The organism is Olivibacter sp. SA151 (assembly GCF_054130995.1).
The window spans coordinates 461,374-692,059 of record NZ_CP096391.1 but is presented as its reverse complement, the minus strand read 5'-3'; the positions used below and the strand labels follow the sequence as shown (position 1 = coordinate 692,059).

Here is a 230,686-nt window from a genome sequence, read left to right as displayed (position 1 = left end):
AGTATGGGAAGCAAAAGCCAAACAACGATATAAAAGTATCTTCCCATATTAATAAGCTCCTTTTTTCTGCGTCTTTATTGGATAAATCGTTCCGTCCTTGGCTAAGATGTGATACCACTCCCTCTCTTTTACCAAGACGGGCCAAGTGTGCTCATCACCCTCATAGTTAACAAATAATTCATCATATTTTGGGGCAAGCACTATTTTCCCGTCTTTAGTTGCCAAACCAATTTTACCGTTTTTCACAATTCGCACATAGCGTTGCGAACTATTGATTTCTATATCATCGTATTCTAGGTTTAATAAGAATTTCCCTTCTCGACTCCACAGCCCGTATTGATTATCTTGGCGTACCAGCAATAAATTGGGGTGGTCGTATACGGTATTGATTTGTTCCAGTTTTGCCGGAATTAGCTCTTTCCCATCTTTATTGATTACCCCGTAGCGATCCTTTCCATCCTCCGCTTTTTTCACGACGAAGGCTAGCCCTTTATAAAAATTTCCCACCGCCGTGTATCCTGCAAAGCGCCTTTCTCTAGCCTGCAAATCGATGAAAAGGTTGTGCTGATCACCGCTTATTTTTAGCAGGCCGCTTTCAAACGGAACTGCATCTTGATTTTCATTGATAGGTAAGCTGAAGCCCTGCTTTCGCAAACTGCCCTTCCAACTTGGATTTTCATAGACGACCTTTCCATCGCCATTTATCAGTTGTAAACTTTGGTCTTCCCGCTCCAGCAGGAAGAAATTTTCACTAACAGAATGATAATCGTAAACATTGGCATCAAAACCCCTGACACATTGCCCCTCGCTGTTGTAAAGCGCTGCCTCATAGGCGTAGTCCCTATCCTGTAGTTTACGGGTCACAACCAAATAATGTCGGTTAATCCAGCTGATTTTTTGATCAGCCACAGGAACTATAAAGGACTTTTGCACTAAATTAAATAGGCCCAGCTTTTCACCATCATATATAGGGATGAACGATGAATCGGACAAATCGATTCCGCCTAGGTTATAGTCCGTCGTCATTGCATATTGATCCTGCGGTAAGTGATACTTCGTCGGTAAAATCTCTTCCCCCTCTGCATCATATACACCATATAAATCTTTTGTGAAAACGCGATAGTAAGATTTTCCTCCTTGGATAAAGGGATCAGTCGTCAACAATTGATTGGGCGGAAATATAGGTTTACCGGACCAGTCGAGCCGATTACTTTGATCGCCCCGTTGTACATAAATGGTATAGGGTAATGCAGCTATTGCTTTCCTTTTTGCTTGCTCCTTTAAAGCTACCTCCGACAACTCAGCCCCATAAGATATGGGCGCCATTACCGCCGCTGCAGCAGGAAATACCGGTTGTCCTTCCGCATCCTGAAATTCAATCTCATCATAGCCAAAAGAGACGAGCAATTTTCCGCTGCTATCCACAACCGCTTGTTTTCCATCTTTTGTAACGATCGCCAAACGCTTAACAAAGTCGTCGATTTGGTCGTATTCAGCAGGAATAATCCAATTGCCTTGCGTGTTAATAGCCCCAAATTTACCTCCTTGTTTCACCTTTATTAAATCAATGTCACCTAAAGAGGATACCGCCTCAAATTGAGTAGACGTAAGCGCCTTTCCCCCTTGATCCAAAACACCATATAATCCGTTTTCAGAACAAGCAATGTAGGATGCCGAATGTGTATAAAGATTCGAAAGAAAAACGTATTTAGGTGGAATAATAACGGTTCCATCCGCCTTTGCCATTCCTTGCTTATCTCCTAGATAAATCGCCACACACTTATCATTCAAGTAGCATTTACGCACTTCGTCATAAATAGGCTGTTGGATGACATGACCATCCTCTGCAGCAGTCCACCCCCATTTGCCGTGTTGTTTAACTCCTATTAAATCCTTATTAATAATCTCTATCCCGTCATATTGAGGTGGGCTAATCTCACGACCCTTGACATTTATAACGCCATATTTGCCCTCTTTTTCGGTTATAATAAACTCATAATCGTAACTTATTCCTTCATACCATTGTCCTTTATACTCGTCTTTCAACTCAATACCGTCGTATTCGATAGCCGCAAGGATTTTCCCATTTTTATCCACAGCGCCGTACATGCCATCCTTTATCACACTTAACATATTTCCGGTGCTGTTTTCTACTTTATCAATTAGCAAGTTCGCCTCCGGTAAATACAGATATCTCTTGCCATCCAACTGTACTTCCGGAAAGGTTTCATACGACGAAAAATCAATAGCATCCACTACTGCAGGTGTCTGCCCAAAAACTGACAGATGAACCATGAAATATAGAAGCAACAAATAGCGTTTATTCATGAATCAAAAGTAAGCAGCATAAACTATTGCGTAAATCCCTGATTTCGGGGAATTCCGGAATAGTAACCGTCATGTTTAATGCCGCAAATGCAATCTTAAAAACGAAGACATACGCTTAATATTAATGAGATGATTAACCGCCTTACAGCATATTCGCCGGTCTACTTCTTATCTATGTTCGAGGAGCTCATTACTGCACGTCGTTGTTTCAACTGCAACCATTTCCTAACGGGGGTATCAAACAATCTCATAATAACATAGGCTAAACCTAAAGAAAAGGCAGTTCCAAGAATTATAATGAAAGTCAGCCGAAGCGTGTCTACCTGATGACTATTGTAATAATTGCCGAATATCCATATCATGGGAATATGAGTCATATATAAAGGATAAGATATTTTGCCGAAAAATACACAAAGTGACCTCATGCCTTCCGAAAGCTTTGTTCCCACGCCCAAGGTTAGTAGCAAAGGGAAATAAAACATAACAATACCGACTTCTACCAACCAGTTCCATTTAAAATATGGAACTATAAAAGCAAGCAATAGCAAAATGGAAAGCCCAACAAAGCCCATTTTATTTTTAACCAACCAGTTCGAACGATATACAAGCAGACCAGCTAAAAAAGAATAGGCAATACGCGCAGCACCATCCCAAGCGCTTTTTCCATCCCAACCACCAATCAAAGTACCTGCTTCATAACTCACCCAACCAAGCCAAATCATTGCCGCTAACCAGAGCAGGAATAAGGTTTGGCGACTTATTTTATAGAGCCAAAGAGCGTAAACAATATTCGCTACATACTCAAAAAATAACGACCACGAAGGTGTATTCAGTCCAAACAGACCATAACCGCGATCGGGCATAACGGGATAAGGAACCAACAACACCGAAAAAATAAAAATGAGCGAGAGCTGCCCTGCATCATAACCTATGTCGGAAAAAGGGTCAATCCAAACGCCAAGTAATCCCAATACAGACCCCAATAAAACGAGCGGATGCAAACGAATAAGCCTTGCCTTAAAAAATTGCCAGGGACCAATTTTAGTTATCCGTTCATCATAAGCATAACCAATGACAAAACCCGATAAGCAGAAGAAAAAATCAACTGCTAAAAAGCCGTGTCCTAAAAAATTTTGACTATAGTCAGGGTATACAAATTCCAGAAAATGAAAAACGACAATTGTAATAGCCGCCGTTCCCCGTAGACCATCCAGTAGATCATAATGAGGCTTGCTTTGCAAATACGTAATTTTAGGCTCCTGAGGCATAGTGGCTTCATCTTGGTTAAGATGCATAGGTAAGCTATTTCAAGGAAAAGCTATTCAGATATTTTGGCATATCATTCAGCGAAATTGCTTTTTACTGATAACCACGAATATAGCCGTGGTAAGGAACGCATATAACAGGAGATTCAATTTGAAAAAAACCCTCCATTGCGGAGGGTTTTTTCGGAATATTACAAACATTATTTGATTTCCAGATCCACCATCACCGGAAAGTGGTCTGACGGAAACTTACCGTGGTAAGTATCCGTCAGCACACCCCATTTAAGGGCCTTAAAATCTTTGGTAACAAAAATATGATCAATGATTGCCGTTGCCTGTAGAGACTTTTCGTTGCCAAAACCATTGAACGAAGCATTGAGCTTATACGGTTTCGCTACCAGCTTTTGCGTATCCTTCAGCAAAGCCGACTGTGCTAAAGCTTGATACCATTCCGTTTCTTCAGAGCCGTTCATATCTCCCGTAAAGATTGTCGGAGCGCCTTGGGCAATTTCCTTGATCTTATTTAAGATCAACTTACTGCTTTCCTTACGGGCCTGTACACCTTGATGATCGTAATGCGCATTAAACACAAAAAACTCCCGCTTGCTTTTCTTATCGCGCAGCTGCACCCACGAGCATATGCGCTTATGCGATTTTGCATCCCAACCAAAGCTCGGCTTATCCGGTGTTTCTGACAACCAGAAATCGCCTTTCTTTAATAAAAAGAATCGATCTTTTTTAAAATAGATAGCCGAATGCTCGCCCCCTTCCTGTCCGTCATCTCTGCCTAGACCATACCGTTGGTATTCAGGCAAAGCGGCACTGATATCGTCCAATTGCCTCTTCAGTGCTTCCTGGGTACCAAAGATGTCAAAATCATGAAAGTCGATCAAAGCAGCCACTACAGGCGCTCTGTCCTCCCATAAGTTACCGGTATCACCCGGATTAGCGTAGCGTACATTAAAGGTAGCCACTCTTAATTGTTGCGCCTGTAATGTTGATATACCTATAATAAGGAGACACAATACGCCTATTATCTTTCTTTTCATCTTAACTCTTTTAAGGATCATTTTATTTATTTAAAATTAAAAAAACTTTACCATCCCGGGTTTTGGCTTAAGTTGTTATTTTTAACAATGGCCGTCGATGGAATAGGATACAGGTACTGCCGGCCATCCTCATACCATTTTCTAGGCTGTGCTTTAAACCATTCCAAATGCCTATTTGCCGTTAATGTCTGGTAATTTGTACTTTTCCCGCCAATTGCTACCTTCGCACAACCACTCGGTACCGCGATTGTTGGGCCTTCGGTATTGCCATCATAGAATACCACATCATAGCTACCATTATGGTCAAGATCCATCAGTACATTCAGTGCCGGCACATAAATTCCCGACCATTCCAAATTAGCCATGAGCTCGCCATGCTTCCAACGTTTCAAATCGTTAAAACGAAAACCTTCCAGCGCCAATTCCACTTGTCGCTCGCGACGAACTTCCAAGATAATCGGGTTGCTTATGTCCGGAAAAAAGGTTTGCTGTAAATAAGTGTCCACCGTTGTTGGCAAGGTGGTCAAACCACCGGTAATACCCGCGCGTGCGCGCAATGCTCCGATCGATTTTGCCCAGTCTGCATCCGTTAACGTACCTAGCTCAGCCTTCGCCTCCGCAAAATTCAGCAGTATTTCCGCATAGCGCATTAAAGGGATCGCGTTCGTATTGTACGCTCCATTATCATAGTGAGGGTCGTCCAAGGTATATTTGATGGGCTGATAACCTGTATAGGTATGGCTGCTAAAATTAGGCGGTGCTGCCACTCCCTTACGAGCATATCCAGGGGTGCGGATCAGCTGCGCTAAACGGTAGTCACGATTCTGGCACTCGTCATAAAATTCCTCCGTTTGAAAATCTGTCCGGCTGGTATAAGGCGTTCCATCAAGATTCAAAATGGTATTAATAAAAGGACGTACTAAGCTATAACGCGGACCATAGGTTGCTGATGTCCACCACCAGTTGGCGCTGCTCATTACCGCCAGATCCTCGCTCATTGTTACCGCCCACATTACTTCCTGCGTAAGCGGTGAGTCACTGATAAATAATGCCCGCTGCGAACCTTCCACACCGGCACCTGTGTACAAAGAATAAGGGCCATTTTCCATTAATTCCGTAGCGGCATCTACTACATATTGATAAAAAGTATTGGCACTTTCCTGCAAATTCAACTCCGGGTGGTATTTCCGATAGGAAGCTTCAAATAGCGCTGCCCTTGTTTTCAGGCCTAACGCGGTCCATTTTGTTATCAGTGATCCGTCCGAGCTGGTAGATGAAATATTTTGCGAAGCAAAATCCAAATCTTCCATCACATGCTCCATTACCACGGCGCGCGAATCCCTTGTCCCATATAAAATGTCCGTTTCGTCAATACCCAAAGCATGATCTACCCAAGGCACATCTCCAAATCGCATAACCTTATCAAGATAAAAATAGGCACGGAAGAAACGGGCAATTCCTATGTAATTATTGCGTACAGCTTCACTCACATTGGGATCAGTGCAATGTTCGATGAAATAATTGATATTCCTAAGATCGCCCCAGCTCCAACCATCACTTGTCTCCGCAGAGTAACCGCCTTCGCGGATAAAGCTGTTGAGGTTATTTACTGCGCCATAATCCGCCATTGCATCCCTATTATAAGCATTGCTTGCATCAGGCAGCATGCCATAGAAAGAGCGGCTATAAGCCGCTAAGCCATTTTCGCTCCCAAAAACATCTTCTTCCGTTGCGGTAGCCTTAGGCGTTTCATTCAATTCGCAAGATGAAAACGCCAATGCTGCCATGGCCAATAGAATCCATTTTCTTTTCATCACTTTAAATGTACAATTGCGTTTCGATTTCTTGTTTTGCGACCTGCTATCGCTATATATTTCTTTCAACATGATTGTTTATCTTAAAAGTTGATTAACAGATTAAAACTTACACTGCGCATCGTTGGATAATTAAAGCCATCTCCGGAATTGGAGTCGCTGACATCTTCGTCAGACTTACCAATATTCGCTACATCGATATCCTTGGTGTGCTTGTATAAAGGCGACCAAGTAAAAAGATTCTCACCGGATAAACCTACCCGTACCGCTTGCAGACCGGCTTTTTGTACAAAGGCTTTAGGCAAATTGTATCCTACCTGCAGGTTACGCAAGCGTAGATAAGCAACGCTTTGCAGGTAACGAGTTTGCGCCGTATTTTGTATGGAAGTATTATAACCTGCGTAACGGGGTAAGTAAGCGTCCCGATTATCCTCCGTCCAGTAATTGTTCAGGTGCCACGTTGGCAAGTTATTATAAGGCCGGTTGAACTGCCCCCAGAAAATCGACTCGTTACTTGGATACCAATCCTGTTTACCTACACCCTGAAAGAACGCCGATACATAAAAGTTACTATAATTTAAATTCAGGTTGAAGTTATAGATATAACGCGGTTCAGTATTACCAATAATAGTCTTGTCACCATGATCGCTCAGTGTATTCGAACCATAATCAATAACGCCATTACCATCTAAATCCGCAAAGCGTACATCTCCCGGATATACCACACCCGAGTTGGAAGATTTAATCAAAGTTTGTTTAGGTGCTGCGTCAATTTCTTCCTGCGATTGGAAGAGACCTTGGGTTACATAACCCCAAACATCACCTACACGTTGCCCGGCATAATAGTCGGTAATAGCTCCCGTGGTATTATTATACCTGTCGATCGTCGAACGGTAATCCGCCAAACCGGCTTTTACACTGAAGCGGAACGGTTTGTTGGCTATATTAAATTGGTCATTATAACCGATCGATATCTCATATCCATTCGTGGTTAAGTCGGCGTAGTTACCCTTTGGTGATTCTGCTCCGAAAATATCCGGTAAAGTAGGACCAACCGTATACATATTCAAGGTTTTGCGCGTATAAATATCACCGGTAAAAGTCAGCTTGCTATTTAGTGCTACCAAATCCAAACCAAAGTTAGCTGTACGAGCCGTCTCCCAGGTCAAGTTATCAGGCCGTATGGTTGGCCTTGAGGTTACGGGATTTTTAGCCCCATTCAAAATAATACCCTGTGTTGTAATATTATATGTATTTAAGAAGGTATAAGGATCGATGTTTCCATTTCCAAGAGAACCGTAAGATGCCCGTAACTTCACATCCGAAATGGCCTTCGGATTAACATTCCAGAAAGACTCCTGCGAAAGGCGCCAGCCAACCGAAGCCGAAGGGAAGAAGGCCCATTGCTCATCGGTCGGAAACTTCGAAGACCCATCGTAACGACCGTTCACTTCAAAGAGGTATTTATCCTTAAAAATATAATTCGCACGGAAAAAGACACCCGCAATCCGATACTTATTATACCCCGCTGTAGCTGTTACGGATTCGCCTAAAGCCAAGTTAATATTTTCGGTATTTTCTGTTAACAAACCATTCTTGGTAATATAATTGGCATCGTAGACCCGCTGCTCATAGTTATAACCTACCAAACCTTTAAAATAATGATCGCCCCAAGTTTTTTCATAATCCGCGTATAGATTCGTAAACAAGTAGCGCCACTTCTCGGTAAGCTGATAAATGTTATCGTTGAAAGAAGTACGTAACAGCAGAGTTTCTCCCTCCTTCACGCTATAAGGTACGGGCACCCTAATCCGCGTAGACGTAAAATCGCGATTACGGAAAGTAAGATCCCCACGGATATGGAAACTGTTATTAAAAAACTTCGTTTCAAAAGAAGTCGTATTCCGTAAATTATCGTTTTTGCTATCCACACCGTTCTTGCCATAGATAAAGTCGCCCACCGTGTAAGCCGCAGAATAGGATAAAGTACCGTCAGGATTGAAGATGGGCGACGTGGGGTGCCCTTCATCGTCAATATTGCGCCATATATTCCCTCCTTCACCGGCCGTTTGCGGATCATGATATTTAGATAAATTAAAATCCATATTATTGCTGATCCGTAGCCAATCAGTTACCTGTAAGCCGCCCTTTGCGCGTAGGTTATAGCTATTGTAATCATCTGTATTATAGCGATAAATACTGTTATAGTCATACAGACGCCCCGATAGATAAAAATCTGATTTTTCCGTTGTACCCGATACAGATAGATTATGGTCCTGCGCCCACGTTCTATCTTTCAACAAGGTGCCAAAGTAATCCGCATTACCATAATATACATATTCACCATTATCATTTACGGTTATCTCTTCGGTAATGCCCTGCTCTTTCCTCCTTTTAAACTCTTCCAACCAATCGAGCGTAAAGATTTGTGTCTTATTTAACTTACTCGGCACCGACGAATAGTTGTTCCATGCATTATAAGCTTCAAAAAAGTGCGAAGCGTAGGTGTAGCCATCGGTCACAAAATCCGGTTGCGTCGCTAGTTGTTGCATGGACGTGTTCCCGCTGTAAGTAAAAGAGGTTTTTCCTAAAGCTGCTTTTTTGGTTGTAATCAACACGACACCGAAGGTACCGCGCGAACCGTATACCGCTGCTGAGGAAGCGTCTTTCAGTACCGATACCGACTCAATATCATTCGGGTTCAAGGTCGAAGGATCACCTTCAACACCATCAATCAATATCAAAGCGCTTCCACCCTGACCAATAGAGGTGGTACCTCGCACATTATAGCTCGGCGAACGAGTCGGTTTCCCGTCCTGTAAATTGATGTTTAAGTTCGGTACAGCACCGGCCAGCATTTGCGTTGCATTAGCGGCCACACGCCCTTCAAATACTTCACTCCCCACCTGATCTACCGCACCGGTCAAGTTTACTTTCTTTTGCGTGCCATATCCTACAACCACTACCTCATTTAACTCGCCGCCTTTCGCTTTCAACTGAAAGTCGGCCGTCGTAGGTTTACCTTCCTCCACCACTACCCCATTTCGCACCTGTGTTTCAAAAGACACATAGGATACCTCCAAGGTATAAGTGCCTGCCGGAACAGAAATCAGGTAGTTCCCTTCTTCGTTAGCCGCCGTGCTCCTGTTCAGTTCACGGATACGTAAACTTGCACCGGGCAAGGCCATTCCTTGGTCGTCCACAATCTTTCCGGAAAGCGGCATCATCTGCCTAGGAGGATTATAGGTTACTACCAGGTTGTTTCCCTGTTGCTCATAACGCGTATGCGTTTGCGCCGAAATCTTATTTAGTGCTTCGGCCATTGTGCCTTCCATTTCGAGCGAAAGCGACTTGTTTTTCGGAATCGCCCCATCGCTGTACACAAATCGGAAATCACTTTCCCGTTCCAACTGTTGCAAGACTTCTTTGAGCGATTTGTTACGTAAATGGAGCTTCACCAGTGTCTTCGATAGCTCTTGAGCCTTCACCGTGTTGGCGCAAACAAGGCTATAACTCCACAGCACCACCGACAAAGCAAAGCAACCAGTGCTGAACGCTTTCAGCATAAAGTTTAGATAGTTAGGTATTCGATTGTTCATCCCTGATTTTGATTTTGCAAATTTTAACTTATTTAATATAGACCTGATTCTTTTCAATTCGATAAGAGAAAGAGCTGCTCTTACTTAGCATATCCAGCACTTTGTTAATGGGTAAATCTTTAAATTCACCGGTGAAACGCCGATTTAACAAAGACCGGTTATTAACATGGATTTTTACACCATACCATTTTTCCATTAAGGACGCTACTTCGGCAAAACGTTGCCCGTTAAAAGCCAAGACCTCCTTACGCCAAAGCCCCCAATAATCCTTATCATTGATGGGCAACACGCTACTTTCCTTGGTTAATTTATTATAGTTGATTTTTTCGCCTGGTTTTAATACAGAGGACGATGAGTCATGGTCAACACGTACCGATCCCGTTATCAGCGCCACAAAAAGATGATCGTCGTCACCAAAAGCCCGCACGTTGAACGACGTTCCTAAAACGTGAGTCCGCAGCTCTTGACTACGTACAACAAATGGCCGCGCTTTATCCGGTGCTACCTCAAAAAAGGCTTCGCCGATTAATTCAATTTCCCGATTCTGTTTATTATAAGTATTGGCATAGCGCAATACACTTCCCGCATTCAGGTAAATTAAGCTTCCGTCTGGTAAGGTGATTTTCTTTTTCTCGCCATAGTTGGTTTTTATTTCCGTCACATGAGGTGCTTCCGGACCTGGTGTTTTTACCTGTTGGGCGTAATAAAGTATTGCCAACCCAAACCCCAAGGCAATACTGGCTGCCGCTGCCCAGAAGGCTGGGAATCTCCTCTTTACTCTTCTTTCAGGGCTTTCGATGCGTGCCATTACCGAGGCTATCCGCTTCTTCCCCGCCGATGTTAGCGGGGCATTTGCAAAGTGCTCCGTGTCCTTCCATAGTTCGCGTATTAATTCCTCTACTCGTTCTTTATATTCGGGATTCCCCAGCAAGCTGAAAAAAAGTTCCCTTTCCTCTTCACTTAGGGTTTGACTTCTATACTTTTTAAATAGGGTTTGTAATAACGTCTCATTCATCTAATAAGATGACAGAACGACCTATTGAAAAGAGCTACGCTCAGAGATTAAGCTTCGTTTAAAGATTTGTTAAGGAAAAGTAAACTAAGTATCTGTAAACTCAGTTTTTTCTCACTTTACCTTTGATGCAAAGTGAGGCAAACATCAAGGCTGCACATCCTTTCGCTAAAGATTTAGGCCACAAGCGCAATCCTGTGGAGCCGCTCCGCCACGCTTGTCAACCCTTCGCTTCTTCACATGATTTTTTCCCAGGGTTATCCTAAATCTTCTTAACGCTCATGCTGTGAGGCCGTTTTCCCTTCACACAGGGCTATAGTACGAGGCTAAAGAATAATACGTTCGGTTAAAAGTAAAAGCCTTCCGTTCCGCTAAATGTCGCCTCCAAAATTTACATTTCGTATTGGGAGGCACTACCGTTCCTGTAAATTTTGCCTGCCTGCGGTAGGCAGGAAGCGACGAGTTTTTGCGTCACTTTTTGCGGAAAAAAGTGACTAAAGAAAAGGTTCCTTTTATACAATCACTGAACGTAACATTAAGATAATATAGCATTATTACTTTTGCCGCTGTAATCTGAAAGAGGTATCTTATGAATCAACCGGTCATGTCTCGACAGCAAGAAAAAGCATTGCTGTTGGAGATCAAGCAAGGTAATGCCTATGCATTGGAAAGCTTGATGATGCGTTACGAAGAACGGGTGTTCCAATTTATTCTTCGTTTGGTAAATTCCAGGGAACTTGCAGAAGAAATTACGCAAGACGTGTTTGTGAAGATCTGGGAAGGTCGAGAGCATTTAGGCAAAATTGACTCGATAGGGGCCTGGATGTACACCTTGGGAAAAAATAAAGCGGTCAATTTATTAAAAGAATTAACGGCCAGAGCTGCCCGTGAAGAATATTATGCAAAGGATCGTGATTGGTCGATTGGTGGAGAAATTGAATCAGAAGAAAAGGGGGATATTTTTAGCTTGGTAGATGAAGCCGTAGCACAAATGCCCGAAAAATGTCAACAGATTTTTATCTTAAAACGCGATGAGGGTCTGAGTAATGAAGAGATTGCAGATCGTTATAATCTTTCCATTCATACGGTTAAAAATCAATTGAAAAAATCTTACGCTATATTACGCAAATCTATCGTGGAACAAACCTTACTTCTCATCCTTTATTCTTTTTTGTCTAACCGATAAGTTTATATCGCACGTATTATGGGTACCCTTCAAATCAGCTTTACAAACGGGATAGGATAAATCCTTCGCGGATATCGAGGCACAAACAGTAAAGCATAACACCAAAATAACAACTGCTTAACAAGAAGTTAAATTTAGCAAACTAGCTTTGAGGCCGAACGTGTCTAACCTTATGTCTGGTTCTATCTTAGACGAACTCTTCGAACACAGCAAAGCCGGTGATTCTGTCGCTTTCACATCATTGTATAGGGATACTTGGCAAAAGCTTTATCAATTGGCATTCCGTAAAACGCAAGATGAGGAAGAAGCAAAGGACATTGTGCAAGATATTTACATCCAATTATGGCAAAAGAAGGAAAACATTCATATTCAAGGTTCGGTAGAAGCTTATCTATATAGCATGACCAAATATGAGTTGGTCAGACGTATGCAGCGCTCGCTAAAGGACGAAGCGCATCGATTCGATTATCGTCAACTTATCGATACCTTAACCCATGCCGATGACCAGCAATTATTTGCAGAAGAATTGGAGGCACAACTGAAAAAAGAAGTGGATGCACTCCCTACCAAGCAACAGCATATCTACCGCTTACATCAAGAAGACAATCTGAGCACTGAAGAGATTGCACAAGAACTCGGATTGGCCGAGCAAACTGTCAAAAATCAATTAGGACACGCGAAGCGTAAAATACGACTGGCTATTAAAGATCACATGCTCTCCGTTATATTCTTTTTTTAGCCCACAACATAAACCACATAATTTATTAACAATTTGATAACCTAATCCCATTGGTACCCATGTCGGCATTTTTACTCCTATAGAATAAACGCACCAACATGGATCAAGATAAGATACGTAATTTATTAGAGAAGTATCTCAGGGGCACTTGTAGCCAAGAAGAAAGAGAACTGATCGATCGCTGGTTCGAAGCTGATCAGCGATTCGAACAGCCCTTAGCTACCGGAAAGGTTCAGGAATTAGAAGAAGCGATACTATCACGTATTCAAGAACATTTACCCCTAAAGCATCGAAACCGGAATGATACTCACAGGCTATGGTTCACAAGTAGTATCGCAGCTTCTATCGCATTGCTGATCGGTGTATTTATTCTTTTTAGTAAAAGGAGCCAAAGCGGCAGCGAAGGTAAACAGCCTGTACCTAAACTTTTTACCTTTCACACTGAACCAGGGCAGCGGGCTAAATTGCGACTACCGGACAGTAGCACAATCTGGTTAAACGGCAATACCGCGATACGGTATGATCAACACTTTGCCGGTCCCAATCGCGCTATTTATCTTGACCAAGGAGAAGCTTTTTTTGAAGTATATCCCAATCAGCATAAACCCTTTATCGTATACACAACTAAGCTGCAAACGCGCGTACTTGGTACTTCCTTTAATTTACAAGTACAGAATCATCGCAATCAATACAACTTAAGTATCAATACCGGCAAGGTGAGCGTTAGCCATAACCAAGGTAAAATACAGCATACCGTGCTTACCGCCGGGCAGCAGTTCACCTACGATTATATCAATGGCAGGCACCAAATCAAGGCCATCCAACCCGGAAGCGAGCACGCTTGGATTTATAATGAGCTGGTATTTCAAAGCGCCTCTTGGAAAGAAGTTGTTGCTCAGCTACAAACATGGTATGGCGTAAGCATTCATTTAAACCTACGCAGGGGGCAACATGAAACCTTCACTGCCCGATTTGAAGATCCAACGCTGGAGGCCGTGCTAAAAGCCTTACAAAAAATCAATCCATTTCAATATACCATCAAGAAAAAGGAGGTTCATATACACAACTAAAACCCGTTAAACAATAAACCGAAACTGTTGACAGCAGTTCCGGTTCCATCTGTTTTCAATCGTTCTTCCACAAACAAATCAAAAACAAATAAAGATATGCCAAAAAAACGAATACTGGTCACTTATTTCATTGCATTTATGAAGTTATCATGCATCACCCTCCTCACCTTGCTATCCATGGCCGGCACCCTGTTAGCACATAAAAGCGAGGCACAGCAAACCAGCAGCACAGTCATTCAATTTAAGTCGAAGAACATCGCTTTAGAAGAGGTGCTGCAAACCATTCAGGCGCAATCAGACTTCAACCTGATCTATAGCCCAAGCCAGATTAATGGGCAGATCGTAGTAGAACTACCTCAAAAGCGTACTACATTAGACGTGCTTCTGCAGTATTTGGCCGAAACTGCCGCCTTAGTTCCCGAAGTAAACAAAGGAAATATTTACATCAACCGCAAACAACAACCCGGAAGGCTCGCCGGCTTTATCAAAGACACGGAAGGCAATCCACTTATCGGTGCGAGCGTCAGTTTATTAGGAACCAATAACGGCACTATGACCAAAGAAGATGGCAGCTTTGCCCTTCAGGCCTACCCCGGTACCTATACACTCCGTGTGAGCTATATTGGTTATGAAACATACGAGCAAAAAGGTGTCAACGTTCTGGAGAATAAAGAAACATCGCTACAGGTGAGCTTACGCGGAACGGGGCAACTGCAAGAAGTGGTTGTGAGCTACGGTACCCAACGTAGACGCGAAATCACGGGTGCACTGGAAGAAATCAGTACCGAAAATTTACAGGATATGCCTGTCAACCAATTTGCACAACAACTACAGGGTAAACTGGCCGGTGTCCAAATTTATCAAACATCAGGACAACCTGGCAGGGGGATGTCCTGGCGTATTCGTAACGCAGCGTCCCTCTCCTCCGGCAATTCCCCCCTTTTTGTTATCGACGGTATGCCAATCACTGGCAGCATCAATAACATCAATCCCGCAGAAATCGAATCTTTCACCGTATTGAAAGACGCATCAGCTACCGCTTTGTATGGGTCAAGGGCCTCAAACGGTGTGATCCTTATCACCACCAAACATGCGAAACCCGGCGATCAAACCAAAGTGGAACTAAACAGTAACTATGGTATCCAAACCATTCCAAGTCGCGGTGTACCCGTCATGATGAATGCCCGCCAGTATGCGACGTTCATGAACGAACGCTATCAGGACATGATTCGCTATGAAGGCTATAAAGGCACCATCCCGGAGGTTTATCAAAATCCCGAGCAATATGGTGAAGGTACCGATTGGTTTGATTTGTTAACCCGTACCTCCCCCATTCAGCAATACGATATAAGTTTCACCAGCGCAGGTAAACACTCCGCATCGTCGGTTGTGGCAGGCTACCAGAATCAACAAGGAGTTGTTATCAATAGCGGTACCCAACTTTACTCCCTTCGTATCAATCAAGATTATAATCTCTTTGACGACAAGCTAAAGGTTGGTTTTAACCTCGCTCCGAGCTATCGTTTAGATCACAACAACCGCTTAGACGACGGTATTCAAGGCATTGTCCAAAAAACTTCCGAGGCGAGCCCTTTAATCAATCCCTATGATGAAAACGGTAACCTCGTTAAATACGCCAGCTCTCCCGGTATGGTTAACTACATCAATCCACTGGCTCGCTATCTAATGGTGAAAGACGACTATAAAACCACCCGTATTTTAGGTAATGCTCATCTTAACTATCAAATATGGGACGGCCTCAGCCTGAAAGGTTTGTTCGGTATCGATAAAGGTGATGAATCACGGCAATTCTTTTCGCCTGCCCTTATTAACGGTGATGACATCTCTACAGGCACCAGTAGTTCCGTAACAAACTATAGCTATACGGCAGAAGCCAATCTAAATTATACTAAACATTGGAAGGCACATTCCATCGACGTCTTGGCAGGTTATTCCTATCAATCTTTCGATCAGGAAAGCAATACCGTTACCGGACGCAACTACGCCAGCGATGAAGTCCCTTATCTTAACGTAGCTGCCAACATCACCGGCGGCTCCAGTAATGCCACGGCTTATGGTTTGATTTCCTATCTGGGTCGAATCAATTATAGCTTCAAAAATCGTTATCTCATCAGCGCCTCCATGCGCCGTGATGGTTCCAGTCGCTTCGGCCGTGATCAAAAATACGGTTCCTTTCCTTCCTTTTCGTTGGGTTGGATCTTGAGCGATGAATCCTTTATGCAGCGCTGGAGTCAAACATTAAGCCTGCTCAAAATCCGCAGCAGCTACGGTATCACCGGAAATAACAATATAGGTAACTATACCCATATTGCGCAGTTAGGCACTGCCAACTATGTAGCTAACGGAAGTTTAGCGCCCGGCACTACTATTACCACCTTAGGCAATACCAACTTGGCATGGGAACGCAGTAAGCAATTCGATATCGGTTTAGATGCCTCCTTTTTTGGCGATAAACTTTTCTTTACCTATGATTACTACCACAAGCTGTCGGACGGCTTGATACAAGCGCGCCCTATTCCACAAGCGTCCGGTTTTAGCAGCATCACTTCCAATATAGGCGAAATCAAATTCTGGGGACACGAATTCAGCTTGGGAGGTCAGTTCGACTTTGGCGAACTCAGCTGGAATACGGCGTTCAATCTATCCTTAAACAGAAACCGCATTGAATCACTGGTGAGCCCTGGCTATTTCCGCAGGAACAACACCACCAGTGCTGATTACTACCGCAATCAGGAAGGGTATCCACTGGGCATGTTCTTCGGATACATCTTCGAAGGCCTTTATAAAGATGCAGAAGATTTAGCCAACTCAGCCAAAGAAACGAATTCGGACGTCGGTACCATTAAAATGCGCGATATGAACGGTGATGGTATTATCAACGAGAACGACCGTACTTTTATTGGTGATCCGAACCCTGACTTCCTCTTCGGGTTTACCAACAACTTCACCTACAGACGATTCGATTTAGGTATTTCCATGGCGGGAGCTATTGGCGGTGACATTATTCTACCGGCCAAATGGGCCTATTTAACCAATATGGACGGCGCGCGTAACCTCTTAGCCGAGGCGGCCGACCGCTGGCGTTCACCTGAAGAGCCCGGCTCCGGCCAATTTCCGCGTACTAAAACCGGTTCAACCGGTATCGGACGGCAAGTCAATTCGCAATGGGTAGAAGATGGCTCTTATCTGGCAATGAAGAACATCACACTGGGCTACCGACATCCCGTTAAAGGTCTCGGCCCCATTAAGCAAATCCGTTTCTACACCTCTATCCAAAATGTCTTTATACTGACGAGTTATTCCGGCATGAATCCCGAAATCAGCTTAGACGGGCTAGACGGCGCCAGCATCGGGATCGACGAAAATGCCTATCCGGTACCACGCACCATCTCATTTGGTTTAAATGTCCTTTTCCAATAACGCGCATATAAAAAATAGACAAAACATGAAAAAATATATTTCCATCTTATCGGTTCTGCTTGTTTTCCTCGTACAGGGATGCAAAAATGTCTTGGAGCTGTCGCCCGAAGATCAGGTTTCCGAAACCAATTTCTTTAAAACCGAGGCCGACTTTACACAGGCTATCAATGCTGCCTACAATCCCTTACGTACGGTAGGCCCGGATTATTATACGGCCGAGATGCGTTCTGATAACACCCATTACGAACATAACCCTGCTATCCAAGGTACCGCTGTTGAAATGAAAGCCGATATTGCCGATTTCACCAACGATGCCAGTAATAACTATTCCAATCAGATCTATTACGACAGTTACAAAGGCATCTCTCGCGCCAACGTCGTGTTAGCCAGAATTGATCAGGCCAGTTTCAACGACGAAGCAAAAAATAACTTTAAAGGGCAAGCCCTATTTCTTCGTGCCTTCTATTATTTCAAGCTTGTCCGCTATTTCGGTGGTGTCCCACTGTACTTAAAAGAAGTAAATAACGAAGCGGACGCCTTCCTTCCCCGTGCCTCGATAGAAGAAGTTTATACCCAGATTATCAATGATGCCTCGGAGGCTATTGCACTGTTACCGGTGCCAAGTAAGTTTCCACAATCGGGGTATGCTAGCAAAGGCTCGGCTACGATGCTACTGGCGGATATTTATGCCACCCGAAAAGAATACGCACAAGCAGAAAACTTGCTCTTGAGCCTAGAAGCGATGGGGTATAGTCTACTGCCAAACTACGCGGATGTCTTCTCCACAGCCAATAAAAACAGTCGCGAATCCATCTTCGAAGTACAGTTCATGCAAGGGCTGGAAACCGGCATGCAAAGCAACTTCATTTATATCTTCTTACCTAAATGTTATAATACCGCTATTATTACCTACGGCGTAGCCACCCAAAATACCGCCACAGATGGCGGCGGCGGTTGGAACACCCCGACCCAAGATATCATTCGGGCGTATGAAACGGGCGACACACGCTTAGAAGCTTCCATTGGCGTTGCTGAAGGTACGTACGATGGCAGTTATTACTTTACCCTAACCGCTCAAAAAAGTATTGTAAACTATCAGGCTCCAGCAGGAAAGGTAGGGGTTCCTTTCATCAAAAAGTACCTCAATCCACATACCGATAAGAACAATACCAATGATAACTGGCCGGTATATCGTTTTGCCGATGCTTTATTGCTATTAGCAGAAGTACAGAACGAGCAAGGCAAAACCCAAGAAGCCATGGTACATGTCAATCGTGTACGGAGCCGGGCAATCCCGCAAGCAGCACCTTTAACAGCCACTTCGCAGGAAGATGCCCGTAAGCTCATTCTACATGAGCGACGCGTGGAACTCGCCTTTGAAAACCATCGTTGGTTTGATCTACTCCGTTCGGGCAAGGCGATCGAAACCATGAATGCCTATGGGGCCGAACTTAAGAAAACACATAGCTATTTAGTACCATCCTCCTATCAGGTAGATGAGAACAAGCTTTTGTATCCGCTTCCCTTTGCAGAAGTAGGTGTCAATCCCGAATTAATCCAGAACCCCGGCTATTAACGAAAAAGTATGTATAATAAATTTTTAAGACTCAGTTTCTTGATCGCCCTGTTACTGCCTTTCAGTACACAGGCACAAAAAGGCAATACCTCGCCGAAAGCCAAAAATACGTTCTCTATTGCCGTGATACCGGATACGCAGTATAACACCGAGGAGAGCCAAGGTGGCACCAACAAGCTCTTCGAAACACAGATCGAATGGATACTGGCCAATCGGGAAGCAGAAAATATCGTTTACGTAGCGCATTTAGGCGATATTACCGACAAGGGCGACAGTAAGCCCGAGCAATGGGCTAATGCTGCAAAGGCGATGTACCCATTGGAAAAACCCCTACCGGAACTTCCGAATGGGTTACCCTATGGGTTAGCTGTAGGGAATCACGATCAATACCCCAGTCAATTTGCTGTAAGCGGTACCACGAAATATTATAACCAATATTTTGGTATTGACCACTTTAAAGGTCGCAACTATTATGGCGGTTATTTTGGCAAAGACAACGATAGTCATTACGACCTTATTTCAGCAGGTGGGATAGATCTCATCATTATTTACCTCGAATTTGATGCTTTCGACGAGCAGCAAGAGGCCATGAACGATTGGGCGGTAAATTTATTGAAGCAGTATAAAGACCGAAAAGCCATTATCGTCAGCCACTACATTCTTGGCTATAATCCCGTAGCGGGTAGCAATGTGGCGGGGCAGGCGTCCTTTGGCAAGCAAGGGCAACGTCTGTACGATTGCGTAAAAAACCAGTCCAATGTATTCCTGATGCTTTGCGGTCACGTAGGCGACAATGGCGAGGGCTATCGCCAAGATACTTATGCCGGCCATACCATCAAAACCATGTTATCCGACTATCAAAGTCGACCCATGGGCGGCAATGGACTCATGCGTTTATTGACCTTTGATCTTGAAAAAGATCAATTACGAGTCCGTACGCTATCCCCCTATCATCAGCTAGAAGAAAAAGACGAAGACAGTTTCTTTACCTTACCGCTTTTCCGCGAAGCTTCGGCCAGCAGGATCTATGACTTTGACTTAGACGGCAAGGCCGATCTATATCGTTTCAAAGACGGAAATTGGTACGATGCTAAAAGTATCAAAAGCTCATTAGGTCGCAAAGGTGATATTCCTGTTCCGGCACCTTATACGGGTTATGGCAAGACCAACCCAGCGGTCTATAATGCTGCCGGCGCATCATTTTATGTGGCCGATTGGCGAGCTGTTCCACTAGGAAAACCGGGAGACATTCCCGTTCCTGCAGATTATGATGGCGATGGCATTACTGATCTAGCCGTTTGGAATCCAGAAACAGCCGAATGGTTAGCGGCAGGAAAAGACCCCGTTAAGCATGGATGGAAAGCCTCTGTGCCCGTACCGGCCGATTATGATGGAGATGGCGCGGCGGAAATGGCCATTTGGCGTCCCAGCAACAAAACCTGGTATATTGCCACGGTTGGGAATGTACCTTTTGGCGAAACGGGCGACATACCCCTACCGGCAGATTACAATGGCGACGGGAAAGCAGATATAGCAGTATGGCGGCCGAGCACCGGCGAATGGTTCGTATACGGCGCTGAGAAAGCCATTAAGCTGGGTAAGACGGGTGATCTACCCATTCCCGGTGATTACGACGGAAGTGGTAAAGTGCAACCGGCCGTATTTGATCCGGCAGCAAAAGTCGTTCGTTTTGCTAACGGGCAAAGTATTCCGTTTGATGCAGGTATCGAGGAAGTTGTCAATATACCTTATGCTATTAAGCGATATTATTTGGATCTGATGAAAAAATAGATTCATATGCTGAGGAAACGGAATATCGTTTCCTCAGCATTAGTCTTTATCTAACAGCTTCTCAAAAGCCATCCGTGCGCCGCCGCGAAAATAAACCTTTCCACAATATTGGTAGTTCAACTTTTCCAGTATACGTAGCATCGCTTTGTTATCAAAATTGGTATCCACTTTCACACTATAAACATCCCGCTTCATAGCCAATTTTTCCAGTTCCTTCATTAGATGCGTCGCCGCTCCTTTGGTTTTTATATCCTGTGCTACTGCTACCCGATGAACCACTACATATTTTTCATTGCTTAGCCATTCTCCCTCAAGCGCTTCGTAAGCCGGTTCACCATCAAAAATAACGGCCATATAGGCCAGAATATCGTTTTTCGATATAAGCACATAGCCGTATCCCTTATCGATATCCTGTTTTACCGCCTCCGGATTCGGATAGCCATCTTGCCATTGCTCACTTCCCTGCTGTTTCCTTAATTCAATGGCTTGTTGTAAGATCTCCCAAATTCTGTCTTTATCTTCTATTGTTGCCGCTCGTAAAGTAAATTCGTTTGTCATCATATATTCTGAAAAATCCAAATTTACGTTTTTCGCAAAAATTCCTTCATGGTTTTATTGGCACGATACACTTAAGTGTGACCTTCTTCCTCATGCAAATTGAGCGATGACTGCCACAACAAACACATTAGCAGGTTGTTTTATTTGGAGTTATTCTAAATAAATCTAATTTTGCACAATTATGTCTATCTCCAGCACGATATCGCTACTTTCCAGGGAACACACAGAGGCATGTGAAGTGCCCTTAAAGCTATTCGTTTGCTCCTTACCTATAAGCCTTGCTATATGATCAAAAAAGGAATAAGCTGGGTACATCGTTGGCTAGGCATTATCACCGGTTTAGTTGTTATTATTATCAGCTTAACGGGATGTATTTATGTCTTTGTAGATGAGTTGAAGGCCGTTTTCTATCGCGATCGTCTTTTCGTACAAACGACTCATCAAACAACTCAGCCACTCTCCGTCCTGATGGCCAATGCCCGCCAAGCCCTTGGTAAAGAAATCGACATTAGTCGTTGCGATATTTATCCTTCGGCCGACCGCAGTTGGATTTTCCGTGCAATCAAAACAAATCCCGACGCCATCGGTCACTGGAATTATTATGAATATTATTACCGTGTATATATGAATCCTTATACCGGCTCGGTTATTCAGGTTGAAGACACGCGCAATGAGTTTTTTCAGCTTGTGCTTAGTCTGCATACCGACATGTTACTTGGGCATCGCATCGGTCAGCCCCTTGTAGGAATCTGCGTGCTCATTTTTATTGTTCTGCTACTGAGCGGGCTGGTCCTTTGGTGGCCCAAAAAAGGCAAAAAGAAGGCTTTGAAACAAGCCTTTACCATTAAATGGAAGGCAAAATTCAAGCGTATCAATTACGATCTGCATAATACACTTGGCTTCTATGTTTTGGTTCCCGCGCTCATCATTGCCCTTACCGGTACCGTGTATTCCTTTAAATGGATGGATGCCTCCATTTACGCCATCTTCAGCGGAGGGAAGCAAAAAACAGAGCGTCGACCAAGTCCAATACAGACATCAGGGACGACTATTGCTCTCGATCGTGCCCTGTCCGATGTGCTGAACAAATATCCTAAGGCTGATATGATATCCACACGATTTAGTCGTCAGCCAGGAGCACCCTATGATTTTCAGGTTCGGCTTCAACCGGGTCGGACTTACCATTTTAACTGGCTATTTTACAACGCAACTACCGGACATCTCCTTTCAAGCTACGGCACAGCAGATCTTCAGCTCGCAGAAAAAGTCCGTGCACTAAACTTCGACCTCCATGTCGGTTCTTTTGCAGGTTTGCCCGGTAAAATATTCGGCTTTTGCAGCTGTTTAATCTGTGCTTCTCTTCCTATCACGGGTTTTATAATCTGGCTCAGGCCTAAAAAGAAAAAAAAACAAATTACCGAAGCTTCTATCTAGTTGATTTTTGCTGTATATCCCACATGCTTTGATAAATCCCCTGCTTTGCCAATAATGCGTTATGCGTTCCTAGCTCAGCTATCTCACAAGCAAGCCGAATTAACACGACTTCATTTAAACTTTACACCTTTTTAACCTCAGTTTCCTCACGCAACGCTTTAGTGTAAGCAAACAAGCATTCCGTGTAATCTTTTTTGTAAAAGCCTAAATAGTTACTTTCTTTAATACAATAACACTGAATCTATTAATTGCTCATTACTAAAACACATTATATGGAAGCTCTCGCAACGATTACACCCGAATCATTAGCCCTTATCCATTCCAAAATCCTGGACCCTTCCCTTAGCCAAAACAATCTCGGGCCCCGATCGCGGGAGGAGTTATTTCAACTTATTGACGTGCATACACCTTATTACGCGCTTCAAGATGTTCATGTGTTAAAAGACAATATCGTAGCCGCAAAAGTAATTGCCGAATCACCCCTTGGATTTGAGCAATCACCCATTACAATGGCCGAAGCCTGTCGACATCTTGCCATTCTCGGTTCAGTTGCTTGCGCTACCATTAACCCTAATCAGTCAAAGCACTACTACTTAGCCCATAAAGGAACCTACAAACGAGTTTCAAACGAAAAATTTGCGATCGGCAAACCCCTCACCGTTTTGGCTGAGTGTGTATCATTCGATAAGCGACTTGCTAAGGCCAAAGCTTGTCTCATTGACACAGAGAACAAGCTGATCTGCGGTATCGATGTCAGCTTTCATGTAATCCCCCAAGCGATGTTCAATAGGCTATTCGCCCATGCTTATCGAGATTATTTACCCGCCTTAACAAGTCCCTATTCGCGTAAAAACACACTATATGATTTAAAATTGTACGATACCGGTGCCACAGCCTCTTTGGGTGAAATAAAAGAACAAGATTGCAGTGGCCATTTCCCCAATCATCCGGCCTTACCGGTAGCGGTGCTTATGGGCGCCCTTCACGATCTATGTATCGCCTTTGTTCAACATGCAACCCGCAGTATGCAAAATGGACTTATTGTAGATGAATGCACGTTACTAGCTGACAACTTAGCATTAGCGGGTGAGATCGTATCTTTAGAAGTTCGACTGGAGGCCCGAAGCAGTGCCTATTTCAAACTACGTGCGCTTGCAAAAACCGACGCAGGAAAAACGGTAGGCGATATAACGACGATTATCAATACCAGCTACCGTTAATTTGAAAGTCAAGTTGGGAACCAAAAACAAGTAAGCTATTGGGTAGCTCCACCATTAACCAACAAGTGCTGCCCGCTAACAAATGACGACAAACCGCTGGCAAAAAACTCGGCAATATTCGCTACATCTTCCACCTCGGCCAGTCGTTTCATCGGACAGCTATCGATGAGTGATTTTCGGAGTTCGGGATAACTGCCTTCTTCGGCAAAAATTCCGGAATGATCAACAGCAAAGGGTATGATGGAATTGACCGTTACGCCTCGGTGTCCAATTTCTTTCGATAGCACATCCACCAGATAGCGTGGCGTAATTTTGCTTCCACCATACACCGCCATTCCGGCTACGGGAAAGGCCGTTGTACTTGAGGCAATGTAAATAATACGCCCGTTATCTTCTACCGTTTTGGCGGCTTGTTGCATTGTAAAATAAGCCCCTTTGGTATTGATGGCAAATAGCCTGTCAAACTGCTCTTCCGTGAAAGCTGTAACCGGTGTTTCTACCATTTCGATACCGGCATTGGCCACTACAATATCAATCTTCCCAAACGCGGCCTTTGCCTCCTTGAATAGGCGTTCAATATCCGCTACTTTACTAACATCTGCCCGTATAGCTATTACGTTCGCTCCCATTGCCTTAATGTTTGAAACCACCTCGTCAGCCGAGGATATATCCCTCGAATAATTAATAACGATATTAGCACCCAAAGCGGCATAGCGCTCAGCAATTGCTTTACCAAGGCCTCTTGCAGAACCCGTTATGAGGGCTGTTTTATGATGTAAACTGTTCATTTCTTTTATCTTAATTTTATACCACCTGAAAATTAATTAAGCCATTCCTCCATTGGCGCCGATATTCTGTGCATTGATCCATTTTGCTTCATCACTGGCCAGAAACACCACCACCTCGGCAATATCATCCGTATTTGCAATCCGATTGAAGGGATTTAAAGCGGCTAAACGATCAATCGTTTCCTGCGATTTGCCTTCGAGGAACAAAGCGGTAGCAGTAGGACCCGGTGATAGGGAGTTGACGTTAATACCTCTACTGCCTATTTCCCTGGCAAATACACGCGTCAATTGTTCAACGGCAGATTTGGTAGCAACATAAGTACCATAAGTAGGCAACATCAAACGGTTTACACTGGTAGAAAAATTGATAATACTTCCATTATCCGCCAAGCGAGTCGCGGCTTCACGTAACGTATTAAAAACGCCCTTCACATTAATATCGAAGATCCGGTCAAAATCCTCGTCGGTTGTGTCTTTAATAAGTTTGTTGATCATAATACCCGCATTATTGACCAATATGTCAATCCGACCAAAATGAGCAATAGATTGATCGAACAACGACTTTACATCGGCGACTTTACTCACATCAGCCTGTACGGCGATCGCCTCACCTCCTTGCTCTTTTATGAAAGATACAACCGCGTCGGCATCGCTTTTACTGCCGGCATAGTTTACCACAACTTTTGCATGAGCTGCTGCCAATTTTTTGGCTACTTCAGCGCCGATACCTTTAGAAGCACCGGTCACTAGGATTACTTTTTCTGCTAGATTATTCATTTGTCTATCTTTTAAATTTTGATAGAACAAAGTTAGTATGCGCGATAACCGGCGGCTTTACGTGTATTACAGCAAGTGTTGCAAATTTTAAAGAAGATGCGCCTTCCGATACTGCACCGGCGAGGTACCGGTATGTTTTTTAAAGAAGTTACTGAAATGAGCGGTTTCAGAGAAACCTAACTTATACGTAATCTCTTTAATGGATATGGTAGAACGCTGCAAGAGTGTTTTCGCTTCAACCAAGGTCTTTTCAGCAATCCAGGTTACGATGGGTTTGCCGGTTTTGGATTTTATCACATTGCTTAAATAGTTGGGATGTAAATGTTGCGCGTCGGCGTAGTCCTGTACCTTAAATACGACCTCTACATTGCCGTTATTTAGATCGCGGTAATGTTTTTCCAATAACCTTTTGAAAGAAATAACGATCTGCGAACTCCGGTTACCTTCGTAAATCGGATTATAATCTTGCCAAATATGTTCCTTTATCCTATACAAAAGGATAGCAAGCAAATGCCCGATGATAGGGTATTTCGCCTCTGCCTTACCCAAGTATTCCTGTTGAATTTGCTTATAAATACCTTCCACCGACTGAAAAAAAGCGTCTGATACCACTTGAGGCTTAACGGTTTCCGTTAATAGAAAAGGGAAGTTATCATAAATTTCTTTACTGATATAGTTTTTAAGAAATGCCTCATCAAAGGTGATTAGACAGATATCCTCAATATGAGTCCAACTAAACGTGCGGTAGTTACTCGGATTGGTAAAATAGACCGAATGCGGCTTTACTTCAAAAGTAAGCTCATCGATCGTATATTTCCCGGAACCTTCTTTTACAAATAAGAAAGAGAAAAAGTTGGGACGATAGGAGGCTGACTGATAGGGTAGCGTAAAGCCAACATCCTTTAGATTAAAAATGGTAAAGCCTTCTGTAACATCAAGCAAGTCAACCGGCAGATGAAGGTATTGATATAGCTCTAACAGCGATTTAGACTCGAAGTTTTTTCTCATAATGCGATATCGAAGTTAGTCATTTGTCCGTTAAAAGGAGAAATGATTAAACAGCAATATTTTAAAACCGTTCCTTTTAGCTCCCAAGAAATTCGCTGCATCTAAAACAATTTTTTTGAGATCAAAGCGAGCAGTTGTTCTCTATACCCCGTACTAATCGGCAACTTTGTTTGTCGGATCAAGACTTGATTATCCACAATCTTCTCCAAGTGATCCAAGTTAATGATATAGGAATTATGTATACGTATGAAGTTTGGCGGTAACTGCTCGTCCAGTTGTTTCATGCGCCTATAAATAAGGACGCTTTCGTTGATGCATACGATATTGACGTACTCCTTGTTTGCTTTGCAATAAAGTATATCCCTGGATCTCATTTTCATTATCTGCTTTCCGGATTTTATGAAGATCGTATCATCTGACAACGTGAGCTCCTTAAGTCCGGCCGGGCGCCGGAGAGCGAAATATCCTTCCGTTTTACGAATCGCTTGCATAAATCGCTTAAAAGTTATAGGCTTTAATAGGTAATCAATGGCATTGTACTCATAACCTTCCATGGCGTGTGACGAATAGGCTGTCGTAAAAATAATACACTGGTCTTTCGGCAGCATAGAAGCCAGCTCCAACCCGGATATATTAGGCATATTGATGTCCAAAAAAATTAAGTCGACTTTATTATTTCTGAGAAAAGTCACTACTTCAAAAGCATCGTAGCATTTCTGCTTTAAGTTCAGAAAATCCACTTTCAGGATATAGTCTTCCAATAAACTCACAGCATTGGGTTCGTCGTCCACAATTAAGCAATTGATCATGTGTATAGCGGTATATTTAATGTGGCAAAGTAATAATTATCCTTTTCAACAATATCCAATCGAAATTGGTCTTTGTAAAGCAACTGCAATCGCGAACGAAGATTTTGCAGACCTACCCCCATTGTTTTGTTTACCGATGGCCTAAAGATCCGGTTACGCACGTCTATAGACAAGCTTTCAACCTCTACATTAATATGCAGAAAGAGTTCATTGGTCTTACTACGCTTATCGATACCATGCTTAAATACATTTTCAACGAGTGGAATAATCAGCATTGGAGGTACTTGTATACCATTGACTATCCCTTTTTCCCTGATAGTTGTCTGTAGCGGGTAGCGCATACGCATTTTCTCCAGATCAATATAATCATAAATAAAGTTCAACTCCTCGTTTAGCTGAATAAATTGTTGTTGCCCTGTATCTACAAAGTAACGCATGATATTAGAGAGCTTACTTAATAGTGCTGCTGTTTCCGGCGACTGCTGTTGGGCTACGTAATAAATGTTATTCAACGTATTAAATAGAAAATGAGGTTGCACTTGCGCTTTAAGCAGCTTTAACTCCATTTCAGCTGAGTGCTGTTTCAATCGTTCCTGCTCACGATGCAAAACAAAATAGTCCAATGCCACCCGAAGTATGCAGCTTATTATATAAACCAATATAGAAGGGATTAATAAAGCGACGAAAACTTCCATGCTCGTGCTTGTGTCTTGCTCTTGTGGATAAAACCTAGCATAAAAATAAGACCTGAACGCAACACGGGCCCAACAAACAGTCAAAAGCAGTAGTAAAACCGATGTAAGATAAAGCAGCTTATGATTACGCTTATAGAAACGTGGAATGAGGTAGTATACATTTACATTGACGATAATGAAATAAGAAAATATATTCATAAAGCCAAAAACGAGAGACCTTATCGGTTCGGCATACATGAAATAGGAAAAACTTGTAATAGCGGTTATAAAAAGCCAAATCACTAGCTGTAGTTGATTAACAGGCACGTCTTTGCTAAACACCTTTGTCATGGCCCCAAAAGTATCAAGTTGATGCCTGATTTCCAATCATTTTCAATGCTTACTGCAGTTTATTCAATAGATGAAGCATTGAAAAATAACGGTAAACGGTAGCAAAAAAAGTCCGGTCTTGTTGATTTTCTTCTGTCGGTTGTCAAAAAACACCAAATTTTGTCATGAGGTTGAGCAGCTTAAACCCACGCTCTAACACAAAACTTCGATCACATGACAAACCAAAACCGACTCCGTGTAGGTAAGAAATTAACAAGCAACTATGAAAATCGCTCGTAAACTTGCATTAGGTTTCATATTCATCTACGCCATCGTACTGTACAACTGTTCTTCTGAAAGTACGAATGCGAGAATGCAACATAATCAGCGAGGTCTTCAGGTAATTGCAGACAATAAGTCCCCAAAAGCAGAGGCTGATCGATTAATGATCACGGCAGATAACCCCTTACGTATGTGGGGCAGCTCACAAATAGGAAAGTAATTGGTGAATGGAACTCGCGCTCAAAAGAGAAGCCCATTGCCAAAACTATTCTTCACTAAACCAAGCCTTAACAAGATTCTGATGTTCATGCCAATCATACCGGCAATCACCACCATCGATAAGGAAAGCATAATAGTTACCGTTTTTTGAAGGGATAATTAAGCAGCTTATACTTAACAATTTCCTCCGGTGAACCACAGCATTCGGGAAATACAGACATATCTACGGGAAATACAGGTATCACTCAGGGCTTTGCTCCAATCTACCTTTGTTTTGTTAACATTAAAGACATGGATTATGGAACACAAAAAATTAGTATGGTTATCACTGGCAGCCTTGCCGATCCTGTTTGCGGCTTGCAACAAAGATGACGACAAGGGGTCACAAATGGGAGTACCCTCTACCATCACGGTAGAAAACGTATTAGATTCTCGCCCCTTGGTTGAATCTGGAACATTTCAAAATGAAGGCTCTGCGCCGGTGATTATGCCCGGAGAATCCCTATCCTTCCAATTCTCAGCAGCAAAAGGGCAAGCGCTCACCTTTGCCACCATGTACGGCTGGTCCAATGATTTATTCTTTGCACCCGCAAATCCGGGCATTACTCTTTACAAAGAAGACGGCACCCCTATTGAAGGCGATGTATCTGACCAGATCAAACTATGGGATAACGGTACCCGTATCAATCAAGTACCCGGTGCTTCCGTAAGTCATCCAGGTACCGCAGAAACAGCTACTCAAAATATCACCGAAGTTGCAGGCACCGATGCACAGGGTAACACTTATGCCGCCGCCTCGGCTCTGATGAATGTCAGTCTGCAGTATGAAGGTAATTGAACCTTTACGCTCACCATCAACAATACCTCCGGAAACACCAACAACCCAACCCCCTTCAGTCCAGGTGTATGGGCAATTTCCTACATTGCTGGAGGCGATCTTTTAAGTCCGACACCCTTGTATGAATCCGGTAAACCAAGCGCGAATGGTTTAACAAACATTGCAGAGATGGGCGACAACAGCGTGCTTGGCGAATATATCCAAAGTCAAACCGGCATTTTCACCCCCTTATCGCCAATATTGGTTGTCGTATACAAGGATATAGACAATCCCATTTACAAAGTCGGCGAAAACGATCGCGGACAAGGTTTAAAAGAGCTTGCCCAACAAGGAGACGCCAGCATATTGGCCGATCATCTCAAAACAGTTGAGGGTGTAAAAGCCGTTTACGTTTTACCGGCTGCCAATTCAACGGTGTTGTTACCAAAAGTAGGAGAACAGGCAGGAAGCAGTGTCTCGCAACAATTGAGTATAGCCGAAGGAGATCGGCTGGCAATTGCCACGATGTACGGACTATCGAACGATTGGTTCTTCGCCAGTAAAGATAATGGTGTAGATGCTACTCAAAAAGGAGATATCTCTACCACAATAGGCTTATTCGATAACGGGACGGCCGTCAATCAATTCCCCGGAGCCGGTATCACCCAGTTCAATTTGGCAGGTACTCCGCTGGAAGAAAGCGAACCTATTCAAGAAGTGCCCAATCCCAATGCATTTACCACATTACCCGCAATCAATCATATTATCAAAGTAACGCTCCAATAAATCAATGCTTAGTGCGATGGGTGAGCTTGTAACAATGCATCTCGCCCATCATTAAAAATAATAAAAATGAAAAATGCATTCCATGTTTTAACAAAAGAAGAAGTCTCCGAAAGAAATAAAAAGCTCTTCGAGAAGATGGAAAAATCCTATGGTAAAATCCCCAATCTCTACAATGTAATGGCTTATTCTGAACATGCATTAGAAGCTTATCTCTCCTTAGAAGATAGTTCCACCTCTCTTAGCCCTCGAGAAGTAGAGGCTGTCAATCTGGTAGTAAGTCAGGTGAATAATTGCATTTACTGCCTCAGCGCCCACACCCTCATTGCACGGTCAACAGGCATTGGAGAAAATGCGGCCCTGGCCATTAGGGGTGGAACTATTCCTTCCGATCCGAAATTAGATGCCCTGGTAAAACTCGCCAAAGAGATCACTGAAAAAAAGGGGCAGATTGATCCTAAGCTGTTGACCGCCTTTTTTGAAGCAGGTTATACCAAAGAAAACCTCGTTGATTTAATTATGTTAATTGGTGATAGAACAATCAGCAATTTACTCCATGCCGTAACCGAGGTACCTGTCGACTTTCCCTTGGCCAAAGAACTCGTATAAATAAAGTAGAACGCTATTTAACTTACAAATGAAAAAGAAGAATACAACAGGAAAGTCTTTCCGTTTGATCTATAAAGTGGGTCTTTTGTCGATGATGAGTGCAATCATAGCAACGCATACCTTCGGTCAAAATTCGATGCAGGGCGATGAGAAAATGATGAAAAAGGAGGGGACGGATTTGATGTATAAGGCTCCTGAGTCACCCGAAGATATCAGTCCGTTACTGACAGGCGAAACAATCCCGATGATCACACTGAAAGATGTTTCCGGTAAAGACTTCGAACTCCATCAGGCGGTAGCGACTAAACCCACCATACTTGTTTTCTATCGAGGTGGCTGGTGCCCGTACTGCAGCAAACAACTCGCCGCGTTGCAAGAATTAATGCCCGAGTTGGAAAAAATGGGCTATCAGTTAATTGCAATTAGTACGGACAGTCCGGAAGGGTTACAGGCATCTGCAACAGAAAAGCATCTGGGTTATACCCTACTTTCCGATGCCGATTTAAATGCATCCAAGCAATTCGGATTAGCTTTTAAGGCTCCGAAAGCGTATTGGGAAATGTTGCCCAAAACCAGCGGTGGTATGGATCAAGAGCTCCTATTACCCGTACCTTCCGTCTTTATCCTCGATAAAAGTGGCAAAATACACTATGAGTACATTAATCCCGATTTCAAGCAAAGGCTCAGTACAGAACTATTAAAAGCTGTAACACAAACCCTCTATAAAGAACTATAATATGAAGAACATAAAAATCTGTTTAAGCAGTATCCTGATCATCCCTTTTTGCTTGCTATTGCCGGCCAAGCTCGCTGCTCAAATGAAAGAAAAAGTGATGACAACGGAAAGCGAAATCCGGTTTACAGAAGGTAAATGGAAAGATGTAATGGCAAGAGCCAAAAAGAGTGGTCAATATATCTTCGTTGACGCTTATACCTCGTGGTGCGCACCTTGTAAACTGTTGAAATCAAAAACCTTCAAAGAGGCCCTTGCGGCAAGTTATTACAATACCAATTACATTAACTACCGTATTGACATGGAAAAAGGAGAAGGACCGAAATTAGCCGAAAAGTGGCAGGTAAGCGCCTATCCTACTTTGCTCTTCTTCAGCCCCGAAGGTAAGTTGCTTATGCAGCAAGTGGGCTTTGTTACCGGTGATAAACTCGTTGACTTTGGAAAACAAGCAAAAACAAAAAGCTAGGAAAGAAATTTTGGCATGATAATCCATAGATTTGATAAAAATTGAGCGGTAGACAATGATCAGTGAATACATCGAAAGCAGAACATTGGGTCGGTTTGTCATGCATAGCAACAACCGACTGCTCGCAGGGAAGGGTATACGGGAAGGAAACCCCGTTCCTATCAATACATTCGTTTATAATCGCGGAGAGTCCCAGCGCGTGATCATCGATGAAATTGAATACATTATGCCCCAAACCTGTATCCTACCCTTGGTAGCCAATCAACACTTTCGGTTTGAACATCCGGAAAATCTAGTTGCTTGGCAATTCAATCGCGAGTTTTATTGCATCGTAGATCATGACGCAGAAGTAGGTTGTGTCGGCTTTCTCTTCTACGGCATTCAGCATCCCATGTTTATTCGATTGGAGCCGGAAGAGGTAAGCGAAATGGAGCATCTAGCGGATGTCTTTTCCCGTGAATTAAAGGTCCGGGATAATTTTCAGGGAGAAATGCTACGGACGCTGCTCAAACGCGTCATCATTAAGGTGACCCGTATTGCCAAGCAACAGCATGAAAGCTATCAGCTGAATCCGGACGAAAAGATGGATATCGTGCGGAAATTTTCCCTTCTCTTGGAAGCAAATTTCAAAACCGAACACGAGGTAAAGTTTTATGCTGCCCTGCTGAATAAATCACCCAAAACCCTAAGCAATGTATTTGCCTTGCTAAAACAGTCGGCCCCTTCTGTTCTTATTCGTAACAGAATCATCCTGGAAGCCAAACGCTACCTCCATTATACCGATCGGTCGGCCAAAGAAATTGCCTATGAACTCGGTTTCGAAAGCCCCGCCCATTTTAGCAAATATTTCAAACAACATACCGGGCATAATATTTCCGAATTCAGAACAACCGAAGAGCGTGATTAAAAGAGCCAAGCTATGATAACTATTGAGATGCCCCTCATACAGGCGATCAGTGAGGAAAATAGAAATTATATTCGATATTTTGATGAAAAACTCGGGCACGTGCCAAACCTCTATCTATCCATGATGCATTCGAATCATGCCTTTGGAAACTTCTATCGCTTTCATGGTCGGAAAACCAGTCTTTCTTTGAAAGAACGTGAAGCCATTAACCTCGTGATGGCCCAACTGAACAATTCGCTTTATTGCCTCAGCGCCCATACCATGATCGCCAAACTGAATGGATTTAGTGAGGAGGAAATTATGCAATTACGTAACGGAAAAGCAAATTTCGATACCAAACTTGCTACGCTCGCCCGTTTGGTAAAAAGTATGGCAGTACGCAAAGGTAAAAATATCACCAATGAATTAAATGCCTTCTTCGATGCGGGCTATACGAAAGAGCATCTATTAGATGTCCTAGAAACCATAGGAGAAAGTTATATGAGCAACTTCATGGCAAAAACGATGCAAGTGCCGCTTGATTTTCCAGAGGCACCTGTACTTAAAAAAAATGACGAAGATGAAAATGACGATATTGAATGAATTCTCTCTGCCTTGATTTCGAACCGGACCAGCCTTAAACGAAATCGGCCCAAGCCGCATCCTCTTCATAATCAATCACCGGTACGGCATCATTATTAGCGGTCAGTTGTCCAATCAACATATTCAAATCCATCCCCATATGCTTTTGCGTAATATCAACCAATTCACGGTTAAATCCGGCATCCTGCAACACCACCACCATCTGGAAACAGATTACCCGCGCAATGATCCGGCCAAGCGTTACCAAATCTCGCTTTTTAGGTTGCTCGGGAAAGCTAAAATCTAAACATCCGGCAAAATAAGGGGCAGCCTGTGCCGTCAGTTCATAGCCCTTCAAATAGCGCAGCAGATTCGACTCTTTATTTTTCCGCATCAGTTTGGCAACCGATTCAGCCACTTGTGTATAGAGCATTTCATTCGAACCTTCAAAAATCTGGAAAGGTCGGCTATCCACTACTGCTCTACCCGCTATATGATCCAAGCGGTAACCATTGGCCCCGGCCAGTTGCAGTGCTATCTGTGCCGACTCCTGCATTAAGTCGGTCACCAATGCCTTCACACTGTTCGCATCCACACCGTTGCCCGAAACATCCTGTTCAATCGAGCTAACTTTAGAACTGTACGAGCACATGGCCGAACAGATCGTGTAGGCGGCCTGAATGCGCGATAGCTGAAATTGCACCGCATCCAATTCGTACAAACGCTGGCCTGCAACTACCCTCGTTTTGCAATGCAGCAATGATTCATCCAGCAATCGTTTAATAAAGCCCATACCCATGCCCGGAAACTGCAACCTGCTACGGTGCAAGGTATCCAACATCAACTTAAGCCCTGTACTTTCCGGAAGCAGACGCTGCGTAGCCGGCACTTCCACATCAATAAGGTTCAAGCCATAAGGAATAGCATATAGGCCTAAGCTGTTATAACGCTCTTTGACGTCGATCTGCTGTTCAGCAAGCGCATTATCGGTGAAGAAAAAGTCGATATCCCGAACCAACTCGCCCTGTTCATTTTTTTTCCGTGCCGCTACCAACCAAAAGTCAGCTGCGCCCGTTAAACCCTGCCAATGTTTTTCGCCCTTAATTCGATAACCGTTTGCTTCTTCCTGATAAAAAGTTTGCATATTAAGTGCATCACTACCATAATCCGGTTCCGTAATCATCAAACCTCCCATCGCCTTGTTTTCCAAAAATCGCCTAAAAACCCGTTCCTGTGCAGCCACATGGCCATATTTTGCAAAAGGCTCCAAAAATAGGGCAATATTAATCCCAAAAATAAGCGAGAGCGATAAGGACTCATAAGACGCTGCAGACAATACGCACAAACACTCCTTCACCTTCATGCCACGGCCACCATAGTTTTCGGGAATAGCCACGGCAAGCGGCTGCATATCCATGATTTCACTTAAAAAACCAGGTGGCAGTCCCCTTTTCAAACTGAGGGCATTATAGTCATGTTCAGTGTTAAACAAGCTGGCTAAACGCTTCCTGAACGAATTTATAAAGATGTTAAAATTTTGCACTTCACGGGTAATCTCTGCGGTATTGATCATAGGTATATGTTTTATTACAATGAACTCACACAAAGCTACCGATCAGAAACCCAAAAGCCTGTTTGATTCCGTGCAAGGATTAGGACAAATCGTGCATATTATTTTTTTATGGACTGGCGGTATTCGGTAGGTGACATACCTACCAATTTTTTGAACACCCGCGAGAAGTAAGACGGATCCTGAAAATCCAGTTCATAACAGATATCCGACACGCTTTTGCTCGATTCCAATAACAAAAGCTGTGCGTGCATTACCAACACTTCCAGAATAAGCTGTTTCGATGACTTATTGTACACCATGGAGACACATCGATTTAAATAGTTGGCCGATATAGCAAGCTTGTCGGTATAAAAACCAATCTGTTTCTGTTTCCGGCAATGCTTATGCACCAGTTGCTTAAACAGCGTAGCAATCTCTTGGATTCGGCTGAGGCTATGGTTTGATGCGGAAAGTTTAATAGTTTTCAGCAGCAGGGATTTCAACAAGCTTTCGGCCAGCTCTTTATAAGGTTCACGCGTATGTAGCTCTTCGTAAAGCAGTTGGAAAAGTTGGTGGAGCCTCGTACTTTCCTCATCCGTTAAATTCACAAGCGGTGAAATGGTAAAGATGTTCAGAATCTCCTGTTCCCGAAAGATGGAGGTCATCGCACTATCGTTTATCAAGACGCAATGGCCCTTTGCCGATGGATCGACTGATTTGATAGCGGCGATGTTGCCATAAGTACTGATAAGGATCGCCGGGGCTTTCACTGTATATACCTTAGATCCAACCTGATGTGCAAAAGAACCCGCGGTGATATGCACCAGCAAATTATAACCAAAAAGGATGGGTGGTACCGGGATCTTGATATACGGCGCAATTTCGCTGAGGCGGAACACCTTTACCGGCGAATGCTGGTAACGCAGGTGATCCATGTTACCCACCATAAATCGTTCTACAAACTCATCTGCATTTACCGGTTTCTCCATAGCTGATACAAACTTATATAAAGCAGGCCTTTTGTGCAATCCCCTAATCATTCAAATTAGACAAACGGTTGCGTTCCCAAAATAGTTGTTTACATTAAATACTTTTTTTAGCATTGTAAGTATTAATACCAAAAGCCAATTACAAACGCTACTGTAACAAGGTAGTATATCAGGTACTCGCAATCTTCATGTTTTGCAGAAAAGAAGCCAAAATCAGATGGAAGAAAAAAAAGTTCAAACACGGATTCTATCGCTCGATGTCATGCGCGGGCTCATTATGATCTTATTGGCCGCGGAAAGTTGCGAGCTCTATACGGCCTTATCCTCAACCTATTCAAGCGGATGGCCACAGGGTATCATACATCATTTTTTTCATCACGAGTGGCATGGGCTCTATTTTTGGGATCTGGTGCAGCCCGCCTTTATGTTCATTGCCGGTACCTCACTGTATCTGTCCTTTCAACGTAAACAAGCCGCTGGTGTCAGCTGGTCAGCGCACTTTAAAAGCGTTGCTTGGCGTTCGGCAAAGCTTTTCCTTTGTGGCGTTGCCTTGCATTGCGTGTACAGTGGCAAACTCGTTTGGGAACTCTGGAACGTACTAACCCAATTGGCTTTTACAACGATCATCGCTTATCTGATCATCCGTTGGTCTTTTCTTCAGCAATTGCTATTCAGTCTTTTTTTGCTGCTGCTTACCGATATCCTTTATCGTTTTACCACCATACCGGGATATGATCAGCCTTTCGTATTGGGGAAAAACTTCGGCACTTACATCGATATGCTCGTAATGGGCAAAGATAACGATGGTGGTTGGGTAACCATCAACTTCATCCCAACCGCCGCCCATACCATTTGGGGTGTCCTTGCAGGAAAAGTCCTATCAAGCGTCTCCAACGATGTGGCAAAAAGCAAGCAATTAATCCTTGCTTCCCTAAGCTGTCTGCTCATAGGTTATATGCTAGATTGGACGTTGCTCAGCCCTATCATCAAACGCATCAGCACGCCCGGTTTTGTATTCGTCTCCGGTGGCTATATATTGGCTATACTTGCCTTCTTCCGGTGGTTGATTGATGTTAAAGGATACCAATCAGGTGCCTGGATTTTTGTGGTGGTTGGTTTGAACCCCATTTTCATCTATCTATTTTTTGAAACCGTTGGCAAGCAATGGTTCAATGGCATCGTGCATCTATTTGTCGGCGGGGGGCTTCACCTCCTCGGTTTATCGGCTGATCCAACGGCTATCCTTGTTGCTATTGCTACGCTGTTTTGCGAATGGTATCTATGCTATTGGCTTTATCAGAAACGTATCTTTTTTAAATTATAGTTTTCTTTTATTAACCTGCGATGTGTTACCTCTTGCTGCTTTACAAAAACACGTACGACTTTTTGTTTTCAACAACACTTTTACGTACGACTTTTGTTGTTCAGCACATGTTTATGTAGGAGTTAAATGGGTTAATCAGGAAAAATCAAGAATTGCATACAAGGGAATGTTATCCATCCAGCTTTCTTTACGATACGCGCTCATGGAAGTTCTAACAACCCGCTTGGGTCGAAATTTATCATAAAAAACACGCAAGCTTTTAGCCTGTAAATTTTCTTCAGCTTTCACTTCTATCGGAATGATTTCACCTGACAGTTGCACTAAGAAGTCAACTTCAGCCCGCGCATTCTGTGCAGACCAATAATATATATTTAGGTCGCTCCGTGTAATCAATTGTTGTGCTACATATTGCTCTGTGAGCGCTCCTTTAAACTCTTGAAAAATTGCATTACCTTCCAACAAGGTGCGTGCGTCGAGATCCGTCATTGCCCCTAATAAGCCCACATCAACCATAAATAATTTAAAAGCGTTGAAATCTTCGTAGGCTTTAAGCGGCACTGCCGGTTTAGAGACATTAAAGATCTGCTTTACCAGGCCACAGTCAATAAGCCAAGCGAGTGCCAGTTCATAGTCCTTGGCTCTCGCACCCTGACGAATAATTCCATAAACAAATTTTTTATTTTCCTTTGCGAGTTGCGCAGGAATTGAATTCCAAAGCATTCGAAGACGAGGGACGATATCATGAGGAGCATGTTTAGAAAAATCTTGCTCGTAAGCCAACAAGATCCGCTTTTGGATTGATCTAACTTCAGTAATATCTCGTTGTTTGGAATAAACAGAAACGGCCTCAGGCATACCTCCGACATAATAATAGGTGCGTAACAATTCGATATATTTCGGAGCAAAGCTTTGTATAAGTTCCCAGTTCTTATCTAACAACAGCTCTTTTAATGGCGTTTGCTGTACAGCATCCAGAAACTCATGAAAGTTGAGTGGATAAAGATCAAGAAAATCTACTTTCCCGACCGGAAAAGACGTATGCCGATTTAGTGCGACGCCTAATAGCGAACCGGCACAGATAATATGATATTGTGAAGCATTTTCCTGAAAATACTTTAGGGCAGTGATCGCTGCTGAAGACTCCTGGATCTCATCGATGATCAGTAGTGTATTCCCCGCATCGATCATCACACCCGTATCGATCTGAATTCCAGTTATAATACGTTGAACATCAAAATCAGCATCGAAAAGGTTTCTCGCAATGGCATTACTTTCTAAGTTAATATAAGCGACCTGTTCATAAGCTAATTTTCCAAATTCTTTCATCAGCCAAGTTTTTCCTACCTGCCTAGCACCACGAATGATGAGAGGTTTACGGTTATGGCTATTTTTCCATGCTTCCAGATATACAAGTGCTTGTCGTTTCATATACAAATATACAAAACACGTACGACTTTTTGTTTTTAACAACATTTTTACGTACGACTTTTTGTTGTACAACACATTTTTATGTAGGAGTTTAACCTTCATGATGCACAGAAGCTGTTTTTATGATCAACGCAAGTTGTAACAATAACGAACACTTTCCTGTTCGCTATCGTTACAATTACCGCATCTCAAAATCGCTATAATACACTAATAATAAGCAATATAACTGTTTGGAACAAAGATTGAAGTGTGGAAATCACTTGTTTAAATTGTATTAATATGTTTAAGAATTATTTTAAGATAGCCGGTCGCAACCTCCTTCGCAATAAGGGCTACGCAGCCATCAATATTATTGGCTTGGCTGTGGGTATTGCCGTTTGCATGCTGATTTTTATCATTATACAATTTCAGACGAGCTTCGATAATTTTCATACCAAAAAAGATCGTATCTATCGTGTATTAACTGAATATCCCCAAACAGATGCAGCCAGTGTATCGTATGGAAAAGGCGTTCCCTTTCCGCTGCCCAAAGGATTACGGACAACCTTCCCCGAATTAGAACAGGTGGCACCGATCTATGCAAGCCATCATGATCAGTTACAGGTATTAGACGTAAACGGAAATCCGGTGAAGAGTTTTAAAGAGCAGAGTGGTGTGTTTTATACAACCCCCTCGTTCTTCAACATCTTTGATTTTCCGCTACTTGCCGGTTCGTATGCGTCCCTGAAAGATCCGAACCATGTATTACTTACCAAAGAGATTGCAGAAAAATACTTCGGCGATTGGAAGACACCCATCGGCAAAAGTCTCAAAATAATCGTATCGTATCGCGTCGGCGCAGGCTTGTTTCAATCCCCACCGGTCGCACTGAAAGTTTCCGGCATCCTCGCCAATATACCAGCTAATACAGATTTCCAGCTAAAGCTCGTCATTGCCTTCGGAACGGATTTTACCGGCGATGAACAATACGGATTGCAGATTCCTGATTGGAAGGCCACAGCACCTGAATTTGGTTGCTACGTTCTATTGCCTCCTCATATAGCCGTCGACAATTTTAATCAGCAATTAAGTGATTACGCGCAAAAGGTGCAAGCGCCCGATCATAAGGACAGCTACCTTATACAACCATTGGATGCCGTGCATTATGATACACAAACAGGCAATTACAGCAACAAAACCATCAGTCGCGAACTGATCAATGTATTGTGGTTAATCGCTGCATTTATTCTGTTAATTGCCTGCGTCAATTTTATCAATCTTTCTACTGCCCAAGCGGTAAACCGTGCCAAAGAAGTCGGCGTAAGAAAGGTTTTAGGTAGCAATAAATCGCAGTTGCAAATCCAATTCATCGTTGAAACCTTTTTGATCGTTAGCTTCGCTGTCGTACTTGCAAGCCTTATCAGCGTACTGGCCCTGTCATCTATCAACCAATTGCTTGAACTTTCCCTGCCATTTAATATACTCGGCAGCCCTTCTGTTATCTTATTTCTCCTAACGGTAACCCTAGTGGTAACTGCGCTGGCAGGATTTTATCCTTCGCTGGTATTGTCCCGCTTTAATCCGGTTAATGCCTTAAAGAGCAAACTTACGGCAAGTACCACAAAGGGCATTTCACTGAGACGAGCGCTCGTTGTGTTTCAATTTATCATTGCACAGGCACTGATCATCGGCACATTGGTCATTGTGAAGCAGATGAATTTTTTCATGAATCAGCCTTTGGGTTTCGATAAAGAAGCTATTGTAAACATTCCGTTCCGCCCCGATAGCACCGGCACCAAATTAACGGATTATTTAAGGCAGCAATTATTGTCTGTAAATGGTGTGCAGGCGGTAAGTTTCAGCTCCCATACACCGGCTGAAAATGATAATGATTTATGGACCGAACTAAAATTTGACCATGCAATCAAAGAGGCAGGCTTCCAGGCCATAACCAAGTTCGTCGATAATGAATATGTGCCCGCTTATCAATTACAGCTGATAGCGGGAAGAAACTTGCAAGCCTCCGGCATGACAAGGGAATTCCTGGTGAACGAAGCGCTGGTAAAAAGTTTGGGCTTAAAAAGCCCCGAAGAAATATTGGGTAAAGAAATAAGCATGTTTGGCGACGTCATAAAATGCCCTGTTGTTGGTGTAGTGAAAGATTTTAACGATCGGTCTTTTCACCACCATCTTGCGCCTTTACTTATGGCAACAAACAGCACCATGTACCGTCAGGCAGGAATAAAGCTAACAACTTCCAATATTTCATCCACCATGCAAGCGATCAAAAAAATATGGGAGCAGGCATTTCCGGATTACGTTTATGAATATAAGTTTCTCGACGAAAAAATTGGAGACTTTTACAAACAGGAAAATCAATTAGCTGTCCTATATAAAATTTTTGCCGCTATTGCCATCTTCCTGAGCTGTTTAGGCCTATATGGTTTAGCCTCCTTTATGGCCGTGCAGCGAATCAAGGAAGTAGGTATCCGTAAAGTACTGGGAGCCAGTACAGGTAACATTGTTTATTTGTTTTCAAAGGAATTTATCTTACTGATTGCTATCGCCTTTGCTATAGCCACTCCTATCGCCTGGTACTATATGCACCAATGGCTGCAGGATTATGCCTATCGAATCCATGTTAGTTGGTGGCTGTTTGCCATTGGCGGATTGACGGCCGTAGTTATAGCCCTTCTAACCATCAGCTTTCAGGCAATCAAAGCGGCCGTTGCCAATCCGGTAAAAAGCTTGAGGAGTGAATAGTATCTGAGATAGGTTATAAGTTATAAGCTTTAAGTTGTACGCTTTTACTTTGTTTATCGAGGCAAGTTATCGTATCTTGCAGGTATAAACCCGATGTATCAACGGACGCAAAAAACTACCATTATGCTAACGGATATAAACCCCAAGTTGCCGATGCGGAACAAAGCCGCGACAAAAGATTATTACCTTAAGGAACTCGGTTTCGAGGAATTCGGCAGTGCCGACTATCCTGATTATTTAATGATTGAGAAGGATCATATACAAATTCATTTCTTTTTGTTTGAAGAACTGGATCCTAAAACGAATTACGGACAGGTTTATATCCGAACAGACAATATTGAAGAATTATACGAATCTCTTCTGGCCAATAAAGTAAGTATACATCCCCTAGCACCCTTGCAAACCAAGCCCTGGGGACAGAAAGAATTTTCATTGCTGGATCCCGATAATAATCTGCTAACATTTGGACAAAGCTCATCCTAGCAAGCCCTTTATATAATCATTAGACACCACCATTAGCTTAAATAAAAATTAATCCTATATTAGTATCATACATAAAAAATATTTTCATGAAATCTAGTATCCATTCAGGTGTTCAGCGAATATTCGCTATCCTTTTCATTCTGACTAATGTCAGCTTAATTGCCTGCGCTCAAAGTCCTAAAAAAAGCGCGGAAGGTAAAATCGGCGGTGCAACCGTATCCATACAGTACAGCAGCCCAAGTGTTAAGGGGAGAACCATATGGGGAGAACTGGTGCCCTATGACAAAATCTGGCGCGCAGGGGCTAATGCCGCTACGGTTTTTACAACCGATAAGGACCTAAAAGTAGAAGGCAAAAAACTACCCGCCGGAAGCTACAGCTTATTTGCCATCCCGGGCAAATCATCATGGACGATCATTTTCAACTCACAGACTGGGCAACCCGGCACCAAAAAGGGTGGCGAGGCCAACTTAGATCGTGCCAATGATGTATTAACCATTAATGTTAAACCGGTAAGCAATACCATGACGGAGGCCCTGACGTATGAAGTCAACAGTGACGGAATCGCCCTGATATGGGAGAAAGTAAAGGTTCCGGTAAAAATAAAATAGTATAGCAAAGAAGCTGTTTAAACCAGCTTCTTTCTATTTTTTAAACATAGGCGTACCTGCCACGTTATATTGCAAATTCTACCGGCGTGGAGCACTAGCAATCAAAACGGAACAGTGGATCAGCACTTTCATTACAAATTTGTGGATCCGGAAGAGTCCCTTGCCGATTTCGTAGAAAGTATTGGCTTCTTTCATAATCCGGCCCGGCAGCCAAAAGAAGTGGTTGTATTACCCGACGGACGGGTCGATTTATTTTTCACACAAACGGCATCCGCCCCTTTTCGGGTGATGTTGATGGGTTTGGAAACCTTTCCTGAACAAAGAAGCGTTCCTCCCCAAATGCGCACGTTCGTTATCAGCTTTAAACCCTTAGCCGTTGAATATATCTTACAGAAGCCCATCGCCGATTTTTTGAACAGTGCCCAAGATCTACCCCCTGATTTTTGGCATTTTAATGCAGGTGACTTCAAAGATTTTGACACCTTTTATAAAAAAGCATCTCAAACCCTTCGAGCATTTCTTCCCGAGAAAATTGACGCAAGAAAACAAAAGCTCTTCGAGCTAATCTACGCCACCAAGGGAGAAATGAGCGTTAAAGAACTTTCAGAGAACGTAGGCTGGAGCAGTCGGCAAATCAATCGGTATTTCCAACATCAATTCGGCCTTCCGCTAAAAGCCTATTGCAACATCCTTCGTTTCAGGACCTCCCTAGCACATATTGCACAGGGCAAGCTATTTCCCGAGCTCAACTTTACAGACCAAAACCATTTTATCAAAGAGATTAAAAAATTCGCCGGCGTAGTTCCCAAAGAACTGTCCAAAAACCAAAACGACCGATTTGTACTATTATCCGTTTTAAAACAGCAATAATTTTGTTCCATTAAATACAATGGTATGGAACTGAATAACAAGCAAATTGCTATTGTTGGCGGTGGCCCCGGCGGGCTCACTTTAGCTCGGCTACTACAGCTAAAAGGCGCCAATGTAAACGTATATGAAAGAGATTTCGACAAAAATGCCCGCGTACAGGGCGCACCGCTCGACTTGCATGAAGACGCCGGATTGGCGGCTTTGCGTAAAGCAGAGTTATTGGATGCGTTTAAAAAGAATTTCCTTCGCGGGGCAGATAAAAAGGTCATCACCAATGCCCATGCCGAAATCCTCTTTAGCGATCACGACGCCAAACCCGAAGAGAATTTCGGTGCGGATTATTTCCGTCCGGAGATAGACCGCGGCCCGCTAAGAAATCTATTGCTCACATCGTTAAAACCCGAAACGGTTGTGTGGAATAGCCATTTTATTTCCATGGAGACGGAAGGCGAAGGCTGGCGGCTACATTTCAAAAATGGGATCTCCGTTTATGCCGATATTGTGATTGCTGCCGACGGCGCCAATTCAAAAATTCGCCCTTACATCACCGAGATCAAACCTTTCTATTCAGGCATTGTCATGCTAGAAGGCAATATACACAAGGCAAAAGAAACAACGCCTGCTATGGCAGCCTTATTCAATGGCGGCAAAGTAATGGCTTTCGGCAACGGTAAGTGTATATTGGGCGGTCAAAAAGGCAATGGCGACCTGGGTTTTTACGCCAGCTTCAAAGCCGATGAGCTATGGCCGCAAAATTGTGGTTTGGATTATAACGATACGAGCCGGATGCTGGATTGGTTTAAAAAGGAATATCCCGGATGGAGTGCTATTTGGAATGAACTCTTCGAAAATGCTGTGCCCCCTTTCATTCCGCGGCCTATCTATTGCATGCCTTTAAACCAGCACTGGGAAACCAAAACCAACCTTACCATGCTGGGCGATGCCGCACACGTGATGCCGCCATTTGCCGGTGAAGGGGTTAACATGGCCATGCGTGATGCCCTGGAGCTGAGCGAATGCTTAACATCCGGCAAATTCAGCACCCTGCAAGCAGCCCTCTCGTTTTACGAAGCGAGTATGCGCAAACGAGCCTCAAAAGCCGCTCGGGAGTCGCTCGAAAATGGTGAGACGATGCATTCCGAGCATGCATTGGAAAAAATGTTAGCTTTCTTTAGCGGGCACAGGTAACTAGAAAAAGCATCAAAGTGCTTCAACCGGTTGGTTTTGTAATAATTCAGTGCCCCATTGGTCTATCACCTTTATTACCGGAATCAATGATTCTCCAAAATCCGTTAGAAAATATTCCACCTTCGGCGGCAATTCAGGATATACTACCCGTCTGATAACACCACGCTCTTCCAGCTCTTTTAATTGCTGGTTGAGCACTTTTCTGGTGGCCAGCGGATTGAGTCGTTGCAATTGGCTGGGCCGCCTGTTTCCGTTCATGATGTTAAAAATAAGGCAGGGCTTCCACTTCCCACCTATAATATCCATGGTTGCTGCCACGCCACAATCTATATTTTTTGGAATCTTACGTTCGTACATAGCCTGTTGGTATTTATATACAAAGGTAAAACAATTTGTTATTTTATAGCCATAGGTACTTTTTTGTACCTATGCTACAATCAAGTACGTACTTGTTTATCAGATCCTACGACCCTAGATTTGCATTCTAATTCTTGCGCGCAGAATTCAACTTTTTAATTTAAACAGCATTAACAATGAAGATTACACGTTCAAAACTCCTATTCGGCACCTTATTCAGCCTCTTTGTAGGCATTCATGCCGAGCTGCCCGCACAACAAAGATCCCCTTACTTAAAGCAGCCCAGTAGCTACGAAATGGTATTGGGCGACGTTAAAATCACTGCACTCTCAGATGGCAGTGTCAATCAAGTTCTTAAAGACCTGTTGATAAATACTACCGATGAAGAAATTGACCACCTTACTGCTGAGAACTTTCAAACCGACGAAAACGAAGCGTCTGTAAACGCCTATTTATTTAAATTAGATAACAAACTGATGATGGTAGATGCCGGAACGGCCGATTATTACGGACCGTCTTTAGGCTTTCTACCGCGCAACCTTTTGAAAGCAGGTTATGATCCGAAGCAAATTGATGTGATTCTGGTGACGCATATCCATACCGATCATACCGGTGGACTGATGGATGGCGACAAAATGGTTTTTCCCAATGCGACGGTATATGTCAGCAAACCCGAACTGGACTTTTGGTTAGGCGAGGAAAGTTATAAAAACGCTCCGGCCGATAAGAAAGTATATTTCGAGCAAGCACGGGAAAGAATCCTGCCCTATTTGAACGCGGGAAAGGTCAAAACCTTTGAGTTTGGGAAAGAACTGTTTCCAGGTCTGACGCCTGTAGCTGCTCAAGGACATACGCCGGGGCATACCTTTTATCAGCTAATCAGCAAAAATGAAAAAATCATGTTCTGGGGTGATCTATTGCATTCTGCCGCCGTACAATTCCCCAATCCTGACGTAAGAATTGTTTACGACATCAATCCAGAGCAGGCTGCAATGACACGTAAAAAGGCTTTTGCCGATGCCGCTCAACATAAATACTGGATTGCGGCAGACCACCTCTCCTATCCGGGTATTGGCCATATCAAAAAGGAAGGAAATGGTTATCGCTGGTATCCCATCAACTATACAATTGACCCAACAGGCAAGGGACAGTAAAACAAAAAAATGAGACACATGAAGTATTGGATTTGCGTTGCCGCTGTTTTTCTTCTTTTCAAGAACCTTTCAGCCCAAACGACGCACGAAGACAAAAAAGCAACGATTGCACATTTTTTCAATGAGTCGCTAACAAATGCGCCTATACCGGCCCATCTGCACGATTTAACCAAACAGATCGGCCACCGGATTTCCGGCTCGCCACAGGCAGAAGCAGCCGTGCACTGGATCAAGATGCAGCTGGAAGCATTAAGGCCCGACAGCGTCTATTTACAAGCCGTTAACATTCCGGTATGGAAAAGAGGCCCAAAAGAGAAGGCTTTCATCCAAACGGCCGGTCATAACTTGCAACAAATGCAGGTACTCGCCCTTGGTGGATCGGTGGCCACCAAGGGCACCTTGCGTGCCGAAGTTGTGGAGGTAAAATCATGGGCGGAATTGTCGGCCTTACCGGCCGATAAAGTAAAAGGCAAATTTGTTTTCTACAACCGCGCTATGGATCCCACTAAAATCGATCCATTTGAAGCCTACCTAGAAGCTGTTGATCAGCGCTCCATAGGCGCCATTGAAGCTGCCAAAAAAGGGGCTGTAGGCGCCTTAGTGCGTTCACTAACACTTGCCAAGGATGATTATCCACATACCGGCGCCATGCAGTATGCGAATGGAATCAGCAAAATCCCGGCTGCCGCACTCGGCACACGCAGCGCCGACCTGCTGAGCCAAAAGCTTAAAGAGAATCCCACGCTCCGATTCTCTTTAGAGATGCACTGCAGCACCTTGCCCGAGATTGTTTCGAACAATGTCATTGCCGAAATAACCGGGGCCGAATTCCCGGATGAATTCATCACCATCGGTGCACATATTGATTCGTGGGACGTAGGCGAAGGTGCCAGCGACGATGCCACGGGTATTGTACAGACCATCGAGGCGCTGCGCTTATTTAAAACCTTAGCGTCCAAACCCAAACGAAGCATTCGCTTTATCTTCTATATGAACGAGGAATCCGGTGCCCATGGCGGCAGTAAATATGCGTCTGCGGCAAGAGAAAATGAGGAGAAACACCTTGCATCCATCGAGTCTGACGCCGGCGGCTTTCAACCGGTTGGATTTCGTATTGATGGCGACCCACAAGCCGTGGATCAGATCACGGCTTATAGTTCGCTTTTATCCCAATATGGCATGGGACGTATCCTTCCGAAGCATAGAGGCGTAGACATTGTCGCCATGAAAGATTTATCCAAGGTATTACTGAGTTTAGATTGTGAATCGCATCGGCTGTTTGACATTCACCATAGCGAATTAGACACCCTTGATAAGCTCAATTACAGGGAAGTGACCTTAGGAGCGGTGGCCATGACCGTGATGGCCTTCCTGATAAGCGAGTACGGTTTGTAAAAAACAATAAAATGATTTATCTCCATGAAAACTAACGTCTTAACAACCTGTTTAGCGCTATGTTACAGCGTCATATGCTTGCAACTAAGTGCACAAACAAAAACAGACAAAGTGCTAAAGCCCTATAGCGATTACGTGGTGCAGCAAGGAGTCGTCTATACATCCGGCCTATTAGGCTTAGACGCGGCAGGCCGCATCCCGTCAACATTCGAACAAGAAGTGCTCCAGCTATTTGGCAATTTAGATCAGGTGCTAAGCACGGCCAACAGCAGTAAAGAAAAGATTTTCAGCGTAACGGTTTATTTGAGCAGCATGACTCACTTCAACACCTTCAATCGGCTATATACTGCTCATTTCAAAACACCCTACCCGGTGCGGACTTGTGTAGCCGTACAAGAACTTGCCAGAAACGCACACATTGAAATAAGTGCCATGGCAAGGTTGTAGTCTTCATAAACCTTTTTTTACTCCATCTACCTACGCTTCCGGAAAGTATTCAATACTTTCCGTTTGATATCCTATGTCAATTCGCGCCGGCTCACTTGTAGCGCTTTCCATCTTCTTCCCGTTTTCTTTATAAACCCCTAAATCAAGGTCATGAAAAAAATACACCTAGCCTGCGCCCTGTTTCTCGGTATCTTATTCGTTATCGGTTGCGAGAAAGAAGAAACTGAAAACCCCATCATTGTAGAGCCCCAACAATGGAGAGAAATCGCTAAAGACAGCATTAGCAGCGGCCTCGTAGAAGGCTTTACCATTGGCGCCAATGCTACCGAGGCCTATCAGGTCGTACAGCAACGCTTGCAAAGCCATACCCCCAACGTGCAAGTAGTATCCAACATCTATCATAAAATGGAAGACATAGCCGGAAAAATCGGCTTATACAATGCCTTACTCTTTGATGAAGAAAAGGGCACCGGCACCGGCGTACAGCTTTATTTTGAAGACGACCGCATCAAGTCCATTTATACCAATGATGGCAAGCAGCTTAACAGCTGGCCCAACAACAATTTTTCGCCCATGCGTGTTAACGTGGGTATGGAAGTTAGCCGCGTCTATCCGCAATTATTAGCACTTAGCAGTATCAACCAGTACGCGCGTAAATTCCAGCGCATTTCCCTGTTCTCCAAAAATACCAACAAAGATTTTGACCCGGCTATGGCTCGATCACCCCAATGGTATTTTGCCCATAGCGAAGCCGATGGCAAACAAAAGCGTGTTCATCTCTATTTTGAAGAAGGTAAACTGTTATCTGTGGTTACCGGTATCTACGCGCCTTATTAATGGCAGTTCCGGAAGAAATAACGCCAGCTAATTTAAGGATAAGAGCTTTGTTACAGCTTTTTAATCCGTTGCTCATTAGCATGCAAGCTGTCTAGCATCTGTGCCCACGGCAAAACCTGGTGGCTATCAGCCCATTGTTGCCACGCATCTGTTAAGGATTTTACCAGTTCTGGCATTTCAGGAGCCAGATCATGCTGCTCCGTGCGATCTTTTCGAATATTGTAAAGCTCCCAACGCTGTTCTTTTCCATTTGCATCCTGCCATTTCATAACGGCTTTAAACTCGCCCAGACGAACGGCCTTATTTCCCTCATGTTCCCAAAAAATAGGCTGATCGTGTATCGGCTTATTAACACCTCGCAATAGCGGCAGCAGACTCTTTCCCGCCATAGCAGGCACGGTCTTCCCATTCTTTTCAGGTGCATAGTTAGCACCCGATATATCTACGAAGGTGGCCATGATGTCCGGTAAAAATCCATAATGCTGAATAAGCGAACCATTTAGCTTTCGAGGGATCTTTGAGGGCCAATGTGCAATCAGCGGCGAAGATATCCCACCCTCATGCACCCAATGTTTATATTCACGATATGGCGTATTGGACGCATTGGCCCATCCTTTCCCGTAAGTCAGGAAATAGCCGATTTTAGTCTCGAGGTTTTCTTTTTTTCCACCACCTACATCCCCTCCTTCGGCGCAGGCGCCATTGTCATTAATAAAAATAATAAGGGTATTATCGTAGAGGTTATTCCTTTTTAAATACGCAATCAACTTGCCTATATTTTTATCCATGCGGTCAACTTGAGCCGCATAAATAGCACGTCTTAAGGCCATTTCGTCTTGCTTTTCCTTCGGCAGCGTCTCCCAATCCGGAACATCTTGTTTGCCCAACGACCAGCCGGCATCGAGCAAGCCCATCTTAATCATGTGATGATAACGTTCTTGTCGTAACTTGCCCCAGCCTTCATGATACCGATTACGATATTTATCAATCACCTCCTTTGGCGCCTGCAAAGGCCAATGGGGTGCTGTGTAAGCAAGGTATAAGAAAAAAGGACGTTCACCATCTTGTTGTTTGCTCTGATCAATAAACTGAATCGCATGGTCGGTAAAGGCATCAGTTGTATAGAAGTTCGGATCATCAACCTTCAGTGTATCATTATCAAGCGTAATGCCTCGAGGCTGCACCGGCTGGAAGTAATTACTAGCACCATCTAAAATACCATAATAGTGATCAAAACCGCGCTGCAAAGGCCATTGCTCCTTTCGCTCCATACCAAGGTGCCACTTACCGGTCATCAGCGTGGTATAGCCGGCAGTTTTCAACACCTCAGCTAAGGTATGCGTTTGTGGGCTCAGCTCACCCCGATAGCCGGGCACATGATAGTCATGCTGTGTAAAATGTTCGCTCGGATTCGTCATATGGCCAATGGCAGCCTGATGAGGGTACAAGCCCGTCATGAGCGATGCCCGTGAGGGGCAGCAGCGTGCAGCATTATAAAATTGGGTAAAACGTAAACCCGAAGCCGCCAAACTATCTAAATGCGGAGTTTGTATTTCGCCACCATAACACCCCAGATCAGAATAACCCATATCGTCCGACATGATCAGGATAATATTCGGTTTATTTGATTTGTTGGAAGGGGTTTCGATATAGCCGGAAGACAGGATACAGCTTGCTGCAAAGAGAATACTTATTACTAGCCCGTGCCTTTTTTGTTTTCGTAATAACATGATGTGACTCACTTAATTTAATTAATACTTTCATGCTACAAGATTGGAATTTCCATCCTTTCGTAGGCGCATCACTTCAAAGCAGCTCGTCAGCATCTGCCCTCTTTGCAGCATGCCATAGATAGTCAATGCGATACGAGTGGCATCATCAAATCTTCAATCTTTTTCGCCATCTCATTATAGGGATATTTATGCGAAAGGAAATAATGCTCGGCCTTTCCGTTGGGGTTCCAAACATTATTACCTTTTTCGTCAACCACAAACTGCCCCGGACCATTTACATAGAAGTAGTCTTCCGGATTCCGTATCGCACACAACACCGCTGTTTGATCCCAGGAGGGTCTGCTTTTTTCGCCTTCCTTGGCGTAGGTCCGGAGATTATAAGCATAGGCCCAGGCCACCGGATTCTCCTCGGTGCTTTCCTGCGCTACACGACCGCCGGTAAAGAGCTCTTTACCGATTTCAAAGCCGCTGAACAATATCGGACTTGGCCAGTGCCTAAAAACCTCATAAGAAGCTGATGCATCTTTCATTACATTAAACTCAGCACCTTGCGGGAAGCCACCGGCCATGGCAACCAGCTTTTTTACCTTTTGTTTCACCAGCTCCACGCCGTTAAGTGGCGAAAACTGATCAGGTTTCGATTGCAACAGCGCATTCAGGTTCGACAGAAAGCCGACGGTAACAATCGTTACACTATGATCCTGCTGACCGGCCAATACTTTTCTGTATACTTCAATAGCCGAAGGATAACGCTTTCCTTGCAAAGACGGATCAAAGCGCTTGATCAGCGAATCGTTCCAGTGATTACCCGCTTCAATTGCCGGTGCATCTGCAGTGGCCATCCCAACCGGGATATCCGGCCTTTTAAAATACCGATTAAACAATTCAATAGTCGGTGCTATCGATACATGGCTATCACTGGCAACGGTCGCCAATATTTCGCACTCGCCCTTCGCTGCCAAATGATGTAAGATTGCAATAGCGCCCACATCATCGTAATCCGGCCCCATATCCGTATCAAAGATCAGTTTTGGAATTTTGCTCGTTCGCTCTTGTGCTTGCATCTGCATACTACTTAGCATCACCCATGCGGCGAACATATAAATGGCCTTTTTCATAATTTTGTTTGTTTTAAAAATATAAAAAATCCTTTTAATCTTTATACCGAAACAAAAAATCCGCCACTATCCGCCCTCCTATAGGCTTCTATCCATATTGGGCTCAAAATAATCGTTATTTTCATCAAATACTTTCAACTAACCTAACAACATTAGCGATTCGTCCGGATACGAACAGCACCTGTTCAAAATCGAACACTTACTCAAGCATACCTTCAATTAACAACAACATAATCAATAAGTTATACTTTTGGCGTAGTTGCTGATGTATTTTGAGCAGCATACTGGCAAAAAACCAATACGCTGTTTCAAAATATAAACGCGATGATCAAAAATTATCTCAAAACCGCTTGGCGCAACTTAGCAAAAAGCAAAGGATACAGCGCCATTAACATTGGTGGCCTCGCAGTGGGTATGGCCGTCGTGATGTTGATTGGGTTATGGGTATATGATGAACTGACATTCAATACCTATCATAAGAATTATGATCGCATCGCGCAGGTGATGCAGCACGCCAACTTTAACGGCAAAATAGGTACCCAAACTGCCAATCCTGCTTTGATGGGCCCGGAATTACGGGCTAAATACGGAAGCGATTTTAAATATGTAGTACAGGCGTCCTGGAATTTCAATCCGCTGCTCTCCATCGGTGATAAACGTATCAACCAAGAAGGTATCTACTTTGAAAAAGATGCCCCCGACATGCTGAGCCTCCACATGCTGAAAGGAAGCCGGGCGGGCCTGCACGATCCGCATTCCATTCTGCTCTCAGCCTCGACTGCAGAAGCCCTATTTGGCGATGAAGATCCCATGGGCAAAACCATAACCCTAGATCGCAGCCAACAAGTAAAAGTAACCGGCGTATACGACGATCTCCCCAGCAACAGCTCCTTTGCCAATGTGAAAGTTATCCTACCCTGGTCTTTATGGCTGATCCAAAACCCCTGGGCCAGCCAAATGGAACAGCCCTGGAGCAGCAACTTCAGTCAAACTTTCGTGCAGATTACCGAGAAAGGAGATATGGAAAGCATCTCTTCAAAAATCAAAAACGTGAAAATGGATAATGTAAGAGACGAGGATCAAAAAGCCGAGTGGGTAGTTTTCCTACAGCCTATGTCCAAATGGAATTTATATAATGAGTTCCGTAACGGAGTAAATACCGGTGGAGGTATCCGTTATGTACGACTGTTTGGCCTTATTGGCGGCTTTGTATTGATATTAGCTTGCATTAATTTTATGAACCTCGCTACTGCGCGGAGCGAAAAACAGGCGAAGGAAGTAGGCATCCGCAAAACTGTTGGTTCCCATCGTTGGCAGCTCATTGGAAGGTTCTTCGCCGAGTCGTATATCACCGTGCTGATTGCTTTTGTTTTATCGCTGCTGTTGGTCGTGTTATTTTTACCGGCCTTCAATGAAGTCGCGGGCAAAAAAATCGGCCTCCCCTGGCTCAATCCCATATTCTGGACGGCAAGCTTGGTTTTTGTTTTTATTACCGGCCTACTGGCCGGCAGCTATCCGGCTTTCTACCTATCCTCCTTCCAGCCGCTGAAAGTGTTGAAGGGAACCTTCAAAGTCGGCCGTTTTGCATCGGTTCCCCGCAGGGTGTTGGTCGTTATCCAATTCACGGTATCCGTCATGCTCATTATTGGCACCATAATCGTCTACCAACAAATTCAGCATGCCAAAGCCCGGCCCGTTGGTTACACCAAAAACGGCTTAGTAAACTTGTCCTTCCAAAACGAGCTGCGGAAACATTTCGAGGCATTCCGGACCGAATTAAAGAATTCCGGTGCCATTGAAGAGATGGCCGGAGCCGTTCCTGTTACGGGGGTATGGAACAGCAATGGCGGCTTTGAGTGGGAAGGCAAAGACCCCGATCTAGCTACCGACTTCCCGAATAACTCCGTATCATACGACTTTGGCAAAACCATACAATGGAAGATAAAAGCGGGGAGGGATTTTTCACGAGATATGGCTACCGATTCATCGGCCTTTATCATCAACGAATCGGCCGCCCGATTTATGGGCCTTGAAGATCCCGTAGGAAAAACGATTCGGCAAGGCGACGACCGCTTTACCGTTATAGGCGTAGTTGACGACATCTTGCAAGAATCGCCTTTCTTCCCTGTGCGGCCAACCTTTTATCACCTCGACACGTACGACGCAATGGTAAACATTGTTTTAAGGTTAAATCCAAAACAGAACCCCAGTCAATCCATCAGCACCATTGAAAATATTTGGAAGAAATACGTGGATGATGTTCCCTTTGAGTATTCATTTGTCGATGAAGCTTTTGGCGACAAGTTCAAAACAGAAGAACGCATCGGCAAGTTATCTTCTTATTTCGCTGTACTTGCCATCTTCATTTCTTGCCTCGGACTGTTCGGCATGGCCAGCTTTGTGGCAGAGCAACGGACCAAAGAGATCGGCATCCGAAAAGTATTAGGTGCCAGCGTCGCAAATTTACTGCGCCTGCTTTCAAAAGAGTTTGTACTGTTGGTTACCATTTCCTGCATCATCGCGGTGCCCGTGGCTTGGTACTATCTTGGCCAATGGCTTAGTAATTATGACTATCGGGTAGAGATCAGCTGGCTCGTGTTTATCGCCGCTGCCGTACTGGCGCTCATTATCACGCTTTTCACAGTGGGTTTCCAAGCAATTAAAGCAGCAACCGCCAATCCGGTGACGAGTTTGCGAAATGAGTAAGGGATTTCATTATATTTACTGAGCGCCCCTTAGTATATTCAAGCTACGGGGCGTCAAATAAGCCAGATGCGCGTAAAAACCTTTTGTTTGCTATTTTTTTTCCAGCTGCTGATTGCTCTTGGTACCCGGGCGCAAGAAGGAAGAACCATGCTAGACTCCTTAGCTCAACGCTTAAAATGCCTCTCCGCAGGGCAACAGCAAACTGCTATCTACCTACGCACCAGTAAAGACATCTATGAATCCGCAGAAGACCTATGGTTTAAAGCCTATGCGGTAGATCGACAGCAGCAGCTACTCACGGCTATCGATCAAACACTTTACATACAACTGGTGCGAAGCAGCAATGACAGCCTGGTTTGGGAAGAATTATATCCCATCAAAAAAGGAACTGCATCGGGGCAAATTTATCTCGACAATTCCCTACCGAATGGAAGCTACTGGCTGTGTGCCTATTCCGCTCACTCATTCGATAAAAGCAACCCCGAATTTTTCGATGTACGGAAAATTGAAATTGTCGGCAATGTAGACACCCTAATAAAACGACGCGGCCGTAGAACCCAAAAAGTGGATACGCAGCAGATCATTCAGTTCCACCTATTTCCCGAGGGTGGACAGCTCTTAGCCGATGTGATCAACAGCGTCGCTTTCAAAGCCCTTACCGCCAATGGGCTACCCTGCAACGTATCCGGAACGTTATTTGAAAACGATAAGCCAATTGCCGCAATCAGCAGTATACATGACGGTATGGGCAGTTTTCTATTTCGTCCTCAACGTGGCAAGCAATATGCGGTACATCTTGCCGCACCTTTTGCTGATAGCGTATACCAGCTGCCACCGATCCAAGAAAAAGGCCTTACCTTCCGATTGCTGGAAAATCGCGACGACAGCCTGTTTTTCATCATCTACAATAAAGAACCGGTTATACAGCCCTTTTACTTCCGTGTACAAACCAGGGGGCTACCATCCATAGCCGCTGCCGGCGAAGTAAAAGACAGTTTAGTATTGAAACTGCCCCTGGCAGATGCACCTGCAGGAATTTCCGAGGCAACCCTTTTTGATCGTCATTTACGGCCGCTGGCCGAGCGCTTAATTTATCTTAAACTGAACCGGCAACTTGTCATTCAAACAAGGCTCTCTAAAGAACGCGTCGGTAGGAAAGAAAAAGTGACCCTCCATATTCATACCACAGATCCGAACCACAAACCTGTAATGGCACACCTTGGCGCCGTCATTTACGATCAGCTTTACCACAACCCCACTGATGCAAAAGATATACAGACGCATTATCTTTTAGCCAACAGCTTACGGGGAAAGGTGCATAACCCTAAATACTATTTCGATACCTTGAACACCAACCGATATAAAGCCTTAGACCTTTTACTGCTTACACAAGGATGGCGCTCGTATCAATGGAACGAACAAGCATTGGCTGCAAGGCAAAAAAGTAAATTCCCTTTATTATCAGATAGTATTAAGGGCCAACTTCTCCGTACGAATAAGGGAATAAATAAGCAACAGGCACTCATGATTTTTGATGCTGCACAACGCGACAGCCGATTAATAACAGTAGACGAGCGGGGAAATTTCATCCTATCTCCGGAAGAAATGCACGTAAGCAATCCGATTTATATCAAGCATTTTGGCAAAAAGGAAGATTATACCGTCAAGGTTATAGATCCCTTTATAAGCTTACGAGCGCTGAAACCTTGGCGAAAAGCCGTATATCCGTTCATGGAGAAGCCGATGATCGACAAAAGCAAGGATGATCCTCAGATCACCAGTCTGAGCCGGGGAGGTATAAAACTAGAAGAAGTGGTAATTACCGAAAAAAAAGAGTCCGTTTTTCGTGATAAGTACATCGGCCATCTCGATAGCTTGGCAAAATATCAAAACAATACCGATCGGGCACACGGCGGATGGCTAAACTGCCCGGCCGGTGATGGCGAAGAATTACCCGTTGAAGGCAAAACCTATATCGTCTGGACCGGTCCGAACGCCCCCACCTCCCATCCTTTCGCATTTAATGCATCCAATACCACCCGGATCGTTTACCATTATCCAAAACACACGGAGGAAGAGCTCTTAAAGATGTTCGGTATTACAAAATCTAAAGGGTTTTATCCTCATAAAACTTTCTATGAACCGATTTATGACTATCCTGAAGATACACTCGGCGATTATCGGAATACACTGCTATGGAAACCCGATATAATTACCGATAAAAACGGTGATGCCAAGCTTGAGTTCTTTTCGTCAGATATTAATAGTCTTTTTTTTGGCATGGTTGAAGGGATCGACGAAAGTGGTGCTCTCGGTAAGTCAGCGTTCTATCTTTCTGTATCGCAATAAACCTTCACCCGTTCATCTAGTTTATCGGATCAACAGGCGGTTGTTCAGAAACCAGCATCAATTATGCAAATTCAAAATTTATTCCGTGTAATTTCAAAGTTTAGTTCATGTAAATTCAAAATTAATCTTATGTATTTTCAAAGTTTGTGCCTGTCTTGACATAAATGAAACGATAAAAAACAATCATAAAACACGCTATGATCAACATCAAAAGCGATAACGTCTGCCAGCTCTTCCATTTACACTACCCCAGTGCCAAAGATTATTACTCTTTTCACAGTTGGCTTCCAAGCCATTAAAACGGCAACCGCCAATTCGGTGAGGAGTTTGTGAAATGAGTAAATTCCCTTCTATTCACTATATTTATCATAGAATTCGAAAACGGACGCAGGCTACCACTATAATGAAAATCACAACGTACATACCTACGGCGCAATTAAAGCCATTTATAAAAGATTATAAAATCATTGAAAGCCAGTACGATACAACCAACCAAGTGGTACCTAATGCCTCATTTGCTTTAGCTTTTCGTCTTAGCGGCCAAATATCATATATTAACAACGACCGCTCCGTCGAATTACCAAACATCGCCTTGTCAGGATTGCGAAAGTCCGTTCGGTTTATCCATTATAAGAAAAACTCAGGCACCCTTATTGTCTCATTCAGTGAACAGGGCTTGTCCGCCTTTTTCAGACAACCGCTTTACGACTTATTTGAGCAGACCGTTCCCTTAGACCATTATATACCACCCGCCACGCTAGCACTTGTGGAAGAGCGCCTAGCCGAAATGAGCAACAACCAATTGAGAATCGCCTGCATGGAGGAATTTTTAATCTCCATACTGATTAACCGTACTCCCGATCTATTGGTAACAGAGGCGATCCATAAAATCCATTCAACAAGGGGAAATATCCGAATAAAGGAGCTTGCTGCGGCTTTATGCATCAGCCAAGACGCCTTCGAAAAGCGGTTTAGAAAAGTAACAGGAGCTTCCCCTAAACAATTTTCGCAGATTATAAAAATGAACGCTATTGTTCATCAACCTAATCCGGCATCGCTTCTTGACCTGGTCTTTGAAAACGGTTATTACGATCAACCCCATTTCAACCGGGATTTCAAGCTATTTACCGGGCAAACACCCACTGATTTTTTCAAATCACCTTCTTTTTGGTAATCAATGATTTTTTACAAGGATTGCTTTTTACAACGCGCCATCTTTGCATAAAAAAAGTATATGAAACTATGTCTATTAGCCGTCTTTGCAGGCCTGACATTGATAAGTTACAGAACTTTCAATCAGTCAGCCCAAGCATTGACGTTAACCGCAAAACACCAGGAAATGAAACAATTCAGTTTATTAGTACGTGTACCCGAAACCTATAGTGAAGCGCAGGTTAAATCGGCAGGTGTGCAATGGAACAATTTGATAGAGCAATGGAAAGCAGCAGGCATATATGTGCTCAGCTTTGCTTTTCCCGGAGAAAGCTACACTGTATCAGGTACCGGAGGGGAAACCGTAAAAAAAGAAAGCGTGCTTTCCGGCAATCTTCGTGTTGTAAGCCAGGTTGTACTACGTGCTGCAAGTATAGAGCAAGCCCTGGAGCTCGCCAAATCCGTCCCGGTTTTGTTATATGGCGGAACGGTAGAAGTACGGGAAATCCCTAAACCCATTCAACCGGCAGGATAAAATCCATAAGCGTGCTATTTTGCACTCTCACAGTGCATTTTTTACTGAAATTTGCACTATTACAGTGCAAAATAGCTATCTTTGTGAAAATTAACTGCTATGGAGAAATTATTGGAATATTTTCATAAGCTTTTACAGGCTATTGATACAAGCTTTCTTCGCTATACCTATGCAGAAATAAATTGGGAAAGCCGAATGATCGGCCTTACCGGACCGCGAGGCGTCGGTAAGACTACGCTCATCCTACAATACATCAAGAAAAATTTGAATCCGGCAGAAGCACTTTATGTTACCGCTGAGGACTTTTATTTTGCCGATCACAAGTTAATAGACTTAGCCGACGCCTTCGTCAAACAGGGGGGAAAACACCTTTTTATAGACGAAATTCATAAATATAAAAACTGGTCAAAAGAGCTCAAGTTAATTTATGACTATTATGCCGAATTGCAAGTTATCTTCACCGGATCTTCCGTATTGGACATTAACAAGGGTGCTTCCGATTTAAGTCGTAGAGCTGTTATGCACCATATGCAGGGGCTATCATTTAGGGAATATTTACAACTCTTTCATCAAATATCCTCGGATGTATACTCTTTGGATGATATTCTGGCGCATCAGGTAAAAATACCGAACTTGAAACATCCGCTCAAATTCTTTGCTCAGTACTTAAGAAGAGGATATTACCCATTTGCATTAGAAGGCGATTTTGACATACGGTTGCAACAGATAATCAATCAAACGTTAGAATCTGATATTCCTTTGTTTGCTGATATGAACGTGGCAACCGGACGGAAAATGAAACAGCTTTTAGCCATCATCGCCAAGAGCGTTCCTTTCAAACCCAATTTTTCCAACATTGCAACTATGCTCTCTGCAAGCAGAAACAATATCGCTGATTATTGCCTATATATAGAAGAAGCAGGAATGATTGCCCAATTGCGGGACGACACCGGGGGGATAAGAGGCTTAGGTAAGGTTGATAAAATATACCTGGATAATACCAATCTCATTTATAGTTTAGCTGAAAGCTCCCCGAACATTGGGAATATTCGGGAAACGTTTTTTTTTAATCAACTACGGGTCAAACATGAAGTCATAGCTTCAACCGTGGGTGACTTTCAGATCGGTGATATGGTCTTCGAAATCGGAGGAAAAACAAAAAGTCAAAAACAGCTACAAGGTGTTAAAAACGGTTATGTTGTAAAAGACGATATCGAATCCGGATTTTTAAACACCATTCCGCTTTGGCAACTTGGAATGACGTATTAACGATACAAAGGTGCAGCGATACAAGTGCACAGATATATCAGATCGCTGTTTTCCGTTGACAAATAGATTTATCGCTATCCGTTATAGATTGCCGCTTTTTAGTCTATTTCTATGGCAACCTTTCCAATATAACCGCCTTGTTCAGCGTACTGATAAGCTTCTTTATAACGGGCAAATGGAAACACTTTACTGACCTCAATCTTAAGCCCGTTCCGTAATGCATTTAGCAGCACACCCGTGTATTTTGTGGACGGCCTTGAGAGTATTACCAGATGCTTTTTGGTCGTAAACAGGTTTTTGAAAATCGAGGCCGGAATTTCAATTGCCTTTGGTGTAGGGTTAAGAAAAAGGGCTTTAGCTTTCATTATTTCTTTGGCCTTTTTGTATCCCATTTTGCCTGATAAATCAATAACGATGTCAAAAGCTGCTTTATGAGAAAAGATATCTTCCTTCGTGTAATCTATCACCGAATTCGCTCCCCAGCTTTTTGCGAACGCTACACCTTGTGTGCCGGTAACGGCTGTTACGTTGGCACTGTGTTGTTTTAATAATTGAAGTAAAAACATGCCGAAGCCACCGGTAGCGCCGTTTACCAAAATCGTTGTCTGAGCATGGATGTTACCCATTTTTTCAATTGCGGTAGCAGCCGCAGTCCCAACCACGGGAATAGAAGCCGCTTGCTGAAAGTCAATATCAGCAGGCTTTTTCCAGACTAACGAAGAGGTAACGGCAACGTATTCAACTGACACACCTTCTTTCATCATGTTTTTAACCACCCCAAAAACTTCATCCCCTTTTTTTATGCCGACAACAGAAGATCCAATCTCTTCAACAATACCGGCAAAATCAGCACCTGCGTACTTTGGAAATTTCGAGCCGGACATCAAAGTCATTTCTCCTTTTCTAATTTTCCAATCCATAGGATTGATAGAAAAAGCTTTCACTTTCACCAATACCTGATCCGCATTAATAGTAGGTCTGGGTTGTTCGACAGTTTGCAGAACGTCTGTAGTTCCGAATTTTTTATACACTATTGCTTTCATGATATTATTTTTATTGTTTAAAAATGATATCACAAAGTTGCGAACAAGCGCATCGCCAAACTTGTATCAGATCACTGTTTTGACCAAGGCGACAATATTTTTATCAGTAAGGAGGAGAGCAGGGCGGGAAACAAGAGCGATGCAGTAAAATCAGTAAATTGCAATCAAATCGCTATTATGCTTTAGCGCTTTAGGTGGCATTCCGAACATTTCGTACATATACTTATTAAATTGTGGGAGGTCATAAAAGCCGGTGTCATATGCAATATCCGTAAGACTTCTTGCTTTATCAGAAAGAATAAGATAAATCGCTTCGCGTAACCGTGTCCATAACAAATACTTGGATAAGCTGCTACCGGTTTGTGCTTTGAATAACGAAGCCAAACGCGACGGGGAAAGGAAGACCATATCGGAAAATGTCTGTGGCGTTATGTTCTGCTCAAAATAATTAACCTTGATGTATTCTATGATTTTTATGACCCTTTCATCATATTTGGCATTAGGTAAGGTCGCGAGCAAGGCATCTACCACTTTATTAACGTCCAAACTTTCTTTAGGTGTTTGAAAGAACAGATTTGTTTCCGCTAGTGAGTCGAAAACAATATAATCCCGACCTTCCTTCAACCTACGTGCCAGTTCTAAACCAATGTTTGAGTAGGCCTCAATATTTAATACACTCAATGTTCCTTTTTCTGCAACGCAGAAATGCGAAACATGAGGTTTTATCAAAAAACCGTGAATTTGTTCATAATGTATTCCGCCGATCGTTGAATTAAACGGCGTATCATCCGATAAAACGATTTGATACGCGGCATGATGATGAATTTCAACCGATAGGTTGCGGGCTTTCAGGGCAAGAAGGAACGGATTATGGTTCTGTCTTTTCATATCACTTCCTTTGTGTTGATGTCAACTGCACGGAAGTTACAAATTTTTCCACTACGGTTCCAAGGTTATAGCCGGTTCATTTTCAATCAATCCACCCTAAAACATTTACCCCTAATTTCGGTTTCTTTTTATATCTTTTTAAAAAGTTAAGTTACGAAAAAAGAATCCTAAGAAGAATACGGGAAGTAAATTCTTCAGAACAGTATGAGGTTAAGTATCTTGCAGAAAAGCCGGCTGTAAGTGTTTAGGCTGACGGAGACATAGGCATTTAAATTAGCACTATATGAAATCAGGCATCGAGATTATCGAAAAAGACAAGGGACAAATTTTAGGAGTAGCAGGTGGCAATTACCGCATCATTGTACCCGGAGATAAAACGGATAATAAATATGCAGTCATTGAGATGATTGTCCCACCCGGAGGCGGACCTCCGCCCCATTCGCATCCCGATACACACGAAACCTTTTATGTATTGGAAGGAGAAGTTGAATTTCAGACGGAACAGGGGAAATCCATAGTGGGTGCCGGAGGCTTTATAACCATCCCACTTGGAGGAGCTATTCATTGTTTTACGAATACCTCCAGCACTGTGGCCAAGCTACTTTGTACCGTCATGCCCGCCGGTTTGGAAAAAGTTTTCGAACTAGTCGGTGTTCCGGTGGGTAGCGGTGAATTTGCCCCCATTCCGGAACTTACAGACGAACGTCGGGAACTGATGGCACAAATCGACAAGCAATTTGGTCAAAAGACCTATCCCAAAGGGTATCTCGATTAAAGTAGTTACAAAATTAATCTTTAGAATTAGTCTATTAGAATTGGTCCATACAGGTACTCATCCTGATTTATTTTAAACAACAACGTACGGAACATTTTCACATCTTCTCAACTTATTTATTAACGTCTCATCCTATAAAGCCATCTTGCCCCACCCGTCGGAGCCCCGTTTGCACCAACGTTGATCATCCGAAATGGCCTAGGCTTGCGGACGAAGCAATCGGCAGCCTAGCTTGTCCCTAAACATATTTTCACGCGAAGCTAACGTCATAAAGCAAAAGACAAACGAAGCCATAGCCATTGCCGGGCGTGTCTCCTTTTGCGAATGGACAAGCGGCAACGAATTGCAAGGGAGTGAGCCAGCCAGAGCTTTCTTTGCTATCTTTCTTTCGCGGGGAAAGAAAGTAGATGAAATTAAGGCTTCATCTCATGAGGTCGTGTTTGTTTTAATCTTTAGAATTCAGCCCGTTGCATTTGCAAAAAAAGAGCTATTCTCGTATTTCTGTATATATGGAAGCGCTGGAAATAAAAGTCCCTGACAACAAAACAGCTTTAGTAAAAGCATATTAAAAAGAACTTGGGGAAATCGTCAAGTTGATACAACATCAAACAACATACTTGAATTTTGGATCCCTTTTTATAGCCTTTTCAAGTTCCAGTTGATTTTGCTGTCCCCACCTTTCTATAGTATAAATGAGCGGTAATAAATTTTCTCCAAGTGACGTAAGCTTATATTCCACCTTACTGATCTTGTTATCATATATCTTCTTTGTAAGAAAACCATGCAACACCAATTCTTGCAATTGCTTATTCATTACCCGTCTGTCTGCTTTTGGAATCACGCGTTGGAGCTCACTTGGGCGTTTAAATCCTTGAGAAATATAATGGACAAGCATCATCTTCCACTTTCCGCTCAGGATTTCTTTAAAAAAATGCAATCCACATTCCAGATTTAACGGACTTTTCTTCTGATACATATAAATCTATTTGTATAGCAAATTTACTTATTAAATCCTTCCTTGAAAGATACGCATAAAATAGTGCGTCATTGCCGCTCTCTTAGGACCTACTTACTTTTGTATAAACTTAATTATTTAATATGTTAAAATTCACTTTTTTAGTCCGCAGAGCGGCAGGAATGAGCAGAGAAGATTTTATAGATTACCATCGGAATAAGCATGCTCCTTTGTTTAGCTCCATCCCAGAGGCCAAACAATACGTAAAAAAATACGTCATTTCCCATCCGGTAGCCATCGAGGCCAGTCACCCAAAATTAACAGAACCTTCAAACGTTCTGTCCTATGACGCCGTTACCGACATTTACTTCGATAGCCTAGCAGATTTCGATAATTTTTTTACCAGTGAAAATTATAAACAAAAAGTGCAGCCAGACGAGCTCAACTTTCTTGATCTGACTGACGCAAAAATGGTTGTCCTCGATGAAAAGACCATTATCAGCTAAGGTGATAATTATACTGACTTGGCCACTTATTCGTTAAAAACGAGCAAGTGGCTCAGCTCTCAGACCTATAATACAGTTATATGGCCTAGGCTTGCGGACGCAGCAATCGGCAGCCTGACTTGTCCCTAAACATATTTTCACGCGAAGCTAACGTCATAAAGCAAAAGACAAACGAAACCATAGCCATTGCCGGGCGTGTCTCCTTTTGCGAACGGACAAGTGGCAACGAATTGCAAGGTAGTAAGCCAGCCAGAGCTTTCTTTGCTATCTTTCTTTCGCGGGGAAAGAAAGTAGACGGAATTAAAGCTTCATCTCATGAGGTCGTGTTTGTTTTAATCTTTAGAATTCAGCTCGTTGCATTTGCAAAAAAAGAGCTATTCTCGTATTTTTGTATGTATGGAAACGCTTGAAATAAAAGTCCCTGACAACAAAACAGCTTTAGTAAAAGCATATTTAAAAGAACTTGGGGTGATCGTCAAAGTAAAAAAGGTAAGCAAGGAACCCAATGCTGAAACTGTTGCTGCGATGAACGAATTAAAAGCAGGCAAAGGAAAAAAATTCAATAATGTAGATGAATTATTTGATAGCATATGATTTAACCTAATGTTTAAAATCGTTACCTCAACCAAATTTCTAAAAGACCTAAAACTACTCAAAAAGCGATCAACCAAAGATTTAGAGCTATTACAGGAACTAATCAGCGTATTAGCTGAAAACGGGCATAAAGGCCTTTCCAAAAAGCATAGGCCACACAAGCTTAGTGGTAATTACAAGGGTTATTGGGAGTGCCATGTAAAATCGGATTTACTTCTAATCTGGGCCGAAGACGAAAAAATTAGTCTTTTAGAATTGGTCCGTACAGGTACTCATTCTGATTTATTTTAAACAACAACGTACGGAACATTTTCACATCTTCTCAACTTATTTATTAACGTCTCATCCTATAAAGCCATCTTGCCCCACCCGTCAGAGCCCCGTTTGCACCGACGTTGATAAATACTAAATGGCCTAGGCTTGCGGACGAAGCAATCGGCAGCCCAGCTTGTCCCTAAACATATTTTCACGCGAAGCTAACGTCATCAAGCAAAAGACGAACGAAGGGATAGCCATTACCGGGCGTGTCTCCTTTTGCGAACGGACAAGTGGCCACGAATTGCAAGGGAGTAAGCCAGCCAGAGCTTTCTTTGCTATCTTTCTTTCGCGGGGAAAGAAAGTAGACGAAATTAAAGCTTCATCTCATGAGGTCGTGTTTGTTTTAATCTTTAGAATTCAGCTCGTTGCATTTGCAAAAAAAGAGCTATTCTCGTATTTCTGTATATTCTGTTAAGGATGAGCTTCAATACCGGTATTTTTTCATCCACGGTTCAAACATAAAAGCACACTGAGCAATGCAACGATTTTTGAACCATCTTGCCCCTCATTGATTTCCATTGACCCTATTTGACCTAGATCTATTGTTCTTTTATGCCGGTTAAAGTGATAAGTTACCATCTCTTATCCTTAAGCAGCCTCCTACGCTACCTTCTGGGTAAACAAAAGGTACACCCGAGGTAAAGGAAGGGTATAGTTTAGGTAACTATAAGGTAAACAAAAGGTAAGCGAAGGGTAATCAAAAACTAAGGCAATACTAAAGTCATCAAAGAAAAAAAGGACGAAAAACGACACTAGCATGGCCAAATGGAAGAAGTGGGTTATTACCTTTGCAGGTACGATGGAAAATAAAGACAATAACGGTGCGCTTATTTGGCTTATATGCCAACAGATTTCGGTCAGTACCTGTAAGTAAAGGTCACACATCTAAAAAACTTGATCTTTACCGGGAATGGCCCCGTTGCTTATGTGGCAACTCCTTAAGCAACGCTAAATTATATGGATGGCAGTTTCTGCCAATTATAGGAACAGCCACGTTTAAAAGAAAGGGCAAGATTAAATCTTGCCTTTTCTTTTACTCTCCCAGAGTGCTTGTTGTAAATCCTCTTTATAGAACACATCCCCACCACCCAAACGCATAGGTTTTAACAAGCCTTCCCTCACGCGCCTTTTATAGGTACTATCACTGATATTAAGATAAGCAAGTACCTCCTGTTTCGTCATGAGCGTGGAGTCAGCATTATGCTTAGAGCCATAACTCATGCTCTGCTCCTTCAAGTGTTGCATAATTCGCAACTGTTCATCAGCGATTTCAACTAAGGTTTGTAAAGCTTGTCGCTCGGCAAGCACATTAATAGATTGGCGAATTAACTCTAGCAATTGAATGATACGATCGAATTGTGTCATGTTTTAGCTGTTTAGGCCGGTATATTGGTTTGGACCCAGTATCCAAGCAGCAAAATCATTAAACTCAATTGAATACTCCCGTATTACCGGTAGGTTAATAATGGCGACCAATTTAATAATTATAAAATTAAAACGCAGTCAAATCAAAAAAGTGAACAAAATGAGCTAGGATGACATCGGCGTTTTGCGCAAGGCATACAACTTCGCTTCGAAGGATTTCCGAAAATTTCGGTTCAGCCTATACTTATCCATCGTCAAAAACTCACTTCTCCCTTCCTTTTCCAGCGTCTTATCCACATCAGATTCGAGATATTGCAATACCTTTAACGCTGTCGGTTTATACCGTATCTCGCTAAAGTTCTCGTTTTCATAAACTGTAAGCGCCACTTGCCGCAGGTTAATGATGCACCAGCGATTACTTTTGGCAAAAAAACGGAGATCCAACATCGCTAACATTTCATTCAAGGTGTTATCTATCTGAATAACCTTTCCCGTTTTCAGCAAAATGACCCCTACCTTATCCCAGCGTATAATACAGATAATGTCTTTGGTAACAACCACCGTTTTCCTTCTGCCATTGTTTACGGTGATCTCGTTGTGATAGCCCTGCCTTTTGGCCCGGTTCGCATCGAGTAATCGGTTCCGCCTAGCCGATCTTCGCCTTTCTATCCTATACAAGTACCAAAACATGTAACCCATGTTAAGCCCGGTAATAACCGACGTCGCCATGGGAAATTCAATCTGAAAATACTTCCGTTTGAAAATGTTTTTACCGTAGGCAGCATAATAAATACTGTAATAAGTTGCTAAAAATAAACAGGGTATCAATACACCGTAGCAGAATTGCTTCTTGATACGTGCCGACTGATAACCTCTCCGATGGAATTTTAGATCCAGCACATAACTCAGGCCTTGTATATAAAAAGCGATTATCAGTGCCGGCAAAAAACTCCAGGCAGCGGCTATCAAAAAGCGTTCATTCTGTAAAGCTTCCCAAGGCGAACGGGACTGTTGCATGTAGGTGAAAAACAGCGCAGCTAATAAGGCTATGGGCGGTAAACATAACCAAGGCAAATAGGTAACAGCTTTCTTTCCTTTCCATAAAAACACCGCCAGTTGCTTGTTCGTGTTCATGTAAGGCTAAATTTCGGTTTTTAAAAAGTGAAATTATAAACATAAGAATAAATAATAAAACAGCCAAGAAAGCACTATAAAGGCCGAAATCCTGTAACTCGCGAGTTACAGTAAAAAAATAATCATTTTACACCTAATTTTACCGGCAAAGGTTGGCCAACCCATTTATTAACACAAAATCTTTTTACAATGACAAGAAAAACTTTCAACAATGAAGGAGTACAACTCCTCTTAGCCGACATTTACCAACTACCCATTGCTGACTATCAAGAGGAGTTGTATAGCATACAATCCGACTTCCGCACTTGGTTATTTTTACATTTTGATTTTACCGATCGGCAAGCCTCCTATCTTCACCAACTCAATACAGACTACCTCTACCTGTTAGGTCAAGAAGTGAGCAAAGCTATAGAGAACCAAAGCCCCATCATGTTGCAGAAGCAGGAACCGGCAGATGATGACGGAGGAGAGGGCAAAGTAATTGAAACCAATTACGTGCGGCAAAGCTCCTTCAATCTTGATGATGGTTTACGCAGCATTTCCAGCCTAATCATTAATATCCGTTATGATCGGGATTAAGATGCATGCATAACTAAGGCTCCCGCCGTCTACCGCTGTTTTGGACCCCAGCGTAGCGGCGGATTGCCGATTAACCTTAGAAAACGATATGGAGAGATTTTTTACTTTTTGGTCGCATTATATGGACATTCCTCCCGACGCACGAGAATATATATTTGATCACGCGCGGATTAATCGTTACAGGCCAAAAGTTTTCAGCTATCCGGATGATCCAAAACCCTATTGGTGTTTTGTTCTTGATGGTTTGGCCGCCAATGTTTACGATACGGTCAATCGACATGGAATTATTCGTTATCTGATCACTCCTAACGCCCATTTTACCGGCACAGAACATCCCTTTACTAAAAAAGGAGGCGATATTTACATCGAGCTGCTAAAACCCACCACCCTATTTATGTTGCGAAACAACTTTGCCTTGGAAGCACAACAACGCTTTCCGGCTGTGTCAGAATTATTTCACATACTGAAACAACATCAAATCAATAATCTACGCAAGCATCTACAGGTTTTTCAGCAAAGGCGAATCGTTGACAAATACCGTTATATGGCAGAACAATTACCAGACGTAATAAAACACACAAACAATAGACAGCAAGCCCGATTTTTGCAAATCAGCGAGAGTTCACTTTACGAAGCAAAAAAAAGCTATCTTTTTGAGTCGCTCCGACACAAATAATATCATTTTCTCCAATAGCTCCGGAGACTTTTTCTTCATACCGTACATTACTTTTGAAGTATTAAACCAATAAGGTATGAAAAATAAAACTAACATTTTTGCTATCGCTGCAGTAGCTGGGGCAATAGCAAGCTTGGCATTCACGCCAGGCAAAAATGAACGGGCCGATAACGCCGAGACAACTGTTCAGATGACGCAATACTGGTATCCGGTAGATGCTGCTACCAATGAGATTGCGGGACCTGCAGCTTATCACGACACGAAGAGCAATGTAATTGCGTCACAGGACTGCAAAGACCAGGCAGACCAACCGATCTGCCTCTTTGGTTCAGACGATCCGAGTCTTTCACCCGGAACGGATGTTGGCACGCCAAGTGAATCCAATCGTATCTTACGTTCCAATTAATTTATGATGGATAGCTAAGCAGGGGCCAGCAACTACTCGCCCCTGCTTTTAAAAATCAATATTTCTCTTTCAATACCAACACGCGCACAGGCAACTTTTTGTTCATCAACCTTAATCCGTATCTTTCTAGATTTTCTTTCAATTTTTCCAACGTTAAATTATCCAGATCGGCACCCTTCATAGCGAAGTCGATGTTTCCAGTTATATCTGTTTCATCTGCAAAAGGTAATCCAAATATATTTTCAACACGTGATTTAATAACGGATGATAATCTTGCATATGGCAAATTCCTAATCTCTCTTATCGGCCCGTTATCCCGCATACGTAGCGAATTTCCTAAAAAGGTAAATTTAGGATCACTACCCTTTGTACGAAGAAGCTTCTTGGCATTTCCCGAGTTTATCAATACCAAATGATCAACCGATTGTGTTACTATCTTTCCTTCTACATTAAAATAGCGTTGCAAATCCTCCAACATCAATTGATAAAGGTTTTTTGCATAGTTATCAGGCACCCGCAATACATATCTATAATAGTTTTCCCGCATCCATGCAAAACGGGCGAAACCGTTGATGCCATTAGGTTTAGTAAATCGATCCTTGTCTCTAACCAATAGTTGTACCCGCCCAGGTCGGTGCAATTCTAACTTTTTATCGTACAGGTTCTCAAATGCGAAACGATAGAGCTGCTCTATCGAACCGGATTCAATCAGGTTTTTGCCATGGAGCGAACCACTCTCTATATTCAAACCGCTTTCAAGCGGTGCACGTACAATATAGGATGCAAAATCAACCATTCCATCCCAACGTGAATCAAATAAGGTATTTACCTCAACACGATCGTATTCGGGTACTACCCAATCGGTATTACCTTTTAAAAGCTCTTCAAAAGTCTTTTCGGCAAATTCAAAATAATCTGCTTTGATCAGAACCTTTCCGCTCTTATCAAGTATAACGTAATAAGGATTACCCTGGTGCGGAAAGTATCTGTGAAGGAGCGTATCATTCGTAATAAATGGGATCGAAGGCCGGTGTACTTTAGGGTGATATTTAAAGAAGCTTTGCGTGGAATCAACCCCGAAGCCTTTATTAACTGCGATAAACTGCACGTGATCCTGTAGCTTTTTTTGAAGTGAGTCGATTTTAGCAAAACCCTCCAAGCATGGCACACAAAACACTCCCCAAAAATCAAGTACTATCAGCTTTCCTTTAAATTCGTTCAATCGCAAGGAGGAGCTATTCCAATTCCAGATATCGTTAAAAACAACATCCGGTATTTGATCGCCTACCTGCAACTCTTGCGCCAAAAGAGAGGAAAAGAGGAACGATCCACAAAAAAAGAGTATCAATTTACGTTTAAAAGAGGCCAACATATTCAATAGTTTTAATAACCTGCATTCTGTATAAGGTTACTGTTAGTAAGTATTTGATTAAAAGGGATAGGAAAAAGTGCCGCTTCGGGACGCCATGAGGGTTTCCTCTGTTCCAGTATAGCGTTAATGCTTTTCGTACGCTTCAAATCGAGCCAGCGATGTCCCCACTCGGCGAAGAATTCCTTTCTCCGCTCAATTGCTATTGCCATTAAACAGGCTTCTTTAGAAAGCTCCCCGTCATAAGGCCTGATTCCTGCTCGCTCTCGAATTAGATTCAGCATGGTCATTGCTTCAGATAGCTTCTCCAAGTGGCTATTAGCTTCCGCAGCTATCAGGTATTGCTCCGCCAGGCGTAAAACGACATTATATTCGGTTACGGGAGTACTGAAATTTCTGTTTCGATACTTAAACGGATAGTAATAGATTTTGCCATTTACCACATTTACATTTACCCAATCCTGAAAACGCTTATCCGTATCTTCGAAATCGACTATTAAGCTTGCAGCAAGCGTAAAAGCCGGAACTACTGTTTCCGAGTGGGGCACGAAATTGATTCCCTCCGCTGTGTTACTGCTTTCATTTCTGCTCGCTATTTCCCAAATAGTTCCCGTGCTATTAATCGCAAACGCATGCGATAAATTTCGGTTAAGCTCAAATTGCCCTGATTTGATCAGTTCTTCGGCCAAGGAAGCAGCTTGTTGCCATTTTTCCGTGTACAGGTAAATTCTGGCCAGTAATGCTTTAGCTACAGCTTTATTTGGCCGAAGTTTACCACCACTTGGATAAGTATCGCTTAACAACGGTATGGCAGCTTCCAAATCAGCAATCATCCGTTCATAAATCTCCTGCAGCGGTGCCCGAGGCAACTGGGCATTAGCGTTGTAATCAGTACTAAGGATTAAAGGGACATCTCCGAATGCATTCACCAAATAGAAATAACAAAGCGAGCGTACTACAAGCATCTCTCCCGTAAATTGCCGTTTTGCCGATTCAGTAACCGACGTGCTTTCAGAAAGCCCTTCCATTATTGCATTCGTCCTATAAATCAAATGGTAAGGCTCTGTCCAGAAAGTTGTGTTCAGTGTGGTTGTTTCGCTCAGTAGCGCATTATCCTGATAAGGAGCGTATACAGAACTTGCTCCCGGATTTTCCAGCTCATCAGCCGATAAGCCCAGATATACACTCATAGCGCCATTTGCAAAGGCGAGGTTAGCATAGCGCATTTGCGCGTATACACCATTTACAGCCGAGAGCGCTGTTTCATCGGTTTTAAAGATTTCCTTAGTTTGTATAAGCTGAGAAGGTGGGTCAATGTCGACAAAGCCTTTACAGCTCCAAAAAAAGATCATACTAAAGAGTAAATATTTCATAGCATAGATTTAAATTGTCAATTGAAGACCTAAGGTGATGGTACGTAAAGGTGGCAGTATCAGAAAATTCTGATTCTCCGGATCCCCTCCCCTGTAATTGGTTAGGGTAAACAGATTTTGTGCCTGTGCATACACACGTAACGTAGTAAGCTTTATACGACTTGCTATAGGTGCAGGAACCAAGTAAGAAACTGCAACACTTTTACATCGCAAGAAAGAAGCATCGGAAAATATGGCGTCCGAAAGTCGCATTTGCGAAGCAGCAAGCAGTACATCCCTATTGTTAGCAGTAAAACGCTGGATATCGGCAACATCACCCGGTTTTTGCCATCTTTCCAGTACAATAGCCGGTTGGTTGTAGTAGCGGTAACCAGGAACAACCGTTCCAAGATTGCTTAAATAGTTTCTTCCCAATTGCTTCCGGAATTCAAAAAACACATCTAGTTGAAAGCTTCTATACCGAAAGGAATTTTGCAATCCGCCATAAAACTTCGGCTCCGTATTAACTAAATTCGTACGATCGGCCATATCATATACACCATCTCCATTTACATCCCTGACTTCGTAAAGGCCCGTTTGCGAATTAACACCCAGGTAGTGATACATCTTGCTTACTGAAAGTGGTTGACCGATTTCATACACGTTCCGGTAGCTTGATTGCTCCAAGCCCGGAAACTCCAAGAGGCGATTAGCCGGTAGCGTTATATTAAAAAGCGTATTCCACGAAAAATGGTTTCTTTGTATATTCTTCGTTTCGAGCTGCCCTTCCCATCCCCGGTTCAGAATCTTGGCGTTTAAATTGGCCAATACCGATGAAAATCCTGTTTGCGTAGGTAGGGTATAGTTGACTAACTGATTGCTTGAAATATTTCGATAGAAAGTAGACGACAGCAATATCCTGTCATCCAGTAATCCCAACTCAAGCGCTACTTCGAGCTTCTTGTTTTTCTCCCATGCATAAGAGGGGTTAAATAAAGCCGTTGGATTGAGGGTAGCAATACCCTGATAGTTACCTCCCGTTGCAGGTGTCCAGGTGTCCAAATATCGGTAATCACCAATCTGATCATTACCGGTAATACCATAGCTAGCTCTAATCTTTGCAAATGAAAGGAAAGTTAATTGATTTTTGAGAAAGCGCTCTTCAGACAACAGCCACGCCAACCCGAGTGCAGCAAAATTTGCAAACCTATTTTGAGGTGCGAAACGGCTAGAGCCGTCTCGTCGGCCGCTGGCATTCAGCACATAACGTCCCAGTAAATTATAATTGATGCGCGCATACACCCCTTGATATCGGTACTGGCTATGCGAATTATTTGCTATGACATTTCCTGCCGCTGCGATACTTTCCAAAAGCAGGTCGTTGCTATAGTTTGTAGCATTGGTAGTACTGCCTTTAGATACAAGGTTTTGCCAAGTTGCACCGAGCAGTACATTGACCTTTGATACTGCCCATTGATTTTCATAAGTTAACTGAGGCTCCGCAATCCAGCTATTCAGGTTGCGGTTGCCAAAGTTACTTGACGGTTTTAAATTATTATATGGGTTCAATGAGGAAGAAGGAAAAGTACTAACCTCATCACTCAACATCATGTTATAGCCTAAGCTAACTTTTAGGTTCAGATGGAATGGCAAGCGATAATCAACCATCATATTGCTATTCAAATTCTTAAAGTTACCCTCATAGGTCTCGTACTGAAATTTCAGTGAGTTCATATTAGGAAATCCCATGGCTGTGTACGAAATACCACCTTCTGCCCAATTAAGCTGTCCATTTTCATCATAAAGTTTTAACATGGGGTTTGTATTAACGTAACCCGCCAGATCGGAAGCTGTTAAATTGTTCCTATTAACCGAAAAGGACGAAGTAAAATTCAGTTTCAGCCTATTATCGGCTGATTGATGGCCTAACTGCGCATGCAATGCCGCTCTTGTGTCACCCAAATCTGTCGGATACACACTTGTTTCATTATGATAGGATCCACGGAGCAAAAATTGCGACTGCTCGGTTCCGGCCGAGTACGATAGCTGTATATCATTCGTTGCTGCCGTATTACCGATAAGCAGGTCATGGAAATTGGTGTAACGTGTGGTATCCCATAAGAGCAGATCAGGCGCATTTGCCGTAGTAGGTGCTAATCCATCATTTGCAAAAGCCTCCTTACGCATCATAAGATATTCTTGCGTATTCAGCATGCGCATATTGCGTGTAGGTGTACTTAAGCCACTATAAAAGTTAAATCCTAAGGTACCCTTACCCTGCTGTCCTTTCTTCGTAGTAATTAATACAACTCCATTGGCTCCCCTGCTACCGTAGATAGCAGTAGCATCTGCATCCTTGAGGATCTCGATACTTTCAATATCATTCGGATTAATGAGGTTGAAAGGGCTCATACCCGCTCCTTCCGAAGCAGCACCTGCGGCCGAATTGAGCTGATTGATTGCATTATTTCCGTTAGCAAAGGGAACGCCGTCAATAATGAACAAGGGTTGTGAACCCTGCAATAAGGAGTTCTGCCCTCTCAGTTGTACACGAACCCCCGCTCCCGCTACCCCGCTACTTTGCGTAATTACCAAACCGGGTACTCGTCCACTTAAGGTCGATAGCGGATTGGCTACCGGTTGTTTAGCGATTTCTTCTGCACTCAGTTTAGCAATATTCCCGGTATTAAATCTACGGGTTGTGGTACCATAGGCCATCACCACTGTCTCATCCAAGGTATTGGCCTGTGGTACTAAATAGATGGTCAATTCCTTTTCCTTTGATAAATCGAAAGAAACGTCTTGCAAACGATACCCAACGAAAGAGACGTGCAATGCCCCTTTTGCGGCCTTAGTATGTATTACAAAACTACCGTTTGGTTGGCTCAGTACCGCAGCACCCTCTAGTGGCTTAATGGTAGCACCAGCAAGCGGTTCACCATCTACAGCCGACACCACTTTGCCTTTCAATAAAAAGTTCTGCAAAGCCACGCCGTGGGCAGCCTCCGGGGAGGAGGACTGCCGGGCGTGTGCCAAACAAACACAGAACAAGACGTTTAAGGCTGTAAGGTATATGGTGTAGGGTTTAAGGGTGCGCAAGGCCCACTTACACAACAAGCCAAAAAACCTATCTCTCGAAGGTATAGCACCTCGCGTTAAAGCAGATGCATTTCGCCTAAATTTCTTTGCATTTCGCCATATTTTTTTTGCATTTCGCTCACCATTAGATGCATTTCGCCTCTCCGTATGTGCATTTGGCCTTTCAGCGTTTGCATCTCGCCCCTTATTGACTGCTTTTGGCATATCATTCTTTGCATCTCGCCATTGAGTAAGTGCATTTCGCCAAAATTTCTTTGCATTTCGCTCACCATTAAATGCATTTCGACCCTGCCAAATTGTATTTCGCCCCCCCGTACCTGCATTTCGCCCCCTATTGACTGCATTTGGCACACCTTTCGTTGCATCTCGCCTGTCGTCGAATAAAGGTCGCACCCATTTCCCTACCAGTTGAGGTAACTTTCTTGCATTCTGCAACGGTTTTTCTGCAAGTCGTCCCAACCTTAAATTGACGCCTTTCTTGTAGATGTTACAGAAAGGTCTCGAAGGAACATCTGCTCGACAGCTAATAACTGGCCTCCAAAAGTTTTTATCGTTGTGTTTATTTTCAATGGAGATAAAGCTATTCCGATAAACCGGAATGGTCGGATAGCAGAAGCTAAGTAACGGCACCAACTTTGAAAGAAGGTTTGCAGCCAGGAGGTTATGAAAATGTGTCTGCTTTAATAGGCCTTCATGAGCTCGGAGCATAGCTCCTCGGTTTGGGGTACCTTTTTGCGCGACCTCGAGCCAATTGGCGAGAAGCTTGAGTGCCTTGAAAAATGAACTCTTTACGAAAAACAAGGTACAAAAAGAAAATTCGTCCCTATTAACGGCAGTTCGTCCCGGAACAGCACTGTAAATAGGTAGTTTGTCCCTAATTTCTGTATTTCGTCCCCGCCAAATTGTATTTTGCCCCTCCGTACCTGCATTTAGCACCCTATTGACTGCTTTTGGCATAGCATTCGCTGCATCTCGCTTTTCACCAAATGCAGGTCGCACCCATTTTCCTACCAGTTGCGCTAGCTTTCTTGTAATCTGAGGTGCTTTTTCTGCAAGTCGTACAGACAAGCGCCAACAGACTTTGGCTAATAAGTTCTTTCTTTTTTTCTTATTTCTCTTTTTAAACAGTGCTTTAGCTAATGGCTTAAAGTCAAAAGCTGATTCTGTCTGTAAAAAAATGAGCAAAATCATTTTGCTTATAGGATTATAAACTTTAAATTTGAGACAAAACGGCCCCATAAGGTCACTAAACCTCATTTTCTTTTAGATTTAGGTAATGAAAAAATTAAATTAAAAGACAGTTCTTATCCCTTACCGATTTGATTAAAGCGGTTAAAAGATAAGATTGAAAAGGTTTTTACCAATTATGTGGGGGCGGTAATAATAAGTATAATAGGGTTTTGAAGCGGTTTTGCATGTGCATGAGCCACTTCGCAAACCGAACTTGCGAGAGTTTTAGTTGGTTGGTTTTGGTGTGTGCGTGAATAGCTCGTCTTCATAATTTTCAGGTTGCAACGAGTCATGGATGGAAACCAAGAATGGCCTTGCCGATCCACTACGTCTCTTCGTTGACACCCCGATAGCAGTTTCACGACAAGGCCATTCCTGCAAATATAGAAATTTGCAGGCGATAACAGCTTGTCGTCTCCTTTTCGGGGTGTCAAATCGAAAAGATTGGAGACTCGTTTGAAGGCAAAGCCTTCAATTGTATTTACGTTTAACGCTCAAAAAGAGCATCGTTACTTCTAATCTTTAAGCAAAGATAGGTAAAGATTCTTTTTGATGCAAATTATAAATCAAATAATGTAAGATTTTAATCAAAAGTGGTGTCAGAAGATAAAAAAGTAACAAGGAATGAGATCATAAGATCACCTATATATCGGCAAATTTTAGGTAATAAACTGAAAACAAAGCGATTGGACTTAGGGTATTCTCTCAGTGATATGGAAGAAATGAGCGGTATCCCAGTGAATACTTGTTTGAGCATTGAAAAGGGCAAGACAACTAATATTGATTATTACATCGAATACGCGAAGACATTAGAGTATGAATTACCATCTCTTTTTGAAATCGAGATAGAACTTGGCGCAAAGAACAGTTTGTCGAAAGAAAAACAGGATCGCGTGTTTTTGACGAGAAAACTGCGCGTTTTATTAGTTAAAGAAAAATTCTTTATAGACGAAAAAGGAGTGAAAGAAGTAAAGGACAGATTACTTGAAAAAGGGGAAGTCCAAGATTCCAAAACTCTCAGCGCTGAAATTTCCGGTGTTCTTTTGAACTGGTGTAAAAAGGAAGAAGGCATTCTAATTAAAAGGAAAGCTGATCGGAAAAATAATGTATATAAATCCGTAACTAAAGAGATATGACACTTTGTTTCCTAAACATCGGCGCTTCAGAAATGGTAATGCTCTTGTTTGTAGCTCCAGTGATGGCGATCGGCATTTATGCCTTATACCAGTGCATAACTAATCCGCACATTACAACCACACAGCGTATTGTCTGGCTTATCATTATTCTTTCGGTGCCACTGTTTGGGTGCATTGGATATCTTTTAGCGCATAAGAATAATAGTGCAATAAGAAAATAAAATACAATGCCAAAAAGAAAGAGATTTGCTATATGCATTCTAGTTTTTATAGTCTTGTTAGTTGGAACGATATTATTTCAAAAATCTTCAAAAAGTACTTCAATAGAACGATTGCAATTACCGGAAGAACTCACTAATCTTTTAAGCGAAGAATATATAAAAAGTGTTATTAGATCATCCCATACACTATTTGAGTCATCACTGATAGATACTTCCGATTTTATTCATTATGTAATACCACCAACCGTGAATGCATCGGATGATGTATCTTGGCGCGAATCGGTTCGGAATCGCTATAAGAAATCAAGTATATCTCAAAAACTATTAAATTTTTCGAATTTCATCGATTCTTGTGAACAAATTAACAACGAGCTTAAGAGATGGTTTAAATATGGAAGAGTTGAGTTTTATGAAGATGCTGCATCTTACGAGGATCTGTCAACATTGAAGAAAGGTTCCTGTATCGGTATGACTAACTTAGCTGTTTATACATTCCGTGCACTGGGAGTTCCCATCAGTATAGATATGGTACCGAATTGGGGGAACATAAACTCTAGCGGCCATCAATGGAACGTTTTAATCACTAGGAATAAAAAAATACCATTTATGGGTGCGGAATCTGATATGTTGGGCTATCAACCTCTCGTTATTTCGAAAGACGTCAGTACCCAAACCACTACTTTCAAAATTCCACCCAAAGTATATCGTGAGTGTTCGACATGCCCCGCGAGATTTTTATGGGGAGATAAAAGCGTTATCGATGTAACTGACGAATATTTTGAAACAAATACCATACATCTTCCATTGAGTAGTACATTCGATAACATTCAGCTAAGCGTCTTCAGCAAAGGTGAATATGTAGAGGTTGCCGACGGCATTAGGAAAGAGAATCAATTCATTTTCACTAAAATGAGTACAGGAATATTATATTTCCCAGTTATATCTTCACCAACGGGTCGTGATCAAAAAGTCGGTTATCCTGTATACCTCACGAAAACACAAGAGAAATTACTTAAGCCAAGAATTAACGAGAAAATCAATATGAAAGTTGCTCATTTGAACTCTCTCCCAGAGACGCAAATGGCATATTTAACCAAATATGGGTACGACGAATTTGAGAAACAGCATGGACAAAACACGTTAGATTTTTGCCCAAAACCAGCGGGGAGCGTGATTTACAATCTTTATATGTGGGATCAAGGATGGCAGAAAATTCAAGAAGCGAAAAAACGGGAAGGTACTGGTCTAACTTTTCATAATGTTCCTACCAATGCAGCATATATTGTAGTGAGAAAAGGAGAACAAATTATAAACACTAGGCCATTTGTGTATGAAAATAATGTTCAAATCTGGCTCTAAAGCCACTATACATTCTTTTATAGGCATATATTGCCTATTGGGATGTATTCTCTCCGTAGCTTTTGATAGCAGATCTTTTTTAATGGGTTACTTAATTAGTTTCTGTTTTCTATATATCGCAATAAATAATATTACGAAGCTTAAAAAAGTAGGCTGCCTCTCCGTACTGGGTTTAGTACTCTGTCTATTAACCGTCTTCTCCAAAAAAGATTCAAGCCTAGGAAGAGCTTTAATTTATAAAATAAGCAGTAAAGCACTTGAAGAGAATATGATAACGGGAATAGGGGTAGATCAATTTGCACATAAATATCTGCTGTTCCAAGCAGAATACTTTGAAAACCAAAAATTTCATGAAAAGGAACTACTGCTAGCAGACAACACGTATTTCGCATTTAATGACTACTATCAATTAGTCGTAGAGATAGGTATCGGCGCAGTTTTGGGCCTAGTAGTACTAGTTCTCCTAATGTTGAAGATAATCAAACAATCACTCAAAAGCGATCAGCACAGCAGTATCTTTCTCTATGCCTCTATTATTAATATTGTTTCTATTTCGGCAGCAGCAGCGTTTACACATATATTTGACAGGCCTTTACTATGCTTTATTTGGCTATTATCCCTTATTTTCATCGTTGATGAGACAACGAATAGAAAACATCAACGTTTATTATTAAACACTATATTACTTTCATATATATTCGTTGTTTATACTGATGTAAAACATCAAAACATACATTCCCAATTGAACGAAGCAAATATTCTTTGGGAAGCAGGGTATAAAAGCGATTCACTGAAAAACTTAAGACACTTATACCCAGATCTATCAGACAACATAGACTTTCTGTATTCTTTTGGAAGAAAGTTATACTTGGCTGGGGAGCTTGATCGAGCGATTTTAATATTGGAAAAATTAAAGGCGATATATACTTTTAATCAATTATATCTTGATTTAGCTAAATGTCACGAAAGAGCTGGGAATACAGACAGAGCCATAGAATATTATACTAAATCAGTTCACATGGTGCCAAATCGGTTCAATACAAGGTACGAGTTGTTCAACTACTATCTACGTACCAATCAGATCAAAAAGGCTATAAAAATTGGGCGTGAAACACTTTTGATTCCAGTCAAGATCCCATCAAAATTTACTGACTTTTATAGATCAGCGATTCGATCAGAATTAATTAAATTAAAAGTTGCAAATATTGGATAATAAATTTATTTTTATCCTATCAAACTTTTTAAACTTAATTGAATGAAAAACCTACTTATTACTATTTTTTCTTTACTTTTTATATTACATGGATGTCAGAAAGAAACTAAACTAAATCAAAACAACTTAAACACCTTTACGAAAGAAGATGCGAAGGCCTTTTTAAGAGAGAATGTTGGATTGAAAACAAGCAATCTGGTGGTACCTACGAAATTGAGTCTAGCACGTTCGAATACATCTCCCGTTGTCAGTTCTGAAGAGGTTGGAACCCTACTTTGGAATAAAGCTAATGAATATAGTTATGGCAGTACAAATGTAGTAGAAGTACCCTATGCAAAAAAAAGAAAAACTGTCTTTTTGTACAACTTTGTTGGGAATGTAGACATTGATTCACCTCAAGAACTGAGGGCAGAGCACAGTTATACCAATCTGATGGTTTATAAAAAAGGTGATGGGAGTGTAGAGAAACTTTTTGTAACATATATCCCGGACAAAAATTCAATTGGCTTAGATAATAGTAGTAAAGTAAACGGATTGAATGAACATTTTAATGGATTTGTAGAATATAGGGATTGGGATCAGAATCTATTATACTTAATAAACGTTAAAAATGGTCTACTCTATAGAAAGTTCTCCCTAAATACTGACGGGGCAGAAAGTCAGTTAAGAGGTTCGGTCGATGTAATGGCAACCGCTGCGAACTGTACGAATGTATGCATTCCGGTTTATCAGGTTATCTGCGCTGGCCCAATAGAAAGTACTCGCGCCGCTAGCCAAGAGACTTGCACGGTTACGCAGGTTGGCCAGAATTGTGTGCAGGTTTGCTCCGATAACCCAAGTCCGAACGATCCACCGTTTCCGCCGACTCCCGGTACAGGAGGAGAGCCTAATAACAATAGTAACATTCAACAAACGTTTAACGAAATATTTGATATTCCTAATTCCTGCCCGAACGCAAGCGCACAAGCTGGCGCTTTAGCTACAGCTTTCGCGGAAATGACCAATCCAGCTTGGTTTAATCGTTATAGTAGATGCATGACGATGAAAATAATCAATGCGTTGCGAACCAGTAATTCTGCCGAGCGCATTAAGATATGCATGGATGCAACCATTTCACAAGCTAGTTATAGGGCTAACGAAAAAACTATACGGTTTAATAACTCTGCGAATATTAACGCCGATAATTTATTACATGAATTGTTTCATGCGTTACAGGATAAAAAGCATTTAAATGGAATACACCAATATCAGGATAACATAGCAAATCCCGAGTTAAGAGGTTATTCAGATATAGAATTTGAGCGAAATTTTTTCCAAGATCTAATGAATGCTGCCACAAATTTCAATGTGCCTAGTGCTTCTTCAACGCCTCAATATAAAAGTTTTATACAAGGTCTCACCCAAGGGGGAAATCTTAATAATGCCAAGAATTACATTGGTGGAGGGAATTTCCTAGCCTATTTCAACTATCTTGTTGAATTTAAAGCACAACGCGCTGGCACTGTTTATGACAAGCCCCATGCTCTACTGATCCCTAAAGCACTCGAGTTTTTATTTCAGGATTCCAACTGTATCAATCTTCCGGGAAATTAAATATTCAAGAAATATGGAATTGGTCTTACTATGGCATCTAATAGTTAAATGGGTCATCATCGCATATGAATATTTTTTTTAGTTTGCTTTTACTACTATGTATTCTTTTATCTGATAAAGCTCAGGCAATAGTACTTGAATCAAAAGACTCTTGCCATATAAAAGAGTATAGACTGCATGGCACCTTAGTTATTGGTAAAGCGGGATTGAAGCTTGCTGATCGTAAAATTCCGTATCCTATGGACGGACATTATCCCGCAGAGATAAAATATTTTCGTATTGAAGTGAAAAAGTTATTCATTTTAATAGCTAATACTTTTTCGGAAGAGAGAATTAAAGAATTGAGTGCAAAGGATTGTACTTTTTATCCCTATATGTATTTCGATACAACTGGAGTGAATGTCGAAAACTATTTTTTTCTCAACAAAGGGCGGTCTTTTAAACCAGAGGAGGTATGTGCCTTGGACTTAGCTTTTAAGCAGGAAATATCCGCTTGGTATGCAAAACATGGCTATGAGGAATGGGCGTTAAAAAGAAGCCCGTATTTGCTTCTTTATTATAGTTTTAAGTTTAGTGATATGCTGAGATTTTTGAAAGATGGTAAAACATTACCTTCTTCCGTTACAAATATCCCAGCATTTTTACAGGAGAGGCCTATGCAAGATAATCCCAATTGAAATCGCGTCTAATGGTTAAACCGGAATGCTATGCACATTAAAAGAATAGTTTATAGTATACTATTTCTAACCTCTTTAGTATTTGATAAAGCACACACACAAGTGCACAGCGTCAATACAAACATGGACAGCAGCCAAATTACCGAGTATCACCTTGGTGGTTTACAAACCGTTTTTGGCAGAACGGGTTTGACGCTTGCTCAGGCAAGAGATACGGTTTCTAAGGGTCTGCATCATAACGGAGATATGACTTTTTTCCGTATTGAAGTAAAGAAGCTTTTTGCACTAGCAGCAAATGCATTTTCAGAAGAGAGAATACGAGATCTAAGTGAAAGGAACTGCGCGCTTAGCACCTATCTGTATTTTGATACATCAGGTGTAAATCTCGAAAATTACTTCTTTATAAATAAAGGACAATCATTTAAGGCTGGAGAAATATGTATATTGGATGGAGCAATCAAAGAAAATCTTACTGGTTGGTTTGCAAAACCTGGTTATACCGAATGGTTATTAAAAAGGAGAAAGTATTTATTAACTGGCTACACCTTTAGCTTTAGGGAGTTGTGTATTTTTAGAAGAGACGGTAAAACCTTTCCAAGATGGATTACGGAGATTCCTGAATCTTTGCAGACAAAGCCGCAAAAAGGCGAGAACAATTGATTATAATGTATTTAGTCGTTCAATAGTTTAATGATTGAATACATAAAAAATGGAATACGTTGAACAACGAAGCTAGCTAGCATTCCAAGCCTCTCCTGTTATAAGGAGGGAAGTGGCTAGTATGTAATCGACTGCCACCGCAACTGGAGCGACTTAGAACGTGAAACCACTCTAGATAATATGTCTTGCCTATTGTGGAAAATAGACAACGGAAAGATCGTAGAGGTGTATAACTCCCCCGGAAGACTTGCATAAGGTAGATGCGCTTTTCGGGGAGGTTTATGCGTAATTTTAAGGGACCAATGTTGTCTTATTAGCATGAAAACCTATTTAGAAACAGACAGGCTGACACTAAGAGAAATCGTCCCAGAAGATGCTGATGGAATGTTCGAACTGGATTCCGATCATGAAGTACATAAATACTTAGGAAACAATCCTGTAAAGAACAAAGAGGAAGCAAGGAAAAACATTGATTTCATACGGCAGCAATATATCGAAAATAAGATTGGCCGTTGGGCAGTAGTGGAGCGAAGCTCAAATCAATTTATAGGATGGGCAGGTTTAAAGCTGATTAAAGAGACGATCAATAATCATATTGATTACTATGATCTAGGTTATAGGCTAATAAAAAAATTCTGGGGACGGGGTTATGCAACAGAAGCTGCAAAAGCAACACTCTCATACGGTTTTGACAAACTCAATTTACCAGAGATATTTGCGATCGCAGATTGCAACAATACAGGATCAAATAAAATATTAACCAAAATAGGTATGACTCACGAAGAGGTGTTCTTTCTAAATGGAATTAAGTGCAATTGGTATCGAATTGGCAGGGAGGAATTTAATGATTATACATAAAAATGGCATCACAGATTGTGATACCTGGAAATATGGAAGTTTTACAGTCACAATTTTCGACCTCCGATTAATGGAACGTTATAGCTAAACAACAAAACCTAATCTATGACCAAAACCAAATCACCAAACGAAAGCCTAATCATCCCTGAAGAAGTAGTGATGAATCAGATCTACTATATCCGCGATCAAAAAGTGATGCTAGACAGGGATTTGGCGGAATTGTATGGAGTGGAGACAAAGGTATTAAATCAGGCGGTTCGTCGTAATATCGACAGGTTTCCTGAGGATTTCATGTTTGAACTATCACTAAAAGAATATGAATCTTTAAGGTCACAAATTGTGACCTTAAAGACAAGAGGCGCCCACAGTAAATATCTTCCCCATGTTTTTACTGAGCAGGGCGTTGCTATGCTCTCAAGCGTATTAAATAGCAAACTGGCTATACAAGTAAATATCCAAATCATAAGGATATTTACCAAGCTTAGACAAGCATTAGCTGACAATACGGACCTACGGCTAGAGATCGAGTATATCAAAAATGCGTTGGAAAAACAAAGCCGCACACAGGAGAGTCAGAATAAAAATATTGACCTTATATTTTCTTACATAGATCGCCTTCAAGAAAAAATTGAGACAAAACCATCTACGGATAAGAAAAGAATTGGATATGAGATAACTGGAAATAAATGATTATGATACTAGAATCAGCTATATTATATGTAAAACCTGAATTACAGGAACAGTTTGAAAAAGATTTTCAAACAGCAGGGCAATATATTAGCTCGATTAAGGGATACATCAGGCACTCGCTGTCCAAATGCATCGAGCAACCAGACAAATATCTTCTATTAGTAGAATGGGAAACTTTAGAAGACCATACTATTGGTTTCCGCGAATCACCGAAGTATCTGGAGTGGAAGAATTTGCTACACCATTACTATGATCTATTTCCAATAGTGGAACATTATACAAGCGTAATTTCAAACAACATCTAACATATAAATCTAAATATATGGAACAAAATCATCCGAACGTAGCACTCATACACGAGTTCTTCCGCATCTATGCCAGCAATGAAACCGATCAACTCGGCAATGTACTAGCAGAAGACATCAAATGGCACATTCCAGGTAAGCATCCTCTAGCGGGAACCAAAGTCGGTATACCAGCTGTAGTAGAATACCTTGGACAACTAAGCAAAGCGGCCTTCCAAGCCTCTCCTATTGTAACGGGTGTAACTGATCAATATGTGATCGACTGCCACCGCAACTGGAGCAATTTAGAAGGCAGCACCAATTTAGATAATATGTCATGCCTCCTATGGAAAATAGACAATAGTAAAATCGTAGAGGTTTACAACTTCCCAGAGGACCAACATAAGGTAGATACGTTTTTTGAGGAAGTTTATGGGTAGCTAACTTAGGAAAGGTAAAAAGAATATAGAGAATATGGGACTATTAAATTTCATCGACTTGAGTTCTCGGCAAATATTTTTTGTTTTGCCTTTACTTATTGCATGTGTCTACACTTTATACAACTGCATTACGAATCCAAATCTTACCAGTAGGGAGCGCCTGATCTGGCTACTAGCTATCTTACTTTTTCCTGTAGTAGGTTGTGTGTTTTATTTATTCTTTAACAAAGATCGCCGTGCACCACGGAAAGTGATGAGGAAATGATAATCGTTCATTAAACCTAAACCAATGACCAAAACTAAATCAAACGAAAGCTTAATCATCCCTGAAGAACTGGTGATGAATCAGATATATTACATTCGGGAACAGAAGGTAATGTTGGATAGAGATCTTGCCGAACTGTACGGAGTGGAGACAAAGGTATTAAACCAGGCAGTTCGTCGTAATATCGACAGATTTCCTGAGGATTTCATGTTTGAACTATCACCAAATGAATATGAATCTTTAAGGTCACAATTTGTGACCTTAAAGACAAGAGGCGCCCACAGTAAATATCTTCCCCATGTTTTTACTGAGCAGGGCGTTGCTATGCTCTCAAGCGTATTAAACAGTAAACTGGCTATACAAGTAAATATCCAAATCATAAGGGTATTTACCAAGCTTAGACAAGCATTAGCTGACAATACGGACCTACGGCTAGAGATCGAGTATATCAAAAATGCGTTGGAAAAACAAAACCGCACACAGGAGAGTCAGAATAAAAATATTGACCTTATATTTTCTTACATAGATCGCCTTCAAGAAAAAATTGAAACAACACCATCTGTGCAAAAGAAAACGATCGGATATGAAATAAAAGGAACACAGAACAATTAATAAAACCAGCTAACACATAAACCTGATAATATGGACACAAATCATTCGAACGTAGCACTCATACACGAATTCTTCCGGATCTATGCAAGCAATGAAACTGACCAGTTAAGTAATGTACTAGCAGAAGACATCAAATGGCACATCCCGGGCAAGCATCCGCTAGCAGGAACCAAAGTCGGCATACCAGCTGTAGTAGAATATCTAGGCCAACTGAGCAAAGCCGCATTCCAAGCCTCTCCTATTGTAATGGGCGTAACCGATTAATTTGTGATCGACTGCCACCGTAACTGGAGTAACCTAGAAGGTGAAACCAATTTGGATAATATGTCATGCCTCCTCTGGAAAATTGAGAATGGAAAGATCGTAGAGGTGTATAACTTCCCAGAAGACCAGCATAAGGTAGATGCATTTTTTGGAGAGGTTTATGGGGAAAATATGTAAGAGGAAGCAGACTACACAGAGGCTAGGTAACACTAGATTCAATATAGGGTACCCGGGAAACTAAAAAGATATGTTCAATAGTACTGAACATACCTTTTTAATGACCGTCAAACAAGCGACTTATAATGTTAATGCTATTCTCCGCTCTATTTCAGCTTGGAGGCTTTGAAACCATTCTTGATACACCCTTGGCTCATAGATCATCTTTTCTTTATTATCTTTATTAACGTGTCCCCAATAACCGTTAGTACTAGTTTCTGCACCTTCATACATGGTAATCTTTACCTCGGTTAAGCCTTCGTTAATTTCTTCTATATAAAACATTGCTTTAGAAGTACTAGCATCTTTCGCCGTTCCGAGCAAAAATCGCTGGGTGGCAGCATTTTTATTTTCAATACGTTTGCTTGCATTGATAAGTCCTGTTCCTTTATCCGCGCGATCTACTATATAGCTTTCAGACTGGAGCAAGCTCATGACCGATTTAAAGATGAGCTCTCGATCTACTTCAAATTGTTTGGTAGTCATCATTTTAACCTCGGTCGGTGATTTGGTGATCATCCTGGTGGCACAAGATGTTAATAATACCACAGTGCATAATAGTAAAAGTACTTTTTTCATAAACAATTTATTAATTAAAATGGTTAATACGCGGTTGATACAACGGAGTAGCCAGATACAACGTCGTCTTCATTAAAAGTAATGATGAGGTCAAAAGATTTACTGGTACTGCTTTGACTGGCACGCTGTCCAGAAAAAAAATCAGTGGACCCTGCTTTCTGTTCTACAGACATTCGGTTATAACTCCAAACTTCTTTATTCGATTTATTTTTAGAGACCAAGTTAGGGGCACCAAAAAGCTTTAGGATTTCTTCCTGCGAGGTCTGCCCCTTTTTTATTTGGCTCTTAACCACGCCCATTGTAAGGTTACTTTTTTGAGCATTAGCCTCTGTACCATATTTATAACTACGGCAAGCGGTGAAAGATAGAACCAAAAGACTTAATAATAATAGTTTATTCATCTGTTTTATGTTTTTGCAAAGCTATTTAATAGATAGCTACTGATATTACGGGAATCCGTAATGCGACAAACTTATTCTTGGCTATTTTGCCTATCGTTTATGTTTCTCAGCTATCTTTCCATAATGACACAAAGTAATAAACGAACTATGCATCCTATGTACACACTTCGCCCTGAACCTTTGCACGTCCACTGCATTGGAAAACGTATCTTCGTATGAAATACTAGATGAATCAATATGGCCACTAATAAACACGCAATTATCCGTTATGAAGCATTGGATCGGTGCTTTTCCAATAAGGGTCGAAAATTTTTCATCGATGATCTAATCGTTTACGTATCGACAGCCATCGAAGAATATAGTGGCGTAAAAGGTTCTATATCACGCAGACAGATCTTCAAAGACATGGATTTCATGCGCAGTGAAGCCGGATTTCGCGCACCGATCGAATCCTATAAGGAAGGGAAAAAGACCTACTACCGTTATTCAGACAGAAGCTATTCGCTTGCTATGCAACAGATCAATCCAGTCGAAGCCGATCTTCTGAAAACGACATTGGATATGCTGGGAAGATTTAAAGGATTGCCACAATTTGACTTTGTCCAAGAGCTGGCCTTGAAATTAAAAAAGAGTTTTCAATTGGAAGAGCTGGATGAATGTATATTTTTTGATCAAAACGAATATCTGAAAAATCTACACTTCCTAGGCGATCTGTTAAAAGTTATCCAGGATAAACGGGTACTAAGGATACGATATCAGTCATTCAACCAGGATCGGGAAGAAAGTTTTCTGCTTCATCCTTATTTCCTAAAGCAATACAACAAACGCTGGTTCTTATTCGGTCAACGGGAAGATTTTGAAAACTGGAGTAGCCTGGCCTTAGACCGAATCATTGATTTTTCAGTTGAGCATGACGAAGTTTATAAACCAGCAAATATTCATCCAGATGAATATTTTGAAGATCTGATTGGCGTAAGTAAACCTGTCGAATTAACCGCTCAACTTGTTCGGATCAAAATCAATAAGAGCCTTTGGCCTTATATCGACTCTAAGCCGCTACACCCCTCTCAAAAGATCTTAGAAAAAAAGGAAGACTACACGATTATACAGCTGGACGTGATTCCAAACTACGAATTTTATGCGCAGATACTAAGTTTTGGGCAAGCTGTAGAGGTGATTGATCCCGAAAGTGTTCGATTCACGATGAAGGAAAAGTTGATTGCTATGTTGGGGAATTATTCCACTGAAAACTAGACGATGTATTTTATAATCTCATTATGATCTCAACCGAACGTAAAAAGCGGGCTAAGAAAACTATTTCATTATGTCCCATTTGTAACCTAGAAATCAATAAGGACCTTCTTTCTTTTTTTAGTCACCTAAACGATGTCCATTACCCTGGATTTCAATACTTAAATGGGCACTTCATCCATTATCAAGATGGAAAGTTGTTAGACTTAAAAACTCGTAATATTATTGAATCATTTAGCACAGGCCTTTTAATTCACGAGGCGGACAAATACCTGAAACGCAAAAAAGGTGAGGCGACTTATCAAATTGACAAATGTTCTAGGTGTAAAATCTCTAAATCGTTGTTAGCTAAATATCTTATCGATAAGAAATATGAATTTCTTATTTGTAAGAGGTGTAAGCGTAGCCTTCTTAAAACTCAAAATCATGTCAGAATCATCTATAATGCAACGGAGCTAGGCAAACGTTGATTTAGTATTCTAACATTATGGTTATATACCTGATCAATCACTTTTTTTGTGTGCACATACACTGCACAATATTGATTCATCTTTGTCTTAAATAGTTAGCAAAATAATAAGAGAAAATATTTTTACTTTACTCATTAAATTATGAATAAAAATTACAATCAATTAGCTGCCAGCATCCAGCAAAGGTCAAATCCAGAAAATTTAGTTTTGGAGAAATCTTTTTCCGATGAACTTTCTTCCGTTCAATACAATGACCTATTGAGGTATATAACCTTGGCTATGAATGGAGTGGATCCTGCATATACTGAAAAAAGCAAACAAGCAGGCGAAAGAGTCAAAAATCATCTTAAAGAAACACTTTCCGATGTTGTTTACAAGTATCAGGGGTCCGTAATGACTAATACTCATATTAAAGGAACTAGCGATATTGATTTATTGGTCATTACGGATAAGTTCTATACGTTTGATCGTGCCGGTGTTGAAAAAGCATTATCCGATTACAACCAAATGATCTATCTCAAAGAGTCCCAAGTTAATCGTCTAAAAAGTCAGTTGCAAGGTGGGAGTTACGGAACTGATATTGCTCTTCAAGATCTACGGGCAAATCGCCTAAATTCGGAGCATAAACTTAAAGACAAGTATGAGATCTGCGATATTACTCGTCCTAAGTCAATTAAGATTACTAATCAACATCTTAAGCGTGACGTAGATATTGTCATAGCGAACTGGTATGACGACGTAAAATCTGTCATCAATGACAAAAATGATGATTATCGTGGAATTCAGGTCTATAACAAACAATTACATTCAAAAGGAGATGTCGATTATCCATTTTTAAGTATAAAGCGTATTAATGACCGAAGTGCCGATACACAGGGAAGATTAAAAAAAATGATTCGTCTTCTGAAAAACATTAAGGCTGATAGTGATAAGGAAATTGAACTAAGCAGCTTTGATTTTAACGCTATTTGCTACGACATTGATATCAATACCTATAAAAATTTAAATAAATACATGCTTGTGGGTGTAGTTCTGAACAAACTTATTAAGCTTGCGACTGACGGACATTCAGCGGATAACTTAACTTCCGTAGATGGGAGAGAGTATATCTTTAGAAATAATCCCGGAAAATTACAGTCCCTAAGGAACTTGATGGATGAAGTAAGCCTCGTTTTAAATGATTTAAAAACCCAATTATAAGATGAGAAAGAAAAAAATATTTATCGGGTCTTCAAGCGAAGAGCTCGACTTAGCAAATGCAGCAAAAACTATTTTGGAATTTGAACAAGACTTTGAAGTGACAATATGGAATGAAGATGTATGGGAAAAATCTATTTTTAAACTTAACAACAATTATTTAAACGACCTGATTAGAGCTACTTTGCAATTCGACTTTGGGATTCTTATCGGCACCAAGGACGACAAAGTCGAAGTTAGAGGAGACGAATATCTGCAGCCAAGGGATAACATATTATTCGAATTGGGACTATTTATCGGAAGGTTAGGATTAAATAACTGCGCTTTTTTAATTGATAAAGACATCAAGCTTTTATCAGATATTAAAGGTATTTCATTGGCACGTTTTGAAAGAAACAAAATGGATACATTCACCAATGCGATAAGTCAAATTAAGGATTTATTCAGAAATCAAATCGATTCCGGAATTAACTTTTTCCCCTCTTCGACCCTAGCAGCCGTTTATTATGAAAACTTTGTAAAGCCAACTTGTCTACACATAATCAAAAACAACGGAATCGTAAATGACGATGGGAAAAAATATGAGGATTGTATAATAAAAATCATCATTCCAGAAAAATTGACATCTGACGTAAATAGCCAGTTTCAGACGTTGAAAAAGAAGTTTCAAACGAAGAAGCTGACTTTTGATTATTTGGGCAGACCTAGACATATCGATGTAGAGATCTTGGTTAAAGATGGAAAATTATTTGTTATAGACTTTCCTACGGTTTTGTCTGGAATTAATTATGCAATTTCCAATTTACTGCCGCACGACTTTAACGCTATGTCCGAGGACTATGAATCTATTTTGAACAGGGAATTTGACAGGTTCATTTATACGCTGAATAAGCTTGCTCTCCGGGATGGTTACAATAATTTAACAACGGTTATCAATGAAAGGGACCTGAAGTAAATGTCTCAAAACCAATTGTTTGTCAGTTTTTTAAAAAACACACAATGAATAGGTATATGTATATGACATAATTGCACGAACAATTTTCCAAGGCATATGAACGGTTGTCTTTGCTTTTAAATCGCATAAAAAGAGCTTTTTCACTATATTTGGTTGCAATGAACGTATGAAACCATAATAACGCATGGCCGAAACCAGTTTCCAATTTTTAGAAGAAGAATTCCCGTTACTATTTAATCTGGCAAAAGCAGCGGAATATAACCTATATCAAGATCCAACGACGTCATTATTCAAATTGCGTCAGTATGGAGAATACATGGCCAAGCAGATATTTGATACCTACGGCATGGACTTGCCCGAAGATAGTAAATTCCAAAACCTGGTGTACCAGCTCCGAAACCAAGGTATATTACCCAGTAATGTCTACGATTATTTTACCATTCTTCGGAAACAAGGAAATGATGCCGTTCATGAATATAAAGGCACCACTGACGAGGCGACTTCGTCGCTTTTTTCAGCATTCAAACTAGGTAAATGGTTTTACGAATCCTATTCCGTTAAGAACAGGAATATTGCCGATATCAAATTCCATAAACCGGAAAATCTCGATGCGCGCTATGCTTTACATTTGTTGGAAGAAGAAAACAAAGCGCTAAAAGAACAATACGACCAATTGCTTCTACAACAGAAAACAGTTAGCCAGGAACAAAGACAGGCCTTTACCGAGCGCGCAAAACGCTCCGCCTCTAAATTAGATATGGACGAGGCGCAAACGCGTGAGCTCATCGATGTCAACTTGCGGAAGATGGGTTGGGAAGCCGATACAAAATTGCTGAATGCCAAGATCCATAAAGCACAACCGGAAAAAGGCCGGAATATGGCTATAGCTGAATGGCCGGTAAAAGGTGGATATGCGGATTATGCCTTGTTTATTGGTACCAGCTTGTATGGCGTGGTCGAGGCAAAAAAATACGGACAAGACATTTCTACCAATCTGGATCAAAGCAAGCGCTACGCGCTGAACATTATTCCACAGGAAGGAATTGAAATATTGGGAGAATGGCAAGGTTATAAAGTGCCCTTCCTTTACTCCACCAATGGAAGGGAATACCTCCAACAGATTGCGACAAAAAGTGGTATATGGTACCTCGATGTGCGGGAGCCATACAACAACTCCAAATCCATTAAAGGATTCCATAGTCCGGATGACTTACGAAAGAAATTCGAACAGGATATAGCCCTGGCTAATAAAAAATTGCAAGCAAATTCATTAGATTTTTTGCAATCGAAAACGGGGCTTAGTCTGCGTGACTACCAGATCAAGGCCATTGAGGCTGTAGAAAGTGTCGTTGTTAATCATCCCGAAGTGGACCGGGCATTATTGGCCATGGCGACCGGAACAGGCAAGACGCGTACCATTATTGGACTCGCTTACCGGCTCATACAAACCAACCGTTTCAAACGTATCTTGTTTTTAGTAGATCGTACTTTATTGGCTAAGCAAGCTTTAGACGGTTTTAAAGATTATAAAGTGGATGATCTCAAGAGCTTCAACGATATCTACCATATTGAAGGGTTGAAAACCACTTGGCCGGATATCGATAGCCGCATCCATTTTGCAACGGTGCAAAGCATGGTCAAAAGGCTATATTATGGTGACAGTGAAGATAAAGCATTAAGTATAGATGCGTATGATTGCATTATCGTTGATGAAGCGCACCGTGGGTATTTGTTGGATAAGGAAATGGATGATGAAGAAATCTATTTCAAGGATCAGGACGATTACGTCAGTAAGTACCGTCAGGTGCTTGATTACTTCGATGCCTTTGCCGTAGGGTTGACAGCCACGCCGGCATTGCATACCACGGAAATTTTCAATAAACCGGTATTCAACTATGGTTTGCGGGAGGCGGTGCTGGACGGTTATCTGGTGGATCAGGATCCGCCGATCAGGATTACAACCCAACTGTCCGAGGAAGGGATTGTCTGGGAGAAAGGCGAAAAACCTACGGTATACGACAAAGAAGGTAATCAAATCGTAGAGCTTGATGAATTGGACGATGAGCTCAAGTTTGATATTTCGGGGTTCAATAAGCGCGTTATTACCGAGAACTTTAACCGCACGGTGCTCCGGGAACTGGTGAATCATATTGACCCAGACGGGGAAGCGAAAACCCTAATCTTTGCCGCGACAGACGAACACGCGGATATGATCGTCAAAATCCTGAAAGAAGAATTTAACGAAGCGGGTATCCCGATACCAGATGATGCGGTAGCCAAGATTACCGGCAAATCCGACCAGCCAGAGGATAAGGTCAAACGTTACAAGAACGAGAAATACCCAAATATTGCCGTCACCGTAGATTTGCTGACCACCGGTATCGATGTACCAGCCATCTGCAATCTGGTATTTATGCGTCGGGTACGCTCGCGCATCCTCTATGATCAGATGATCGGCCGTGCCACGCGGCTGTGTCCCGAGATCAATAAGGAGAGTTTTCGGGTTTTTGATGCGGTCAACATCTATGAAAGCATCAAGGACTATACAGAAATGAAACCGCTGGTGGTCAACCCCTCAGCCGATTTCAGTACATTAAGCCGTGAATTCCAATACATACAAACTGAAGAAAGAGCCGCCCAGCAAGTGGACCAGATCATCGCTAAATTACAACGGAAGCAACGTGCCGCAGGATTGGACGCTGAAAAAATCAAATACTTCACCGGAGAAGATTCATTGGATGATTTTATTCTAAGCGTTCGAGACAAGCCTATTGCTGAACAGATCAAATTGCTATCCGAAACGAATGAGCTCTGGCAATACCTCGACGAGTTTAGACCAACACCTGCTCATCAATTTTACTCCAACCATGCAGATGTGTTAAGGGATGTGACCGTTGGTTATGGAAAAACTGAAAAGCCCGAAGATTATATCGAAGGGTTCAAGCAATTCCTGGAGGGAAACCAAAATGAGATAGCCGCGTTGAAATTGATCGCAACGTCGCCTACCCAATTAAAGCGTAGCGATTTAAAAGAACTGATCCTATTGTTGGATACAAAAGGGTATACGGTTCGTACCTTGCGCGAAGCGTGGAAAAATGCGAAAAAGCAAGACGTGGCAGCCGATATTATAGCCTATATACGAACGCTGTTGTTAGGCTCAGCGTTGGTAAGCCTGGAAGATCGGGTCAAGCAGGCTTTTGAGAAATTGTATAAAGAACAGAACTGGACTGTACCACAGAAAAATCTGCTCCAACGCATTGAGAAGCAAATGATCGCGGAGACCATCGTCACCATAGAAGATCTGGATAAAGAACCCTTTTCAGAAATCGGAGGTTTTGAAAGGATCAATAAAAGATTTGAGAACCACCTGCCGGATATTTTGCAGAAAATCAATGCCTACATGTATAACGGTAATCAAACGGCCTAGCTGAACAATACTTTTTAAGTATGTTCCGACTTAGAAGGGATCTAAAACTATATTGAGAAACAATTTAATGGATACAAATAATACGACAACATAAAAAATGAGCGCAGAAGAAATTGCACAAAAACTTTGGAACCTCTGTAACGTCCTACGTGACGATGGAGTCACCTATCACCAATACCTAAATGAATTGACATATATCCTCTTCCTCAAATTATCTGAGGTTCGGAAGTTTGATCAGGAAATCCCGAAAGAATACCGTTGGGACAAATTCAAAGCTATAAAAGATAATAAGGAGCTATACGACACCTATCGTGAATTGCTGGCGACGATTTCATCGAAGACCGACAATGCGACCATCAAAGAGATTTATACCAACGCCTCCAGTATGCTTCGTAAGCCTGTTAACCTGCGTACGTTGGTTACGGCCATTGATGGCATCGATTGGTTTGAGGACACCGAAAAAGATCAGATAGCTACGATCTACGAAGAGCTGCTGGAGAAAAATGCCAATGAAAAGAAATCTGGTGCAGGCCAATATTTTACACCACGCCCTTTAATCAATGTGATGGTCGACTTGGTCGTACCCAAAATCGGCGAACGGTGGAACGACCCCGCAGCAGGCACCTTCGGCTTTATGATCGCTGCGGACCATTACCTCAAACAGAAAACGGATAATTATTTTACGTTGGGCGAGAAGGAAAGACACTTTCAAAAGTACGAAGCTTTTACCGGCTGCGAGTTGGTGCAAGATGCTCACCGTTTAGCCTTGATGAATGCCAAATTGCACGGCATAGAATCGTCGATTGCTTTAGCCGACACGCTTAGTCAGGAAGGCGAAGCTTTTAAAAATTACGATGGGGTATTGGCCAATCCACCTTTCGGTACGAAAAAGGGAGGTGAACGTCCGACACGTACGGATCTAACTTTCCTCAGCTCTAATAAGCAGTTGAATTTCCTGCAACACATCTATCGCTCACTCAAAAAAAACAGCAAAGCACGCGCTGCAGTAGTTTTACCAGACAATGTGCTGTTTGAAGACGGCGATGGTTTGAAAATCCGTCGAGACCTGATGGACAAATGCAATTTACATACGATACTTCGTCTACCTACGGGTATCTTTTATGCAGCAGGTGTCAAGACGAACGTATTGTTCTTCACCCGTGGCAAGACCGAAACCGGAAACACCAAAAATGTATGGGTGTACGACATGCGCACCAATGCACCCAGCTTTGGTAAGCGAACGCCGTTTACACGTGCAGCATTTGCCGATTTTGTGAAGGCTTACACCGGAGGTATTTCTATCGATGATGTGAAAGAAAAGTGGGAGGGCGATATCGATGAAGCTAAACGCGCTGAGATAGCCAAAGATGATAATCGCTGGCAGGTATTCTCTCGAGATGTTATTGCCGCCAAAGGGGATTCCCTGGATATTGGATTGATCGCCGACAGTTCATTGAGCAATGGCGAAGACCTAGGTGATCCGATTGATATCGCGAAAGAAGCCATGCTTGAACTGCAGGCAATAAATAAAGAACTAGTAGATTTGATAAAGGAGCTGAGTTAAATGGAAAAGTCATTGCCAAAGGGATGGGTAGAAACGGAATTTGGTGTTGTAAATCAACGCTCTGTAACAAAAAATATTGAACCTTCGAGTTTTCCCGAAGAGAGATTTGAGCTATACAGTGTTCCAATTTTCGAAACCGGTCAGCCAGAGATTCAATTGGGAGAAGATATAAAAAGTTCAAAGCAATTAGTGGAGCGCGGAGATGTCCTCGTCTGTAAAATCAATCCAAGAATTAATCGCGTTTGGGTAGTGGGCGATTACTCGAAATTTAGAAAGATAGCATCGTCAGAATGGATAGTCATTGGAAATGAATTAATCAATTCCCTATTTTTAAAATATCAATTTCAATCTAAGCAATTTAGAACTTTGCTACAGAGCGAAGTCTCTGGTGTCGGAGGATCTTTGACCAGAGCAAGACCGAAATTAGTTAACGCTTACCCTCTATTCCTACCTCCACTCCCCGAACAAGAACGCATAGTCGCTAAGCTCGATAAACTTTTTGCGCAGCACGAGAAAATAAAACAAGCGCTCGACCGTATTCAACAATTGCTAAAAGCCTTTCGGCAGCAGGTGTTGACGCAGGCGGTTACTGGGAAGCTTACTGAGCAATGGCGAGAAGGTAAAAATATTGAAAAGTGGAAAATTCTGACAATTTATGAATTAGTGAATGATTTTAGAAAAGATGTTAGGACAGGCCCATTCGGTAGTGCATTAAAGAAGACTGATCATAAGCTTGCTGGCTTACCAGTATGGGGAATAGAAAGTATAGGATCAGATGGAAAATTCACAGGTAAAAATAAGATCTTTATATCTGAAGAAAAAGCAATAGACCTAAGTTCATTTAAAGTTAATGGCGGCGATATTATTATCTCAAGATCGGGGACAGTTGGGGAATTATGTATTCTACCTAAACAATGCGATAATGGGTTTATTTCAACAAACCTATTAAAGATTTCATTGGACAAACAGGTTATCAATAGCCGATTTTTTTGTTGGATGTTTAAAGCTGATCCAGATATTATGGAAGATTTGAAAGAACAATGTAAGGGGTCAACCCGGCTATTTTTAACGCAGACGATATTAAAAAATTTACTATATAAAACTCCACCTCTCCAAGAACAACAAGAAATCGTCCGGCGAGTAGAAAGCCTATTTACCAAGACCGATGTTATCGAAGCTCGCTATCACGAGCTTAAACGCAAAGTCGACAAGTTACCACAGGCCATATTAAACAAAGCCTTGAAAGGCGAGCTGGTTCCACAGCTTCCAAGTGATGGCGATGCCAAAGATTTATTGGAAGAGATTTTGGTGTTGAAGAAAGAGGTAAAGGGACAAAAGAAAAATAGAAATATATAGTCCTCAAATCATGGAAGCAATCATCCATTGGATAAAAGGAGTATGGAAAGACCCTGTATGGAGTAAGGTGATTTCAGCGGGAATTATCGGTGGAATAATTTGGGTAGGAAAGCTTTTCCCTATATTAAGCGATATACTTACATACCAGATAGACCTGTGGCTCACGCTTATCTTTGTTATCATTACGTTTTTTGTTTCGAAATACTATTCAAACAAAAGGCAAAAAAAGGTTGAGCAATACAACAAACAGAAAATAAATATTGCTAAAAATCTTGCAATTGAAAAAGAACATAATGATAGAGTATGGCGGGCATTTAATGGCTTAGAGGAACAACACTTAAGGTTGCTAAAGGCTATTTATGAAATGTCATTGTCTGATCCGGATGATAAGACATCTCGTATGCTTAGTGGATCGGATTTGCGTATTTATGCGACAAGCATAGAAATGACAAATATACCAACAGGCGACAGGACATATAGACCTTGTATTATGATTGATTACATTGGAGATAAGGCACATTTAACATTTGATCTGTACTTCTACGAATTACTCCGAAATTATTGTATCACTAACGAGAAAAAGAAAATGTAAAGATGATCAAATAGATCACTTAAAATAAAACCATGAACGACCCAAGATATCAACTATTAAAAGATTTTTTAGCCGAGTGGCCCAATGTACCGAGGACACGATATGTTTAATAACATAATTCAACTATGCACTTCTTGTGCACAGATAAACCGGATTTTTGCACGATAATCATTAAATAATCGGAACTATGGCGAATAAAATATATTCAAATCCAGCAGATGCTATCTCGTTCAAGATTTTTGGCGTTTTTGATGCGTTTAGAAGTAATCAGAAATTACATAACAGAGAAGACTTATTACAAATCGTTCTTCTGTTTGTATCCTTATATAAGGACGGTTTAATCAGTGAAAAATCGTTCATTACTGGTTTTGGCATACCTGATCTTAGAACACATATTTTAAATTCAGAGCTAAATGAACAGGCTAAGCAGTATTATTTATTGATTATTGATGCGCTAAGTGGTTCTTTGTCAGTAGTTTTTAGCGAACCCATGGATTATTTTTCTTTCCTTATTTTTCAAATGGAGGAAGAAATTCTTAGGCACAATTTTGCTGGTATAATTGACAATGTTATCTATAGGGTTTCGCAATCCCAAGGAAGATATGCTGGTGAGTTTATTCAGCCACTTGAACTAACTCGTTTTATGTGTGGCTTGGCTGATTTAAAAAAAGATGCCAAAGTGTTCAATCCTTTTGCCGGCTTAGCTTCCTTTGCTGTTTATATTAACCAAGGTCATGATTACTTGGGACAAGAGCTTAATCAAAAAGCATGGGCTTTAGGCGCTTTGAGAATGATGGCGTACGAGAGACTAAATAACTCAAGATACGTCTGTGACGATTCGATATTACATTGGCCAGCTCGGTCAGAAAAATTTGACTTAATTCTTTCCACCCCTCCTTTCGGAATGAGACTTGGACATCAATACAAAGATATTGAACCCGATCTTAGAACAATCGAGCAGTTTTTATTTGAAAAGGGTGTAAAATCTTTGAAGCAAAACGGTAAGTTAATTGCACTTTTACCGCAAGGCTTCCTTTTCAGAGGTATGCAAGAGCAACGTTTAAGGGAACATCTGGTTGAAAAGGATTTAATTGACTCGATTATTTCGTTGCCCGGTGGCTTATTATTAAACACAGGAATTCCATTAATCATTTTGGTACTGGCAAAAGCCAAGGAGTTGCCCGGTAGAGTAAAATTCGTTGATGCCAAGAAGTTTGTAATTGAAAAGGGTCCTAGAGAAAAGGTACTGAATGATCATGGCCTAAACAGCTTAATCCATAGTGACAAAGGCGATGAAAACGTTGTTCGGATTGTTTACAATGAGCAAATCCGTGACAACGATTACAACCTCAGTGTGGCACGCTATTTCAAAAAGCAAATTGACGGTGCAAAACTTGGTGATATTCTAAAGTTAGTTAGAGGTCAAAGAGGCGACCTTCCCGAAACAGGCAAACTAATTCGCATACGTGATTTAAAAGACGATAAAATTGATTTTACGCTTGATGTTTCTAATATGGAAGAAACCGAATTGCGACGACATGGCATTCATCTTGTTTCAGAATCTTGTCTTCTCCTAGCAGTCCGTTGGAAAACCCTAAAGCCAACACTTTTTGAATTCAAAGGCGAACCTATTTTCAGAAGTCAGGATATTTTATCCTTCACGGTTAATGAAACAATAATCGACAAAGCCTATTTGGTCAACGAGCTTCATGCCGATTATGTGCAGGAGCAACTTAAATCATACCGTTTGGGTTCTTCGATGCCTTTTATTCGTAGCGATGATTTGATGGAGGTCGTAATTAAACTTCCTTCAATAGAAGAACAACGAGCTAAAATTCAAGGGATTTACGAGTTGTCGGACAAAATTAAAAGTCTCCAACAAGAGCGTAATGCATTGGCCCATGGCAAGGCTATAAAGCAATTCAATGAATTTGCTTCGTTGAAACATACCCTGGGCAGACCTAGACAAAATATTCTTGATTGGTCTGACAACTTACTGGATTTCTTAAATAAGGAAAAAGAAGGTTTTGTAGCATTGAACAAAGCCTTTTTCGAATTCTATGATATTGATATTATCTCTGCTCTAAAAGAAATCAAGCGTGATGTAAACTTCATCACTGATGTGCTTGAAAAGGGTGAGAACGGATTTGTTTTATCTGAGTATGCAAAGCAAGTAGTTTCACTATCCGATATCAATAGTATCATCAACGAATTGTCAAATAACGGATTTAACTTCAAAATAAAGAAGCTCCTACTGAAAGGTGATAAGCTGAAAGAAAGAGGTATCTATGCCAATAAGACGCTTTTCAAGACATTACTGGATAACATTCTGACAAATGCGAACAAGTATGCTTTTGAAAAGAAAACTCCAGGCAACGAAGTAGTTATTGAATTAACCGAGGTTGATGACTCTCTTACTATGGAGATCAAAAACAACGGTAAACCATTTCCAAAGAACTTCGACAGAGAGAAGTTTATAACTAAATACTCGACAGCCGATTCAAATAACGGGAGTGGCTTAGGCGGATACGATATACACAGAATTGCAACTGATTTTAATAATCCGGACTGGATTCTATCATTGAACGAAGATCCTTTCTTTTTGGTTAAGTTCAAATTTCAATTCCCAATTAAACTGATTAGCTGATTATGGAAGAAATATTCTATAATATTTTGTGGATAGACGATGAGCATGAAACGCTTACTGGCACTAAAGGCCGTGCAAAGAGAAATGGCATTAATTTGATGCCATTCAAGTCGTTAAATAGTGGTATGAATGAGTTGGAAAGGAATTACCCTTTATATGATGGCGTATTGCTTGATGCCAAATTCTTTGAAAACGAAGACGATGTTAAAGGCTCTGAAGACACATACAATGTGCATCGAGCCAAAGAGAGATTGCTCCAATTAAAAAAGAAATTTGAAATATTCATCCTAACCGGACAAGCGGAAGCATATGAGGATAAAACCTTCAATAAGGTTTTTGCCAAAGTTTACAAAAAGGGCAGTGATGAAGAGATTGATCGATTGTTTTCTGACATAAAGTTTGCTGCAGCCATCCAGGAAGACACTCAGATTCGGCACAATTACAAACGTGTTTTTGATGTTTGCACAGAAAAATACATAGGCGAACTTGCAGGACAGGATATTTTAAGCCTGTTGAAAGTCAACGATGAAACCAACATTGACAATCACTTTAATTCCATTAGGAAAGTGGTTGAAGACCTTTTTATCGCCTTCAACAAATACAATTTACTTCCTATTGAATTTGTTACACCTAGTGTAGCTTTGAACGAAAGCAGTAAGTTTTTGGCAGGCAAAAGTTCTGATGGTTCACTTTTTTCCGAAAAGGGGTATCAGCATTTAGGAGAAACACACCTCCCCAAACAAATTGCCTTCTACTTGCGGGGCATTTTGTCAGTAACGCAAGCAGGTTCACACAGATCCGACGTTGACTTATATGTAAAGACAATCAAAACGCCTTTTCTTTTTAAGAGTGTGTTCTTTCAGCTTTTAGATGTACTGGCATGGTTTAAAATTTATGTGGATGGTAATCCAAAAGCCGGGAATTGGGTGAAAGTGGTGGAAATATCAACCCAAGCAACTAAACCAAAGGCAGAACTGATTCATGGCAAAGTCATCAATATAAATACCCAAAAGGGATTTGCATTTTTCAAACCTGATACAATCGGAGATAACATTTTTATTCCGCCACATTTGGTTACTAATCATTCTTTAAGTGAAGGTATGCCAGTGGAGGTTGAAATTGAGGAATATATAGACAACCGCACTAGGGAATTAAAAAATAGGGTTAAACGAGTTGAAATAGGCATTTAAACTCTTACATATTTTTCAAGCACATTGCTATGATAAACGTTATATCGGCAGAAATTCCATTTTGGTGGGCCACAACGCCATCAAACTATAAATAATGCACTTTTGCCTCATTGGTGGCTTTATTAGCTAAATTTTCGGTTTTATGAACGCTAGATACCTTCTCCCAGCATCCGAAATCTTGTAACGTTGATTTGGGTGAGTGATATTATTAGGATGCTCTAGCTGGATTTATCCAATCCGATTTTCTTTTGAGCTCTATAAATCAGTACATATAAATGATGAAAGTTTTAGAGGTAAATATATTTTGTCTGGCCTATGCTTAATGTAATCTTTCTTATTATCATCCCACAAAAAGCCTGGTCTAATTAAACTAAAATCATTCGTTTTTGTTACAGACTGAACGTAGGTATAGCCCCAAGGTGATTTGTAAATAATTTGACCTTGACCTGCGGATGTATCAAAGTTCTTATCTTCAAGCTGTTCAATTACTTTTATAAACGATGGACAAAGTTTTGCGTAAAATATCTCTAAGTTCTTTTCAAATCCTTTAATCCTGTCTTTCAACCGAGAAATTCTACTATTAATCTTGGTTTTTAACTCTGCGAAGTTGTTATTGAAATCATCGACATTCCTGCAACCTAAATAATGGAGTGCATTTAAAGTCATCGTAAAAAAGTAATGCAATTCATCAGCTTTCCATCGATTGTTTATTAAGCAAACAATTGTACTTACAAGTGCTTCCTTTTTTAATTCCTCAATCTTCGTTTTCGTATAGTCAAATTCATACTCTTTAAATCCGCATCTTGCCAGCATCAAAAAGCCACCAATTAAGTTTAAACAGCAACCTTTTACATTGTTATTATCATAGTTATCCACAAACGGCAAATAACTAAAAAAATGCTGTGTGCCCTGTTCGTCATATTTTTCAGACTTTCCTCCGTATTCAGCCATCAACTCAATAGCAATCAAATACTTGGTTAAATCTGTAAGTGTAGGCCTGTATACTTCTGGACGATTACTTCCATAAAGAATTTCTTGCTGGTTATCGTAAAGATTATTAAAGTAGCTTATTAACTTTCTTTTTTCAGATTTAAGCACAGCAAAAGAGAGGTTACGAACCGTTGCCACTTCTCCTTCCTCATTTCCATCTATCTTACCTAAATCGTCTTCTTGTTCATCAATACTTATATCAGCTTGCTTATTTGTTGAAATTCCATTTAAGTTGACGAACATTAAAACATCTAAAACACGTAGAGAAAGAGAAGAAAGTAGAAGGTTTTTTTCAAATCCTGAATTGTCTATTGGTTTATAAGAAGAGAGGTCGTAAAGTTTTTCAGGTTCTTTGTCTTCTTTCAGTTTTGTAACCGTATTTCTTCTACTGTCTAAAAAGCTAGCTCCTGTCTCATTTTCTGTTTCATCAAAGATTGCATAATGTAGCAAGTCTAGAACTTTGCTTAGCTCTCCATTTTGAATTTCGCTATAAATTTTTTCAATTTTCTCTGTCTTTGGATCAGGATGCGTTTTCGCCAAAAGGAAATAATCTGAAATCAAAAGTTTATTAGAGATACTCTCGTCATTAATATTTCTCAATTGCACATATCGGAAAGTGCCTAATTTTAAATTGAGTTTTGTTTTTAGTTCTTTATCATAATTTGAAAATGCTTTGGAATACAAAAATCGGTTTTGCTTATCGAAGAAGATAACCCTGAATTCATCGTTATAAGTACCATTCGAATGAAGTATAAATTCATCATAAATCATCTCTGCACAAAGCAACTGTACTTCAAATTGATTGTTCTCGGATATAGTTTCATAAATTGATTTATTTGTAGCCGTTGCAAATTCATCGAGGCTTTTACTATTGCTTGTTTTCAGTTTTATGCCTAATTGATTTAGTAATCCCCCTTTTTCTGACTGAACAAGAAGTGAAACTTCTGCATTTGAATTTTTGCCTAATAATCCCAAGCCCTCAGGTGTAATATTGGCACTGCCAAACAAGCAAAATTCTTTGCCATTTTTTGTCTTGAAATGAATAATTTTCCCGTGAAGTTTTGATTTTGAGTTTCCAGATTTTGCATATTGCACTTTGCTTACGCCTGCATCACACCAATCGTAAAATGTAAATGCTTTGCTCACTTGCATTGTAGAAGGGATTAAACCACTTTCATCCAATATAACTTTTACTATTGCTGAAGGAAAAAGATGATTGAGTTCTTGTAATACTTTGCCATTTTTGTCATAATATGGAGAAATGGCAGTTATTTCAACTACTTTCGCATTGCTAAGATGTTTTGAAAGTTCGTTCCAAATAGAAGTTGTTTCAGTATTAAACAGGAAAGCAACCTTCTCTTTTTGCGACGTTTCGAAAAATTGAAATGGTTTTGTTTTTGGTAATTCATTCAGCCATTTAGAATGTTCAAGTATCCATTTTGTAGTTTTTTCATTCATCTGTCCCTTAACTGACGATGAAAACGTTGATAGATAATCCCAAGCTGATGAAAAGATTGATGCATTTTCAGTTGAACGAATATCAAAATGAAATGCGCCCCAAATCTCATCATTGTTGCCATTTCCTGAATTTGTAAGGTTTCCAGAACCAACAATTAGCAACCCTTCTTTTTCACCAAACAACATCCAAATTTTTGGATGGAATACCGACTTTTGAAAAACGGGGTAAAGTGAATAGCCCGGAGAGAGTTGCATTTCTTCTCCTGTGGCTTGTTCCATTAACTTTGAATAATAATGTCCGTCAATAAAAACGTTGATGTTTCTCACGCCACAAGAACGCAACCATTTCATTGCTTTTATTTCAAAAAAATAAAAATCAAAGCTAAAAGTTGTAAGAATTGCAGAATGGTATCTTCTACTTCCAATCAATGTTAATATGTTTTCTCTTTCTAGTGTCATCAGTCAACCAAAAGTTTTTTATGTAATGGCGATAAAATCTTTTGGTCGTTGATTACCTGCAAATCAAACAGGATGTTTTGTAAAGCATTCATTCTTGGCGAAGTGTTTCTCGGAGGAAATGTGTCTATGACACGGATGTATTGTTCCTCAATAAAAAATTTGTGGGTAGCCTGTGAGCCGTTGCCCATTTTTCTGAGTGCAACCATTGAGTGCCTGTAAATAATTTTGCGTAAAATAAATTGTTCTACAAAATCTTGAAGTGTTTCGCTTTCTGCTGTGTGAACTGTCAAGATGCCATCAACCATATTCCCATCCCTTTCTATCTTTTTTCTGTTCATAAATTCTTTTAATGGATGAAGTTGCTCTCTATTATTTTTGAATATTTGAAGCAAAAGCATAAAGCCACTTTTGGCTACTATAACAGGGTCGTTTGTTGCATCAATTTCCTTTTTGATGTTTTCCTCGTCTTCTGTGTCAGGGATTAACTCCAAAATTTCTGTGAGTAAATTTGTTGGTTCTCTGGCATGATTTAGTCCTTTGCATATTTCATTTGTAATGCTGCGTGAAAAATCCTTTACAAACAATGGCAGATATTGGTCTTGTTGAAAGTCGCAAAGGTGTTGTAATACAGCCCCAAATATTGCTCCACAACTGTATTGCCAGTACTCATTTAAGTGGTAGCAGTACCAACCAATATTAGTTTCCGTTTCAGGATTACTACTTGTGCCCAATTTATTTCTGTAACTTTCTAATAGAAATCTACGCCAGTCATAATTATTTCCATTTTTAACAGCTGTATTTAAGAGCGACAAAATTGTTTCCCTTCTGTGAAAAGTAAACCGTTCTTCCATTTCTTGACTTGGTTCGTCTTTGTCCAAAAGCATTTCCACATATAGTTGCCATTCGGCATTTTCTGTTTCTATTGTGTCAATCGCAAAATATTTTATCAGTTCTGAGATATCAGATTGGTAAAGTTTTCCTTTTTTTATATTACTGTAAAACAGCTCTTTTATTTGTGGTGACAATGAAACATCAAAAGCCTCAGCTAATTGTTTCCCAGAAACTTTTTGTCTTGGGTGTGGTTTACTGATGTTATAAATAACATCTCCATCATCATTTACTGCTGTAATAATTAAGGAAAGTGCCTGCATTGCTCCGTAATAATATTGTCCGAATGCACCGGACGGATATTTCCAATAAACGTTTTTGTCAGTGTTGTCCTTGTCTGCTCCTTCGGCTAAGTCAAAATAAGTTTCTTTAGTTGTATTAATTAGGTTTGATGCAAAGTTGCTTCCTGTTATTTGTTGAACTCCTTTACGCTCGCTTTGCATAATTATAGCAATCATCAATTCAGCTCTGCGGATAAAACGGTATTGTTGTTTCGAGTTCCCTTGCTTTTCATTTTTGAAATAAAAATCTAACAGCCAGCAATAAAAACCATAATAGCGAAGTCGGTTTGTCAAGTTAGAAATACCTGGCAACATAGTGGCATAGGTAGCCTCTGATGTTGTTTGAAGTCCTAAAGGATCAAGTCCAGTGATTAGATTTATTGATGCTCCCCAAAATGGATAATTTGATTTGCCTTTTTGTAATACTCCCATTAAAAATTCCTATTGATTTATTAGTAACCTATATTTCTCAAATTTACAAAATAAACTATCTAGATTAGTTTTTTAGCTTTTTACGCGGAGATGAATTGAACCGGAAGCTATTTGCCTGCAGCGGCCTGCAAAAGAAGTTGGATTCGGAACTCGTGGTGGGTGTGGGCCTTCTTGACAGTGCCTATGGCAGTCTATATCTTTCCCTTGACTCGGTGACGATCTTCAGAAACGATTCGTTGTTAACCGTATGGCATCTCCGCTAAGTAAATTCCTTCTTCCTGAAACCGGATAACACCTTCCAACTTCCCTGCTATTGGTTTAATTTTCGGTATACTTACAACAGCAGCAATAAAGCCAAACGCAAGTGTACCAAAACTTGTATAGCCGAGCCACTTGTATATCGGTTCTCCCTCTGGGATTAAGAACAAATATTTTACTATTACATATGCCAGTATTAGCACAGTTATAATGGCGTAAATAATACGGGTGCGGGTCCGGTAAAATTTTGCGGGTATGCAGATATCAAAGGTTTTCATAATCTATCTATGCCATAACTTGGAGCTAGCTTAACAGATCAACATCTGAAACTTTTTCTTCTACATAGTTATCTTTAATTTCTTTTATTTCTTCCCGTCTTTCTTTAAAGTGAACAAGTGCTAGAATGATAAAGATGGCACATAGATTTATATGTAACGCGAAAGCATTATCAGAATTGACACTCATCTGAAAGGTGGACATAATTAATGAAATATTGAATTTCAATTCGGTTGCTTCTACACCGAAAGAAAGGTTAGCCCCGGAAGTATATTCCAACCCCCAACCGAGCATGCTGCCATGCACAATCTGTAATATTTGGTTGATGATCGTTAAGGTGAAATGATTTTCCTTTTCGCTACTCTTCAGCAAATCGCGTCCTGCGAAAATAGAAAATATGAAGAGGGAAATACCTAAAATAAAAATTAAAAGTATCGGCCCGGTTATTTGTCCGGTTTGCAGCAACAGTTTCGCCATGAGAAAGAGTCCGGTTATACCTCCGATCATCTGGAGCCATGCGATTAACTGGATGATTGCTTTTTGCTTTCGGTTGATAAATTTCATTGGTGCAGGTTTTAAAATAATGCGCTGGATGTCTCAACGATGCTCTTTATTACAGCAGCACGTGTTATGGTTTAGATTAGTTTAATGAACTCTATGAATATTTAGCTTGACAACGCTAATTTATAAATAAAGAATAGATGTGCAATAAAAAATCGGCTTGTTTGATTTAAATTAAAGAATGCCTTCGTTAAAATCACTTCTTGTAAAGAACATATCCTAGAATTAAACCTGCCACCAACCCTCCTATATGAGCAGCATTGTCTACATCACTTACCAATCCCATCAATAGTCCGATAGTTGCATATACTAACAACAAAACCAGTGCAGTTTTTCTAAGTTCTTTAGGGAAAGCTTTAGTAAACAATGACAGGCTGATACCCGTTCCGACAAGACCGAATATCGCTCCCGAAGCACCTACAATTGTGCTATAGGGATGCCAATAAAGACTCAACAGGCCTCCGGCAATGCCGCATAAGAGGTATAAAGTTAGAAATTTAGCTTTTCCAAAAACCGGTTCCAAAAAAACACCCCCTACCCATAATGAACCTAAATTCATTACGATGTGCGCAATTCCGCCATGGACGAATAGGCTGCTGATAAGCCGCCACCATTGGCCTGCTAACACGGCATCTCTTCTATTACCACCCCAAGAAAAAAGCTCTGCTGTTAAAGGAGATATAATATCCGCTCCCTGGCCTACCATTAGGATAAAAACAGCTAAGTTAGCGACTAATAGCATATGAGTAACAAAATGTGGATGATGGGGTGAAAAATAGCTTAAGAATAACTTATAATCGTTTTTGTTACTACCCTTCTTATTTCTTAGCCTTTTATGTTCTTCGGGATTGTACTTAGGCCAGATAAGAGCGAAAAGAAATATCGAGAAACCTATCCCAAATGCATTCAAAGCCCATAAAGGCTTGTTCTTGTTCCGATCGGCATACGCTTCTTTGATTGGCTTCAGAATTACATAGTTACCCCGATCGGACTGGCGCTCGTTCTGAATTATCGCCCGGAGGTACATTTTTTTATCCTGGGAAGTGGGTAAACGTTCGAAATGGTCTAGATCATAAAACTCGTAGCGATTTAGTTTGGCGTGGCTCACCTCTAGAAATGTTTCATACCGTCTTTGCTTTTCTTCATCGCTGACATAGTTGTCAATCCGATGGTCAAATGATAAGGCATACCAATACGTTGGTAGAGCGGTATCGAATCCCTTAGGCTGTAATGGTATTGCAAAATAAATCTTAAAATTTAAGTATTGCCTTTGCTTTCCACTGGTGTATACTTTTACTTCCGCTCTTGCCGCACGTTTATCTACTTCGAAGTTTTTGATAATATAGTATCGAGTCGGCTCGAGTTTCGTTATATCTTCGACTTTATCAACGGTTGACAACTTGCCGTTTACGGTTGTAAAATATGACTGCAAAAATATAGCACAAATCGCAATGGGAAACCACGCTAGCAATTGGAAAAAGAAGCTACCTCGCTCGCGATCATTAAACGTTAAGATCCTCAATTTCGGTCTCAGCCAAATGACTGAAGGCAATATCGTGCAACAGATTGGCAACCAATATTCCCAATATTCTTCCTGAATATCTATGATTGGGTAATACATAGTAAAAAACCAACGAATTAAGAGTAACCCCTGAATGGCGAATAGAGCAATGGCAAAAAATGCAGGAAGAATAACGTTCAGTTTAACAAGGTACGTTTTCAAAGAATAAAAGCAGTTTAAGTTTCTTATTCGAATTTAATGATTTTTAATTTAGGAATATATTTTTGTAAACATTTTAGTTCGCGACATTCTCTATTTGAATGATGCCTGTTTACTCTTATCTTCGATAAAGAAATATCCTAAACTACATATGCTTGCTTCCTTTGTAATCTTTAAACCGGACAATAAGAAAAGATTTCCTGTTTGGCTTATGTATTTTGGGATTCAGGGTTTATGGATGTTCTTGATATGGATTTGCAGAGAGCATGCACTCCTTACCGAAAGGCTGATTTCAGTTGTACTTACTATTGGACTTATTGCGAATATCGGCTATATAGTTTATTGCTATGTATCCTATCAAACACTTCACGGCCAAATGGATGGCTACTTGGTGTTTGGCAAGGATTGTTTCACTATTGAAGGCAAGGCAATCAAACTAGCAGACGTACACAAAATTGACCTGCATTGCGAGGATTCGCGGGCTTCCGATGAACTTCTTATAATTTTGCATCTCGATGATTTTTTATCACCGGAATAGCGCCCCGTCCCTTCACTTTTTTATAATACAATGCTTCAAATTCTTTTTTGCTAAACGGTATAAAGCCAACGAATCCGTTCGTATTCCATAAAGCGCCGAAATCTATTGGTTGATTTGGTACTTTTGCAAAGCCAAAGACCCATTTATTCCTAACAAACAGAGCAATGACATGCCCGTCGCCCATAGCATGCAGTGAAATACGCTCAGGCATAAGCAAATTCCAGTAGTAGCCATCTAGCTTTTGGAAATCATCTCTCCATGTATACGAGGGCGCAAAAATAACTTCATCATAATCTATATCAAAAAGTGGCCGAGGCAGATGCATGGGAACGGTGTCAACTTCCTGATATGATTGGTTAATCTGTTTGTCTACATTCAGTTCCTTGGTTCGCAGAGCGAACATTAAAACCAGTACTGTGATAATCAGGAAACCTATCGTACAGATTACTGTTCTTTTATTGAGTTGCATAAACCAATTCGACATCTTTGATATATTTATAACTAGAAAAGCGTTGATCAATATATTTCAAAATATTGTTGACATTTGGAACTCCACCGTAATAGATTTAGTAAAAAATACGATCAAAAAGAGTATTTTATCCCATTGATTTTGGAAATTCTTCTGATATTTACATGAATAGCCTTTCTACTTACACATAACTATTCTAATCTTACACATAATTTTTAGCGATGGAGCACACTATTTTCTATCCGCGTGCTCAGTCGATTTTAAACGTCAAGCTTTTTTCAAGAATACCATTATATAAATCTCTTACTGTAAAAGGCTTTCTCAAAGACCCGCTCATAAAAAGTAATTTGGATAGAAGGTCTTGTTCGGGCTAAAAAAAGTCTTTTATATTAAAGTCAGATACATCTACATTAAGTGTCTCGCTATATTTCACTATAAAGTCAACCGCATCATCTCCATATACTCCTAGGTCATCTTCTAGTCGTGTATCCATACTTATTTCTTCGTCATCTACGCACAATTCGTATTTGACAAAGAGAAATAATCGTTCAGCTAAGTCAGTGCCATTCTTCATATCGGTACACGCCTATATTATGTTTCACCTTCGAGCTTTAATTTGATTGCTTAAATGTAGAAAGAAATTGTGATGAATTACGTGATTAATAGCAGCCAATTCGCATGAAATAATACGGGTGCGGGTCCAGTAGAATCTAGCGGGTATATAGATATTAAAGGTTTTCATTAGTTCTTGTGTGAATTTCTTTGTTGTAAGATAGAATTTTTGCGTGATTCTCGATTATAAGTTTGAGAAATTCGAACAATATGGTTAATTTCCATATTATCTTCGTTAATTTTAAAATATGAATATCCTGCATAGCGGTGAGTTTTTTGGACAAACGAACCAAACACTAAGGTTTGGCGGATTAACGTTTACGGATACCGAATATACTCATGAGTATGTAGACTGGCACTATCACGAAAATGCCTACTTTACATTTATCTTACAGGGTGCTGTGGTAGAAGGCAACAAAAAAGAAGTATATCATTGTACACCTGGAACCCTCCTCTTTCATTATTGGCAGGAAGCACACTACAATATCAAGCCTAAAGGTTTTACCCGTGGATTTCATATAGAATTGACACCTGAATGGTTTAACTCCTATGGTTTAAATAAAAACATGTTGCAAGGCAGTATCCACTTACAACATCCGGAGCTTATCCGGCTGATGTACAGCATTGTAAAGGAAACCAAGTTAGACGGCATTAATTCGCGGTTACATGTTGACACTTTATTGGTCAACCTGTTTACTACCGCAGCGGGGGATATTAACAATGAGCAGCGAAAAAATAAAAAACCGGTATGGGTAAAACAGATAAGAGAGTTGTTGCATGATACTCCTATAGATTGTCAATTGACGCTATCTTCTCTTTCTCAATACCTTGACATTCATCCCGTTCATTTATCAAGAGACTTTTCTAAGCATTTTAACTGTAGTTTGGGCGAGTATACTCGTGCACTAAAGGTGCAGAAAGCTCTTAGCCTATTACCCGATCCGCATCTTTCACTTACAACCATAGCTGTACAATGTGGCTTTGCTGATCAAAGTCATTTTATTCGTTCTTTTAAAGCTTTGTATCATATCACGCCCTTGGTTTATCGCAGATTATTAATTTAACCAGCTACATGTTAATTTCGTTCTATTTTGTTCTGTAAACGATGGCTACCTTTGAGTAAACCGTTAAAGAATGAAATCGTACTATTTATCACCTTTCCTTCACATACTGCTTTTCCTGACGTTTTCTTATTGTCATTTATATGGGCACCCTATTGTCGAGCTCAACCAACCATCAGTACATCAAGAACACATAGGTAAGATCAGGTTTACAGAAACAGCTGTACAAGAGGGTCAAGTTGAATTGGCCAATTTTTTAAGCCAATATGTATTCACTAACAAAAGTAACCTGTTTATCACGGTGTCTCTCATAAAACCACTTACTGACTTTCTGCGTCCGCTGGCTCCGAATTTATCGGCCGACTCTTTAGTGAAGATAGGGAATTACCAGTTTTCCTTCTATGTTGACAATCAACTGGTCTACCAAACCAACTTAATCCCGGGAGCGCCAACGCCTGCGCAACAGAAAGAGGAAACGTATTGGAGCCGTCCTTTGATCGACAACCAACATGAAGGCGCGCTCTGGAGTCAATCGGCCTGGAACCGTTTTATGTATAATGGTGGCGACAGCGCCCTGACCGAGGGGAAGCAGGAGTTGAGGATAGAACTCCGACCATATGTGAAAACATCTCAATTGAAGGTTGGCGATATCATGGCTTCGGGTCAGCTACTGATGCAGGTGAACCGCAAGCCTATTATCAACATAGACACTGTTGAACTGTCTCCGTTAAAGCCCTACAAAGAATTTGGGATATCAACCGAGAATATTGACCGGGAGAGAATCAGAGAACTTAAGGCCAATATTGAAGCTGACGTGTATAAACACATAACAAGCGTTGTTGTTCTAAAAAGGGGAAAAATATTAATAGAGGAATACTTTAACGGTGCTTCTCGCGACAGTTTGCATGATGTGCGATCGGTAGGTAAATCCTTTGCTTCAACGCTTACCGGTATGGCTATAGAGGACGGGTACTTAAAATCTGAACATCAAACACTAAAAGAATTTTACGACCTAAAGGCTTATAGTCATTTCTCTAAGGCAAAAGGCGAAGTGTCTCTCAAAAATCTACTTACCATGAGTTCAGATTTCGATGGCGATGATGATGATCCTACTTCTCCGGGAAATGAAGAGAATATGTATCCTACTGATGATTGGGTAAAGTTTACCTTGGGTTTGCCACTGGATACTGTTAAATATTCGGGGCAATGGCACTACTTTACAGCTGGTGTTATGCTACTGGGTAATACCTTACATAACTTAGTGCCCGGGGGCCTTGATAATTATGCGGGTACAAAATTATTTGACCCGATGCATATCACCAAATACCAATGGCAATATACCCCGCAACATGTAGTAAGCACCGCTGGTGGTATTCGAATGAACGCACTGGATCTGGCTAAGTTTGGACAGTTATACCAAAATAAAGGTTCTTGGGAAGGCAAACAACTCGTACCAAAATCGTGGATAGACAAAACTTTCACCAAACATAAAGTCATTCCAGGCCGCGACGGGGAATACTATGGCTATCTGTTCTGGAACAAAATGTACCGCAGCAATGGTAAAAACTACGAAACTTTCTACTGCTCAGGTAATGGAGGGAACAAAATATTTGTATTCAGAGACGAGCCCTTGGTGGTCGTCATCACGGCTACTGCTTACGGCCAGGCTTATGCCCACAGCCAGGCAGATAAAATAATGGAGCAGTTTATTATTCCTGCTGTAGTGAGGTAAGATAATGTCGTTCGGACTGAGTAGAAAATATATAGAATATTCGGCAAGGACGAGAGACGTTTTACTAAACGTCTTTATGAAGCAATAAACTGTAAGTTTCCATTTTATTTAGGATTTAACCTATATATGGAATTTCTTTTAACGGTTTGTTTTCGTAATTTGCTTTCTCGAAACTTCAAGTCATATTTATGAGAAACTATTGGCTCATCCTATTGCTTCAGGTTAGCTTTACGCTCGCTAGCGCTCAACAGCATAAAAATAACTAAGATGATTTTAAGAAACAGGCTGAGACCCTATACAAGCAAAAGGAATATAGATCGTCAGCTCTTAAATATAGCGAAGCTTTCGCATCCATTGGAGACAAGGGAACCATAAATGACCGGTATAATGCGGCCTGTTCATGGGCTATGGCAAATGAACCTGATTCTGCCTTTTATCACCTGAAACGGGTTGCTGCCTCCGGTTATTTTACTAATCTTGATCACCTACGTAAGGATTTGGATTTGCAATCCTTACATCAGGACAAGCGATGGCAAGAAATCATTGCCTTGGTAACCAAATATAAAGATGAAAAGGAAAAGGATTACGATAAGCCACTGGTTGCCAAGTTAGATAGTATTTTTGAAAGAGATCAGCGCATCCGCTGGCAGGCAGATTCGTTATATAAAAAGTTTGGTCCGGATGCTCCTGAACTTAAAGCGCTAGAAGGCAAATTCAAGACGGTTGATTCGCTTAATTTAGTTGCTGTACGGGAAATATTGGACATAAAGGGATGGCTAGGGCCAAATATTGTGGGGGAAAGGGGAACTCAAACCTTGTTTTTGGTGATTCAGCATGCCGACTTGAAGACACAGCAAAAGTATCTACCGCTTTTGCAGGAGGCAGTTTCCAAAAAGGAATTGAATCCGTCAAGCTTTGCCTTACTAAAGGACCGCATTGATTTGCGTGAAGGCAAAAAACAAACCTATGGCAGCCAGATTTTCAGAGATCCAACGACAAATGAGCAATTTGTTGCCCCGTTAATAGACCCGGATCATGTAGACGAACGGAGAAAGGAGGTTGGTTTGCAACCAATAGCAGAATATGTAAAGTTTTTTAATTTTAAGTGGGATTTAGAAGCTTACAAAAAAAATCTACCTCGTTACGAACAGGTTCACCAAAATATGGTAAAAACAATGAAGAATTAAAAACATTCTGTTTTCATGCAACACATATCGGTGTTGGTAGTAGGTTTCTCAAGAAGATATTTATTGGAAAAAGCATCCCCCGGAAAAGATGGGCGTAAACAAGCCATTAAGGTTAAGGAATTACTACCAAAGGCTTTTGGAAAAAAATCGGTATTCTGGACAAATACCGATCGTCGCCCCTACCGTGAATATCCCGTGTTGATTATTTTAAATAGGGTATTAAAAACTATGGCTAAGTTTCCATATTTTTCGGTAATTGTTATCTACATGTTTAGCCCTATTCACAAGGCTATCCATTTGAAGAATGCGATAGCCTTATGTTTAGTTAAATGGACAGATCAAGTAGTATGGCATTCTTTACAGCAGGTGTAACAGCCATTAATCCGATATCTATTTGGATATCTATTTTTAGCCTCTTGGACAGCTCCATTACAGGAGTAGAATTCACCGAGATAGGTATAATCCTGAGTTGGAAAGTAAAGACAACCTTGTCTGTGCACCTCATAATCACCATTTGCCTGTTGATTGTTATTAATATAGTAACTAGCCACGTTTATTTCTCCTTTCTTTTTAATTTTTAGAAATGTTATTGTGTAGTCTTTATCTGTTGATTGTTTTTATACACTAAAACTAAGGAGAGAAATACTGACGGTTTTACGGTTTCCCGTAAGCTTGGAAAAAATTGAGCTTACGACATAATCAAAAACAGTATAAAAGTAAATTTTATAAAAATGAATATGATTCTTATTTTAGGGAATGGGAAATCTCTTATTAGAACGTATAGCAGCATACTTTGAACAAAAAAAGCTTGTTGAATACCAACGAAAAGAACTTGAAACGAGCAAGGTAAAACTAATTGACGCAAAAAAGAAGGTTAAAGACGAATATCGAAAAGCAAACATCGTCAGTATAGGTAAAACAGATAAATACATTACCGAACTCGAAAAGATAGAAGCACTTAACGAAAGGATACCGACTGCAGTACAAGAATTGGATAAACGACTTGCTAAAGTTGCCGAAATATACAAAGCCTTGGAAATAGAGCACATCAGTGCTTACTATAAAAATAAAAAACACAAAATAACATACGACCGCAAAACAAACACCCTGATTGAAGAGGTGCTCTAGCCAATGGTTGCGAGGAGATTTGATACTACTGAAAATCTCCCTTGCATTCTACTCATAGTACCAATGGGCTATAATTTAACCTTTTTTTCTTTATTTGACTACTAATCCAGAGAGTAAATCATTACGGGCACCACATAAGGGGCATGTAACAGGTTGATCGTTCATGACATATAATTCGTCGATATCATCATATAAAATAATATTAGTTCACTTTTATAAATATTCATCAGTTTTTAAGCAAGCTTTCGCAATTACTTAGAAAATCGCTTATGCTCCATTCTATTGTTGGCGGTTCTTGGGTTTCTTCTAAAGCTACAAACTCATGCCAACTGTGGTCATACAGATCATTCCAATGGGGGAAATGTAAGTCGGGCACACCTAACTTATGTGCGTAAAAGTACATCTCATCGATTAAACACAATTGTAGCCTTTCCAAGGCCTCTACTAAACTTACGTTATCGGGATTGCTGATGATAATTTCACCGTGGTTTTTGTAGTTAGCTCCATCACGGTACATGTAACTAAATTTAAATTGCATTGGATAATAGGTTTTGGATTGATTTGCAAAGATAAGAATTCTGCAATTTTTAAGATAGCGGATTATTTGTATCGAAAAAAACCTGAGAAAAAACACTAGAAGCCTTATCATGAAAAAACTCTCCAGATTCATGCTTGCATCCTAAACACTCAATCTACTCTTTTTTCAATTCTTAACGGACCTCTTTCGCACGTCTCGGTTGTCCAAGTCTGTCTGAGAAGAAACTGATGATAATCAGCAAAGCGCTTATACAGCCGATAGATATAGGTAGTATTTGCCTAAACTTAAGCCAGTAGTTTCTTTTTCTAAAAGGAATCAAAGCTATTAAAACCGTAGGTAGACTTTAGCAGTGTGCTTCTCTTATATCCTAATCAGTCTGATATTTTGAGCGAACCGGATATCTTTCATATTTCGATTGCTCATCAATCCGAAGTTATTAAAGTCACAGCAGCAGAAATTCCGTTTCGGTTTCTTTCGGCCATCAAAATATATAGATCAGCGAACTTTATACCTCATTGTTGGCTTTATTAGCTAACCTATCGACTTCACAAACTCCAAATACCTATTTCCAGCTTCAGTAATCTTATACCGCTGATTAGGGTGGGTTTGATTTTCAGGATATTCCAGTTGAAGCCAACCTATTTTAAGCAGTGGAGTTAGGTAACGGTTTTTATTCTTGGATTGTACACTAAGACCTATTTGAGTAAGCAAATCTCTGCTAGAAATCCACTGCATAGCAGTTCCTAAAATAGGGACAACTTTATCATGTACCGTTCTATTGATTATCTCTTGAACTTGGTTACTAGCTTGGTTACTAGCTTGGTTACTCGGTAATTTGAAAAAAGCTACAACATCACCTAATTCTTTAAATACCAAATCTTTAACTCCGACACCAGCTTGGTTAATAGCTTGGTCATTTTTTTCTTGACGAGCTGGCAGAATAGTCAGGAAATGGGTGCTCTGGCCATCGGTTTCAAAAATAGGATCAGGAGAACCATTTTTATTCATAGTGCGGTATATGGTCGGAAAACCTGTACCTCGTCCTTCAGTAAGATCCAATTCTTTTAAAAAATCACCGATACGGCGATTTCGGTAATCCCGGGCAACTATCCGCCTTTGGTGATTCAGTATTTGAACATCCACGGGTGGAATTGGCCCCGGAAAACTTAATATTTCGATTTTATCTGGCCATACCTGTACCTCGATCGGATTCCCGATTTCATAGCTCTTGTGATATACGGCATTAGATAGTGCTTCTTCAACAGCTTCATAAGGAAAGTTATAAAAGCGGATGGCCTCGGCCTGATAAGATACTTTGATTACATTTTCATGGATGACGGTCGCTTTCAGGAAAGAAAGGCAATCACGCAATTGTATATGTAACGGCCCTTTAAAATAATGCTCGCTAAATGATCGCCCACTATCATCCCGATGGACCACCAGTTCAATCCAAGCGCGGGAAAAGAACTTTTCTGGTGTACGATTGAAAAATAATAACCCAACATTAACAGGATGAAGATCTTCATCAGCTCCCTTAGCAATGTACATGCTCCTGGACAATTCGGCTAAGGACATTTTTTGGCTTTCCTCATAAAGACTGCTTTTTATTTCCTGCAAAAAAGCCTGGATCAATCCCAAGTCAAAATCATCTATTGTGGCCTGTCGGTTAATACGATCATCAAAAGGAATACGTGCGGTCAGCTCAATTAAACGTTGTAGGTTTTCTCCTTTGGCGATGATACTCCGTGAGCCATAACGGATATAGGAATAGCGTTGAGCACCCTTGCCCTGTGTACTTGAAGCTGTGTAAGGACGATGATCACCAGCTGGACACCATAGCACGAGTATGTGCCGCCCGTTTAATACATATGGCTGCATCCGTGGAAAATAGTTTGGTTGAAGCTGGTTAGCAAGCGATAAAACTTCACCTTGGATGCTATCTATTTGTTGCGGAGCAATTCCTTCTGCAGGAAAAACAGCTTGTCCGTTTTGCTCAGCAATACCAATAACGATATATCCACCGCCCCAATTGTTGAGATCATTGGCAAAAGCACAGATCGTATGGATCACCTCTTCCGGATTCCACCCACGTTTAAATTCCAAACGTTCCCATTCCACCACATGTCCATGTAAAAGATCTTCAATATTAACGGGTAAAGCCATCTGTTCTATAATACAGTGTTAGGAAAATTAATTTGATTAAACGAAGATAAGAAAGAAAATACAAAACCCAGTTCCTCTGGTCGGTTCATGCCTTTCGTTCGGTGCCTCACTCCAGCATTCACCCACCACACAGGAAATAAGGTATTCGTCGTCCTCCTTCCGCAAAGAATGTCGCCAATTCAATAGGCCCAATTCATTACGTATTTGTTTTAAAGGCATTGAAATAGCGTCTATTTGCCCTTCGGGTGTGTGGGGAATACGCAAAGGTAGAAATAACGAGAAAGCATATATCGTTAAAGACAATTTGGGGCTAAAACTGGATCTCAAAAATAACGAGTGTATTATTATCAGAATTCAAGACAAAGAAAAAATAAAGAGTTGTCTTGATAGCTATTGTCGCAAGGAGTTTTCTCAATGACAGAGACCTAATTTAGGCATCAATTTAGAAACCAGCGGGTGTCGTATAATAAAGGGACAACTTTCATTAAAAGCTAACAGGTCTTGGAGGCACTCCCCCTCAATTAAATCTCAGTGGAGGGTTTTGTTTTGGGAATATGGTAAAGTACATCGAAATAGTTATTTAGCTGAATCTCGAATGTAGGTGTATATCGTAATGATTTTTTATGACCCGGGAACATCATTTTAATGGTTTTATTGGATGCTCCGGTGTTTTTTCCTTTTCCGTATACCGCAGCTTTGTATTGCCCATATAATAACCGTTCTAAAGAGCCTTTGGGCGGCCTTGGGAAGGCTTGTTCCGTGAACTGATTAAAACGGGTAGGATAAGCGTCTTCCGTAACGCGAAAAGTTCCTTCGGACGTCGTGGTGGAAATAGTAAGGTATTCTTCGGGAAATTTATCTGCTATATATCCTCCCATGCCGCCGCCATTACGGCCTTTCCCGTAAACATAATGATGAGAAACATGTGCATTATGCGCCCAAATAATAATTTTTGCCTCGGGATCTTTTTTACGGATAAAGTGCAGCATATTGGCCATACCTAAGTCTCTATCAAGTCTTGTCTGTTCAGGATGCTGATATGCTTCATAATAAAACTCATTTCTTACCTTAAGGTTGTATAGAGCCTCGTGGTAAAGCAAGGAATCCTTTACTTTTATATCGGAATCTTTCTCTAAATCGCTGAGCAACTGATAAGCCTGTAAAGTGGTTTTTCTAAAGAGCGCCGTATCGCTAAGCTGATTGTTACGAAGGGAGTCCTGCTGTTTGATACAATGGCGCAGCTTCGTGAGAAGATGTTGATAATCTTCTTTATTGATGATATGCTGTTCGACTATATCGACGGCGGCCGTTAATTCAAAAAAATCGAGTCCGCTTACCTTCACCCCTTTATCGGGATGCTCGCGATTATATCCCGTCAGCCATTGGAAGAAATCATCTATTTCTTTTGTTTGATAAATACCGATGAAATGTTGTTTTAATAATGCGCCCGTATATGCCTGATGCTGCATACGATTATTAAAGAAGAAGGTTTCGCCATAATTGTTTTCAAAACATATATATTGAAACCCTTTCTCTTCTATTAATCGTCGGCTTACTGCGGCTCTTACCTGATTGAACTCTGCCGTTCCGTGGGTACCTTCGCCAAGACCAATAATGGTTTTCTCACCCACTTCGTTTATAACGGCCGAAATAAGTTTGTCGGTGACAATCTGATCGGCAGAATAGGCTTTGAGCTCATATTGATTTAATATGTTCGGTTCTTGCGCGTAAAGGTGGCCGCAGAAGCTATAAACAAGTATGAAAATTGCTAATATAAGACGGTAAATGTCAAACATTATCCAGTATTTGATTTTGCAAGTTAATTATTTTTCCATAGATCCTTTAGCTGTATTTGCGTTAACTATATTCGTTGAGCTTCCCAATTGAACAGCTAGCGAGTCTTCTTTTTTAAGAGCACCTATATCAATGCTTAAACAACTTCCTGATCTTCACATTGACCTTATAATAGATTATCTATTGCCTTTGTAATCAATTCAAAATTTTCCGGATGAGGCGCATCAGGTAAACGTATTTGTCCATTTCGATCTACCAGCATATAACGAGGTATCCCTATAATTTCATAGGTATTGGCTAACTCTCTATATTGTTCATCCGTTAGATTAACATGCTCGCCCAATATCTTTTCATTTGCAATGGTCGCCTTCCAGGATTTATCGGTGCATCTGTTTGCCAAAAAGAGAAAGGTTACGTTTTTATTTTTATAGTGTGTTTGCAGGCGCTTAGTATGTGGTAACTGCGCTAAGCAAGGGCTACACCACGGTGCCCAAAAATCGACGTAAACGACTTTCCCCTTATATTTGGAAACAAGCGCGCTCATAACATCGGAGGTTATGCTTTTGTCTAAACTATCTAAAGAAGCTTCCCCTGTTTGCTGATTTGCCATGTATCTTTTTTGAATTTCGTATTCGTTCTTTATATAGTCTTGGAAATATTCGCTTTTTATATCGCCCGGATTATAAATGATGTCTACTAGTTCTAGTTGCTGCCCACGGATGCCATCCAAAAAAAAACGACTTAATGCCAATTCCCTTGTAAAGCCATTGGTATTGGAAACAATGAGCTGTTTCAGCAGGAAAGCTCCTTCTTCTACTTTTCCACTCTTAAATGATTGATTGATTGTATTGGTCTCTGCCTCTGGATAGGATACGGCAAACTTCATATAAGATTGTAGGAATTTCGCATGCGCAAGCGACAACACTTCTGGCGCCACCGAATCGTTTAGTCTGTATATTTCCGCTTGTTTGAGCGCGTCCGCATCATTTTGCGTATTTAGTTTTTCTAATAGTTGGTTGAGGGTACTGTACTTGATATGATCCGACATCCAAAGCTGAAATAGTGTATCGGCAATATCTCCCGGAATGATTTCTTTCTTGCCGGTTATGGGAGATGGCTTATTTTTTTGATCTTCAAGAAAGGCGGATATGTGTTCATTGGTTTTAGCGGTTGAGCCTGACATAAAATTCAGGCGACTTTTTTCACCCTCTCCCATACCTTCTAATTGAATATGCAGGCTATCCCCTGGCAAACAAAAAATGGAATAGGCCCGATCGTAAATAAGCTGCACCTCTTGTGCACAGGGTATAGAGATTTGCTGGGAAAAATCGCCGCCGGAATCAACCTCTACTTCATAGGTGTCTTGAAAAGGTTGACTCAAAGGATCACGCACAATAATCTTCATGCTGGTTTGCTTGTCTTCGAAGTTTTTTATTTTGCCTGTTATTTTGACATCTTCTTTTCGCCATATAGGCTGCGCGAAGGTTATATTTGAAGAAAGAAAAAACACAAGATATAATAGAAGGACTGGGCACAGCGTATTTATCTTCAAAGGGATTGACGACCTCCCTTTATTAACAGCGAGTGCTAACATAACCAAAATACTGATCAAAAGCTTCAACCTTTTCATATTTGATTTAGGTTTTCTTTTATAAATATATAAATCCCGCCATTTTACCCAAAATAAAACAAAGCCTTTAACACTTCATTAACAACACGTTGATTCTTATTTTGAGTTGATTTTTTAAAAGCGGCAAATGATCTTTATCTTTTATAATAAACCATGAATACATGAAAATAGTGAAGCCGTTACTTCTCTTTATGATTATTGCGCTGTCGTGCAATGTAACTTTCGGACAAGAGGCAGTGGAGAAAGCAACCATTAGGTCGTTTTTACAAGAAGTGCTCGTGAACAAGTCATATAAAGCAAATGAAATTGCGGATAAGTACATGTCTTTCCGATTATTTCGCGATAGTGTAAATACTGAAAAATCACAGAAAGAGAGAAAGCGGTTATTTAAAAAGCATCTCAAATTGATTAATAAAAAATACAGTAAATTGTATGACGCTGACAGCACGCAAATTATTCCTTATAATGAGCTTGACTTACTGCACCGGGTGCCGTTCGACAAAAGCGTTAGGCATCATATATACGCTGTAGCGTTTAGAACAGATAGCTTAATGTATATGTGGGTGGAAGGACAAAAGATAAAGGCGTTTGATTTGTACATAATTAAAGGAGAAAGCCAAGAGGGAGACGCTTATTTTATAGGATATTAGGAGGTTCCGGCTATTTGGGGTTGTTTCGTATCGGATAGATGGAAGAAAAGCATTCTTTTCGATCGGAAAAAATCAAACAGTATCAAACAAAACAATTGGAAGCTAAAATGGAGATCGCTAAAAACTTGATTAAATATATACTATTGAGCGCCTTCTTAAGCGGTAACGTGTATGCGCAAGAATTCTCTGGAACGCGGAGATGAATTGAACCGGAAACTTGGTACCACCCTATCAGATTAAAATCACTTCTTCGTTAATTTTCCAGCCACTTTAATGCGGCAATAACTTTTTGATCTGCATGTAAATTTTCAAAATTATCACCATCCATAATAAGCTCGTCGGGCTGAATTGGTTTTGTATATTCTTTTCCATTCCGATCGGCCTCGGTTGAAACAGATAGGTAGTAATAAACATCTGCCGCTAAGGCCATCATTTGATTGGCGGTAATCAAGCCGGAAGTTGGCTCTCCGAACGACTTTACATTCTTCTTTCCGATGAATGAAATAGCGGTTGCTTCACCGGCGCTGCTTGTAACGGGTCCTATCAGAACAGCGATCTTCAATTTCCTATTTGGCTTGCAATTGTTATTTATCGTAGTGAAAGCTCTCCGTCCTAAGTAAACGTTACTCCGCTTAATACTCCAGGTACTTAAAATTTTCCCATCACGTACAAAGGATCCTGCATTTCCATCCCCTAATAGGGGGCCCAAGCCGCCTATCATCGGGTACATATTTCCGCCGGTATTAAGACGTAAATCAACAATGATACCCTTTAAACGCGAGAGATCCAAGGAACAAAGCGAATCGCGCAGCTTTTGCCCTAAGATGTGTGCTTTGTCGGGCCCATCCTTCGGACCGACAGGCATACCGGGGACACTAATATATGCGATACCGTTGGCTAGTTTTGCTGTATGCACCGGGCTGCCCAGCTGCTTTTTCAATGCGTTTTTGGTTTGCTGGTTAAGCTGATCCATTGTGTTGCGTCGTCCCGTCCGTCCAATATACTTTCCTTTATAAAGTATAAAGGAATGATTATCATCAAGTTTATCGAGCATTAAACCTACTGCAGCGCGTAACGCAACTAATGTATCTGTTCCGGCCGTATTATAGGCAGCATATATCTGAGGTTTCAGGGTATCCCATAATAGTCGTTTGCGATATACCGAGCCTTCTTGGGTTTCCCGTATAATACGATCTAGCAACATATGCTGCTGTGCCTGTGAATATAAACCACTCAGCAAACTAACGATAAGGAGTAGATATTTTGCTAACGGAAATACTTGCATAGGAATGTTCTGGGATCATATCGTGAATACAAAAACGATATAAAGTAGTTAATTTTTTTGATAATTGTATTGGCGATTAATTAGTTTCTTTTCTAACAGTGGCTTATGATCCGGAAAACAAGGTCAAAGCGAGCCGCCGATTTTCCAATTGTTTTTTTTGCATCGAAACGACAGCAAAACAGCACGCTGATTGAAGAGGTACTCTAGCGGCTAATCGCCGTGAAGATCTGTTGCTCCTAGAGGTTTAATTGACTAAAAAACTTCTCTTCAGGGAAAAGAGGCAAAAAGGGCTCCTTTTTTTAATATAATCATAAATATCTGTTAAACGGTATCGATCTCGTTTGACCGCTGTTGCGAAATATATATCTTTCTGTCTACTCAGCTCCTTTAAAAGCTGGTATTCTTTAGGTAATGACTTCATAATTTGTTTTTTAGGTTTAACCACTAAAATAAATGCGGAAAGCTTCTTTTTGCAGAGCGATCCGCCATATCGCTATTCTGCCGTATACACTTTTTAATCCGTTTGAACTCTTGTTCTTCTATAGTACAAACACAGCGCGCAATATTGACGTACTTCCTGATAAAAGCCTCGAGCTCTACGGCTTTAATATTATTACGGAAGAGCAGAAAGGTATGTTTTACGAAAAAGAAGTCATTACCTTCATGCGTTCCTATGCATCGTGCTTTCTCGAACATAAAATAGTGCAACCCGTTTTCAGGTTCTTTTCGGCAACCGTGCATCATCTTATGTTCTGGAACATGGATTTTTGATGTAGTAAGTACTCTTAAAAGAAGAGATTTCTCTTCCGACACATCTATAACTATTAAATATTTGTCTCTTGGCTCTCCCCCGTTTTCGAATTCGTAATCTTTAATATGTAGTATATTCCCTGGTTTAAGTATACCCATTAGCTACATTAGGTTTTGTTGCATTAAGTGAGACTGATAGGCTACTTCAAAAGCAGCTTTTTTATAATCAGTATCTAGTAGATCGGTAAATTCTATTATGTAATCGGAACGGTTACTCTTCAGCTCAAACTGTTGTTTGAGATTATTAGCTTGCACAACACGGTGCCAAAGCGTACCTTCCTGATGAAGCATATCTACCAGTTGCTCACTGGTTAATTTACCATATCTATCGATGACTTTCTGTAAAATTTCAATCTCGTAATCGGAGAACTCATCATCATTAAATGGTCGGATCGGATTTAAGACAAGTCCTTCCGGTAAATCTGCGGGCGCATCGGAGACTTTTAAGCTATATAATACACCATCACCTGCATCTAACTTTTGGAGGTTATCAACCTGCTTAACTTTGTTGTAAACATCTTCTGGAACAGGCCCGAACCGCCATGCCTTATAGTCTAACCAAGTGATCGGGACGCCTGTATCACGTATAGCTTGCTCATCGGCCATATAGAGAAGCTTAATCGCTTTGGTAAGATATAGTGGCTTTATACGCTCAGCGAAATAAACCAATGCATTCAAAGCTTTTTCTTGTGCTAATGTAAGTTCCATACGTTTTTGTTTTTGAGACAACCTAGTGTGTAACAAAGATAACGGCAAGTTTGTGATATTCCAACTAGGTATGTCATGAGGGATATTACGCTTATCCATATGTTTTTTATTTACGATACAAAGATTAGCATCTATTGTGCAATGTATCTGCACAGTAAGAAAATTTACTATCTTTACGATATCGATTTCTCAACATGGCCGATAATAAACATGCATTGATCCGTTATAACATATTGGATAAATGTCTATCCAATTCTTTTAAACAATATTCATTTGACGATTTACTGAATGCATGTAACATGGCATTGGAAGATATTTTTCCAGGAAGTAAAGGCATTAGCGTTAGAACTCTGCGAGATGATCTCAAACATATGCGGAGTGCTGAGGGATGGAATGCTCCCATTGAAGTCTATAAAAAGAATGGGAAATCTTTCTATCGCTACGGAGAAAAGGGATTCACAATTTATAAACAGCCGTTAAACAAAAATGAGCGGGATCAGCTACAAGCTGCCATAGGAACTTTCTCCCGTATCCAGGGATTGCCTGAATTCAGTTGGGTTTCTGAATTAAGTGCCAAATTGGAACAAACGCTCAAAAAAGACAAACCGGACATTATAGGCTTTGACAATAATGAATACCTACGCGGAGCAGAATATATTGGTCAGCTATTTCAATTTATTTTAAATCGCCAACCACTTTGCATCACTTACCATCCCTTTAACAGTCCTGAACCTCTGCAATATATAATGCATCCTTATTATCTTAAGCAGTATAATAACCGATGGTTCTTATTTGGTTTGAACGATTATCTAAAAAAAATAACAATTGTTGCTCTAGATAGGATTTTGGACTTGACACCGCATCATGTTTCCTATATTGAAAATCATAATTTCGATTTCAAAGATTACTTTGACGACATCATCGGCGTCTCGTTAATAGAAGGCGAAACCTTACAGAAAATTATGCTAAGATTTAATGCAAAGGCAGCTCCTTATGTTGAATCAAAGCCACTACATGGATCGCAAAAGATTATCTCCCGATCACAAGGCGATTTAGTTATCTCAATTGAGGTTATACCTAATTATGAGCTCGAAAGCGTTATCCTGTCTTATGGAGAACGTGTATCAGTTTTGGAACCTGAATCCTTTAAAAAGAAAATTGCAGATAGATTGAAAGAAGCGTTAAAGGGATATAATAGTACTGAATAAGGATTTTTCTTTTCGGAAAATTCAGATTTATTTTTAAATTTAGTTGTGGAGTGCTCTTGTGCCCACATAAGCCGCAAGTTCGATTCCCGCCCTAGGTACGATCACGGTTATTTAAACCGTGGGTCAGGGGTTCGAATCCCTTCCGGGGTACAGACAAAAAACGGCAATAAGTGTACTATTGCGATTGCATTTTTTTCAGACTTAGTATCTTTTGCTCTTACCGCTAGCTTATTTGTAATACTGAATACGATTTACGTTCCATATTGCTTAATAACAAAAAATGTATAGAATAATTGATTTGAATCGCCATGTTAATACATAACGAAGAATATCAGAAAATCATCTACCGTTATTATGCGGTAGAGATACCCCGCAGCGATCTGAATTATGACAAAACGGAACAATCTAAAAATTATTGGGAAAAAGTCGAGCAGTGTAGCAATGATATGGCCAGATTTGATCGCCTTAAAGAAAAGGTAGCATCGGTATTGGAGGTCAATGTCCTGGAGCTAAAGGTAGGTTTAAGTTATGTAGCAGAGTTTTACCTTCCGCAGCGAATCGGTCCCGGGAAACTTGAAGCCTGTGTATTTATCATTAGTGGTATAACGAATCTTTTTTCCGTCTACCTGCGATCCGAAATTACCCGTTTAAACACACTTAGTGGCATACAGTCCCAAGAAGAGCGGGACATCATTAATCAGGTCAGTGAACTCATAAAAGAGATTTATCCGGAATATGAACCTTTTCCAATGGACTTGTATCATACACGCGTACCGGGCGTTGCAGCAAATTTACGCTATAATGATTACGCCACTTACTACGAATGCCTGTTGATAGATCATATTTATTGATATGACTGTCCGACAATTAGAGATTTAGGCGTTGATACAAAGGGCTTTGTTGGTGCTATGCTTGGCTGCCTTAATAAATTCTTTTTACTTTTGCATTAACAGTACACGCCACGCTACCCTTAAGAACAGCGTCACAGGGCGTGTCTTTTGCTTTTATACCGTTACACACTTAAACCAACCATAATTGAATATACCTTAAACAAGCCTTTTCTATTGAGCAACAAGAGATCGTGGCCTAATAATGATCATATGTTTAGGGTTCAGCACTATTCACAAGGCTATCCATTTGAAGAATGCGATAACCTTGTACTTATTAAGTGGGCAGATCAAGTAGTATGGCATTCTTTACAGCAGGTGTAGCAGCCATTAATCCGATGTTTATATGGATATCTATTTTTAGCCTCTTGGACAGCCCCACTACAGGAATAGAATTCACCGAGATAAGTATAATCCTCCGTTGGAAAGTAAAGACAACCTTGTCTGTGCACCTCATAATCACCATTTGGTTGTTGATTATTATTAATGTAATAACTAGCCATTTTTATTTCTCCTTTCTTTTTAATTTTTAGAAATGTTATTGTTTAGTTTATACACCAAAACTAAGGAGAGAAATACTGACGGTTTTACGGTTTCCCGTAAGCCTGGGAAAAATCGAACTTGTAGGGATCATAATATTCATTATCCTGTTAACACGGATTTTGTGAATGATCATTGATTTTGTGGGAAGGGATCGATACCAGCTAGGTTATAGGCTCACAGAATCTTAGTTTATATAGCTAAAACATCATGCACGAATTGTTAAAACACAAAAGAATTTATTGATAAAATACGTATGCTTTGTATGTCGCAAGTACACCGCTGAATTGACAGATTTACACTTATAAGAACTTCTGGGTACTACTTATTTTTGCAATCAGTAAGCACGATATTTTAAATTCATAACTATGCGAAAAATCGTTTTACAGGAGTGGATTTCTCTTGAAGGCTATGTTGCTGATAAGGACGGCCAGCTCACTTTCTTCACGGATATCAATAACGAAGCAAACAAATACTCCGACCTTGACCAGGTGGAATTTATGGACAATATTGACACGATACTGCTTGGTAGGATAACTTATGAAATGTTTGTTGATTTCTGGCCTACCGCTGATTCGGAAAAAGAGCCAATTGCGCAAAGTTTAAATAGGACGCCGAAATTCGTATTTTCTAACACACTTAATGAAGCTAACTGGGGTAAATGGGAAAATGCAAAAGTTGTTAATGGTGATGCTGTTGAGGAAATCGCAAAACTAAAGGCTTTACCCGGAAAAAATATGGTCATTTGGGGCAGTGTAACCCTTGCACAGTCTTTAATGAAGTGTGGGCTTATCGATGAGTATCATCTACAACTTTGTCCAGTTGCTTTAGGTGGTGGTAGGCCTTTATTCCCTACCGGTGATGGATACATCAACCTGGAGTTGATCGACCTTAAGAAATATGACACGGGTATTGTTCTACTAAAATATAAACCTAGGTCACTTAGCTAGCGTTTCTATTATCGAGAAAGTAGTGCGCATTTATTATCAGCATCCTTAAGTTTGCAAAAGAACTTTGAAAGCATATCAACTGGTTCTTGAAAATATTGTTGATGCATATGGAAAAGTTCATTCTTTTTCATCCTTCTATAAAATGTTATTAATGTTAGTTCGTATTCTATCCATTTTGATGTTTACCCTAGTTGCCTGCGGCGGTCTGCAAAAGAAGCTGGATTCGGAACTCGTGGTGGATGTGGGCCTTCTTGACAGTGCCTACGACAGTCCATATCTTTCTCTTGACTCGGTGGCGATCTTCAGAAACGATTCGTTGTTAACCGTATGGCTCCCGCAGAACAATCAGCGTGACACCTTACCGGGGTATCCAAACGCGGCTCAATATAATTTTAAGTTTAAAAATGTACTGGGCAAGTCAGTAGAGAAATCGGTATCGGTGGAAAATTCCCAAAGGAAAAACACAACGCTTTTTCTTGACTCAACCGACTATCGTAAACATCTTGATGAAAGCTGGATCGCTAAACTAAAGGATACTGAAACTATAAAACTTGTCTTCAACCTACAAGGATGTTTTAATGGGGGTAAAGATTCGGTTCTGCTACGCCGGAATGAGGGGGTATACTTCTTACAATATGGCAAGGAAGAACGCAAGCTCAACAAGGAAGATATCGAGTACTTAACCAAGTTTGAATGTGAACTTCCGCTGCTTCCTGACCAAGGTTTCTGCACTTCTACGGAAACGTATACCATGACATATGGCTCCTTAAAAAAGGAATACGTAGATAGCGACTGCCGCTGGAACGGGACTCAACGTTTCTTCGCATATTTTGGTTTTAAGCGACAAAACTGATAAGCGTATGCGAAAACTGTATGTCCACCTATAAAGAAGGTAACAACAGACGAAAAGGGAAATACGGTAACGGAAAAGTTAAGTGTAAAAACGACGCGTTTATGTGTAATTTTTTTATATTATAATTTATTTATCCTCAACTTTATATAGGATAAGGTGACACGATTATAACTCTTCATGCCCATGAAAATAATCAAAAGCAGATCAACCATTGTCGAATATCAGGTAGACACAAATTTTTTTAATGCCGAGCGAGGTATTATTACTCATTCTTTCCTTACAGCTTATACTCTAACACAACCGGACACCGAAATTGCTTCATTTCTAATCACAACTGAATGTAATTTCGTTGAGCAGGATAACCAAGACCGATTTATTCATTTTAGGTCACTGACCAAAACGGATGTTTTGCTAGGAAATCATTCAGACGTGGATGATATGCTTACTCACATGATTGACCTGAGAAAAGCAGGCCTGGAATTTATCCTCTCAAACTGTCTAGACAGGCAAGAGCGTCTCACTATGGCTCCAACGACTGGATTTGGACCAACCTTCAGAGAGATTCTGGATCGAAAAATACGTCAAATCAAAAATACAATCGAATAATAGTTCATTTATGCATCCCTAGTTTTCCAAATTTATGAAACAAAAACTGAACCTAATCCTGATAACCGTCATTATGATTGTTATCTCCCCTGTAAGGAAACCACAGTGTTATATTGTTCGTTGTATCGGAGAAGTTGAAATTTTATAACGACAATAGTAGGTAAATATGGATGATTTAAGTACGTCAATCCTGGCGGTGCCTTATTGCGGCAGGGGCAGCATTCTTATTTGAAAATGCTATAACCTGATTGTTTTATGCTAAAATATAAACATCAATTGTTAAAATGTGTGAAGTTTTGCCTCTATACGTTTTATACATTTGTTCACAGTAGCGGATATCACTATCTCGTTACGAAACAAACCAATTATTGACCGTATTAATCCAAGGGCGTAAAAAAAACAATGCTGACAAAAGTGAGCGTAATTTTTTATTAATCAACCGTCATAACATTATGAAAAAGCGTCCCCATTTCCCTGACGATTAGCGTTAAATGCTAGCACTAATTTTTTATTAAGTCATTTTATTATTTTTTAAATACTTCATTTATGAGGAAAGGATTACTATTGTCTTTTTTGTCGCTCTATCTCTGTGGATGGACGCTAGCGCAGGAAATTAAGGGGGTAATAAAAGATGAGGCTAATTTGCCGCTCCCAGCAGTCACTATAACAGTTGAAGGCAAAAATCGACTTACGAAAAGTAATACCGACGGAAGTTTTTCCATCGCTGCGGCAGAAGGTGACAAACTCAACTTTTCACTAATCGGCTTTGAGAGAAAAACAGTTTCTATCACCAATCAAGGCGCACTCACGATTATCCTGAAAGAATCATTGAGCCAGTTAGAGGATGTTGTGGTCATCGGTTATCAAACGGTTTCAAGGAAAAAGAATACCGCCGCGATCTCCAGTATTTCCGGTAAAGAGCTTGAAAATCTCCCTGCTGCCAGTTTTGATATATTACTTCAAGGACGACTTGCCGGTGTGAATGTGCAGAACTTTACCGGCCAGCCAGGAGTTGCATCTTCTGTTTCGGTTCGCGGTACAACCGGCATCAGTACAAGTTATGATCAGACAGCGATTTTGAACAATCCATTATACGTAGTGGATGGAATACCACAGCCGGCCGAGCAATACGCCAGCATGAATACAGGTACCGGCACTAATTACCTCGCTGGGCTGAACCCAAATGACATCGAATCGGTTGATGTGCTCAGAGACGCTTCCGCAGCTGCTATTTATGGCTCCAGGGCTGCGAACGGCGTCATTTTGATCACCACCAAAAAAGGTAGAAGTGCCGAACCGCAAGTGGTGTTCAATGCTTATGCGGGTGTAACTATGCGGCCTGACTTAAGGGACATTACGCTGGGATCAATTGAACGCCGTCAAAAAATGAAGGTCATTGAAAATCAGGTTGCCTACGCAGACCAACGGAACTTGCCCTTTTTGTTGACCGACAGTTTAAATCCCGCTTTCAATGGTCGTACAAACTGGCAGGATCTGTTTTTTAGAAGGGGCTTGGTCCGTAACGGCGATATTAGCTTGAGTGGTGGAGGGAATGGCCAAATGAGTTATAGATTTAGCGGTGGTTATTATCAAGAAGATGGTATAATACGGGCAACTGGTTTGACAAGGTATTCCACGCGCCTTAATCTGTTGAGTAACGCGATGAAAGAAAAGTTGACCATTAATCCCATAATCGCTTATACACGCTTATCTCGAGCCCGAGGCAGCGGAGATGATGTGTCTCCTCTTAAAATCGGCGCGGGTAACATGCCTACATCGCTTCTCAATCTGTCGGACAGTAAAAGAGCGTTCTTGTTAGGTTCCTACGATGACAACCTGGATCAAAATATAGATAATCAATTGAGCGTCAATCTAAATTTGACCTATCGATTTAGCCCAAAGTTGCAATTAACGTCTCAAACATCCTACCTTAACAACAACAGAAGAAGAGATCAAACAGCTACGAACGAGCTGAATAGTGGCCAGGGAAACTCCTCCTTAACATTTAGCTCCAACCAGGACAACTTCCTCACATCAAATTATTTTTCTTACAATAATACCTTTAGCAGGCATACCCTCAGTGCCATTTTGGGACAGGATATCCAATACGATAAATATCAAACAACTTCGGCATCCGGTTGGTACGGAGTGTCAGACCAGATACAGGTTATAAATGGTTTTTTACAAAATAACATTACTGCCGGCTCCAATTATCAGTCATGGGGCCTGCTGTCATATTACGCGCGACTGAGTTATGATTTTGATGGCAAATACCTGTTCTCCGGGAGTTTACGCACAGACGGATCCTCCCGTTTTGGAAAGAATAACAAGTGGGGATATTTTCCGGCAGCGTCTGTTGGCTGGCTACTATCGGAAGAAAATTTTCTGAAAGACAATCCAACAATTTCCATGCTAAAGCTAAGAGGTAGCTATGGCACTTCCGGTAGCCTGCCCCGGCAAAACTACCTACAATATAATTTATATAATGTGAATGCTGCTGGTTTTGCAGGCAATTCCGGTGCTGCTTCTTACAACGGAGTGGCATCCATTATTCCAAATTTTGTAGACGGGGTGGCACAAAAAAACCTAAGTTGGGAAAAATCGAAACAGTGGAATATCGGAACCGATCTGGAACTCTTACAGGGCAAATATTCGGTCACGTTTGATGTGTATAACAAGGAGAGTTCACTGCAACTATTTGCGGTAGAACTGCCGGTTACAACAGGTTATGACCGGGCGTTTACCAATTCAGTGGGTGTGCGTAATGCAGGCTTCGACCTGATCCTTAATGCAAACCCGCTGCCACAAACAAGTAAGATCAAATGGATGTCGAATTTCAATATCTCATACAACAAAAATTCGATTTTAAACCTGCCCAATGGCGGACGGGACCTTGTACTGGCAGGCGACCGCTTTAACAAGTCGCATATCTTATCAGTGGGAAGCCCTATTAACATGTTCTACCTCTATCAAACCCTGGGAGTATATTCTACGATTGATGATATCCCAGTCAATCCCTATACCGGCGAACGATTCAGGAACAGCAATGGCTTCTATAATCCGGGCGATTTCCAGTTTGCAGATCTGGATGGTGATTATTTTATTGATGTCTTTAACAGTGGTATCAATCCGGACAAACTTCCTATTGGTGACCCAAACCCCAAGTGGACGGGCGGGTGGAACAATACTTTCTCCTATAAGAATTTTTCGTTAACGGTATTCTGTACGTTTACCTTCGACCGGGACGTGCTTAACCTGTTCGAATCTGATGCTTTTTCAAACGCTACCTCTGGCGGTGCCATCCAAGCTTTCGCCAATGTATCCATTCCGGACCTGGATGCCATCGACATTTGGCGAAATCCGGGAGACAGGGCCACCTATGCAAAGATGGATATTGGAAGTTACCGCTATTATTACACCTCTGACCAGACATTTTTTCTGGAAAAAGGTGATTATTTTAGGGTAAAGAACATTATTGGGTCTTATGATTTCGGCAAGAAATTTCTGAACAAAACCGGACTTGGCCGTTTCCGTGTATACGGCATTATGGACAATGTGCTTATGTTACAGCGTTCAAAAAAATTGCCGGATGCCGAGGCGGTTAATCAATATGGAGAATATAACGGAGGCGGATATCCAATACCACGTAAGTTCACATTAGGTCTGGAAGTAACATTTTAATCGATAACCATCATGAAATCAATATATAAAATTGGACAAATTCTCTCATGCGGTGTTATAGTGATGGCACTGTTGAGCTGTTCCAAACTCTTGGAACAAGAACCTAAGAACTCCACTTATGTCGACGAGTTCTGGCAAAGCTCGCGCGATTTGCGTAGCGGTATTGCCGGGAACTATGCTTTGTTACGCGATGCGGTAACTAGTGGCAATAGCAACATTGGCCGGTATTATATGTATGGCGATGCGATTGCTAAGCAATACTTTACCATTCAATATTCAGGAGACGGGCTTGAAGGCATACAGGGAGGTGATTTTACCTTCCAGTACAATATCCAGTCGCTTGGCAACTGGACGAAGTACTTTAAATCAATTGCCATGGCGAATGTTATTCTAAAACAGGTTCCGATGTTATCGGATGATAAGTTGCTGGATGTGGATGACCCGGTAGCCTTCAAAAATAACATCATTGGCCAAGCTTATTTCTTGCGAGCGCTAACGTACTTTATGATGGTCCGGGTTTGGGGCGATGTACCGATTGTACTGGAGGCCTACGATGATCCGATCAGCGCACCTCAATTGCCAAGAAGCCCGAAAGAAGAAGTCATGAAACAGATCGAAAAAGATTGCCATGAAGCGGCAAAATTGCTCACTTGGGGCTATGAATCTGCAGCAGAAGCCCAAGTAACGGCTAACAAAGGGTCGGTTTATGCCTTGTTGGCTCATTTATACCTTTGGAGAGCAACTACCACCAATCTTTCCTCATCGGATCCGATTATGACAGATGTGGAAAGCGCTGATACTACGTTAAATCAACTGATCGCGAAGGGCAATTACCGGCAAACCGATACGGCGAACTATTATAACACTTTTATAGGTAGATCGCAAGAGGGCATTTTCGAGCTCAATATGAGTGAAGATTCAAGAGAAGGGTCTTCACAACATATCGGAACATTTTTTCTACGATCGCAACAGATTGGTTACTATGGAACCGATTCGCGCTTTTACGTACCTCCGAATTATCTAACCAATCATTTTACCAAACTTACCAGGGAATGGGGATGGGTATGGAATACCACACTTAATCAATGGGAATGGGTGGAACAGGAGCTAAAGGTATTGGATACAGCTGACATACGCTACCGTAAAAATTTTACGGCAGTGAATACGGACCGGCCAACCTGCATTAAATATAGTAACGTCGTCTTTCGTAATCCGGGTCAAAAACTAGATGCTTACCTGAGCAATAATCTGATCGTTTTTCGCTATAGCGACATGCTGCTGCTGAAAGCCGAAATTGCCTTATATAAAAACAATGTACCGGAGGCCATCCGGATTATTAACGGTTTCAGGACTAGAAACGGAGCCTCGCCCGAAGCGCTTCTGAGCAATACCTTAACAAAGGACGAAGCCATGTACGAATATATGATAGAACGTGGTAAAGAATTGTTTTTGGAAGGACACTTATATTACGACCTGATCCGTACGAGGCAGTATCCGCAATTTATTGATTGGCTATCCGAGTCGCGTTTTTCTCAAGGTGGTTTTTACTGGCCCGTTGACCCCGACTTGTTCAGAAATAATAATCAATTAACACAAACAAGCTATTGGAAAGGTAAGGTTTAACCGAAGTTAAAAGAGAGAACAATGACTAAAATCTATATCAAATATATTATCCTTCTATGTAGCATAGGGGTAGTATTTTTCGCCTGTGAAAAAGATGATTATATACGAGATGGAGGGCCCAGCGACGCTTTTGTTAATATGACTACCTATGATTACTTAAAAACGAATTCCAAATTCGACTCGCTGGTAAAAATGATTGACCACGCCGGCCTAAAAGATGAGATAAACGGGAATGTCACGTTTTTTGCAACGACAAACTATGGTGTGGCAGACTATGTAGCCGTTAAAAAACAGGAAAAAGTAATAGAAACCGGCGATGAAAATATTTCTTTTGGCATCACGGATATACCGGCGGCCGAGCTGCGGGATTCGCTGAAAATATATCTTTTCGATGGCAAAATTAATCGGGAAGATATGTCAACAAAAGGTAGCTTGTATGATAGCAAGCTAGGCCCTATAAATAATATAAAGTTCATGATCAAATTGCGCAGAACCCGAGACTATAGTGCCTATTTGGATTATGTGGACTATGTCAATTTTACGAAGGTGATCGGATCGGTAGATACAGATGAGCAGGATCCGGAGAATATCCCCGAGCGTGAAAAAGATATTTCTGTGGATTGCCAAACATCCGGAATTATCACTACTACGGGAATTCTCCACGTGTTAAGTGGGAGCCATCGATTGTTCTTTAACGCGCAATCTTTTAGCAACTGATGGACATGACATAGTAATACATATTGCCAATGAAGGGTGTTGATGAACAGTTTAAAAATTACACAAATGAAAAAAATTATTTTAATATCAAGCGTACTGCTGCTCACCGTGCTTGTTTCCTGCAAGAAGATAGAACCGGGTTTTCTGAGTGAGGGAATTCGTTACAAAGACAATACGATCCTTTGCAAAAGAGGTATGACCTTGACGCTTTCGGACAGAATCAATGCCGACGGTTCCACGCCTCCTTATACATTTAAGATGCTTAACCTTCGAAATAAGGAGACCGGACAGCCCGCTCCTGAAGAATTCTATAAAAATTACGAACTTCTTGTATTTAAATCCGGAATGGTGTTTAATGCGGAAACGGATACCACGGTCGATTTATTGAACGCGAAAAGAGAAGTTGTAAACAAGCCTCCCATGGAATTTAATACGAATAGCGGACAGTTAGCTTTTAACCGAGCGTCATCAAATCTACCGTTGGGAGATTATGTGTTTGATGTGGAGATGACAAACTCGAAGGGCACCAGATTGTATGAAAATTTTGCGCAGATTAGTGTAGTGGATCCAACAATTGAGGACATGTTTACCGTAACGTATCAAGCTGCTACAGGTTCGAACAGTTCAGAGGTGTTCACCACAACTACCGCTCCGAAGTTGAGCTGCTCCAAGGTCTCAAATGAGGGAGCAAGGGTGATTTTGAAAATTGTCGACAAAAACGGGAATGCCTTTAATCCGGCTGCAGGGGAGGTAATTAAAAGAGGAGATAGGCCAACCTTTGAAAATCACGCAAGGTTTAACCCGGTGATTACCACCGATACGGCAATGATCTGTGATTTTGAGGTGGCGCCATTTCCACTGACCGCTTATATAACGCCGTCCACTGATTGGGGATATTTGATGTATTACCGCATTCCGATGGCCTATGCGAGTATAGATGGTATTCCCAACAATAACGTGAACCCGGTATTTGGATTCCGAATGCTGATGGAAGGCACCTACGTGGTAGAAGTGAAATTGCCAAGTGTTACTCGCATTACACCCACGGGCATATAGTAGAATGCTGAACACAACCTACCGGAATGTATAATTGGAGGCGGCGGTGGCATTGCTTACCGGGGCGACAGTGAGATTCTATTGCTGTACCATCGCTGCCTTCACAATCGAATTGCTATCGCCCCTTTCCTTCTCCAACACATCAATTAACTTCATCAGAAGTGCATCTTGTTCCTTATGTGCGTTAATTGATGGATTTATCCAACCGTTAATGATCCGGCAGCAACAAAACGAAATATTAAGGCATGAGACCGACCCATCAAAGCTACCTCAATCTATTCTCCAAACCTAAAATCACACAAAATCAAAACGTTAATGCGGTTACCCTATGCATTATGTGGTTTACCGCTCTAATTTAAAATTTCCTAAATTTTTATTACTTTTGTGGTAACATGCACCTACGATGAATAAGCTTATAGTTAAGCACGGAAGATAAATGGCACGGGGAACATCGTGAAAGCGAAATTTATGAGGATTAATAATAAGGCCTTTCTATTCCTTCAATATCTTCCAATAGCCGCCTTTCATCCCTTCCCTTTGAATATACCCCTTATCTTTAAGAGCATCTAAAAGCTTCTGTACAGCCGATTCATTGATATGAAGTTGTTCTGCAATCTCTTTCCTTCCAATAGTATTGCGATTTTTAAGCATCGAAAAGACCTCTTCTTGCCTACTTGTTAATGGTTCTGTTTGACCACCTTTCTGACCACCTTTCTGACCACCTTTCTGACCACCTTGAATCTCTTTTGCAGACAACCAAAATTCCACTTTTGTAAAATTGGTACCTTGTTCAAAAATTGGAGCGGTATCGGTATAATGTTTCCAGCCTTCTTCCATTTTATCAAATCCGTATCCGGCATTTTCAGCTAGATTGACTATTCGAAACAGTCAAATGACGGGATGATTTTTGGCATTCTGGAAGCGAACGATGGAAGTATTTGGTTTGGCACATTAAACGGGGTGTATCGTTATGATGGTTAAAACTGTAGATGAGCAGATCGAACTTTTGCAAGATAGGACATCGAATAGTTCTGATTTAATTCACTTGTCGTTTAAAGCTGCAGAACAAAAAATTCTGCTTGGTATTGAATGGCGTAGTATGGTCTTCCGTAATGCACTTTAATTTATCAAAACCATTTTCGAGTTCTGCTGTCAAAGTTTGCTCGTCGTACTGCTGTATATCCAGTCCACTACACTTTGTTGGTCCGTTTGTTGAAAACGTACCAATGGTCATATAGCCGCTTACGCTCTGCCTTGCAATATCGAGGTACTTCGCTACCTGTTCTTTGGTTGTCAGAAAATGAAATGTTGCCCTGTCGTGCCAAATATCAAAAGCCATTTCGGGCTCAAACTCGGTAATGTCGCTGATTACCCAATTTACTTTTTCGGCTTTGTTGCCTAAGCGGGCTTTGGCTCTGTCCAATGCTTTGGCTGAAATATCTAAAACGGTTATATTTTCATAACCGTTGTCTAGCAGGTGATCCACCAATTTGCTGTCGCCACCACCAATATCAATAATGCGAGCCGTTTTATCTACGCCGAACGAACGAATAAAATCCAGTGAAGTTTTCGGTACTTCCTGTGTCCAGCTTACCTGTTCGGGGCTTTTGGTTTCATAAACCGTTTCCCAATGCTGTTTTTTACGTAATTCTTCCATATTGCTCATTATAGGTTACCGGAATATCCTGTTTGCCCAGCTTTAGTATTTTGCCAAATGCCAGTGCGGCTTTGTGTACCTGTACTGTCCAGTCTTCTGCCGCATTGCCGTCCGCTCCGTCTGAAATGTATTTGAGGCTGAGGAAAGGGATATTTTCTTTCATTGCCACAAGAGCCAAGGCGTAGGCTTCCATATCCACCACATTGTAAATAGTGGTGGAATGTGCCATTTCAAAATTATCTCCCGTTCCGCAAACGGCTTCGGGTAGTCCGTCCATCTGCAAACCGTATTCAAGGATTGGAGGCAATCCCGACAAGGGCGTTTCGTACTGCTCATAGCCCAATCCTCTAACGTCCATATCCCGTTGTATGAATTTGGTGCAGCAGACGATGTCGCCTTTTTTGTAATGGTTGCTTCCGGCAGAACCTAAATTGACAATCAATTTCGGTTTTTCCTGCTGTATGGCTTTCATCAGGTTATAGGCTGCATTTACTTTGCCAATTCCGCATATCAGGTGCTTGTAATCTGTAAATACATCGGCTGCCTCAGATGCCAGTGCGAACGTAAACAGTACATCCTCAACAGGAAAAGCATATTTGGGGTTTATGGTAATCATCAATTCTTTTTAATGGATTAATATCCTACAAAGTTAAACTTTTAGTGCTAACTGTTCGGTCAACAATGTTACCAAAGCACCTGCGGGGAAAACACCTGACTGTCCACCTACTTTCCCGTCCTGAAATACGAATCCTCTTAACGTGAATATTCTGTAGTTGATTATTTTAAATGGGTAAGGAATCGGAGATTTTTTGAAATTATCGCTTTTCAACTACAACAAATACCAATTGGGCTACATTTCGTGCGATGACAATTAAGAATTTTACAGCTGAATTAAATCAGAACGAATATGCAAAATATTAAAGACAAAGTAGTTGCCGTTACAGGTGCAAGCGTAGGAATTGGTAAAGCCATAGCAATAAAATTGGCAGAGCATGGTGTAAAGGTTGTCTTAGGTGCAAGGAATACCGAGCCTTTGGAAAAGGTTGTTGAAAAAATTAAAAGGAACGGAGGTGAAGCTGTATGTACAAAAACAGATGTACGTAATAAAGCAGATTTGGTTCAGTTGGTAAATGTAGCCGTTACACGATATGGCAAATTGGATGTTATAGTGAACAATGCGGGTGTGGCTTGTCTCAGTCGCGTAGACGAATTAGACACTGACGGTTGGGATAATATGATTGATAGTAACATAAAAGGTGTTTTATACGGAATGGCAGCGGCAATTCCCGTTTTTAAGAAACAGCAATCGGGGCATATCGTCAATATCATTTCGACTTCGGGTATAAATATAGTGCCCATGCAAGGCGTATATGCAGGAACAAAAAACGCGGTCCGCACTATCGCAGAAGCGTTTCGGCAAGAGTCGGACGGAAGCATCCGCATTACAGGAATATCGCCTGGATATGTAAAAACAGATTTCGCGGCAAAAAGCGTAAAAACAGCAGAAATGAAAACAGCGATTTCTAAAACTGTTGAAGAACTGGCGATAAGTCCCGTAGCTATTGCTGATGCCGTAATCTACGCCATTAGTCAGCCTAAAGATGTTGAAGTTGGCGACATTGTCATTCGTCCGGCACGTCAAAATTGATTATATTAGAGCTACAAAATGCAAGGGCAATCTAACATAAATCATATGAAGAGCATCTCGCAATTAACGCGGGCATTGGGGCTTCCTGTACCATTGCATCCGTTGATCACCTTGGTTGACTACGATAAAGTTTCGGTTGAAATGCTTCCTAAAGGGCAAAAATTAGTTCTTGATTTTTATAAAATCTCTTTTAAGCACGCATTCAAGGGACAAACAAAATACGGACAAGGGTATTACGATTTTGAAGAAGGCGGATTGGCATTTTTGAAACCCAAACAAATAGTTTATTCGCCGGAAGATAAAGAAAGTTACCACGGTTTTGCTTTGTATTTTCATCCTGACCTTTTACGGCATTATCCATTGGGAAGCACCATAAATCAATACGGTTTTTTTTCTTACGATGTTTCAGAAGCCCTGTGTTTGTCGGCAAAAGAGAAAGAAATTATAGCCAATTTATTTGCTGCAATAGCCAATGAATTAGACAACAATATTGATCATTTTAGCCAAGATGTGCTGGTATCGCAAATAGATCTGTTATTGAATTATAGCCATCGGTTTTACGCTAGGCAATTTATCACAAGAAAAGCAATCAATCATGATATCATAACTTCTTTGGATAAACTGTTAAACAGCTATTTTGAAAAAGAAAACAGTTTGAAAAATGGATTACCATCTGTTAAATATATCAGTACACAATTAAAATTATCACAACGTTATTTAAGCGATATGTTGCGTTCACTTTCAGGGTTGAACACGCAACAATATATTCAGAACTTTATCATAGAAAAAGCGAAAGAAAAGTTATGTACAACCAATTTATCGGTTTCAGAAATTGCTTATGAATTAGGGTTTGAACATTCGCAATCGTTCAGCAAATTGTTTAAAATAAAAACAAAGCTTTCACCATTAGCCTTCAGGCAATCGTTTAATTGAAAACTGTCGTATCAATTCCGTTCTTTAATATTCCAATTTGTGCTCTATCTTTTCTCAACTACTTACGATAGGTCGACTGATCTATTTCAGTATTCCAGTAAGTAAATCTTGGAATTGGCGTAATCCCATACTGTTTTAAATTGCGATAAGAAGCGATACCCTAAATTCATCAGGTTCGGTTCGGTTATCGCCAGCTCTCTTCTGATAACCTGCGTGCTTTTCAGAGAAGAGAGTTCTACACCTTTTAATGTGAATTTATATTTTCCGTCGATGATCACATTCTTTATGGTCAATAATGTATCACCGACACTGTCAGTACCGGAACTTTGAACCGAACCGCGGCCTTTCAATATCTTACCGGATGGTTCATCCAATTGCAACAAGCCGTTCTGGCCTGTGTCAAATGCCCCTAAAACATTGATCCCGTCTATCGATAGTCTGACCATCGGGTGATTCGGCAACTTTCTGTTCTCAAAATTGATAACAGCCAATACTTGCTCGTCCTTCAGAAAATCCTTGCATTGGTTACGTTCAGCAGAGTTTTTATAGAAGGTGACCTTTCTGTGGATATAGTCTAGCTTAAACAGATAGCCGGTAAAGAAATCATGGCCTATGTAGCCCAGGCAATCAGGTGTGATATAGTTCTGTAGGAAATCATAGTTTCCGCTGCTGATATTCTCAAGATTTCGATAGATAACACCGTTCGTGAATCTGATTTCCCTAACGGTGTCGTTCGTATTGATCTTGAAACCATGCCCGCTGCCGGTGATGCCGGTGCTCTTCGTTTTTTTGTTGGGAAGATCGATAAGGTTATCATTTAACGATATGGACGTTCTGTAGCCTGTATCGAACATAAACTTGCCACTTACACCGTTTACCGCTCCTGAGATGAACGGGTAGCCGTTTATAAGCGTGATGGGAAAAACGACCGAGTCGCCATGCAACACAGGTGTTTTTTCAAAGACCTGCGCGCTCGCCCGTGTCCCGAAATATGTTATCGATAGTATGATCGACAAATAGCTTAGTTGAATGCGTGTCATTACTGTATGTTAATAATTGATCAATGGGCAAGTCCTTTAAAAATCCGGAAGGAACGTTCATAGCCAAGGATGATACAACAGTATCCGCTTAAGGGGTTGGGTCTGTTTTAGATGCCAGCCGTCTTCTGATGATACTGATAAACTCAGGCGAGACACCTATGTAGGATGCAATGTGATATTGCGGAACTCGCGACGGAACAGTCGGATGCAGGGTAACGAATTCAACATATCGTTCCATCGCTGACTTACCGATTGCGCTTACCAGCCTGTTCTGGATCGTACATAGATTTCGCTGAACAAGCATCCGGAAAACATGCTCGAATTTCGGTATCTCATGAAGGAGCCTTTCTTTGCTCCGGCGACTAAGCATCAGAAGCTCTGTCTTTTCAAGCGCTTCGATGAAAAACGTTGACGGCTTTCGCTCATGAAACGAAGCGATGTCACTTATCCACCAATCTTCGACCGCAAAAGAGAGAATGATTTCACAGCCATTAAAATCTACGTGGTAGATCCTTGCACATCCTTTAACGATGTAACCCTCGAATTGACATATATCGCCGGCTCGCAACAGAACGGTCTTGCGCGGAACCATTTTTCGCTCTAATAAGCTGGTGAAAGTTTCTTTTTCATCATCCGTCAATGTGATGTACCTGCTGACATTAAGAAGTATATTTTCGAACATCGCGATCGGATTGAATATGTTAAGTCTTACAATTTTTACCCATTGTTCAGAAATTGGGAATGGCCTTACAAATCTTGTAAACTATTATTTTAATCTGCTTACCATATGGTAAAAAATGAAATTGACCGGCATTTTTTTCGGGAAACACTGCCGTTGCAGGATAGAGGCACTTAATATGGCCGGTCGCTCTTCCAGGACAGGTAGCTGATCAAGGTCCTTCACGTTTACCCGCGCAAAAACAAATTCGGTGTTAAATTTAAGTTCCTTCGGAATTCTAACGGTGATGTGCTGGTTTTCCTCTTGAATAACTTATTGAGCGACTGCGGGTGTTTGAACCCTAGCTGGTAAGCGATCTCCGAGACCGTCAGATCCGTGACGGACAGATACTCTTTGGCTCTGTCAATCAGCTTCTCCTGTATATGATACTGTGCTCCCTGACCGGTTATCGACCGGAGCAGATCGCTGAAATAATGCGGCGAAAGGTTAAGGCGGGCAGCTACATATTCGACTGTGGGTATACCGGATTCTAAGGCGAGCTTTTTGTCGAAATAATTATTCATGATTAGGTCTAACTTAGTGATCACGGCATGATTGACCGTTTTACGTGTGACGAACTGTCGCTCATAAAACCGGTTGCTGTAACTCAGCAGCAATTCTATTTGTGCGATGATGACCTCCCGTGAGTGTTCATCCAGATGCTGATACTCCTCTTCGATCTTTAAAAAAATCTCTGCGATGTACTTCTCTTCCTTTTCCGAAAGGTGAAGCGCTTCACTGGATACGTAGGAGAAGAATCCGTAGTTTTTGATCTTGGTAGCCAATGGGAAGCTGTATAGGAAATCCTGGTGAAAAAATAGCGCGTAACCGGCATCTTCACCAACCTCGTAAACCGGCGGACCGTCCAGCGAAAGGATTTTTTTGGGCGCCAGGAAGGTCAGTATCCCTTTATCGTGATCGTATTGCTGCTGACCATACCGCATTTTACTTTTAACATTCCTTTTCAAAGCGATGCAGTAAAAATTCAAGGAAAAACGTTCCAAGACTGAATCGGCCGCCGCACAGACATCCGCTATCCGAACGACGCTGATCAAAGGGTGAAGCGGATCAGGTAAGGACAGCAGGCGATGTTTGTCGGATATGGTACTGATGATTTTCATTTAGGCCCCCCTATCATTTGTCGTCTGATCAGACGTGCACATCAAAAGCAGACCAGGCCCGCGGACCTGGTCTGAAAGGTTTTTGTCGCAGGTTCTACCAGCGAAGTGTTTCCACAAAAAAAGAGCCGTTCTCCATTAAATTATCGAAAAACACCTGCTTGGTCTCTAGGCGGTTCCAGTCTCTTTGCAGTTCACAGCCAAACTGGGTAACGGAAGATAATTGAACGCCCGCCTGCTCCATCCGGCGCAGGGCAACCTCGTGCGCAATAGTCGACGTTCCGCCTATCGCATCGACAATGGTGTACACCTCATAACCTTCTTTAAGAAGATCCAGCGCCGGAAAGCACAGACAAACCTCCGTCCATAATGCGCAAATGACGAGCTTCTTTCTGCCGAGGGATTTTACAGCTTCCTGAAATTCCTTGTCCTCCCAGGAATTGACCGTCGTGCGGTCGATCTCCTGCACGTCGGGTAAGATCTCTTTAAGGTGCTTCACCGTCGGTTTGTTAATGCCGCTTTCCACATTAACTGTGGTCAGGATAATCGGCAGATTGAATCCTTTTGCAAGTTTCGTCACGGTGACGATGTTTTTGACCAATTGTTCATGGTCCATCGACCTTACGGAATTGACCTGAAGGGGCTGGTAGTCGATCAGGATCAATGCTGAATTTTCAGGTGTAATCAGATGATCGTTCTTCGGATCGCGGATGGGTGTAATACTGCTCATGGTATGAATAATTAAATGGTTAATAAATATTTGTTGAGTTCTGTGATCGCTGCGGTTTTTCCGCTGTTTGCATTGTTAAAGAAAGCCGGCCCGGCCAGATCGTTCTTCATATTTTTCATATTTCTTAAAACTTGAATTGTGCCTGATAACTCATAAAAAAACCGTCCCGGTATGCATCGATGATATCATTGATGAAGGGCGACCATTCCGGTATGACCGGCAAGGCTGCGGGCGCGATGCTCCGGTAGCTTTGAGCGCCATAGACGATCGATCCTCCATATCTTCCGATCGACGCCGGGTCTGACACAAAATTGGCGATCTGAAAATTCCTGTCCATTTAACTACTTCAAGAAATCACCTGGATGAAAGGACTTTTGATGTAGGCGGTATGGCCTTCGATAAGGTCAAACCTGGTTATCCCAGATTCTGATCTGATCTTCCTTAAAATACAACTGTTGCTCCTCGCCGTAGCGGACGAAATACCGGTTCTCCGTTCTATTGATTAATGTTAGTGTGTGCGATGGCTGTCCAATGCTATTTTATTTCGGACCGCTGTCCAGCAACACGTAAAGTGCCGCGATCTTGCTATCATGGAATTGAACAGTGCCACGATCTTGCCATCATGGAATTGAACAATGTCCATCCCCGTGGCGACGGGCTGCTGCCCCGCCGGGCCCACGCCCCAAACCAGCCTGCCGATCCCGCTATTGATGATAACGGGGCTCTGTTTAGTGAACACGAAATTGGAAGGCAGTACCTTTTGTGTTGTGGAAACGCTTTCATTGATGGCGTCAAAGCCGGTCACCTGGTCCTCTACGTGATGTAGTATCGCTGACTCGCTGTATATCTTTTCAATGGCTTTCAACCTGGCTGCCGGGTCCTTTTGGTTCCAGACCTGATCGAGGTTTTCTTCCATGATCCGGGATAGTTCATAGCGCATGATCAGTAAGTGTTGAAGGTTAAACGAGTTAGAAGCAAGCGGCATGCCGTTCGGTCCGGCATGCCGCTGCACGGCGGCTATTTCTCTGCCGGCACCGGTGTAGCCAGTAACTGCAACTCCCACGCTAATGCCACTCCGCTGGCACCGCCATTCTCGAACAGCACACTGGCCAGTTGTCCTGCGGTCTCTGTACGTGCCCAGTCACGTTGCCATTCTGAAGCGACCGCCATCCAGTTAATTGGCGTGATGCCATGCTGCACCATACGGCGTATCGCCATATCATGCGCTTCCTTTGAAACAGCGCCGCAGGCATCGGTAACGACGAAAACATCATAGCCTTCGGCCACCGCCTGGATCGCCGGCATCGCCACGCAAACCTCCGTCCAAAGACCTGCGATGATCAGCTGTTTACGGCCGCTTGCGGCAACGATATCGGTAACAGCGGGATCCTGCCAGGTATTGATGAAGGTCCGGTTGATCGGTTTCTGATCAGGAAAAAGCTCCTGCAGCTGTTTGATGATCAGTCCGCCGCGCTCCTCGATCACGGTGGTCAGGATGGTAGGTACCTTGAACACTTTAGCCGCTTTGGAAAGGCCGGTCACATTGTTGATGATGACCGCAGGGTCGTGGCTGTTCAGGTTGGTGAACTGGAAAGGCTGGTGATCGATCAGTACAAGGATACTGTCTTCCGGCCGTAACAGGGCGTCAAGGCCCTTTTTTTGAATGTTTGACATGATCTGATAGTATATATGGTTATTTATCAATAGCTATTCTCATAGATTGCATATACCTGGGTGTTTCCGGCCTGTAATGGCCAGTCAGTGAACTACGGGCGATGGTCCGCTGCCGGACAGTAAATTTGTTCGTTTTCACGTATGTCGCTTTTCCCGGTCGTTGCCACAAATCTACTTGTTTCGGCTAGCGTGAAAAGATGACATAGGCCTTTAAAAGTCGTAGATTTATGTCGACGTTTCACCGATTCTGTCAGCCGGGCTGCGCTCATCAAACCGCTATGCTCCGTTTTTGGTTCTGGTCAATGCTGCGGGTCTTTTAGAATGATGAGCGACTGCGTGATCGCATATCAACACCCGCGGTTTCCCTTCGCCGAGGTCTGTCACGTGGAGACGCACATTTGGCGCCACTTTGATAAATTCTTTTCTGTTTCCCGGTTTTTCCTTAGCAGGCGTGTTTTTCATGATCTTATTTAATTTTGATGTTTAATAATAATGTCTGGTATGTTCTGCCCCGTACCACGCAAATTTAAATGCGTCGTATTTGGAACGGAATAACCAGATCGCTGTTTTGTGTATCCCTATTGGGTGTCTGAATGGTTCTGCCAGTGAAGGCCCCGGTTCCTGCAGAATGAACGACGGATTATCCGGCTGGCCGGGCAAGGTAATACTCGCCTGAGCCCCTTAGCGTCGTCATTTTTTTACCATATGGTAAATACTTCCTGTGAAATTATTATGATCTTTAGTACATGAAAGAACTCCTTGATTATTTACAGCAATTCGATACCCTGAATGAACAGCAGGCGGAAATGGTCACCAGCAAAGCCAAACTCGTCGAATTTCCCAAAGAGACCTACTTTTCCGAAGCCGGTAAAGTGCCGAAGCAGATTGGCTACATTTTGGAAGGCGTCCTGCGGTTCTGCTACTACGATAACAAAGGTCAGGAGGTCACCCACTATTTTGTCGGCGAGGGCCAGTTCATTACCGATTTTCCGAGGTTCGAGGCGCAGATCATTTCGGCTGAATATATACAGACCGTCACCGATTGCAAACTGCTCGTGTTCACGAAGGAGGACTGGGATTATCTGCTGGCGACGATCATAACCTGGAGCAACATAGAGACCAAAATGGTCAAAAAATGCTTGAACGAATCGTTGTCGAGACGCAGTCCGATGGTCTCCAACGACGCTACGGAGCGTTATCTGTCATTCCTGGAAAGCTTTCCCGCTCTGGTCACCCGCATACCGCTGGCCTACGTTGCTTCCTATGTCGGCGTCACGCAGCAATCGCTTAGCAGGATCAGAAAAAATCTGCGTTAGCTCATTTTTTACCATATGATAAACAGTTTTGAACGCCAGATCCCAATATTTGTATCGATATCTAAGCGTTAATAAAAATGAGTAAAAAAGTCGTACTGATCACAGGGACCAACAGCGGGTTCGGCTGGCTGACCGCTCAAAGTGTCGCAGCTCTGGGGCATAAGGTCTATGCCACCATGAGAGATACAGCAAGCAAAAATGCAGCACAGGCACAGGCCCTGTCCCAGGTGGAGAACATTACCGTGGTAGACCTGGAGGTAACCGATGAAGCGAGTGTCAAAAAAGCTTTCGACAGCATCATTGCCATAGAAGGAAAGGTTGATGTTCTGGTGAACAATGCAGGTGCAAGCATGTTCGGCGTGGGTGAAACCTCCACAGCTGCCGATCTACAGCGTATGCTGGACATTAACGTTATCGGTCCATGGCGACTGATGAAGCTCGCTCTGCCCGGAATGCGTGAGCGGTCAGAGGGTCTGATCATCAACGTGACTAGCGGTTTTGGCCGGGTCAGCTTCCCGTTCTTCACCATGTACTGCGCCTCGAAGTTCGGTCTGGAAGGGCTGTGCGAGGGTCTTTATTATGAGCTCAGGCCGTTAGGCGTTGATGCGGTCATTCTTGAACCGGGTGGCTTTCCCACTGAAATGGGTTCAAAAGTGCAGACAGGTGCCGATACCGCTGTCGCCGAAGGGTATAGAGCGCTTGAAGAATATCCAGGAAAGATCTTCGCAGCTATCGGCCAGCTTTTTGAGACACATAAGCCGGATCCGCAGTACATCGCCGACGCCGTAGTTAAACTGATCGGCCTGCCGAAAGGTGAACGACCGGTAAGGACAGTGGTCGACCCAACCACAGGACAGTTCATCAGTGCCATCAATGAAGGCACGCAGATCGAATTTAATAAGACCATGGAAGCCTATGGTCTTAGGGAGCTTTTAGCTTAAACGTCTTACCCTCCTCAGGCTTTGTGCCGCCCTGATCCACCGGTGTCCCTCTGATATAAGAAGGACATCGGTTGATTTCATAATTCTCCAAACCAACTGAATTACTTCTGATCCTTAACCGGATCACTCAACAATAATGCTTTGTGCTTTGAACCGAATCACCAAATAATTGGGTTGTTTCGCAAAATGCATCTCTTTTTTGTAATGCAATTTTACCTTGTCAATAATGGCTAGGTCTGCTTGGATGCTGCAATTTTAACTACGAGGCCAGCCAAGCGAGTAGATCTGAGGCTTTTACCTTGCTTACAATTATCCGTTCAGGAGTTTCGACACTCAACTTGACGATGAGCCTTCGATTAAAGAAGTGCTCGGCCATCTGGACGGCGGCACGGTTGATGATAAATTGCCGATTGGCACGAAAAAACAGAGACGGGTCCAGTATAGACTCCAGCTCGTCCAACACTTCCTGGATCAGGTACGTTTCGCCTCTTTGGGTATAGGCATGTACAATGCCTCCAACCGAGTAGACAAATGCGATGTCTTTGGTGGATATGGGAATGATTTTCTCGTTTTTGAAGACCAGTAGACTAGACTTGTAGGCAGGATGCACCAGGTTGTTTAAGGAGGGTTTCCAATCCGGGCGGGATAGTGTGCACTCGGCCCCCCATCAACTGCCGCATCTGCTCATATTTGCGTAGGCCCCTGGCTAGTTTATCTTCATCGATGGGCTTTAGCAAATAGTCGATACCATTGGCCTCGAAGGCCTGTATGGCGTATTGATCGTAGGCGGTACAGAAAATAACCGGACAGGGAGGCTGGACGGTGCGGAAGATCTCGAAGCTCAATCCATCGGAAAGTTGGATATCCGAAAGGATGAGTTCCGGTGTGGACTGATTACCCAGCCATTGGATAGCAGCTTTTACGGATGGGACGATGCCTGTGACATGCAAATCGTCACCGAGTCGCTCTATCATTGCTTTCAAGGCCTTGGCCGTTTTAGTTTCGTCTTCGATGATCAGGATGTTCATAGCGGGTCATTTAACAGAGGAACGGATACGGTGAATGCGTGAGCGGTTTTCAACACCTCGATTTCTTGGCCGGCTAGCAGGCGGTAGCGCTCGCGGATGTTGTCCAATCCGGTGCCCAGGCTGTCTCCCTGTGTAGGTTTCGGTTGCAGGGAGTTGCTGACGGTAAGCCGGTTGGTATCTGTGGCGTTGATTTGCAGGTGCAGGGGTACTTCGACATCGGCGACATTGTGCTTGACAGCGTTTTCGATGAGCACTTGCAAGGTCATGGGCGGTAGTTTCATGCCGAGGAATTGCTCAGTGATGTCGATATCTACGAACAAAGCGTGCTCAAACCGTTCCTGAAGGATATATAGGTAGGACTGGGCGAAATCAAGCTCTGCACGGAGGTATACAAGATCGGCCATGCGGTTATTCAGCAGGTAGCGGTATACGTCAGCGAGGCGTTGGATAAATTGGCGCGGTGCGCGTTCATTGATCATACTTTGAAGTGTGCCCAACGAGTTGAACAGGAAATGTGGACTCACCTGTTCCTGCAAGAGACTGAGCCGCGCTTGCAGGTTTTCTTTTTTCAGCCGTTCGTTTTCTAACCTAGACCGTTGGGTCACTTCCGCCATTCGTAACAAGTAGACGATATAATACAGGAACCCGCCTAATACCATCCCCCGCATCAGGAGTAAAAAATATACGACGCGCATGCCTCGTGGTAGTGCTGCTACCCGTCCGCGGATTTCACCGATATCCTGAATGCTATAAAAAACAACTAACGAAATACACATGCATGCTGCAATGGCAATAGCGGCTTTCCACCCGTGCCACCGTGGCTTATCTAGCTGTATGACACTTTGTATCACTAGCCAACTCAGGAATACGTTAACAAAAGAACCGGCAAAAGTGAGCAATGAGGAAGCTGTTTCTTCCCGGTAGCTGCGCAGCACGTAGCCTAGGAGTGCAATAAACAGAGAAATAATAGACCCGGTGAGGGGGTATAGTCGCTTCATGGTACAAAGGTACTGTTTTGGCAGACAGGAAGGTCTACCAGTGATAATCAAACGGACAAAAAGGCCGATGAACGGAAAGCTGTGAGGCTAATCCTATGTTCGGTAATGACCTGTTCATCTCGATATGTGGCCGTTTCATACCAAAGTGGTCTACTTCCTCGGGTCCGCAATGTCGAAACAACCATAACAGAAATATGAATATCATGAAGAAACTAATTATCCCCTTGACACTGGTACTGGGTACCATCGTCTCCGAAGTAAATGCACAGGTTGTTGTAGTAAGACGGCCGGTGCGCCGGGTGGTTGTAGCTCCGCTTCCGCCGGCAAGAATGACCGTGGTAAGGCCGTTGCCCCGTGTGATCGTAACCCCAAGGCCGGTAGTGGTAGTGCCGGCTCCGGTGATTATAACGCCAAAGCCGGTAATAGTAGCTCCCTTCCCTGTTCAGCCGCTGTCGTCAACAACGGTCGTCCGAAGGAAGACTGTCATTTACAAACCTTAATCATAGCATGCAAGAGTCATCTTACAGGATAGAAGCGGCCGGTGATTTGCTACGGACACAGTTCCCTCTCATCGGGCAATCTGTCCGTTTCATCATCATTTTATATTAAACATGTTTCGATTCCTTTGAGCTTTGCATCAATAAATAGTAATATGATATGAAAAAGAACGTCTTAAAATGGGTGTTAATATTGGTCGTCAGTGGCCTTACCACCGGTGCATTCGCACAATCGAAGCTCACCAATGAGCAGAAGGAAGAACTGTTGGCTAAGATGGAGCAATACCGGGCCGAATTGAATCTATCGGACCAACAGCAGGAGCAGGTGAAATCAATCAATGCCACATACTTCGAAGGACTGGCCGGGCTCAAGGCATCGAACGGTTCCAAATTGTCGAAGTTCAAAATGTATCGAACGCTTAGCGAAACGCGCGATGAGCAAATGAAGCAGGTGCTCGACGGGAATCAGTACAAACGCTACAAGGCGATGCAGAAAGAGATGAGGAGTGAATTAAAAAGTCGCAAAAAATCATGAACGCGAAGAGATATATCCGTTTAGCGCTACTGATAGTGCTGCCATTTTTTTTGTTTGGTGGATGTGCTGACGAAGCACTCGATCCAGCTCCCCGTTATCCATGGGGAGATTGGATGGATTGGGAGCGCCTTGTCGACTGGGATACCCTGACAGTGGGCGGCCGTGCACGCACGTTCAATGTGCACCTGCCGCCCCAATATGAAGAAGGCGATACCCTGTTTCCACTGGTCATCGGGCTGCATGGCACAGGAGGCAGTGCAGTACAGTTTGACCGTCACTACCATTTCTCTGAGAAAGCCGACGAAGCGGGATTCGTAGCCGTTTATCCCAACGGCGTCAGGAGCGATGGCCGTCTCGGCATACGTACGTGGAATGCCGGATCGTGCTGCGATTTTGCGATGCGCGAGAATGTGGACGACGTGGAGTTCATCAGCGAGCTCATCGACAGATTGACCGAGACATACCGCATCGATGCCAAACGCATCTATGTGACCGGCATGTCCAACGGCGGAATGCTCGCCTACCGGCTGGCTGCTGAGATTCCTGAAAAGATTGCCGCCATAGCGCCCGTGAGCTGCACGATGGTGTTCGACCCTCCGGCCGAACAATCGCGTCCGCTGCCTATTATCCACCTGAACTCCGTGCTGGATGAGATTATTCCCTATGAAGGCGGCACAAACTCGCTGGGGTACCATTTCGCACCGGTTGATTCGGTACTGAACGTATGGGCGAAACGGAACGGTTGCCTGCCGAACGCCCAGGTGGTTGTTGATAACGACCGATACACACAGATGCAGTGGGTGGATGAAACCGGCTCGCCGCTTATCATGCACTATGTCACCGCGGACGGCGGCCACTCATGGCCGGGAGGCGAGCAGGTACGGCCCGGTGCTGCACCGCCATCCGCTGCGATAGATGCAAACGATTTGCTATGGAATTTTTTTGAGCGTTTACGCATCCCATAATGTGCGATTTTGGTCTGAATCGTACGGGATACCAGAAGCGGAACAAAACTGCTTAATTTCAAAAGTTTTGATAGTACCTATAACTTCAGAAGCACTACTGGTTTCATAGTAATCGGGTAAAACCAATAGGGTTTTACATACTAGCAAGCAATGTCCCGTTCAACATTTTTATCTATCTTTGATTTGGTGTTGAATGGGCATTGCTTTGTTTAATCTCATAGGCTATCGAAGTTATATTAGTTAAGTTACCTGATATTTAAAGGATTATCTAAGATGGTTACTGATTACAAAAAATTCGACTTATTCGGGAAGACATTTATCCAAAAAGTGGACTTAAAGCCACCTTTTGAGTTTGCCTTCCCCGTGGCCGAGCAGGCTTGCTTCTTATATATGCTGAAAGGTGAGATGGAATACCAATCAGCAGGCGATCAGTTGAAGATACCTACCCATCACTCCTTGTTGCTTAACTGCATCAACTCGGGCAAACAGATACATGATACCGGTTCGGATAGCGAAGGTGAGATCGTTATTGTCACTTTCCATCCGGATATACTGAAAAAAGTTTACGATAAAGAAATCCCACTAATCTTTAAGCCAGCTAATCGGGTAACTAATCAGTCCAGAAAGGCAATCAACAACGACTTTTTGATTCATAAATATATTGAAGGATTGCTCTTTTATTTTGAAAATCCATCGTTGGTCAATGATGAAATTTTGGTTTTGAAGCTAAAGGAAATCATACTTTTATTATCGCAAACGCAAGATGCGGAAACGATACAAGTCATCCTATCGCAACTTTTCTCGCCTGCAACCTATACCTTCAAGCAGATTATAGAAGCCAATCTATTTGAACAAGTCGGTGTAGAGGATCTGGCGCAAAAAGCCAATTTGAGCGTTTCTTCGTTTAAAAGGGAATTTAAAAAATTATACGACGATTCGCCTGCCAATTATATCCGAACGAAACGATTGGAAAGGGCTGCCGAATTGCTTTCGGTTTCTAATGAACGGATTACAGACATTGCGTTCGCTTGTGGATTCAATGACTTGGCAAACTTCACGAAAAGTTTTCACGACAGGTATAACGTTTCCCCCTCAAATTTCCGCCTAAAAATAAAAGAAGGCTGAGTAAGATACGGCTGTAACACCCCGTTCCAGCCTAAAAGCTTACCGGGATTTGAACCAAATTCTCAAATAATTGGCCTAATCTACAAATTCATCCGGTTTCGGACGGTTTAATTTTGCACTATTAATAATTGTTAAATTTTAAAATTAAACTCATGGGACTATCACATTTAGGTATTTTTCATACGGTTATAGGTGTTGCAGCTATTATTGCCGCCATTGTATCTTTAATAAGAAGAGGTAAGATAGATCTCAGCCAATTGAGTGGCAAGATCTATTTTTATTTCACCTTAGTTACATCGTTAACAGCTTTAGGACTATCCAGTGTTAAAGGCGTCAATCCGGGGCATATTCTTGCACTGTTAATTGTTATATTGATTTCGGTGGCGTACTATCTTTACGCAAAAAGATCGGGAAACAATCGATCGCGTTTTATTGAGAATTTTTTTCTTACGTTCAGCTTTTTCCTGTCCCTGATTCCAACGGTTAATGAAACTTTTAACCGTATCCCGATAGGTCATCCGTTGGCCAATGGACCGCAAGACCCATTAATCGGAAAAACCCTGCTCATCCTTTTTGTGCTGTTTGTGATCGGTTCTGTTTTGCAATTCAGGAAGCAAAAGAGCATAAATAAAGTGGTGTAAGCTTGAATTTTTTATTGACAAAAGTTTAAAACAAGTGCTTTATTTAGTAACACGATTAGATGAATTTATAGTCTATTCTTGTCGACTGGAAATTGAGAAACATCAAGCGAAGGGGAATTTCATTCGGTCTTCGCTTGATCGACTCATACAAGTTTGAGTTAACTTTGCAAAGTAAGTATATTTGTCTTCGCCCATTCTCGGATACCAATTGTGGGTATCCTCCATTGATAATTAAATGTCTTTTCCATCGGCCAGGTTACTCCAGGATGCGTGAATACCATACGATATTTATTAAAAATATCATCTGGTCTTTGTTCTAAAGCTGAGGACAGGTGCGCCTTGCTCCAAAGAATGCGCTCAAAAGTGGTATTGAAGACGGCTTCTACCTCTTCGGCAATTTGTGTAAAGGTTGCCGTTTCACCCGAAACAAATACAACTTCATTTACAATTTCCGGTTGATGAAATAGTACCTCAATGGTTAGTTTTCCAATATCCTCGCAACAGGTTAGGGTCAATGAATGGTTCCAATCTCCCAGTGCGTGGACGACCTTGTTCTCAAGGCTGATGACCCCGAAATCTTCGCGAAACAAGAAACTAGTGATCATGCCGGTAGATACAATTACCCATTGTGTTCGGTCTTGGGCTCGCAGCAGGTCCCTGACGTCAAGCTGCTCGTCAAAAACCGGCTGTGCGCTTCCTCTCCCGATCTGATCATAATCCGCTCCAAATTGCCAGGGCACGTAACGCCTGACACCGGCTTGTAGCACAGCTTCGGTAATTTTTATCTGCATACCTTTTCCGATTGAAAAACCACTGCAGCAGATTATGGTATCATAACGACCAAAAACCTCTGCCAATTCCGTCACCGCACTCGTAAGGAGGTCTACCGCCTCCAATTTTACATTTCGGAATTGTGTATGTTGTTTGAAATCTTGAATGACCGCTCCAGAGGGCCGTACCAATGCGGCAACGGTCAGATCTAGTTGGTATACATCTTGATAATCATGTAAGGCCTGCAACATGGATAGGCCAACTTCGCCCGTTCCGATTACTAAGAATGAATTTTTCATCTTTGATCTATTTACGTATTGAGAATTATTTCTGACGCAAAGTTATCCCGATAAAAAAGGTATCAAGGTGCAAGAAAACTGTTAATAGCTGCAAAAATTCTAGGTCGTTCGATAAACAAGTGGAGTCGTTTTGGTAAGTTTCTTATAAAAGTTCACAAAATGGGGTGTTTCCTGAAAATTTAAACACCAAGCAATCTCTTTTACAGAGTAGTTTGTATGCTTTAAAAGTATATTGGCTTCTTCAATAATACGTTCATGAAGGATGTCCCGAGTTGTTTTCCCCGTTATCTTTTTAAGCGTTTGATTCAGGTGATCGACAGTTGTGTTGAGCAAACCAGCAAAATAGGCTGGTGTCTTACCCACTAATGGCTTTTGCAGGCTGATGTCTAAAAAGGTGTTTTCGACCAGTTTGAGGAAGCGTTCGTCAAGCGTATCCTCCATATAAAGAGAAGGAAAATTATTGCTTTTAATTAATTTCTGTATGTAATGGATGATATCGAACACACGGTTGCGGATCAGTTGTTCTTTAAAGAAATAGTCTGAATCTTTCTCCTGTTCTATCTCCAACATTATTTGGGACAAAAACAGGTATTGCTCTTTGCTTAATGGTTGGGTGTAAATCTCTCGATCTTTAAAGACAGGCCAATTAGAGAGGTTCAGCTTGGCTGTTCCCCTGAGAAAGCTTCCGCTGCACACACAATAGTCGCCAACGAAGTTTTCATCATCGGTCGAAAAGCTAGATCGTGTCATAGGCTCCGTAAAAACGATTGTATAACCAGAGATAGGAACTTCTACATTATTAGAATGGTATTTGGCCGTACCATTGAGCAGGGCAATCTTATAAAACGGCTTGCGCTGCAATCGTTCGCAGGCAGATAAATCTTTTTTAAGATCTTCCCAATGAAGAACATCGAAATGCCCTAAAAAGAATTGCTCATCGGGATAAGATCTATGAACATATTGATCATAAAAAATTTCAATCTCTCTATGCATCGTTTAAATATAAGAAATAACCGGTAGGCGCACAATAACTCAATTGCTTCGTACTTCTCCGGTGATAACTGTAACGAAATAGCTATGAGAGCCAATGTTCCTAATAATATAGACAAATGGCTTAAAGAAAAATTGGAATAAGGCCTTATTGATAGCTCTATGAAACGCCTTTCTTAACGGCCTGAATATTTTCCAAAACCTTTACTACCAAGGTCTATATAATTAGTGCCCTTTTCCCGGTCTCCTTTGCCATTCACTTGAATAGTACTGCTAATATCCTCATTCCTACCACCTGACCATATGTGATACTTACAACGGCGTATTTTTCGATAACTTAATCAGCTGTCTCATTTTCATACGTGAATGTAATCTGGTCGTCTGAATTTTTCAAGACCTTACCTTCAATAGTTTTTCCATTTATATAATCTAATTGTATCAACTTAAACCAAAACGCCTAACGGTAAACCAAATAGAAAAAATAGTAAATGTGTTTTTTTTCAAGCTAAACTAAATTATTCCTTCTGCAATTCAAAATCTTAAAATGATCAACATGTAATAAGATAACAGAAAACCTACATCCAAGACCAAACCATCAAATGAAAGCTTAATCATCCCTAAAGAGGTAGTGATGAATCAGATATATTGAAACATGTCAACTAAGCAGAAGCTTACAATACGGCAAGCAGCAGTCTGGTTTTAGAGGCAAACTTATGCTAGTTATCACCGTGAATTTGTTCATCTGTATCCAGCCGAACGACCTTTACCAATCTTATACTGATTATTGCATCATTAAAACAAAAAAATGATATGAATGTAAAAAGAGTAAAGTATCGATCGCTAAAGGCCTGCACACTTGTAGCCGTGGGGTTAGTTATGCTAAGCAGCTACACTGTGAATCCGCAAAAAGGAAGTGTATTCCATGAAATAAGGCCACTTCAAACCGATAGCGTATCCTTAGATGACTTATCCGGTTATTTCCGCTTTCCAAACCGAGTTGCGTATATCCGGTTTTTTGATCAGGACGGCCAATTTATAGCGCAGCAGGCATGGGATGGACGGACTTATCCCTTACAGCGTACGGGATCACTCACCTTCCAGTCGCGTGATGAAGCGTACCAGGTTGCATTTATCGGGGGCACTGACGGAAAAATTGATAAGGCCAAGATTCTTAACCGGGTAATGCTGGAAAAAGTTTTCTTCGACCCTACGCAATATGTTTCGCTTACCGCGGACCAACTTATGCCCCTCTTGGGGCGATATCGACTTCAGACTGACAACAATATGGAAATCAATGTAACAAGGCAGGGCAATAAACTTGCTGTAGAGCAACTATGGGATAACAAAACCATCGTGTTTGAAGCTTTCTCCCCTACCGATTTCCTTAATGAGGAGCTGTCCTTTCCACTGACATTCATCCTCGCAAATGGTACTGTTAAAGAACTTATCTGTTTTGAATCAGATCGTTGGGAAAGGATAGACCATGAATAAGCGGATGTTTAAATCGATGCTCTTGATTTGGCTGCTCATGCCAGTTACCTACCTGTTTGCCCAAAGTGTTGCTGACCCGAATTTTCGGTTTGAAACGGAGCACGCTCGATATAAAAATGGGAAAGGCCCCCTTGTTCGCTATGATGAGGGGCACAACAACCCTTTCACGCTGAAGGGACAGTATGCTGCATTTGCCAAGGTACTGGAAGCGGATGGTTACCGATTGGAGACCAACCGGCAAGCCATTACCGCAGAAACCTTGACGGATGCCCGTGTGTTTGTGACTGTCAATGCATTGCACGACCTGGACAATTGGGGTGCCCAGACAGGTAGCGCTTATACCGACGAAGAAGTGGAAACTTTATACGATTGGGTGCAGCGCGGCGGCTCGCTTTTCCTTATCACCGACCAGATGCCTGCTGCCGGGTCCGCCAGTAAGCTGGCTGCCCGCTTTGGCTTTGCCCTCATCAATGGTTTTGCACAACGTAAGGATGGCCAGCCTGAGATCTTCTCTCGTAACAGAGGCAATCTCACGGGCAATCCGGTTACCGATGCAGCCGGTTTTGCAATAGACAGCATCCGCTTTTGGGTAGGAACGGGATTTGTTCCGCCACCGGACGCCATTATTGTTTCGTCGTTGGGCGAAGACTACGAAGTATCGCTTGCGTCTGATGGGTCCAAAATATCAGGTAAAGGTTTAGTAAACAGTGCTATTCTACAATGTGGGCGTGGGCGGGTATGTCTAATTGCCGATGCCGGTCCGTTTTACGCAATCTTAAGAGGGATTAAAAGTGAAAAACGAGGTATGAATCACCCTGATGCAATGCAGAACGCTCGGTTTCTTTTAAACATCCTTCATTGGCTGGATGCACCATAAGATACGTCGCTTTTCATCAAGCTAGTTTGACTTTTTCAACTGCTTTTTATCAACGCGGTTCTTTGCTATTGCATGGGCCTCTTGGATAAATCTAAGTGTCTCTTCTAATTTGTCTCCCACTGGATTGAGCACACAAATAAAATGTTGAGATGCGTAACTAGGATGGGGCATAAAAACGTTTGTTTCTGTAAAATCCCACTCCTTTTTGAGGTCTGGAAAAAGGTTATTGAATGTAACCTTAGACACGCCGATATTGACACGAAATATACCTTCTCGACTCAGATTTGACACGTTGTCATATTCATTATCCGCATGAGCGATCGTTACGAATGGGAGAACATGGTCTGAACCATAAAAGAAAAAAGTATAACCAAAATGCGCTGATTGTTGAACATTGAGAAGATTGGAGGTAATGTAGTTTTCGATTTTTTCTGCCGACATATCAATAATTTATGAATAGCGAATTTCGCTTACTTACGTTACATTTGCAAGCAGCTACTATTTATGCGCAACCCAGGAATTCCAAGTGAACCTGATCAGCTCCTCTTCAGCGATATCCCTGAAATCTGCTATATGATCTTTGTGCTGATGAAACTATTTTTGTACTTCAAGCGCCATCATTCTTCAAAATCCGGGAGAATAGCAATGGAGATTATTGAAAATAACTATGGGAACTGAAATGTCCTTTTATAAATTTATCATCTTGCTTTCGCTAATGTTTATCAATCTTTCTAGTGCTTATACCCAATCTCTCCGATTAGACACCACCCTTTCAGACGTATATCAGTTCCATATCAGGAAAGAAGATGAAGAGGGCTTTTTAACCACTTATTACGATGCCATAGACACCAAAGACAAGTCTAATCCCTTCGAAATCATCATTACCCAAACGAGTAGTAAATTAATGAACATGAACGGCGTAGCTGACGGCATTGAGAAAAACCTTAAGAATTATAATCCGGATAGCCGATTGATGCTCATCAAACAGGAAGAAAAGGGAGGTAAAAATCGTCGGCTTTATCAGTTCGCTAGCAAGAATACCACGATACTGATGCTGATGCAGGAAAGCAATGACTGGTTCGCTATGATAGAAGCTGAATTTCCGGATGATGAGCTTAAAAAGATGTCTATCCAAAAATGGCAGGACATCTTTTGGAAAGCTGAATAGTGAATTTTTGAAGTGTTAATCCTTAAATTTATTTAAATAAAAGGAATAGGCCTCGAACATCATAAAACAAGAAATTTAGTACTCCAATTATGAAATTTGACTAAAAATTGCATCTTTAAGGAAATACTCCAAAATGACTTATAACCCTAATACTTATGTTCAAAAAAGACGAATATCGGATCTCATTATCTTATCAATCCGTATTTTACTAGCGCTTATTTTTATTTCATACGGAACGGGAAAATTGTCTGGCGGACAGTTCGGTAATTTGACCGAAAAAGAACTGGCTACACCTATCAAGGATCTGAGCCTGTTTAAAATTGCCTGGTACTTGTTTGATCATCAGCCTTTCAAAATATTTATAGGCGTCTCTCAAATTATAGCCTCTCTGATGTTATTGTATAACAGAACGATGATCATAGGGGCACTGATGCTCGCCCCTATTGTTCTGAACATTTTGATTATTGATCTGACGATTATGCCTTACGGTCTCAAACTTGCATTTGCCTTCCGATTAACTGGCTATTTGTGTTATATCGGCCTTTTATTGTTTTATTATAAAAATCAACTAACGCCGGTCTGGAAAACTGTATCGAACATAAAACCCATGCGTTCTGAGAATCAAAAAGCTATTTCTTATTTACTTGTTATTCTATTTATTCCAGCCTTGGAACTTGCGCCCGGAGTATTGAAAATAATATACTTTGCTGTAACTCATCCTCAATCTTTTTGGAATGGTATTAAAGCACTCTTTTGAAATATACGTTGCGCTTTAAATTGGGTAGGCCTCATATTGGTCAATTGCCGAAAATTATTGCTGAATGCGGCTAATGAATTAGGCTCTGAACAGTCGCAATCATGCAGTAAACTTTTCAAGACAAAAACACAGCTTTCGCCTTTGAATTCAGACAATCATTTAACTAACAAACAAACCATTAGTAGAGATACTCCGACTTGCTTGCTCACGCGGGAATACCTGTGGATATCAACCTTCTTCTTCTGTATTCTTGATTTTCATAAGTAATGTATATGCGTTTTTGAGCACTACCTTAGATGCCGACGTAATCTCATTACTCTCTATTTGCCGATGTTTATCATTCAGCATTCCTGGCTTTACCTCCACCATCCGGAATTCTCCGGTGTTTTGGGCCACAAATACATAATGTTTGTTCTCCCACCTGACAACCGCATCCTCCGGTACGGTAAGTGCCGGCATATCCTTGATTGAAACTTCGGCATTCATGAACATGCCGGGCACAAGCGAGGTGTCATATTTTTTAAAGTGGCAATGTACCTCTGCCATGCGATTGGCATCAAGTGTTTTATTGATCAGGATGACTTCGGCATCAAATCTTCGATCCGGTTCACTATTGGAATAGGCGGCCACCTGCTCGCCAACAGCCACGCTCGCTAAATCTTTCTCAAATACGTTTAATACCAAATGGATATCACGCGGATCTACCAGCTCAAATAGTACATCGGTTGGAGCAGTATATTTGCCGACCGTTACGTTTACTTTGGACACAAAACCATTGATGGGCGATAATACCGCTACACTTTTAGATATATTGGATGCGTTCAGGTTATTGATATTGATACCGATCAGCTTTAGTTTTTCACCCAACGCATTCATTAAAATTCTTTGGCGTTCCATTTGGGCATTCGCCTGCTGGAAGACCTTATCGCTGCTTGCTTTACTGCTATTAAGTTCACGTTGACGAATAAACTCCTTTTCTGCCAACTCAAAGTCGGTCTTCGCCGTTAGGTAATCTTGCTGTAATTGAATAAACTGCATATCTTCCATGATGGCCAACACCTGTCCCTTGCTCACATGTGTTCCGGGTAACATCGCTGTGGATTTCAGATACCCTCCCATAGGAAAGCTCAGGCTAATAATATTCTGGGGCGGCACCTCTACTGCTCCTTGCAGTGTAAGCTTGCCACTTACGCTGCCCGACTCAGGGTTGCCAACTTCGATGCCGACGCTTTTTAGCTGCTGCGAAGTGAGTCGTACAGTTTCAGTAATAGGACTGATCGTACTGTCTTTTTGGCTAGTCGATTCCGTCTCTTGCTTATTTTGATTGCTGCATGCCGCCAGCAACCAAAGGCAGATGCAACTGTATATAAATGCTTTCATTTTAAATTATTGATCGTTTAATTTTTGTAATTGGATAACGGCCTGGTTATAACTGCCGAGCATATTGATGTATTCGTTTCTGATGGTGATGGCTTGATCTACCAAGATAACCCACTGTAGGTAATCGATTTCTCCACCCTGAAACTGTTGGTCTGCCGTAGCAATGATCAAATCTGCATTGCTAAGTCCTTGATTTTCGTAATATGCGAGACTCTCCTCAAATTTCTGCACCTGAGCGCGGGCGTTCATAATTTCAGCATGTAATTGCAATTGAACTTGATCGGCTTTTTTTATTTGACTCTGCCATTGCAGCTTCGCTGCTGTTGCTTTGGACGATTGGGCCTTGAAGAACAACGGAATACTTATTCCCGCGCTGAAATAATTGAAGCGATCCCTACCGCTGAAAAGAACATCCTGCCCGTTCACATTCTGAACTCCTTGCAGACTTTGGTTGTTGTAACCTATTGTGAGATCGGGAAGAAGGCGGGCACGCTCTACCCGCCACCGGCTGCGGGCAGCTTCTTCCGCATGTCTGGCCAGCGCGGCCGCCGGAAGCTCACCGGTCACAACGGAATCATCTATTAATGATTGAGCAACAGCAACTTTCGACTGCGCGAGATCGGGAACGTACATCATACTATCTTGTAAATACAGATTAAACTGTTTGTTCACAATAGCAAGGTCTTTTTCAAGCATATTCAGCTGATTGGTAATTTGCTGCCTGTGGGATTGCGCTGCCGTTTTTTCCAGGATATTGGCCTCGCCGCTCTCAAAACGCTTCAGTGATTTGGCCTCGAATAATCGGTAGATACTATCTGCATAGAGCAGCAGCTGTTTCCGCTTATTCATTACAGCGTAATCGAAAAATGCCAACCTGACACTGGCTTTAAGCTCCTGCTCGCTCAACCTAGTCTGTGCACGTGAGGCTTCGAAGTTTGCCTGCAGCATCTTTTTCTGATTAGTATATACGGTGGGAAAGTTGAAAGATTGGCTCACGCCGATCCTATTGTCATTGTGTATGCTGTTAAATTTCCCGTAATCGCCAGACAATTGCGTCTTAGGCAGATCGAACCCGCTGTGCTGCAGTTCTTCAACAGCTTGTTGTTCCATGCGTGTACTCTGCAATTGCCTATTATTCCGTATTGCCATCTTCAACGCGCTGTCAAGGCTTACTTTTACCGGCTGCTCCTGTGCGGTAGCCGGATAAGCAAGGAACATAAATGCAATGATCGCACTTAAACTTTTATTCATGTTGAGCTTAGCGGTTCTGTTAAAGAGCAGGTACAGTGAAGGCAGGACAAATAATGTTAACAGGGTGGCTGTTATAAGCCCTCCGATCACCACCGTGGCCAAAGGCCGCTGTACTTCCGCCCCGGCGCCATTGCTGAGTGCCATGGGTAGAAAACCGAGCGAAGCTACCGCCGCTGTCATCAGTACCGGACGTAACCTGTTACGGGTTCCGGTCATCACGAGCTGCTTCGGATCGCTTATTACGCCTTCTTTTTTTATTCGGTTAAATTCGGAAATCAGCACGATCCCATTCAGCACCGCTACGCCGAAGAGGGCAATAAATCCGACACCGGCAGAAATGCTGAAGGGCATGCCTCTTAAGGTTAGGGCAAATACTCCGCCGATGGCTGACAATGGTATGGCAGTATAGATCAGTGCGCCCTCTTTAAAGGACGAAAACGCAAAATATAGCATTACAAAAATGAGTAAAAGCGCAACCGGGACAGCGATGCTCAACCTGCTCTTAGCCTGTTGCAAATTTTCAAAAGCCCCCCCGTAGGTTATACTATAACCTGCATCTAACTTCATTTTAGCGCCAATCTTCTGCTGGAGTTCTTCAACAATGGTTTGTACGTCACGTCCCCGTACATTGAAGCCCACAATAATCCGCCTGCGCGCATTTTCGCGTTGTATCTGATTTGGCCCTTCGATCTCCTGTATATCGGCCACCTGATAGAGCGGTACCTGAACCCCCATAGGGGTAGATACGGGCAGGTTACGGACATCTTCTATGCTTTTTCTCCCCTCGCTGCTAACTCTTACCACCAGATCAAAGCTTTTTTCGCCTTCGTAAACCTTTCCAGCCTCGGCGCCGGCAAAGGCTGCGTTGATGGTACGGTTTAGGCTTTCGATATCCATGCCGTATTTAGCGATCTCACTACGGTTGAAATCAATGACGATCTGAGGCATACCGGTCACTTTTTCAACATAAAGATCGGCTGTTCCATCCACCGTTCTTGCAATGGCGCCCAGCTGATCGGCATAGGTCGCTAGTTTCTCGAGGTCCTCACCGAAGATTTTACAAACAACGTCTTGTTTTGCGCCGGTCATGAGCTCATTGAACCGCATCTGAACGGGATACTGGAAGCCGGTGGTTACACCAGGCATAACTTCCTGTGCAGTCGCAGCCATTTTACCGGCAAGCTCCGGAAAAGTTTCCGCGCTGGTCCATTCTGATTTCGGCTTCAGCACAACAATCATGTCTCCCCCCTCAATAGGCATAGGATCGGTCGGGATTTCGGCGCTGCCGATTCTCGACACCACTTTTTCAACTTCGGGGTATTGCGCTTGCAACGTTTCGGCGATACGGTCAATGGCATTAATGGTGGTACTGAGGTTGGTGCCCACCAATAACCTGGTTTCGACGGCAAAATCGCCCTCTTCCAGTTGGGGTATAAACTCGCCGCCCATGCGCATGAACATAAGCACAGACACACCGAACAATATAAACGCGAACATGACCAGCGACCGACGGATCGATAAAGCCTTCTCCAACATTTGCCGGTACCCATTTTCTATCCGTGTCATGATACGGTCGGACAGATTCGGCTTATGCGTTATCTTTTTACTGATAAACAGCGAACTTACCATCGGCACGTAGGTGAGCGAAAGGATAAAGGCTCCCAGAATGGCAAATGCCACGGTCTGAGCCATTGGCTTGAACATTTTTCCTTCAATCCCCGTAAGGGAAAGAATTGGTAAATATACAATCAGGATAATGATCTGACCGAAGACGGCCGCATTCATCATGCGTGATGCGGACTTGGTTACTTCGCGGTTCATCTCCTCCTGCGAAATACGAGTGACATCGTTATATTTTTTAGAAAAATGAAGATGGTGCAGAATTGCCTCAACGATAATGACGGCACCGTCTACAATGAGTCCAAAATCCAAGGCCCCCAAGCTCATCAAATTGCCACTTACACCGAAGGTATTCATCATGGTTATGGCAAAGAGCATGGATAAGGGAATAACAGAAGCTACAATTAATCCCGCCCGTAGATTCCCTAAAAAGAGTACCAGCACGAGCACGACGATCAATGCACCCTCAAGCAAGTTGTGCTCTACGGTGCCGATAGCGTTGTTAACCATCTTGGTGCGGTCAAGGAAAGGTTCGATCGCTAATCCCTCAGGAAGGGTCTTCTGTATCTCAGCGATCCGTTGCTTAACGTTGTTGATAATTTCGGAAGAGTTTCCGCCTTTGAGCATCATCACAATGCCGCCGGTTACTTCCCCTAAACCAGCCATGGTTAATGCTCCATAACGTATAGCTGAACCCAAACGGACTTCGGCTACATGGCTGATGAGTATGGGCTGCCCGCCATTACTCTTTACTACGATTTTATTGATGTCTTCAATTGATTTGGTAAGGCCAATGCTTCGAATATATAGAACGGAGGGGCCCTTTTCAATATAGGCACCCCCGGTATTTTGGTTATTTCTGCTCAGAGCGGTAAAAATATCGCTTATAGTTAGGTTGAGTGCCTTGAGCCTTGCCGGGTTTACCGAAACTTCATATTGCTTAAGTTCACCTCCGAAGGTAGAGACATCAGCTACGCCGGGTGTACCCAATAGCTGCCTTCTTACGAGCCAATCCTGTGTAGAGCGGAGGTCAGCCAAGGTGAATTTATCTTCATACCCTTTTTTGGGTTTTAACACATACTGATATATTTCGCCCAAACCGGTAGTTACCGGCGCAAGGGACGGAACATTGGCATTTTCGTTGATTTCTACCTGCGAAAGCCTTTCAGTAACCTGCTGGCGCGCCCAGTAAACATCGGTACCTTCGTCAAACACAATCGTGATAAGGGAAAGTCCGAATCGGGACATACTCCTGCTCTCCTGTATGCCCGGAACGTTACTGATTGCTAGTTCTATCGGAAATGTAATTAATCGTTCTACGTCCTCTGCACCAAGGGACGGGGCTGTGGTAATAATCTGGACCTGGTTGTTGGTTATATCCGGAACGGCATCGATGGGTAGTTGGGTGATCTGGTAACCGCCATAAACTACCCACAGCAACATAAATATACCAATTGCCAGTTTATTTTTAACTGAAAACTGAATGATTTTATTTAACATGGAATTTAAAGTAAATACATGAAAACACATACCGGCCCCCTTACGGCGGACAGCGCTTTTACAGGGAACATTCCCTGCATGTCATGATTAAATGTATTTACACTCTAGGCGGGCGAAAGAGCGAGTTCTGTTCGGGACTGAAGTATACAACAAGCCGATCCCGTGCAAAGTCGAGATTAACCGGCCAGTATTCGGGCTTGATAGCAAATGATTTATCGAATGCTACGAAAAGGAAAACGGGAGTATGGATATCGAACTTTTTAAACGGCAGTTGCATATCCTTTTCGTCATCATCGTCGTTGAGGTCTTGCCCCCAATAGTGCATTGAAAGGTACTCGGTAAAACTAACCGTTGGCGAAAGCGTTTTATGTTCTATAAAATGCCTGTATAAACTTGGCAGCTTTGCCAGTTGATAGAGTGAGGTTGCCTCGCTTATCAATAGTATAAGCATTATATAGAGAAAAAACCTTTTCACGCAGCAAAAGTAAAGCTAAGTAATAAACTAAGCAACCCTATCTGAAATTAAAAAGGTAATTTTTTTATTATTGTCATCTATTTAATGGTTATTAATTGATTGCAAACTTTTCAACGGCTTTCGGATCGAAATTGTTAGTGTAACGAATTTTATGGATATTAGCCATACTTAGCCTACAAATCATTCAATGAAATGGATTACAAGAGAACGGCCCAAGATCGATAGAATAGCCTGCCCCTGGCTGATAAAGCGGTTTATCGACCCCGGTGCGGAGATTGTTTTTGTCTCGGCCGAAGATGTGATCCGGGTGGCGGAACAGACAGGTGCCACACCCTTTGATATACCTGGTGTTGAATATAGCCATTATGAGGATAAATGCACTTTCGATTATTTCATCAAAAAATATGAGCTGAAAAATCCTGCGCTCGACAGGATCGCCAAAATAGTCCGTGGTGCAGATACTGACCGGCATGATTTTGCGCCACAGGCTGCAGGCCTGGAAGCGATTTTTGCCGGATTGGTTTATAATATAAAGGACGACCGTGAACTGTTAGAGCTGGGAATGATTATCTACGACGGTCTTTACAGCTGGGCACAGCATCTTTTCAGGCAACGGCATGGAGGTGATAGTCCGGTGGAACAACTACTTCTGCAAATCTACCAACGGTACCTGAAACAACGACGCAAAGAGCAGATGCCGGAATGGGTGGTTACTCTCAGGGAGCTGATCCAGGATCAGGTGGACACCAACATGAACCTGACCCTTCATCAGCTTTCCGATGAACTTGAACTCAGTCCTACTTACCTCTCCAGAGAGTTTTCAAAATATTTTGATAACGTTAATTTCGGTGAATATATCCGTAAAAAGCGTATCGAGAAAGCAATCGAATTGATGGCCGATCCGTCACTTAATCTTACGGAGATTGCTTACTTGACCGGCTTTTCGGACCAGAGCCATTTTACCCGGATTTTTAATAAACACATGGGCTCCAATCCCTCGGTGTATCGAAAAAAAATAATCAAAGGTAAAGGATATACAAAAGGGTAGATAATGTTCTATTTTTCGATGGCCCTGTTCATTATTCTTGCATAAATGTTAGCAAGATCGATGAAGTACCTAAAAGAAAAATCTTATACCCTCTTCTATAAGACCACAGTATCGGTTACACTGCTTCTGGCATATTCAGTCGGCGCAGCATCACAGGAGATTGATGCACCGGTAAAGGTGACTGCCTATGTCGGCGTTGTGCATCCGATTGTCACTTATGCATCGGGCGATTTCACACCAAATTTTAAAGATCGATATGTAGTAGGCATGCCAACCGGCATAAACATCCGCAGGGATGGGCATCTAGGCTTTTCCTTGGAGATGGTGCCTTATATCAGCGTACAGCACGGAAAGAGCAGGATGAGTAATTTCCTGTTTCATCCCGGCGCGCTTTTTCCGCTGGGCAAGGGCTTTACCTTTATCGGAAGGGCCGCCTTTGAAACTTCGGGCAGGTTCGGCTTCACACCGGTTCTGAGCAAGGTCATCACCAAGGGGCATTCGGGAAATCTATTTCTGGCAGTTCCGGTCCCGATCCGTTTCGGCAATGAACATACCGCCTCCGTGACTGCCGCTTTTCAGTTCGGGTTCATCTTTTAAACAGCAACTGCTATATGCCTTCTAGAATTTTTAGAAATAGTAATTTTGATCTTTTTAACTTTATTAAGCTAACTTCTCTTTGTCTATCGGCTAATACATTAATTTGACTACCAGTTTGACCACCTTGAGTTTCTCACCACCGCAACTTTACATCCAACACGAATGAAATGAAATTTCAGTTGCCTTATAGCGTATATTTATTCCATACATTTTATTGCCCTTTACCACACAAGCGGTTATCTGAATTGTTTATTCAGAAAACATCGATTATGAAAACATTCACTTTAACAATACCGGGTTTAGGCGACTTTAATGTTAAGCCGTCCGGCGAAGAGAATACGTTCATCTTAACGGAAGACATTGGCGATAGGTCATATGTAATAAACAAAGATACTGACGGTAATTGGTTCATGAAAACTTCAGAAGGCGCGACGACTACAGAAACTATGCTAAATCAAGACACCATTGGAAAGCTAATTGAAGATCGTATAGGCTAAACGGTCAGGTTCAATCACATTACGAGTAAAGCCGGAGTGGAAAATAAAGCAGCGATATCTGTTGCAATTTTTTATTCACCGTTTTCGGGTTCTGTATTCTTTTTTGTCATCTTATACTGGTGCAGCCGTTGCGCAGATTCGATTGAATGGGACTTATGGATATCTTTTTCATTTTCGGCTCTATCGGAAATGATCTGGTAATACTTATGCAATGTATCAAGTTCTTCCTCGCTCAGATCCTCAATATCTACAAGCCGGTTACTTGCTTTGCGACTAGCCGCTACCAGCTCGTTCAGTTTTAATTGAGTAGCTTTTGAATCTTTATTCTGGGTTTTCTGTATAAGAAAAACCATTAAAAAAGTAATGATGGTGGTGCTGGTGTTTATGACTAACTGCCAGGTATCTGAAAATCCAAAAACAGGACCCGACGCAGCCCACCCAACAATAAATCCTAAAGCGATCCCGAATGCCCAGGAAGATCCCGTCCACTGGGTAATTTTATTTGCCGCCGCTTCAAACTTTTCACTAAACTTACTCATATTCTTCTATGTTGTTCCTATCCCTTGCATTCTTGATGTTCTTGACATCTACTATATCTAGTTGTTTTCTACTGGAACAATCAAATGCATCGTTTAGTTGAAGCTTTTTTTATTTCATAAACCTAATGCCACGCAGTTTATTGATTTTCTCGAAGTTATCTTTGTGTTGGCAACGACAAATTGTTAGCCATTAGCTGTACAATAATTATTGCCCACGGTTTTCCATTTCAATCCCCAATGATGTAAATCCAAAATGATGGCTAAGAGTTCTCTCCCCTTTTCAGTCGTTGTGTAGCGAATCTGTGGCGGTGTGGTATCCGGAATATCGCTAGCAGTGATGAGTGATTCTTCTTTTAATTCTTTAAGCCTTTTGCCTAAGATCTGATCGGAAAGCGTGGGGAAGTTTTTTTTCAACGCGGTGAACTGAGCGATACCTTCATTGATACAATATAATAATTGCATTTTCCATCGCAGTGAAATACTGGCCAGTACGTCATTTACGTCGCAGGCTTCTGCTAATGTCTGCCGATTTTCGCTGTTGGTCGATAGTTCTTTCCGGGGGGTTGCCATAGTGTAATCTTGATAATTTTTACTCACTTTGGGATGAGTTATTGTGTTGCCTAACACCTCACCATACTTTTGTAGTCTTCGTTTAATCATACAAATTTATTAAAAATGAAACCTCCGCGGTAGTACCGCTAACACAAAAGGTAAAAAAAAAGGAGGTTTCATAAGGCAGTTAAGAAACAAAATATTTTAGAATGAAACAGTTTAAAAGCGTAGTATTATTACTATTATTGACAAGCGTCCATATCTTTGCGACGGCAAAAGCTCCCAAAAATAACCCGGTATTTGTACTCGTTCATGGCGCTTGGCATGGCGGATGGTGTTGGTCGGACGTAAAGCAAAACCTTATCGACAAGGGCTACGAAGTTTTTACACCAACACTTACCGGACTTGGTGAACGTAAACATTTGGTTAGCGAAAAGGTAAACCTGGATACGCATATTGACGATATTGTCCATCTGATAGAAATGGAAGATTTGCACGATGTTTACCTGGTTGGACATAGTTATGCCGGTGCTGTTATTGCGGGCGTTGCCGACCGTATTCCGGAACGATTATCGAAATTGATTTTTCTTGATGCGATGATTGTTGAAAATGGACAAAGCGCTATTTCTCTACAGCCCGACGGTGTGCAGCAACTACAATTAAAAAACATCAAGAGGAAGGAGAACTTCGAACCTTTTGATGTGGCCTTATTTGGTGTTACCGATGCTGTTGTGGCTACTTCGGTTAAGAAAAGATTGACGCCTCAACCTTTTAATACGTTTGCTCAACCACTGAAACTACAGCATAAATATGGGAATGGCCTACCGCTAGTCTATATCGCATGTACCCGCCCACAACTGCCTATAATGAAAGAAATGAGCGATAAGGTTCAGGCAGACAAAAACCTGAGTTGGCAACATATTGAACTTCGCACCGGCCATGACGCGATGATTACCGCTCCAAACGAATTGGCCGACGTTTTTGAGGGATTGATCAATTAGCTAACGTTGACGACAAGGGTGTAGGGGTACCAATCCAAAGGACGGCCAGTTGACTGAAAGGCAACAGTGAAAGCTTGACGTTGTATAAGGTTTGATGAAAGATTTTTAGCCGGAAAAGGGAGCTTGTAAATAGGTAAAGTCATCAAGATATCAATATATTTGATCGCAGAAAGAAGCTTACATTTTAATTCGGGAGAATAGTGATGAAACAAGGTAGAATGATCATAATTACCGGTTCGCCGGGGACAGGTAAAAGTACAACGGCATCCATAGTGGCTAAGGAATCTACTTTATCAAAGTCGGTACACCTGCACACCGATGACTTCTATCACTATATCTGCAAGGGGGCAATACCGCCATTTCTACCGGAATCACAGGAACAGAACTTAATTGTTATTGAAGCCTTTTTGGAAGCTGCAAAACGTTTTGCACGTGGTGGATTTGATGTAGTTATTGATGGGATTGTTGGCCCGTGGTTCTTAGGCCCGTGGTTACAAGCGGTACAGGATAATTATGAAGTACATTACATTATTCTAAGAGCGACAAAAGAAGAAACGATGAAACGGGCAATCAATCGTTCCAAATTCGACGAGGAGACGAACACGGAGTTGGTGGAAAAGATGTGGGAGCAATTTAACAACTTAGAGCACTATGAATCAAATGTCATTGATACAACAGATCTATCCATCGAACAAAGTGTTGCGAGAATAAAAGCTGAGATTGAAGAAAAATCTTCTTTACTTATCCACTTGATGTAACCGTCCATGTACGAACAGCGTTTCAAATACGCTTATCGATAGTTTGTTACATTTGGAATCATTGCCGCACGATACATTCTCTTACATATCTTTTCCACAAGGAGAGGTCTTTCAACAAAGAAATTTGTAAACTTGTGCTCACGTAAATTTTATGAAACTACGCTATTCTGATATAAGGAAACATTTGCGTGTTAACAGATTAAATGGCTCCGCAGACAATGTTGCCACCCTAACCCACTATTTGCAAAATCAGGATCTAGAATCGAGCGCGACATATGAGCAATATGCGCACAGTTTTTACGAAGAACTTCAACGGAATGTCCCCGAATTCGGAGATATATCCATGCAGCACCTTAAGTCGATCAAGTGGGATATTCCTTTCCCCTCTCCTGACAGGCCAAAATTCACATTTATAGATCTTTTTGCGGGGATTGGAGGATTTCGATTGGCTTGTCAGAATCTTGGAGGAAAATGCGTGTTCACCAGCGAGTGGAACGAGAGTGCCAAAAGTACCTATGAAGCTAACTTTGCGGAAGTGCCTTTTGGAGATATCACCAAAGAATCAACAAAAGCCTTTATCCCAAAGCAATTTGATGTTTTATGTGCAGGATTTCCTTGCCAGGCTTTCTCCATTGCCGGAAAAAGAGGTGGTTTTGAAGATACGCGTGGAACGCTTTTTTTTGATGTTGCGGAGATTATCAAGCGACATCAGCCGAAGGCCTTCTTTTTGGAAAATGTAAAAGGGCTTAGAAATCACGATAAGGGGCGCACTTTAACTACGATATTGAACGTGTTGCGGAATGACCTAAACTATTTTGTTCCGGATCCGGAGATCGTCAATGCCAAAAATTTCGGAGTGCCACAGAACAGGGAACGCATTTTTATTGTGGGTTACCGCAAAGATTTGGGGATAGATCGCTTTGAATATCCTGAACCCTTGGATGAACCGGTAGCCATCGAGGATATTTTTGAAGAAGAGGAAGTCTCCGTGAAATATTACTTGTCAACGCAATACTTAAAGACGTTAAAAGAACATAAAGCCAGGCATGAAAGTAAGGGTAATGGCTTCGGATTTGAAATCATACCAAATGATGGCATTGCCAATGCGGTTGTTTGTGGAGGCATGGGAAGGGAACGAAATTTAATAATCGATAACAGACTAACGAATTTCACACCGGTTACAAAAATAAAAGGAGAAGTGAACCGAGAGGGAATCCGGAAAATGACTCCTCGCGAGTGGGCTCGTTTGCAGGGTTTTCCGGACACGTACAGAATCTGCGTATCCGATGTGCAGGCTTATAGGCAATTCGGAAACTCAGTTGCCGTGCCCGCAATTCAGGCCACAGCTGAGAAATTGTTGGAACAATTAAATTTGCAATAAAATGTGAATTTTAACCTCCTTTCAACTATTAATAATCATCAGAATTAGGAAAGTGCATTGGGTGGAGGGCCTCCTGCGGGTTTACCTTTACTTTCAGGTAGGGGCACATACTCTTCATTATCCATGGGTGGCAAATCGATACGCCCTTGTTTCCAGTCTTCTTTGGCCTGTTCAATCCTTTCTTTTCTACTGGAAACAAAATTCCACCAGATATACCGATCACCTAAGTGTTCACCGCCAAGCATCATCAACGTAGTATGTTCTTTGGCAATAATCACCGGATCAACACCCTTAGTAAATACCATGAGTTTTCCGGCGGTATAGATTACTCCATTTACTTCGACACTGCCCCTAACAATGTAAGCGCCTCTTTCGCTATGCCCGGTAGGCAGGCCAAAACGGACGCCCTGATCCAGTATAACGTGCACATAGAACAAGGGTGAGTGCGTTTTGACATTACTTTTCAATCCGTATGCATCGCCTGCAATCAAACGCATCCAAATACCTGTATCAGTAAATACGGGCAATTGTTCGGGCTTATAGTTGTCAAAGGTAGGATTGCTTTCTTCATCCTTCTCGGGAAGTGCTACCCATGTCTGTATCATTTCCAGTTCGCCTCCGTTCAGCATTGCGGGATCTTCGAAACGTTCGCTATGGGCAATGCCTTTTCCGGCAGTCATCCAATTTACTTCGCCCGGTTTTATCACTTGTTCTACGCCAAGACTATCTCGGTGGGTTACATTGCCGCTGAACAAATAACTTACCGTAGATAGACCAATATGCGGATGCGGCAACACATCCAGTTTATTGACCGTCGCTGCCGGAATATTTACCGGTCCGCCATGATCCATAAAAATAAAGGGCCCAACCATTCTGCGAAGTTGATAGGGAAGAATACGTTTAACGGCAAAACCGGGAGCAATTTCGGCCTGTCTGGATTCTATAATGATATCAAGCATATGACATTACAACTAGTGAGACGTAAAGTTAAGGACATTAACGAAAGCACAAAATAACATAGGATAAGAAAATGCTATTAAAGGAGGTAAAATCCATTAGTAGCCATGTGATGGCTTTTAGGGGTCAGAACTTTCCTCCTGACCCTTAAAGTTATGGGATTAATCCGCTAGCTTTTTCTTAGTAAATCAAGCAGCTTTTTAGCTGCTTCTTCTGAAGACGCCGGGTTTTGTCCGGTAATTAGATTCCCATCCTGCACAGAGTAGCTCTTCCAGTCCTCCGTTTTACTATAGTTTCCACCAAGTTTTTTTAACTCATCTTCCACCAAATAAGGAACAACATCTGTTAATTGAACCGCTTCTTCTTCAGTGTTGGAAAAACCGGTAACTTTTTTTCCTTTTACCAGGGGATTTCCCTCTGCATCTTTCACAAACCGTAATACGCCAGGCGCATGACAAACGGCAGCAACCGGCTTACCTTCTTTCCAAAACGCTTCGATCAGTTTAATGGAACGCGCATCGTTGGTTAAATCCCAAAGCGGTCCGTGGCCTCCCGGATAGAATACCGCATCGTAATCTTTTTCATTCACATCACTTAACGGAATGCTATGTGCCAATTTTTCCTGCAGAGCCTTGTCTGCATCAAAACGTTTGGTGGCTTCCGTTTGGAAATCAGGAAGTGCACTTTTAGGATCTATCGGAGGTTGTCCGCCTTCGGGTGATGCGATCGTGACCTCTACGCCTGCATCGGCCAAAACGTAATAAGGAGCGGCAAACTCTTCCACCCAAAAACCTGTTTTTTCACCGGTATCTCCCAGTTGATCGTGAGAGGTAAGTACAATTAGTACTTTAAAAATTACTTTATCCATTTCTTTTAATTTTTATTGTCATAAAATGATAGTACAAAGTAGCGGATAAAAAACAGCATCATTAGGTGATATAGATCACATTTTAGAAAGCCGCTATTTTTAGTGAGCTAGGTCACATCATTTACTATGGTAAAGTCTGCTGAGCGTTTCTCTTGAAACTCCCAAATATGCTGCGATCAAATGTTTCGGAACAAGATTGTACAATTCAGGATATTGGTGCATTAGTTCCTCGTACCGACTACGGGCATCGTTATTTAATAGCGATAAAATTCTTTTTTGCAAACTGATATAACCTTTATTGGAACGCCATCTTAGAAAAGTTTCAATTTCGCGAATTTCTTTACAAGCCTTTTCCCTCTCTTCACTGTGGAGACAAAGCGTTTCTGCATCCGCAACGCAGTCAACGTTTACAGTAGCTCTTTCATTATTGTACAAAGCTTTATAGTCGGATGCCCACCAAGTTCGCATGGCAAATTGCAAAATGTGCATTTTTTGTTCGTCATTTACGAAAAACGTCTTCAAGCAGCCACTTAACACGAAATATTCGCAATCAACCTCGTCTCCCACATGAATAAGTTGTTGCCCTTTTTTGAAAGAAATTGGCTTAAAGAGGGAAAAGAAATAATCAAACTGTTCATCGCTCAACTGAATAGTTTTATGGATATGTTGCCTGAGGACTTCTTGTGGCGTCATATGAAAGATTTGTATTACGTTAAGTGTTGATACTGTTATTCCCTGCACGATATATAATGCCAGTCGTCATACGATTATATTCATATCTACAAGGTAACAAGTTTTCAATTTGAAAACAAAAACAATTATGACAAGAATGTGGTTCTGAAATCTTGTTTTCTGCAGTCAGTCCGACGAAAGAAGCTACATCCCGGAACGAGTACTGATTTGACCCATTGACCCTTTTTTTGTCGCGGATAACCCTTCTCATATTTCAGCTAGTCTCTTATTTTTGATTTATCTTTTAACATCAAAAAAATTGGCATGAGAACCGTAACATTTAGCATGAATATAAGCATCGATGGATATTGTGATCACACGATTTTTAATCCCGATGAAGAGCTTCATGATTATTTCACGGCAATAATGGATGACGTAGACCTGCTCTTTTTCGGTCGTGTCATGTATCAGCTTATGTTTCCCTATTGGGCGGATGTTGCCAAAAACCAATCGGGCACCGCAGACGAAAATAAATTTGCAGAAAGGCTTACTGCTATTGACAAAGTTGTTATTTCCCGATCATTAGCAAGCGCCGAGAACAATACGCGGATTGTTCGTAGCAATCCTGCGGAAGAACTCCGGAAGCTGAAACAACAACCGGGTAAAAAAATTTTAATTGATTCTGTCAGCCTGCTCCCTGAATTAATACGTGCAGGTCTTATTGATGAATTTAATTTAGTTGTCCATCCAATCATCGTTGGGAGAGGACGGCCATTGCTAGCTGCCGGCAGTCTTCAGGAAAACCTTAATTTGAAGCTGATTGATAAAAAATTTTTAAAATCGGGATATGTGGCGCTTCATTACTTGAAAAAGTGATACTTGGCGCTGAATGGTTGGCGGTTATCTTTACATAAACGGCATACGCTTCTCGGCGATCAAAACGCTTGTTCGTTTATAAAATTTCTTATTAGCGTCAACACCTCATCAAAGTGCGTATCCAACACATCGTGCCCACCGTCTAAAATATGGATTTGGGCTTCGGGCAGATCACGTTTGTAACAAGGGGCTTCTTCCACTGAAAAGAAAATTTCATATTTTCCCCAAATGACAAGAGCCGGTGGCTGGTGTTCGCGAAAATAGGCCTGGTAAACAGGAAACATTTCTAGGTGGGTTTTGAAATCACAGTTTAACTCAAACTGCTTTTCGATATTACCCGGCCTCTTCAAAAACTCCCAGTCAAGCATCCAAAATTCCGGACTGACCCTCGATAATGCTTCTTTGGGAAGCCCACCGAAGTATTGGTTTTTTATACCTTCTACGCTTAAAAACTTAATGAGCTTTTTTTTCTTTTCAGCCGTTGGGTTGTACCAGTAGTCGATATACTCGTCCCATTCAGGTCCCATGCCTTCTCGGTGCGCATTACCGCTCTGAACAATAATACCTGCAATCTTCTCCGGGTGATTGATGCATAGTTGAAGTCCAATCGGTGCACCATAGTCATGGAGATAAATAAAGTATTTGTTTAAATCTATCGCCTCAGTCAGTTTGTTTATCAAAACAGATAGATTCCCGAACGTATAGTCAAAAGTATCCGGCACGGGAAATTCACTGAAGCCAAATCCGGGATAATCCGGAGCGACAAGATGATACTGATCAGACATCGCAATCATTAAATTTTTGAAAGCTATCGATGAAGTCGGGAATCCATGTAAGAGCAGTAGCGATGGATTTTTTTTATCGCCGGCCTCCCGGTAGAAAAGATCAATTCCATCAACTTTTATGGTTCTATTGAAGATTTGTCTGGACATTCCGTTTAAATTTGCTAAAAAATATTGCACATTCCATCTAAAGGAACTAACGCAATTATTTAGAAATAACGGTTTTCATATTGCAATTGTTCTCGCCAATTAACTTCTAGCATTATACAAACGCTGTGTTTGAGCCTGCCTTGCAATTAGGCTGTCAGGTATTTTTATATCCGCTATCGTTTTGCCTATAATTATCATCTCCTTGTTATTACCAATGAGAATTTTTACAAGCTTCTGTTTTTAAAGTGGATGCACTAACATCATATTTCTAGTATAACGGAATAAAACCTTAAGTATGGTGGTAAGCATTTCTTAAACCAACTTAAGTTTCATGTGCTTTTCTGTTAGTAATTTTGTACTGTTAATTTAAAAATTTAGATATGGCCATGAAATTAGTACAATTTCCGCAACTGTTTTTAAGGTTTGCTCTTGCTATGACGATGCTCTCAGCAGTTGCAGACAGACTAGGTTTTTGGGGAGATAATTCAGCCTGGGGAAACTGGCAGCGTTTTGAAGAATATACGGCAACGCTCACATTTTTTCTTCCTCCAACTTTAAGCAGATTTTCCGCTTATGCAGCCACTTTTTTGGAAATTGTGTTATCGCTATTACTGATTTTGGGCTTTAAATTAAAATGGACCGCTATTGCTACGGGAATTCTACTGTTGCTATTTGCTCTTTCAATGACGGTTTCTTTGGGAATAAAAGCACCACTCGATTATTCGGTATGGGTGGGTAGTACAGCTGCTTTTCTATTAGCAGTTCAACAAAAACCCAACAATACCGGTAGCTTATTGTGATGTTGTCATTTGATTGCAGGTTTCTGTTGGCGAGATTGTCGATAAACAATGTAATAAGCAGCTTGTTGTATTCTTCATAGAGATCAAAAATTAATATGTATGTATATCGTATTAGGGGCAACAGGCAATATCGGTTCGGAATTGACGAAATTGTTAGCGCAAAAAGAAAAAAAAGTGATCGGCATTACACACAATAAGGACCGCATTCAGCAAATTGAACACCTAGGAGCAAGACCAGCAGTTGTTGATGTACGCGATACGGAAAAATTGACACAGATTTTTAATAAAGGACAGCGGTTGTTCTTACTAAACCCACCGGGCGATATCTCAAAAAATGCATCGGAGCAGGAATTTAAAACAGTGGATTCGATTATTAAGGCCATTGAAAATTCAAATCTGGAAAAGGTAGTGGCAGAATCAACTTATGGGGCACAAGTAGGTAACAACATTGGGGATTTGGGGGTTCTTCACCATATGGAACAATCTTTGGCCCGGTTACGGCCTGCCACCATCATTATCCGTGGAGCTTATTACATGAGCAACTGGAATATGGCCATCGAAACGGCCAAGACTGAAGGGAAGATTTACTCCCTTTTTCCACCAGATTTTCGGATTCCGATGGTAGCTCCTGTCGATATAGCAAGACTCGCGGCAAGGTTCTTAACAAATGAAGTTGACACGGCTGGCCCGCACTACGTAGAAGGGCCGCAAGATTACTCACCCAAGGATGTATCATGTGCATTTGCTGAGGCATTGGATACACCTGTACAAACAGTTGAAATTAAACCGGATGAATGGCTAGACTTTTTAATGAAAGCCGGATTTTCTGAAGAATCGGCTGAGTCAATGGTTAACATGACCAGATTAACCTTAAAACAAGATTTTGAAAAACCCAAATCGCCAATACGTGGAGAAACGTCGCTTCAGCAGTATGTTGACGCACTGATTGGGCTATCCAAATAGTGCTTATTTTTATTTGCCAAAAACCTCCGCGAGACATATTCGATGCCGCAATTGCCACTGCCGAGTAGTCTTTAAAATTGGGCATCATCGCAATGGATCTCATCCCGCTCGAAATATAGGATTTTTTCCGGTTTCCCGTAAGGATAGGGAATGGGAAGCATATAGCTTTGCATCATAGTTAAACACACAAATTACAGCATATTTTGCTGTTATCTAGTATGTTACTATACTTGTCTTGTTGTACCTGCCAAGCTTCAGTTGAACAGCTGGCGGGTCTTATTTATTATAAAAAGGCTCTCTATCAGCACAAGTGCCGTAACTAAAAACGATATAATCTTCTGGAGTAGTTATTGGCGGCAATTTACTGTCAGCAACTTTTCAAATTCTTGCCATAATGGATCATTCAGTTTTTTAGGCGACACCGCGAAATAGATGCCTGTACGATTATCTTCCTTACACCTGAACAAGTGGATAACACAGTTTAGCTCGATGGGTACTACCGGCATATAATCTAGCATATTAATGGTACCAGAAAAAGTGGCTTCGTCCTGAGGTGCCGTTTCTATTTTTTTAATCATAACTTTAGTAGGTACGACCTTATCGGCCGGGATATTTCGTTTGGTAATATTACGGCCTACGAGACCACCATAGTATGCTTCGAGATCACGTTGTAAGCTCGCTTCATTAATGAGAGGCCTACCCTCCAGCCACCATAAAAATGAATAAGACCAATGTTGCGCGCCCGGAGCACCCCAGCCAGGGGTGAAGCGTACCTCTTCCGTTCCTTTATAGGGAATGTTCGGTGCGAAATCAATTGGAATGGGGAAAGTTTCAACTGTCCATCCTTTAGGTACTGCTAAGGTATATGGGACGCTCGGTTTTTGTTGACAGGAAACGGTGGCAGAGAGTAAACAGATTAAAGTCAAAAGATATACAAGGCGTTTCATAAAGTAACTTTTAATTGGTTTTTAATATCAATCAATGGACAAACTGAAAGAAGGGCAAAACAATACTTGAATCACTCCGTTCTTAAACTCTTGATGGGTTTTGCAATAGCTGCTTTATACGATCGATAAGCTACCGTGCTGCTTGCAACGATGAACGTTATGCCAATTGCACTAATGAAGATTTCCCAGCTAATTGGAATTCGATAAGAAAAGTCCTGTAAGTATCTTCCCATACCCCACCAGGCCATTGGAGCAGCTATAATGAATGCAATTAATAAAAGCTTGGTAAATTCTTTTCCGAAGATCCATAAAATGTGCGGAATACTTGCCCCCAATACTTTTCTTACGCCAATTTCTTTTGTTTTATGTAAGGCCATGAAAGAAATCAGACCGTAAAGCCCTAGGCAACCAATCAGTATGGCAATGAATCCAAATCCTTGTACCAATCGAAGAATAATGTGATCTACTTCATAAAATTCAGCAATGGCATCATCAAAGAAATCATAGGAATAGACATATTCGGGATAGGTATCGCTCCATATCTGCTCGACGGATGACATCACCTGCGACATTTGTTTTCCGTCCAATTTTATCGAGCAATTGAAATAATAGGCGGTCCAAGTCATCAAACAAATAGCTTCTTTTTCGGCGTGGAATGATTGATTATAGAAATCCTTCATGACACCAACTATAACTCCTTTGTATCCATCGCCATTGACAGCAATCTTCTTCCCGACAACGTCTGCCGCGTTGCTCAGGTTGAGTTTTTTTACAAAGGTTTCGTTCACCAAAAATTCCCTTATGGTATCGGAAGGCAGCACATTACGGCCGGCTACCAATGGGATATCGAAAGTAGAAAGGTAGTTTTCATCACCGAATTTCATATTGATTTTCCAAGTCTCCGTTTCCGGTCGATTATCATATTTTACACCGGTAGTACTATTCGATGAAGTAGCCGGCGGACGAAAATTAAGTGTAACGTGCCGAATACCATTTATCTGCTCCAATCGATTTTTCAGCGTTTTCATTTTGGTTGCATCGCCCGGTAGTGGAATAGGTACATTCACAATCGCCTCTTTGTCGAAACCTAGATCAGCTTCCTGCGCGTAGCGCATTTGGCTTGCTATAATAATAATTCCAATAATGAGAACCTGCGAAATTGTAAACTGCCCGATTACTAAAATACGCCGCAGAGACAGGCCACCGATTTCTTTTTGACTGATTTTGCTTTGTAAGGCACGAATGGGCTTGAAACCCGCAAGTACCAGTCCGGGATAAGAACCTGCAAGAAAGATAACCGATAAAATGACGACACCAATAAACAGAGGCATCTGCCAACTGGTGAAAAGCGTTAGGTGAATTTCTGATTGCAGTAATCGGTTAATAATTGGCAATGTGGTCAGCGCAATGCCGTAAGCAACAATCGCGGCAAATAAAGTAATAACCGTAGTTTCAGCGATAAATTGCCAAAACAGCTGCTTGCGCTTGCTACCTAATACTTTGCGGATACCGACCTCCTTGGCTCGGTTCATGGCTTGAGCAGTTGCCAGGTTAGTGAAATTAATACAAGCGGTTAGCAATAACAGAAGGCCGATAAAGGACAAAGCCCATAAATAGCTGCGATTGATATAGCCATCAAATGCCGTGTTGAAGTGTATGTCGGTTAAAGGTTGCAAATTAAATTTCCAGACCTTCTCTTGTCCTCCTTCATAATACTTTTTTGGTAAGGCCGTTAAAGCAGCCACAGCTTGCTGATAGCTTACATGCTTATTCAATAGCACGTAACATTTTGAACCGCGATAGACCCCATACCAATTTTTGTCTTCATCGGTACCATTAAGTGAATGGAAAGACAGGAAAATCTCCTGTTTGATATCGGTATTGGCAGGGAGGTTGCGAAGGATCCCTTTCACCACATAGTCTGCTTCATTATTTATTTTTAATACTTTCCCAATCGGGTTTTCGTTTCTGAAATATTTTTTTGCAATACGCTCGGTTATGAGGGCTTCGTTTGCTTGTTGAAGCACGGTTTTAGGGTTACCTTGGAGTAAAGGATAATCAAAGATCGAAAGGAATGCAGGTTCTACATATGCGATCCCGTCTTCTTCCTGAAATTTTTTATTATCGGGCGATCCCGGTAAAGAAACGAGCGTATTATCATAACTGACGAATCGGGCAACTTTTTCAGCAAGATCAAAGTCGCTTTCAAAAGCTTTGGCCAGTGGACGTGGGGCTCCCGGCGACCGGCTGATGAGGTCATCATGCCATTCGGTTGTTATTCGGTAAATACGATCCTTATTGATGTGGAACGTGTCAAAGCTTAGATGGTAATTTACCAAAGCAAAAATAAGTAAGGCACATGAGATTCCTAGTGAAAGACCAAAGACGTTGATAAGTGCAAAAGACCGATGTTTGCTTATATTACGCCAAGCGATAATAAAATAATTTCTAACCATTTTTTAGGCTTTTACCTGTTGATCATTCTATACGGGTTGTGCTGTACTAAGCGAATAATTACAGCATAACCAGACTCGGTAAAGCACACAAATGCATTGCCATCATGAAAAAACGACCTAAATAACTACCGGAGGGACGTGTAACGGAGCGCACTGTTCGTTAGCGAACACTTCTTGTGCGGAAGCGTACAGTATGTATTTGAGCGTGAATCGCTGTCTGAGCTTACCAATACCTGATATGTTGATTAAATTTCAATTGCTTAATTACCGGTCTGGCTGTTTTCCCGTTGATGTTTCCACAGCTCATCAAATAGCACACTACGTGCCTTCAAATCGACAAAATTACCTTCATCAACTATTCTTCCATTTTGCAGAATGTAAATATAATCGAAATATGGAAGTAAGTATAAGCGATGCAAACTGGAGATAAGTGCTTTTTCTTTAAATTCTTCAAAAAGATGTTGATAGATTTTAACCTCTGTTTTAGGGTCTATGCTGCTGGTGGGCTCGTCTAGCAAGACAATACTGCTTGATCGCGCCGCTAGTATACCTCGCGCAAGGGCCAGTCGTTGTTTTTGTCCTCCGCTAAGATTTACACCCTTTTCTTGAATGTGCGACTCCAAACCTTTGGGAAGGGTTTGTACGACTTCTGCAAAATGAGCAATTCGACAGACTTCTATCACTTCCTCATCAGAAAAGGGAAGCCCTAGGGTGATATTGTGCTTGATCGTGTTTTCAAATATTTCCGGCTCTTGCGGGAAGAGGGTGACAGCATCGGCCAAGCTAGCAGCATCAATTTGCTTACTTCCATCTAATCTAATACGTGTATCGGACTGATAGGTATATAAGCCCCTTAGTATGGCCATAAGCGTGCTTTTACCACTGCCGCTTTCTCCAATCAACGCAATCTTCTGCCCCCTTTGAATGGTAAGATGAATATCATGCAGGCTGTGCGCATTTTGACCGGAAGAATAGGTTTCGGTATGCGAGAAATTCAAACCCTGTACCTCAACCTGCTGCCATTCATTTGGTAGTGCTACCGTAGCTTCGGCCTGATGCTGTTGTTGATAAGCATCGCTAATATGACGGGAGGTTTCCACATCGGTATTAAATTGAACGATCTGCGTATATTGCCAAGCTACGTCATGAAAAACGCTCGTGAACTGGTTGACAAATCCCAGCAGGGCAACTAGATTACCGATTAAAAAGAGTTGACCGGGCTGCCCGTGCTGATAAATATATCCCAGTACGGTAACTACATAAATAAGCGCTACAAGCATATCGGCGATGAACCATTTGAATTCATTTACATGTACGGACGTTTTATAAGGAGGATAAACATCAGCTACTTTCCCCATTAAACTCTTTTCCATTCTATTCTGTAGCCGCAAAGTAATCACGGTGATGATATTAGAAAGGCTGTCAAACAGTGTTCCGGATACGATATGATCTTTTTCGTTTGTTTCGTCCAGTGCCTTGATATAGGGCTTATCAAACCTGAAAATGACGTAAACCGTCAGCATGCCGATACCTACACCGATCAGCCCAAACAACGGCGAAAAAGCAATCATAGCAATGAGAGAGAACACAAACTTCATCAATGCATAGGTATACATAAATCCGTTTTCAAAAAAGGATTTCAAGGCTGTATAGGCTTTCCGGATTCTATTGATGGTAATTCCGGAGTGATTATCCTGATGCCACTTCACCGGAAGATGTAAGGTTTGATGATAACGATCTTGCAAAAAATTTCGGCTAAGGGCGAATGCCAACTTCTGTTCAAGTATTCTCGCCGGTCCATGGAAACTCCATTCCACCAACTTGAGAAGCATATACGCCCCTACATAGAGCCAAGCATAATGTAGGTACGCAGCTCCTTCCTGCTGTATACCGTTGATGAACCAGCCATACAGTAGCGGATAAGTGGCAAAGGCTGCACTGGCAAGAATAAACAGCCCATATATGAAAACATAGCGTTTCTTCTCACCTCGGGCATAAGTCCAGGCGGTGCGTAATAGGGAGATGTAAGGGTTAGCCATAATTCAATGTAAAGGTAACTGATTATGTGCAATACCCTTAATTTTTTTACGCTAGACAATTTAAATGAATTGGCGACAACACCCTAACGGCGGTTAAAAATGATGAATTAGCTAATTTATATTTAATTAAAGGAGTTCCGGAACGCTTGCGGTGATAGCTTCGTTTTGATTTTAAAAAGCTTGCTGAATGACTGTGAATGTTCAAAACCTAGTGCATAAGCTACTTCACTCACGGATAAGTTGGTGGTAGAAAGCTTCTCTTTAGCCTTTTCAATTACTTTTGCATGAATATGCTGTTGCGCGTTCTGCCCTGTTAGAGAACGCAACATATCACTCAGATAGCTGGGCGAAAGATGTAGCTTTTCAGCAAGGTAGCTCACAGTTGGCGTGCCCTGGCTTGACGGCATTTCTTGATCAAAATATTGGTTTAACAACTCTTCTAGTCTCTGCAACAGCTCATTGCTAACGACCTTACGCGTAATGAATTGTCGCTTGTAAAAGCGATTGGCATAATTAAGCAACAACTCGATCTGGGAGATCATTACGTCCTGACTGAAGTCGTCAATCCGGTTATTGAGTTCTGTTTCGATATTACGGAAAATGGACATGATGATTGATTTCTCTTCTTCCGACAAATGGAGTGTTTCGTTGGCGGCATAAGAGAAAAAACCATACTGCCTAATCTTTTTTGTCAAGGGATATCCTAAAAAGAAATCGGGATGAATCAACAGGGTGTATTCTGAACATACAGCGCCCTCATCATCATTACCGCCTATAATCTGACCAGGGGAAGCGAATAACAGGCCTCCCTCATCAAAATCATAGTAACCTTGGCCATACTTCAGCTTTCCGCTCAGCTTTGGCTTGTACGAGATTTTGTAAAATCCCAAAACGTGACGTTGCGGAATTTTAAAAAGTTCAATCTGAGTGTGTGCTCCATTGATAAGGCTAATAAGCGGATGCCGGGGCTGAGGCAAACCAAAAACCCGATGTGCATCTGAAAGCGATTCAAATTTATGCAAGCTTTTTTCTTCCTTTTTCATGCCAACAGCTAATATAGTCATAACCGGCTAGTTATTGATAACCGGTTATGGTTGTTTTTTATTTCGGTTCACCTTGAGCGGCGCGGGATACCTCATCCCAAGCCTCCCAAATAGCCAATCGTTGCGCGTAAGCCGCTCGGGTACCTGATAGGTTATGGCTACCCAAGTTGAAACGCAGCGGTGGCTGTTCCGCGTCTATCATTTTAAACAAGGCCTGTGGCGTTGCTGCCGGATCGCCTCTTTCCATGGTTTTTAAACTGTCTACAAATTTAGCTTTGAAATCAGTATATACCTCCATACCCTGCGCAAACTTTAAGGATTCCTGACTACCGAATTCGGTAGCATAGGCCCCGGGTTCAATAATCGTTACCTGAATACCGAAAGGGGCTACCTCCGCCGCTAAGCTTTCATGAATAGCCTCAAATGCCCATTTAGAAGAACAGTAATAGCCTATTACCGGCATGGTGATATGGCCGAGGTTACTGGAAGTACCGAGGATATGGCCATACCCCTGCTCCCGAAGCAAGGGCAAGGCGGCTTGTATCACGGCAACCGGCCCTAAAATATTGGTCTCGTAAAGTGCTCGGATATCCGCCGGGCTTGCTTCTTCGATAGTTCCTACCAAGGAGTAGCCGGCATTATTGAGCACCATATCCAACCTACCAAAATGCGCATGTGCGGCTGTGACTGCTTCTTTCACCTGATCAGGTTTCGTTACGTCAAGTGCTACCGTCAATACTTGCTCGCCATACTGATCTTTCAGATCGGCAATGCTTTCCAACTTACGTGCCGTTGCTGCTACTTTATCGCCTCGTGCTAAGGCGGCCTCCGCCCATACACGACCAAAACCACGCGATGTGCCGGTAATGAACCAAACTTTATCTTTTTGTTGTGTCATGATTGTTTATCGTTTTTGTTCACAACAAAAGTAGTTTATGCACATTTTTTACTTGTGTGCTAAGTGCGGATATTTGTAGTCATAATGAGGATAGGTTATCTTATATCTCAAATAGTCGATTAACTTTTCATCAGCAATTTCTTGCTCAACCATTTTCTAAAGGGTTCATCATAAAGCTTTAAGAAGAGATAAGCTACTAATATAGTACCCAAAAAGAGAAGCAACGTTATCGGCCATATTTGGGTGAAGGTAAGATTTTCTTGCCATACCCATGCATAAAACAGGTACATGAAAGGATAATGTACCATATATAGTGCATACGATATATCGCCTAAGAATTTACAGATTTTAATAGAGCTTTTGCCGGTTGTAGTTCCGGAGGCACCCAAATAGACCAATATGGGAAAAATAACAAGTGTACATAGTGCATCATAGATCCCGTTCATCCAAAGAGCTTCTGCTTCCCCAATATGGGGTATGGAAAGTAAAATAATAATCGCCAAACTGCAGATCCAAAATGCGCCTTTTACTTCTACAGGTTTAAACTTGCGCGACATCAATACACCGGCGGAGAATGAAAACAACAAACGTAGAAATCCACCGATCAGGTTATGGCCTGCCATCGTCCATCCTACACCTAAATGGCCATAACCGGAAAAATTAAATATAGCAAAGGAGGCCAATCCGATTCCGGCCAACAGGACGAGTACTCCAAGTGCTTTTGCCGATAACCTACGGATGAACAATGCATACAGGATATTGCCGATATACTCAAAGAATAAGGACCAACTAGGGCCATTGAGCGGATACATCTCTCCATTTCCACGTACTTCGGGGCCCGAGCCAGGAGCAGCAGGGATTAAGAAGAGATTCATGAGTAAAGCTAGCATTAACATGGATAAAGATACCTTCGAACCATCCCATTTCACGCTGCCTTGTATATAGAAAGTAATCGCGCCTAAAATAGCGCCCATAATAACCATGGGATGTAAACGGATTAATCGACGTTTGATAAAATCTTTTGTTTTCATTGTTTTCCAACGATCGTCATAAGCATAGCCGATAACGAAGCCGGACAGTATAAAGAAAAAATCAACGGCCAAATATCCGTGATTGAAGTGTTGGTCGACAGGACTTGTTGCAAATGCTTCGAATATGTGGTACCAAATAACCATAAGAGCCGCAACGCCTCTTAAGCCGTCAAGAAGAATGTAGTGGGGTTTAGTGTCTGCAAAAGCAGCAGAAGCGATTTTGTGCATAAAAATGTATAAATTGAATGGTTATTTCAATACCAAATGACCATACGGCGAGGTGTTATCCAAAACTTTCTTTTTCTTGCCGCGCAATTTATGAAATGAGTTCAAAAAAATGGTTACCTAGGGTAAATAAATGCATAGCAATTGACGAAGAATGGACGGCTGTTGCAAAAAAAAGCCATCTCTTGTTTTGATGAGATGGCTAATTAAGTCAACTATTTTTATTTTACATTCGTCAAAGGCCTGATTTTGATGTTTCGGAAATCAACTGGTGTGCCCTCATTCTGAAAAAGGAGATGTCCTTTTTCGGCTTTTCCAAAATTTTGAAGGTCTTTGTATTTACTTGCTTGAATCAGTTGTGCAAATGCAGGTGTACTCCGATCATATGCGACCACTTTTTTGCCATTAAACCAATGGCTGATATGACGCCCGTTTACAATAATCTTGGCGGTATTCCATTCGCCAAGTGCTTTTACTTCCTTTTTTGGATCGGCAGGAATGAGATCGTAAAGTGAGGCGACAGACCGCAGTTCGCCTCGCTCGAGATATTGGTAATGCAGATCATCCAGAATTTGATATTCCAGCCCTAAATAAGTGCCCTTTTTCCCTGGAAAGGTATTGGTGACTAAATATTTAACACCGCTATTGGTGTTTTTTGCCGCCCTAAATTCAAAGGTCAGTTCAAAATTATCAAAGGAAGCCGTGGTGATAATATCCATTTGTTTTCCATGCGGAATGGGGGTTGCCATCAATAAGCCATCTTTCACCACCCAACCGCCATTAGCTAATTTTTGTAAACCTGCAAAGCTTTTTCCATCAAAAACGAGCTGCCATCCGTTTGCTTTCTCTTGGGCAGTTAACTTATTTTCCGTTTGTGCCTGTACTTTATACATGAGTAGTACAAAAAGTAAGACCATCATTTTTAGCCTATTCATTTGTGTTGATTTATTAGAAATCCATAGACAACGGTATAGAAGCTGTAGGTCCGTTCATCGATCTAAATCTTAGACTCTCCCGCAGCCCCTTTTTCTTTAAATTTTAGGTTCCCATCCCGGCTCATAGCTCCGGCTCCACAATTTTTCCGCTTCGGCGTCACCTACAATATGCCCGTTTTTAGGATCAATCCTTAAATCGCGGCCTACTCGCCAAGATATATTCCCTAACAACATGGCCACTGTACTCTTATAGCCAAGTTCGATATCGCAGTTTGGTTGCCTATTATTTTTAATCGCATCCAGAAAATCGGCAGCATGTAAGCTGTCCATCCCCAAGCTTGGACTTGCTGTATTTCTACCGGCCAAACCTTCGTTAGCCGATGTCGATTTTTCTTCTTTGATGAGCTTACCTTGTAAATCATAGATCTTATAAGCATCTTCACCGGTGTCCAAACTTCCCTTGTCGCCGTAGAAAATAACACCTCGTTCCAAACCTTCTACTTGGCGTCCGTTGCAGCTTCTGTTTTCCCAAATGAGGGTTGCAGTAGGATATTCCAGGGTTACAACCTGCGTGTCGGGTGTTTCCCAATCGTCCTGAAATTGATAACGCCCTCCGATTGAGCTTACCCGTGTTGGGAAATCTACACCTAAACCCCAACGGGCAACATCTACCTCGTGGGTACCATTGTTCAAAGCTTCACCTGTTCCCCAATGCCAGAACCAATGCCAATCGTAGTGGATTAAGCCGTCCTTATAAGGTACCCGCGGTGCTGGGCCTTGCCACAGATCATAATCGAGCCAGGAAGGAACGGTACCGAGTTTCAGAAAAGTTGCTTTGCGGGTGTTGGTATACCACGTTTTGGCCATATACACCTTGCCAATGATGCCTTGATGCAAGAGCTCAATGCCTTTGGTAAGTGTGGGCGCCGAACGACGCTGTGCTCCCATTTGTACAACACGGTTATATTTTCGGGCAGCTGCTACCGCCATCTCTCCTTCTGCCGGATTATGTGCCATTGGCTTCTCAACATATACATGCTTGCCTGCCTGGCAAGCCATGATGGTTAATGGTGCATGCCAATGGTCGGGTGTCGCCGTATAGATAGCGTCAATACTTTTGTCTTCCAATACTTTCCGTAAGTCTTTCTCAGCGCGGGGTGTATTGCTTTGCCCTGCCTCTGCAACACGTTTCATTGCTTTTGGAATGGCTCGCTCATCTACATCACAAATGCAGGCTACGGTTGCATTTTTTTGCTTGGCAAAAGTACCGCTCATGCTGCTTCCGCGGCTATTTACTCCGATGGTGGCAAGCTGAATACGCTCATTAGCTCCGATAATATTGCGGTAGCTTTTGGCACTAAAGGCCAACGCAGGGTGATGGTCTATTATGTCGGCACCAACTGTTAAAGCGGCTGTGCCTATTCCCAACTTTTTTATAAAATCTCTTCTTGATTTAGCATTCATGATGTCTTTTTTAAATTTTTATAATGCTTTTATTTTCACGTTCTTAAAATAGACGATGTCTCCATGGTCTTGTAGCAAGATGTGCCCTTTACTAACTGAACCGAAAGCGGGTTTCGCCTCTTTAAATTTGCTCAGCTGTCGTGCTTTCTCAAATGCCGCGCTCTTGCGATCATAGCGAAGTACTTCCTGGCCATTGAGATAATGGACTATTTGACTATCTTTTGAAACTACGCGGGCATGATTCCATTCGCCTACCTTAACCGGTACTTTTTTCTCAACGGCCAGCATATCATACAAGGCGCTCAGTTGGCGATTGCCATCGCGGCCGAGCTTGGCGTCCGGATGGTAATCATTATCAATAAGCTGGTATTCCATGCCGAGCCATCCACCCTCGCTATACTGTGTAAAGAAGTACTTAATACCGCTGTTGGCACCTTTTGTTAACTTAAAATCGACACGCAGGTCAAAATCGCTATACTCTTCTGCGCTAATGATATCGAGATGTCGTTGCCCTCTGGTTTCCTTTAAAGAAAGTTGGCCGTTTTCAACTTTCCAACTTGCATTCGGTGAGGTGCCTTTTGTAGAAGTCCAACCGGTTAAATCTTTTCCGTTAAAAAGCAATTGCCAGCCTGCTACCTTCTCTTGTGGTGTTAAGGCATTATCCTGTGCATACGCGCCTTGGTTACTTAACCCGAAGAGCGCAAGGAATATCAGCAAAAAAAAGAGATTTACTTGAATTGTCATGATCTAGCATTTATAATTGTGTATAACCTTTATTCTGGATAATCTGTTGCGGATTGGCTTGCATGACAGTCATCGGAATGGGATAGGCCAGCGCGTCATCACTCCAGGTGAAATTATTAAAACCATCGGCTTTTTGTTCCGCAATCATGACATCCTTCGCTCTACTGGTTCTAACGAGATCGAACCAGCGATGATTCTCAAAAGCAAGCTCTACACGACGCTCCTTTTCGATCGCTAGCAGGAAAGCCTGATCATTGGCAAAGTCTGCTAATTGATAATCGCTTAGCAGATTAGCAGGAGCTGGGGCATTTGGATCTCCGGGTGTATTTCTAGCCCGCTCCCGTATTTTATTTAGATAGACCAAGGCGGTCGCTTGATCTGTACCGGTGCGCACCAGCGCTTCAGCATAGAGTAAATAAATATCGGCCAGCCGAAGTTCGATCCAGTTATTTCCGTTATCGGAACCACTGGTCGCTACATCGTAATATTTGCGAATATATTTATCGGTTTCAAAGGCACCGGTTTTGGCGTTTACCCAACCATCGCGCATGGATACATATTTTCGAGGGTCTCCGGTTTCATAAGCATTCGACATATCCTGAGTCGGGGCGTTCTGACCGCTTTTATCTCCCACCAGCACTACTTCTTTATCCGAAAAACGGGGAGCAAAATTATTATTCCACGGACTTCCCGTAACCCCATTCGGTGAACCTTTCATGTATTGAATTTCAAAAAGCGATTCCGCACTATTTTTCTTATTTACATCGAATAGATCGGCATAGCTTGCCACCAATGCATACTGTCCGTTATTAATCACTTCTCGGAATTTTTCAATGGCTTTGGTATAAAACTCATTCCCTTTATTCAAAGGATATCCTGCCATGAACATATAAACCTTTCCTAATAAAGCGCTAGCCGCTGCTTTGGCGACGCGCCCTTTATCGCTTCCGCCATAATTTTCCGGAAGGTTAGCTTCCGCAAATTGAAGATCGCTAATAATTAATTCATAAATTTCCTCCAAGGGTACCCGACGCAATTGATAGGCCTCATCAGGTGTCAGTTCTTTATCCGCTTTAATGACACCTAAGAGCTCCCCGTTCAGTGCATAACCGCCAAATACCCTATTTAACCAAAAATAAGTAGATGCGCGTATGAAGCTAGCCTCTGCTTTATATTGGTTCCGAAGCTTTTCATCGGTAAAAGTAGCACCATCGCTTCGCCCTAGGACGAGATTACATCGCAAAATGGTATGATAACTATCATCCCAGCAATCCATCAAAAAATTATTCTCGGGCAGCAACGGGGAGGCAAACTCGTCTATTCCCTTTTCATTTGCCGGATTACCGGCTAACCAAGAGTAAGTGGTATTATCAGAACGAATTTCGCCCAAGCGATAATAGGTCCCATTATAGAGTTCACGCAGACTGGCATAAGCAGATAAAGTAGCCTGATTAATATCTTGTTGGGTTTTATAAAAATCACTACTATTTAAATTAGAAGGTGGCGTAAGTTCAATAAAATCCTTACTGCAAGATGACAGTATTAAAGCCGTCATACTTAATAAAAGAATCTTTTTCATAGCTGTTATATATCGCATAAATTAGGAGTTAAAAAGTTAGATTAGCACCGAAAATGAAAGATCTGGCTGTTGGATAACCTAAATAATCGCCTCCTTTTTGAAGACCACTTTCGCTGCTGGTTTCCGGATCATAACCTGTATAATCGGTAATAGTAAATAAATTACTACCGGTTACATATACGCGCAATCCTTTAATTTTTAGCTTATCCAATACGGACTGCCCGAAGTTATAAGAGAAGTTTACGTTACGTAAACGAAGGTAAGAGGCATTTTGTACCCATGCCGACGAAGGGTCCCGTTGCCAACCGGTAGGGTTGCGGGTAGCACGGAAGTGAATGCCATCGCCCGGTTCTTCCGGCGACCGCCAGCGATTAATCTGTTCAATCATACCATTCCGGTCGCCATGGTAAATCCCTACCATGCGTTTGAAAAAGCTAAATACTTCTGCACCATAAGACCCGGTAAACTGCACACTCAAGGAAAAGTTCTTGTACGAGAAGTTATTGGTAATCCCACTGGTAAAATCAGGCATATTGTTTCCTAAAATAGTTTTATCGTTTTGGTCCAACTTACCGTCCCCATTGATATCGGCATAACGACCATCACCTATTTTATCAGCGGCTAAATGAGGGTAGCGGTCCAGTTCTTCCTGCGACATGAAAACGCCTTCCTGTTTATAACCGTAAAAGCTTGCAATAGGCAAACCAATGGTAGTAATAAAGGCATTATTTGCATTTGGCGCACTTCCATAGATAGGTCGTTGATCGGGCCCTACTTCCAACACTTTGTTTTTATTGAAGGAAATATTAAAATTGGTACTCCATTGGAAGGTATTGATAAAGTTTCTGGTACTGACCGAAAACTCCATTCCGCGGTTCTGTACTTTACCGATATTCTGAAATTGAGACACATAACCGGTAATGGTTGGCACCGGTACATCCAGCAATAAATCAAGCGACTGACTATCGTAAAAATCGCCCTCTACTCGTACCCGATCATTGGCCAAGCCAAATTCAAAACCGAGATTATATTGTCGGGTTTTTTCCCAACCCAGATTTGCATTTGCCATCGACTCTGCATCCACATCCACGGTGTTTTGCAAGGTTCCTCCTGTTGGGTAATAACCGGGATTCAATAAGCCAATGGATGCATAGTCGCCTATCCGGTTATTTCCGGAAATACCAAATCCGGCTCTGATCTTCAAGTCGCTGATTTGATCGACATTTTTCATAAAGCCCTCTTCGGAAACTCTCCATCCTATCGAAACGGAAGGAAAGGTACCCCATTTCCGGTTCTGGCCAAAGCGCGACGAACCATCGCTACGGAAAGTGGCTGTAAAAAGATAGCGGTCATCATATGAATAGTTGACTCTACTTAAATAGGAGATCAGGGAGTAAGCGGATTCGGTACTCGATAGCGCGTACATATTGCCGGCGTTTAACGTTTCGATATCATCGTTCGCAAAACCTCTCGCTTCACCGTTCATGTAGTTTTCGGTGTGCTTTTGGGTGGTGTACCCAATTAAAGCCGAAAAACGATGCTTCTCCGCAAAGGTTTTGGTGTAATTCAATGTATTCTCAATCACCCAATCATAATCCGTGTAGCGCGTATCCACCCCTCTGGCTGGGCGAGGAGCCTTTGAGGCATCTAAATCTACTGTTGAAGGTTCAAATCGCTTCAAATGATCGTCCTCAATCCCACCGTTGATGCTTAAGCGGTATTGCAAGTCTTCAAATATCTGCCAATCGCCCGAAATTGTTCCCAACCAACCATAACGTCGTCTATTAATATTGACTAGCTCGGCCACACCGATTGGACTGGCTACATCACCAACCAGAATTTCAGGATTCCGGACCATTGACCCGTAGGTACCGTCGGCATTTTGTACAGGATAAATGGGTGGTAGTTGCAAGGCATACATAACGGCCGAATACTTACCCTGATCTTGCTCGCGACCGCGTGCGGAATAAGCCATTAGATTAGCACCTAAATTGATGGTTTTGCTGATCTTGGAATTAACGCTCGAGCGGAAATTGAAGCGGTCATAATTGGTGTTGATCACAATCCCGTCTTGTTTCATGTAACTTCCTGAAAAGTTATATTGGGTATTTTCAGAGCCGCCATTGACGGAAAGTTCATTTTGCTGCGTTAAGGCATTCCGATACAATAAATCCTGCCAATTATTGTCGGGCATGGTAGCAACCGATGCGGGATCTAAAAAGTTATAGAGGTAGCCTCCTGTGCCGTCGGGAATCATGTACTGACCGGTTGCTCCGGGATAAAGGCTTCGCCGTGAGTTAGGATCATTGATGCTGTGCGGCGACTGATTGGGATCATTTGGAATAACTGCAGCATCCAACCAAGCTTGATTGCGACCATCGACAAACCAATCGACATATTGATCGCGGTTCATCATTTTGATTTCTGTTCCGCGTTGTTGGAAACCTACAAATGAATTGACATTGATAACAGGGGGCCCCTTTTTGCCTTTTTTTGTCGAGATCACCACTACACCATTTGCCCCTCTCGAACCATAAATAGCGGTTGATGAGGCGTCTTTGAGTACTTGTATGCTTTCAATATCGGAAGGGTTGATAAGACGAAATGCATTTCCTTCCATGGGATACCCGTCTACTACGTATAGCGGATCATTTGATTGGGTGATAGAGCCGGTACCCCTTACCCGAATGGCCAAACCTTCCCCTCCGGGGGCACCATTAGTCTGCTGTACTTGAACGCCTGCCATTTGACCTGCTATGGCCTCCCCAAAGTTTTGAACCGGGCGATTTTGGATATTCTCTGCTGATACGGAAGCGACGGCTGTCGTGACGTCAGCACGTCTTTGGGTTCCGTAGCCAATAACCACAACTTCATCCAGCGCAGAGGATTCTTCGGTTAGGGTTACATTGATCAAGGTGTTCGTACCTACATTGATTTCCTGTAGTGCGTAACCTAAAATGCTAAATACTAAGGTTGCCTCTGCTCCTGGCACTTGCAAGGTATATAAACCTTCTGCATTGCTGGTGGTACCTGCCGAGGTCCCTTTTATTTTGACACTTACACCTGGTATGGGCAAACCCTGCGCGTCAATTATTTTTCCTTTCACTTCGCGCTGTTGCAACGGCGGAAGAGCTTCAGAGGAATCGTTCTTCTTTTTGATCAATACGTTATGTCCGCTAATTTTATAGGTGAAAGGCTGATTTTGAAGAACTTGATCCATAATCTCTTCTATTGTAGAACGCTGCGTGTTTACGCTTACCTTTAAACTGCTGATTTCTTTGCTGTTATAAACGAACACATAATCGCTCTGCTGTTTAATGGACCGAAAAATTTCTTCTAAGGTTGCATTTTGTTTATTAACAAAGATTTTTTGCGCGTATGTTGCTGCGTGTAGCTGCATCAAGGCTATGAGCAAAAAGAAAAATGTAAGATTTAATTGCATTATAATTTTCCTTTTAATATCAGTGGCTTGGTATTGAACTGGACTTGGGTTTCCAAAAAAATTTTTGGATAATGGCCTACCCCAGGCCATTGTCTTAGGTCTAATTTTCATTATTTTTGTAAAGCTTGAGTTAATAAAGGTTTTAACAAATTGGCGTTCCGGATTTATCCGGAAAGAGTTAACTCTAAGTATTCCGTTTCCTAATGGCGTTAGGAAACGGTTTTTTGTTAACGCTATGCTTACTTACGTGATTTTCGTTTTTGATTTTGTCATAATTTATTGATTAAAGTTTATTGGATAACGATGATTTTCTTGGTATTTCCTGTTGCTAAAATTTTATATTTTAAATCGAAATAACTTAAAATTTCCAAAGCTTCTAGCGCATTGGCTTTCCGGTGCACTTCTCCCCAAAGTTGAATATCAGGTACGGCCCCTTCAAATTCAATTGTTATATCATACCATCGCGCCATTTGCCGTAACGCTTCTTGAATACCGGAGCCTTGAAATTGAAAAAGCCCACTCTTCCATGCAATCGCATTTTCAGCATTGATCTGAGCTACCTTTAATTTTCCACTTCGTTTTAAGGCGGCTTGTTCTCCCGGTTTAAGGAGGATGGTTTGTTTAGTTTGAAATGCCGAGACTTTAACACTTCCTTCTAACAAGGTTGTTTTAACATCAGGTTCGTCCTCATAGCTATTGATATTGAAATGGGTTCCTAATACCAACAGTTCTTGCCGATCTGTCACCACTTTAAATGGTTGTTTTTCATTTTTGGCTACCTCGAAGTAGGCCTCGCCATTTAATATAACCTTCCGCTCATTTCCTGTAAATACGGTAGGATAGCGGAGGGACGAAGCAGCATTTAACCAAACCTTCGTGCCATCTGATAAAATGACCTGGTATTGCCCACCTTTTGGTGTACTCAATGTATTTGATTTCGACTTTCGGACACCCGGATTAATTTGGTAGGTAATTAAACCATCTTCATTCTTCGTAATTTTTATTCCTCCTTTGTCAAGTATTTTCTGGTCCGGCGCATTATCCAATGCTATTTGTGATCCGTCTGCTAATGTTAACAAGGCCTTATTGGTACCAGGTGCAAAATCGTTCGGATTGATCTTCGATTTATCAACAATTTGAACAAGTGGTTGGCTTGGGTCTTTTTCTTTGAAAAAATAAAAGCCAATGGAAACGAAAAGTAGAAATATCGCCGCAGCGACGATCCGGGGCCAAAGGGTAAAGCTTTTATTTTTCGATAAAGCAGGTATGCGCTGATAGACCTCTGCTAAATCTGCTTGTATCATTTCATCGGTTAAATCCGAAGAAGGAGGGTTAGCCAGGGCCTCATACAAGGATTCTATCCAAGCTTTTTCAGCGTCAGTGCAAAGACCTTTTTTATATTTATGAAGTAATTCTTTAATTCTTTCTTTCTCCATACGCTCGGATAATAAGGATCATCAAAAGTAAAGTACGACGAGGAGTTGCTTGGGGGTAGAAAAAAAAAATTTTAACTCAGAACAGCCAATAAAGAAGGAAAAGGATGGCGTATAAAAAAGCTTCTAATTTGCTTCTTAAGATCCGCAAAGCATTCTTGACTTGTGTTTTAACTGTTGCTTCAGACAGATGCAATTTGGCTGCAATTTCTTTGTGAGAAAGATGTGCTTTTCTACTGAGGTTAAACACCGCTTGCATTTTGGAGGGCAGCTTGCTGACTTCATCTTCCACTAGTTGGTTAAGTTGTTTCTCAAGAAGCGTATGATGGGCGTTATCTGACACTTCTTTGGCCAGTGCCTGAAGCCAGTCGAAGTAAACAGAAGTAATCTTCTTATGGGCTATCAATTTGATTGTTTGATTACGATTGGCAATGTACAGGTAAGCAGCAAGGTTATTAATCTGTAACCCCGTTCTTTTATTCCAAAGGGAGGTAAAAATATCCTGCACGATGTCTTTTGCATCTTCGCGGTTCCTCAATACATGATAAGCTTGCTTATATAAGCGCTCACCATAGCGCAGGTAAATTTCGGAAAAAGCAGCCGTGTCATTCGCTGCTAACAAATGAATTAATTCGTTATCCGTATATAACTTATAGGATGACATACGCTAGGTGACACTAATTGGATTGAGTAGTTTATCGGTTCGCCGTTACGAATCTACTAAATCATTTTAATATAAACGAAAAAAACGTATTTCACCTTGAATGTTAACGAATTGGCACATAGTAATAAGATCATTTTACCTTATTACTACGCACCTATAGCCGCATAAGTCTACGGGCTTCTGCTTGCTTAAAAGCATGTATAAGTTTACGGCGCCCTTATGATTTATCCCTGAGTTGAATCCACTGCTTTATGACTGCTTGCAGTTCTTTACTTTTGGCTTCTACTTCATCAAGGCTTTTGAACTTCGCATAGGCTTTACCTTTAGATGCCGGTTCTAGCACGCTGCCGGGGGTCAACCCTTCCGCTTGATGGAAGACCAGCGTTAGGGTATCCTTCACACGTAGACTAAAAGTGGCGATATCACCTTTGTAATAAAAGCTTGGGCCACCCCATTTAACGTCTTCTGTAATTTCAGGGTGCACTTTCATAATTGCATTACGCAGTGCCATCATTTCTTCCTTTAACGGATGTTCCAATTTTTCCAAAAATTCATCTACCTTTTTTGAGCTCATTTTTCAATTTTTATTAACATTCGCATGACCGGACATACTAGCAGAAACTAGGGTTGTGTCTGTGTTTCACTGCAACATCAAGTGTTCGTCTAATTGCTACAACTACTTTTATTGCATAAAAATAGGGGTCCTTTTTCACAGCCAAAATGGGTGAATATGACATTGCGAGGGGTATATCGCGTCAAGCGATTTTGAAATAATTCTCATTTTAGCAGTTTTTATTCATCGATCTGATAAGACTGTTCCTTAGCAAACGCCTTTTGGACGGAAGTGCGCAGTACGTGTTTGAAAGTGAGGGTTTATGAGCTTATTATATTTTTATACTTTCCGTTGAAATGATAATTTTGGATAATGTAAACTGAACAGACAGCAAATAGCGGAGCTTGTTGTTATTATTGAGTAAAAATAAAGCCGCCGCCGATTTGTTGTGAAACTAAAAAATCATGCGTAAAATCATCACCATCACAGGAATATGTATTATAGGCTTTGTGACAGGAAGGGCTCAAAGCCACCTTGTGTCTACACAAGACACGATGGCCACTTATAGGAAAAGAATAGATGAATTAGACAAAGAGATTATTCACTTGTTAGGTGACCGAATGCAAGCTGCTAGAATTATTGGCGCCTACAAAATGAAGCATAACTTAGCCGTGGTTCAACCGGACCGATTTAAGAAGGTGTTACAGCAAGCCATTGCAGAAGGTGAAAAGGTAGGACTATCAGCTGATTTCATAAAGCGGCTTTACGAAGATGTGCACGCTGAAAGTGTGCGTCAAGAGAAGGAATTGGAGCAAAAAGACGGCGTACAAACAGCCCATTAAATAGGCTGGAATGTTGAATTTTTATTAGTTCATTTCAATAACCGTAGCGTAATTAGCGTTACTATTAGTCATGGATATCCCAATCTGAAAATAGCAGCGACAATTACTGTCGGCTTATTTCTTGGCTTCAACGGCTTCCAGTAAGGGTCGGGGATCAAAGACCACCTTAAATTTGGAGATACATTCGTTTTCTATGTGGTACCATCCTGCACTGAAGATTTCTTTTCCACCCATGTTAATACAGTAAAATACAGCGACATGATTTCCATTGGTCATCACCTCCTTAATATTGTATTTAAGCTTCATTTTCTTCATGTCGTCGATATAGCTATCGGAGCCATTGCGACTGCCTAATACGCCTTCGAAGGTCATATCTTTAGCCAACAATTCATGAGCGGCATCAAAATCTTCTCTATTAAGGCTTTCAATAAATTTAAGCACAATGTACTTAGCGGTTTTCATAATTGTTTTTTTTGTTAACCATTTATTCCGTCGTTTGTTTAAGGGGGCCGATGCAGTCAATAGCCGGTTGCCTTCCCAACAAACAACTATCTTACACTGAAACAATTAAGTATGATATTGGTTGGATTTTTTTACTTCATTAAAATGGATGGTGTAAAAAATTTACATTTTTCAACCATGGCTTGTGATTATTAGGCTTGTATCTGATATTCGTATTATATGATACGCTTCAATACACCATCGTTTAAGAAATAGTTAAGGATGAATACACCTAAGAAGACTTTTTACGAACAAGAAGTAGAACGAATAAGCAGAGAGCATGGCCTGCCACAACATTATTATGCATACGTAAGGCAATCTAAAGCCTTCATGGAGCGTCATTATGGCGACAAAATTGAATTAGACAAGATCGCATCCGCCGCGTTTATGTCTCGTTTCCACTATATTAGGGTATTTCAGCAAGTTTATGGATTGACCCCCCGACAATACCTCAGGGATTTACGCATCGCAAGAGCTAAAGAGCTACTCAAGAAAGGCCATTCCGTCACCTCAGTTTGTTTCAATGTGGGATATGAAAGTTTACCCACCTTCTCGAAGGTCTTCAAGAGAGGCACGGGCTATTCTCCCAAAGCCTATCAAGACCTGAATATTAGCAATCGGGAATAAATATACTGAACGAAAACTGCTGATCTTTGTACTAACAAACACTTCGGCAATGATTAAAATATATGTAACAAGCGTACCTGTACAAGATCAGGAAAAAGCATTTCAGTTCTACACAGAAAAGTTAGGGTTTATCAAAAAAACGGATGTGCCTGTCGGTGAATATAGATGGCTGACCTTAGTTTCGCCAAATGAACAGAACGGGGTGGAACTCCTCCTCGAACCTATGGCATTTACGCCAGCAAGAGAATATCAGAAGGCATTAAAAGAGGCGGGTATTCCGTGGACATCCTTTATGGTAGATGATCTAAAGAAAGAATATGAAAGGTTGAAAGCGCTCGGTGTCCAATTTATTATGGAACCTAAAGAAGTTGGACCAACCATGATAGCTGTATTGGATGACACTTGCGGGAACAATATTCAACTGGCCGAAATGCTATAACGAGCATAGGTTCAGATGCGGGCGACCTATCCACCGCTCGTACGTTAGAAAATGTGATAGGTACGGAACTTGGTCTTCGAGATAATTCGTTGTTTATAATGTCCTATCAAATAGGTAACTTGGCATGACAATACACATGATATGTCAATAGAGAACGAAGGACCCGAGTTCTGGGAAAAAAGCTTTATCGAAAAACAGGAAATGTGGGGTTTTGAACCTGCTAATTCTGCAATTTTAACAAAAGATTTCTTTCTGAAAAATTCAATCAGCAACATCCTTATCCCCGGAATCGGATACGGCCGAAATGCGCAACTGTTTGTGGAAAACGGAATGCGGGTAACCGGCATTGAAATATCTAAAACGGCCATAGAAATAGCTAGAAAGCACTATGGAAAAGATATGACCATTTATCATGGCTCGGTTACCGATATGCCTTTTGATAATGCACAATTTGATGGGATATTCTGTTATGCTTTAATCCATTTATTGAGCAGTGATGAACGAGAGAAACTGATTCGCGACTGCTACAACCAACTCGCGGAGGGTGGTTATATGGTTTTTTCCGCCATTTCAAAAGAAGCACCCACTTACGGACAAGGCAAACGGATTGGTAAAGATCGTTATGAAATGTTTGGTGGTGTTAATCTGTTTTTTTATGACTCCGAATCAATTGAAGCAGAATTTGGCAACTTCGGCTTATTCGAGGTTACAAAAGTTACGGAAAACTATCCGTTTTTTCTGATTAAATGTAAAAAGGGTTAAACGGATAGATGTAAATCTCATTTTTGTAATTTTCACTATGGAAAAATCAGAAATACCTCGTTTAGAATTATCGGCATTCGCTCAAAACAGCTATCAGGTGCCTTTTTTAAATGTCCAGCATTATCCTATTGACGGAGATCACTTCGTCATAAAAAATCGAGACGATTATCCGGTAAATGATTATATCTCCCCTAACCGGCGACAATTCTATAAAATTTTTCACATGACGTCGGGGACGGGGATTCTTACAGTGGGATTGCATCAATATCATATGTCGGCCGGCGATATCGGTTTTCTACATCCTGATGAAATCATGTCCTGGCAAACTACTTCCAAAGAGACAGGTGGACATTTTTGTTTGATTAATCCAAAATACTTTGAACTTGATGCCGGCCATGTTCTTCAATTATTTAAACAGTTCCCTTATTTTAAGGCAAACAAAGCGGTGATACAATTAAATGAAAGCCAATCTTCAAAAATAAATCACTATTTCGAGTTAATGCTACAGGAAAATGAAGGGGATAATGAAGATAAAAAGCAAGCGATCCTATTACATTTACAAATGCTATTGTTGGAAGCGCAAAGAGTGGAAAAGGTTCTTCCTAATGTGAATGTTTCTGAAGGATATAATTATCTCTATAGTTTTTTGAACTTATTGGAGTCTTCTTTTCAAGTCCGGGATCCGAATTCGGTTCTTCAAATTAAAACCGCAAGCGAGTTTGCAGACCAGTTGAACGTGCATCCCAATTATTTAAATAGGATAGTTAAAGAGCGGACAGGAAAAACACTCCGTGAGCACATTCAAGAACGCTTAATTTACGAAGCTAAATCTTTACTTTTTCAAACGGATTGGACGATAAGTACCATTGGCTATGCGCTGGGTTTTTCCGGTCCTGCTTCTTTTTCTTCGTTTTTTCAGAAAAAAGAACGTGTTTCTCCTTCTATCTATAGAAAAAGCGGCTTATTGCAACCAAATATTTGAAACTCGTAAATATCGGTATGTTTTGAACAAACCCTAACCGCGTTACTATAACTTACTTTGTACCATAACATTAAAACAAATATTATGGAAACAAAAAAAGTATGGTTAGTAACCGGGGCTTCAAAAGGTTTAGGATTAACATTGGTAAAAAAATTACTGGACGCCGGTTATAAAGTAGCGGCTACTTCAAGAGATATAAATGCGTTACGTTCGGAAGTAAGCCACTCAGGCTCTGAATTCCTTCCACTCCAAATGGACGTGGTGGATGAACAAAGTGTCGCCAAATCGATAAACAGGATCGTTGATACGTTCGGAATGATAGATGTCGTAGTAAATAATGCAGGGTACGGTCAGATAGGAACACTCGAAGAATTGAGCGACAAAGAAGCTCGTCAAAACTTTGACATAAATGTATTTGGTTCGCTAAATGTCATCCGCCATGTGATGCCTTACTTCCGTAAACAGCATGCGGGTACGATCTTCAACATTTCTTCTATTGCAGGTTTTCTAGGAACTTTTCCCGGTTGGGGCATTTATAATGCGACAAAATTTGCGGTTGCCGGCTTTACCGAGGCCTTATCGGCGGAGGCCAAATCGTTAGGGGTATCAGCAGTGGTAGTGTATCCCGGTTATTTCAAAACGAATTTCTTGTTAAAAGGTTCTATGCGTCTCGCCCAAAATCCGATTGCGGAATATAAAGAAGCTCGGGATTTAGAGGTTATACACGAAGAACAGGTAATAGGCAATCAGCCAGGCGATCCGGAAAAGGCCGCCGCGGTGTTTATCGAAGTCGCGGAAATGGAAACAAAACCCTTGCATCTATTCTTGGGTAGCGACTCGTATAAAATGGCCAGGGATAAAATGGCAACGATCGAAAACGAAATGACTACATATGAGAGTTTGGGTCTTTCGACCGATTTCGGCAACTAAGTACTTTTTAACAGATTCGCCATTCTGAGAGCACAAAATGTGCTCTCAGAATGGCGAATCTATTTTAATCGGACGTCCAAGTATACGGAGTGACGCCCGTATGTATTATAAAATGGTTTAAAAATTACGTCGTCAATGGTGAACTCTAACTGTTTTGGATCGCCTTTAATAGATTTGCTTATATCTTCAGCATCCAGGCTTACTGTACGCCAGTCTTTCCTTGCTTCAGGTTCTTGGGCCGCTAGTAAAATAGGACCATAAAATAGACTGGCTATATTCTGCTGATCCATAACGGGATCGAGGTGAAACTGAAAGGGCATTTGTAAATCAACAACATCGCCATCTTTCCAATTGCGACTTATTTTTAGATAAGAACCCGGCTTTGCCTCTAGTTTTTGATCTTTACCATTCACCCTTACAAAAAAACCTTTGGTAGCCCAACCCGGCACGCGGACATGCATATCAAACTTTCCACCTCCTTTAATCGTTAAACGGGTGTGATCTTCATTAGGAAAATCCGTTGTTTGTTGCACGGTTATCTTACGTTCCGCCCATTCCAAGGTAGAAGGTATAAATAGATTGACATAAAGTGCATCGTTGTCCTTACTTTTAAAATAAATAGAGTTTTGTAGTTTGGTACTACTTTCTATAGCGGTACCGTTGCAACAGGTAAAGCCTGTCATATGCGGATTACCAAATTGCTTAATAGAACCGGGCCTGAGCGGTACATGATAAGTGTTTGCCGGACTGTCTTCGGCTACTGACGCCAAAATATGATTATAGAGGCCGCGTTCGTAATAGTCCATTAGTTCAGGCCTTTGATCGAATAAGAACAAATCGCTGGTCAATTTAAGCATATTGTAGGTGGCACAGGTTTCGTTTTGACCCCCTGCAGAAAAGCCGTTTTCATATAACGTCGCGGGCTGACTGATAAAACATTCTGCATTGGCCGGATTACGTGCTCCGGCAACGCCTCCAATGCTATACATATAATCGTTCACAACTTTGTACCAAAAGTTGTCGGCGATACTGTAATATACCGGATTGTTGGAAACACGGTACATTTCGATGCTACCCACAATTTGAGGTATATGCTGATTGGCATGTAAACCACGGAAAGTATCTACGTTTTTAGCTAAACCATGCGAATGGCTAGCATCACCGTAGAACATTTTGATGTTATCGAACAACTGTGCAGTTTTAAGGTAATTCGGTTTATTCGTGATCCGATACAGGCGGGCCATCACCTCATTCATCCCACCGAATTCACCCGCAATATAGGTATTCCACATTTTTATAAGTGTCTCGGTAGGCAGTTTGCTCAAACGCGCATACACCCAATCACCCATACCGGTAGCTATTTCAAGCGCTTTTTTATTACCACTCACTTCATATACATCCATTAGCCCTGCCAAGATTTTATGTAGCGTATAATAAGGTGCCCAAACCTGATTCTTCTGTCCGCCATACTTAGCACCACGTTCTAACATGATAAATTGATCCGGTGGATAGGCGCTGATGAAGCCCTCCCCCCAGTTCCAGTAATCGGTACGGATACCCTCATCACTAAAATCTGAGTCATACTCCGTTTTCCCGGGGCCATAAGGCACAGCCGTCGGATCAGATACATGGATACCGCCAGCTTCTTTAGGCTTTCCGGATAATTGCGATAGTTCATAAAGGGTATTAACCATATATTCCATTTTCTCCGCAAATTTGGCCTGAAGTGCTTTATCATATCCGGTGCCGGCGTAGGCTTGTGCAATTGCGGTAAGGTAATGACCCGTTGCATGCCCCCGTAATTTCGTTTCCTGGCTGTCCCACACACCTAAAGGTCGCGCTCCTTCCGGCTGCTTCTGACCAAAAGCATGACGAAACATATAAAGAAAAGAATTAGGATCGGTTGCAGCTAATGTATTGATAAACTTATCCCGATTTTCAATAAATTTAGTTTTGTGGCCATGCGCGTCGGCCTCCAAAGAAACCTGGTCTAAATTAAAGGGTGCGAGTTTTGAACTAGGGATATCGCTCGATTTAGCATCTATTACGGTGACGAAAGCCTTGGGTTGTAGATCTGTACCTGGAACGCGCCCGGTAATGGTATAACGTCCGGCTTGAAGAACGGCAGTATTGTCGGTTGGAGCAGGCCAAAGAACCCGCACTTTTGGCCCATTTATCCCTTGCCGATAAGTTCCCTCTATATGACTTGGTAAACGCGGCAAATTTCCTATGCTTGTTTTCACTTCTACATCGGGTACCTTTATTAAGTAGGCATTATAAAGCTTCGACTCGCTTGGAGAAAACTGGTGAAGATTATCTTCTGGCTTCCCGACATTAACCGCAGCTTCCTGACCACCTCTCAGGGCATTGTAGTAAATGCCAGTAACTTGTCTTCTCGTTAGGGGAACGCGATAAATACGAAAATCATGTATCAGGGCATTCAACGACGGGCTCTCAGGCAATAGCGATTTACCGATATATAGTTGCCTTTTTGCCCCCTGTTCACCGAAGACCGCTGTTAGTTCCGACGGGATATCTTTTGTTTCTCCTACTGGTCGGCTATCAACATAGGTTATCATTGCTTTTGAAGGAATATCGATCACGATAGCAAGGTGTACCCATTTATTCAATGGTATAGCTGGAGAAACCGCACCCTTCTGATGATCACCTTTTGTTGTTATCAATGCCTGGCAACCTTCTTGGGTATTTGTCCCTACGGGAGCTACAAAAAAATGCCTGGTGGCATCTTGTCCGAAATCAAAAAAATGTTGACCCCGTTTATCTGAACGCAAGTATATCCATCCCGATATACTGAGCGACTCTAAATCTGTTAAAGCATCTCCTTGGAGCATCACAAAATCATTAGCTGCTCCGGAGAGCGACAAAACCTTCCCGAACCGCTCATCATTAGTAAACTTGATTTCAGGGCCTTGAAATTTCCCGTGCAAATTATTTCTAGACCAGTCTTTGGTATCTCCATCAAATACGTAACGCGCAATCATTCCGGTTTCACCGATACCGTCGAGTATTTGGTCTCCATTTTGTGCTCGAGCGATGTTAACGCCTTCGGCTAAAACAATCAAAAATAGGATAACACGCAAGATTACTTTGTACATTTTCGTTGCCATAAATTGTTTAAAATCTTTTTTGCTCTTACAAAATTCCACTTTCAGAAGTAGCGTTTTTCTAGTACTATATTGGAATGCATCCGTCTAAATCCCTACAAAAAGATTTAAAGACCAATATATTGAAAATAGATAATTTATAGTTTGATAGTTTTTCGTAAAATTATGAAGGTTCGCACTGTTTCGTTACGCCTATTTTAGCAAATGATCACAGGATATTATCAGGTATGCATCCAGAAAACGAAAACAAGGCATTCAATAGTCAAAAAGAAAATGTGCTGGCTTAATACATTAAACCTAGAACCGCTAAACAAGGATTGCTTCTGACTAGCTTTTTTTACGAAAAGGTAAATTTCCTTCACTTACAATTATTATTTTTACCAGACACAAAAATGATGATGATATCTGTTGTGATTATAGAAGACGAACCTGCAGTACGCAGAGAAATTAGCCACCTAATACAGCAGGAGACCGACACTAAACTTGTTGGGTGGAGCGACAACGTGCCTGCTGCCGTCAAAGTAATAGAAAGAGAACGTCCTGACCTGATATTGATGGATATTCAGCTTCGCGATGGAACGGCTTTTGACCTGTTGCAAAAACTAAATCTCATTCCACAAAACATTATTTTTATTACAGCCTATAACCATTTTGCCATCAAAGCGATTAAATACGGGGCATTGGATTATCTATTGAAACCTGTTGATCATACAGAATTGAAAGAAGCTTTGGAGCGCTATCGTCGCCGATGTGAAAACAACCCGCAATGGATGCATCAATTGTCGCTGGCTCAGGCATCAATGACCGAAAATAATTTACCCGAGAGTATTGCACTGAATTCCGTTAATAATATCCGTATCGTGCCTGTTCAGGATATTGTATACTGCAAAGGCGATGGTCCGTATACTTTTTTCTTTCTGAACAATGGAACAAAAGAACTGATATCAAAACCGCTTAAGTTTTACGAAGGATTATTACCCTCTCCGCATTTCTTACGTACGCACCAATCTTATCTGGTCAACCGTAGGTATGTTTCCGATGTAAACCGTTCAGATTATATTGTACTTAAAAACAAGGAAGAAATTCCCATCTCATTGCGCCGGAAAAATGCTATTCTAGATCAACTTTTTCCTACAAAATGAACTTATTTTTACAATACACGGGGTGTTTTATAACGATGTTGCTATGCCTTGGCTGCCGTGAGCAGACATCAATGCTACCCAACAACCAGAACGCACTTACTGAACGGATAACGCAAATTGCTGCTATAAAAGTTAATAACCAAGATAGTGATTCGTTAAAGGGCGTATGGACTAGATTACTTAAAAATCCAATCGTACAGCGAGACACCCTGCTTGCTACGAAGGTTTATTATCAGTTGGCTCGGTTATATGGGATGCAAGGGCAGGATTCTGCCAAAATATATATAGAGCGGGCATTGGAATTAATTGAACCGACCACCGGAAATCTCAAAGAAAAAGCACTTGTTTATAATGGCATCGGCAATATCCGTGGACTGGAATCCAGAACGCATGAAGAGAGTTATTACTACAATAAAGCCGCTGCCATCGTAATCTCCGACAGTACCGTAAATCTTTCACCCGAAGCAAAATCCGCCATACTACTTTCCGCTGCACAGAGCAACCAGATGGCTTTCCAATTAGATTTGGCGGAGAAAATGAATCGCGCTGCAATACCCCTTTGTGATTCATTACCGAAAGGGCACATCAATCATCAACGGGTATTAGTACAGATGATAAATGTGCTGAACGATCAGAAAGAACCAGCTGATAGTATTGCTTCCTATCTTCAAAAATTGGAGGCGCTTCATCGGTTGTATCCGGACAGGTACAATATTGGTTTTCTCTACGAATCGAAAGTCAATTATTTTGAACAGAGCGCAGAAACAGATTCTTTGTTGCACTATCAGTTAATGAAAAGTGATTTAGATGAATCCGATTATCATGCCGGATTAGCAAATGCAACGGATATCAATAATCTGTTTGTTGATTACTGCAATGTAGCGGCTACTTATATCCTGTTGGAGAAGCCTTCACGCACGAATGAATTTTTGACCAAGGCTAAGCAGTTGAATGAAAAGCATAAGGGAGTAATTTCTACACAGAATGAAGTTCTCTATCAAAAAGATCTAGCAGCTTTATACAAGCTTCAAGGGAAAAAAGATGCGGCCATTGATTTATTACTCAAAACATCGGCATTAGAAAGGAGCATTTATCAAAGAGAAAACACACAGGCTATTGCCGAAATGAATACACTTTACCAATTGCAGGCTAAAGATCGTTCCATCCGTACGTTGAATGAAAGTATGAAGATCAATCAACTGCAATTGCAGCAAAACCGCTTGTGGCTTGCCGTTTCTATTTTGGGTGTTGTATCGCTGAGTGCGACAGTCTTATTCTTATATTACAGTTTTCGCCAACGGCGAACCCGCCAGGAAAAAGAAAAGGTGCTATTGCAGCAACAATTATTGCGTACACAGATGGAGCCTCATTTTATTTTCAACACCTTATCCGCCGTACAGAGTTTTATTCGTTTCGATCAGAAAGATAATGCCATTAAATACCTCAACCGCTTTGGCCGTTTGCTGCGTAGTAGTTTAGCACTAAGCCGAGAGGCTTTAGTTCCATTGAGTGAGGAAATCGAAACGCTGGAGAACTATCTTAGTCTGCAGCAGATGCGCTTTGATCATGCGTTTATATACCATATCGAACAACTACAGGATGAGGATTTAAGTGCTGTCATGCTGCCGCCCATGCTGATCCAACCTTACGTGGAAAACGCCATCCTACATGGCATTGACCTCATCAAGGGAGCGGGAACTATTGCTGTTCGCTTTCAATTGGAAGGGGATGTTTTACAGGTAACGATTACGGACAGCGGCAAAATTGAAGCCTCACCTACTGATGGGACACATCGTTCGCTATCCGGAACCATCAACCGGGAACGCATCCACCTACTCGGCAAAAAAGCAAACATTACCACCACTTCCATCGAAGGAGGGGGCACGCTGATCAGCTTACGTATTCCTGTCGTTTATGGATAATTTCGATGACGAGCTTCTTAATTACCATCTTGTCTTATTTTTCTCGTGGCACTTATAAAAATGACATTATGCGAATTGTAAATATAGACTGCAAATCATAAATGCTTTAGCCCTTTAAGTACACAGGCTTTTATTTTTATGTTTATTATTAAAGCATGCACTTGTTGTATGCAATTGTTTAACAAAAAAATCAAAGCAATGAAAAAATTATTAATGAGTTTGGTTGCTGTAGCGGCCATGTCTACGGCTGCTTTTGCTCATTCAGGTGCAAAGGCAATGGAAAACAACACCGCTAAGCGGACAACAATGCACAAAGCCATTACAGGTGAGGGCTTTATTGAAGTTAGCCGTGAGATCAAAGCAATTAAAAAAGGTTACAAGCGTCTCCAAGCCTGTCATTACACAGTTAACTATTATAACGGTGGAGGTATCCGCTACAATAGTGTTACCTATTCTACCAATGTAGGCGGATCGGGCGATGTATTTGGAAGCTGTGCCGAGTTCTTTCAATTTATAGACAATGGGCATAGAGCGCAAGGTTTTTCCATCACCAAAGGCGCCTTCTAAGATTATTGTTCCCATAGATTACTATTTACATAAAAAGTGAACCGAATGGTTCACTTTTATCGCTTTTATCATGATGAAACAGTTTTTATTATTTTGCCTATTGCTGCGTTGCACATGGGAAGCACAAGCACAGAACTTACACGCTGTGTACGAATATATTCCTTCTGCCGTAGCTACTTTTCATGAGCATGTCTATTTTGAGGGGGGTGTAAAAACCGCGATCCTTGATTCGGTTCCAGTAAACGCTCATACAGAGAAGGGTGGAAATATAGATAATGAAGTGTCTTCCAGCTTTTCAATGGTGCTCAATACAGGTATTAACTATAGACGTATTGTCGTTCAGAAGAATAATGAAAAAGAACTGATTGAAACCCGTTCGCTCAAGGAAACGAATTATTTGGTAACCGATAACTTTCCAGAACTCATATGGAATACCAACTATACCGATACGGATACCTTGGGTAAATATATTTGCCATAAAGCAACGGCGACTTATCGCGGAACTACGTTAATAGCCTACTATACCAACGACATTCCGATACCTGCAGGTCCATACAAATTTGGGGGACTTCCGGGATTGATTGTACTCCTATATAACGAAAGCGCTAGCCCGAACTATTGGACACTTAAAGAAGTCTCCTATCCTTACAAAGAGCACATCCCGGTGAATGAAAATTATATCTTGTCTTTACCCAAATTATCGCTGGAGGAATATGTTAAGAAAGATGAGGCGTGGGCAGAAGAGCAGATGCGTATTATGGAAAGTAAAATGCCTGCCGTGGGAGGCGTAACAACTGAAAGGCAAAAAGTGCGCGGTACGGTGGAACAGGTTTATGAATGGGAACAAGTCGATAAGTGAGAACAAGAAGCTATGTATGATTAACCACCTTTGCTTAAGTTGGTTTTTGCTTTTCTGTCTCGGGCCAGCTTATTTTTCAGCTTGGGCGCAGGTGTCGATCAGCGGACGAGTAACTTCTGCTGGAGTACCGATCGGCGGTGTACGAGTTGATCTTCGGCAAGGTGAAGCTTCCCGTTTTCTAGTTTATACATTTACGGACGGAGAAGGAAAATATCGATTAACAACGAACCATGCCGGCAAACTGGCCTTACATTTTAAAGCGTTGAGCTATGAGCCGCTTGCCAAAGAAATCGAGCTTGGCCAAAAAGATACGATAGTAGATGTTGGACTTATAGCAGGTGGTTTGGAACAACTGCAGGAAGTGGTGATAAACGCAAAGCGTCCTTATCGCCTTGGAAGAGATACGATCGAACTTAAGGCTCAATCTTTTTTACAGGGAGACGAGCGCACAGTAGAAGACTTATTAAAGAAAATACCGGGCTTGAATGTTGGGACCGACGGAAGTATCAAAATCGGGCAGAAAGAAGTGGAAAAAGTGATGATAGAAGGTGATGACTTTTTTGAAAAGGGTTACCGACTTCTCACCCAAAACATGTCTGTTCAACCGATAGACAGGATACAGGTATTACAGCGTTATTCAAACAATAAGCACCTAAAAGGAATTGAAAACTCGGATAAAGTTGCTTTGAATCTACAATTGAAAGAAGACAGCAAACACCAGTGGTTGGGATCGGTATCTGCTATGGGCACCATGACCGAACCCTTGTTTTACCAAGCAAGTCTGAACTTGATGAGGATTGAAAAAAAAAACAAATATTATCTTTTAGGCACGGCTAACAATAATGGTGTTGACGCGGTAAGCAGCATCAACCATCTTCTGTACTCAGCTCAAACTGATGAACCCGGGCAGGTGGGCATAGGCGCAAAAACACCTACTTTAATTGACTTTATGCCAGATTTACCCGGTTTTGACTATAGGCGAACGAATTTCAACCGTGACCAATTACTGTCGTTCAATACGATTCTTAATCCGACAAAAAAACTCAAGATTAAGTGGTTGGGTTTTGTGAATCCAACGAAGAAATCATTCTATCGAAATACGGTGCAGGATTACAATATTAAGAGCATCCAATTTACCAATACGGAGGACTACAAACTTAACAAGCGTATCAACACGTACTTTACGAAGGTAGAGTTGCAGTATGATATCAATCGACAATCGAGTCTTACCTATACCGGAAATTTAGGATCGCTCAGCAGACACGATACGGGCGACCTCTTGTTCAACGGAAACAATACAGTGGAGACGACCGAAATGCAGGGTTATCTGACCAATCATAACTTTACCTATAGTTATAAGCTTTCTGACCGGGAAGCCATTGTAAGTTCGGCACGTTTGATTGCGCAGCAGTCGCCATTGGATTACCGCATTGATCAATATTATTATGAAGATTTGTTTCAGGTTGGAAGTATTTCGGATGTATATCAGCGTGCCGAAAATAACCTGCAGTACCTCGGAATTACTTCGCATTACGTGCGAAAACAAAAAAACAGTGACTTTATGGAGCTAGCCTTTTCCAATGAGTACAAAATGCAAGAGCTGGCGACGGATTTAGTATTGCATGGAACTGATGGAACCGATATACGGCCGTCAGGATTCTCTAATCGGCTGGATTTCGGCAGCAATAACGCGCATATTATGACCAAATATACGATCAAACGGAGAAAGTGGGAATGGACTCCACAATTACATACCGCTTTTATCCATACGCGGCTGCGCTCGTATGGAAGCGTACAAAGCAGAAACAATCTATTCTTTTCGCCACGTGTGCTGGCAAAATGGACACCACACCGCAAAGGGAAGCTGGAGGCAACGTTGTCGTTTCAACAAAGTAGTGCTGACTTAATGGAGGTAGTTCCTAATTATTATACCACCGGTATTCGGAATTTTATGAAAGGATTGAATGACATAGTGAAATTAAATAATTCGGGTACTGTACTGACATATACACACGGAAATATGTTGGATAAGTTTTTTGCGAATTTATCCATGGGATACAACATACTATTTGATTATATCAGTACTCGGAGTGTGCTGAACACCAATTTCAATCTAAATGAGCAGCTCGTGTTGAAAAATAAAAAAACGACCTTTTATAAGGCACAGTTTAACTATTACGTAAAACCGCTGAATGGGAATTTGCGATTGGATATAGGGGCAAATTTCGCTGCTTATGAGACAAGCATATCCGGAATAGGGAACCGCAAAATACGCTCTGGCTCACACGAATACGGCTTGTCGTACCGAAGTGTCTGGAAATATTGGTTGAACATTCATACAGGAAGCCGCATGCAGCTATCTTCATTCAGTAGCGAAAGCACAAACCGGCTCATAAACACATACAGCTTCCTGAACGCCTTTTTCAAAGTTTCCGAAAACATCCAAGCTAGTTTAAAAAACGAAGCTTATCGCTTTGGCAGTTTTCTTTCGGAAGTCCCTGGCACCTACTACTTTTCTGATTTTTCCTTTGCTTATGATGCAAAAAAAATCAAAGCCAGATTTAGTATAAACGCCAAGAATCTGCTCAATAACCGGCACTTTCGAAGTGCAACCGTTACGGACACCTATCGTTCTTTAATCGAATACCGCCTGCTACCCCGCTATATTGCACTCGGGTTTGATTATAGTTTTTAAGCTTCAGGGTTCACTACAAATAGATCCGCCCGTATTATTAGTCATGGTATTTCCCCATTGCCCAAAATTGGTAACCAGCTGGGGATGACGCATACTAATAGCACAACCTTGATTGTTGGTAATGATATTATTATATACCTGACAACCATCATCCGGCTGATTTAAGTTATTCTGAAACCGTACCGCATGCCCATTGGTTTGGTCGATTGTACAATTGAAAATATTAGCACCGTTAGCTGCGTCAATACCGATAGCTCCGACACCCCGTTTATGCGTATTGTTTTTGTAAATCCAAACATTTTCCACAAAACAATTATGAGATCCGCCATCGATCGTGATACCCTCTCCCCCATTTTCGTAAGTTTGACAATTTTTAATACGGTTATCTGAACTGCCCCACTGGGAAATGCCTACTACATAGTTATAGTAAGTTTTCACCCCTTCGATCCAGATTCGATTGGCATTGTGGATCAAAATACCTGAATGCCCGCTGTTGCGGAAGTGACTGTTATAAATTTTCGTGTCATTTCCGAAAACGCGTATGTTAGGCTCTGGAAGCATACCACCATCGACATAAATCCAATCGATAACCGTATTGACAATATTAACATCTACATCAAGTACCGAAACGCCCTGCCCTGACGCCGTAGCCGCCTTACGCATATAATTTGTAGGATCGGTTCCATTATGTTCTCCGCGAATGGTTAACCCGCTCTTATTAATATGCACGGTGCCGCTGAAATAATGGTTTCCCGCACGAATAATAATGATATCTCCGGCGACAGATTGATCGATCAGCGCCTGTAAAGCGCCTGTTTCATCCGGACCATTCTGGGCGGGTAAGTATCGTATCGTTGCAGCTTGGTTTAGCGCCGATTCCTGAGCAGTTATTCCGTTAGCAATAACATTCGGACGCTCTTTTAACATATCTGATTTTCCACAGGAAGCGAATACAAAAATCAGCAATGCCACTTTTGACAAGTAAGACTTCATCATAATATGGTTTTTATGTGGTTATTAAATAATTGACTCAAATCTACAAGCGTAATTAATTAATATGTTTCTTAATTTGCTTCAAAATTTCATCAATTTATCTCATTTACAGCCACTTTAGATGTGCTGTAAATAATGATTCTAAAGATTTCATTGCTTAAAAAAAAGGCCATTTCTTTCGAAAGAAATGGCCTTTAGCGTACTTTCACCCTTTTGTATTATCGTTTCTCTGCCCCTTGTAGAGACGAATCTACTCCCAATTTATCGGCTAGAAGTTTCATATAAAAACCGCCTACCACACTCCGGGCTTTGAAATTTTCGCGGATACCGGTATTTGTATCATAAAAATCGTTCAATGGAACACGCGATTCGGTCTCGATTGCATGGGTGTAAACGGGTTTTACTAGCGCTTCAAATACTTCCCGAGTAGGCGCAAAGGTTGCAGTCCATAAAATCCAGTCGTTTTTAGTATAGGCCTTTCTACTGTCTAAGGGTATACCGAATTTGTTTTGCTTGGTGAGGTAATATCTGATTTCAGTATCGTATACTTTCTGCGGAAATAGGTTCAAATCTAACACCTTATCCCAAACCAAGTTATATTTCTGGCTCCACGTAGCTTTATTGTCGAAAGTCAGTGCGTAATGATCGCCGGCATCAGCCATCTCAATCCATTTAGGCACCATAGATTCCGCAATGGCTCGATATTTTTTAGCGGTTGCTGTTTCACCCAATGCTTCTGCAATTTGTGCGTAGCAGGCAATACCCACTATGGCTTTGACCGACAAGTTAGCATTACGTGCTAAATGACCGGCAAAATCATCGGTACATAACTGGGTTTTAGGATCGAGGCCTTCTTTTACCAGGTAATCAACCCAGGTCGTAAGGCTTTTCCAATGCTTCTTGGCGTAATTGCCATTGTTTTGCACTTTGGTAATTGCCGCTGTTAAAATAATCATGTTTCCCGACTCTTCTACCGGCATGGGTTCTCCATAAGTTTGGCCGTTGGCCAATGGATAGGTCCCTAAATCATGCGCGGCCCAGGGATGCGGATATTTACCACTTTCGCTGAAATAAAAAATACCACTTAACATTCCTTGTAATAACTCGGGATTATAAATCAAATATAGCGGTGCTGAGGGATAGGTCACATCGACGGTGTTAATGAAACCGCCACTGTTGTTCTCTTTAGACAGCCATAATAGCTCGCCCTGAGGGCTCTTGACCAGTGTATGTGCGGCAATACTTTGACGGTAGGCAAGCACACAAAGATGCGCATAATCTTTACCTCCCGCCTTCAGCGCGTCGGCATAAACCTGTTGGTCAAATGCCGCACATTTTTTCATCACAGATTGGTAATCGTTCGCCGCATTATTCAACTGCTTTTCGATGCTTTCTTTCCCGCTGTTGTTCCACCATGGCCGAAGGTTATTTTGAAAATACTGAATAGCATAAATCTCATCATAGCCTACTTCTATAAATCGCTGTACTTCCGCTTTACCTACCGTACCAAAAGATATTACTGTATTTAGTGATAGCAATTTCCCTTTTGACGCGGTAGACCCTACAGAACCTTTTTTGAAGGCATCTACGGCAGCTGTCGCAGGCGTTATAAATTGCGCTACGCCTTTCGCTTTCGGCGTCGCAACGTAGAAATATCCCCAATCAATACGCATATCGTCCGCCGCTTTTTGCAGAACGGCTTGCTCAACGGTCCCTGTCTTGAGCACTGATAATTGATCAGCTGTATACTTTTCAGCAACTACTTCCTGCGACGATCGATATACCGCAATATTGGACGATGCACCAAGAAAAAGCCTTACCGCGTGTTTTTTCCCATCGTTGGCGCTTACACCATAAGTGATGTAAGATACAGGGCGCGATAACAAACTCAGGTCATTCATGAGTAGTGGTGAGGTAAAGGTCAGGTTCAGATTTACCTTCCCTGCTTCAAACGTATATATGGTTTGCGTTGCGGTAACTTCCACATCTTTTTGTATGGCCGTTTGAATCTTAGTGGTTTCCTTCCGCTTATCTACTAGTCCGAAATCTAAGAATCGACCGCCTGCAGTATTTGTCAAGTGGATAGCTAGGAGGTTTTCTCCGGTTTTTAGATCGGCTTTACTGATCGGCAAATAGTGGAAGTTATTGGTCCATCCGGTTTTTTCATATACCTTTTTACCGTTCAGATATACCTCAATATTGTCATCGTGGTTCAATTTCAATAAGAGCTCGTCAATAGTTTCGGGCTTGCTTACATTGAACGTACGTCTAACCCAGATATCGCGAGATTTCCATAGGGTTTTTACACTTTTTTCGTCATCACCAATAGGAGCAGCGCCCGAATTCCAGTCGCTTGCAGCATAGTCGGAAGTTGTCCACGCTCCTGTCGGCTCCTTTTCTGTATACTGCACGGTATAGGCTTCTTCGTCAGAGGTATTGAGTACCGTTTTATAATTGGGTTCTTCTTTCCCCATAAAACGATAAATATTGCCGTCCACATCGATCAATCCTAAAAGCGAATGATCAGCATCTGTCCAATGCTTGGTGGTAGATGCGTTCAACTGATCGGTAGTTGACCAGATACTAAAATTAGGATTGTGCGTAATCAGCGGATAAGCAGGGGCTTTTCTATTTTGTGCCTGGACCTGGCCTATGGTAATTAAACAAGCCAATAAGCTCCAAGCCTTCAATTTTTTTAATTTGTTCATCTCGATTATCGGGTATTGAGCGTTTTAATTGTATGATGCCTGTAAAATTACTACATAATGCTAACCCGATTTAGCAAAGTCGTTTCAAGATTTAGCTGATTTGTCTCATAACTGCTTATTTATTTCAAAACGAGGGATTCTTTACAGCAAGCCGGTAAGGTATTTATGTTAGCGAAAAGTTTAAGGAGTGAGTAAGCACTTGGCACCGAAGGAGGCGCCGCAAATTGCGGTGCCTCCTTCGGTGCCAAGGTTTTTAAAATTTATACATAATTCCTAAACGCATATTTCGTCTCGCTTCCACGATATAAGAGTAATAATCTACACCTCCTTGAGCCTGAGCCTCTGCATTTGCTTTGTTAAAGGACCCTGCTGTTAACAAAGATCTGTTGTCCAATAAATTATTGATGAGGAAAGAGATCATATATCTTTTCTTTTGATAGGATAATCCTCCGTCCGTTCTCACATAATTTTTGAAGTTAGCTTCCTTTGTAGTTCCAATTGCGCGGTCAAACATAGTCTGTACACTTCCCATTAAACCAAATCCTTTTAGCACGCCTTTTTGTATACGGTAGCTGAGCCACGCATTTGCCGTATGTTTAGCAGTATTAGGTGTTATATTTCCGATGACGGATTCGTCGGTTGATTTAGTGATCTTTGAATCTGTCAATGCATAATTCACATTAACATTTAAACCACGGACCACTTCGCCGGAAATATCCATCTCTATTCCTCGTGTTTTTGCTTCTCCTTCTTGTTTTTGGAAGAATTGCGCGCTACCACCGGGCATAGGATGGTCGTAGTCGGTGACAAGTTGGTTTTGTCTTTTAATGGTATATGCACTGAGGGTAGAAATCCATCTACCACCAAACCATTCTCTTTTTAGCCCTAATTCGATGTTGTTACCACGAATCGGTTTGAAGGCATTACCTTCCCAATCTGTTCCCGAAACGGGAACAAAAGATTGATCAAATAAAGAATAAACGCTTGTTGCTCTATCGATGGAATAACTTAACCCCACCCGTGGACTCAAGACGTTGTCCTTAATATCCGCCGCTCCTGTTCTGCCAACCGTTTCGGCGTTCGTAAATCTTAAGCCTAGCGAAAGACGAAGCTGATCTTCTAAGAAAGCCAATTCGTCATGTGCATAGAAGGACATATACGAAACCGATGAAACATAATTGCTACCACCGGCTCTCACTTTGGTACTTTGTGATCGGTCGATCACCGGAAATGCCGATCCCGAAATGCCATACTGGGGGTTGTACACATTGAGTTCTATGGGTAGCGATTTTAAGATTTCTCTGAAATCACCCCAGAATTTTTTGTTGCCAAAATCACCTCCGACTAATATCCGATGCCTGATGCCTCCCGTTCTTTCTTCCCCATTAAAAGAAAATTGTGCAAATCTGTTTTCTCCCGTTTCATCAGCGATACTCCAGTTACGAGGCATATCTCCATTTTCTTTCATATAAGTTAGCCAAGTGCTGTTAGCAGTCATATTAAAATTGAAATATGCTAATTGTGCATGCAGCTTCCATTTGGAGTTTAAACTATGATCTAAATAGAGATAGGCGCTATGGTCTCTTAATTTGCCTGGTTCAAAGGAAGGGTCGCCATAAAAAAAGTCGTTATCGATGTCAGGGTCTGCAAATTGCTTAGGAGAAAAAGTATAGTTTCCGTTCGTCAGATATTTTGATCCTTGATAAGTATATTCAATGGTGATGGAAGTAGCGGTGTCTACTTTGTAGGTTAAGACAGGGGCTACCACAACTCTATTATTATAATTGTATTTTGTAAAGTAATCTTTTTGTTGAGCGGCTACATTTAACCTATAGAGTAATTTTCCGTTTTGGCTTAACTTGCCATCAAAATCCAAGGCACCGCGATAGGTGCTAAAACTTCCCATGCTAAACGTTGCTGACCCTTTTTGCCGGCCCGAAGGTTTTTTGGTTACCACATTATAAAACCCACCGGGTTCGCCGCTAGCGAGCATAAAACCTGCCGGTCCTTTGACAAACTCTATGCGCTCTATCATGGATGCGTCTTCTGCCGTAGGCCCCCAAGATGCTTCAATGTTCATTCCATTTCGAAAGGCTGGGATCTTTGACCCTCTCATACGTATATTCGCGTATTGATTATCCCAATGTCCCTGACGTGTTGCACCACTAATATTGCGGGTGATGCCATCTACGATATCAAATACCTGCTGATCAGCCATAATATCGGATGAAATAACCTGGATATTTTGTGGTAATTCTAAAATAGAAGTCTTTAATCGTAAAGAACCAGATAGGCTATCTAACTTATAATTTTGATAGTATTTCCCGTATACGGCAACTTCATCAATTGCTATTTCATTAGATTGCAAAATAGTTGGTTGCAAAACCAAATTTTGATGCTCAACTTTAATATCCAATGTGGTTTTTTGTAAACCTAATGCAGAGATCTCTATTCTATAATGTCCGGTTTTAACGGCATTGAATACAAATGTACCCTCGCTATTGGAGGGTGTTTTTCCCTTGACTGTTTTGCCTTCCAAAATAGTAATAGAAGCACCTGGAATAGGGAGATTATCTGGTGAAAATACCGATCCTTCAACAGAAAATGTTTGCTGAGCGCAAAGAGTGGTCGCAGTAATGAACAGACCGACTAAAACGAATAAAGTTTTCTTCATATCAATTTGGCAAGATAAATCAGTTGAAATAATATATTATTTAGACTGATTAAAAATATGCGCAAATATAGAGCGAATACTTTTAAATGCAAATTTTTATCGGAAAACGAGATTACTTTGTACGGGATAAACAGCTTCTCAGCAATTTTTTCTTTTTTTAAAAGCAAAAAATATAGATCTTTAACCTAAAATGTGATGATACCTTTTAACGAAATTTTATTTTTTGCATTAGCCGCGCTCATATTGGTCGTTAGTCCAGGGCCAAACATGATTTACTTAATTTCAAGAACGCTAACACAAGGACGAAAAGCTGGATTAATATCTCTTGTAGGTGTAATTTGCGGTTTTCTGTTTCACATTATAATGGTTTCATATGGGCTGACAGCAATCCTTTTTGCCGTGCCGTTTGCTTATATAACCTTAAAGACATTAGGCGTTATATATCTTTTATATCTAGCGTTTCAAGCGATTAAGCCAAATAGCAAGAATATATTTGAAACAAGTTCGCACCTCCCTTTAGATAAACCCGGGAAATTATTTGCGGTTGGCTTTCTAACGAATGTACTTAATCCTAAAGTGGCAGTATTCTATTTATCGTTTTTTCCACAGTTTATAAAACCTGTATACGGCTCTGTCCTCGCACAAAGCCTGCAGCTAGGATTTACACAGATTATAGTAAGTTTTGGTATTAATTTTATTATTGTTCTATCCGCTGCAAAGGTAGCCGCTTTTTTTTCCGGAAAACCTACTTGGTTGAAAATTCAAAAGTGGTTTATGGCGAGTGTACTTACCGGTTTGGCTATAAAAATGGCTTTTTCAAAAGCAAAATAATATACGTTTAGCGAATTCGCTAAGCATTTATTCATCTATAGGTCCTTATTACATTCCATACAAGAGGCATAAAGCCGCTCGCAACTTTAACGACTTTGTACTAAAGCAGCGTGTTTTACTAAATGATGATATCCGCGATTAATGGCCTATAGATTAACAGCAGAAGAGTTCATATGCTGATCGCTAACTTCATAACGGGATAGGTAGAATCACGATCACTCATCTCTTAAACTATTTACAGGATCGGCTATGGCAGCACGTATCGCTTGCCAACTTACTGTTATCAAAGCTATTATTGTCGCTGCTACACCTGCCAATGCAAACATCCACCATTCAATATCAATGCGATAGGCAAAACCTTCTAACCACTTATTGAACGCCAAATATGCTAAAGGACATGCAATAACAAAGGCTAACACCACCAATTTGACGAAGTCTACGCTTAATAGACGCACTAATGATGATACTGTAGCGCCCAGTACTTTACGCACACCAATTTCTTTGGTTCGTCTATCTGCTGTAAATGCAGCCAAACCAAATAGTCCTAAGCAACCTACAAATACTGCAAGTACGGAAAAAGCTAGGAGAATAGATGCGGTTTGACGATCATTTAGATATAAACTTTTCAGATGACTATCTAAAAATGTATAGTCAAACGGTGCATCTGGTACTATCTTTTTAAAAGACGCCTCATATTGACTCAGAGTGCTTTTCAGATCACCTGTTGTAAAACGCACCAATAAATATCGAAGTGCTTGAGGAGTGTTTGTAAATGCATAGGCACCGATAGGATTATGCAAAGAGGAATAATTGAAGTTCTCTACCACACCCACAACGTATGTATTATCGCCAAGCCCGGCCAAGGGTTTTGTTCCAATGGCTTCTGCTGGCGTCAGGTCAAGGTAGTCAACAGCCCGTTTGTTAAGCACCATTTCGAAAATCCATTCGCCATTTTTTGTAGTATCGCTTGCCAAACGTGGCTTAACCATCCGTCCAGCCAATAACTTAAGCTGTAATACGGATTCAATATCGCCATCTACTCGATTGGCATAAAACAAAGGTCCGTGTTTATCCGTCTCGTTTTTTCGCAAAGGATGACCACTTTCTCCCTTTCCAGGAAACGCCTGTGACAATACCATGCTTTGTGTTGGAGCCAAGGCTCCTATTTGATTCCGTAAGGCATCTAATTCTTGTTCGTCTTTTAACGAACTTATACCGATGGCAATAACATTCTCAGGATTATAACCTAGTTTACGGTGACTCATAAAGTCCATTTGTTGGTGCATGATAACAACGCCCACAATTAATACGATACTGGCGGTGAATTGTAACACGACGAGCGCCTGACGGAAAAATGCAGAACCTATTTTAACGGCTTTTCCTCTTTGAAAAGCTTCCAGTGGCGTATAAGATGAAAGAAGCAGGGCGGGATAAAGCCCCGAAACCAATGTGAGCGTAAGCCACAATAAAGGCAATCCTATCCAGAAGACAGGATGCGATAGCGTATTGTAGATTAATGTTTTACCGGATAATGCGTTGAATAACGGAATGCCTATGATGGCCAGCATTAGCCCAATACTAATTGCAATAATCGTCAATACGGCTGTTTCGGTGTAAAATTTACCTAACAATGTTCTCCGACTTGCTCCAAGGGCCTTGCTAATACCTACTTCTTTATTCCTTTGCTGTGCACGGGCAGTTGCGAGGTTCATATAGTTGATAGCCGCCATAAGCAACAGTGCAATAGCTAAATAAGTCAATTGTCGAAGTTGTGCAGCATCGCCCTTCCGATTGCTATAGCTGTTAATACCTGTTGAGTTTAAATGTACTTCCGCCAGAGGTTGAAGTGACAACGTATAATAAGTGCCTTCGACACCAACATGTTCCTTAATCATTTGGGGTAGGTAAGCGTTTACTTTACGATAATCGTCGGTCTTTTTTAACATTATCCATGTTTCAAAGCTGGCATTATCCCAAGTAATATTTTTCGAATAACCGGTAGTGCTAAAAGAGGCAATCAGTTCCGCATCAAAAGTACTGGTAATAGGTAAATCAGCATAAACACCGGTTACTTTCAATGTAGTGTTTCTGCCCAATTCTATTGTTTTATTAACGGGGTTTTCGCTACCGAAATACTGCCTGGCCTTAGTTTCCGAAAGCACAATTGTATTCGGTTCATCGAGAGCCGTTTTTTGATTGCCATGTATAAATCGGAAGTTAAAGATATCCAAAATATCAGGATCGGCCCAGTATAAGCGATTTTCGATATAAGCATCGTGTCCAACTGTAATGTTAGCGTTTTCACCGAATCCATTTAATAAGGTACGAGCAGATAGAGTTACCTCAGAAATATTTCGTTGCACCGTTGGGCCTATGGAATTGGGCACACCAGCCCATATCATGTTATTTCCCTCATAATTTATGTGGGCAAGGTAACGGAAGATTTTCTCCTTGTTCGGAAATGCGTCAAAAGACTGCTCCTGAATAATGAAGAGTGCAAGCAATAGTGTTACACTTAGCCCAAGAGCCAACCCAAAGATATTCAGGGCACTGAACAGCTTGCTGGTCCATAAATTACGCCATGCGGTTTTTAAATAATTTTTAATCATGGTACGAAGGTGATACGATACTTTGCTAGAGGACCTGAATGGTCCTTAACAAGCATTGCTTAACATGAAATTATTTTCAAAAAAACTGCCAAGCAAATAAAAGACTAATAATAAGCCAATTAAAACACGAAAGCGCATTGCTAGTGTTCATAATCGAACACCTCTTGTTCATACTCGGACACTGAAAGACTTATTGTCACCTACGGCATAAACCGCCCACTAAACTGTCGCATCACCCCCTCTTTAAGATGGAATTTTGTTATGACATTTGTTAAAGGCAAAATTGATCAATTAGTTACGCCAAGGTGGAGCAGCAACCACCTAAAAAACGGGCGATCCGAAAAGCCAAACGAGTAGGAATAACGTAAAAAATAAGGTTATGTCAGAAAATAAGGTATCATTGCACCGAGTTATTAAAGCATCCCCGGAAAAAATTTATCGCGCTTTCACAGAAGCTTTGGCAATCGCTTCTTGGTTACCCCCCTATGGTTTTCTTTGTACCGTACATGATATGGACGTCCGCGTAGGCGGTTCCTTTAAAATGTCGTTTCAAAATTTTAGCACGGGCAATAGTCACTCTTTTGGCGGAGAGTATTTAGAATTGAAAACCAATGAGTTTTTAAAGTATTCTGATAAATTTGACGATCCCAATTTACCGGGCGTCATGACAACCTCCGTGTGGCTTAACAAAACGTCCGTAGGTACGGAATTAAAAGTATTACAGGAAGGAATACCTGCTGTAATACCGGCAGAAATGTGCTATTTGGGCTGGCAGGAATCTTTAGATAAGTTGATTAAGTTAGTTGAACCTGAAATTCCAGATGCATAGTTTGCTCATATAGAATAATAGCCTGCTATTCATTTTTCCACGCTTAAAGAATGAATAGCAGGCTATCATCTAATTATTTATTGGTGGAGTTTTTGGCATATTGCTGCCGCACGCGGCTAAGTGTTTCTCGCGAAACGCCCAGAAAAGACGCGATCATGTGCAAAGGGACTCGACTATAAATCTGCGGGCAAGATTGGATGAAGTTATCGTATTTTTCTTCAGCAGTTTCGCTAATATTGCTAAGGATTCTTTTTTGGTTTACTTCAAAATTTTTGGCATCAAGTGTTTCTCTCAGTTTTTTAAAAGCAGGGATTGTTTCGACGAGCTCTTCAAACTTATCTCTGTGAATCATTAACAATAGACTGTCCTCAAGCGCTTCAATATTATACTTGGAAGGAAGGCCTGAATTATAGCTTTCATAATCGCTGATCCACCAGTTTTCGATCGCGAATCTTAAAATATGCTCGGAACCGTCCCTCCCTACTTGATAAAGCCTTAGACATCCCTTGGCAATAAAGGAATTATAAAAGCTGATATCTCCCTCTTGTAATAAGTATTGACGCTTGCGAAGTTTTTTCGGGACCACAACGCCCTCAACTCGCTTTATTTCTTCATTATTTAGGTCACCCCTTTCAGCCAGATAGGCAGCTAAAGATTCTAACATTTTTAACAGCTTTTTACAAAGCTATTTAAAATCAGATAAAAAAATCAAGGCCTGATCGATCTTATGAAATGCCTTATTCTTTTTACATTATATACATATATTGACACAAACGTACGCATATTAAAATCCGGAGAGATTATATGCGCACGTTTGTTGGTTGGTTATTTCATCAAGCTGATATTTGTCATGCCTCCATCCGCCAAAATCTCAGAACCAAGGATGAAGGATGAATCATCAGATGCTAGAAATACCGCAGCTTTTCCGATATCCGAGGGCTGACCAATCCTCCCGGCAGGTATAAGATTTACCCAAAGTCGTTTAACATGATCAACCTCTTCCTGCGATACCAGTTTACTAAATACGGGGGTATCGATTGTTCCCGGAGAAAGTACGTTTACTCTAATTTTTCTCGCTATTAAGTCCAACGATATCCCTTTGGCTAAGGATATAACAGCTGCTTTAGCGGCGCTGTATATCGCCATTCCAGGGGCCGCACGGTGTGCAGCACTTGAGCCGATAAGCACGATTGAAGCGCCATCTTTCATAAAAGGAAGTGCTCTTTGAACGGTAAAGTAGAGACTTTTTAAGTTCAGATCCATATAATGGTCGTAATCCTTTTCTTCAACTTCGGTAATAGCACCCATTTTGGCACCGTCAGCAACGCCCCCTGCATTGACGACAAGCACCTCAATTTTGCCGAAATGATCGAATGTAATCTTAAATATACGTTCCAAATCATCCAACTTCGTCACATCACCTTGGAGTCCGATAAAACTGTTCCCTAAGTGTTTAACAGATTGGTCGAGCGTTTCTCGGTTCCTCCCGGTGATAACGCCCACAGCACCTTCGTTTTTCAACGCCTCTGCAATTCCGAAACCTATACCGCTGTTACCTCCGGTAACTACAGTTACTTTATCCTTTAATTTCATATTTTACTTTTTATGAATCAAAGGTCAGATACTTTTACAAGTCATGACAAGGACATTTGACACAAAATTTACGTGATAAATGTCACTTAGACCCTAAATAGACAAGTGTTAAATCGACTAGAATATTTCTGCGTAAGCCGAGTACGGCGGAATTAATAAATCGATTTAGAACTAAGAGGAGCTGCTTTTGTCAAATTTTTCGGTTTCACTTTTTTTTTCGACATTTGAGATTTAGCTATCAGAATCAATTTGACCTATGCCCTCTTTTGTAGTGGATATCAATGCGTTTAATGCTGGAGAACGGAAAACGTTTGACGGAGTTTACCGTTATTACTCGCGTCCGCTACAGCATTTTGCCTTTTCGTATGTGCATAACCACGCATTGGCGGAAGAGATTGCAAGCGATAGCATGCTCAAGCTGTGGAATAACCGCCAGCAGATTCGTACGGAGCAGCAAATTAAAGCTTTTCTCTACATCGCTACACGCAATGCTTGTATTGATAATTTGCGCAGCAGCCGCACGCGCCCTATGCAGTACTTACCGGAAAATATAGATGACCTCGCAATACAAGCTCCCGAAGTTTATAATCGTATCTTATACGCTGAACTATTGCAACAAATTGAGGAAGCGGTGGATAAACTACCTCCTAGTCAGCAAAACGTCTTCCGAAAGAGTTTCCTTGAAGGCAAGACTACCGATGAAATTGTAAGCGAAACAGGCATGACGGAGTCATCGATATTCACCCAGAAATCAAAGGCAGTAAGTACCCTCCGCAAATTATTGAAGGGAAATCTTTTATTTCTCTTGTGGCTCGCCAAGCTACCATAATCATCATCAACGTTATTATTTGGTTTGGATGATCGCATCTTCCCTATGCATTATCAACGACCTAATAAAAAAATGAATTTTTTTTGGTAAGGTTTATCCTCTGCATCCGTATCTATATTATCTGTACCCCTAACCAACAAATAGACAGAAAAAAATGGAACGGATCAGTCAATTACTTTACAAGCACTTAAAAGGCATTCTCACGGAGGCTGAGCATGCTGAGCTCATGGCTTGGGCTGCTGCAGATCCTGCCAATTGGGAACTCTTAAACAAAGTGATTGACGAGGAAAGCCTCGAAACTCATGTTCGGGATTGGTATGCGATTCCAAGGCGATCGGTAGCAGACGATGCTCGTTTGGAAGCTGCCATTGCGCAGCAGGAGGCGTCCATCAGGAACCCGCATTTCCGTCAGCGAATAAGGCGCATACTTCCCTATGCAGCGGCCATATTGATTATCTCATTTGCTGGCATCTGGTATACCTATAATCAAGAGGTACACCAAGTGCACGAAATCGCAGCTGAAGATATATCAACCGGCGGCAATAATGCATTTCTTACCTTAACAGACGGTCGGAAAATAGATTTGAGCACCGGGCAATCGGGAATTATTATTGAAAATGGCCAAATCACCTATGAAGATGGTTCATCGCTCGCAGTGCTACCCGACGTAGGTAGAACAGTGCAAACGATTTCCACACTGGAACTTTCTACACCAAGAGGCGGAACCTATCGGATGACCTTACCCGACGGTTCTAAAGTCTGGCTCAATGCTGCTTCCACTATTAAGTATCCAAGTAATTTTATTGGCAAAGAACGTATTGTGGAGATCAGTGGTGAGGCTTATTTTGACATCAAAAATGACCGTCAAAGACCCTTCAAGGTGCTTAGCAAAAACCAAGAGATTGAAGTTTTAGGTACAGAATTTAATATCACTGCCTATCCAGATGAAAATGAAACCAAGACCACCTTGGTGGATGGTAAGATACGCTTGTCTTGGTCCGCAAAATCCGAAGGCACTGCTTCCCTGGATAAAACGGTAATATTGATACCCGGTGAACAAGGAAGGCTGGGTAACGGGCGAATCACAAAATCCAAGGTAGATATTGCAGCGTATACTGCTTGGAAGGATGGCTTTTTCTATTTTAATAGAACGCCCACAGCCGTAGCCATTACGCAGTTGGCACGATGGTACGACTTGGATGTAATTTATGAAGGAACACGACCAGAGGCCAACCTATTTGCTTATATCGACCGCAACAAATCATTAAGTGCTGTTTTAAAAGCGCTTGAAAAGAGCGAATTGAAATTTAAGGTCGTCCAAAAAGGGCAAAGAAAACAACTGATTGTTTTCGGAGAACAACGATAAAATTAACCAATTCATTAGATAGAAAACCCAAAAAAGAGGAGTAACCATGATAGAAACATAAAACCAAACTGATCAAACATATCCGCAAAAAAGCGGATGATGGTAACGACATCACCCGCTCATTCTGTCTGGATTTTGATATTCGGCACATTCTTCCTGAAGCTGCCGAAAAACCAATTTTTAAAAGCCAAACTAAACAAATATATGATTTTTACATCACGTATAAGGGTATTTTATTGCCCCTATAGATACCGATTATTACTTACTATGAAATTAGCGCTTCTCTTAACGGTCGCCTTTACCATACAAGTTATGGCCGAAACCAAGGCACAAACTGTTACGCTAAATGCCCGTAATAAAACGCTTCGCGAGGTATTACTGGAAATTCAAAAACAACATGGGTATTCATTTTTGTTTCGTGGAGATAATATAGCGGATCGACGCATTACCGCTCAATTGAATCAGGTGGATTTTGTTGACGCGATGCGTGTTATATTAGATGAAAATGGGTTTGCCTGGTCATTGGAAGATGGGATTATTACCATCAGGAAAAAACCTCAGGTGACTGCAACACAGATAAGCCCC

206 protein-coding genes and 1 tRNA gene (2 of these 207 running past the window's edge) are annotated in these 230,686 nt (G+C 41.6%); 117 read left to right on the top strand and 90 right to left on the bottom strand.

Translation table 11 applies throughout. The features are described from left to right. From M1D52_RS02790 to M1D52_RS02760, 7 genes are all read right to left on the bottom strand, one after another. Window positions 1-47, bottom strand: partial view of a WG repeat-containing protein gene (locus tag M1D52_RS02790; RefSeq protein WP_437393792.1) — the 5' end (the start) only. The gene continues 2,542 nt to the left of window position 1, outside the view; the window shows 47 of its 2,589 coding nt (coding positions 1-47); the start codon lies at window positions 45-47; its stop codon lies beyond the left edge, outside the window. A gap of 1 nt (window position 48) precedes the next feature. Next, complete coding sequence (locus tag M1D52_RS02785; protein ID WP_437393794.1) at window positions 49-2,328, bottom strand: WG repeat-containing protein; 2,280 nt, start codon at window positions 2,326-2,328, stop codon at window positions 49-51. 161 nt (window positions 2,329-2,489) lie between these two features. Then, on the bottom strand, window positions 2,490-3,623 hold the full coding sequence (locus M1D52_RS02780) for an acyltransferase family protein (RefSeq protein WP_437393795.1): 1,134 nt from the start codon (window positions 3,621-3,623) through the stop codon (window positions 2,490-2,492). Between the two features lie 170 nt (window positions 3,624-3,793). After that, entirely contained in the window at window positions 3,794-4,642 is an 849-nt protein-coding gene (locus tag M1D52_RS02775; RefSeq protein WP_437393796.1) for an endonuclease/exonuclease/phosphatase family protein, read from the bottom strand. Window positions 4,643-4,689: 47 nt separating this feature from the next. Then, the gene (locus M1D52_RS02770; RefSeq protein WP_457941711.1) at window positions 4,690-6,528 is read right to left on the bottom strand and encodes a RagB/SusD family nutrient uptake outer membrane protein; all 1,839 of its coding nucleotides are present in this window, start codon (window positions 6,526-6,528) and stop codon (window positions 4,690-4,692) included. 11 nt (window positions 6,529-6,539) lie between these two features. Continuing rightward, window positions 6,540-10,055, bottom strand: a complete 3,516-nt coding sequence (locus tag M1D52_RS02765) for a SusC/RagA family TonB-linked outer membrane protein (protein ID WP_437393799.1) — start codon at window positions 10,053-10,055, stop codon at window positions 6,540-6,542. A gap of 28 nt (window positions 10,056-10,083) precedes the next feature. After that, window positions 10,084-11,070: a FecR family protein gene (locus tag M1D52_RS02760; protein ID WP_437393800.1), complete on the bottom strand. Its 987-nt coding sequence runs from the start codon at window positions 11,068-11,070 to the stop codon at window positions 10,084-10,086. A 586-nt stretch (window positions 11,071-11,656) separates the two neighbouring features. Here M1D52_RS02760 and M1D52_RS02755 point away from each other — a divergent pair. From M1D52_RS02755 to M1D52_RS02730, 6 genes are all read left to right on the top strand, one after another. Further along, the gene (locus M1D52_RS02755) at window positions 11,657-12,253 is read left to right on the top strand and encodes an RNA polymerase sigma-70 factor (RefSeq protein ID WP_437393801.1); all 597 of its coding nucleotides are present in this window, start codon (window positions 11,657-11,659) and stop codon (window positions 12,251-12,253) included. A 172-nt stretch (window positions 12,254-12,425) separates the two neighbouring features. Beyond that, on the top strand, window positions 12,426-12,992 hold the full coding sequence (locus M1D52_RS02750; RefSeq protein ID WP_013664110.1) for an RNA polymerase sigma factor: 567 nt from the start codon (window positions 12,426-12,428) through the stop codon (window positions 12,990-12,992). Between the two features lie 98 nt (window positions 12,993-13,090). Next, a complete protein-coding gene (locus M1D52_RS02745; protein ID WP_437393802.1) occupies window positions 13,091-14,062 on the top strand; it encodes a FecR family protein in 972 nt (323 codons plus the stop codon). Between the two features lie 96 nt (window positions 14,063-14,158). Further along, window positions 14,159-17,503 (top strand): SusC/RagA family TonB-linked outer membrane protein, encoded by a 3,345-nt coding sequence (locus M1D52_RS02740; RefSeq protein ID WP_437393803.1) that lies wholly within the window; start codon window positions 14,159-14,161, stop codon window positions 17,501-17,503. Between the two features lie 25 nt (window positions 17,504-17,528). Continuing rightward, a complete protein-coding gene (locus tag M1D52_RS02735) occupies window positions 17,529-19,079 on the top strand; it encodes a RagB/SusD family nutrient uptake outer membrane protein (protein WP_013664113.1) in 1,551 nt (516 codons plus the stop codon). A gap of 9 nt (window positions 19,080-19,088) precedes the next feature. Further along, window positions 19,089-20,870 (top strand): metallophosphoesterase, encoded by a 1,782-nt coding sequence (locus M1D52_RS02730; protein WP_437393804.1) that lies wholly within the window; start codon window positions 19,089-19,091, stop codon window positions 20,868-20,870. 39 nt (window positions 20,871-20,909) lie between these two features. On the opposite strand, the gene M1D52_RS02725 is transcribed toward M1D52_RS02730, so the two are convergent. Continuing rightward, a complete protein-coding gene (locus tag M1D52_RS02725; protein ID WP_437393805.1) occupies window positions 20,910-21,431 on the bottom strand; it encodes a GNAT family N-acetyltransferase in 522 nt (173 codons plus the stop codon). 282 nt (window positions 21,432-21,713) lie between these two features. Between M1D52_RS02725 and M1D52_RS02720 the strand changes: the two genes are divergently transcribed. Both M1D52_RS02720 and M1D52_RS02715 read left to right on the top strand, forming a co-directional pair. Then, window positions 21,714-22,862: a PepSY-associated TM helix domain-containing protein gene (locus M1D52_RS02720; RefSeq protein ID WP_437393806.1), complete on the top strand. Its 1,149-nt coding sequence runs from the start codon at window positions 21,714-21,716 to the stop codon at window positions 22,860-22,862. Between the two features lie 272 nt (window positions 22,863-23,134). Beyond that, window positions 23,135-24,082 carry a hypothetical protein gene (locus M1D52_RS02715; RefSeq protein WP_437393807.1) on the top strand — a complete coding sequence of 316 codons (948 nt, stop codon included), beginning with the start codon at window positions 23,135-23,137 and terminating at the stop codon, window positions 24,080-24,082. Window positions 24,083-24,117: 35 nt separating this feature from the next. Here M1D52_RS02715 and M1D52_RS02710 read toward each other — a convergent pair whose 3' ends face one another. From M1D52_RS02710 to M1D52_RS02690, 5 genes are all read right to left on the bottom strand, one after another. Beyond that, entirely contained in the window at window positions 24,118-24,870 is a 753-nt protein-coding gene (locus tag M1D52_RS02710) for an SDR family oxidoreductase (RefSeq protein WP_437393808.1), read from the bottom strand. Between the two features lie 36 nt (window positions 24,871-24,906). Beyond that, complete coding sequence (locus M1D52_RS02705) at window positions 24,907-25,647, bottom strand: SDR family oxidoreductase (protein WP_437393809.1); 741 nt, start codon at window positions 25,645-25,647, stop codon at window positions 24,907-24,909. 87 nt (window positions 25,648-25,734) lie between these two features. After that, window positions 25,735-26,655, bottom strand: a complete 921-nt coding sequence (locus tag M1D52_RS02700; protein WP_377611696.1) for a helix-turn-helix domain-containing protein — start codon at window positions 26,653-26,655, stop codon at window positions 25,735-25,737. A 101-nt stretch (window positions 26,656-26,756) separates the two neighbouring features. Next, window positions 26,757-27,464 carry a LytR/AlgR family response regulator transcription factor gene (locus M1D52_RS02695; protein WP_437393810.1) on the bottom strand — a complete coding sequence of 236 codons (708 nt, stop codon included), beginning with the start codon at window positions 27,462-27,464 and terminating at the stop codon, window positions 26,757-26,759. Further along, complete coding sequence (locus M1D52_RS02690) at window positions 27,461-28,489, bottom strand: sensor histidine kinase (RefSeq protein ID WP_437393811.1); 1,029 nt, start codon at window positions 28,487-28,489, stop codon at window positions 27,461-27,463. Before M1D52_RS02690 ends, M1D52_RS02695 begins: the two co-directional genes overlap by 4 nt. A gap of 262 nt (window positions 28,490-28,751) precedes the next feature. On the opposite strand from M1D52_RS02690, the gene M1D52_RS02685 reads away from it, so the two are divergent. The 8 genes from M1D52_RS02685 (at window position 28,752) to M1D52_RS02650 (ending at window position 33,866) form a co-directional block, all read left to right on the top strand. Beyond that, entirely contained in the window at window positions 28,752-28,970 is a 219-nt protein-coding gene (locus M1D52_RS02685) for a hypothetical protein (protein WP_437393812.1), read from the top strand. A 189-nt stretch (window positions 28,971-29,159) separates the two neighbouring features. Then, the gene (locus M1D52_RS02680; protein WP_437393813.1) at window positions 29,160-29,807 is read left to right on the top strand and encodes a spondin domain-containing protein; all 648 of its coding nucleotides are present in this window, start codon (window positions 29,160-29,162) and stop codon (window positions 29,805-29,807) included. A 168-nt stretch (window positions 29,808-29,975) separates the two neighbouring features. Further along, window positions 29,976-30,572, top strand: coding sequence for a spondin domain-containing protein (locus M1D52_RS02675; protein ID WP_437393814.1), 597 nt, complete (start codon window positions 29,976-29,978; stop codon window positions 30,570-30,572). Window positions 30,573-30,638: 66 nt separating this feature from the next. Then, complete coding sequence (locus tag M1D52_RS02670; protein WP_437393815.1) at window positions 30,639-31,178, top strand: carboxymuconolactone decarboxylase family protein; 540 nt, start codon at window positions 30,639-30,641, stop codon at window positions 31,176-31,178. A gap of 28 nt (window positions 31,179-31,206) precedes the next feature. Continuing rightward, on the top strand, window positions 31,207-31,914 hold the full coding sequence (locus tag M1D52_RS02665; RefSeq protein ID WP_437393816.1) for a peroxiredoxin-like family protein: 708 nt from the start codon (window positions 31,207-31,209) through the stop codon (window positions 31,912-31,914). Window position 31,915: 1 nt separating this feature from the next. After that, window positions 31,916-32,377 (top strand): thioredoxin family protein, encoded by a 462-nt coding sequence (locus M1D52_RS02660; protein WP_437393817.1) that lies wholly within the window; start codon window positions 31,916-31,918, stop codon window positions 32,375-32,377. A 55-nt stretch (window positions 32,378-32,432) separates the two neighbouring features. Then, entirely contained in the window at window positions 32,433-33,284 is an 852-nt protein-coding gene (locus M1D52_RS02655) for an AraC family transcriptional regulator (RefSeq protein WP_437393818.1), read from the top strand. Window positions 33,285-33,296: 12 nt separating this feature from the next. Further along, complete coding sequence (locus tag M1D52_RS02650) at window positions 33,297-33,866, top strand: carboxymuconolactone decarboxylase family protein (protein ID WP_437393819.1); 570 nt, start codon at window positions 33,297-33,299, stop codon at window positions 33,864-33,866. 34 nt (window positions 33,867-33,900) lie between these two features. On the opposite strand, the gene M1D52_RS02645 is transcribed toward M1D52_RS02650, so the two are convergent. Further along, a complete protein-coding gene (locus M1D52_RS02645) occupies window positions 33,901-35,418 on the bottom strand; it encodes an acyl-CoA dehydrogenase family protein (RefSeq protein ID WP_437393820.1) in 1,518 nt (505 codons plus the stop codon). Window positions 35,419-35,516: 98 nt separating this feature from the next. Further along, a complete protein-coding gene (locus tag M1D52_RS02640) occupies window positions 35,517-36,386 on the bottom strand; it encodes a helix-turn-helix domain-containing protein (RefSeq protein ID WP_377611709.1) in 870 nt (289 codons plus the stop codon). Between the two features lie 217 nt (window positions 36,387-36,603). On the opposite strand from M1D52_RS02640, the gene M1D52_RS02635 reads away from it, so the two are divergent. Beyond that, on the top strand, window positions 36,604-37,710 hold the full coding sequence (locus M1D52_RS02635; protein ID WP_437393821.1) for an acyltransferase family protein: 1,107 nt from the start codon (window positions 36,604-36,606) through the stop codon (window positions 37,708-37,710). Window positions 37,711-37,845: 135 nt separating this feature from the next. On the opposite strand, the gene M1D52_RS02630 is transcribed toward M1D52_RS02635, so the two are convergent. Further along, window positions 37,846-39,138: an ATP-binding protein gene (locus M1D52_RS02630; RefSeq protein ID WP_041387938.1), complete on the bottom strand. Its 1,293-nt coding sequence runs from the start codon at window positions 39,136-39,138 to the stop codon at window positions 37,846-37,848. 279 nt (window positions 39,139-39,417) lie between these two features. Here M1D52_RS02630 and M1D52_RS02625 point away from each other — a divergent pair, with 279 nt between their 5' ends. From M1D52_RS02625 to M1D52_RS02605, 5 genes are all read left to right on the top strand, one after another. Further along, window positions 39,418-41,880 carry an ABC transporter permease gene (locus M1D52_RS02625; protein ID WP_437393822.1) on the top strand — a complete coding sequence of 821 codons (2,463 nt, stop codon included), beginning with the start codon at window positions 39,418-39,420 and terminating at the stop codon, window positions 41,878-41,880. Between the two features lie 123 nt (window positions 41,881-42,003). Then, window positions 42,004-42,363, top strand: a complete 360-nt coding sequence (locus M1D52_RS02620) for a bleomycin resistance protein (protein WP_289554383.1) — start codon at window positions 42,004-42,006, stop codon at window positions 42,361-42,363. Between the two features lie 86 nt (window positions 42,364-42,449). After that, the gene (locus tag M1D52_RS02615; protein WP_437393823.1) at window positions 42,450-42,974 is read left to right on the top strand and encodes a DUF2911 domain-containing protein; all 525 of its coding nucleotides are present in this window, start codon (window positions 42,450-42,452) and stop codon (window positions 42,972-42,974) included. A gap of 114 nt (window positions 42,975-43,088) precedes the next feature. Further along, window positions 43,089-43,844 (top strand): helix-turn-helix domain-containing protein, encoded by a 756-nt coding sequence (locus M1D52_RS02610; RefSeq protein WP_437393824.1) that lies wholly within the window; start codon window positions 43,089-43,091, stop codon window positions 43,842-43,844. A 24-nt stretch (window positions 43,845-43,868) separates the two neighbouring features. Further along, the gene (locus M1D52_RS02605) at window positions 43,869-45,032 is read left to right on the top strand and encodes an FAD-dependent oxidoreductase (RefSeq protein WP_437393825.1); all 1,164 of its coding nucleotides are present in this window, start codon (window positions 43,869-43,871) and stop codon (window positions 45,030-45,032) included. Between the two features lie 12 nt (window positions 45,033-45,044). Here the strand turns inward: M1D52_RS02605 and M1D52_RS02600 are convergent, their stop codons facing one another. Next, window positions 45,045-45,389 carry a winged helix-turn-helix transcriptional regulator gene (locus tag M1D52_RS02600; RefSeq protein ID WP_013664135.1) on the bottom strand — a complete coding sequence of 115 codons (345 nt, stop codon included), beginning with the start codon at window positions 45,387-45,389 and terminating at the stop codon, window positions 45,045-45,047. A gap of 176 nt (window positions 45,390-45,565) precedes the next feature. On the opposite strand from M1D52_RS02600, the gene M1D52_RS02595 reads away from it, so the two are divergent. The 4 genes from M1D52_RS02595 (at window position 45,566) to M1D52_RS02580 (ending at window position 49,222) form a co-directional block, all read left to right on the top strand. Then, window positions 45,566-46,543, top strand: a complete 978-nt coding sequence (locus tag M1D52_RS02595; RefSeq protein ID WP_437393826.1) for an MBL fold metallo-hydrolase — start codon at window positions 45,566-45,568, stop codon at window positions 46,541-46,543. 18 nt (window positions 46,544-46,561) lie between these two features. Beyond that, window positions 46,562-47,938 (top strand): M20/M25/M40 family metallo-hydrolase, encoded by a 1,377-nt coding sequence (locus tag M1D52_RS02590; protein WP_437393827.1) that lies wholly within the window; start codon window positions 46,562-46,564, stop codon window positions 47,936-47,938. A gap of 24 nt (window positions 47,939-47,962) precedes the next feature. Further along, window positions 47,963-48,385, top strand: a complete 423-nt coding sequence (locus tag M1D52_RS02585; RefSeq protein ID WP_437393828.1) for a RidA family protein — start codon at window positions 47,963-47,965, stop codon at window positions 48,383-48,385. Window positions 48,386-48,535: 150 nt separating this feature from the next. Continuing rightward, window positions 48,536-49,222, top strand: a complete 687-nt coding sequence (locus M1D52_RS02580; RefSeq protein WP_130855048.1) for a hypothetical protein — start codon at window positions 48,536-48,538, stop codon at window positions 49,220-49,222. A gap of 50 nt (window positions 49,223-49,272) precedes the next feature. On the opposite strand, the gene M1D52_RS02575 is transcribed toward M1D52_RS02580, so the two are convergent. Further along, window positions 49,273-50,952 (bottom strand): arylsulfatase, encoded by a 1,680-nt coding sequence (locus tag M1D52_RS02575; protein ID WP_437393829.1) that lies wholly within the window; start codon window positions 50,950-50,952, stop codon window positions 49,273-49,275. A gap of 125 nt (window positions 50,953-51,077) precedes the next feature. After that, window positions 51,078-52,073, bottom strand: coding sequence for a nucleoside hydrolase (locus M1D52_RS02570; RefSeq protein ID WP_437393830.1), 996 nt, complete (start codon window positions 52,071-52,073; stop codon window positions 51,078-51,080). A gap of 324 nt (window positions 52,074-52,397) precedes the next feature. Between M1D52_RS02570 and M1D52_RS02565 the strand changes: the two genes are divergently transcribed. The 5 genes from M1D52_RS02565 to M1D52_RS02545 all read left to right on the top strand — a co-directional run bounded on the left by M1D52_RS02565 (window position 52,398) and on the right by M1D52_RS02545 (window position 60,084). Next, the gene (locus M1D52_RS02565; protein WP_437393831.1) at window positions 52,398-54,779 is read left to right on the top strand and encodes an ABC transporter permease; all 2,382 of its coding nucleotides are present in this window, start codon (window positions 52,398-52,400) and stop codon (window positions 54,777-54,779) included. Window positions 54,780-54,866: 87 nt separating this feature from the next. Next, window positions 54,867-57,128, top strand: coding sequence for a hypothetical protein (locus M1D52_RS02560; protein WP_437393832.1), 2,262 nt, complete (start codon window positions 54,867-54,869; stop codon window positions 57,126-57,128). Between the two features lie 403 nt (window positions 57,129-57,531). Further along, a complete protein-coding gene (locus M1D52_RS02555) occupies window positions 57,532-58,302 on the top strand; it encodes a helix-turn-helix domain-containing protein (protein ID WP_013664150.1) in 771 nt (256 codons plus the stop codon). Between the two features lie 60 nt (window positions 58,303-58,362). Beyond that, complete coding sequence (locus M1D52_RS02550; RefSeq protein WP_437393833.1) at window positions 58,363-58,815, top strand: YciI family protein; 453 nt, start codon at window positions 58,363-58,365, stop codon at window positions 58,813-58,815. 99 nt (window positions 58,816-58,914) lie between these two features. Beyond that, window positions 58,915-60,084: an ATP-binding protein gene (locus M1D52_RS02545; RefSeq protein WP_437393834.1), complete on the top strand. Its 1,170-nt coding sequence runs from the start codon at window positions 58,915-58,917 to the stop codon at window positions 60,082-60,084. 98 nt (window positions 60,085-60,182) lie between these two features. On the opposite strand, the gene M1D52_RS02540 is transcribed toward M1D52_RS02545, so the two are convergent. Beyond that, window positions 60,183-61,127 carry an NADP-dependent oxidoreductase gene (locus M1D52_RS02540; RefSeq protein ID WP_437393835.1) on the bottom strand — a complete coding sequence of 315 codons (945 nt, stop codon included), beginning with the start codon at window positions 61,125-61,127 and terminating at the stop codon, window positions 60,183-60,185. A 150-nt stretch (window positions 61,128-61,277) separates the two neighbouring features. Next, window positions 61,278-62,015, bottom strand: coding sequence for an AraC family transcriptional regulator (locus M1D52_RS02535; protein WP_437393836.1), 738 nt, complete (start codon window positions 62,013-62,015; stop codon window positions 61,278-61,280). A 283-nt stretch (window positions 62,016-62,298) separates the two neighbouring features. Between M1D52_RS02535 and M1D52_RS02530 the strand changes: the two genes are divergently transcribed. Continuing rightward, window positions 62,299-62,790, top strand: coding sequence for a cupin domain-containing protein (locus tag M1D52_RS02530; protein WP_437393837.1), 492 nt, complete (start codon window positions 62,299-62,301; stop codon window positions 62,788-62,790). 604 nt (window positions 62,791-63,394) lie between these two features. On the opposite strand, the gene M1D52_RS02525 is transcribed toward M1D52_RS02530, so the two are convergent. Then, window positions 63,395-63,766 (bottom strand): winged helix-turn-helix transcriptional regulator, encoded by a 372-nt coding sequence (locus M1D52_RS02525; protein WP_437393838.1) that lies wholly within the window; start codon window positions 63,764-63,766, stop codon window positions 63,395-63,397. A gap of 122 nt (window positions 63,767-63,888) precedes the next feature. Here M1D52_RS02525 and M1D52_RS02520 point away from each other — a divergent pair, with 122 nt between their 5' ends. From M1D52_RS02520 to M1D52_RS02510, 3 genes are all read left to right on the top strand, one after another. Then, window positions 63,889-64,251 carry an EthD domain-containing protein gene (locus M1D52_RS02520; protein ID WP_149105011.1) on the top strand — a complete coding sequence of 121 codons (363 nt, stop codon included), beginning with the start codon at window positions 63,889-63,891 and terminating at the stop codon, window positions 64,249-64,251. A gap of 396 nt (window positions 64,252-64,647) precedes the next feature. Beyond that, window positions 64,648-64,845, top strand: coding sequence for a hypothetical protein (locus M1D52_RS02515; RefSeq protein WP_130855013.1), 198 nt, complete (start codon window positions 64,648-64,650; stop codon window positions 64,843-64,845). A gap of 9 nt (window positions 64,846-64,854) precedes the next feature. After that, window positions 64,855-65,136 carry a type II toxin-antitoxin system YafQ family toxin gene (locus M1D52_RS02510; protein ID WP_437393839.1) on the top strand — a complete coding sequence of 94 codons (282 nt, stop codon included), beginning with the start codon at window positions 64,855-64,857 and terminating at the stop codon, window positions 65,134-65,136. Between the two features lie 1,041 nt (window positions 65,137-66,177). Here the strand turns inward: M1D52_RS02510 and M1D52_RS02505 are convergent. Both M1D52_RS02505 and M1D52_RS02500 read right to left on the bottom strand, forming a co-directional pair. Further along, window positions 66,178-66,528, bottom strand: a complete 351-nt coding sequence (locus M1D52_RS02505) for a helix-turn-helix transcriptional regulator (RefSeq protein WP_149105013.1) — start codon at window positions 66,526-66,528, stop codon at window positions 66,178-66,180. Between the two features lie 165 nt (window positions 66,529-66,693). Then, window positions 66,694-67,662: a hypothetical protein gene (locus M1D52_RS02500; protein WP_437393840.1), complete on the bottom strand. Its 969-nt coding sequence runs from the start codon at window positions 67,660-67,662 to the stop codon at window positions 66,694-66,696. Window positions 67,663-67,851: 189 nt separating this feature from the next. Between M1D52_RS02500 and M1D52_RS02495 the strand changes: the two genes are divergently transcribed. The 3 genes from M1D52_RS02495 (at window position 67,852) to M1D52_RS02485 (ending at window position 69,323) form a co-directional block, all read left to right on the top strand. Then, window positions 67,852-68,241, top strand: a complete 390-nt coding sequence (locus M1D52_RS02495) for a hypothetical protein (RefSeq protein WP_437393841.1) — start codon at window positions 67,852-67,854, stop codon at window positions 68,239-68,241. Window positions 68,242-68,329: 88 nt separating this feature from the next. Further along, window positions 68,330-68,917 carry a cyclic nucleotide-binding domain-containing protein gene (locus M1D52_RS02490; RefSeq protein ID WP_149105016.1) on the top strand — a complete coding sequence of 196 codons (588 nt, stop codon included), beginning with the start codon at window positions 68,330-68,332 and terminating at the stop codon, window positions 68,915-68,917. 76 nt (window positions 68,918-68,993) lie between these two features. Beyond that, entirely contained in the window at window positions 68,994-69,323 is a 330-nt protein-coding gene (locus tag M1D52_RS02485; protein WP_437393842.1) for a hypothetical protein, read from the top strand. A gap of 55 nt (window positions 69,324-69,378) precedes the next feature. Here M1D52_RS02485 and M1D52_RS02480 read toward each other — a convergent pair whose 3' ends face one another. Genes M1D52_RS02480 through M1D52_RS02470 form a run of 3 tightly spaced genes read right to left on the bottom strand, consistent with a single transcriptional unit; the run spans window position 69,379 to window position 76,334 of the window. Beyond that, entirely contained in the window at window positions 69,379-70,695 is a 1,317-nt protein-coding gene (locus M1D52_RS02480) for a redoxin family protein (protein WP_437393843.1), read from the bottom strand. Between the two features lie 11 nt (window positions 70,696-70,706). Then, window positions 70,707-72,065 carry a RagB/SusD family nutrient uptake outer membrane protein gene (locus M1D52_RS02475; RefSeq protein ID WP_437393844.1) on the bottom strand — a complete coding sequence of 453 codons (1,359 nt, stop codon included), beginning with the start codon at window positions 72,063-72,065 and terminating at the stop codon, window positions 70,707-70,709. Window positions 72,066-72,074: 9 nt separating this feature from the next. Beyond that, the gene (locus tag M1D52_RS02470) at window positions 72,075-76,334 is read right to left on the bottom strand and encodes a SusC/RagA family TonB-linked outer membrane protein (RefSeq protein WP_437393845.1); all 4,260 of its coding nucleotides are present in this window, start codon (window positions 76,332-76,334) and stop codon (window positions 72,075-72,077) included. A 635-nt stretch (window positions 76,335-76,969) separates the two neighbouring features. Between M1D52_RS02470 and M1D52_RS02465 the strand changes: the two genes are divergently transcribed. The 14 genes from M1D52_RS02465 to M1D52_RS02400 all read left to right on the top strand — a co-directional run bounded on the left by M1D52_RS02465 (window position 76,970) and on the right by M1D52_RS02400 (window position 86,645). Further along, window positions 76,970-77,509 carry a helix-turn-helix domain-containing protein gene (locus tag M1D52_RS02465; RefSeq protein ID WP_437393846.1) on the top strand — a complete coding sequence of 180 codons (540 nt, stop codon included), beginning with the start codon at window positions 76,970-76,972 and terminating at the stop codon, window positions 77,507-77,509. Beyond that, on the top strand, window positions 77,506-77,730 hold the full coding sequence (locus M1D52_RS02460; protein WP_457941698.1) for a PLDc N-terminal domain-containing protein: 225 nt from the start codon (window positions 77,506-77,508) through the stop codon (window positions 77,728-77,730). The genes M1D52_RS02465 and M1D52_RS02460 overlap by 4 nt, the downstream gene beginning before the upstream one ends. A 6-nt stretch (window positions 77,731-77,736) precedes the next feature. Continuing rightward, window positions 77,737-79,089: a hypothetical protein gene (locus M1D52_RS02455; RefSeq protein WP_437393847.1), complete on the top strand. Its 1,353-nt coding sequence runs from the start codon at window positions 77,737-77,739 to the stop codon at window positions 79,087-79,089. Further along, a complete protein-coding gene (locus tag M1D52_RS02450; RefSeq protein ID WP_437393848.1) occupies window positions 79,061-80,302 on the top strand; it encodes an O-antigen ligase family protein in 1,242 nt (413 codons plus the stop codon). The genes M1D52_RS02455 and M1D52_RS02450 overlap by 29 nt, the downstream gene beginning before the upstream one ends. A gap of 42 nt (window positions 80,303-80,344) precedes the next feature. Further along, window positions 80,345-81,895 (top strand): hypothetical protein, encoded by a 1,551-nt coding sequence (locus M1D52_RS02445; RefSeq protein WP_437393849.1) that lies wholly within the window; start codon window positions 80,345-80,347, stop codon window positions 81,893-81,895. 65 nt (window positions 81,896-81,960) lie between these two features. Further along, window positions 81,961-82,572 carry a hypothetical protein gene (locus tag M1D52_RS02440; RefSeq protein ID WP_437393850.1) on the top strand — a complete coding sequence of 204 codons (612 nt, stop codon included), beginning with the start codon at window positions 81,961-81,963 and terminating at the stop codon, window positions 82,570-82,572. 30 nt (window positions 82,573-82,602) lie between these two features. After that, entirely contained in the window at window positions 82,603-83,232 is a 630-nt protein-coding gene (locus M1D52_RS02435; RefSeq protein WP_437393851.1) for a hypothetical protein, read from the top strand. A gap of 318 nt (window positions 83,233-83,550) precedes the next feature. Further along, window positions 83,551-84,090 (top strand): GNAT family N-acetyltransferase, encoded by a 540-nt coding sequence (locus M1D52_RS02430; protein WP_437393852.1) that lies wholly within the window; start codon window positions 83,551-83,553, stop codon window positions 84,088-84,090. Window positions 84,091-84,195: 105 nt separating this feature from the next. Then, window positions 84,196-84,780: an ORF6N domain-containing protein gene (locus M1D52_RS02425; protein WP_437393853.1), complete on the top strand. Its 585-nt coding sequence runs from the start codon at window positions 84,196-84,198 to the stop codon at window positions 84,778-84,780. Further along, on the top strand, window positions 84,777-85,085 hold the full coding sequence (locus tag M1D52_RS02420; RefSeq protein WP_457941695.1) for an antibiotic biosynthesis monooxygenase family protein: 309 nt from the start codon (window positions 84,777-84,779) through the stop codon (window positions 85,083-85,085). The genes M1D52_RS02425 and M1D52_RS02420 overlap by 4 nt, the downstream gene beginning before the upstream one ends. Window positions 85,086-85,102: 17 nt before the next feature. Continuing rightward, window positions 85,103-85,504, top strand: coding sequence for a nuclear transport factor 2 family protein (locus M1D52_RS02415; protein WP_437393855.1), 402 nt, complete (start codon window positions 85,103-85,105; stop codon window positions 85,502-85,504). Window positions 85,505-85,538: 34 nt separating this feature from the next. Then, the gene (locus M1D52_RS02410; RefSeq protein WP_437393856.1) at window positions 85,539-85,769 is read left to right on the top strand and encodes a PLDc N-terminal domain-containing protein; all 231 of its coding nucleotides are present in this window, start codon (window positions 85,539-85,541) and stop codon (window positions 85,767-85,769) included. Between the two features lie 24 nt (window positions 85,770-85,793). Next, the gene (locus tag M1D52_RS02405) at window positions 85,794-86,381 is read left to right on the top strand and encodes an ORF6N domain-containing protein (protein ID WP_437393857.1); all 588 of its coding nucleotides are present in this window, start codon (window positions 85,794-85,796) and stop codon (window positions 86,379-86,381) included. A gap of 30 nt (window positions 86,382-86,411) precedes the next feature. Continuing rightward, complete coding sequence (locus tag M1D52_RS02400) at window positions 86,412-86,645, top strand: nuclear transport factor 2 family protein (protein ID WP_437393858.1); 234 nt, start codon at window positions 86,412-86,414, stop codon at window positions 86,643-86,645. A 297-nt stretch (window positions 86,646-86,942) separates the two neighbouring features. Here the strand turns inward: M1D52_RS02400 and M1D52_RS02395 are convergent, their stop codons facing one another. Together M1D52_RS02395 and M1D52_RS02390 are read right to left on the bottom strand one after the other, a co-directional pair. After that, a complete protein-coding gene (locus M1D52_RS02395; protein ID WP_437393859.1) occupies window positions 86,943-87,440 on the bottom strand; it encodes a hypothetical protein in 498 nt (165 codons plus the stop codon). Between the two features lie 23 nt (window positions 87,441-87,463). Continuing rightward, the gene (locus M1D52_RS02390; RefSeq protein WP_437393860.1) at window positions 87,464-87,841 is read right to left on the bottom strand and encodes a hypothetical protein; all 378 of its coding nucleotides are present in this window, start codon (window positions 87,839-87,841) and stop codon (window positions 87,464-87,466) included. A gap of 237 nt (window positions 87,842-88,078) precedes the next feature. On the opposite strand from M1D52_RS02390, the gene M1D52_RS02385 reads away from it, so the two are divergent. The 9 genes from M1D52_RS02385 to M1D52_RS02345 all read left to right on the top strand — a co-directional run bounded on the left by M1D52_RS02385 (window position 88,079) and on the right by M1D52_RS02345 (window position 102,490). Further along, window positions 88,079-89,095: a helix-turn-helix transcriptional regulator gene (locus M1D52_RS02385; RefSeq protein ID WP_437393861.1), complete on the top strand. Its 1,017-nt coding sequence runs from the start codon at window positions 88,079-88,081 to the stop codon at window positions 89,093-89,095. A 608-nt stretch (window positions 89,096-89,703) separates the two neighbouring features. Next, entirely contained in the window at window positions 89,704-90,762 is a 1,059-nt protein-coding gene (locus M1D52_RS02380; protein WP_437393862.1) for a nucleotidyltransferase domain-containing protein, read from the top strand. A 1-nt stretch (window position 90,763) separates the two neighbouring features. Next, window positions 90,764-91,714 (top strand): CBASS system CD-NTase-associated NAD(+) hydrolase Cap12, encoded by a 951-nt coding sequence (gene cap12 / locus M1D52_RS02375; protein ID WP_437393863.1) that lies wholly within the window; start codon window positions 90,764-90,766, stop codon window positions 91,712-91,714. 184 nt (window positions 91,715-91,898) lie between these two features. Further along, a complete protein-coding gene (gene hsdR, locus M1D52_RS02370) occupies window positions 91,899-95,141 on the top strand; it encodes a type I restriction-modification system endonuclease (protein ID WP_437393864.1) in 3,243 nt (1,080 codons plus the stop codon). A gap of 97 nt (window positions 95,142-95,238) precedes the next feature. Beyond that, window positions 95,239-96,705, top strand: a complete 1,467-nt coding sequence (locus M1D52_RS02365) for a type I restriction-modification system subunit M (protein ID WP_437393865.1) — start codon at window positions 95,239-95,241, stop codon at window positions 96,703-96,705. Continuing rightward, window positions 96,706-98,061 carry a restriction endonuclease subunit S gene (locus M1D52_RS02360; protein WP_437393866.1) on the top strand — a complete coding sequence of 452 codons (1,356 nt, stop codon included), beginning with the start codon at window positions 96,706-96,708 and terminating at the stop codon, window positions 98,059-98,061. A gap of 10 nt (window positions 98,062-98,071) precedes the next feature. Continuing rightward, complete coding sequence (locus M1D52_RS02355) at window positions 98,072-98,653, top strand: hypothetical protein (protein ID WP_437393867.1); 582 nt, start codon at window positions 98,072-98,074, stop codon at window positions 98,651-98,653. A 187-nt stretch (window positions 98,654-98,840) separates the two neighbouring features. After that, window positions 98,841-101,300 (top strand): N-6 DNA methylase, encoded by a 2,460-nt coding sequence (locus M1D52_RS02350; RefSeq protein WP_437393868.1) that lies wholly within the window; start codon window positions 98,841-98,843, stop codon window positions 101,298-101,300. A 2-nt stretch (window positions 101,301-101,302) separates the two neighbouring features. Beyond that, on the top strand, window positions 101,303-102,490 hold the full coding sequence (locus M1D52_RS02345; protein ID WP_437393869.1) for a S1 domain-containing protein: 1,188 nt from the start codon (window positions 101,303-101,305) through the stop codon (window positions 102,488-102,490). A gap of 255 nt (window positions 102,491-102,745) precedes the next feature. On the opposite strand, the gene M1D52_RS02340 is transcribed toward M1D52_RS02345, so the two are convergent. From M1D52_RS02340 to M1D52_RS02310, 7 genes are all read right to left on the bottom strand, one after another. Further along, entirely contained in the window at window positions 102,746-105,397 is a 2,652-nt protein-coding gene (locus M1D52_RS02340; protein WP_437393870.1) for a phospholipase D-like domain-containing protein, read from the bottom strand. Continuing rightward, window positions 105,397-106,998 carry a hypothetical protein gene (locus M1D52_RS02335; RefSeq protein ID WP_437393871.1) on the bottom strand — a complete coding sequence of 534 codons (1,602 nt, stop codon included), beginning with the start codon at window positions 106,996-106,998 and terminating at the stop codon, window positions 105,397-105,399. Before M1D52_RS02335 ends, M1D52_RS02340 begins: the two co-directional genes overlap by 1 nt. Window positions 106,999-107,237: 239 nt before the next feature. Then, window positions 107,238-107,534: a hypothetical protein gene (locus M1D52_RS02330; RefSeq protein WP_437393872.1), complete on the bottom strand. Its 297-nt coding sequence runs from the start codon at window positions 107,532-107,534 to the stop codon at window positions 107,238-107,240. Window positions 107,535-107,559: 25 nt separating this feature from the next. Next, the gene (locus tag M1D52_RS02325) at window positions 107,560-108,096 is read right to left on the bottom strand and encodes a hypothetical protein (protein ID WP_437393873.1); all 537 of its coding nucleotides are present in this window, start codon (window positions 108,094-108,096) and stop codon (window positions 107,560-107,562) included. Between the two features lie 193 nt (window positions 108,097-108,289). Next, a complete protein-coding gene (locus M1D52_RS02320; protein WP_437393874.1) occupies window positions 108,290-109,816 on the bottom strand; it encodes a rhomboid family intramembrane serine protease in 1,527 nt (508 codons plus the stop codon). Window positions 109,817-110,310: 494 nt separating this feature from the next. Beyond that, window positions 110,311-110,835 carry a hypothetical protein gene (locus M1D52_RS02315; RefSeq protein ID WP_437393875.1) on the bottom strand — a complete coding sequence of 175 codons (525 nt, stop codon included), beginning with the start codon at window positions 110,833-110,835 and terminating at the stop codon, window positions 110,311-110,313. Window positions 110,836-111,190: 355 nt separating this feature from the next. Continuing rightward, a complete protein-coding gene (locus tag M1D52_RS02310) occupies window positions 111,191-111,394 on the bottom strand; it encodes a DUF1493 family protein (RefSeq protein ID WP_437393876.1) in 204 nt (67 codons plus the stop codon). Between the two features lie 286 nt (window positions 111,395-111,680). Here M1D52_RS02310 and M1D52_RS02305 point away from each other — a divergent pair, with 286 nt between their 5' ends. The 5 genes from M1D52_RS02305 (at window position 111,681) to M1D52_RS02285 (ending at window position 116,540) form a co-directional block, all read left to right on the top strand. Further along, window positions 111,681-112,496: a helix-turn-helix transcriptional regulator gene (locus M1D52_RS02305; protein ID WP_437393877.1), complete on the top strand. Its 816-nt coding sequence runs from the start codon at window positions 111,681-111,683 to the stop codon at window positions 112,494-112,496. 70 nt (window positions 112,497-112,566) lie between these two features. Then, window positions 112,567-114,225, top strand: a complete 1,659-nt coding sequence (locus M1D52_RS02300) for a serine hydrolase domain-containing protein (protein WP_437393878.1) — start codon at window positions 112,567-112,569, stop codon at window positions 114,223-114,225. A 353-nt stretch (window positions 114,226-114,578) separates the two neighbouring features. Beyond that, on the top strand, window positions 114,579-115,412 hold the full coding sequence (locus tag M1D52_RS02295) for a DUF6624 domain-containing protein (RefSeq protein WP_457941743.1): 834 nt from the start codon (window positions 114,579-114,581) through the stop codon (window positions 115,410-115,412). 15 nt (window positions 115,413-115,427) lie between these two features. Further along, window positions 115,428-115,784 (top strand): hypothetical protein, encoded by a 357-nt coding sequence (locus M1D52_RS02290; RefSeq protein ID WP_437393879.1) that lies wholly within the window; start codon window positions 115,428-115,430, stop codon window positions 115,782-115,784. A 384-nt stretch (window positions 115,785-116,168) separates the two neighbouring features. Beyond that, entirely contained in the window at window positions 116,169-116,540 is a 372-nt protein-coding gene (locus tag M1D52_RS02285) for a hypothetical protein (RefSeq protein ID WP_437393880.1), read from the top strand. Window positions 116,541-116,766: 226 nt separating this feature from the next. On the opposite strand, the gene M1D52_RS02280 is transcribed toward M1D52_RS02285, so the two are convergent. The 4 genes from M1D52_RS02280 to M1D52_RS02265 all read right to left on the bottom strand — a co-directional run bounded on the left by M1D52_RS02280 (window position 116,767) and on the right by M1D52_RS02265 (window position 122,665). After that, on the bottom strand, window positions 116,767-117,078 hold the full coding sequence (locus M1D52_RS02280; RefSeq protein WP_437393881.1) for a hypothetical protein: 312 nt from the start codon (window positions 117,076-117,078) through the stop codon (window positions 116,767-116,769). A gap of 531 nt (window positions 117,079-117,609) precedes the next feature. Beyond that, window positions 117,610-119,241, bottom strand: coding sequence for an RNA-binding domain-containing protein (locus tag M1D52_RS02275; protein ID WP_437393882.1), 1,632 nt, complete (start codon window positions 119,239-119,241; stop codon window positions 117,610-117,612). A 521-nt stretch (window positions 119,242-119,762) separates the two neighbouring features. Next, window positions 119,763-121,037, bottom strand: coding sequence for an erythromycin esterase family protein (locus M1D52_RS02270; protein ID WP_437393883.1), 1,275 nt, complete (start codon window positions 121,035-121,037; stop codon window positions 119,763-119,765). A gap of 164 nt (window positions 121,038-121,201) precedes the next feature. Then, window positions 121,202-122,665, bottom strand: coding sequence for a TlpA family protein disulfide reductase (locus tag M1D52_RS02265; RefSeq protein WP_437393884.1), 1,464 nt, complete (start codon window positions 122,663-122,665; stop codon window positions 121,202-121,204). Window positions 122,666-122,826: 161 nt separating this feature from the next. Between M1D52_RS02265 and M1D52_RS02260 the strand changes: the two genes are divergently transcribed. Continuing rightward, window positions 122,827-123,315 (top strand): hypothetical protein, encoded by a 489-nt coding sequence (locus tag M1D52_RS02260; protein ID WP_437393885.1) that lies wholly within the window; start codon window positions 122,827-122,829, stop codon window positions 123,313-123,315. A gap of 253 nt (window positions 123,316-123,568) precedes the next feature. Here the strand turns inward: M1D52_RS02260 and M1D52_RS02255 are convergent, their stop codons facing one another. Continuing rightward, window positions 123,569-124,600 (bottom strand): S41 family peptidase, encoded by a 1,032-nt coding sequence (locus M1D52_RS02255; RefSeq protein ID WP_437393886.1) that lies wholly within the window; start codon window positions 124,598-124,600, stop codon window positions 123,569-123,571. Between the two features lie 453 nt (window positions 124,601-125,053). Between M1D52_RS02255 and M1D52_RS02250 the strand changes: the two genes are divergently transcribed. Beyond that, a complete protein-coding gene (locus tag M1D52_RS02250; RefSeq protein WP_437393887.1) occupies window positions 125,054-125,371 on the top strand; it encodes a hypothetical protein in 318 nt (105 codons plus the stop codon). 141 nt (window positions 125,372-125,512) lie between these two features. On the opposite strand, the gene M1D52_RS02245 is transcribed toward M1D52_RS02250, so the two are convergent. Beyond that, window positions 125,513-126,118 carry a Panacea domain-containing protein gene (locus M1D52_RS02245; protein WP_437362436.1) on the bottom strand — a complete coding sequence of 202 codons (606 nt, stop codon included), beginning with the start codon at window positions 126,116-126,118 and terminating at the stop codon, window positions 125,513-125,515. Between the two features lie 194 nt (window positions 126,119-126,312). Here M1D52_RS02245 and M1D52_RS02240 point away from each other — a divergent pair, with 194 nt between their 5' ends. From M1D52_RS02240 to M1D52_RS02195, 10 genes are all read left to right on the top strand, one after another. Continuing rightward, window positions 126,313-127,326: a helix-turn-helix transcriptional regulator gene (locus M1D52_RS02240; RefSeq protein ID WP_437393888.1), complete on the top strand. Its 1,014-nt coding sequence runs from the start codon at window positions 126,313-126,315 to the stop codon at window positions 127,324-127,326. Between the two features lie 88 nt (window positions 127,327-127,414). Further along, window positions 127,415-127,476, top strand: a tRNA-Ser gene (locus M1D52_RS02235). A 158-nt stretch (window positions 127,477-127,634) separates the two neighbouring features. After that, window positions 127,635-128,177 (top strand): hypothetical protein, encoded by a 543-nt coding sequence (locus M1D52_RS02230; RefSeq protein ID WP_437393889.1) that lies wholly within the window; start codon window positions 127,635-127,637, stop codon window positions 128,175-128,177. 944 nt (window positions 128,178-129,121) lie between these two features. Then, window positions 129,122-129,703 (top strand): dihydrofolate reductase family protein, encoded by a 582-nt coding sequence (locus M1D52_RS02225; RefSeq protein ID WP_437393890.1) that lies wholly within the window; start codon window positions 129,122-129,124, stop codon window positions 129,701-129,703. Window positions 129,704-129,854: 151 nt separating this feature from the next. Further along, entirely contained in the window at window positions 129,855-130,556 is a 702-nt protein-coding gene (locus tag M1D52_RS02220) for a hypothetical protein (RefSeq protein WP_437393891.1), read from the top strand. A gap of 183 nt (window positions 130,557-130,739) precedes the next feature. Continuing rightward, window positions 130,740-131,162: a hypothetical protein gene (locus M1D52_RS02215; protein WP_437362445.1), complete on the top strand. Its 423-nt coding sequence runs from the start codon at window positions 130,740-130,742 to the stop codon at window positions 131,160-131,162. A 546-nt stretch (window positions 131,163-131,708) separates the two neighbouring features. Further along, on the top strand, window positions 131,709-134,843 hold the full coding sequence (locus tag M1D52_RS02210) for a SusC/RagA family TonB-linked outer membrane protein (RefSeq protein ID WP_437362447.1): 3,135 nt from the start codon (window positions 131,709-131,711) through the stop codon (window positions 134,841-134,843). Window positions 134,844-134,855: 12 nt separating this feature from the next. Further along, entirely contained in the window at window positions 134,856-136,466 is a 1,611-nt protein-coding gene (locus M1D52_RS02205) for a RagB/SusD family nutrient uptake outer membrane protein (protein WP_437393893.1), read from the top strand. A 21-nt stretch (window positions 136,467-136,487) separates the two neighbouring features. Further along, a complete protein-coding gene (locus tag M1D52_RS02200) occupies window positions 136,488-137,183 on the top strand; it encodes a hypothetical protein (RefSeq protein ID WP_437362451.1) in 696 nt (231 codons plus the stop codon). 66 nt (window positions 137,184-137,249) lie between these two features. Next, a complete protein-coding gene (locus M1D52_RS02195; RefSeq protein WP_437362453.1) occupies window positions 137,250-138,239 on the top strand; it encodes a DUF5007 domain-containing protein in 990 nt (329 codons plus the stop codon). Between the two features lie 492 nt (window positions 138,240-138,731). On the opposite strand, the gene M1D52_RS02190 is transcribed toward M1D52_RS02195, so the two are convergent. Further along, complete coding sequence (locus M1D52_RS02190; RefSeq protein WP_437362455.1) at window positions 138,732-139,076, bottom strand: LexA family protein; 345 nt, start codon at window positions 139,074-139,076, stop codon at window positions 138,732-138,734. A 33-nt stretch (window positions 139,077-139,109) separates the two neighbouring features. Here M1D52_RS02190 and M1D52_RS02185 point away from each other — a divergent pair, with 33 nt between their 5' ends. Beyond that, complete coding sequence (locus M1D52_RS02185; RefSeq protein ID WP_371719633.1) at window positions 139,110-139,220, top strand: two-component regulator propeller domain-containing protein; 111 nt, start codon at window positions 139,110-139,112, stop codon at window positions 139,218-139,220. Window positions 139,221-139,275: 55 nt separating this feature from the next. On the opposite strand, the gene M1D52_RS02180 is transcribed toward M1D52_RS02185, so the two are convergent. After that, window positions 139,276-139,896 (bottom strand): class I SAM-dependent methyltransferase, encoded by a 621-nt coding sequence (locus M1D52_RS02180; RefSeq protein ID WP_437393894.1) that lies wholly within the window; start codon window positions 139,894-139,896, stop codon window positions 139,276-139,278. Then, window positions 139,880-140,512, bottom strand: a complete 633-nt coding sequence (locus M1D52_RS02175) for a 5'-methylthioadenosine/S-adenosylhomocysteine nucleosidase family protein (RefSeq protein ID WP_130854941.1) — start codon at window positions 140,510-140,512, stop codon at window positions 139,880-139,882. Before M1D52_RS02175 ends, M1D52_RS02180 begins: the two co-directional genes overlap by 17 nt. 291 nt (window positions 140,513-140,803) lie before the next feature. Between M1D52_RS02175 and M1D52_RS02170 the strand changes: the two genes are divergently transcribed. Both M1D52_RS02170 and M1D52_RS02165 read left to right on the top strand, forming a co-directional pair. Further along, window positions 140,804-141,544, top strand: coding sequence for an SDR family oxidoreductase (locus M1D52_RS02170; RefSeq protein WP_437393895.1), 741 nt, complete (start codon window positions 140,804-140,806; stop codon window positions 141,542-141,544). Between the two features lie 45 nt (window positions 141,545-141,589). After that, complete coding sequence (locus M1D52_RS02165; protein ID WP_377611862.1) at window positions 141,590-142,477, top strand: helix-turn-helix domain-containing protein; 888 nt, start codon at window positions 141,590-141,592, stop codon at window positions 142,475-142,477. 86 nt (window positions 142,478-142,563) lie between these two features. Here the strand turns inward: M1D52_RS02165 and M1D52_RS02160 are convergent, their stop codons facing one another. From M1D52_RS02160 to M1D52_RS02125, 8 genes are all read right to left on the bottom strand, one after another. Continuing rightward, entirely contained in the window at window positions 142,564-143,517 is a 954-nt protein-coding gene (locus M1D52_RS02160) for a hypothetical protein (protein ID WP_437393896.1), read from the bottom strand. A gap of 88 nt (window positions 143,518-143,605) precedes the next feature. Further along, the gene (locus tag M1D52_RS02155) at window positions 143,606-144,199 is read right to left on the bottom strand and encodes a Crp/Fnr family transcriptional regulator (protein WP_130854939.1); all 594 of its coding nucleotides are present in this window, start codon (window positions 144,197-144,199) and stop codon (window positions 143,606-143,608) included. A gap of 224 nt (window positions 144,200-144,423) precedes the next feature. Next, window positions 144,424-145,356: a helix-turn-helix domain-containing protein gene (locus M1D52_RS02150; RefSeq protein WP_437393897.1), complete on the bottom strand. Its 933-nt coding sequence runs from the start codon at window positions 145,354-145,356 to the stop codon at window positions 144,424-144,426. Window positions 145,357-145,450: 94 nt separating this feature from the next. Beyond that, window positions 145,451-146,083, bottom strand: a complete 633-nt coding sequence (locus M1D52_RS02145; RefSeq protein ID WP_289554299.1) for a hydrolase — start codon at window positions 146,081-146,083, stop codon at window positions 145,451-145,453. A 124-nt stretch (window positions 146,084-146,207) separates the two neighbouring features. Further along, a complete protein-coding gene (locus tag M1D52_RS02140; protein ID WP_437393898.1) occupies window positions 146,208-146,420 on the bottom strand; it encodes a hypothetical protein in 213 nt (70 codons plus the stop codon). A 171-nt stretch (window positions 146,421-146,591) separates the two neighbouring features. Further along, window positions 146,592-146,999, bottom strand: coding sequence for a nuclear transport factor 2 family protein (locus M1D52_RS02135; protein ID WP_457941682.1), 408 nt, complete (start codon window positions 146,997-146,999; stop codon window positions 146,592-146,594). 101 nt (window positions 147,000-147,100) lie between these two features. Further along, window positions 147,101-147,757 (bottom strand): hydrolase, encoded by a 657-nt coding sequence (locus tag M1D52_RS02130; RefSeq protein WP_130854935.1) that lies wholly within the window; start codon window positions 147,755-147,757, stop codon window positions 147,101-147,103. Between the two features lie 276 nt (window positions 147,758-148,033). Next, complete coding sequence (locus tag M1D52_RS02125) at window positions 148,034-148,219, bottom strand: hypothetical protein (RefSeq protein WP_437393899.1); 186 nt, start codon at window positions 148,217-148,219, stop codon at window positions 148,034-148,036. 284 nt (window positions 148,220-148,503) lie between these two features. On the opposite strand from M1D52_RS02125, the gene M1D52_RS02120 reads away from it, so the two are divergent. Further along, a complete protein-coding gene (locus M1D52_RS02120) occupies window positions 148,504-149,073 on the top strand; it encodes a Crp/Fnr family transcriptional regulator (RefSeq protein WP_130854933.1) in 570 nt (189 codons plus the stop codon). A gap of 77 nt (window positions 149,074-149,150) precedes the next feature. Then, window positions 149,151-150,014: an SDR family oxidoreductase gene (locus M1D52_RS02115; protein WP_437393900.1), complete on the top strand. Its 864-nt coding sequence runs from the start codon at window positions 149,151-149,153 to the stop codon at window positions 150,012-150,014. A gap of 259 nt (window positions 150,015-150,273) precedes the next feature. Here the strand turns inward: M1D52_RS02115 and M1D52_RS02110 are convergent, their stop codons facing one another. Genes M1D52_RS02110 through M1D52_RS02100 form a run of 3 tightly spaced genes read right to left on the bottom strand, consistent with a single transcriptional unit; the run spans window position 150,274 to window position 152,040 of the window. Beyond that, window positions 150,274-150,624 (bottom strand): LytR/AlgR family response regulator transcription factor, encoded by a 351-nt coding sequence (locus M1D52_RS02110; protein ID WP_437393901.1) that lies wholly within the window; start codon window positions 150,622-150,624, stop codon window positions 150,274-150,276. Then, window positions 150,602-151,042 (bottom strand): LytR/AlgR family response regulator transcription factor, encoded by a 441-nt coding sequence (locus M1D52_RS02105; protein ID WP_437393902.1) that lies wholly within the window; start codon window positions 151,040-151,042, stop codon window positions 150,602-150,604. The genes M1D52_RS02110 and M1D52_RS02105 overlap by 23 nt, the downstream gene beginning before the upstream one ends. Beyond that, on the bottom strand, window positions 151,039-152,040 hold the full coding sequence (locus M1D52_RS02100; RefSeq protein ID WP_437393903.1) for a sensor histidine kinase: 1,002 nt from the start codon (window positions 152,038-152,040) through the stop codon (window positions 151,039-151,041). The genes M1D52_RS02105 and M1D52_RS02100 overlap by 4 nt, the downstream gene beginning before the upstream one ends. Window positions 152,041-152,243: 203 nt before the next feature. Here M1D52_RS02100 and M1D52_RS02095 point away from each other — a divergent pair, with 203 nt between their 5' ends. From M1D52_RS02095 to M1D52_RS02075, 5 genes are all read left to right on the top strand, one after another. Next, a complete protein-coding gene (locus M1D52_RS02095; protein ID WP_437393904.1) occupies window positions 152,244-152,540 on the top strand; it encodes a hypothetical protein in 297 nt (98 codons plus the stop codon). Window positions 152,541-152,697: 157 nt separating this feature from the next. Beyond that, window positions 152,698-153,072, top strand: a complete 375-nt coding sequence (locus tag M1D52_RS02090) for a hypothetical protein (protein ID WP_130854929.1) — start codon at window positions 152,698-152,700, stop codon at window positions 153,070-153,072. After that, on the top strand, window positions 153,069-154,037 hold the full coding sequence (locus M1D52_RS02085; protein ID WP_437393905.1) for a CE1 family esterase: 969 nt from the start codon (window positions 153,069-153,071) through the stop codon (window positions 154,035-154,037). Before M1D52_RS02090 ends, M1D52_RS02085 begins: the two co-directional genes overlap by 4 nt. A 273-nt stretch (window positions 154,038-154,310) precedes the next feature. Then, window positions 154,311-155,162 (top strand): helix-turn-helix domain-containing protein, encoded by an 852-nt coding sequence (locus M1D52_RS02080; protein ID WP_437393906.1) that lies wholly within the window; start codon window positions 154,311-154,313, stop codon window positions 155,160-155,162. A gap of 152 nt (window positions 155,163-155,314) precedes the next feature. Beyond that, a complete protein-coding gene (locus tag M1D52_RS02075) occupies window positions 155,315-155,803 on the top strand; it encodes a hypothetical protein (protein WP_130854927.1) in 489 nt (162 codons plus the stop codon). Between the two features lie 158 nt (window positions 155,804-155,961). Here the strand turns inward: M1D52_RS02075 and M1D52_RS02070 are convergent, their stop codons facing one another. Then, on the bottom strand, window positions 155,962-156,873 hold the full coding sequence (locus M1D52_RS02070; protein WP_437393907.1) for an aromatic alcohol reductase: 912 nt from the start codon (window positions 156,871-156,873) through the stop codon (window positions 155,962-155,964). A 99-nt stretch (window positions 156,874-156,972) separates the two neighbouring features. Beyond that, complete coding sequence (locus M1D52_RS02065) at window positions 156,973-157,866, bottom strand: helix-turn-helix domain-containing protein (protein ID WP_437393908.1); 894 nt, start codon at window positions 157,864-157,866, stop codon at window positions 156,973-156,975. A gap of 807 nt (window positions 157,867-158,673) precedes the next feature. Between M1D52_RS02065 and M1D52_RS02060 the strand changes: the two genes are divergently transcribed. After that, window positions 158,674-159,354 carry a hypothetical protein gene (locus tag M1D52_RS02060; RefSeq protein ID WP_437393909.1) on the top strand — a complete coding sequence of 227 codons (681 nt, stop codon included), beginning with the start codon at window positions 158,674-158,676 and terminating at the stop codon, window positions 159,352-159,354. Next, window positions 159,347-160,231, top strand: coding sequence for a DUF4350 domain-containing protein (locus M1D52_RS02055; protein ID WP_437393910.1), 885 nt, complete (start codon window positions 159,347-159,349; stop codon window positions 160,229-160,231). The genes M1D52_RS02060 and M1D52_RS02055 overlap by 8 nt, the downstream gene beginning before the upstream one ends. 21 nt (window positions 160,232-160,252) lie before the next feature. Here the strand turns inward: M1D52_RS02055 and M1D52_RS02050 are convergent, their stop codons facing one another. Next, window positions 160,253-160,672, bottom strand: coding sequence for a DUF6194 family protein (locus tag M1D52_RS02050; RefSeq protein ID WP_437393911.1), 420 nt, complete (start codon window positions 160,670-160,672; stop codon window positions 160,253-160,255). Window positions 160,673-160,898: 226 nt separating this feature from the next. Between M1D52_RS02050 and M1D52_RS02045 the strand changes: the two genes are divergently transcribed. Then, window positions 160,899-161,399, top strand: a complete 501-nt coding sequence (locus M1D52_RS02045; RefSeq protein WP_437393912.1) for a hypothetical protein — start codon at window positions 160,899-160,901, stop codon at window positions 161,397-161,399. 133 nt (window positions 161,400-161,532) lie between these two features. Further along, entirely contained in the window at window positions 161,533-162,156 is a 624-nt protein-coding gene (locus M1D52_RS02040; RefSeq protein WP_437393913.1) for a DoxX family membrane protein, read from the top strand. Between the two features lie 228 nt (window positions 162,157-162,384). Here M1D52_RS02040 and M1D52_RS02035 read toward each other — a convergent pair whose 3' ends face one another. The 3 genes from M1D52_RS02035 to M1D52_RS02025 form a co-directional block, all read right to left on the bottom strand. Then, entirely contained in the window at window positions 162,385-163,536 is a 1,152-nt protein-coding gene (locus M1D52_RS02035) for an efflux RND transporter periplasmic adaptor subunit (RefSeq protein WP_437393914.1), read from the bottom strand. Window positions 163,537-163,542: 6 nt separating this feature from the next. Beyond that, complete coding sequence (locus M1D52_RS02030; RefSeq protein WP_437393915.1) at window positions 163,543-167,907, bottom strand: CusA/CzcA family heavy metal efflux RND transporter; 4,365 nt, start codon at window positions 167,905-167,907, stop codon at window positions 163,543-163,545. 97 nt (window positions 167,908-168,004) lie between these two features. Further along, window positions 168,005-168,358 (bottom strand): hypothetical protein, encoded by a 354-nt coding sequence (locus M1D52_RS02025; RefSeq protein ID WP_437362500.1) that lies wholly within the window; start codon window positions 168,356-168,358, stop codon window positions 168,005-168,007. 211 nt (window positions 168,359-168,569) lie between these two features. Between M1D52_RS02025 and M1D52_RS02020 the strand changes: the two genes are divergently transcribed. From M1D52_RS02020 to M1D52_RS02010, 3 genes are all read left to right on the top strand, one after another. After that, the gene (locus M1D52_RS02020) at window positions 168,570-169,430 is read left to right on the top strand and encodes a chromate resistance protein ChrB domain-containing protein (RefSeq protein ID WP_437393916.1); all 861 of its coding nucleotides are present in this window, start codon (window positions 168,570-168,572) and stop codon (window positions 169,428-169,430) included. Window positions 169,431-169,475: 45 nt separating this feature from the next. Beyond that, complete coding sequence (locus tag M1D52_RS02015; RefSeq protein WP_437393917.1) at window positions 169,476-170,027, top strand: hypothetical protein; 552 nt, start codon at window positions 169,476-169,478, stop codon at window positions 170,025-170,027. A 269-nt stretch (window positions 170,028-170,296) separates the two neighbouring features. Then, entirely contained in the window at window positions 170,297-170,524 is a 228-nt protein-coding gene (locus M1D52_RS02010) for a hypothetical protein (RefSeq protein WP_013664198.1), read from the top strand. A gap of 71 nt (window positions 170,525-170,595) precedes the next feature. On the opposite strand, the gene M1D52_RS02005 is transcribed toward M1D52_RS02010, so the two are convergent. Both M1D52_RS02005 and M1D52_RS02000 read right to left on the bottom strand, forming a co-directional pair. Next, window positions 170,596-171,063, bottom strand: coding sequence for a low affinity iron permease family protein (locus tag M1D52_RS02005; RefSeq protein ID WP_013664199.1), 468 nt, complete (start codon window positions 171,061-171,063; stop codon window positions 170,596-170,598). Window positions 171,064-171,246: 183 nt separating this feature from the next. Beyond that, complete coding sequence (locus M1D52_RS02000; protein WP_377611893.1) at window positions 171,247-171,723, bottom strand: winged helix-turn-helix transcriptional regulator; 477 nt, start codon at window positions 171,721-171,723, stop codon at window positions 171,247-171,249. 101 nt (window positions 171,724-171,824) lie between these two features. On the opposite strand from M1D52_RS02000, the gene M1D52_RS01995 reads away from it, so the two are divergent. The 3 genes from M1D52_RS01995 to M1D52_RS01985 all read left to right on the top strand — a co-directional run bounded on the left by M1D52_RS01995 (window position 171,825) and on the right by M1D52_RS01985 (window position 174,755). Then, on the top strand, window positions 171,825-172,616 hold the full coding sequence (locus tag M1D52_RS01995) for an alpha/beta hydrolase (protein WP_437393918.1): 792 nt from the start codon (window positions 171,825-171,827) through the stop codon (window positions 172,614-172,616). Window positions 172,617-172,834: 218 nt separating this feature from the next. Further along, window positions 172,835-173,374: an AAA family ATPase gene (locus tag M1D52_RS01990; protein ID WP_437393919.1), complete on the top strand. Its 540-nt coding sequence runs from the start codon at window positions 172,835-172,837 to the stop codon at window positions 173,372-173,374. Between the two features lie 151 nt (window positions 173,375-173,525). After that, the gene (locus M1D52_RS01985) at window positions 173,526-174,755 is read left to right on the top strand and encodes a DNA cytosine methyltransferase (protein ID WP_149105069.1); all 1,230 of its coding nucleotides are present in this window, start codon (window positions 173,526-173,528) and stop codon (window positions 174,753-174,755) included. Between the two features lie 44 nt (window positions 174,756-174,799). Here M1D52_RS01985 and M1D52_RS01980 read toward each other — a convergent pair whose 3' ends face one another. The 3 genes from M1D52_RS01980 to M1D52_RS01970 all read right to left on the bottom strand — a co-directional run bounded on the left by M1D52_RS01980 (window position 174,800) and on the right by M1D52_RS01970 (window position 177,273). Then, window positions 174,800-175,714 carry a pirin family protein gene (locus M1D52_RS01980; protein ID WP_013664204.1) on the bottom strand — a complete coding sequence of 305 codons (915 nt, stop codon included), beginning with the start codon at window positions 175,712-175,714 and terminating at the stop codon, window positions 174,800-174,802. A 167-nt stretch (window positions 175,715-175,881) separates the two neighbouring features. Beyond that, window positions 175,882-176,580 carry a type 1 glutamine amidotransferase domain-containing protein gene (locus tag M1D52_RS01975; RefSeq protein ID WP_013664205.1) on the bottom strand — a complete coding sequence of 233 codons (699 nt, stop codon included), beginning with the start codon at window positions 176,578-176,580 and terminating at the stop codon, window positions 175,882-175,884. Window positions 176,581-176,697: 117 nt separating this feature from the next. Next, window positions 176,698-177,273 (bottom strand): Crp/Fnr family transcriptional regulator, encoded by a 576-nt coding sequence (locus M1D52_RS01970; protein WP_437362509.1) that lies wholly within the window; start codon window positions 177,271-177,273, stop codon window positions 176,698-176,700. Window positions 177,274-177,576: 303 nt separating this feature from the next. Here M1D52_RS01970 and M1D52_RS01965 point away from each other — a divergent pair, with 303 nt between their 5' ends. Then, window positions 177,577-178,128, top strand: coding sequence for a dihydrofolate reductase family protein (locus tag M1D52_RS01965; protein ID WP_013664207.1), 552 nt, complete (start codon window positions 177,577-177,579; stop codon window positions 178,126-178,128). 59 nt (window positions 178,129-178,187) lie between these two features. On the opposite strand, the gene M1D52_RS01960 is transcribed toward M1D52_RS01965, so the two are convergent. Continuing rightward, window positions 178,188-179,060, bottom strand: coding sequence for an alpha/beta fold hydrolase (locus tag M1D52_RS01960; RefSeq protein ID WP_377611901.1), 873 nt, complete (start codon window positions 179,058-179,060; stop codon window positions 178,188-178,190). A gap of 380 nt (window positions 179,061-179,440) precedes the next feature. Between M1D52_RS01960 and M1D52_RS01955 the strand changes: the two genes are divergently transcribed. Then, complete coding sequence (locus M1D52_RS01955; RefSeq protein ID WP_437393920.1) at window positions 179,441-179,860, top strand: DoxX family membrane protein; 420 nt, start codon at window positions 179,441-179,443, stop codon at window positions 179,858-179,860. Window positions 179,861-179,959: 99 nt separating this feature from the next. Continuing rightward, window positions 179,960-180,823 carry an NAD(P)H-binding protein gene (locus tag M1D52_RS01950; protein WP_437393921.1) on the top strand — a complete coding sequence of 288 codons (864 nt, stop codon included), beginning with the start codon at window positions 179,960-179,962 and terminating at the stop codon, window positions 180,821-180,823. A 347-nt stretch (window positions 180,824-181,170) separates the two neighbouring features. On the opposite strand, the gene M1D52_RS01945 is transcribed toward M1D52_RS01950, so the two are convergent. From M1D52_RS01945 to M1D52_RS01880, 14 genes are all read right to left on the bottom strand, one after another. After that, window positions 181,171-181,770: a hypothetical protein gene (locus M1D52_RS01945; protein WP_437393922.1), complete on the bottom strand. Its 600-nt coding sequence runs from the start codon at window positions 181,768-181,770 to the stop codon at window positions 181,171-181,173. A 71-nt stretch (window positions 181,771-181,841) separates the two neighbouring features. Continuing rightward, window positions 181,842-184,226, bottom strand: coding sequence for an ABC transporter permease (locus tag M1D52_RS01940; protein WP_437393923.1), 2,385 nt, complete (start codon window positions 184,224-184,226; stop codon window positions 181,842-181,844). A 260-nt stretch (window positions 184,227-184,486) separates the two neighbouring features. Further along, window positions 184,487-186,265, bottom strand: a complete 1,779-nt coding sequence (locus M1D52_RS01935; protein ID WP_013664211.1) for an ABC transporter ATP-binding protein — start codon at window positions 186,263-186,265, stop codon at window positions 184,487-184,489. A gap of 122 nt (window positions 186,266-186,387) precedes the next feature. Continuing rightward, complete coding sequence (locus M1D52_RS01930) at window positions 186,388-187,329, bottom strand: helix-turn-helix domain-containing protein (RefSeq protein WP_437362521.1); 942 nt, start codon at window positions 187,327-187,329, stop codon at window positions 186,388-186,390. A 37-nt stretch (window positions 187,330-187,366) separates the two neighbouring features. Then, complete coding sequence (locus M1D52_RS01925; RefSeq protein WP_437393924.1) at window positions 187,367-188,206, bottom strand: SDR family NAD(P)-dependent oxidoreductase; 840 nt, start codon at window positions 188,204-188,206, stop codon at window positions 187,367-187,369. A 119-nt stretch (window positions 188,207-188,325) separates the two neighbouring features. Beyond that, entirely contained in the window at window positions 188,326-189,465 is a 1,140-nt protein-coding gene (locus M1D52_RS01920; protein WP_437393925.1) for an acyltransferase family protein, read from the bottom strand. A 218-nt stretch (window positions 189,466-189,683) separates the two neighbouring features. Further along, window positions 189,684-190,397 (bottom strand): 3-keto-disaccharide hydrolase, encoded by a 714-nt coding sequence (locus M1D52_RS01915; RefSeq protein ID WP_437393926.1) that lies wholly within the window; start codon window positions 190,395-190,397, stop codon window positions 189,684-189,686. A gap of 96 nt (window positions 190,398-190,493) precedes the next feature. After that, window positions 190,494-191,861, bottom strand: coding sequence for a Gfo/Idh/MocA family protein (locus M1D52_RS01910; protein ID WP_437393927.1), 1,368 nt, complete (start codon window positions 191,859-191,861; stop codon window positions 190,494-190,496). Window positions 191,862-191,879: 18 nt separating this feature from the next. After that, window positions 191,880-192,605: a 3-keto-disaccharide hydrolase gene (locus tag M1D52_RS01905; RefSeq protein ID WP_149105077.1), complete on the bottom strand. Its 726-nt coding sequence runs from the start codon at window positions 192,603-192,605 to the stop codon at window positions 191,880-191,882. Window positions 192,606-192,615: 10 nt separating this feature from the next. Continuing rightward, window positions 192,616-194,184, bottom strand: coding sequence for a RagB/SusD family nutrient uptake outer membrane protein (locus M1D52_RS01900; RefSeq protein WP_437393928.1), 1,569 nt, complete (start codon window positions 194,182-194,184; stop codon window positions 192,616-192,618). Window positions 194,185-194,212: 28 nt separating this feature from the next. Then, a complete protein-coding gene (locus tag M1D52_RS01895; protein ID WP_437393929.1) occupies window positions 194,213-197,626 on the bottom strand; it encodes a TonB-dependent receptor in 3,414 nt (1,137 codons plus the stop codon). Window positions 197,627-197,916: 290 nt separating this feature from the next. Further along, window positions 197,917-199,062 (bottom strand): FecR family protein, encoded by a 1,146-nt coding sequence (locus tag M1D52_RS01890; RefSeq protein ID WP_437393930.1) that lies wholly within the window; start codon window positions 199,060-199,062, stop codon window positions 197,917-197,919. A gap of 76 nt (window positions 199,063-199,138) precedes the next feature. Beyond that, window positions 199,139-199,723 (bottom strand): RNA polymerase sigma factor, encoded by a 585-nt coding sequence (locus tag M1D52_RS01885; protein ID WP_130854896.1) that lies wholly within the window; start codon window positions 199,721-199,723, stop codon window positions 199,139-199,141. Window positions 199,724-199,940: 217 nt separating this feature from the next. Continuing rightward, window positions 199,941-200,297, bottom strand: coding sequence for a DUF1801 domain-containing protein (locus tag M1D52_RS01880; protein ID WP_437362535.1), 357 nt, complete (start codon window positions 200,295-200,297; stop codon window positions 199,941-199,943). 443 nt (window positions 200,298-200,740) lie between these two features. On the opposite strand from M1D52_RS01880, the gene M1D52_RS01875 reads away from it, so the two are divergent. After that, window positions 200,741-201,118 carry a chorismate mutase gene (locus M1D52_RS01875; RefSeq protein ID WP_437362537.1) on the top strand — a complete coding sequence of 126 codons (378 nt, stop codon included), beginning with the start codon at window positions 200,741-200,743 and terminating at the stop codon, window positions 201,116-201,118. Between the two features lie 114 nt (window positions 201,119-201,232). Here the strand turns inward: M1D52_RS01875 and M1D52_RS01870 are convergent, their stop codons facing one another. Then, window positions 201,233-201,580, bottom strand: coding sequence for a nuclear transport factor 2 family protein (locus M1D52_RS01870; RefSeq protein ID WP_377611931.1), 348 nt, complete (start codon window positions 201,578-201,580; stop codon window positions 201,233-201,235). Window positions 201,581-201,841: 261 nt separating this feature from the next. On the opposite strand from M1D52_RS01870, the gene M1D52_RS01865 reads away from it, so the two are divergent. The 5 genes from M1D52_RS01865 to M1D52_RS01845 all read left to right on the top strand — a co-directional run bounded on the left by M1D52_RS01865 (window position 201,842) and on the right by M1D52_RS01845 (window position 205,359). Beyond that, a complete protein-coding gene (locus M1D52_RS01865) occupies window positions 201,842-202,246 on the top strand; it encodes a helix-turn-helix domain-containing protein (RefSeq protein ID WP_013664218.1) in 405 nt (134 codons plus the stop codon). A gap of 49 nt (window positions 202,247-202,295) precedes the next feature. Further along, on the top strand, window positions 202,296-202,685 hold the full coding sequence (locus tag M1D52_RS01860; RefSeq protein WP_013664219.1) for a VOC family protein: 390 nt from the start codon (window positions 202,296-202,298) through the stop codon (window positions 202,683-202,685). A gap of 141 nt (window positions 202,686-202,826) precedes the next feature. Next, a complete protein-coding gene (locus tag M1D52_RS01855) occupies window positions 202,827-203,447 on the top strand; it encodes a class I SAM-dependent methyltransferase (protein ID WP_013664220.1) in 621 nt (206 codons plus the stop codon). 37 nt (window positions 203,448-203,484) lie between these two features. Further along, window positions 203,485-204,429: an AraC family transcriptional regulator gene (locus M1D52_RS01850; protein ID WP_130854892.1), complete on the top strand. Its 945-nt coding sequence runs from the start codon at window positions 203,485-203,487 to the stop codon at window positions 204,427-204,429. Between the two features lie 84 nt (window positions 204,430-204,513). Beyond that, window positions 204,514-205,359 (top strand): SDR family oxidoreductase, encoded by an 846-nt coding sequence (locus M1D52_RS01845; protein ID WP_130854891.1) that lies wholly within the window; start codon window positions 204,514-204,516, stop codon window positions 205,357-205,359. 59 nt (window positions 205,360-205,418) lie between these two features. On the opposite strand, the gene M1D52_RS01840 is transcribed toward M1D52_RS01845, so the two are convergent. Further along, the gene (locus tag M1D52_RS01840; RefSeq protein ID WP_437393931.1) at window positions 205,419-208,487 is read right to left on the bottom strand and encodes a beta-L-arabinofuranosidase domain-containing protein; all 3,069 of its coding nucleotides are present in this window, start codon (window positions 208,485-208,487) and stop codon (window positions 205,419-205,421) included. Between the two features lie 389 nt (window positions 208,488-208,876). On the opposite strand from M1D52_RS01840, the gene M1D52_RS01835 reads away from it, so the two are divergent. The 5 genes from M1D52_RS01835 to M1D52_RS01815 all read left to right on the top strand — a co-directional run bounded on the left by M1D52_RS01835 (window position 208,877) and on the right by M1D52_RS01815 (window position 215,669). Next, window positions 208,877-209,626, top strand: coding sequence for a LytR/AlgR family response regulator transcription factor (locus M1D52_RS01835; RefSeq protein ID WP_437393932.1), 750 nt, complete (start codon window positions 208,877-208,879; stop codon window positions 209,624-209,626). Continuing rightward, window positions 209,623-211,548 (top strand): sensor histidine kinase, encoded by a 1,926-nt coding sequence (locus M1D52_RS01830; protein ID WP_437393933.1) that lies wholly within the window; start codon window positions 209,623-209,625, stop codon window positions 211,546-211,548. Before M1D52_RS01835 ends, M1D52_RS01830 begins: the two co-directional genes overlap by 4 nt. Window positions 211,549-211,746: 198 nt before the next feature. Beyond that, window positions 211,747-212,115, top strand: coding sequence for a hypothetical protein (locus M1D52_RS01825; RefSeq protein WP_289554320.1), 369 nt, complete (start codon window positions 211,747-211,749; stop codon window positions 212,113-212,115). Window positions 212,116-212,185: 70 nt separating this feature from the next. Further along, complete coding sequence (locus tag M1D52_RS01820) at window positions 212,186-212,974, top strand: GLPGLI family protein (protein WP_437393934.1); 789 nt, start codon at window positions 212,186-212,188, stop codon at window positions 212,972-212,974. 16 nt (window positions 212,975-212,990) lie between these two features. After that, on the top strand, window positions 212,991-215,669 hold the full coding sequence (locus tag M1D52_RS01815; RefSeq protein WP_437393935.1) for a carboxypeptidase regulatory-like domain-containing protein: 2,679 nt from the start codon (window positions 212,991-212,993) through the stop codon (window positions 215,667-215,669). Window positions 215,670-215,672: 3 nt separating this feature from the next. Here M1D52_RS01815 and M1D52_RS01810 read toward each other — a convergent pair whose 3' ends face one another. The 3 genes from M1D52_RS01810 to M1D52_RS01800 all read right to left on the bottom strand — a co-directional run bounded on the left by M1D52_RS01810 (window position 215,673) and on the right by M1D52_RS01800 (window position 222,044). After that, a complete protein-coding gene (locus M1D52_RS01810; RefSeq protein ID WP_289554324.1) occupies window positions 215,673-216,665 on the bottom strand; it encodes a right-handed parallel beta-helix repeat-containing protein in 993 nt (330 codons plus the stop codon). A gap of 215 nt (window positions 216,666-216,880) precedes the next feature. Continuing rightward, window positions 216,881-219,370: a glutaminase family protein gene (locus tag M1D52_RS01805; protein ID WP_437393936.1), complete on the bottom strand. Its 2,490-nt coding sequence runs from the start codon at window positions 219,368-219,370 to the stop codon at window positions 216,881-216,883. Between the two features lie 253 nt (window positions 219,371-219,623). Next, complete coding sequence (locus M1D52_RS01800) at window positions 219,624-222,044, bottom strand: TonB-dependent siderophore receptor (RefSeq protein WP_437393937.1); 2,421 nt, start codon at window positions 222,042-222,044, stop codon at window positions 219,624-219,626. Between the two features lie 195 nt (window positions 222,045-222,239). On the opposite strand from M1D52_RS01800, the gene M1D52_RS01795 reads away from it, so the two are divergent. Next, entirely contained in the window at window positions 222,240-222,875 is a 636-nt protein-coding gene (locus M1D52_RS01795) for a LysE family translocator (protein ID WP_437393938.1), read from the top strand. A gap of 215 nt (window positions 222,876-223,090) precedes the next feature. Here M1D52_RS01795 and M1D52_RS01790 read toward each other — a convergent pair whose 3' ends face one another. Next, entirely contained in the window at window positions 223,091-225,484 is a 2,394-nt protein-coding gene (locus M1D52_RS01790; RefSeq protein ID WP_437393939.1) for an ABC transporter permease, read from the bottom strand. A gap of 379 nt (window positions 225,485-225,863) precedes the next feature. On the opposite strand from M1D52_RS01790, the gene M1D52_RS01785 reads away from it, so the two are divergent. Next, window positions 225,864-226,313 carry an SRPBCC family protein gene (locus M1D52_RS01785; RefSeq protein ID WP_013664236.1) on the top strand — a complete coding sequence of 150 codons (450 nt, stop codon included), beginning with the start codon at window positions 225,864-225,866 and terminating at the stop codon, window positions 226,311-226,313. Between the two features lie 73 nt (window positions 226,314-226,386). Here M1D52_RS01785 and M1D52_RS01780 read toward each other — a convergent pair whose 3' ends face one another. Then, window positions 226,387-226,977: a Crp/Fnr family transcriptional regulator gene (locus tag M1D52_RS01780; RefSeq protein WP_377611942.1), complete on the bottom strand. Its 591-nt coding sequence runs from the start codon at window positions 226,975-226,977 to the stop codon at window positions 226,387-226,389. Between the two features lie 161 nt (window positions 226,978-227,138). Further along, window positions 227,139-227,906 (bottom strand): SDR family NAD(P)-dependent oxidoreductase, encoded by a 768-nt coding sequence (locus tag M1D52_RS01775; protein ID WP_437362557.1) that lies wholly within the window; start codon window positions 227,904-227,906, stop codon window positions 227,139-227,141. Between the two features lie 256 nt (window positions 227,907-228,162). Between M1D52_RS01775 and M1D52_RS01770 the strand changes: the two genes are divergently transcribed. The 3 genes from M1D52_RS01770 to M1D52_RS01760 all read left to right on the top strand — a co-directional run. Beyond that, window positions 228,163-228,735, top strand: coding sequence for an RNA polymerase sigma factor (locus M1D52_RS01770; protein ID WP_013664239.1), 573 nt, complete (start codon window positions 228,163-228,165; stop codon window positions 228,733-228,735). Between the two features lie 154 nt (window positions 228,736-228,889). Beyond that, complete coding sequence (locus M1D52_RS01765) at window positions 228,890-230,101, top strand: FecR family protein (RefSeq protein WP_437393940.1); 1,212 nt, start codon at window positions 228,890-228,892, stop codon at window positions 230,099-230,101. Between the two features lie 267 nt (window positions 230,102-230,368). Further along, window positions 230,369-230,686: the 5' end (the start) of a SusC/RagA family TonB-linked outer membrane protein gene (locus M1D52_RS01760; protein ID WP_242627123.1), read on the top strand. 3,222 nt of this gene lie beyond the right edge of the window; the window shows 318 of its 3,540 coding nt (coding positions 1-318); the start codon lies at window positions 230,369-230,371; the stop codon falls past the right edge of the window.

Excerpts from the sequence above, each read along its gene's own strand:
- M1D52_RS02785 (WP_437393794.1), bottom strand. The coding sequence starts at position 2,328 with ATGAATAAACGCTATTTGTTGCTTCTATATTTCATGGTTCATCTGTCA.
- M1D52_RS02780 (WP_437393795.1), bottom strand. The coding sequence starts at position 3,623 with ATGCATCTTAACCAAGATGAAGCCACTATGCCTCAGGAGCCTAAAATT.
- M1D52_RS02775 (WP_437393796.1), bottom strand. The coding sequence starts at position 4,642 with ATGAAAAGAAAGATAATAGGCGTATTGTGTCTCCTTATTATAGGTATA.
- M1D52_RS02770 (WP_457941711.1), bottom strand. The coding sequence starts at position 6,528 with ATGTTGAAAGAAATATATAGCGATAGCAGGTCGCAAAACAAGAAATCG.
- M1D52_RS02765 (WP_437393799.1), bottom strand. The coding sequence starts at position 10,055 with ATGAACAATCGAATACCTAACTATCTAAACTTTATGCTGAAAGCGTTC.
- M1D52_RS02760 (WP_437393800.1), bottom strand. The coding sequence starts at position 11,070 with ATGAATGAGACGTTATTACAAACCCTATTTAAAAAGTATAGAAGTCAA.
- M1D52_RS02755 (WP_437393801.1), top strand. The coding sequence starts at position 11,657 with ATGAATCAACCGGTCATGTCTCGACAGCAAGAAAAAGCATTGCTGTTG.
- M1D52_RS02750 (WP_013664110.1), top strand. The coding sequence starts at position 12,426 with ATGTCTGGTTCTATCTTAGACGAACTCTTCGAACACAGCAAAGCCGGT.
- M1D52_RS02745 (WP_437393802.1), top strand. The coding sequence starts at position 13,091 with ATGGATCAAGATAAGATACGTAATTTATTAGAGAAGTATCTCAGGGGC.
- M1D52_RS02740 (WP_437393803.1), top strand. The coding sequence starts at position 14,159 with ATGCCAAAAAAACGAATACTGGTCACTTATTTCATTGCATTTATGAAG.
- M1D52_RS02735 (WP_013664113.1), top strand. The coding sequence starts at position 17,529 with ATGAAAAAATATATTTCCATCTTATCGGTTCTGCTTGTTTTCCTCGTA.
- M1D52_RS02730 (WP_437393804.1), top strand. The coding sequence starts at position 19,089 with ATGTATAATAAATTTTTAAGACTCAGTTTCTTGATCGCCCTGTTACTG.
- M1D52_RS02725 (WP_437393805.1), bottom strand. The coding sequence starts at position 21,431 with ATGATGACAAACGAATTTACTTTACGAGCGGCAACAATAGAAGATAAA.
- M1D52_RS02720 (WP_437393806.1), top strand. The coding sequence starts at position 21,714 with ATGATCAAAAAAGGAATAAGCTGGGTACATCGTTGGCTAGGCATTATC.
- M1D52_RS02715 (WP_437393807.1), top strand. The coding sequence starts at position 23,135 with ATGGAAGCTCTCGCAACGATTACACCCGAATCATTAGCCCTTATCCAT.
- M1D52_RS02710 (WP_437393808.1), bottom strand. The coding sequence starts at position 24,870 with ATGAACAGTTTACATCATAAAACAGCCCTCATAACGGGTTCTGCAAGA.
- M1D52_RS02705 (WP_437393809.1), bottom strand. The coding sequence starts at position 25,647 with ATGAATAATCTAGCAGAAAAAGTAATCCTAGTGACCGGTGCTTCTAAA.
- M1D52_RS02700 (WP_377611696.1), bottom strand. The coding sequence starts at position 26,655 with ATGAGAAAAAACTTCGAGTCTAAATCGCTGTTAGAGCTATATCAATAC.
- M1D52_RS02695 (WP_437393810.1), bottom strand. The coding sequence starts at position 27,464 with ATGATCAATTGCTTAATTGTGGACGACGAACCCAATGCTGTGAGTTTA.
- M1D52_RS02690 (WP_437393811.1), bottom strand. The coding sequence starts at position 28,489 with ATGACAAAGGTGTTTAGCAAAGACGTGCCTGTTAATCAACTACAGCTA.
- M1D52_RS02685 (WP_437393812.1), top strand. The coding sequence starts at position 28,752 with ATGAAAATCGCTCGTAAACTTGCATTAGGTTTCATATTCATCTACGCC.
- M1D52_RS02675 (WP_437393814.1), top strand. The coding sequence starts at position 29,976 with ATGGGCGACAACAGCGTGCTTGGCGAATATATCCAAAGTCAAACCGGC.
- M1D52_RS02670 (WP_437393815.1), top strand. The coding sequence starts at position 30,639 with ATGAAAAATGCATTCCATGTTTTAACAAAAGAAGAAGTCTCCGAAAGA.
- M1D52_RS02665 (WP_437393816.1), top strand. The coding sequence starts at position 31,207 with ATGAAAAAGAAGAATACAACAGGAAAGTCTTTCCGTTTGATCTATAAA.
- M1D52_RS02660 (WP_437393817.1), top strand. The coding sequence starts at position 31,916 with ATGAAGAACATAAAAATCTGTTTAAGCAGTATCCTGATCATCCCTTTT.
- M1D52_RS02655 (WP_437393818.1), top strand. The coding sequence starts at position 32,433 with ATGATCAGTGAATACATCGAAAGCAGAACATTGGGTCGGTTTGTCATG.
- M1D52_RS02650 (WP_437393819.1), top strand. The coding sequence starts at position 33,297 with ATGATAACTATTGAGATGCCCCTCATACAGGCGATCAGTGAGGAAAAT.
- M1D52_RS02645 (WP_437393820.1), bottom strand. The coding sequence starts at position 35,418 with ATGATCAATACCGCAGAGATTACCCGTGAAGTGCAAAATTTTAACATC.
- M1D52_RS02640 (WP_377611709.1), bottom strand. The coding sequence starts at position 36,386 with ATGGAGAAACCGGTAAATGCAGATGAGTTTGTAGAACGATTTATGGTG.
- M1D52_RS02635 (WP_437393821.1), top strand. The coding sequence starts at position 36,604 with ATGGAAGAAAAAAAAGTTCAAACACGGATTCTATCGCTCGATGTCATG.
- M1D52_RS02630 (WP_041387938.1), bottom strand. The coding sequence starts at position 39,138 with ATGAAACGACAAGCACTTGTATATCTGGAAGCATGGAAAAATAGCCAT.
- M1D52_RS02625 (WP_437393822.1), top strand. The coding sequence starts at position 39,418 with ATGTTTAAGAATTATTTTAAGATAGCCGGTCGCAACCTCCTTCGCAAT.
- M1D52_RS02620 (WP_289554383.1), top strand. The coding sequence starts at position 42,004 with ATGCTAACGGATATAAACCCCAAGTTGCCGATGCGGAACAAAGCCGCG.
- M1D52_RS02615 (WP_437393823.1), top strand. The coding sequence starts at position 42,450 with ATGAAATCTAGTATCCATTCAGGTGTTCAGCGAATATTCGCTATCCTT.
- M1D52_RS02605 (WP_437393825.1), top strand. The coding sequence starts at position 43,869 with ATGGAACTGAATAACAAGCAAATTGCTATTGTTGGCGGTGGCCCCGGC.
- M1D52_RS02600 (WP_013664135.1), bottom strand. The coding sequence starts at position 45,389 with ATGTACGAACGTAAGATTCCAAAAAATATAGATTGTGGCGTGGCAGCA.
- M1D52_RS02595 (WP_437393826.1), top strand. The coding sequence starts at position 45,566 with ATGAAGATTACACGTTCAAAACTCCTATTCGGCACCTTATTCAGCCTC.
- M1D52_RS02590 (WP_437393827.1), top strand. The coding sequence starts at position 46,562 with ATGAAGTATTGGATTTGCGTTGCCGCTGTTTTTCTTCTTTTCAAGAAC.
- M1D52_RS02585 (WP_437393828.1), top strand. The coding sequence starts at position 47,963 with ATGAAAACTAACGTCTTAACAACCTGTTTAGCGCTATGTTACAGCGTC.
- M1D52_RS02580 (WP_130855048.1), top strand. The coding sequence starts at position 48,536 with ATGAAAAAAATACACCTAGCCTGCGCCCTGTTTCTCGGTATCTTATTC.
- M1D52_RS02575 (WP_437393829.1), bottom strand. The coding sequence starts at position 50,952 with ATGTTATTACGAAAACAAAAAAGGCACGGGCTAGTAATAAGTATTCTC.
- M1D52_RS02570 (WP_437393830.1), bottom strand. The coding sequence starts at position 52,073 with ATGAAAAAGGCCATTTATATGTTCGCCGCATGGGTGATGCTAAGTAGT.
- M1D52_RS02565 (WP_437393831.1), top strand. The coding sequence starts at position 52,398 with ATGATCAAAAATTATCTCAAAACCGCTTGGCGCAACTTAGCAAAAAGC.
- M1D52_RS02555 (WP_013664150.1), top strand. The coding sequence starts at position 57,532 with ATGAAAATCACAACGTACATACCTACGGCGCAATTAAAGCCATTTATA.
- M1D52_RS02550 (WP_437393833.1), top strand. The coding sequence starts at position 58,363 with ATGAAACTATGTCTATTAGCCGTCTTTGCAGGCCTGACATTGATAAGT.
- M1D52_RS02545 (WP_437393834.1), top strand. The coding sequence starts at position 58,915 with ATGGAGAAATTATTGGAATATTTTCATAAGCTTTTACAGGCTATTGAT.
- M1D52_RS02540 (WP_437393835.1), bottom strand. The coding sequence starts at position 61,127 with ATGAAAGCAATAGTGTATAAAAAATTCGGAACTACAGACGTTCTGCAA.
- M1D52_RS02535 (WP_437393836.1), bottom strand. The coding sequence starts at position 62,015 with ATGAAAAGACAGAACCATAATCCGTTCCTTCTTGCCCTGAAAGCCCGC.
- M1D52_RS02530 (WP_437393837.1), top strand. The coding sequence starts at position 62,299 with ATGAAATCAGGCATCGAGATTATCGAAAAAGACAAGGGACAAATTTTA.
- M1D52_RS02525 (WP_437393838.1), bottom strand. The coding sequence starts at position 63,766 with ATGTATCAGAAGAAAAGTCCGTTAAATCTGGAATGTGGATTGCATTTT.
- M1D52_RS02520 (WP_149105011.1), top strand. The coding sequence starts at position 63,889 with ATGTTAAAATTCACTTTTTTAGTCCGCAGAGCGGCAGGAATGAGCAGA.
- M1D52_RS02515 (WP_130855013.1), top strand. The coding sequence starts at position 64,648 with ATGGAAACGCTTGAAATAAAAGTCCCTGACAACAAAACAGCTTTAGTA.
- M1D52_RS02510 (WP_437393839.1), top strand. The coding sequence starts at position 64,855 with ATGTTTAAAATCGTTACCTCAACCAAATTTCTAAAAGACCTAAAACTA.
- M1D52_RS02505 (WP_149105013.1), bottom strand. The coding sequence starts at position 66,528 with ATGACACAATTCGATCGTATCATTCAATTGCTAGAGTTAATTCGCCAA.
- M1D52_RS02500 (WP_437393840.1), bottom strand. The coding sequence starts at position 67,662 with ATGAACACGAACAAGCAACTGGCGGTGTTTTTATGGAAAGGAAAGAAA.
- M1D52_RS02495 (WP_437393841.1), top strand. The coding sequence starts at position 67,852 with ATGACAAGAAAAACTTTCAACAATGAAGGAGTACAACTCCTCTTAGCC.
- M1D52_RS02490 (WP_149105016.1), top strand. The coding sequence starts at position 68,330 with ATGGAGAGATTTTTTACTTTTTGGTCGCATTATATGGACATTCCTCCC.
- M1D52_RS02485 (WP_437393842.1), top strand. The coding sequence starts at position 68,994 with ATGAAAAATAAAACTAACATTTTTGCTATCGCTGCAGTAGCTGGGGCA.
- M1D52_RS02480 (WP_437393843.1), bottom strand. The coding sequence starts at position 70,695 with ATGTTGGCCTCTTTTAAACGTAAATTGATACTCTTTTTTTGTGGATCG.
- M1D52_RS02475 (WP_437393844.1), bottom strand. The coding sequence starts at position 72,065 with ATGAAATATTTACTCTTTAGTATGATCTTTTTTTGGAGCTGTAAAGGC.
- M1D52_RS02470 (WP_437393845.1), bottom strand. The coding sequence starts at position 76,334 with ATGATTTTGCTCATTTTTTTACAGACAGAATCAGCTTTTGACTTTAAG.
- M1D52_RS02460 (WP_457941698.1), top strand. The coding sequence starts at position 77,506 with ATGACACTTTGTTTCCTAAACATCGGCGCTTCAGAAATGGTAATGCTC.
- M1D52_RS02455 (WP_437393847.1), top strand. The coding sequence starts at position 77,737 with ATGCCAAAAAGAAAGAGATTTGCTATATGCATTCTAGTTTTTATAGTC.
- M1D52_RS02450 (WP_437393848.1), top strand. The coding sequence starts at position 79,061 with ATGAAAATAATGTTCAAATCTGGCTCTAAAGCCACTATACATTCTTTT.
- M1D52_RS02445 (WP_437393849.1), top strand. The coding sequence starts at position 80,345 with ATGAAAAACCTACTTATTACTATTTTTTCTTTACTTTTTATATTACAT.
- M1D52_RS02440 (WP_437393850.1), top strand. The coding sequence starts at position 81,961 with ATGAATATTTTTTTTAGTTTGCTTTTACTACTATGTATTCTTTTATCT.
- M1D52_RS02435 (WP_437393851.1), top strand. The coding sequence starts at position 82,603 with ATGCACATTAAAAGAATAGTTTATAGTATACTATTTCTAACCTCTTTA.
- M1D52_RS02430 (WP_437393852.1), top strand. The coding sequence starts at position 83,551 with ATGAAAACCTATTTAGAAACAGACAGGCTGACACTAAGAGAAATCGTC.
- M1D52_RS02425 (WP_437393853.1), top strand. The coding sequence starts at position 84,196 with ATGACCAAAACCAAATCACCAAACGAAAGCCTAATCATCCCTGAAGAA.
- M1D52_RS02420 (WP_457941695.1), top strand. The coding sequence starts at position 84,777 with ATGATTATGATACTAGAATCAGCTATATTATATGTAAAACCTGAATTA.
- M1D52_RS02415 (WP_437393855.1), top strand. The coding sequence starts at position 85,103 with ATGGAACAAAATCATCCGAACGTAGCACTCATACACGAGTTCTTCCGC.
- M1D52_RS02410 (WP_437393856.1), top strand. The coding sequence starts at position 85,539 with ATGGGACTATTAAATTTCATCGACTTGAGTTCTCGGCAAATATTTTTT.
- M1D52_RS02405 (WP_437393857.1), top strand. The coding sequence starts at position 85,794 with ATGACCAAAACTAAATCAAACGAAAGCTTAATCATCCCTGAAGAACTG.
- M1D52_RS02400 (WP_437393858.1), top strand. The coding sequence starts at position 86,412 with ATGGACACAAATCATTCGAACGTAGCACTCATACACGAATTCTTCCGG.
- M1D52_RS02395 (WP_437393859.1), bottom strand. The coding sequence starts at position 87,440 with ATGAAAAAAGTACTTTTACTATTATGCACTGTGGTATTATTAACATCT.
- M1D52_RS02390 (WP_437393860.1), bottom strand. The coding sequence starts at position 87,841 with ATGAATAAACTATTATTATTAAGTCTTTTGGTTCTATCTTTCACCGCT.
- M1D52_RS02385 (WP_437393861.1), top strand. The coding sequence starts at position 88,079 with ATGGCCACTAATAAACACGCAATTATCCGTTATGAAGCATTGGATCGG.
- M1D52_RS02380 (WP_437393862.1), top strand. The coding sequence starts at position 89,704 with ATGAATAAAAATTACAATCAATTAGCTGCCAGCATCCAGCAAAGGTCA.
- cap12 (WP_437393863.1), top strand. The coding sequence starts at position 90,764 with ATGAGAAAGAAAAAAATATTTATCGGGTCTTCAAGCGAAGAGCTCGAC.
- hsdR (WP_437393864.1), top strand. The coding sequence starts at position 91,899 with ATGGCCGAAACCAGTTTCCAATTTTTAGAAGAAGAATTCCCGTTACTA.
- M1D52_RS02365 (WP_437393865.1), top strand. The coding sequence starts at position 95,239 with ATGAGCGCAGAAGAAATTGCACAAAAACTTTGGAACCTCTGTAACGTC.
- M1D52_RS02360 (WP_437393866.1), top strand. The coding sequence starts at position 96,706 with ATGGAAAAGTCATTGCCAAAGGGATGGGTAGAAACGGAATTTGGTGTT.
- M1D52_RS02355 (WP_437393867.1), top strand. The coding sequence starts at position 98,072 with ATGGAAGCAATCATCCATTGGATAAAAGGAGTATGGAAAGACCCTGTA.
- M1D52_RS02350 (WP_437393868.1), top strand. The coding sequence starts at position 98,841 with ATGGCGAATAAAATATATTCAAATCCAGCAGATGCTATCTCGTTCAAG.
- M1D52_RS02345 (WP_437393869.1), top strand. The coding sequence starts at position 101,303 with ATGGAAGAAATATTCTATAATATTTTGTGGATAGACGATGAGCATGAA.
- M1D52_RS02340 (WP_437393870.1), bottom strand. The coding sequence starts at position 105,397 with ATGACACTAGAAAGAGAAAACATATTAACATTGATTGGAAGTAGAAGA.
- M1D52_RS02335 (WP_437393871.1), bottom strand. The coding sequence starts at position 106,998 with ATGGGAGTATTACAAAAAGGCAAATCAAATTATCCATTTTGGGGAGCA.
- M1D52_RS02330 (WP_437393872.1), bottom strand. The coding sequence starts at position 107,534 with ATGAAAACCTTTGATATCTGCATACCCGCAAAATTTTACCGGACCCGC.
- M1D52_RS02325 (WP_437393873.1), bottom strand. The coding sequence starts at position 108,096 with ATGAAATTTATCAACCGAAAGCAAAAAGCAATCATCCAGTTAATCGCA.
- M1D52_RS02315 (WP_437393875.1), bottom strand. The coding sequence starts at position 110,835 with ATGTCGAATTGGTTTATGCAACTCAATAAAAGAACAGTAATCTGTACG.
- M1D52_RS02310 (WP_437393876.1), bottom strand. The coding sequence starts at position 111,394 with ATGAAGAATGGCACTGACTTAGCTGAACGATTATTTCTCTTTGTCAAA.
- M1D52_RS02305 (WP_437393877.1), top strand. The coding sequence starts at position 111,681 with ATGAATATCCTGCATAGCGGTGAGTTTTTTGGACAAACGAACCAAACA.
- M1D52_RS02300 (WP_437393878.1), top strand. The coding sequence starts at position 112,567 with ATGAAATCGTACTATTTATCACCTTTCCTTCACATACTGCTTTTCCTG.
- M1D52_RS02290 (WP_437393879.1), top strand. The coding sequence starts at position 115,428 with ATGCAACACATATCGGTGTTGGTAGTAGGTTTCTCAAGAAGATATTTA.
- M1D52_RS02285 (WP_437393880.1), top strand. The coding sequence starts at position 116,169 with ATGGGAAATCTCTTATTAGAACGTATAGCAGCATACTTTGAACAAAAA.
- M1D52_RS02280 (WP_437393881.1), bottom strand. The coding sequence starts at position 117,078 with ATGCAATTTAAATTTAGTTACATGTACCGTGATGGAGCTAACTACAAA.
- M1D52_RS02275 (WP_437393882.1), bottom strand. The coding sequence starts at position 119,241 with ATGGCTTTACCCGTTAATATTGAAGATCTTTTACATGGACATGTGGTG.
- M1D52_RS02270 (WP_437393883.1), bottom strand. The coding sequence starts at position 121,037 with ATGTTTGACATTTACCGTCTTATATTAGCAATTTTCATACTTGTTTAT.
- M1D52_RS02265 (WP_437393884.1), bottom strand. The coding sequence starts at position 122,665 with ATGAAAAGGTTGAAGCTTTTGATCAGTATTTTGGTTATGTTAGCACTC.
- M1D52_RS02260 (WP_437393885.1), top strand. The coding sequence starts at position 122,827 with ATGAAAATAGTGAAGCCGTTACTTCTCTTTATGATTATTGCGCTGTCG.
- M1D52_RS02255 (WP_437393886.1), bottom strand. The coding sequence starts at position 124,600 with ATGCAAGTATTTCCGTTAGCAAAATATCTACTCCTTATCGTTAGTTTG.
- M1D52_RS02250 (WP_437393887.1), top strand. The coding sequence starts at position 125,054 with ATGCGGAAAGCTTCTTTTTGCAGAGCGATCCGCCATATCGCTATTCTG.
- M1D52_RS02245 (WP_437362436.1), bottom strand. The coding sequence starts at position 126,118 with ATGGAACTTACATTAGCACAAGAAAAAGCTTTGAATGCATTGGTTTAT.
- M1D52_RS02240 (WP_437393888.1), top strand. The coding sequence starts at position 126,313 with ATGGCCGATAATAAACATGCATTGATCCGTTATAACATATTGGATAAA.
- M1D52_RS02230 (WP_437393889.1), top strand. The coding sequence starts at position 127,635 with ATGTTAATACATAACGAAGAATATCAGAAAATCATCTACCGTTATTAT.
- M1D52_RS02225 (WP_437393890.1), top strand. The coding sequence starts at position 129,122 with ATGCGAAAAATCGTTTTACAGGAGTGGATTTCTCTTGAAGGCTATGTT.
- M1D52_RS02220 (WP_437393891.1), top strand. The coding sequence starts at position 129,855 with ATGTTAGTTCGTATTCTATCCATTTTGATGTTTACCCTAGTTGCCTGC.
- M1D52_RS02215 (WP_437362445.1), top strand. The coding sequence starts at position 130,740 with ATGAAAATAATCAAAAGCAGATCAACCATTGTCGAATATCAGGTAGAC.
- M1D52_RS02210 (WP_437362447.1), top strand. The coding sequence starts at position 131,709 with ATGAGGAAAGGATTACTATTGTCTTTTTTGTCGCTCTATCTCTGTGGA.
- M1D52_RS02205 (WP_437393893.1), top strand. The coding sequence starts at position 134,856 with ATGAAATCAATATATAAAATTGGACAAATTCTCTCATGCGGTGTTATA.
- M1D52_RS02200 (WP_437362451.1), top strand. The coding sequence starts at position 136,488 with ATGACTAAAATCTATATCAAATATATTATCCTTCTATGTAGCATAGGG.
- M1D52_RS02195 (WP_437362453.1), top strand. The coding sequence starts at position 137,250 with ATGAAAAAAATTATTTTAATATCAAGCGTACTGCTGCTCACCGTGCTT.
- M1D52_RS02190 (WP_437362455.1), bottom strand. The coding sequence starts at position 139,076 with ATGGAAGAAGGCTGGAAACATTATACCGATACCGCTCCAATTTTTGAA.
- M1D52_RS02180 (WP_437393894.1), bottom strand. The coding sequence starts at position 139,896 with ATGGAAGAATTACGTAAAAAACAGCATTGGGAAACGGTTTATGAAACC.
- M1D52_RS02175 (WP_130854941.1), bottom strand. The coding sequence starts at position 140,512 with ATGATTACCATAAACCCCAAATATGCTTTTCCTGTTGAGGATGTACTG.
- M1D52_RS02170 (WP_437393895.1), top strand. The coding sequence starts at position 140,804 with ATGCAAAATATTAAAGACAAAGTAGTTGCCGTTACAGGTGCAAGCGTA.
- M1D52_RS02165 (WP_377611862.1), top strand. The coding sequence starts at position 141,590 with ATGAAGAGCATCTCGCAATTAACGCGGGCATTGGGGCTTCCTGTACCA.
- M1D52_RS02160 (WP_437393896.1), bottom strand. The coding sequence starts at position 143,517 with ATGACACGCATTCAACTAAGCTATTTGTCGATCATACTATCGATAACA.
- M1D52_RS02155 (WP_130854939.1), bottom strand. The coding sequence starts at position 144,199 with ATGTTCGAAAATATACTTCTTAATGTCAGCAGGTACATCACATTGACG.
- M1D52_RS02150 (WP_437393897.1), bottom strand. The coding sequence starts at position 145,356 with ATGAAAATCATCAGTACCATATCCGACAAACATCGCCTGCTGTCCTTA.
- M1D52_RS02145 (WP_289554299.1), bottom strand. The coding sequence starts at position 146,083 with ATGAGCAGTATTACACCCATCCGCGATCCGAAGAACGATCATCTGATT.
- M1D52_RS02140 (WP_437393898.1), bottom strand. The coding sequence starts at position 146,420 with ATGGACAGGAATTTTCAGATCGCCAATTTTGTGTCAGACCCGGCGTCG.
- M1D52_RS02135 (WP_457941682.1), bottom strand. The coding sequence starts at position 146,999 with ATGGAAGAAAACCTCGATCAGGTCTGGAACCAAAAGGACCCGGCAGCC.
- M1D52_RS02130 (WP_130854935.1), bottom strand. The coding sequence starts at position 147,757 with ATGTCAAACATTCAAAAAAAGGGCCTTGACGCCCTGTTACGGCCGGAA.
- M1D52_RS02125 (WP_437393899.1), bottom strand. The coding sequence starts at position 148,219 with ATGAAAAACACGCCTGCTAAGGAAAAACCGGGAAACAGAAAAGAATTT.
- M1D52_RS02120 (WP_130854933.1), top strand. The coding sequence starts at position 148,504 with ATGAAAGAACTCCTTGATTATTTACAGCAATTCGATACCCTGAATGAA.
- M1D52_RS02115 (WP_437393900.1), top strand. The coding sequence starts at position 149,151 with ATGAGTAAAAAAGTCGTACTGATCACAGGGACCAACAGCGGGTTCGGC.
- M1D52_RS02105 (WP_437393902.1), bottom strand. The coding sequence starts at position 151,042 with ATGAACATCCTGATCATCGAAGACGAAACTAAAACGGCCAAGGCCTTG.
- M1D52_RS02100 (WP_437393903.1), bottom strand. The coding sequence starts at position 152,040 with ATGAAGCGACTATACCCCCTCACCGGGTCTATTATTTCTCTGTTTATT.
- M1D52_RS02095 (WP_437393904.1), top strand. The coding sequence starts at position 152,244 with ATGAAGAAACTAATTATCCCCTTGACACTGGTACTGGGTACCATCGTC.
- M1D52_RS02090 (WP_130854929.1), top strand. The coding sequence starts at position 152,698 with ATGAAAAAGAACGTCTTAAAATGGGTGTTAATATTGGTCGTCAGTGGC.
- M1D52_RS02085 (WP_437393905.1), top strand. The coding sequence starts at position 153,069 with ATGAACGCGAAGAGATATATCCGTTTAGCGCTACTGATAGTGCTGCCA.
- M1D52_RS02080 (WP_437393906.1), top strand. The coding sequence starts at position 154,311 with ATGGTTACTGATTACAAAAAATTCGACTTATTCGGGAAGACATTTATC.
- M1D52_RS02075 (WP_130854927.1), top strand. The coding sequence starts at position 155,315 with ATGGGACTATCACATTTAGGTATTTTTCATACGGTTATAGGTGTTGCA.
- M1D52_RS02070 (WP_437393907.1), bottom strand. The coding sequence starts at position 156,873 with ATGAAAAATTCATTCTTAGTAATCGGAACGGGCGAAGTTGGCCTATCC.
- M1D52_RS02065 (WP_437393908.1), bottom strand. The coding sequence starts at position 157,866 with ATGCATAGAGAGATTGAAATTTTTTATGATCAATATGTTCATAGATCT.
- M1D52_RS02060 (WP_437393909.1), top strand. The coding sequence starts at position 158,674 with ATGAATGTAAAAAGAGTAAAGTATCGATCGCTAAAGGCCTGCACACTT.
- M1D52_RS02055 (WP_437393910.1), top strand. The coding sequence starts at position 159,347 with ATGAATAAGCGGATGTTTAAATCGATGCTCTTGATTTGGCTGCTCATG.
- M1D52_RS02050 (WP_437393911.1), bottom strand. The coding sequence starts at position 160,672 with ATGTCGGCAGAAAAAATCGAAAACTACATTACCTCCAATCTTCTCAAT.
- M1D52_RS02045 (WP_437393912.1), top strand. The coding sequence starts at position 160,899 with ATGGGAACTGAAATGTCCTTTTATAAATTTATCATCTTGCTTTCGCTA.
- M1D52_RS02040 (WP_437393913.1), top strand. The coding sequence starts at position 161,533 with ATGACTTATAACCCTAATACTTATGTTCAAAAAAGACGAATATCGGAT.
- M1D52_RS02035 (WP_437393914.1), bottom strand. The coding sequence starts at position 163,536 with ATGAAAGCATTTATATACAGTTGCATCTGCCTTTGGTTGCTGGCGGCA.
- M1D52_RS02030 (WP_437393915.1), bottom strand. The coding sequence starts at position 167,907 with ATGTTAAATAAAATCATTCAGTTTTCAGTTAAAAATAAACTGGCAATT.
- M1D52_RS02025 (WP_437362500.1), bottom strand. The coding sequence starts at position 168,358 with ATGCTTATACTATTGATAAGCGAGGCAACCTCACTCTATCAACTGGCA.
- M1D52_RS02020 (WP_437393916.1), top strand. The coding sequence starts at position 168,570 with ATGAAATGGATTACAAGAGAACGGCCCAAGATCGATAGAATAGCCTGC.
- M1D52_RS02015 (WP_437393917.1), top strand. The coding sequence starts at position 169,476 with ATGTTAGCAAGATCGATGAAGTACCTAAAAGAAAAATCTTATACCCTC.
- M1D52_RS02010 (WP_013664198.1), top strand. The coding sequence starts at position 170,297 with ATGAAAACATTCACTTTAACAATACCGGGTTTAGGCGACTTTAATGTT.
- M1D52_RS02005 (WP_013664199.1), bottom strand. The coding sequence starts at position 171,063 with ATGAGTAAGTTTAGTGAAAAGTTTGAAGCGGCGGCAAATAAAATTACC.
- M1D52_RS02000 (WP_377611893.1), bottom strand. The coding sequence starts at position 171,723 with ATGATTAAACGAAGACTACAAAAGTATGGTGAGGTGTTAGGCAACACA.
- M1D52_RS01995 (WP_437393918.1), top strand. The coding sequence starts at position 171,825 with ATGAAACAGTTTAAAAGCGTAGTATTATTACTATTATTGACAAGCGTC.
- M1D52_RS01990 (WP_437393919.1), top strand. The coding sequence starts at position 172,835 with ATGATCATAATTACCGGTTCGCCGGGGACAGGTAAAAGTACAACGGCA.
- M1D52_RS01985 (WP_149105069.1), top strand. The coding sequence starts at position 173,526 with ATGAAACTACGCTATTCTGATATAAGGAAACATTTGCGTGTTAACAGA.
- M1D52_RS01980 (WP_013664204.1), bottom strand. The coding sequence starts at position 175,714 with ATGCTTGATATCATTATAGAATCCAGACAGGCCGAAATTGCTCCCGGT.
- M1D52_RS01975 (WP_013664205.1), bottom strand. The coding sequence starts at position 176,580 with ATGGATAAAGTAATTTTTAAAGTACTAATTGTACTTACCTCTCACGAT.
- M1D52_RS01970 (WP_437362509.1), bottom strand. The coding sequence starts at position 177,273 with ATGACGCCACAAGAAGTCCTCAGGCAACATATCCATAAAACTATTCAG.
- M1D52_RS01965 (WP_013664207.1), top strand. The coding sequence starts at position 177,577 with ATGAGAACCGTAACATTTAGCATGAATATAAGCATCGATGGATATTGT.
- M1D52_RS01960 (WP_377611901.1), bottom strand. The coding sequence starts at position 179,060 with ATGTCCAGACAAATCTTCAATAGAACCATAAAAGTTGATGGAATTGAT.
- M1D52_RS01955 (WP_437393920.1), top strand. The coding sequence starts at position 179,441 with ATGGCCATGAAATTAGTACAATTTCCGCAACTGTTTTTAAGGTTTGCT.
- M1D52_RS01950 (WP_437393921.1), top strand. The coding sequence starts at position 179,960 with ATGTATATCGTATTAGGGGCAACAGGCAATATCGGTTCGGAATTGACG.
- M1D52_RS01945 (WP_437393922.1), bottom strand. The coding sequence starts at position 181,770 with ATGAAACGCCTTGTATATCTTTTGACTTTAATCTGTTTACTCTCTGCC.
- M1D52_RS01940 (WP_437393923.1), bottom strand. The coding sequence starts at position 184,226 with ATGGTTAGAAATTATTTTATTATCGCTTGGCGTAATATAAGCAAACAT.
- M1D52_RS01935 (WP_013664211.1), bottom strand. The coding sequence starts at position 186,265 with ATGGCTAACCCTTACATCTCCCTATTACGCACCGCCTGGACTTATGCC.
- M1D52_RS01930 (WP_437362521.1), bottom strand. The coding sequence starts at position 187,329 with ATGACTATATTAGCTGTTGGCATGAAAAAGGAAGAAAAAAGCTTGCAT.
- M1D52_RS01925 (WP_437393924.1), bottom strand. The coding sequence starts at position 188,206 with ATGACACAACAAAAAGATAAAGTTTGGTTCATTACCGGCACATCGCGT.
- M1D52_RS01920 (WP_437393925.1), bottom strand. The coding sequence starts at position 189,465 with ATGCACAAAATCGCTTCTGCTGCTTTTGCAGACACTAAACCCCACTAC.
- M1D52_RS01915 (WP_437393926.1), bottom strand. The coding sequence starts at position 190,397 with ATGAATAGGCTAAAAATGATGGTCTTACTTTTTGTACTACTCATGTAT.
- M1D52_RS01910 (WP_437393927.1), bottom strand. The coding sequence starts at position 191,861 with ATGAATGCTAAATCAAGAAGAGATTTTATAAAAAAGTTGGGAATAGGC.
- M1D52_RS01905 (WP_149105077.1), bottom strand. The coding sequence starts at position 192,605 with ATGACAATTCAAGTAAATCTCTTTTTTTTGCTGATATTCCTTGCGCTC.
- M1D52_RS01900 (WP_437393928.1), bottom strand. The coding sequence starts at position 194,184 with ATGAAAAAGATTCTTTTATTAAGTATGACGGCTTTAATACTGTCATCT.
- M1D52_RS01895 (WP_437393929.1), bottom strand. The coding sequence starts at position 197,626 with ATGCAATTAAATCTTACATTTTTCTTTTTGCTCATAGCCTTGATGCAG.
- M1D52_RS01890 (WP_437393930.1), bottom strand. The coding sequence starts at position 199,062 with ATGGAGAAAGAAAGAATTAAAGAATTACTTCATAAATATAAAAAAGGT.
- M1D52_RS01885 (WP_130854896.1), bottom strand. The coding sequence starts at position 199,723 with ATGTCATCCTATAAGTTATATACGGATAACGAATTAATTCATTTGTTA.
- M1D52_RS01880 (WP_437362535.1), bottom strand. The coding sequence starts at position 200,297 with ATGAGCTCAAAAAAGGTAGATGAATTTTTGGAAAAATTGGAACATCCG.
- M1D52_RS01875 (WP_437362537.1), top strand. The coding sequence starts at position 200,741 with ATGCGTAAAATCATCACCATCACAGGAATATGTATTATAGGCTTTGTG.
- M1D52_RS01870 (WP_377611931.1), bottom strand. The coding sequence starts at position 201,580 with ATGAAAACCGCTAAGTACATTGTGCTTAAATTTATTGAAAGCCTTAAT.
- M1D52_RS01865 (WP_013664218.1), top strand. The coding sequence starts at position 201,842 with ATGAATACACCTAAGAAGACTTTTTACGAACAAGAAGTAGAACGAATA.
- M1D52_RS01860 (WP_013664219.1), top strand. The coding sequence starts at position 202,296 with ATGATTAAAATATATGTAACAAGCGTACCTGTACAAGATCAGGAAAAA.
- M1D52_RS01855 (WP_013664220.1), top strand. The coding sequence starts at position 202,827 with ATGTCAATAGAGAACGAAGGACCCGAGTTCTGGGAAAAAAGCTTTATC.
- M1D52_RS01850 (WP_130854892.1), top strand. The coding sequence starts at position 203,485 with ATGGAAAAATCAGAAATACCTCGTTTAGAATTATCGGCATTCGCTCAA.
- M1D52_RS01845 (WP_130854891.1), top strand. The coding sequence starts at position 204,514 with ATGGAAACAAAAAAAGTATGGTTAGTAACCGGGGCTTCAAAAGGTTTA.
- M1D52_RS01840 (WP_437393931.1), bottom strand. The coding sequence starts at position 208,487 with ATGGCAACGAAAATGTACAAAGTAATCTTGCGTGTTATCCTATTTTTG.
- M1D52_RS01835 (WP_437393932.1), top strand. The coding sequence starts at position 208,877 with ATGATGATGATATCTGTTGTGATTATAGAAGACGAACCTGCAGTACGC.
- M1D52_RS01830 (WP_437393933.1), top strand. The coding sequence starts at position 209,623 with ATGAACTTATTTTTACAATACACGGGGTGTTTTATAACGATGTTGCTA.
- M1D52_RS01825 (WP_289554320.1), top strand. The coding sequence starts at position 211,747 with ATGAAAAAATTATTAATGAGTTTGGTTGCTGTAGCGGCCATGTCTACG.
- M1D52_RS01820 (WP_437393934.1), top strand. The coding sequence starts at position 212,186 with ATGATGAAACAGTTTTTATTATTTTGCCTATTGCTGCGTTGCACATGG.
- M1D52_RS01815 (WP_437393935.1), top strand. The coding sequence starts at position 212,991 with ATGATTAACCACCTTTGCTTAAGTTGGTTTTTGCTTTTCTGTCTCGGG.
- M1D52_RS01810 (WP_289554324.1), bottom strand. The coding sequence starts at position 216,665 with ATGATGAAGTCTTACTTGTCAAAAGTGGCATTGCTGATTTTTGTATTC.
- M1D52_RS01805 (WP_437393936.1), bottom strand. The coding sequence starts at position 219,370 with ATGAACAAATTAAAAAAATTGAAGGCTTGGAGCTTATTGGCTTGTTTA.
- M1D52_RS01800 (WP_437393937.1), bottom strand. The coding sequence starts at position 222,044 with ATGAAGAAAACTTTATTCGTTTTAGTCGGTCTGTTCATTACTGCGACC.
- M1D52_RS01795 (WP_437393938.1), top strand. The coding sequence starts at position 222,240 with ATGATACCTTTTAACGAAATTTTATTTTTTGCATTAGCCGCGCTCATA.
- M1D52_RS01790 (WP_437393939.1), bottom strand. The coding sequence starts at position 225,484 with ATGATTAAAAATTATTTAAAAACCGCATGGCGTAATTTATGGACCAGC.
- M1D52_RS01785 (WP_013664236.1), top strand. The coding sequence starts at position 225,864 with ATGTCAGAAAATAAGGTATCATTGCACCGAGTTATTAAAGCATCCCCG.
- M1D52_RS01780 (WP_377611942.1), bottom strand. The coding sequence starts at position 226,977 with ATGTTAGAATCTTTAGCTGCCTATCTGGCTGAAAGGGGTGACCTAAAT.
- M1D52_RS01775 (WP_437362557.1), bottom strand. The coding sequence starts at position 227,906 with ATGAAATTAAAGGATAAAGTAACTGTAGTTACCGGAGGTAACAGCGGT.
- M1D52_RS01770 (WP_013664239.1), top strand. The coding sequence starts at position 228,163 with ATGCCCTCTTTTGTAGTGGATATCAATGCGTTTAATGCTGGAGAACGG.
- M1D52_RS01765 (WP_437393940.1), top strand. The coding sequence starts at position 228,890 with ATGGAACGGATCAGTCAATTACTTTACAAGCACTTAAAAGGCATTCTC.